Below are 230,686 nucleotides of genomic sequence, written 5' to 3'. Positions count from 1 at the left end.
ATTTCGAAATTTTAACGACATTTTCGACTCCCTTCATCTGTCGCAAATGCTCGGCCAGCTTCGGCGCCACACTGCCAATCAGGCCGACGACAGTCCGATCCGCTCCATGGGAGACATGAGCCTGCAGCCCTTCCTTTTCAATCACTTCCACAATGTCCTGAATTTGCTCTGCTGGTGTATTCTTGCTTGCAATAACAATCATTTGGTTCCGTCCCTTCAATAGTTAAGGTTGATTTATATATTTTCACACTTAAACGCTTGTTCGCTTTTAAGCTTTTATTCATTAAAGTAATCATATCAGATTGACCCTTGCTCGTCAATTTCTTTCTTAGACTCATTACAAACACGAAAAAGCAGAAGAACAGTCTGTGCTGCTCCTCCGCTTTCATTAAAGCGACCACGTCAGGATGAACTCTTGGTTTTCTCCCTTACAGGCGGTAAAATTTTGCGTTTATCGATCGTGCGTTTGATTTCCCATGTCTCCGGTTTTTCCGGATCATACTGCTCAAGATATTGGATGACTTCCTTCGTGATCAGGGTAGGGGTTGAGGCGCCTGACGTAATACCAACCTTGGACACCCCTTCGAGCCATTCGCGCTTCAGCTCCGTTATATCTGATATGCGGTAAGCCTTAACCCCGGCAATTTCCTCAGCAACCTGTGCAAGCCGGTTGGAGTTGTTGCTGCGCGGATCACCGACCACGAGGACCAAATCTGTCTGTCCCGCCTGCTCGGCTACGGCCTCCTGGCGCACCTGGGTCGCAAGGCAGATTTCATTATGAACCTCGGCTCCCGGGAATTTCTCCAGCAGCTTTTTCATAATATGCTTGATGTCCCATTGGCTCATCGTCGTCTGATTCGTAATAATAATGCGCTCGGACTCCACATTGAGGCTGGCGATTTCCTCTTCCCGCTCAATTAAATGCACATGGTCTGGAGCGATTCCGATCGCGCCTTCAGGCTCGGGATGCCCTTTTTTGCCGATATAAATGATCTCGTATCCATCGGCAGCCTTGTCCCGGATCAGATCGTGGGTCTTCGTTACATCAGGACAGGTGGCGTCCACCGTAGTGAGTCCCTTCTCCCTGGCGAGCTTCCTGACCTCGGGAGAGACACCATGGGCTGTGAATATAACAGTACCGCTGTCTACCTTCTGCAAAATTTCCACCCGGTTGGGTCCGTCCAGCGTAATGATGCCTTCCTCTTCAAACGATTGGGTGACATGGCTGTTGTGCACAATCATGCCAAGTATATATATAGGCCGCGGAAGATCCAGGTTTTTGGCCGCCTGCCGGGCCATCACCATGGCGTCCACTACTCCATAACAGTAGCCGCGCGGCGAGATTTTCAGTACTTCCAAATTTAGCACCTGCTTTCTGTAAGCCTGAATGTGATAGGGCCATTCCCCATTATACCTTATTCAAGCGGGGCGGAAAAGCTCACAGGCAGCCAGATGACAAAGGTCGTTCCTTCACCGCGGCGGGTAACCACCTCCACTGAGCCGTGGTGCTCGTCGATGATCCATTTGGCGATGGACAGTCCGAGCCCGATTCCTTCCGTCACTCCGCGGGATTCGTCAGCCCGGTAGAAGCGTTCGAAAATGTGAGGCACTTCATCTTTATCCATGCCGATTCCCGTATCGCTGATCCGCAGCCCGACCTGGCCCTGATACAGAATCGCGTCAAGGCGCACATTGCCTTCAGGCGTGTATTTAAAAGCATTATCGATAAAAATAAACAGCATCTGCTGCAGATAATCCTTGTTTCCTTCCAGATAAACCCCGTTCAGGAATGAAAAATCCCCCACGATCCAGTCCGCGCTTCTTTCCAAAAATTGCGCCCGCCGCGCCACTTCCGTGACGAGCGGCTGCAGGGCAGTCGGCCTTTTTTCAAAGGTCTGGCCCGTGTCCGCTCTGGCCAGCGACAGCATGTCACCAACCAGCCTGCTCATCCGCTTCCCTTCGTCCGCCATATCCTCAATGGCCTCCAGCGACAGCTTTCGGATCGTCTGTTCGTCCATATCCGGCCGTTCTTCCGGCTGGGCGGTCCACAGCTTTTCCAGGAAGTCCACATTGCCGCGCAGCGTCGTCAGCGGGGTACGCAGCTCATGGGATGCATCCGCCACAAAGCGACGCTGTGCGGCATAAGCATCCTCAAGCTCCTTGTAAAATACCTCCGTCCGCCCCAGCATCTTGTTCACCGTGGCGATCAGCTGTCCAATCTCGTCAGGCGGGCCGTCGTATTCAATACGGACGCTCAGATCATCCCCGGACTGAATCTGATTGGCGCCTTCTATAACCTTCACCAGCGGGCTCATGGACTTGCGGGCCAGGAACAGCCCGGACGTCGCCGCAGCAAACAAGGCGACCAGCGAGCCGTACACGAGCACATTCTCCAGTCTTTGCAGCAGCCTGTCCTGGGAATTGGTCAGCTGCGCAACCTGCAGCAGTCCGACCACCTTATTGTTGTCCTCAAGGATCAGGGGCTGGTAATAAATCAGGAATGAGTTCCCCTTTTCGCTTACTTTCTTGAAGCCCTTGCTGGCATACGCCCCCTTCGGTGTCGAAGGCACGGGCAGCTGTATGCCTTGCAGATTCGCTGACGTCTTCAGCACACCTGAGGTGTAGTTGTAAATCTGAACGTAGACCTCCGTGTCGTCCAGTCTTCTATCCAGGTTAAAGTCAAGATTGGGCTCTGTACCCCCGAAAAAGTCCCCGTTAATCGTCACCTTCAATTGCTGCTGGATACGCAGCGCTTCCTGTTGCACCGAGCTTTTCAATTCACTGTAGGTTGAATAATATACAAGCCCGTAAATGGCAACACCGAATATGACAAGCACGATGGCCAATATACTTGAATACCAGGCTGTCAGCCGCCATCGTATGGACATACTATGAGTCACCTCTCAAGATGTAGCCGGCCCCCCGTATAGTCTGGATCAATCGTTTACCTCCGTGCTCCTCCGTCTTCTGCCGCAGCATCGCAATGTACACCTCCAGCACATTGGATTCGCCGCTGTAATCATAACCCCAAATTTTATCCATAATGAGATCCCTGGAGAGCACCCTTTTGGGGTTTTGCATAAACAGGTTCAGGAGCTCAAACTCCTTGGCCGTCAATTCCAGCCGATGGCCCCCGCGGATAACCTCCCGCGAATCATTGTCCAGCATAAGGTCCTCGAACACCAGCTTATGTCCGCCCCCTTCGTGCTGTTCTGTCTTCCGCCGCAGCAGCGCACGTACCCGGGCCAACAGCTCCTCAAGCGCAAAGGGCTTAACCAGATAATCGTCAGCGCCGATATCCAGCCCCTTGACACGATTCTCCACCTCATCCTTGGCGGTCAGCATCAGTATGGGCACGGTGCTTCCAGCGGCTCTTAACCTGCGGCATACCTCGAACCCGTCAACCTGGGGCATCATCACATCCAGCACCACAAGATCGGGCTCGTCGACCAGCATCTGATTCAATCCTTCCGCACCATTAGCGGCAGTTGTTACTTCATATCCTTCAAACGCCAAACCTCTGCGCAGCATAGAAACAATTTTTTCATCATCATCAATGATAAGTACTTTGGAACGCATGCCGGATCAAACTCCTTTTTTATCTATTCAAGCTTATTGTAACAGGAGCATTCTACCTAAATCCAACAGCCCTCTGCAAGAAAAAAGGAACGAAAGGAATGCCCTTCCGCTCCGCTGTTGGCCTTGTTACTGGCCGCTGTTTTGATTCAACTGTGATGCAAAATCGTTCTTGTTGCCGATTTTCACAGTCAAATCCGTTTTTTGCCCATTACGTTCAATGTTCAAGGTAATGCTGCTTCCAACCTTCTGAGACTGGATAAAATCGATCAAATCCTGTGCTGTCGCATAGTTCTTGCCATTTGCACCAATGATAATATCGTAAGGGCGGAGATCGGCGTCATAAGCAGGAGATTTGTATACGACCTCGCCAACAACAGAGCCTTCTTTGAGCGAAGTACCCATCTGGCTTGCCACTTGTGACGTCAGATCAATCAGACTGGCACCGATGAACGGCACAGGCTCTTTCGGAATTTCCTGATTATTTTTCAGCTGATCCAGTACGTTCTTGATCGTATTGGACGGGATGGCAAAACCGATACCCTGAGCATCCGCGCTTACCGCCACGTTCATACCGATCACCTGACCGTTGAGATTCAGCAGCGGGCCGCCGGAGTTGCCGGGATTGATAGAGGCGTCCGTCTGAATCAGATTTTTATACTCGTTAGGCTGTCCTGTACTTTCATCGTTAATTGTAATCGTACGATCCTTTGCGCTCAACACGCCGGCTGTAACCGTGTGTTCAAAGCCTTCCGGGTTGCCGATGGCCACCATCCACTCACCTACCTGGGCCTGATCGGAATCCCCCAGCGAAACAGTCGGGAAGCTGTCCCCTTCGATTTTGAGGACAGCAAGGTCAAGATCAGCACTGCTGCCAAGCACCTTGGCCTCATAAGGCTTGTTATTGCCTTCTACGGTAACCTGAACGACATCCGCTCCATCAATGACATGGTTGTTGGTCAGAATGTAGCCGGTTTTGTCAAAAATGAAGCCTGAACCAATGCCAAGCGGCTGCAGCTGTCCACTTTGGCCATTGTTGTTATTCTGGTTTCTGTTTCCGAAGGAATCCCCGAAGAAATATTGATACAGCGGGTCATCGAACTGGCTGTTGCGGCGACTGCTGCTTGACTGGCGGGCCAGCGTCTCGATCTTGACGACTGCGGGGCTGGCCGTTTTTACAACAGACTGAACGTCAGCCGTACCTGCAGGCATCACTGCGGCAACGGCATTTGAGCCGCTGTTACTGCTTAAGGTGCTTGACGAACTGGCTGGAACAGACACAGATTCAGCCGCATCGCCGGTGAACAGATTCATACGGTCAGCCGTATACATCAGAACCGTAATGACCAGCATGCCTGCCACAAACGACAGGAAGGCTGTTTTAAAAACAGACTTGGGCTTCTTCTGTTTGAACTGCCAATTGCCTTCCTGACGGTTTCGATTTGAATAATCCTGGGAAGCACTGCTATGAAGCTTCGGTACAGGTTTAACCGGAGCAGGCTCCGTCACCTCGACCTCGGTACGCTCTTGCACCCCGTTATTCGCGCGTTTATCTTCAGCGTTCATGGATGAAAAAGGGCCGTAAGAATAATAATAGGAAGAATCATTGCCTTCCGGCTGCCGAGCTTCATGATTTCGTTCGGATTCATCTTCTTCACGGCGTCCGCTATTGTTGTTTTTGTTGAACTCATCCATCATATATCTCCTCCTAAACTTTCGCTTGGCAAATAATTCGTGATCAACTGTCTTTATATTGAACTTTAAACCTTAATCTCACATTAAAATCAACATAAAAGCAGATAAAACCTGATACTGTGCGGGATACAGCCGCTTATGTACAACACTCATTATAAAATCCAGGCCCCCGATGATCACCGGGGGCCATTAAAATAAAAATTCATCAAGTCAGATGATTAGCTGTCAAAACCTTCGTCAAATTTTTCATTCGGGGTTTTATAGTTATCCTGAATTTTACTGTGTTTCGATTGCTGTGCTTTTTGACGAAGCGTGCCTTGAGTTTCAGAAGCAAACTCGGACGAAAACTTTTCGTTCGGAGTTTTAAAGTTATCCTGAATTTTGTTCTGCGCCGATTGCTGTACCCGCTTAGCTACAAGAGGGACGTTGTTATCCTGTGCAAATTCGGAAGAGAATTGTCCTCCTGCCTGCTGTGTAACTTTCTGAGCTGTAGGCATTTTGCTTTTTGCTTGACGGCCCCCGGGCTGCTGATTGCTAAAATTGTTCACAGTGAAATTCCTCCCTGACTTGAATTGTGGGATGTTGTATCCCTCAAGTAGTATGAGGAGGCGGGAATCACATTATGCAATCCTTGACCTCAAGAAACACCTACATATTTACCGTCTCATCCAGTATTTCGGGTGGAATGGTTTTGTGAACCTCAATCGCTTTCCGAAATTGGGCGATCATCGGTTCAGTGCATTTTCCATTGCCAAGTTTAATGATCTGTACATCCACTTCCTTTTTGCCCCATTCCTTATATACTTGCTTAATTGTAGAAAAATACAGGTCGATTTTCTTCCCTTTAATTGCTGAGCCAGTATCCGCTACGATCCCGTAACCGTAGCCCGGAATATACAGGATGCTGCCCAATGGAAATATTTCGGGATCAGCGGCAATCGTCGAAAGTGTGTTTCTATCCCTGCGGACCTTTACTCCCGAATAGGTTATGCCATACAGCGGGTGATTGGGTCTTTTTCCAGTGGATTCATAGCCTGCAGTATACCCTGTCGCCATAACCGTGATCGTTGTCAGCACCTGCTCGTCACGCGGGGCAAGCACAGATACAGATTCTTTGTCCGGAGACGGCTTGGTTGCCGCGTGTGCCATGAACACCGGGTCAGGTGCGATCGGCAGAAGCAATGCACAAATCATGAGCCATAAAAAAATCCTCTGCCTGTGCGAAATTGAAATCATCCGACAAACCTCCCTCATGAAAGGTTTTCCAGAGTTCTCTTCCGTTATACAGCAGAGGACGAAAAATAAATGTCAGGAAATGCTGCGGGCAGCAATCTCTTCCTTCAGCATGGATACGGCCTCGTCCAGCGGCTTGGCGCCCAGGTCTCCCTGCCCGCGTTTGCGCACAGAAACGCTGCCTTCATTTTTCTCATTTTCACCAACAACGAGCATGTACGGAATTTTTTCCAGTTGTGCTTCACGGATCTTATAACCCAGCTTCTCATTGCGCAGATCAGCTTCCACAGTAACCCCTGCACGGCGCAGTCTGTCTTCCACCTCGCGGGCATAGTCCTCGTAGTTGCCGGAAACCGGAATAACTTTAACCTGAACCGGTGACAGCCAGAGCGGCAGATTGCCTGCAAAGTTCTCCAGCAGGAAAGCCGTAAAGCGCTCCATGGTACCCAAAATACCTCTATGGAGAACAACCGGGCGATGTTTCTGCCCGTCTTCGCCGACATATTCCAGCTCAAAGCGTTCAGGCAGCAAAAAGTCAATTTGCACGGTGGACAGCGTTTCTTCCTTGCCGAGAGCGGTTTTTACCTGTACGTCCAGCTTAGGGCCATAGAATGCCGCCTCGCCATCCGCTTCGTAAAAGGGCAGCCCCATCTCTTCAACGACCTGACGCAGCATGCTTTGCGCCGTATTCCACATCTCGTCATTTTGGAAATATTTCTCGGTATCCTGTGGATCACGATAAGAAAGGCGGAAACGGTAATCGTGAATGCCGAAATCCTTATAAGCGATCATAATCAGCTCAATCACCCGTTTGAACTCATCCTTAATCTGATCCAGACGCACGAACAAATGCGCATCATTGAGCGTCATCGCCCGTACTCGATGCAGTCCGGTCAACGCGCCGGACATCTCATAACGATGCATCATGCCAAGCTCGGCAATCCGGATCGGAAGATCACGGTAGCTGCGCATTTCACTTTTGTATACCATCATATGATGCGGGCAGTTCATCGGACGAAGCACAAGCTCCTCGTTATCCAGCTCCATTTTTGGAAACATGTCTTCCTGGTAATGCTCCCAGTGTCCGGATGTCTTGTACAGCTCCACATTTCCCAGGACCGGTGTGTATACATGCTGGTAGCCCAGTTTTTCCTCAAGGTCAACAATGTAGCGCTCCAACGTACGGCGCAGCTTGGCTCCATTCGGCAGCCAGATCGGAAGCCCCTGTCCTACCAGTTGTGAGAAGGTGAACATGCCAAGCTCTTTGCCTAACTTGCGGTGATCACGCTTCTTCGCTTCCTCCAGCATGTGCAGATGTTCATCCAGCTGAGCCTTCTTCACGAAAGCAGTGCCATATACACGCTGCAGCATTTTATTCTTGCTGTCCCCGCGCCAGTATGCGCCAGCCACATTCATCAATTTGAACACTTTAAGCTTGCCGGTTGATGGCACGTGTGGTCCGCGGCAGAGGTCGAAAAATTCTCCCTGCTCATAAATGGAGATTACGCTGTCTTCAGGCAGGTCACGAATCAGTTCCAGCTTGTACGGATCGCCTACTTCAGTGAAAATGGACAACGCTTCCGCGCGGCTCACCTCTTTACGGGTAATCGGCAGATTTTCACCGGAAATTCTTTCCATTTCCTTCTCGATCTTGAGCAGATCTTCAGGATTGAGCGCATGCTCCAGATCCATATCATAATAGAAGCCATCCTCAATCACAGGACCCACGCCCAGATGCACCTCCTTGCTGCCAAACAGTCTTTTCACTGCCTGTGCAAGCAAATGCGCAGTGCTGTGGCGGATAACCTCAAGCCCTTCCGGTGTGTCCTGGGTTACGATTTCGATCTGTGCCCCTTCTGTCAAAGGGGTGGACAAATCTACCACGATTCCATTTAATTTGCCTGCTACGGCATTTTTACGCAAGCCGCTGCTGATCGAAGCGGCCACGTCGTCGATGCTGCTCCCGTCCGCATACTCACGAACAGAGCCGTCGGGCAATTGAATACGAACTGCCATTTTCTGTTTCCTCCTTTTTGTGAACACAAAAAACACCCATCCCGTAAAAGGGACGAGTGTTTGCTCTCGTGGTTCCACCCTATTTTGGCAAATCAGCCGCTATTCATACTGACTGCCCTCATTGGCGTCCTGTAACGGGAACGGGCCCGGCGCATCTTAATGCCCGGCATTCGGGGTTCGGAGGCGCAGCTACAAAGGGGTAAACCAAAGCCGGTAACGTAAGGAAATTTCAGCACCATGTTTCCTCATCTCTGGGACGGCCTGTCTTTGGTTCTTGTCTTTGTCTCAGCTTTTTCTGGAAAATGCGGGTTCACCCGTTTCAGTGACCCTGATTCACAGTTATTATAATTCTCCACTTCTTTTCCGTCAAGATGATCCGAATCCCTTATCCAGGTCCCACAATCCGGGCAGAAGCGGCACAGCTCAACCTTATCTTCAAATATATTCACCAAGGTATGCACAACAAAGGCGCTCGGATCCTGCGTATGCAGCATGATGCGTGCTGGAGCGATGGATATCAGGGTGCTGACAATCATGTCCTCGGCCGGCATTCCCACTTCCACACCCGGAAGCTCAATCGTAATGGGATCTGCCTGCACGGGGCTCAAAAGCCTCATTTCCGCATCCAGTATGGTGAAGCTTTGTTCTCCTCCGTGAATCACATGCACGAGTGGAACATGGTTCTCCTGAAAGTAAACAAAATACTTTAATAATTGTACAAATTCTTCGTATTGACGTTCGCCCCAAAACTCGTCCAAAGCGTATTCAACGAGCTCCCGAAGCTCCTGCTTATACGATGGAAGACGAAACCCAATCACTCCCTCCAGATTAACGAACTGGAGCTCCTCAAGGCACTGCATAAGTGAGGTGGCAATCATATCCCTTCTTTTTTTGCGGCCGTTGTTCAGATCCTTCAGGAGCAGCCCGGTACTGATTTCACGCATTCTTTGCGTCTCTTCGCCGCTCATGTACCTGCATTCCCCGGATACAGCCGCAAGGAGAAGCCGGAACTCCCATTGATTCTGAATGTATCCCGCAATGGCGTCTGCCATGAAGGTCTTGACACGAATAAGCAGGGCTTGATCTGCTTGCTCCCGACCCTTGTACTTACAGGTCCAGGCCACTCTGTTTCCGGACTGGCTGAAGGATAAACTTAATCCGTAACGTGACATATGTAAACCTCTGCCTTTGCCTTTCAAGGCTTGGTAAAAACATTCTGCTTCCATTGGATCTTTAGTCTCAGTCCATACCGTGAACAGTTCCATTGGCCCACCCCTTTCACTGACTGCTCTAAGTATATGGCGCCATGTTCAGGGTTATACGAGGTGAACTACTGGAAGCCCAGGCACATTTATTTTTTCACTTTCTCCTATTTCAATGAGCGGTTACACGTGTTATAGTTTGATTGTTGTTCTATCGGACGACAGGCCTACGACGATTCGGAGAGTGATCGCAACTTGTTCAGGCAATATGTCAAAAGGCTTAGAGAGCCCTCCGGCAGAGCGCTGGAATGCATGTTGTTTTTTATTGTAATTAATCTGATTTTTACCATCATTTTTGATTTGAACGTATATCATACCTTGACGCAAAATTTGCTTCATACTGTCCCGGTATGGCTGCAACTTCTTGTCCTGCTTATTACAAAAATGGTTGTTGACAAGCTCCCCTCTCCCCTGAAATATTTCGCAGGGATAGCGGGAATTGCAGGCATCTCGATCATTCCTGTACTTGCTCATCCGGAAAGCAATACGTTGTTTCTGATATTGGCAGCCCCTATATTGCTCTCCGCGTTCAGCTTTGAGTATAAAAAAATTGCTTTCGGTTATATCTGCAGCATGATTACCTTAATCGTCAGCTACTGGTATGTAGACAGCATACGGAGCCTTCAAGCGCAGGAGATGCTCATGTTGATCATCTACCACTTTTTTCTTACGATTCTGATGTGCAGCATTGTACAATATAATCGGCTTTTGATGAACCATCTGGAAAAATCACTGAAAAATAATGAGCAGCTTATGATTCAAAATGTCGCGATGGAGTATTTAAACAAAACCGATCCGCTGACCGGACTTTATAATCATATGACCTTCCAGGAGTATTTGGACAAGCTTATTGTTCACAGTGAAGATAACCCCTTCCGAATTCATCTCGCATTGATTGATGTCGATAATTTCAAATGCGTCAACGATATCTATGGGCACCGCGCAGGGGATATCGTACTGAAGAACGTGTCAACGATTATACAGAAGCATGCGGGGCCGAATGATTTTGCCGCCAGATATGGCGGGGAGGAGTTTGCTGTTATTTTTACGGAAAAGAAAACTGCAGAAGTATTCGCAACGGTTGAATCGATCCGCCGGGAAATCTCCGCCCATACGTATGAACGGTTGGATAACTCGGCTGTAACCATCAGCACGGGAATCAATAAGTATCAGCAAAGCAAAGGAAAAGAAGATTTCTTTCAGGGAGCAGATACAGCCCTTTACACCGCCAAACGAACCGGTAAAAACAAGACCGTGCTCCATTCGGACCAAGAACTTAATATGTGAAAACAAGCGGCGCTTCCGGTCAAAAGTGAATTTCTTTCCGGCATGACAGGCGCTTTTTTTGTAAACAAATTTGAATAAGATCAGGATTCTATGATAAAGTTATCATGATACGCTATTTAAGCTTACATTGTGCAAGGGGGGGGATGAGTAATGAATCCAATCATTTCGGCTGTACGTTTATGGACCGTTATGCTGCTTGGCACCATTATGCTGTTTTCCTTCCCTGCCCCTTTTTTTGATGAAGCTCGCGGAATGAGTGCGGGGGCCGACGGCTTGGCGGAATCCTTCAGCCTGAGCCACCCCAAAGAAACCTACCAGAAGCCTGCAATCCGGGCTCAATCCCATGGATGGTTCAAAATGATTGCGGCAGCCAAAGCATTGCCTTTCTTTGCCGTTTTGCCCATTTTAATGGTATGGTCTTGTCCCCGGCCCTCTTTGCCCTTTTTACCCATCATTTATATTATTTACAAGCGAATCTATTTGAAGCCGTTGAAATTCACCTCCAGATTCGTGGTGTGTGCCTGATCATCTCATAAATTGATCAGAACTGCAGCACATTAGAATTCAGGAGGCTAACCACAATGGAAATACGTGAAACTGCATTGCCCGGAATCGGGATGAAATATCAAATGGATACGGCCAGCGGGGACCGGCTCGTGGTCATTATCCACGATGACGGCAGACGTGAACTGTATCATTTCGATTACGAGGATTTGGAACAAAGCATATCCATGATTACACTTGAGGATCAGGAGGCCAGACAGATTGCTTCGATTATCGGAGGCATGGCCTACAGGCCAAAGAACCTGGAAAGTGTAGACATGGCGTTTAATGACCTCATCATTGAATGGTATAAGATCGAACCCCAATATGCCTGTGCAGGCAAAACTATCGGTGAATTGGATGTCCGCCAAAACTCAGGCGCATCCATCATCGTTGTCATGGAAGACAAAAAAACAAAGCATATCAACCCGGGTCCTGATGTTGTTCTCAAGGCGGAAGCAACTGTGCTTGCCGTCGGAGAGCGAGAACAGCAGAAACGCTTTAAACAAATCCTGATAAGCGGAAGCGGGTGATTGGATGGACCATATCGTATTTGAGGTTGGATTGGCCATTGCACTTATCGCTTTGTCAGGCCTGATCTCCGCCAAGCTGCGGTTTTCGGTCATTCCCTTTTATATCTTGGTTGGCATGGCCGTCGGCCCTCATGCCATGGAAATATGGCACTTTGACTTCCGCTTTATCGAAAGTGCGCCCTTTATCGATTTCATGGGCAGAATCGGCGTCTTGTTCCTGCTGTTTTATCTGGGTCTGGAGTTCTCTGTCGGCAGGCTGATCAAATCGGGACGATCCATTGCTGTCGGGGGAACCATCTATATCCTGATCAATTTCACTTTGGGGCTTGCCCTGGGCTTCGTCTCAGGCTTCCCCATTGCTGAAACCTTGGTCATCGCAGGCATTACCACCATTTCATCCAGTGCAATCGTAGCCAAGGTGTTGGTGGATCTGAAACGGACCGCCAACCCGGAAACCGAAATGATCCTTGGCATTATTATGTTTGAAGATGTCTTTCTTGCCGTGTACATCTCCATCCTGTCGGGCCTTGTTCTCAGCGACTCCTCCTCTATCGGCGGGGTAGTGCTATCCGCCCTGATCGCCCTGGGCTTTATGCTCGCGGTCATCCTGATCGGACGAAAAGCCGTTCCACTTCTGAATAAAGCACTGAATATCCGCTCGAATGAGTTGTTTTTGCTTGTGATATTTAGCACACTTTTCCTGGTGGCCGGCTTTTCGGAGACGATTCATGTGGCCGAAGCCATTGGAGCGCTTCTAGTGGGATTGGTGCTGGCAGAAACGGATCATGCGAAGCGGATCGAGCACCTGATTGTGCCGTTCCGGGATTTTTTCGGGGCCATGTTCTTCTTCAGCTTCGGACTGTCCATCGATCCGTTGTCCCTTGGTGGCACTGCGGTCTGGATCGCCCTTGCGGCGGTGCTGGTTACGCTGTTCGGGAACTTCACGGCAGGCATGCTTGCCGGACGCACAGCATCCCTTTCCCCTAAAGCCTCCGCCAATATCGGGCTAACCATTGTATCGAGGGGCGAGTTTTCCATCATCATGGCGAACCTCGGGCGGGAAGGCGGCCTGATGGAGATTCTGCAGCCTTTCGCAGCTATTTACGTCCTCATTCTGGCCATTCTCGGTCCGGTGCTGACCAAGCAGTCCAAACCGATATTTATGGCATTGAATAAGGTAATCAAGTTCAAGGACCCTCGTGTAGGGAAAGAAAAAAGCACCGGTACAGGTTAAAAAAAGCTTGCCGCGTTTCATCACGTGGCAAGCTTTTTTTTCATATATCAGTTTTAGTTCTGCATTACAAAATCGCGCTCAATACTGCTGCTTTCGTCAAAGACACGCAGAATATCATATCTGGTGTTGCGCTGGGCAGGCGTATGCCCTGTTTCGCGGATCAGCTGCAGGATCGACTCGATGTTGACCTTATATGTAGCCCCGGCTGCCGACACTACATTTTCCTCAATCATGGTGCTGCCGAAATCATCGCAACCATAATACAGAGACTTCTTGCCGATCTCTGGCCCCATCGTTACCCACGAAGACTGGATATGCTTGATATTATCCAGCACGATCCGGCTGATGGCCACTGTCTTCAGGTACTCCTCCGGCGTTTGTCTTTCCAGCTTCAGATTGGTGTTGTCAGGCTGGAACGTCCAGGGAATGAACGCAAGGAAGCCTTCCGAATCATACTTGTTGGTTATGCATTCATCCTGGGCATCACGCACCCGCATCAAATGCAGCGCCCGCTCTTCCATCGACTCGCCCAGTCCGATGACCATCGTGGCGGTGGTGTTCATGCCGATTTTGTGGGCAGTCTTCATGACATCCATCCAGTCCGTCCAGGAGCCCTTCAGACGGCTGATTTTACGGCGTGTGCGGTCATCGAGAATTTCCGCTCCGCCACCAGGCAGGGAATCAAGGCCTGCTTCATGAATTTGCCGGATCACCTCTTCCAGCGATAGACCGTCTGATACGACCTTCATCTTCTGAATTTCGGCCGGCGAGAAGGAGTGCATCGTAATGTTCGGGAAACGCTCCTTGATCGCTTTTAACAAATCCGTGTAATAGCTGAAGGGCAGATTAGGGTTCGTTCCGCCCTGCATCAGAATTTCCGTGCCGTCAACATCCTCTGTCTCCTGAATCTTCTGAAAAATGACTTCATCGGGAAGCACATAACCTTCCTCCGAACCGGGTCTGCGGTAAAAAGCGCAAAAACGGCAGTACACGTCGCATACATTCGTATAATTTATGTTTCGCCCGATGACAAATGTCTTGATCGGACTCGGATGCATCCGGTTCATGATCACATTTGCTGCATCCCCCATCTTCTCAACCTCATTGGATTCAAACAGGGCAATGGTATCCTCCAGATTCATTCGTTCACCGCGCAATGCCTTATCTAAGATATGGTCTATTCCACTCATTTGTCGCTTCCTCCCATCCTTCATCCTGTAAAAATCTCTTATGAAAATAATGAAATATGAAACCACTATATTATCATCGTAACACAGGTGCAATGTGAAAAACAGCACCTATTCCAAAGGTACTGTTTTTGCTTGGTCATTCTTATTCAAATTGCAGAGCCTGTTCAAGATCGGAAATAAGGTCGCCGATATCCTCCAGACCTACCGAGAAGCGCAGCAATCCGTCCGTAATACCGCGTTCGAGCCGGACGCTGCCCGGCATGGCTGCATGGGACATCATCGCAGGGTAGGAGAGAATGCTTTCAACAGCGCCAAGGCTGACCGCGACGATCGGAAGACGCACACGGTTCAGCAGTGCCTTGGCGCGTTCGCCTGAGCCGACGTCAAAGGAGACTACGGCACCGTAACCGCTGGACTGCTTCTCATGAATTTCGCGTCCCGGATGATCAGCGAGGCCCGGATAGTAAACCGCCTTGATATCCTCCCTGGCATGCAGCCATTCGGCCAGCCGGCGTGCACTTTGCTCACTGTGTGCCATACGGGCTTGCAGGGTCTTCATCCCCCGCATCAGCAGCCAGGATTCCTGAACGCCCAGTACGGTACCCAGCCCGTTCTGCAGCTGCTTCAGCTGTGCAGCAAGTGCTTCCGTACGGGCAACGGCCAAGCCTGCCAGCACGTCGCTGTGACCGCCGAGAAACTTGGTGGCGCTGTGCAGAACGATATCCACACCCATTTCGATGGGACGCTGATAATAAGGAGTCATAAACGTATTGTCCAGCATAGTGATAAGATCATGCTCATGTGCCCAGCTTGTGACCGCTTCAATATCCGTTATTTTCAAAGTCGGGTTGGACGGGGTTTCCATATATACCGCTTTGGTGTTGGGCTTCAGGGCTTGTCTGACTTCATCCAGATTCGTCATATCGACAAAGGTGGACTCGATGTTCATCCTGTTCAATATTTGGGTCAGCAGCCGATAAGTCCCGCCATACACATCCTCGGTTACGATCATATGGTCACCGGCCGACAGCATCAGGAAGGCGCTGGAAATAGCCGCCATCCCGGAGGAGTAAGCAAATCCGCGCACTCCGCCTTCCAGCAGCGCAATATAATCCTCCAAAGCCTGCCGGGTCGGATTGCCGGAACGGCTGTAGTCAAACTGCGGCGGGTTAAAAATGTCATGATGATGAAAGGTGGAAGCCTGGTAAATCGGCACACTGGAAGCGCCGGTATGGCTGTCAATTTCCGCACCGAAGTGCAGAAGCCGGGTGCCGAATTTAAGCTCTTGCGCCTCTTTTTTGTGTTGCTCGTCTCCGCTCATTGTACTGCCCCCTCCTCAACCTCCCGGCGTGCGGCTTCCAGCGCGCTGCCCAGATCTTGAATAAGGTCTTCCGCATGTTCAATGCCAACGGAGAAACGAAGCAGCCTGTCGTCGACGCCTACCGCATCCCTGATTTCGGCCGGAATGTCCGCATGGGTCTGCACCGCAGGATAGGTCATAAGAGATTCAACCCCGCCCAGACTTTCGGCAAAGGCAATCAGCTTGATATGGCGCAGCAAAGGCTCTACCAGGCTGGCATCCTTGACCTTAAACGAGAAGATTCCCGTATTCCCGGAGGATTGTCTGTTTTGAACCTCATATCCCGGGTGGCTCTCCAGGGCCGGATAGTATACGTCCGTCACGAGCGGGTGAGTCAGCAGATACTGTGCGATCTGTGTGGCATTCTGCTCATGTCTGTCCATGCGCAGGGCAAGGGTTTTCATGCCTTTCATCAGTTGGTAGCTGTCGCTCGGGGACAGCACGGCCCCAATCGAGTTGTGCAGGAAGGCCATTTCTTCAGACAGCTCTTTTCCTTTGGTGACGATCAGTCCAGCCAGGACGTCATTATGCCCGCCCAAATACTTGGTGGCGCTGTGAACTACGATGTCGGCCCCCAGTTCGATCGGTCTTTGGAAATATGGCGTAAGCAGCGTATTGTCCACAATCGTCAACAGATCATGCTTCTTGGCCCAGCCGGCTACCACCGCAATATCGGTGATCATCATGAGCGGATTGGTCGGCGTTTCTATAAATACGGCCTTCGTGTTCGGACGGCGTGACTGCTCCAACGCGTCGAGATCATTTGTATCCACATAAGAAGCGGTTACGCCGAATTTGGAAAGGATGCGTTCCAGCAAACGGTAGGTTCCTCCATACAAGTCAAGGGAGACGATAAGATGATCCCCTTGTCCGAACAGAGTAAAAATCGTCTGCAGGGCGGCCATGCCGGAGGAACAGGCGAATCCGGCGTCTCCGGATTCCAGCTCCGCTGCTGCTTCTTCGAGCACCTTGCGGGTCGGATTCGTGGTACGGATATAATCGAAACCTGTGCTCTGTCCGAGCCGCGGATGACGGAAAGCTGTCGACTGGTAAATCGGAAAATTCACCGCACCGGTTACAGGTTCATTGACGGAACCGATTTGGGCTAATCTGCTTTCGATTTTCAATTTTGGGTTATCCATATAAATCCTCCTGTTCGTTTTTACTTATTAAATTTGAGGCCCGATATCACCAATGTCATAAGGGGTCTCCTGGTACACATAGTAGTTCAGCCAGTTAGAAAATAATAAGTTGGCATGGGCCCGCCACGTGGACGGCGGCGTACAGGTTGGATCATCCTGCGGGAAATAATTTTGGGGCAAGGGAACATTGTCCAGACCTTTGGCCATATCCCGGTCATACTCCCATTTCAGGGATAACGGATCATACTCGGAATGGCCTGTCACAAAAATCTGCTTGCCGTCCGTCGTAGCGACAATATACACACCGGCTTCTTCCGATTCCGAGAGCAGTTCCAGTTCGGGAAAACGTTCAATATCCGCGCGGCGGACTTCCGTATGCCGTGAGTGAGGCGCATAGAAGACTTCGTCAAAGCCGCGCAGCAGCTTCACATGCGGCTTGCTCACTGTATGCGCAAAAACGCCGAAGCATTTGCTGTCCAGTCCGTATTTGGGAACCCCGAAATGGTGGTATAAACCTGCCTGCGAGGCCCAACAGATATGCATGGTGGAGGTCACATTGGTCCGGGTCCAGTCAAAGATGCTGCGAATCTCCTCCCAGTAGTTTACATCCTCAAATTCAAGCTGCTCTACAGGCGCACCTGTAATAATCATGCCGTCAAAGCGGGTATTTTTGATTTCGTCAAATGTTTTGTAAAACATGTCCAGATATTCCTGGGACGTGTTTTTGGACACATGCGACTGCGGATGAACGAGCGTGACATCCACTTGCAGCGGGGTGTTGCCGATCAGCCGCAGCAGCTGGGTTTCGGTCGTTTCTTTGGTCGGCATCAGGTTAAGAATCGCAATGCGGAGCGGACGGATATCCTGGTGATAGGCCTTGCTCTCGTCCATGACAAAAATGTTCTCACCCGCAAGAACCTCCTTCGCGGGCAAAGTGTCTGGAATTTTAATCGGCATAATTGCTCACTCCTGTTCGTGAAGTTTGCGAAAATCATTGCTGAGATGCCGGGCATATTAAAAATGACCCTTCTCGCAGCACGAGAAAGGTCATATCTGATTCATATGCGCCTCTCTCATCTCTCAGGTCCAGTTTCTAAAGAAAATGTGACCTGCAAGAATTAGCACCGTGCGGGTTACCGCCGGTTGCCGGGTTTCATCGGGCTAGTCCCTCCACCTGCTCTTGATAAGATTTCGCTATTTTCAATTTTAATTAATTCAAATATCCTGTATCAAACTTTAAAGCATGAACACCTCTCTCGTCAAGCAGAAAAATCCATTCATCGCGCACACGGATTCGGCTGCCTCCATAAGATGAAGCACAATGAAAATGTCCAGTTTAGCCCTTGAAAGGCCATCTGGCGGGCGTTATACTAGACAAGTGCTGCAGGCGGCTGAAACTATATGCACAGTTCAAGATTGGCGTATAAGAAAAACGTCTATCGACGTAATTCAAAGAAGCCAGACCGCGTTTAGCGGTAGTTTTTCTTGCGATTACAGGATTGCTCAGCTCCGCTGAGAACTTATAAATTCTGTAATCTAATAAAAAGGACTGCGGCGGCTCATCTTAATATAATTCGATAGGGGTGACACCAACCATGGAAGGCGACCCGAGTCCGTATAGGCGGCGGAAGCATGACAACAGCATAGGAATGACTTCAGCTTGCCGGAGACGGGACGCACGTTCTGCATGCATGTGGAGCTTCTAACTTCCTGGGTCTGGCACCAGTCTGAAAGCATTCCTTATGAACATCATTCGCCCTGGGGCGAAGCATAAGGAGTGAGAGAAATGAAAATCCGGTTAGTGAACAACGGGGTATTTACCCTCATTGACGACATTGAAAATACATTGACGGCACCGGCCGACGGCTTTTACTGGATTGATGCCGATGTTGAAGATCTCGCGGTGCTGCAGCCACTCTTTACCATTCATGATCTGGCTGTGGAGGACTGCCTGAGCGAGGAAGACCAGCGTCCCAAAATTGAAATATATGATAATCATTACTTTATCGTTGTAAACAGCATCCGGTTTGATGATGAAGAAATCTTTCTGCGTTCCCTCAATATTTTTCTCGGCAGACATTTTATCATCACCATCACCAGACAGAAGATTAATGAGCTTCGTACCCTGAAGCCGCTGCTTTGGGAGCAGGAAGTGAATTCACCTGACCGTTTTATGTATCTGCTGATCGACCTGATCGTAGACAGTTATTTTCTCGTGGGCGACCGGATCGAGGTTCGGATCGAAAAGCTTGAGGAAGACATTCTGATGCATACGAAAAAATCTCATTTGAACGAAATCATCGGTCTGCGCAGTGAAATTTTATGGCTTAAAAAAGTGCTTGGCCCGCAGAAGGAAGTCATCAACACGTTGAACAAACGGGATTTGCGCCTGATTGACGAGCAGTTGCAGAAATATTTTAGCGACATTTATGAAAACGCCGTAAAAATTTCCGAAACCTTCGACACCTATCGTGATCTGATGGGTAACCTTCGTGAAGCCTACCAGTCCAGCATTGCCAACCGGGCCAACGAAATCATGAGAGTTTTTACAGCGATCACCACCGTATTTATGCCTTTGACCGTCATTACCGGAATTTATGGAATGAACTTTGACAATATGCCTGAGCTGCACACCCGCCACGGATATTTTGTCGTAATTGGCGTGATGATTGCACTGGGCAGCAGCATGTTTCTGATTTTCCGCAAGAAAGACTGGATCTGAAATATTTTACAGAATAAAAATGAAAGACGGAGCCTTCCTTCGAGGCAGGGTCCGTCTTTTTGGCATTCACCACTAGATGCAGTTTGCTTTAGCTGGCGCTCTGCTTGCCTCCTTCATCGCGACGGTAACAGATACGCACCAGCCGCAGACGCTCATAAATTTCATCCAGCTTCATATCCCCGTGATTTGGATCGCCATACACCCGCTGCATAACAGGCTTCAAAAAGCGGTCTCCCAGCTCCTGGTAGGCCTCCCGAATCGCCTCCTGTTCCTGCTCTGTAGCGCCCGACAGCTCACTCCGGATCACGTTATCTACATCGTACCCTTCTCGCTCAAGCACCTCCAGCATTTCAATGACTTCCCTGCGCGGCAGTTCCGCCTGCTGACTTATAGCATCCAGGTCAAGACCTTCTGCCGCCCCCTTCAGAACCGCCTGACGCTGATTAAATCTGTCAAGCTCCAGCTTGTATTTCTGTTCCTTCTGGCGGTAGCTCCAATTGATAAAGTCCTGGGCGTCAAGCTCTTCCATCACCCAGTGCAAAGGAAATGGACGGTATTGCTCACTCTTGCAGGTGATGTCCTGCAGTTCCGCTCCATAAGCCCGCATCTTGCTCTCCCCCATGCCAGGCAGTTCCAGCAGCTCTGCTTCATTCCGTGGGAGAAAGACACTGATCAGCTTCAGCAAACGGTTGCTGGCAATCATATACGGTGCCCTGTGCTCAGCTGCCGCCCGGCGCCGGCGCCAGACCGTAAGCTCGGTATACACATCATCACGGGGATGAAGATCGCTGTAGCAGTATAGCTTCTGCACAAACAACCCACGGCTCCCGCCTTCTTCGCGTTCATGGAATACCCCGTCAATAAGCGGACGGTACCCTTCGGACAGCTTCAAAGCCAGCTGATAGCGGTAAATGGAGAGCATCTCCTGCCATGAACGTCCCTCATACCAGACGCTATCCCTCTCGCCATCCCCTTCTGTAGTCCGCCAGCCGACAGACCATACTCCCTCTTCTTCCCCGATCCATACCTGGGCAGCCCCCAGTCCGTCGCCTTCCTCCGTCTGCGACAGCTTGTTCAAGAATACAATCTCCATACTACAAAACCTCCTCTGGTTATGTATCAGCATCTGGCAACAAAAAGAAGCACCTATCTCGCGTATTCGCAAAATAGGTGCTTCCTTATAAACCGGACTATGCTGTTAAGCTCATCTTATAACGGAAATGTATGCCAAGTCAAAGCTTTTTTTCGCAAATGATCATATCCCCAGACGGGCCAGCGCAAGCGCACCGGACAAGCCGGCATTGTCGCCAAGTCCGGGAGGAACGATATAGCTGTCGATATCCGCCGTAAGGCTTGTATGCTGAACGTAACCTTTAAGCATCTCCTGCAACTTGCGGCGGACCAGCGGAAAGAGCTGCGCCTGCTTCATGACTCCTCCGCCCATAATAATTTTTTGCGGGGAAAGAATCAGAACGTAGTTCATCAAAGCCTGAGCCAGATAATGAGCCTCCAGCTCCCATGCAGGATGATCCGGAGAAAGCTCCGCCCCTTGGGTTCCCCACCGTTTGCTGATGGCAGGCCCTGCGGCCAGGCCTTCCAGACAGTCGCCGTGATAAGGGCAGAAGCCTTCATACGTGTCTTCCGGATGGCGGCGGACCAGAATATGCCCCATTTCGGGGTGGGACAAACCGTGAAGCATTTGCCCTCCAACAACGGCCCCTGCGCCGATGCCCGTTCCAACCGTAATATAAATGCAGCTGTCCAGGCCTTTGGCAGCTCCCCAAGTGTATTCACCCAGAGCGGCTCCGTTTACATCCGTATCAAAACCCATTGGAACATCAAAATGAGCCTTCAGCTTGCCGATCAGATTATAGTTGCTCCAGTGGGGCTTGGGCGTTGTGGTAATGTACCCGTATGTACTGCTGCCGACAATCGGATCAATGGGCCCAAAGGAGCCTACCCCGATCGCTTCGACATTTTTCCCTTCGAAATATTCAATGACCCGGGCCATAGTTACTTCTGGTGCTTCCGTCGGGAAGCTGACCCTGTCCATAATCTCCCCCTGTTCATTTCCGATACCGCATACAAATTTAGTCCCGCCTGCTTCAATTGCACCCAATACTGTCATTCCAACATCTCCCTCCCTTATGCAATGCAATCCCTTCAGCCCAAACGTTTGCGCAGTGGCACCTTCCAGCTCTCCGACAGCGCCTCTACTTCCAGCAGCCGCTTCGTCTGTTCAGCATGATCCTTCCCCTGGTACATGATCCGGTTGGCCTCCATTACGGTGATGTGCTCCTTCGGCCTCTCCACCAGCTCCATTGAGTCCCCTGGAGACAGCTCCCCCTCTTCAAGCACTCTGAAATAATAGCCCGTGTACCCAGTCTGCTGAAATTGCTCCGGAAGCTCCTTCCATCCGTATCTTGCCGCCAGTTTGAAGCAAGGCTGACGGGGCTGGCTGATCTGTACGAGCGCACGGCCAAGTCGGTAGATGTCCCCAATGCTGACCGTATCCTCCGCAGCCCCAGACGTCGTCACATTTTCCCCGAAAGCTCCGAAAACAAGCTCACGATCCATGAGCTGCGCAAAATACGCATAGCGGCTGTGATCATAAACGCATACCGCCTTGTCCGGCCCACCATGATGTACGAGATCCGCCTGCCCGTCACCGGGAATTCCGCTGTGTGTCAGAAGAATGGGCCTGTCTGCGGGCAATTTGTTAATGCCGCTAAGTACTTCCTTGCCACCATGCATAAGCACGGCCGGCAATCCAATGTTCACGGAAACGGCTGACGCCGCTGCGTTGTTCATTCTCATGATCCTGCCGCCACTCCCATCATTATACTCAGGCTCTTCATTTCAAGCTGCTCAAATTTGGCCGCGATCAGCGCGTGATCAAGCTGCAGCAGACTGCTTTCCAGCGAGCAGGCAACAGGCACCTCACAGTGGATTTCGGCCAGCTTACGCGACAGATGGAGCATGTCCAGGTCGCTCTCGATCTTCTTTCTGACGGAGGGGCTCAGATGCTCCAGGTTAGTCAGGATACCCTCGATGGAGCCGTATTCCTGCACCAGCTTCAGCGCCGTTTTCTCGCCAATGCCGCGCACCCCGGGGTAGTTGTCGCTTGTGTCCCCCATCAATCCTTTGACATCTATGATTTGACGGGGCTGCAGTCCTTTCTCCTCCATCAGGCTTTCAGGTGTATAGACAATATAGTTGCCCTGGCCCTTTTTCATAATAATGACTTTAACCCGCTCATCCACCAGTTGCAAAAGATCATGGTCGCCTGACAGAATCAGCACGTCCGTATTTTCGTCACGGGAATAATGACTGGCCAGGGTACCGATGCAGTCGTCCGCTTCATAACCTTCCGCCCCGATGTTCGGAATGCCCAGGCTGTCCACCACTTCACGGATCAGAGCAAACTGGGGAACCAAATCGTCCGGGGCTTCTGCACGATTGCCTTTGTATGCGGCAAAATGCTCTCCCCTGAACGTCTTGCCTCCCATATCCCAGCAGCAGACGACATGGGTAGGGCCGAAGGCCTGTACCGCATCCCAAAAATAGCGGATAAATCCGTAGATGGCGTTGGTAGGAATTCCTTCTTTGGTGCGCCGTATATATCCATGGGCCGCTGTTGCGTAGTAGGCGCGGAAGAGCAGCGCCATCCCGTCTACCAGCATAACCGATTGTCCGTTGTTTTGTGTCACGTAAGTGTCTCGCTCCATTTCCATAAAAATAACCTTGTTCGAGTATACCATATTGGCAGCCGTTTCGGGGCTTGCCCATTAACTTTCCTGCCTTTTACTCACACACTCCCCGCATCGACAAATATTGCAGCACCGAGTTTTTCTCACCCCATTGCTTATGGTTCAATTCCGAGAGTCGGGCAGCAGCGGTTACCAGTAACCAATCGGCCAAGTCCTCCCGGGTAACGCCCATTTCCAGCAAATAAACGTCGGTTGCCCTTTTCTTCATCCACAGAATTTGCTCGCCATCGATCATCTGAAAGGGCACAGGGGTCATTTCAATCAAGTACACCGTTCTGGCTATGTCTCCGTATTCATGCCCGTGGCATATATTCATGTAATCGATCATGCAGTTCTTTCCTTCGTGCACAAGCACATTGTCGAAATGAAAATCTCCATGGCAAAGCTGGCAGCCGTTTGGCAGCGTTTCCAGAACAGCATACAATTGTGATTTACATAAGTCTGTTAAGTCTTTTGTACATTCAATATTTCTTTTTAAAATGGACTTCAGGCTTGCGGCGCCACCCAATTTACAGGACAAGATTTGTTTGTGGAACAGGGCTAAAACGGTTGCGTACCGCTCGACATCACCTGACTGAAAAACCAACTCAAGCAGCGATTCTCCCTTTATTTTATCGTAGATAATCCCGTGTCTTCCTTCGTATGTAACCAATTCGTAGCTTTTGCTGATGGGAATATCCAAGCCGTTCAGCAGCCTCGAATTTTCATATTCGTGTCGGGCATGATCTAAGGAATAACCTTGCTTAAACAGCTTAACTACCTTCTTATCGCCTGCATCATATATATCTGCCGTATTGCCTTGACCAATCAACGCTCCTATCACGGCACCCCATCCTTCCGCAAACCTTGGCTATAACAAGCAGTTCCAGTTCTTTTTCGTAAAATGAATCCTTAGCAATTTGCAAAAAGACAGGCTCACGCCTGTCCCCATACCTCGCTGTATTGATCCTCTTTAAATCCAACGGTGACCTGCTGCCCGTCGGTAACAACAGGCCGTTTGATCAGCATGCCGTTGGAGGCGAGCAGGTTCAGCTGCTCCTCCCGGCTCATACCCGGCAGTCTATCCTTCAGCTTCAGTTCCTTGTACACCTCTCCGCTTGTGTTAAAGAACTTTTTCAGATCAAGTCCGCTCTTGTCCACCAGTTCCGCAAGCTGGTCGGCTGTTGGCGGCTCCTCCACAATATGGTGAAGCTCTAGCTCATGTCCGTGATTTTGCAGCCATTTAACAGCATTGCGGCAGGTGCTGCATTTCGGATATTGATATACTGTCAATTTACTCATATTGCATGTCCTCCATCATTCCATCCCATTACGATGCTTTACTTTAGCAGTGATATGTTATTTTGCAGCTTGCAGTACTTCTTCCAGACGAAGCAAATCCGGCGGCTGTGGGGCCCGGAACATGCATCGCTCTCCTGTAAGCGGATGATCGAAGGAAAGCTCGGCGGCATGCAGAGCCTGTCTTGAAATCAGACTGTCGAGAAATGCTCTTCGTTCGGCCTTGCCGATATCAGCACTTTCTTCCGTGGGATTGATAAAATACATCGGATCCCCGATTAACGGACAGCCGATATGTGTCATATGCACACGGATCTGGTGCGTACGCCCGCTTTCCAGCTTCAAAGAGATTCTGCTGCCTTCCGTCCATCTCTCCTCAAGATTGTATAGCGTGAGGGCGGGATACCCGTCAGGAGTTACGATGCGCTTGTGCGGATTAAGCGGATCGCGGTCGATCGGTCCATCCACTCTTCCTGCGGAAGGCTCCGGACTGCCATGCACATAGGCGGTATACCGCTTGTCCACCGTGCCTGCAATCATTTGCTCGGATATATGCTGGTGGGCATACGGGTTTTTGGCGATGGCCAGCACACCCGAGGTATCCTGATCCAGCCGGTGAACAGGCCGGAAGCGGAACGATTCTCCCTTGGACTGCCAGTAATACACAACCGCATTGGCCAGCGTTCCCGTGTAGTGGCCGTGCGTCGGATGGACAATCATGCCCGCTGCTTTATTCACGATCAGAAGATGCTCATCCTCATACAGGATGTCAAAAGGGATAGGCTCAGGCAGAATATCCTCCGAGGTCTCCCGTTCCATGCGGATTTCCACACGGTCCCCCGCGCGCACCTTCACATCGACGTACACGCGGCTTCCATTGAGCATAATTCCCTGCTCCGTAAGCTTCAGACGGGACAGGAGCTTGCGTGAAACACTCATCCTTTTGTGCAAAACCGTCTTTAGCAGCATGCCTTCATCTTCCGGTGGAACCTCATATACAATCGGATCATAATAAGCGGTCATTCTTTTCTACCAAACACCTTTTTGCTGCGCACATATTCCACATCAGCCACTCCCAGTCTTGCATTGGCCGTACGCGCAGCCACGAAGAAGTAGTCGGACAGCCTGTTCAGATACCTGCGGACAGCAGGGTTAATCTCAGCATGAGAGCCGAGTGTAACAGCCCGTCGCTCAGCGCGGCGGCATACTGTGCGGCATACGTGCAGAGCTGAAGAGAAGCGGCTTCCGCCCGGAATAATAAAACGCTCCACCTTCGGGTTCTCCGCTTCACAGCCGTCGATCCACTGCTCAAGCCGCAGCACCATCTCTTCCTTTACCTTATATTTTTTATCGCTCAGCCTTACGAAAGCCAAATCGGAGCCGCAGTCGAACAGCTCCTGCTGGATCTCGGCCAATTGCTGCCGCAGATCCTCGAACACATCCTCCTCGGCAAAGCTGATCGCCTGCCCCACAAAGCTGTTCAGCTCATCAATGGTGCCGTAAGCTTCAACCCTGTCATCATCCTTGCGCACCCGTCCTCCAATGACAGAGGTTTCGCCTTCATCTCCCGTTCTTGTATATACGCCCATCATATTCCTCCTTTACGATCATAGCTCCAAAATAGTCAGTGTTCAAAAAGTCAGGTTTTCAGCACCGAGAAGGTTGAATGAAGCTAGGGACTGAGGAGCGGAGCGTACTTGGGGTACGTGAGCCCCGGAAGGCCCGGCTGAATTCAAGATTCGATGTCGAGTCCGCTTCCTGACTTCCTTCGTGATCAAAAGATGACTTTTTGAACTACCTCTAATATCGCAAGCTGCGCTCCTTCAATTCCACCGCCAAGCCTGCCGTCAACTGGAATACCCTGTCCGCACGCGCAGCCATCTCCATGTTCAGGCGGGAAATCAGCCTGCCGAACAGCGCTTCTTCTTCACTGGGATGAAGCAGGGAGGATATTTCATTTGTAATGACGAGCAGCATCCCCTGATAGTTCAGCAGGTTGTCCAATAAACGCTCCGCTTTCACCTCAAGCCGCCTTCGCTCCGCTTGCTCCAGCGATCCGCTGCCAAATTCGTCGCTCAACCATCCTGTAATGCTGTCAACAATAACGATCCTGCGGTCGGCACGAAAGATGTTGGACTCCAAATTGAGGTGCTCAAGCACATTGGGCAGCGGCATCTCTTGGTCCACGCTGATCCTGTGGTAAGACGGCGGCAGTTCACAGCCTCCGGCAGATGCTCCCGCGGCAAGCCGGCCAGGAGCCGAAATATAAATCCCTTCACGGGCAAGCCGTGTTGCCATCGACAATGCAAACCTTGTTTTCCCTGCACCGAGTCCTCCAGTAACCATGATTAACATACGAATTCCTCCCAGTCACCGTACAGAACAGAGGTAAATAATCACCTTATTCAGCCAAAGCCTTCAATACGCTGACCGCTTCTTCCAGATTGCCCGTCCTTGGCGGGACTGTTGCAAACAGATTGGATGAGGCGTAGCCAACCTCCTTAAACAGAGCCATCTGATCGGCAGGAATGCCGTACAGATGAGTTTCCATCACCGTCTCCTCTGCTGCTTGCCCGTCTTTATTCACTGCCTTGAATACAGCTCCTTCAAAGACGCTCCCTGGATAGGCTTCCTTGTCAAAGTATTCATCAAGGGGCAGGTTCCCGCCTTCTCTGCCGTTATTTCTCATATCTTCCTCCGGCAGAATGAAAATATCATGCTCTCCGGCCACGTATTCCACCAGCAGCTTCGAGCGGTCATAAATAGGGCTGGCAACCACCTCAACAGCCGGACCCCCTTCACCTAGCTTCTGCTGCAGCTTTTGCTCAAGCTTCTGACTGATGGCCGACGGATCCCCCTGATTGTCAATAATAAAGATGGAAAATGCCTTGTTGTTGTCGTCCCCGCAGCCAGCTGCCACGAGCAGAAATGCAAGCACACCGCACAGCTTCAACAGCCTCTTCATCTATGTACCTCCCTTTCCCCATGCATTCAATATAGCACAGGTTGGGAAGACAAAAAAAGAAGACCGCGATGGGTCTCCTGTTCGTTCTAAGAAAGTTATACTGCTTACCCGATTATCCGTCAGACGCCTTCTGCTTTCAGCTTGTGCACAAAATTTCCGATCCGCTCCAGCGCTTCCGTCAGTTGGGCAACGGATGTGGCATAGGAGCAGCGCAGATATCCTTCGCCTCCCAGACCAAATACATTTCCCGGCACGGCAGCGACTTTGGCATCATAGAGCAGTCTTTCAGCAAACGCATCCGAGCTTAACCCGGTGGATTGAACACTTGGGAACACATAGAAGGCCCCCTGCGGTTCATGGCAGTCCAGCCCCATGTCCCTGAAGCCCTGTACCATTAAACGGCGGCGCTGATTGTAGGCATCGACCATCCGGTCCTTTTCCCCCATTCCGTTGCGCAGCGCCTCCAGTGCGGCAACCTGCCCCATCGAAGGAGCGCACATCACCGTGTACTGATGAATTTTCAGCATGGCCGAGATGAGATCACGGTGGCCGCACGTATAACCGATTCTCCAGCCTGTCATTGCAAATGCTTTGGAAAAACCGCTGACGAGAATCGTCCGGTCCAGCATTCCCGGGATAGCCGCAAAGCTGACATGATTCTGATCATACGTAAGCTCGGCATAGATTTCGTCCGAAATCACGATCAGATCATGCTTTTCAACCACCCTCGCAATCGGAAGCCAATCCTCATAGCTCATCGTTGCCCCCGTAGGGTTGCTCGGGTAACAGAGAATCAGCACCTTGGAGCGGGGCGTGATTTTCGCCTCAAGCGCCTCCGCCGTCAGTTTGAAGCCGTTGTCCGCGAACGTTTCAATGCCCACGGCTACACCGCCGCCAATCGCTGTTATCGGAGAATAGGAAATATAACAAGGCTCCGGAATGAGGATTTCATCTCCGGGTGTAATCAGGGCCCGCAGGGCGAGATCAATGGCCTCGCTGCCTCCGACCGTTATAATCATCTCATCCTTTGGGTTATAATTGACGGAGAAGCGGCTGCTCAAATAATGGCTGAGCTCCTCGCGGAGTTCCGGCATGCCTGCATTGGACGTATAGCTTGTAAATCCGCGCTCAAGGGAATAAACACAAGCCTCTCGCATATGCCAAGGGGTTGTAAAATCAGGTTCACCTACACCCAGTGTAATAATATCCTTGCTTCCTCCGACCAGATCGAAAAACTTCCGGATCCCTGAGGGCTGGATGTCTCGAACCAGGGGAGCCAGATAGGAGTTCATAGATTTGCTTCCAGCCTGCAGAGCCTGTTCTTGATTAAGTGTCATTATGAGTCGCTTCCTTTACGGCGAAATCATGAGACGGTTATCTTCTTCCTTGTCATCGAAGATAATGCCGTCCTGCTTGTATTTTTTCAAGGTAAAATTCGTTTTGGTCGACAGTACGGAATCAATCGGGGACAACTTCTCTGATACAAAGTTCGCAACTTCACGCAGATTCTTGCCCTCCACCTCCACCAGCAGATCGTAAGCTCCGGACATCAGATAGACTGATTTCACCTGTGGATACAGATAAATGCGCTCCGCAATGCCTTCAAAACCTCTGCCCCGCTCCGGCGTTATTTGGACCTCGATCAACGCGGTGACCTTCTCGTCATCCACCTTGTCCCAATTGACGACCGCTGCATATTTCACGATTACATGTTTGTCTTCCAGCTCTTGAATGGCAGCTTTGACCTCCTCCTCGGCAATGCCGAGCATGGTCGCCAGCAGGGCCGGCGTACGTCTGGCATCCTCTTTCAGAAGCTCCAGCACTTTTAATTTTGTCTCATTCAACTCTGTCATGCAAAGACCTCCAGCGTGGTTTCGCGGACATTGACCGCTCTTCATGTCAGGTCTGCGAAAATGATAATACTTATATTACATCAATTTATATCAGGTGCAAAGCAAAAACAGCCATTCATACCTGAAGGGCTGCTGCAGTGAACCTATTGTTTTGCAGAGTAAAAATATGCTGCACAGCTATTCCGATACCGGCTTCCAGCCTGCGGATTTCATCATTCCCCGCACAAAGAACCAGCCGATCACAGGCGCGCTGCCCAGACCGATCATCAGCCACGTAATGACATGCGGCATGCGGCTGACGGAAAGCACCCCAATAAAAATAAACGTTCCGATCAGCCGCCCCGTCATGAGGCACAGCTCACGCAGCACGACCAGTTCAACACGTTCGGCAACGTTGCGATCCGTCGCTCCCATTAAGTCAAAGCCCAGTGTAGTAATGGGAATCAGATAAAGCGGGATAAACAAGGATGTGCCGATGCCCATGAACAGAAGTGTGCCATACTGCACCTTCCACAGCAAAGGAAGCAGGACCGCTACCAGCAGCAGTGCGCCTATCAGCATGCCTGCGGAACGGTAGTGCGGCCGCAGCCATCTGCCTGCCACCCAGAAGCTGACAAGGGATACCGCCGACGTAATGAGCGAAAACTGTCCAAGTTTCCATTCCTGCTTGGTGGCCACAAAGACGAGCAAAGTGATAAGAAAAGAGAATACCCCTTCCCGGATTCCTTGAGCGGCAAGCGCCAGGGAGAGCGGCCTCCAGGGACTTTTCACATCACTCAGCCTGTTCCACGGCTCGGACCAGTTATATTCTTCCTTGACCTTTCGCTTCTTGAGGAAGAAGCTGAGGATAACTCCAACGATATAAATCGCCAATGAAATACTGAAAATGACACGGTAACCTGTGTCGTTTTCCATGCTTGCTATAATCCAGCCCGAAAGCCACGGACCTACGATGCCGGCAAAAGATCCAAGCAGCCCCACCCAGCCGTTAAACCGATCCCTGTTGTGACTGTCGGTAACCTCAAAATAGATCACATTAAACGCAAGCCAAAACAGACCAAGCGCAATCCCCAGCAGAATGCCGAGCGGCCAAATATAGTGAACAGCTCTGGGACCTGACCATAAAACAAGCAGATAAAATATGCCGGACAGGGCCGTACCTGCGCGGAGGGCATTCATTTTGTTGTGTTCCTTTACCCACTTTCCTGCAATCCAGAAGGTCAGTCCGAGCGCCACCTGCTGGCTGACGGTAAACCAGCCGATCATGGTATAATCCGGTTTGGTTTTCCACAGATACACATTGAGAAACGTGCCTGACAGCGCTCCTGCTAATACAAACAGCCCATTCATGCCAAGCAATAGAATGGACTGTTTATTCAAGCTCGATTTCAACAGTGTCCCCCCTCTAACCGAGATCCGCCCAGCGGGCTCTCTGTTAACATACCCTAAAATGTTCAAAACATGTCAGGGGACGACAGTCTTTTTATTTACGGCCGGATCCAAGTGTATGCATTAACCGGAGTCTGTCATCCTCGGCGAGGCTATGCTGTACCTGGAAACACCCGGTGCACACATAGATATTCATGGTAAAAGGCGGTTCAAGTACGGGCTTCCCAAGCGAAGCCGGAACAGACGGGGCAAAGGTATCTGCCGTGACGGTTCTTGTTCCTGTCAACAGCATGTATTCCCGGCAGTGCGGACACTCCGGGACCTCTTCCTGGCTGTCGAGCACCTTTTCTACACCTTCTTCATAAGCCAGCAGATCTTGCCCGCTTTCTTCGTATTTCTGCAGCGTATGCAGAACCGGAAGCCTGTGAAGGCCCTCATCCTGCCAGGATAACAAGTCCTCATCCCCGGCTTCCTCGTCATCATGTTCATCGGACTGGCGCCTATTCAACATTTCTTCCTCTTCCTCGCCGATATCAACCGTCAATGTCCGGTACCCCTTCAGCTCGTTATGACAGTAAGGGCACTCTTCCTCCGGGCCGAGCTCCTCATCCCAGACGATTTCCGTCTGGCACCACGGGCAAATGGTTTTCTCCATATCCGTATCCTCCAATTCATTGCGCTTAAAAAGTAATTTAACCAACACTGGCACCGATCACATAGGACAGCGAGATGGAAATGATCATGGAAAACAGGCCTACGGCCCTGTTATCTTCCTGGATCTCTTTATCAATCGAAAATACGGGTGTCAGAAATTCAAACAGGAAATAAGCGGCCAGCAGCAGCAGAAACCCCACAAACGACCAGATCATCGTATCGTACACACTGGAGCTCCCGGAAATGGTAAAACGCATAATATTGCATATCCCGAATACTTTCCCGCCGGTGGCCATGGCGACAGCCACATTGCCCTTGCGGATTTCATCCCAGCACTTGTAGCGGGTCACCAGTTCAAAGCAATATAAATACACAACGAGTTGAAGCACCGCAACCGAAAAATACCCCAGCATCATGCCAAGGGGATAAGTCAGCAACTGATCGATCTCCTTCACTCTCTCCCTCCCCATCGGCCACAGGCCGCAAACAGTCGCTCATAAGCAGGGCGAACTATTTTAACTCGGCGACGGTCACACCGGACCCGCCTTCCCCATAATTACCCAGTCTGTAGCTTTTTACATGCTTGTGACTGCGCAAATAATCCTGAATGCCGGAACGCAGCACGCCCGTGCCTTTGCCGTGAATAATGTAGACCTGGCCCAGATTGGCCATAAAAGCTTCGTCCATGAACCGGTCCACTTCAATCAGCGCTTCCTCCACATTGGCTCCTCTTAAATCAAGCTCGCTCCGGACCCGGTCGTCGCGTGTCCGATTCACACCGGCAACCGTACGCTGCTTGGGCTGAGCAGGCTTCGGCGTATCCAGCAGCTCAAGGTCATCCAGACTGACCTTCATTTTCATAATGCCCAGTTGTACGATAGCTTCCTTGCTGCCGGACAGCTCGACGACATGCCCCTTCTGCCTCAGACTGTGCACATGAACCTCATCCCCCGGCTCAATTGCCCGTGCTTTGGCGGACTGTCGTGGAGCGGACGTTTTTTTGCGTTGCTTCGGTTCCGCCTCGTCAAGCTCCTTGCGGGCAGCAATCAAGCGGTGTTCCTTCACTGCGGCACCCTCCAGGGCAAGCTTGCGCAGATCGGCAATAATTCGTTCCGACTCGCTGCGGGCCTTCTGCAGCACCTGGCGGGCTTCTTCCTCCGCCTTCTCCAGCATGCGTTCACGCTGGTTGTCGAGCTTGTCAAGCTCCTCCTGATAACGGGTGCGAAGCTCTTCAGTCTCCCTACGCAGCCTTTCGGCCTCAGAACGCTCCTGTTCTGCTGTCAGTCGGTTCTCCTCCAGGGAAGCGATCATATGCTCGACACGCTGATCCTCCTCAGTCACCTCACCGCGGGCATAATCCAGAATTGGCTTGGACAGACCGAGCCGTTCCGCAATTGCGAAGGCATTGCTTCGCCCAGGAACACCGACGAGCAGGCGATAGGTCGGACTCAGAGTAGCCACGTTAAACTCCATGCTTGCATTAATAATGCCATCCCGTTCGTAAGCATACGCCTTAAGCTCGCTGTAATGCGTCGTCGCCACCATACGACAGCCGGCAGCATGGATATGCTCCAGTATGGCTACCGCCAATGCCGAGCCTTCGGCAGGGTCCGTACCAGCACCCACCTCATCCAGCAGAACAAGGCTTTTGGGCGTCATCTGCCGCAATATGCTGATAATATTCGTCATATGGCTTGAGAATGTACTCAGATTCTGTTCGATACTCTGCTCATCGCCGATATCGGCATAGATGGCATCAAATACGGACAGCTCACTTTCATCCTCGGCGGGAACAAACAATCCGGACATCGCCATCAGGCTGAGGAGACCGATCGTTTTAAGTGTCACCGTCTTCCCCCCGGTATTCGGCCCGGTTACGATGATGGACGAAAAGCTGCCCCCCAGTTCAACATCGATCGGCACCACTTTATCCAGCGGAATCAAAGGGTGACGGCCCTTCCTCAGCCTGATATAGCCATGATCGTTAATCACCGGAAGGGTGGCCTTCATCTCACGGGCCAGGCGCGCTTTGGCGAAAATAAAGTCAAGATTGCCGAGCAGATCCAGATCATAAAGCAGCAGTTCCGCCTGCTCTCCCACCTGTGCAGTCAGTTTCTGTAAAATGACCTCAATCTCCCGTTCTTCCTTCATTTTCGTTTCACGCAGCTTGTTGTTCATCGTCACGATCGATTCAGGCTCGATGAACATGGTGGCACCCGAACCGGACTGATCATGCACGATGCCGCCAAAATAGGAACGGTATTCCGCTTTGACAGGGATGACGAACCGATCACCGCGGATCGTAACAATCTGGTCCTGCAGCATCTTGGATACTGTGGAGGAGCGGATCATGGAATCCAGCTTTTCCCGGATTCTCACCTCGCCGGAGCGCAGCTCGCGCCTGATCTGGGCCAGCTCCGGGCTTGCGGTATCCAGCACTTCGGCATTGTCGTCGATACAGACCTTGATCGCGTTCTCCAGCGGCTTCTGGTCTGAAAGCTGTTCGCTGATGAACAGCAGGGATTCAACGGCATGATCTTCATGCACACCCTCAATGTATACCTTGACACGCCGTCCCGCCTGAATGGTCGTTCGGATTCCGAGCAGCTCCTGCGGATTCAAGGTGCCTCCGATTCGTGCCCGCTTTACCGCGGGGGATATATCAACCACTCCGGTAAACGAAGGGGTTCCCTTCAGGCGGTCCACAGCGAACGCCTCGTCCGTGCCTTTCAATAAAGCTTGTATATGCACCGCATCCGAGTTGGGGCGAAGCTGTATGGCTGCATGTTTGCCCATCGGTGTTTGCGTGTAATTAGACAGTGAGCTCAAGATTTTACCATATTCAAGTGTTTGCAAAATTTTTGCGTCCAACGTTACAGCTCCTCTCAGTTATATCTGTATTATAACGAAAGCTGGCCGCTTTCGCTATTTACAGCCATTGCTATGAAATAAATTCGTTAAAATTGCATTCTGGACGCAAAGCACATAAGACAGACTTCCGCGTAACATACTAATGGTTGCATAGCTGCGGTTTTCTTTGAAATTCGCGGCCATTCTCCAGCCTGCAAGCCATTTGCGGGCTGGGAGCAGAACAGGAGGCAAACCATGAGAATTCTAGGCCATATTGTACGTTTTGTCGTTGCCGCGCTCGTGCTTCTACTTGTCGGCTGGATCGTTCCCGGATTCAGCGTGGGCGGTTTTTGGAGCGCTCTGATTCTCGCCATTGTGATTGCCGTCATTGGCTGGATCATTGAAGCCATGTTCGGCCGCAGAGTCAGTCCGTTCGGGCGTGGCATCGTAGGCTTTTTGGTCAGCGCGCTGGTCATCTACATCGCACAATTTATCGTGGGTGGTGTTGAGGTTTCCGTTGTGGGCGCCCTGCTTGCTGCGCTCGTCATCGGAATTATTGACCTGTTTATTCCGGTTTCCACGCCTTTTGAAGCCGGGCGGAACAACAACGACCGTGCTTAGATTTGCCATAGGAACCACAGCAAGCAAAAGAGGCCTTCCCCAACAACGGGAAGCCTCTTTTTTGCAGCCTGGAGTTCTTTTCAATAATTTTTCACACTCTCCCCGGACAACTTGCGGTATGATGGCATATAGAACGTGTTACAGCAGTTGCCTGCATAAAAAGCCAATGAACGGGGGAGAGCCTATGGCAATCAAGCTCTTGAGACGTAACGGATTCCTTCTGGTATCAGCCGTCCTGCTGCTTTTGCTCCTGTCAGCCTGCGGAAGCGGAGCTTCTCCGGATCCAGCCGGACAGCAAACGGCAGGCGAAGCAACAGCCAGCGAAGAAATCGTGATCAAGGCCAGCAATTTTGCATTTGACCAGCAGGAATACCACGTGAAACAGGGGATACCTGTGAAAATTTCATTTGAAAACGTAGAAGGCACACATGGCGTTGTCATCCAAAGACTTAACGTCCAGTTGGACAGCAGAAGTACCTCACAGGTGATCACACCCGAGCAGAAAGGGGAATATGAGATTAACTGCTCCGTATTCTGCGGTACAGGTCATCATACCATGACAGCCAAGCTTATTGTTGAATAGCCGCATCCAAGCCGTCCTGAAATGCAGCCGGGACGGCTTGTTTTATTCTGTTATCGTCACTGGTCCTGCTCGATCAGTTCGATCCACTCGTTATATTCCGTCTGAAGCTTCGAATATTCCTCCTGCAACTGCTCCAGCTTTTCCGTAAGGCTTTCCATTTTCTCACGCTCCATATCGCGTTCCACCTGCAGCAGCCTCAGCTGATGAGCTGCCAGTTCATATCGCTCGCCGATATCAGTCAGCTCGTTTTGCAGCTCTTCGCGGGCTTGCGCCACAGTTTGCAGTTCGGTTAAAGTGTCCTGCTGCTGGCGGTTCGTCTCAGCGATCTCCTGTTGCAGCCGCTCCCTCGCCTCGACCGCAGATGCGATCTGCTGCTCCCAGGAAATCAGCTCTTCCTGCCGACGGACTTCATCTGCGCGGATTTGCTCCAACTCGGCGAGCTTCTCCTCGTATTTGACCTGCCATTCGACCGCTTCTTCCTCTGTGTGTTCAAGCTGAGTCCGCAGCTCGGCAGCTTGTCTGTTCAACTGCTCAAGCTCCGCCTGCATTTGTTTTGACTGCTGCTGCAGATTTGCAGTCTCCTTGCGCAGCTGCTCATATTGCTGGTCGCTCTGTGCGGCAAGCTCTGCAGCCCGCTTCGCCTCAGCCTGGACCAACTCCATAGCTCTTCGCTGCACATCCATCTCCGCCTGCTGCTCCGCAACCCGCTCCTGCAGCCCATTATTCCGCTCCCGGGCTTCCTCCGCCTGCTTGAGCACACCGGCCACTTCCCCTTGCAGCTGCACAATCGTCTGCTCAAGCTGAGCAATCCGGGCCGTCTTCTCATTCAACTCCCGCTGGCGCCGTTCCAGCTCTTCCACATGCTTCTTCGCCTGCTCGCGGGCCGTCTGCTCCTTCTTGGACAACTCAGCCATTTCAGCCTGCAGCTTGCGCACCAAGACATGAGCCTGTTCAAGCAGCTTCTGCATCCGTCGCTGTTCTTCCTCCGCTTTGGCAGAAGCCTGCTGCATCCGCTTTAGCTCCGCCGCCTTCTCGTTAACCTCAGCTTGCAGTGACTCCAGCTTGCGGGCCGCGATTTCTTCTCCTGCAGCCGCTTCTTTCAACCGATCCTCAAGCTCCTGGCGTACTGCTTCAGCTTGCTTCACCTGTTCCGAAGTGCCTTGCAGCTCCTCGGTCAGCAACTGCTCACTTATTTCCAGCTCGTCCAAACGATTTCGAAGCTGCTTAAGCTCCTCTTCATATTGCTGCCGGCTTTCAGCTTGCAGTGACTCGGCCCGCTGACGCAGCGTCTGTTCTTCTTTCAACGAAGCCAGAACCTGTGCCTTCTCTTCCTCCAGTCGCTTGCGGAGGGCAGTCGTTTCGGCCTGCCAAGACGCCTTCGCCTTTCGTTGTTCCTCGTTCAGACTGGATTGCAGCTTCTCCTTTTCCGATTGAAGCCGTGCTGTAATCTCCTTCTCGGCAGCTGCAAGCTTGACCTCTGCCTGTCTGGCCGCTTCCGTTAGCTTGTTCTGCGCGTCAAGCTGTGCCTGTTCCTTCTCTTTAAGGAGCTCAGTCTCCTTCTTCAGCTGCTGCTCAAGCCGGTTCTTCAGTTCCGCCTTCTCCCGGGCGGCAGTTTGCTCAGCTTGCGCCAGCCTGGACAATACTTGCTCCTTCTCCTGCGCGAACCGGTCGCCTGCTTCCTGCAGCGCCGCATTCTTCTGCTGCTGTTCCCCAAGCAGGGTTTGCAGTCTGGCCAGGTCTTCCCGCAGCTCGGAGCGTTCCTCGATGATGCGGTTCATTTTCCGTTCGGTTTCCTGGGATCTGATCGCTTCCTCCGCCATATGAACGGCCGCGAGTACTGCGATGCGCGGAATATCCAGATGAGCATGGGCTTGCGCTATCGTATGCATTCGTTCATTTACGTAGCTTGCAACCTGTTTCATATATTCTGAGCTGCTTCCAACAAGTTTATAGGAATTTCCGTATATCTCAACGGTAACGCGCATGCGATCCGGTGTAGTCACAATAAAGCCCTCCTCCAGTTCTGTGTGTTGATTCTAGGGTGTCTGTAGTTCATTTCGGCTACTTTCCCCAGTAATATGGGAGAATTCTGTTATTATCTATTTTGCAGGTTATCTCATGACCAATCAAGTGCACGACCGGTGCAGACTACAGAAAAAGCCACACCGAACCTCTTCACCTAAGATTCGATGTGGCTTGACTTATCTCCTGCTACTTTCTTAATTCAGCGCCAAAAGTTTGTTCCAGCATCGCAACGATCCGGCTGTGTGTTTCGTTAATTTCCTCATCGGTCAATGTGCGCTCACGATGGCGATACAGCAGCGCGATGGCGATGCTCTTCTTGCCTTCGCCGAGCTTGCTGCCTGTAAACACGTCAAACACACGGGCTTGAGTCAGCAGCTCGTCTCCGTTTTCGCGGATCACACGCAGCAGTTCGCCTGCCTCCACCGCTTCGTCAACAACGACTGCAATATCACGTTCAACGGAAGGAAAGCGGGTCAGCTCCTGATAACGGATTGCGCTGGTTCTGTGCCTAATGACCGGCCCCAAAGCGATTTCCGCCACATACGTGTCCTTCAGGTCATACTGCTGCTGCAGCTCAGGATGAACCTGGCCCACCGTGCCAATCAGTTCGGCTTGCCCTTCGGTCTCCAGATACACAGAGGCGGAACGTCCCGGATGGTATCCTGCCGGGCTGTCAGCGGTATAACGCACGTTCCCTTCGATTCCCACATAGTCAAAGATCGTTTCAAGAGCACCTTTAATGTCAAAGAAATCCACTGCTTCCGCAGCCACATTCCACTGTTGGCTGCGGCGTTTCCCCGTCAACAGCAGACCGAGTACAGGAATCTCCTGCGGCTGCCTGGTCAGTGTCTGCTCTTCGCTGAAAAACACGCTGCCAATCTCAAAGAGAGCCAGATCCTCCTGCTTTCGGTTCATGTTGTATACTGTGGCATCCAGCAGCTGAGGGATGATGCTGGTGCGCAGCACACTGCGGTCCTCGCTCATCGGCATTGCCAGCGCTACCGGATGACTGCCGGCCGTCAGTGCAGGGTACAGCTTCGTACGCTCCGGATGAATAAAGGAATAGCTGATAACCTCCTGCCATCCGCCATGAACAAGCAGGCTGCGCAGAGAACGGCGCAGGGCTTGCGCAGGGGTGAGCGCTCCCGGCGTTGTCGGTCCTTCGATCGCTGTGGTTGGAATCTGATCGTACCCGTAGAGGCGTGCCACCTCTTCAATCAAGTCTACATCCAGCGTTATCTCGCCGCGGCGTGTCGGAACCTCCACTTCCAGCAGACCGTGCTCCTTATCACCACAAGGGAAATGCAGACGGCTGAAAAGCGTCTTCACTTCCAGCATGGACAGATCGGTCCCCAGGTAACGATTCAGCTTCTCCAGCGACAAGGTAATGATGCGCGGAGCTGTCCTGGCCTCGTTAAACTGGACGATCCCCTTCTGTACGGCTCCGTCAGCGTAGCGCTGGATCAGCGCAGCGGCCCGGTTGAGCGCCGGGATAACTGCCGCCGGGTCAACCTCCTTCTCAAAACGCAGACTTGCTTCGGAACGCAGGCCCAACTGACGGGATGTTTTACGTACGCTTCCGCCGTCAAATTTCGCCGACTCCAGCACGATATCCACCGTGTCCGCAGTAACCTCCGAGTTGGCGCCGCCCATAACACCCGCCAGCGCCACCGGCTGCACTCCGTCGGTAATCAGCAGCATATGAGGCTCAAGCTTGCGTTCCTGATCGTCCAGCGTAACAAGCGTTTCGCCTGCGCGGGCGAGGCGTACTTCAATCCGCCCGTTCAGCTTGGCCGCATCAAAGGCATGCAAGGGCTGTCCGTATTCCAGCATCACATAGTTGGTGATGTCGACAATGTTGTTGATCGGGCGAATGCCTGCTGCCATCAGGCGGCTCTGCATCCACAGTGGGGAAATCCCCATGGTCACCCCGGTGATCACGCGGGCTGCATAGTGGGTGCACAGCTCCGGCGCCGCTACGGATACCACAAGATGTTCAGCAGTTGGTTCAACTTGTTCAATCAAGTCCTGCTCAGGATCGGGAACCTTGATGTCCCTACCGAGGATTGCGCTCACTTCATAAGCAGCGCCCAGCATACTGAGACAATCCGAACGGTTCGGAGTCAAGTCGAATTCCAGCACCTTGTCGTCCAGGCCAAGCAGCTTTTCGATCGGAGCGCCCAACTCGGCGTCTGCCGGGAGAACAAGAATGCCTTCCTGCTGCTCCTTCGGCAACAGCTTGTCGTTCATACCCAGCTCCTTCGCGGAACAGATCATGCCTTGGGACTCAACGCCGCGCAGCTTGGCTTTCTTGATACGGAAATCGCCGGGCAGCACGGCCCCGATCATGGCTACCGGCACCTTTTGGCCAGTGTCCACATTTTTGGCGCCGCATACGATTTGCAGGTCCTCTCCCTGCCCTACATCGACGACGCAGACATTCAGCTTGTCCGCGTCCGGATGCTTCTCCTTGCTTTTCACATAACCGACTACGACGCCGGAGACACCCTTGTTCCGGTTCTCCACCGCGTCGATCTCAATCCCTGCCCGAGTAATGCGCTCAGCCAGCTCTTCAGCTGCCACCTGCTCCAGCGATATATAGTCAGACAGCCATTCGGTTGATACTTTCATGTACGCTCACTTCCTTTTTATCCGAATATTAATTCCGTGCGAACTGCTTCAGGAACGCCATATCGCTGTTGTAGAAATGGCGGATGTCGTCAATGCCGTATTTCAGAATTGCAATTCGCTCCACGCCCATGCCGAAGGCGAAGCCGCTGTATTTCTCCGGATCATAACCGCCCATCTCCAGCACTTTGGGATGCACCATGCCGCAGCCCAGAATTTCCAGCCAGCCTGTCTGCTTGCACATCCGGCAGCCGCTGCCGCCGCACTGTACGCAGGTCACGTCCATTTCGGCGCTTGGCTCCGTAAACGGGAAGAAGCTCGGACGCAGACGAATCTGTGTCTGGCTGCCGAACATCTCGCGGGAGAATTGCAGCAGCGTTCCTTTAAGATCGCTCATGCGAATATTTTCGCCAATGACGATGCCCTCAATTTGATGGAACTGGAACGAGTGGGTCGCATCATCATCATCGCGGCGGTACACCTTGCCCGGGCAAATAACCTTGAGCGGGGTTTCACCGTGCATGGACTGCATCGTCCGTACCTGCACCGGTGAAGTATGCGTACGCATCAACAGTTCCTCGGTAACATAAAAAGAATCCTGCATATCACGAGCCGGATGGTTTTTCGGTAAATTGAGCGCTTCAAAGTTAAAATAATCCGTCTCCACCTCCGGGCCTTCCGCAACACGATAGCCCATCCCCAGGAAAATATCTTCAATTTCGGCGATGACCTTGTTCAGCGGATGAACTCCGCCCTGCGGCATTTTGCGGCCAGGCAGTGTAACGTCCACACGTTCCGCACGCAGTCTCTGTTCGGTCTCGGCACGCTGAAACGCCTGTTGTTTGGATTCAATAATCTCCTCAATCGCGCCGCGCACGTCGTTGGCCACCTGGCCAATGACCGGGCGCTCCTCCGCGCTCAAGCTGCCCATACCGCGTAAAACTTCAGTCAGCGCGCCCTTTTTACCCAAATACTTGACGCGCAGATCGTTCAATGTCTGGGGATCGGATACCTGCTCCAGCTGCGCCAGAGCCTCAATCTTTAACGCTTCCAGCTTTTCCTTCATCATTCCTGATGCCTCCTTTGTGTAATCACCCGGTAGTCCGGTATGTATGCAACAAAAAAAGGCCTTTTCTCCCGTAAGGGACGAAAAGACCGTGGTACCACCCTTGTTAGACGATCGTGAAATTCATGCGGATTTCTATCCGTGACCTCATAATTTCAGTAATAATCGTCTCGCTCAGCACGTGTAACGGCCGTGAACCGGTACCCTCTACTTTCCTGACGTACGCATGGGTACATCCATGTTCAAGGGACTGCTCCGGAGTGAACTTCAACAGGTCTGTGTCTGCAGAAACGCTCTCAATCCACGGCGTTCCCTCCCTGTGCGCCAGGCACTGCCTACTCTCTCCATCAAGGCATTTATTGCTTATTCATAATCCGAAAAAAAAGCCTGCTTCTTGCAAGGCCAATTGTTCATTAGTATGGAGCGGGTGATGGGAATCGAACCCACGCTACCAGCTTGGAAGGCTGGAGTTCTACCATTGAACTACACCCGCGCGATTAATAAAATCATATTCGAAGCTGATTAATAATATAACTGAATCATAAAAAAAATGCAACCGGCAAAAAAAGCGCATCCTCCGAAGAGCATGCGCTTTCCTGGTAAAACCGGTCTTATTATTGCTCAAACGATACTTCAGGCGTCGTCAGCTTGTCGTAGAAATCAACAGCTTTGTCTTTATCCTCCGAAGCACGCAGTGCCATAGCCGAGCGTGGGTGCTCGTCCAGGGTGCCTGTGATCATGTACGGAATGATATATCCCCACTCTTCTTTCTCACGAAGAGGGATCATCAGGTTCTCAATGATGTCGAGCACCGGACGCAGCTTGTAATGCGTATGCTTCAGATGGGTTACCAGCAGCTCGGTCGGGCAATTGCCGGCCGCGCGTCCCATGCCGTAAACGGATGCGTCCAGCAGCTCTACGCCCTGCTCGGCAGCAATCAGCGTATTGGAGAAAGCCAGCTGCAGATTGTTATGCGCATGAACGCCAAGACGCTTGTTCGGCAGATGCTTCTTGAATTTCTCGGTCAGATGCAATATATCCTTGTGATCCAGGCTTCCGTAAGAATCGACAATGTAGACAACATCCACCACGCTGTCTTTAATAAGCTCAAAGGCTTCCAGCAGCTCATGCTCCATCACGTTGGACAGGGCCATAATGTTGATGGTGGTCTCATATCCCCGTTCATGGAAAATGTTAACCAGCTCAAGGGCCTTGTCCACATCCTTGATATAGCAGGCTACCCGAATCAGATCAAGCATGCTTTCACTGCGCGGCAAAATGTCGTTCTCGTCCACACGGCCGATATCTACGAGCGCAGACAGCTTGGTATGACCCTTCTGAGGAATAACCTTGCGCAAAAATTCATCGTCCAGGAAGCGCCAAGGGCCCGCTTTGTCCGCACCTTTAAGCAGCTTCGGTGAGTTTTTATATCCGATTTCCATATAATCAACACCAGCATCATTCAGTCCGGTGTACAATTGTTGAACAAATTCCACACTGAAATCCCAATTGTTAACCAATCCGCCGTCCCGGATGGTACAATCCACGATTTTACTATGATTCGTCTTCATCTGTCTGTTTCTCCTTCCAAAAGACCAAGTCTATTTCCACTCATCATACTTGAACGGGTCTGCAAAAGTAAAGGTCAAATGAAAAAGGACCTCCCTCAGCCTCAACCTGACAGCTTTTTGGGAACGGTCCTATTTTTCACCCTCATTTTTGCACCAAAGGCAGAGATATCCGAAATTCGGTTCCTTCCCCCTGGCTGCTATTGACATGAATAAATCCGCCATGATTCTTGATAATTCTGTAGCTTACGGATAAGCCAAGGCCTGTCCCGCTCTCTTTGGTCGTAAAGAAGGGATCAAACAGTCTGGAGAGGGTATGGCGATCCATCCCCTGCCCGTTGTCCGCAATCAAAATGTCCGCATAGCGCCCTTCCTTGGCCACTGCAATCTGAATGGTGCCCGGACGCACATCATCCACGTTTTGAATCGCATCCATCGCATTTTTGATAATATTCAGAATAACCTGTTTGATTTGCTTGACATCAATGGAAACCTGAAGGGGATCAGGGTTATCCACCAGTATAATCTCGCAATCCTTCATCAGCGCTTCACTCTCGGTCAGCAAGGCAACTTCCTTGAGCAGGTTGGCAACGGGAAGCACGGTTTTCTGAGGCGCCGAAGGCTTGGACGAATTCAGAAATTCATAAATAATATCATTCGCCCGGTCAATTTCCGAGAGGATGATCTTGGCATACTCATCCTTGCCAAGCTGAAGGAGATGGGGCCTGAGCAATTGAATAAAGCCCCGGATAGCTGTAAGAGGATTCCTGATCTCGTGAGCGATGGAAGCAGATATGCGCCCAAGCATGGCCAGCTTGTCATTCTGATAGGCGGTCTGCTCAATTTGCTTATAATCCGTTACATCCTTCAAACTGAACAAAATATCGCCATCCAGTTGATCTCCATAAGTTACAGTAATCAGCCAATGGCGTCCGGATTCGTCAATCAGCTCATGGTAGCGCTTTCGGTGGAAGATGGTCTCACGGTAAATTCTTAGTATCTTCTTTCGTTTGAAGCGGTTCAACTCCGGATGTTTTAACATATTGACAAGGCTACATCCCGTCAGTGCTGCTCTGGATACTTCAAGAAGCTTGGCCATCTGAACGTTAATGAACGTCACGACACCTTCGTGGTCAAAAAGCATAATCCCGCTGTCTAAATGCTCCAAAACATTTTCGTATTTATTGTTGACTAATTGGGTGGATTGAAAGGGTGAGATCGAATCAACCATCGTTTCATGAAATCCGTTGATCATGCCGGGGTCCCCCTTGTACCGGTTGATAAACTGGCCGTTTCGGGCATCTGCAAACCAACTAAAAAACAAACAACCACCTATTTCCAATTGCCTCGTAATTTAATGATAGACAACATTGCCGTTTTCAGTCAATCGAAAATCCTGTCGAACGCATAAATTTTTTTAATCTGTTTTTTTGCGTATTAGCGAAAAGACAGAAGCTTCCACATAGCGGAATCTTCTGTCTTTTGCCCCTTGCAAGCGACGATATACCTATATGCTAACTTTTGTTATGCTGGAGGCGAGAGCGTCTCTGACTCATGACTGCCAGCCTTCTTTTCAGCTCACCCTGCCATTTCTCGTCTTCAATTTGTTTGGCGACAGTAAGCAGATCCAGCGAGATATCGATCTGCCGCTTTACAATTTCAAGCGGGTCCTCACTCTCCCTGCTGACACAGTTCTCAAAGATGGCATCCTCGTCTTCCATCACATAATCCTGAAAATCAATCTCGGTTGCACCATCGCCATGCGCATATTCCGCAAGAATCTCGTACTCGTTCTCCACACGGTAATGAACTTCAATACGCTGGCACACCGGGCAAACCAGCAAGGGCACATTATGAACCTGCGTACGGTAATGCTTCAGCGTCCCCTTGGTTCCCACCATACTTGCTCCGCAGCAAAAACTCATCTGGCGCTCACCCTCCTCTGAACATAACCTGGTTTACTTCTATCGTTCAAACCATGTACCCGACGCGGCGAAAACGGCATTGTTACTTATTTGATATTTGCTTTTTCTTACTACCCTATTCGCTCTGTATACGCTTAATTCCTTCCGTCACCTGTAAAACGTATATTTCTTCTTTCAACGATTTACTGCAAATGTAAACAAAATTAGACGGTCCTCATCATTCAGGCAAGCAAGCCCCCAACAGTCGGCTGTAACCGCTATTGGGGGCTTGAAAAATCGATTTAACAATCACTATTACAGATTTTTATCGCCAGGCTTCCAGTTCATTGCGCACAATCCGCCGGATTGCAATGCTTGCAGCACACGCAGAGTTTCTTCAACACTGCGGCCTACATCGTTATGGTTAACAACCTGGTATTTCAGTTCACCGTCCGGATCGATAATGAACAGACCGCGCAACGCGACCCCTTCTTCTTCGATCAGTACGCCATAGTCACGTGCAACTTGTTTCGTAATGTCAGAAGCAAGCGGGAAGTTCAGCTGTCCCAGACCGTTGCTGTCTGTCGGTGTGTTGATCCAAGCCTTGTGGCTATGTACGGAGTCAACACTGACACCCAGGATTTCGGTATCCAGCTCTTTGAACTGGGCAAATGCTTCGCTCAATGCTGTAATTTCAGTAGGGCATACGAATGTGAAATCAAGTGGATAGAAGAAGAATACGAGCCATTTTCCGCGATAGTCAGACAGCTTGACATGACCAAAATCCTGTCCGTCGCCTGTAACAGTTTCCATCGTGAAATCCGGAGCCGGTTTACCAACTAATCTTTCTGCCATTTCTGTAAATCCTCCTTTGAAATATGTAAGAAAAACATGAGTGTTTTTCTTGATTCACTGTATGATTTCGTAAAACATTTTTTTCATTAAAAATGGTATCATCCGACTTCAATAAAGTCAAGATTATAGGGATTATTTTTTTATAATTAATATAAATAAGGAGATAAATCGACAAATTTTTGATACCCAAACAGCCTGGCTCTCTGCTGTTCTGCAGCCAGGCTGTTCAGGTTTGTGCTTATTTCATGGCCGCAGCAATCAGATCGCCCATTTCAGTCGTAGAAATCGCTTTGCTCTTGTCTGTCGCGATATCGGCTGTACGATGGCCCGCATCCAGCACCTCTGCGACAGCTTTTTCAATGGCATCCGCCGCTTTGTCATAACCAAACGTCAGACGGAACATCAAGGCTACCGACAAAATCGTTGCAATCGGATTCGCCAGCCCCTGCCCGGCAATATCCGGCGCCGAACCGTGAACCGGTTCGTACAGGCCAAAGCTTCCTTCCCCAAGCGACGCCGATGCCAGCATGCCGATGGAGCCCGTCAGCATAGCCGCTTCATCGCTCAAAATGTCGCCGAACATATTTTCCGTCACGATCACATCAAAGCTTGCCGGACGGCGCAGCAGCTGCATCGCACAGTTGTCGACAAGCACATGCTCCAATTCGACATCCGGGTACTCCGGAGCAATCCGGTTTACTACTTCACGCCACAAACGGGACGTTTCGAGCACGTTGGCCTTGTCCACCGAAGCCAGTTTTTTACGGCGCTTCTGTGCAATTTCAAACGCTTGCCGGACAATGCGCTCCACTTCCGTTACATTATATACGCAGGTATCCACCGCTTCCTGTCCGCCAGCGCCTTCACGTCTGAACTTTTCGCCAAAATAAATTCCGCCCGTCAGCTCGCGAACCACCATCAGATCCGTTCCTTCAAGCACTTCCGGCTTTAAGGTGGACGCGTCCTTCAGGCAATCAAAAATGACAGCCGGACGCAGGTTGGAGAACAATCCCAGCTCCTTGCGAATACCGAGCAGGCCTGTTTCCGGGCGCAGATCCTTCGGATTATTATCCCATTTCGGGCCTCCTACAGCCCCAAGCAGAACGGCATCCGCCGACTTGCACACCTTAAGAGTATCCTCGGGAAGAGGCGTGCCCTTCTCGTCGATGGCAATTCCGCCGAACAGAGCATGCTCGGTTTCAAATGAATACCCATAAAGCTCCTCCGCCCGTTTCAGGATTTTTTCCGCTTCCGCCACCACTTCCGGACCAATTCCGTCTCCAGCGATTACAGCGATTTTTTTCACTTCGGCCATTTCCGTCACTCCTCTTGTTCTTGAGCGTTCCAGCCCATTGCTATTATCCTTTTTATCATATCTGACATCGCTTTGACCAAGATATACAATCTATCAGTTTAATAGGATTTGCCTATAAAACAAGTCAGAGATCCCTTCCACCATCCTATTTAGGCATCTCTTGCTAAAACCACAATGCGGCTCACGCATAAGCATGGCCGCATTGTAGGGATATCGGTATGATTGCCGGTATTGACAACAGCTGTAATCCGTTTTATTTCTTGATCCAGTGCATCATTTCACGCAGCTGACCGCCCACGACTTCGAGTTGGTGGTTCGCTTCATTGCGGCGCGTTGCTGTCAGGAAAGCACGGCCGGATTGGTTTTCAAGAATGAAGTCACGCGCGAATTTACCCTGTTGGATATCAGTCAGAACCTCTTTCATCGCTTTCTTCGTTTCTTCGGTTACGATACGCGGACCAGTGACATAGTCGCCATATTCAGCCGTGTTGCTGATGGAATCGCGCATGCTGGCAAGGCCGCCTTCATACATGAGGTCAACGATCAGCTTCAACTCGTGCAGGCACTCAAAGTATGCCATTTCCGGAGCATAACCTGCTTCAGTCAGCGTTTCAAAGCCTGCTTTAACGAGTGCGCTTACACCACCGCACAGTACCGCCTGCTCGCCGAACAGGTCCGTTTCAGTCTCTTCACGGAAGGAAGTCTCGATAACGCCTGCACGGGTACAACCGATACCTTTTGCATAAGCCAATCCGATTTCTTTCGCTTGACCTGTTGCATCCTGTTCAATAGCGATCAGACCCGGTACGCCAAACCCTTCAGCATACGTACGGCGAACCATGTGGCCCGGGGATTTCGGAGCAACAAGCAGCACGTCGCTGTCTTTCGGAGCCACGATTTGGCCGAAATGCACGTTGAAGCCGTGGGAGAACATCAGAGCAGCGCCTTTTTTCAGGTTAGGCTCAATTTCATTTTTGTATACAGAGGCTTGAGTCTCGTCAGGCATCAAAATTTGCACCACATCAGCACGGCTTACAGCATCCGCAACCGGCAGCACTTCGAAGCCATCATTTTTCGCTGCCTCGAAGGATTTGCCTTCACGCAGGCCGATAACAACGCTCAGACCGCTGTCACGCAGGTTTTGTGCTTGAGCATGGCCCTGGCTGCCATAACCGATAACGGCAATTGTTTTTCCTTTCAATACGCTAAGTTCTGCATCTTTTTCATAATACGTTGTCACTGGCATGGTAAAAATTCCTCCTTTTATTTGAGACCCTTCATAATGAGCGGGTGTTCCAAAAGACTCACTGCGGAGTCTGCTGGAACTCCCGCTCATTGAGGGTGAAGCGTTGCATTACTAAAGTTTGCAAATGTCTTTTTACAGGTTACCGCGCACCATGGCGGTTACGCCGGTTCTGGACAGCTCCCGGATACCGTATGGCTTCAGCAGTTCAATCATCGCATCAATTTTGTCGGTATCCCCTACAACCTGAACCATGAGACTCGAGGTGCCGATATCGACTACGGAGGCGCGGAATGTATCGACAACGCCCATAATTTCCGGCCGCTGCGGCGGCTCAGCCTTGACCTTAATCAGCGCGAGCTCGCGAGCGACCATCGGCTTGGAGCTCAAATCGATGACCTTAATGACGTCAATCAGTTTATAAAGCTGCTTTTCAATCTGTTCCAGTGTATGCTCATCACCCGGTGTTACGATGACCATCCGGGAGAGCCCGGCTTCTTCAGACGCGCCGACGGTTATACTTTCAATATTAAACCCCCGCCGACCGAAGAGACCAGACACTCGCTGCAGGACACCAGGCTGGTCATTCACCAGTACCGCAATCGTATGCTTCATCATGTTACTCGTCCCCCATCAGCATTTGATCAATCGCCGCTCCCTGTGGCACCATCGGATAGACGTTTTCTTCCTTATTGACCACAAATTCGACGAGAACGGGTCCGGGTGTATTCATCGCTTCCTGCCATGCATCGCGGGCTTCTTCTTTGTTCCGGGCCCGGAGGCCTTTGACTCCATAAGCTTCAGCCAATTTGACAAAATCAGGGCTGCCGGCAAGATCAATGTGGCTGTAACGGTTATCGTAAATCAGCTCCTGCCACTGCCGAACCATGCCAAGTACCTGGTTGTTGATGACGACGATTTTAACAGGGATGTTATTGATGGCACAGATAGCCAGCTCCTGCGAACACATCTGCATACCGCCGTCTCCGTTAATTGAAATGACCAGTCTGTCCGGATTGGCCATCTGGGCGCCGATCGCGGAAGGGAAGCCAAAGCCCATCGTGCCAAGTCCGCCGGAGGTTACCCAGGAGCGCGGCTGGTTGAATTTATAATATTGGGCGGCCCACATCTGATGCTGGCCCACATCCGTCGTTACGATGGCCTCGCCCTTGGTCGTTTCATCCAGCATTTCAATAACCCACTGGGGTTTCAGCACTTCGTCGGAATCGTTATAGCTGTAAGGCTTTTCTGTCTTCCAGGCTTGAATTTGCCGTCTCCAGGCATCCGCTTTGTCCGCCCGCTTTACATCCTGATTGGCGATTTCAAGCACGGTTTTTACATCACCAACAATCGGGATGTCAGTCGGTACGTTCTTGCCGATCTCAGCAGGATCGATATCGATATGAACAATTTTGGCCTTCGGCGCAAACCCGTCCAGCTTGCCGGTAACGCGGTCATCAAAGCGTGCTCCGATGTTAATCAACAGATCCGCATTTTGAATGGCAAGGTTGGATGTGTAGGTTCCATGCATCCCTGGCATTCCCGTCCACAGCTCGTGACCGCTCGGGAAACCGCCCAGGCCCAGCAACGTTGTCGTGATCGGAATTTCCGAACATGTGACAAACTCATAAAGCGCTTCATGGGCTCCCGAATATACCACGCCCCCGCCCGCCAGAATCATTGGACGCTCAGCCTCGCTGATCGCCTGGATCAGCTTGTCAACCTGCAGCTTGTTGGGCACAACACGAGGATTGTAGCCGCGCATCGCCACAGGCTCGGTATGAGGCATAAAGAGCGTTTTGGCAGCAGATATATCCTTCGGGATGTCGATAAGAACCGGGCCTTTACGGCCTGTATTTGCAATATGGAATGCCTCATGAATGATTCTTGGCAGCTCCTCGACATCCCGTACCAGATAGCTGTGCTTGGTGATCGGCATCGTGATGCCCGTAATGTCGGCTTCCTGGAAAGCATCTGTCCCAATCAGCGAGGAGACTACGTTACCGGTGATGACTACCAGCGGCACTGAATCCATATAGGCGGTCGCAATTCCAGTGACCAAATTGGTTGCCCCCGGTCCGGAAGTCGCAATACACACGCCAACTTTTCCGCTTGCACGGGCATATCCGTCGGCAGCATGGATGGCACCCTGTTCATGACGTGTCAGCACATGCTTGAAATCCTCGAAGCCATACATCGCGTCATAGATATAGAGTACAGCCCCTCCCGGATAACCGAAAACACATTCGACACCTTCCAACAGCAGGCTGCGCAGCAGGATTTCCGAGCCTGAAATGACTTCAGGCTTCATCCATTTTTCTCGTAATTCATCGGTTGACCTTGCCTCAGGGAATTGAGCACTCATGAGTCTTCCTCCTTCTTGTAGATTACACCCATCTTACATTCGCAAAACAAAAAAACCTTTCGCCCCTTCCAGCAGATTCAACTGCTGACAAGGGACGAAAGGTTGTGACTTCCGTGGTACCACCCAAATTTGTCTGACCCCTCACGGGATCAAACCTTGGCAGGTATAAAAAACCATCGATGTAAAGCACCATTTTTTATACACTGACGTCTGTAACGTAGACTGTACGATTTCCCCTAATAAGCTGCTTGTGCACAGCCTTTCAGGAAAATAGCTCCGAGGTGAGCTCGTATGTAAGGGTTATTGGTGGAACTTTCAGCTGCCATTCCACTCTCTGGACAACAGGGCCCTTATAACTTCGTCCTCTTCATCGCCGATATGTTCATGCAATTCTTAAAATGTTTAGACACATTATATGACCCCTTCGCAGGGATAGTCAATAGTTTCGTGAACAAAAAATGATCTTTATTTTTCAAAAGGCGGATTATTCCAAATTTAGGCGTTGATCCAGGACATTGCCTATCACGTAAAAACGGTATGTGAGCATATGCTGTGGCAAGGCATATGCTTACCTGCCATCACTTACTGGCAAAGCCGGACCGGCAGCTATTTTCCGGCCGCCAACGGGAGGAATTGCTCAATGATCCGCCTCCGCATGAAGAAAGATGATAAACAGATCAGACAATTAATCGATAACGAGCTAGTTCCATTATCTCACATGCATCCCTCGCTTATACAGAAAACCCGCAAAGAGCTGCCCATGCGCCTCGATCAGGGTATCACCTTTGTTGCGTATGAAACCAACCCTTCGATTCTGCACGGTTTTATTCATCTGCTTCTGTACCGGCACATCATGGTCATTGACATGCTGGCTGTCACATCAGGAGCTCAGGGAAAAGGTTATGGAAAATCCCTCTTATCCCATGCCGAATCTCTGGGCCGCACCAAAGGCTATACTTTCTCCAGGCTAATGGTGGACGATGACAATATACGCGGAATACACTTTTACAGGAAACAAGGCTACTTCATTTTACATCATGACTCCTGGAATCGCTGTTATGAAATGAGCAAAATGCTGTGAGACGCTCCGAGAACGAAGCATTCCTTCAATCGCTGTTGACCCTTCGGGCCAAAGGCGACCGCTCCGCTTTTCCGGAATTGCTTCGTCCTCTCCGCTGCTCCGTGCATATCCGGACTTAAAACCATTGCTTCGCTTGTGATCGGGGGTTTGTCCTTAAAAGAATGGCGTTTTTCAGCCTATCGCCATCATAAGGCGATAAATAAAATGAGCCAACCAGAAATCTCTGGTTGGCTTTATCATATGAAAAGTCTCTTTCCTGAACAATCAAAGTTACAAATTAACGTTTACCCGGATCATACGGCTGTCCCAGGGCTGCGGGAGCGCTGGAACGGCCTACCGCGCCTACCAGTACAATGATCGTGAGTACGTAAGGAAGCATGAAAATAATTTCCTGGGGAATACTTTGCGACCAGGCAAACAACTGCACATAGTTGCGGATCGCCTGCGAAAATCCGAAAAATACAGCCGCCCCAAGAGCGCCGATCGGATTCCACTTCCCGAAAATCATGGCGGCGATCGCGATATAACCTTGCCCTGAAATCGTATTATGCGAGAAGGTGCCTGTCGTTGTCAGCGTGATGGTCGCCCCGCCAAGACCGGCAAGCGCACCGCTGATCATGACACCGATATACCGTAAACGGTTAACTTTAACACCAACGGTATCCGCTGCGCTCGGATGTTCACCCACTGCGCGCAACCGGAGACCGAAAGGTGTTTTGTACAATACATACCATCCGGCAATAACCAGGATAATGGCCAGATATGTTGTTGGATATGCGTTGAAAAACACGCTGCCGATAAACGGAATATCCGTTAGCCCCGGGATGCTCAGCTTGGTAAAACCCTGAATCAGCTCCGACTCACCTGAACCGTCGAACAGGAGCTTAACCAGGTAAAGGGTGCTGCCGACAGCCAGAAAGTTGATGACGATACCGCTGATCACCTGGTCCGCCTTGAAGGTAATGGACGCAACCGCATGAATGAGCGAAACGATCACACCGAACACGATCGCAGCAAGCACTCCGATCCATGCAGCAGCCGTTCCTCCCATCCCGGCATCTTCAGCGTAAAATCCGCCGATTGCAGCGGCAAAGGCCCCAAAAATCATCAAGCCTTCAATCCCCAGATTCGTGACACCAGACCGCTCTGAAAAGATCCCGCCCAGCGATGCAAAAATAAGTGCTGTCGCAAAAACGAGTGTCGTATTGATGATTTGGCCGAGTGTTATGAGGTCCATTTACAACACCTTCTCTTTCTTGCGTTTGGAATAGAACGGCTTCAACACCCAGCGTACAATTCCCTGAGCCGCTATAAAGAAAATGATGGAGCCAATCACAATACGCGTAATTTCAGGTGGCACATCCGCTGCGAAGCTCATGCCTGCTGAGCCATAAGTAAGCGTTCCAAACAACACTGCCCCCAGCAGAACACCAAACGGGTTGTTCATGCCGATCAGCGCTACTGCAATGCCGTCAAAGCCTGTCCCCGGTGAGCTGGCCATTACCGACTGATAATGGAACACACCCAGCACTTCAAACGCCCCCGCCAGTCCAGCGAACGTACCGCTGATAAACATGGCCTTGACAATGTTCCGATTAACATTCATGCCAGCATACCTTGAGGCATCCTGATTGAAGCCTACCGAACGCAGCTCATAACCCTGCTTCGTTTTCCATAAAAAGATATAGAAAAATACCGCGGCAGCCACTGCGATCAGCGTCCCCCAATGCACGCGCGCATTACCCATCATTTGGGACAGCCAGTCAATCGAAATCGATGCCGTAGGCTGAATATCAACTGAACGGTTCTGCCCTTCCAAAAGCATAAACCGGTTAATCACCAGATTCGCAGCATACAGCCCAATCCAGTTCAGCATGATGCAGGTGATAACTTCATTTACTCCACGTTTGGCCTTGAGATAGCCGGCCAGAGCCGCCCACAATCCGCCGAATAAAGCTCCTGCAATGATCGCCAACGGCGCATGAATAATCGCAGGCAATCCTTTAAGCTGGATTGCAACAACAGAGGCAGCCGTCATCCCGATCAAAAACTGCCCTTCACCGCCGATATTGAACAAACCAGCTCTCGCAGCAAATGCAAAGGCCAGACCCGTCATAATCAGAGGTGTCATTTCCCGAATGGCTTCGCCAAAGTTATAGGTGTCCCCATAGACACGCTCAAACAGTGCTCCGTACGCATCAATCGGATTATAACCGCCAATCAGCATAACAAGTGCACCCAGTACGAGGCCCATAACAATAGCAACAATAGCGAGAATGAAGGAGTCTTTTGTAAACCACTTCAGAAAATTAGCCATGCTCTGCTCCTTTCTTCACCGTACTGCCTGCCATCATCAGGCCCAACTCCTGATCATTTGTCTCTTCCGGAAGTACTTCGCCGACAATCTGACCTTCATAAATAACAGCAATGCGGTCTGAAACATTCATAATTTCATCCAGCTCAAAGGAGATCAGCAATACCGCTTTGCCCTGATCCCGCTGTGCAATCAACTGCTGCTGTACGAATTCAATCGCCCCGACATCCAGACCGCGTGTCGGTTGCGCAGCAATCAGCAAATCCGGATTTTTGTCAATCTCACGCGCAATGATCGCTTTCTGCTGGTTCCCCCCCGACAGGGAACGGGCTTTCGTCTGAATGCTTGGTGTCCGCACATCAAAGCGCTCGATCAAACCTTTGGCCTGTTCATTGATTGCATCATAGTTCAGAAACCCGTTTTTGTTGTATGGCGCTTTGTAATAGGTTTCCAGCACCATATTCTCACTCATGGAAAAATCCAGTACAAGCCCATGCTTGTGCCGGTCTTCAGGAATGTGGGAGACCCCTGCTTCCGATACATGCCGCGGAGTCAGGTTCGTAATGTCTTTGTCAAGCAAAGTCACTGTACCGCTATCCACCTTACGGAGTCCGGTCAAAGCCTCGATCAGTTCGCTCTGCCCGTTCCCGTCCACTCCGGCAATGCCAACAATTTCTCCAGCCTTAATCTGCAGGCTCAGGTTGTCAAGCACGGAAATTCCGTCCTTATTTTTGGATGTGAGACCTTTTACGTCCAGAACAACCTTGCCCGGCTTTGCCGGAGCCTTGTCCACCTTGAAAGACACACTGCGGCCCACCATTTTCTCCGCCAGTTCATTTGGCGTCGTCTCCGACGTCTTCACCGTATCCACAACCTTACCTCTGCGGATGATCGTGACTGTATCGGAAATATGCATGATTTCTTTCAGCTTATGAGTAATCAGAATGATGGATTTGCCTTCGGCGACAAGTCTTTTCATAATATCCATCAGTTCGTTGATTTCCTGGGGAGTCAGAACAGCCGTCGGTTCGTCAAAAATGAGGATATCCGCACCACGGTATAATGTTTTAATAATTTCCACCCGCTGTTGCATACCGACCGAGATGTCCTGTATCTTCGCATCCGGGTTGACCTGCAGGCCATATTGCTCCGACAGGCGTTTCACTTCAGCAGCAGCTTTTTTATAATCAAGCTTGACTCCTTTGCGCGGCTCTGAGCCAAGTACAATGTTCTCCGTTACTGTAAAAGGCTGTACAAGTTTGAAATGCTGATGCACCATGCCAATGCCCAGCTCAATGGCTTTGTTGGGGCTATCAATCGCAATCGGCTTGCCGTTTACTTCGATGGTTCCCTCTTCGGGCTGATACAGTCCGAACAGAATATTCATAAGCGTTGATTTCCCCGCTCCGTTTTCACCAAGCAGAGCATGAATCTCTCCCTTATGCAGCTTCAAGCTGATAGAGTCGTTGGCGACAATGCCGGGGAAGCGCTTCGTGATTTGCTTTAACTCAACGACGGGAGTTGCTGCAGCCATGAGATCACCCTTAAGTTTTATTGGTAATGATTAGGGAGCATTGCTCCAAACGTAAGAACAAGGCCGGTCATTGTGAACCAGCCTTGTCTTCTGATTATGGGATTGCTGCAATCTTGATTTATTCTGCAGGAACTTTGACTTCACCGCTGATGATTTTTTGTTTGTACTCTTCAACGACATCCAGTACGTCTTGAGGAACGTTTTTGTTCGTTTCAGGCAGACCTACACCGTTATCCTTCAAGCTCAGCGTTTCAGTACCTGGAGCGAATGTGCCGTCCACAACTTCCTTGGATACTTTCTTAACCGCTTCATCTACACGCTTAACCATCGAAGTCAGTGTAACATCATCGCCGAATTCGAGAGACTGGTCTTTATCCACACCGATTACCCATACTTGCTGGCCGGATTTCACACGGGATTTCGCTTCATTGAAAACACCGGTTCCTGTTCCGCCCGATGCATGGAAAATAATATCCGCACCATTGTTGTAGATGGTTGCAGCAGCCGCTTTACCCAGATCTGGCTTATCGAAAGCGCCAGTGTAGTTTACAACCACTTGAGCATTAGGATTTACTGCTTTAACACCGGCCGCAAAGCCAATTTCAAAGCGTTTGATCAGCGGGCTGTCTTGTCCGCCTACAAAGCCGACCTTGTTGGTTTTCGTCATTTTCCCTGCAACGACACCCACAAGGAAGGAGCCTTCATTTTCTGCAAAAGTAACGGATTTTACGTTAGGAGCGTCCACAACACTGTCAATGATCGCCAGGTTGCTGTTAGGGTTTTCGTCGGCGACCTTTTTAATGGCGTTCGCAAGGTTAAAGCCGATGCCCCAAGTCAGGCTGTATCCGCCTTTAACGAACTGATTCAGGTTCGGATCGTAGTCCTGGTCGGATTTACTCTGCAGGTATTTAACTTCAGCTCCGGTTTCCGTTTGAACGGCTTCCAGTGCTTCCCAAGCGGATTGGTTAAAGGATTTATCGTTTACACCGCCAACGTCTGTAACCATACCGATTTTCACGTCGGACTTGGCTGCTTCTCCGCCGCCGGCAGCTTGCCCGCCGTTTTCGGTATTAGCGCTTTGATTTTTGTTGCCGCATCCGGCCAGAATTACCGAAATGGCCAGCAGCAAGACCAAAGACATACTGTAAAGTTTCTTCATTCTAAATCTGTTCCCCCTTATGGTTGGTTCCTTTGGCCTATTCCCGTTCTCTGAAGACGGTGTCTTCAGATGTCGAGAATCATGCATTAGGACACTACTTTAGAGATTATACAATCATGACCGCCCAAAATCCAGCAGTCTAATAACCTTTGGTCAATTTTTTTTACAAAATTTCAATGAAAGCGTTCCATTTTGCTCAAAACACAAACAATGTATCATTTTATGTCACATTTATTCGTTTTTTCTCTACTTTCATAATACCATCAGCTTGTTAACGAGTGTTTACGCGAAGATGTTCTATAATAGAGCATTCCCATCTTTCACTCTGTTTACGCGAATGTTCGGCAGTTATGCAGGTTCACTCTCACAAAAATAGACCGCCGAGAAATTCGACGGTCTATTTTTTATTGTTCCTGCTGCTTAAACGTTAATTTTTTCTTTAGCTACGGAAGCCAGAGAGTTGAACGCATTAATGTCGTTAACAGCCAAGTCAGCCAGCATCTTGCGGTTCATGTCAACGCCAGCCAGTTTCAGTCCGTGCATCATTTTGCTGTAGGACATTCCGTTTTGACGTGCTGCAGCATTGATACGCACGATCCACAATCTGCGGAAGTTGCGTTTTGTCTGACGACGGTCACGGTAAGCGTACACAAGCGATTTCATTACCTGCTCGTTAGCCGTTTTAAAAATGCGGTGTTTGGAACCGAAATAACCTTTAGCAAGCTTCAATACTTTTTTATGACGACGACGAACGACGAATCCGCCCTTTACTCTTGCCATATCAAAAGACCTCCCAAAAAATGTTTATGCTTATTGCATGATGATGTTCAAAATTACTTCAGATTAGCCAACCCTTGTTTCAAACGTCTTACATCCCCCGGAGCCATCTCAGGATTTGTTCCAAGGACACGCTTGGCACGTTTGGATTTGTGGGACAGCAAATGGTTTTTGTACGCTTTATAACGCATTACTTTGCCTGTACCAGTAATTTTAAAGCGGCCTTTCAGGCTGCTGTGAGTTTTCATTTTAGGCATTTGTTACTTCCTCCTCAATTATCTTTAAGCTTTGGAGCCAAAATCATAATCATGGCACGCCCCTCGAGCTTAGGCTGGCGCTCAACAGTGCACAGGTCGGCCACTTCCAATTTCACGCGTTCCAGAATTTTCTGACCCACGTTGGCATGAGTGATCTCGCGTCCGCGGAAACGGACAGAGCATTTCACCTTGTCCCCTTCCTTCAGGAACTTCACCACATTGCGAAACTTGGTTTGATAATCATGCTCCTCAATGTTGGAACGGAACCATACCTCTTTAACATCAACGATTTTTTGATTTTTGCGGGCTTCCTTCTCTTTCTTCTGCTGCTCGTAACGGAATTTGCCGTAATCCATAATGCGGCATACCGGCGGTTTCGCCTGAGGAGCCACATTCACCAGATCTAAGTTAAGGTCGATCGCCATTTGCAAGGCTTCACGGGTCGGCTTAATGCCAATTTGTTCACCCTCAGGCCCTACCAGACGAACTTCGCGCACCCGAATCTCATCATTGATCATATGTTCCTTACTAATAACACTCCACCTCCAGAACCTATTGGTCAAGCTTGGTTTGAAACATAAAAAAGGGATGTCGGCTCATCAGCCGACATCCCTGTCTAAATCATAAGTCATCATGAAAAATAACCATTCACAAATCATCAGATCAAGACCAGCCAGCCGGCGCCGGACAGGTGAGAAGCCAAAGCTTCTGCTTACTAATCCACCTTATTAAATTAACGTACTCAAAAATGATAGCACATCAGAGCAAGGCAAGTCAACCCTTAATAAACCCTTTTTTTCGAAAATCAGCTTGAATGAATATGGAGCAAGGCGGTCAAAGACCGCCTTGCTTTTACCCTTGCTTGCTCTGAACCTCTTCCAAACGCACCACGCGCGTATGCTGTGTATGGCTCCATTGTTTGTTGTTCTGCGTGAAGAACGCATAAAACGTAATCGGGAACCATGAAATCAGATAGATCGGGAAAAGAATCAGATACAAGTATACTTTTTTGTAAGTCACCTTCTCCAGGATCATCGACGTCATAAATGTAGCAATGTTAAGACCAACAGCGACCACACCGATCCACAGCGGCAAGTAATTGTACAAGCTGGTAATATTCGGTCCATTGAACACTACGGCATCTACCCACATGACAGCCGTCATCAGGAAAGTGAGCAGAGTAGTGTACACGTTCATCGCATACAGAGCCATATCGAATTTAATCAGGCTGCCCTGCTTGACGCTCTGCCAGAGGAGCGGGAAGAAATAGCGCCGCGCCACCGTAAAGTGCCCCTGCATCCACCGCAGACGCTGTCTGGAAGAAGCGGCGAATGTGAGCGGCTTCTCGTCATATACCTTGGCATCATAGTTAAACTTCGGATACACATTGCGCTGCGTGCAGCGCATAGTAAACTCAAGGTCTTCCACCAGGCTCGTTGCGCCCCAGCCCATTTCCTTGAGCAGGTTCGTTTCAAAGCACATGCCCGTTCCGCCAAGGAAGTTTGCCATATTGAGATTGTGGCGTGAGAGCTGCCACAAACGATTGATATACCAGTAAGAAATGCCGTATGCTGCCGTGATCCATGAATCCTCGGGATTTTTGGTATCTATATAACCCTGGATTACACGCGCACCGGAGCAAAGGTCATTGTTCATTTCCTGCAAAAAGTCAGGATGCGCCAGGTTGTCCGCATCAAACATGACGATCGCATCATACTGGCGAGGCATATTCCAGAGCTCCTTCAGCATCCACTCGATCGCATAGCCTTTGCCGCGCAGATTCGGATTGGTCCGCACACAGGCGTTCATCCCGTGGCTGCGTACGATATCCGCCGTTTTATCCGTGCAGTTATCACAAATGACAAATACGTCGTACAGTTCTTTCGGATAGTTCAAATGCTTCAGGTTTTCCATAAGCGCACCGACGACTTGCTCTTCATTATGCGCTGCCACAAGCACCGCAAACGATTTGACGGGCGGAGCTTGTTCTTTTTTCTTCCTGCGGTACAGACCGAACAAAGAGAATGCGAATTGGTACACTGCGATCAGCGCAAGGATGATCTGCACTGTCACAAAAATTGCGTCCAGCATGGTCTCTGTTACCCCCTTAAATAATATCCCTTTAATAACCTTTGTCTTTTCTTTCTAACTTTTTTCTGTAATTCGTAACTTGACCCGGGCAGCAGCCTCTAGCGGGCGCTTGCCTTTTTTGCAGACCCCTAATTGTCCGGATTCGATGCAGAGTGAAGCTGGACCTTCCATCAGATTGCCATGTTCGATTTTCCTTGGTTTTCATTCGTTTGTCAAAAGCTTAAAAATGCAAGATGCTCCAGAAAAAGCACCCGGAATGCCCGAATACGGAATATGCTGCACTTCAAGCTCTCATTCATGGCGGTTAGTTCTTATTTTCATCCATTTGCTTGCTTTTTATTTCTTTCGCCCCCCCTTTCGACAATCCTGCTTCGTTGAAAAGGCTCATCAGTCCTGCTTTATTGTGAAGAGTTTGGAAAAAGAAATGGATTCACTTCAAACTTAAAGTTTATATAACTTTTTTCTCACAGATTGAATCACTGCACCGCCAGTCTGAATTATTTTAATCAATCCGGCGGCATGAAGTCAAAAAAACAAGGTCCAAGCTTCTAATTCTTGAAATGTGAAGCGTTTAAAAATATGATGGGTTTATTGAAAATACATGCCGCTGAAAAAAGCGGCACCGGAGGAGTCATATGGATCGCCTAGTCATAAAACTACTTACTTTGGAGCACAGGCTGTTCAAATGGATCAATGGACGCCTTCATAATCGCTTTCTTAATTTCTGGCTATACTACCTGACTCATCTCGGCGGGGCGACCTTTACCATCGCCTCCACGCTTCTGATCTGGCTGCTTGCACCTTCGCCTTGGGCGGAAACCGGAGCTAAAGCCTTAATCGCTCTCGCGGTCAGCCATATACCGGTTGCTATAGCAAAAAAACTGTATCCACGGGTAAGACCCTACATTACGCTGCCAGAAACGAATACATTCCGCAATCCCCTGACAGACCATTCATTTCCGTCAGGGCATACGACCGCCATCTTTTCGGTGACGGTGCCGTTTATGGCCGAAGCGCCAATTTTGACGTTTATTCTGGCACCGATTGCGTTTATTGTCGGAATATCCCGTATCTATCTGGGGCTGCATTATCCCTCCGACGTGCTGGCAGGCGCCATAGTAGGCTCTGCTGCCGCGGCAGGAACATTTGCATTATGGCCCTAAAGCCGATAAGGTAAAATCGGAGGACAAATCAGCAGGGACAGGAGAACCGAAAGTGGCCAAAAAACGAGTATTATTATTATCGGAAGGTTTCGGGGCGGGCCATACGCAAGCCGCCTACGCGCTCTCGAGCAGCCTGCGCAAGCTGTCCCCGAATGTGCAAACAAAGGTGCTTGAACTTGGCAGCTTCTTGAACCCGCGCATGGCTCCGCTGATTATTACTGCATATAAAAAAACTGTCACTTCACAGCCGCGGCTTGTCGGCATGGTCTACCGCCATCAATATAAAAAATCATTGAGCAGATTTACAACCCTTGCCCTGCACCGACTGTTCTACACGCAGACCCGCAGCATACTGCGGCAGCTGCGTCCGGATCTGGTCGTGTGCACACATCCGATCCCCAGCGCTGTCATTTCCCGGCTGAAGCGCCTTGGCGTGCACGTTCCGTTATGTACAGTCATTACGGATTACGATGCGCATGGCACCTGGATCAGCCCGGAGGTGGACAGGTATTTTGTATCCACCGAGGAGGTTCAGCGAAAGCTGCGGCTGCGCGGGGTGCCGATCACCAAAATCCAGGTGACAGGCATTCCTGTACACCCTGATTTCTGGGAGCATCCCGGGCATGATGAAATCAGGAGTAAATTCGGCCTGAAGGATATGCCGACCGTGCTTGTTATGGGCGGAGGCTGGGGCATGATGAACGACGAAATGCTTCATGAATTCCTGCTTCGCTGGAAGGACCGGATACAGATCATTTTTTGTGTGGGCAATAACGAGAAAATCCGACAGAAAATGCTGCGGGACAACCGTTTCCATCATCCTTATGTTCATGTGCTTGGCTTCACCCGCGAAATCGACAAGCTGATGGAGGTTTCCGATCTTCTTGTCACCAAGCCCGGCGGCATGACCTGCTCGGAAGGACTGGCCAAAGGAATACCGATGCTTTTCCATAACCCGCTGCCTGGACAGGAAGAGGAGAACAGCCAATATTTTGCTGCCCAGGGGCATGGTGAAACGATCACATCCCCGGATGTGGTGGGCAAATGGATGAACAGGCTGCTGCATGACTATCCCGCCATTGTGCGCAAGCGTCAGGAACACGTCGAAAACATCGCACGTTATTATCCGATGCAAAGTGCGCTGAGCATTCTGGATATGCTTGAACGAAACAAGGTGCTCTCCTAGGAGAGCACCTTGTCCTGTTTAAAGGAGCTATTATATTATTGCTGTCCGCCGCTGCGTGAGCCGTACTTTTCCAGCCTGCTTTTATTGTATTCCGCCAAAGCCTCTTTCCCTACAAGCACCTCGACACGATGAATATTCATGCCTTTTCCCATAAATTTCTGCTCATATTCCGTCATGACATGCTCTTCATTGATGCCGTCCCGATGCAAATTCAGGGAGATGTTCGTCATCTGCATACCGCTGTCCGCAATCGCGTTCAGCGAAAACTCAAACAGTGTTTCCGAATCGGTTTTAAAATGGATTTGCCCACTGCTGTTCAGCAATCTGGAATAAACCTGCAGAAAACGGGGATGTGTCAGACGGCGGCGGGCATGCTTCTTCTTCGGCCACGGATCTGAAAAATTCAAATAAATGCGCTCAATTTCACCCGCCTCGAACACCTCCTCAATACGTTCAATGTTCGCCAAAGCAAGCTTGATGTTAGGCGGCGAATCCGCTTCGGAACCGCTCCAGGCAGCACGTGCCTTCTCGCTGGCACGGCGCACAAGCTCATCATACATATCAAACCCGATATAATTGATTTCCGGGTTGCGAGCACTCATCTGGCTGATAAACTGCCCCTTCCCCATGCCAAATTCAACATGGATGGGACGGTCGTTGCCAAAAAGACGGGCCCATTGCCCTTTATATTGTGCTGGCTGCAGAATGACCAGATCCTGCTGCTCTTCCAGACTTTCGCGAATTCCTTTTCTGCCGCGTAAACGCATGTTATTCCTCCATTATGCCTCATAATCTTGTCGGGCCGCATGATTTGTCTTCACGTCCCCTGCAATATTGTGCCGAACTTCACGGCAAAAGTAAACGGGAAATTCAAAGCCGTAAAAATGAAAAAGGAATTACCACCGCCACTCAGGATGAATAACGGGAAGAAATTCCTTTTTCGATATATTTGGATTGGGGTCCAACTAAGTCAGTAGTTCATAGTCTACCTTATCCTTGGGGGAGAAATCAAATGTCTTTTCACAAGCGGCACGAATTTTTTGTCTGGCACTTGTTCCGATGTGCTGATTTGCCGGATAACGCACCCCTGTCAGTGCAAGCGCCTCATCGAACGTCAACTCTACATAAATCTTCTCAGGGCACTTGTGGCTGGGCGTATTCATCCTGATCACCTCACGGTTATTTTTTAGTGGACCGGACCTGCAACATGTGTGGACAGAATAGAACAGCAATGTTTGCTTCAACTTTCTGGTTCCGCTTTCAATATAACATATCATGTAATGTATTTCAATGATCCAAAGCCCTTTCTTTGTTAAAATTCCGCCCCTGCCCCTTTTCTCCAATTCCCTTTTGAAGCTGTTTTTTGGTACAATAAATAAGGTCTATGCGTCTGAAAAGAGAGCCATACCGTTCTCAAAATATATAAAGGGAGCACTTATGAATTCAAACTTGCTTACACCCCCAGCCTTATGGGGAGATAAACGGTTCCATACCTGGAATTATGAAATGCGCGAGCAGTTTCAGGAAAAAATATTCAAGGTCATGCTGGACGCCGGCTTTACCTGTCCCAACAGAGACGGCACGATTGCCACGGGAGGCTGCACCTTCTGCAGCGCCCGCGGGTCGGGAGATTTTGCCGGGAGACGGCGCGACGATCTGGTGACCCAGTTCAATACGATCCGGGACAGGCAGCATTTGAAATGGCCAAACGCCAAATACATCGGCTATTTTCAGGCTTACACCAACACGTATGCGCCCGTCGAGGAACTGCGCGAATATTTCGAGGTGATTCTGGAGCAGCCGGGAGTTGTCGGACTTTCCATCGCCACCCGCCCTGACTGCCTTCCCGATGATGTCGTGGATTATCTGGCAGAGCTGAATGAACGGACCTATCTGTGGGTTGAAATGGGACTGCAGACCATTCATGAATCCACCTCACAGCTGATTAACCGGGCCCATGATACCCAGTGCTATCTGGAAGCGGTGGAAAAGCTGCGCAAACGCAACATACGCGTCTGCACCCATATCATTTACGGCCTTCCGCAGGAGACGCATGAAATGATGCTGGACACCGGCCGCGCCGTCGCCCAAATGGATGTTCAGGGCATTAAAATCCACCTGCTGCATCTGATGCGCAAAACACCCATGGTCAAGCAGTACGAGGCCGGTCTTCTCCGCTTTCTGGAAATGGACGAATATATCAGACTGATTGTTGATACGCTGGAGCTCCTCCCGCCTGAAATGATCGTACATCGACTGACCGGTGATGCGCCCAGAGATCTGCTGATCGGTCCGATGTGGTCATTGCGAAAATGGGAGGTTCTCAACGGGATAGATAAAGAGCTAAGTGCCCGCGATTCATGGCAGGGCAAATATTGGAGGAATGTCTGATGGGCTTCCTGTCGGTTCTCAGTTATGCCCATCAGCTTGTCTCCGCAAGAATTCAGCCGGGAGACACGGCGGTGGATGCGACGGCAGGCACCGGGGCGGACAGCCTGTTCCTCGCCAAAGCTGTCGGTAGACGCGGCCGCGTATTCAGCTTCGATATCCAGGAGGAGTCGCTGCGCCTGACGCAGGAGCGGCTCGACAAGGAGCCTGGTTCCCTCGGTCAGGTGACTCTGCTGCATGAGAGCCACGCCCTGATCCAGGACAAGCTGCCCGAAGAGGTACGCGGGGCGGTAGCTGCCGTCATGTTCAATCTGGGCTATCTGCCGGCCGCAGGAGCTGATCCTGCACTCATTACGAGAACGGACAGCACCATTCCGGCCATGAATGCCGCCCTCATGACGCTCCGTCCACGCGGCATCCTGACGGCTGTTCTCTATCCCGGCCATCCCGGCGGAGAGGAAGAGGCTCATGCGGTCACTGAATGGGCCGCCGCACTGCCTGCGGACGGCTTCCAGAGCATCATCTACCGGCAGCTGCAGCGTCCTGCAGCTCCCTACGTCGTTGCCGTGGAGAAGAAAGCACCCAAGCTGTAGCCTGGATTTCTTAAGTCCACCCGTTCTGGTAATTCCGCTTTTATAATTTTTTTACGCTGAAGGAGAGAGAAATCATGCTGAAACCTTATCCGCTGCAATTTCAACCCGAATTTAAAGAAAGAGTCTGGGGCGGCAGAGCCCTGGAACGCTTCGGTCTCACCCCACCGGAAGGACACATCGGCGAAGGCTGGATGATCGCGGACCATGCCAACGGCACAACGTCTGTCGTCAACGGCCCTCTGGCCGGGAAAGGACTGGACGAGCTTCGCGAGCAATTCGGTACAGAATGGCTCGGCAGCAAAGGCGTCTCCGAAAAAGGAGGCCGCTTCCCCCTTCTGATCAAGCTGCTGGACTGCAATGACGATCTGTCCGTCCAAGTCCATCCGACAGACAGCTATGAGGGCCTCCCACAAGGAGAGCTTGGCAAGACGGAGATGTGGTATGTGCTGGATGCCAAACCGGACGCCAAAATCATCTACGGCCTTAAGGAAGGGGTCACCCCGGAAAGTATGCGCACGGCGCTTGAAAATGGAACCATCATGGATCTTCTGAACCAGGTTCCGGTGCAAGCAGGAGACACCTTCTTTATCCCGGCCGGAACGGTGCATGCTTTATGCGCAGGTGTGCTCGTGGCGGAAATCCAGCAAAATTCGGATACTACATACCGGCTTTATGATTACAACCGCCCTGGACTGGATGGCAAGCCGCGTGAGCTGCATATCGAGGATTCCCTGAAGGTGACCTCCTTCGAAGGAGCAGGCGCCACTTCCATGAAAACCTCGGGAGCCAAAGCGGGCGAATGGCTGCAGCTTGCAACCTGTGACTATTTTACGGTGGAAAAGGGCATTATAAGTGGAAAATGGGATTTGTCCACCACCCCCGACAGCTTCACCATCCTGATTGTCTGCGAAGGGAAAGGAGTGCTTACCTGGAATAACGGCGGTGATTCCCTGGCCTGCAAAGCAGGAGACTGCTTCCTGCTGCCAGCCAACCTCGGGGAGTATTCCCTGACCGGAGAAAGCACCGTGCTGAGATCCTACCTTCCATAAGAAAAACGTCTATCGACGTACATTCAAGGAAGTGACACCACAATATGAAAGAGCATACGTTCACCATGTGGGATCATGGCGGACATAACGTCTTTGTGTACCGCTGGCTGCCTGACAACGAAGCAGACGTACACGGTATCGTGCAGATCGCGCACGGTATGTGCGAAACGGCCTACCGCTATCTGGAATTGGCGGAGCACTTGACAGCGAGCGGTTACGCCGTCTATGCCAATGATCATATCGGACATGGCCAAACCGCTGCCTCTTCGAACAGTCTGGGCAATCCGGGCCCGGATGCCTTTAACCGGATGGCCCGCAATATGATCGAAGTGGGCGAGATCGCGTCCGCAGAATTTCCGGGAGTGCCCCGCATCCTGCTCGGGCACAGCATGGGTTCCTTTTTGACGCAAAAGGTAATGTATGACCCGGAGCAGTCCTACGACGGCTTTATCCTCTCAGGCACTAACGGCCCCCGCAGGCTGCTTCGTTTCGGGGAAAGGCTGGCTGTAATCCAAGGGATGCTGCAGGGGGCAGAACACCGCAGCTTGCTGTTGAACGCTATCGTATTTGGCGGGTTTAACCGCTCCTTCCGCCCGGTGAGGACCGGCTTTGACTGGCTGTCACGTGATGCGGAAGAGGTCGACCGCTTTATCCAGGACCCTTTATGTGGAGCCATTTGCACAACCGATTTCTTCCATTCTTTCTTCAGGCTTTTGCAGGAGATTCATCTGCCCAGGTGCCTCAGCAAAATTGATAAAACAAAACCTGTATATCTTTTCGCAGGTCAAAGGGACCCTGTCGGCATGTTTGGCAAAGGCGTGCTCTCCCTGATTCAAATGTATAAAGAACTGGGAATGGAACGGGTGGAATATAAGCTGTATCCAGACGGGCGGCATGAGATGCTGCATGAAATCAACCGTGAAGAAGTGATAGCCGACCTCATTGGCTGGCTGCAGCGCCAATTCTCGCCCGTCTCCTTAAAGTAAAGTAATAAGAGCATCCTTGACGCCCGAAAAAGGCCGAGGATGCTCTTTTCATTGCAATATATGCACCAAGACTTACCAGCCCATCCGCTTCGCCAACGATGTGATATGAGCCGTATGATGTCTTCCATGCCAGGCATACAGCCCTGTGGCCGTCTCCAGACTGACCACACCCGATTCCGGATGCATAAACGAACGGCGGAACTGCTCGGGCCCGAAGGATTGCAGCAGCATCGTCCACCGTTCATGCAGCGAGTCCAGCAGGCTCAGCGATACCTCAACAGGCAATTGTCTGGCATCGGGAAGCTCCGCCCAGCGGCCTTCGTCATACGGCTTGATGGTGGGTCCGTCTTCCGTCAAAGCCAGCTTGAACCGTACATAGCTGTTCATATGGCTATCTGCCACATGGTGAACCACTTGACGCACCGTCCAGCCTCCCTCGCGATAGGGAGTGTCAAGCTGCGTTTCGTCCAGTCCCTGGACAGCAGCAAGGAGCTTGGCTGGCAGTTCGGCGATGTCCTTGATCCAGGATTGCAGCAATTCATCCGTGATTTGTTTAGGCGCTTCAAATTCCCCAATTGGATATCTATCCTTCCATTCCGCGCTCATAGGATCACCAGACCTCTCCATATACAATATTCTAAAAAAGGCAGACCGCTCTACAGCAGCCTGCCTTAATTAGTTCAACATTTTAAATATATTATCCTTCCAACAAAAGCGATTCAGGATCCTCCAGCAGTTCCTTGACCGTCACCAGGAAGCGTACAGCTTCGCTGCCGTCGATAATGCGGTGATCATAGGACAAGGCAATATACATCATAGGACGGTTCTCCATGCGTTCCGCATCAATGGCTACCGGACGGATTTGGATCTTGTGCATGCCCAGAATACCCACCTGAGGGGTGTTCAGAATTGGCGTTGAGAGCAAGGAACCGAATACCCCGCCATTGGTAATTGTAAAGGTGCCGCCCTGCAGATCAGACAAGGACAGCGTATTGGAACGCGCCTTGCTCGCCAGCTCGGCAATGCTTTTCTCGATTTCCGCAAATCCGAGTCTGTCCGCATCCCGCACAACCGGCACAACCAAACCTTCCTTGGCGGAAACGGCGATCCCGATATCATAAAATTTCTTCAGGACAACTTCTTCGCCGTCAATTTCCGCATTCACCATCGGGAACTGTTTGAGCGCACCGACTACTGCCTTCGTGAAGAAGGACATAAAGCCCAGGCCGACATCATGCTTTTCCTTGAATTTGTCTTTTCTGCGCTTGCGCACCTCCAGGATCGCCGTCATATCGACCTCGTTAAAGGTGGTCAGCATCGCTGCCGTATGCTGTGCTTCCACCAGACGCTTGGCGATGGTTGCCCGGCGGCGGCTCATCCGTTGGCGCTCAACCGGTTTGCCGTACCCGCCTTCCGGCTGGGCTGCGGCCGCCGGTTTGGCTGAAGCCGCCGGTGCAGACGGCTGCGCAGACGGAGCTGCGCCAGACGTGTGGGCTTTTACGTCGTCCTGGTAAATCCGGCCGATTGGATCTTTTCCCTGAACTTCACCCAGATCAATGCCGCGCTCACGCGCCAGCTTGCGGGCGGACGGGGAGGCCTTCTGCGAACTGTCGCTTGGCGGCGGCACAACTGCCGCGCCACTACCGGCGAATTGCTTGTCGTCACCCTTGGGAGGAACGGAAGGGGAGCTAACGTCTGCCAGGGCCGAAGCTGCCTCCATGTTGGCAGAAGGAGCCGCAGGGCTCACACCCGCGCCGCTGCCGATCAAGCCAACGGATTCTCCGATTTCTACCGTCTCCCCTTCCTGACGGACAATTTTCTCAAGCACGCCGGACTCTTCGGCGCTGATCTCCAGATTGACTTTATCCGTTTCCAGCTCCAGCAGGACATCTCCCTGGGATACCGCATCCCCTTCTTTAACGTGCCATCTGGAAATTGTTCCTTCAGTAATGGATTCCCCCATTGCGGGTACTTTAATCTCGCTCACAGACGCTACCTCCCCAGTGGAATGTTGGTTTTATTCGATATTTTCTTCAGCGCGGACTGAATAATGCTCTGCTGCTCCATTACATGTATGTGCTGATAACCACTCGCAGGGCTTGAACGCTCCGGCCTGCCCTGGTAGTTCACCACAGCCCCCTTAGGAGCCACGGCCCGCAGACGGGGCTCCATGTAAGTCCAGGCGCCCATATTTTTCGGCTCCTCCTGCACCCACAGCAACTCCTTCACCTTGCCAAACCGCTTCATTACAGCCCGGATTTCCTGCTCAGGGAAAGGAAACAGCTGCTCCACACGGATAATATGAAGCCAGTCAAGCTCCTCGCCGCCTTCCTTCTCCAGCGCTTCTTCCAGATCGATGGCCATTTTGCCGCTGCAGAGCACGATACGTTCTACACGGTCAGCGCGTCCTCCCAGCCCCGGCTGTTCCAGGATCGGGCGGAACGAGCCATCACTGAGCTCGGAGGCCGGCGATGCGACACGGTTGTTGCGAATCAGGCTCTTCGGCGACATCATCACGAGCGGTCGCGCCTGCTCTGTGCCGCTAAGAGCCGCCTGGCTGCGCAGCAGATGGAAATACTGGGCTGCGCTGCTCAGATTGGCCACGGTCCAGTTGTCTCCCGCAGCCAGCTGCAGGAAACGCTCCAGTCGGGCGCTCGTATGCTCCGGCCCTTGCCCTTCGGCAGCGTGCGGGAGAAGCATGACAAGGCTGGATTTTTGTCTCCATTTGGCCTGCCCTGCAGAGATAAACTGGTCGAAAATCACCTGCGCGCAGTTGGCAAAGTCCCCGAATTGCGCCTCCCAGATGACCATCGTCTCCGGTGAATATACGTTATAGCCGTATTCAAAGCCAAGCACTCCCGCTTCCGACAGCGGGCTGTTATAGATCGCGAAGGAGGCTTTGGCCTGCGGCAGAGCATGCAGCGGGCTGAATACGTCTCCGGTCTCCGGATCATGCAGCACAAGGTTGCGGTGGGCGAAGGTAGCCCGCTCCGCGTCCTGGCCTGTCATACGGATCGGCTTGCCATCCGCCAGAATGCTGGCGAAGGCCAGTGTCTCCGCAAGGCTCCAGTCGATTTTCTCGCCTGCATTAAAGGCGCTTTTCCGGCGCTGCAGAATCTTGGAGAGCTTCGGATACACCCGGAAATTGGCCGGCCATTTCAGCAAGGCTTCGTTCAATTCTTGCAGTTGGGCTGCCGGAACACCGGTCTGAAGCTTAAGCTTGTCGCCCTCTGCACGCTGCTTGTCTTCCACCGGCTCTTCCTTCGGATGATTCTTCGCTTCTTCATGCGCCGACTTCAGCCGGGTCTGCACTTCTTCCACCAGGCTGCTGCGGAAGGATGCGTCCACCACGCCCTGCTCCGCCAGGTATTTGCCATATAAATTGCTAACTGTCGGATGCTTCTTCACCTTGCGGTAAACGAGCGGCTGGGTTGTTTCCGGATCATCCGTCTCGTTATGGCCGTAGCGGCGGTAGCCGATCAGATCAATCAGGAAATCCTTCTTGAATATATTCCGGTATTCGGCCGCAATACGCGCCGCAGCGATGCAGGCCTCCGGATTATCCGCATTCACATGAATGATCGGAATTTCGAAGCCCTTGGCCAGATCACTTGCATAATGAGTCGATCTGGAATCGCTGCTGTCAGTCGTAAAGCCGAGCCTGTTGTTTACGATAATATGAATGGTTCCGCCATTGCTGAAGCCTCTCAAGCCTTTAAAGTTCAGCGTTTCCGCAACAATGCCTTCCCCTGGGAAAGCCGCGTCGCCATGCATAAGGATGGTTGCAGCCTTGTTGACATCCTGTACCGGATATCCCGGGGCGCTGCGGTCCTCCTGCGCCGCGCGTGCGTATCCCTGCACCACCGGATTCACATATTCCAGATGGCTTGGGTTGTTCGCCAGCGTCAGACGCGCACGGACAGCTTCTCCTTCTTTCACATATCTGTCGGCTCCCAGATGGTATTTCACGTCCCCTGTCCAGCCGTAATTGATGCCGGTCGAGCCTTCGGACGGAATCATATCCTTGTTCGGGGAATGGTGGAACTCGGCAAAGACTTTGCTGTACGGTTTGCCCAACACATGAGCCAGCACATTCAGCCGCCCCCTGTGGGCCATCCCCATCAGGACATGGCTTGCGCCGGCCTGGATAACGCTGTGCACCACTTCATCAATCAGGGGTACAAGCGCGTCATTGCCTTCGATTGAGAAGCGCTTCTGTCCGACGAAGGTTTTATGCAAAAATTCCTCAAACTGCTCCACTTCAACCAGCCTGCCGAGCAGAGCCTTCCGTTCCTCGACGTTTAACGACTCTTCGCTCAAGCCCGATTCCGCCTTGCGATTCAGCCAGTCCCTTTCCTTCTCATCATGGATATGCGTAAATTCAAACGCCAATGGGCCCGTATAGGCTTCACGCAGCTTTTGAACGGCATCCCATCCGTTGAGGGCATCCTGGGGAGCAGCGTCCCAGATCAAAGAAGCAGGAAAAGCCTTCAAATCCTGCTCTGTCAGCCCGTAAAACTCCGGTTCAAGCAATCCGGTGTCCGCCTTCGGACTCAATCCCAATGGGTCAATATCGGCTGCGAGATGGCCATAAGCGCGAATATTCGAGACCAGTTTGCCCGCTGTAACCGCTTTCTGCAATAGACCTGTATCGACCGCCGGCAGTACAACCGTGGTCCCCCCCTGTCTTTCGGAAAATACGGGAACATTGCTCCCCTCCGACTGAGGAGGTTCACCCCACTGTTCAAAAAGCTGCCGGTACGTCGGATCCACGGAAGCCGGATCCTTGATGAAATTTTCATACTGCTCCTGCACATACCCCAGGTTCGGTCCGTAATACGTCTGCCATGGCACTTGTCTGTCACTGTCTGCCATCGTCATCTCGTTCCCTTCGTCATGTTTTGGGATTCATCGCTGGACGGAATCGGTCTTTAAATCAACGTGCTCATTTCCAGCCTATTACAAAACTCCGTCCATCATCCGTTTCACAGAGTTCATTCTTGAGTTTAAGAGGAAGAAAATGCGTATGCTCCGGCATTTCCTGGAGTGCAAGACTGCCTATCAATTTTATAAGCGCTTTCCTTCCTAATTACCATTGTATAAAATTTTGCACTCCGATAACATTTCCTATTTTTCAACATATTAATGCAAATTTGATATGGATCAGGCCATTTCCCATTATAATAAATAAAATTTTAAAAGGCCAATCCACGGATATCCAGCGGATTGGCCTTTTACTCTATAGGGTAAATTCAGATGACAGGTCATGAGCCGAACTGGGCGGCATGCAAACGGCTGTACACTCCTCCGGATGCGATCAAATCATCATGTCTGCCCTGCTCGGTAACCCCCTGCTCGGTGACGACGATGATCCGGTCCGCATTCTTGATGGTCGCCAGCCGGTGGGCAATGACCAGTGTTGTCCTGCCTTCGGACAATTCCGCAAGGGACTGCTGGATTGCGGCCTCCGTCTCCGTATCCAGCGCGGATGTAGCCTCGTCCAGGATGAGGATCGGCGGATTTTTCAAAAACATGCGCGCAATGGCCAGCCTTTGCTTCTGCCCGCCCGACAGCTTCACACCCCGCTCGCCGATGACCGTATCCATCCCATCAGGCTGGGAACGGATAAAATCCACAAGCTGCGCTCTGCGCGCCGCTTCCCAAATCTCCTTGTCGCTGGCATCCAGCTTGCCGTAGCCGATATTTTCGCGGATGGTGCCGGAGAACAGAAATACATCCTGCTGCACGATGCCGATCTGACGGCGCAAGGAGGACAGGGTCATCTGCCGGATGTCCATTCCATCCACCGTAATGGCGCCGCTGTCGACGTCATAGAAACGGGGCAGCAGGCTGCAGATCGTCGTTTTGCCCGAACCTGAGGGTCCTACAAAAGCAACCGTCTCACCAGCCCGGATATCAAGATGGATGTTCTGCAGTACCTTTTCCTTCTCCCCATACCCGAAGCTCACTCCGCGGTAGCGGATATCCCCTTTCAGGTTCTCCACTTCCACGGCCTCTGGAAAATCCGCCACCTCCGGCTCCATGTCCATCAGCGCTGTAAAGCGCTTGAAGCCCGCTATACCCTTGGGATAACTCTCAATGATGGCGTTGATTTTATCAATAGGCCGGAAAAATACGTTGGACAGCAGGATAAAGCCGACAAATTCGCCATAGGTGAGCTCTCCGCGAATGACGTAATAAGCGCCGCTGATCAGGACGAAGAGAGATACAAGCCGGGTCAGCACATAGCTCATGGATAGGCCCTTGGACATAATTTTATAGGCCGTCAGCTTGGCTGCGCGGAAGCGGCCGTTGTCATGATTGAATCTTTGCTTTTCAAACTCTTCATTCGAGAAAGCCTGTACAACACGAATGCCGCCAATCGTATTTTCCACACGGGAATTGAATTCGCCCATGCTGCTGTACATGCCGTCAAACGCCCGCGTCATTTTTTTATTGAAATAGATCGACAGCCAGATCAGCAGTGGAATCACTGCAAAGATCAGAAGCGCCAGCTCCAGGTGAATAAACGACATCAGCGTAAAGGCACCCAGCAGCGTCATAATCGCAATAAACAAATCCTCTGGTCCATGGTGCGCCATTTCGCCGATTTCCATCAGATCATTCGTAATCCGTGACATCAGCGTACCTGTCTTGTTGTTATCGAAGAAACGGAAGGACAGCTTCTGCATATGCTCGAACAGCTTGCGGCGCATGTCTGTCTCAATATTGATGCCCAGCATGTGCCCCCAATAGTTCACAATATACTGCATCACTGTATTTAATGCATAAATGCCCAGCAGCCCCAGGCAAGCCAACAGAATCGACCGCAACTCTCCTTGTGGAAGCAGTTTATCCACGACATAATTGACCGCAAGCGGAAAACCCAGCTCCAGTAGCGCGGCAAAGACGGCACACGTGAAATCCAGAATAAAGAGCGGCCGGTAAGGCAGATAATAGCTGAAAAATCGGCGGAGCATCCTATACCTTCTTTCTCTATGTATTTCTGAGGGAAGGGCGAGCAGAATGAAAATGTCCCGCCGCGCTGTATAGCGTCAGCAGGACATGATCAAGAAGCATATCGGAGTAGCGGGATTTGAACCCACGACCTCACCCACCCCAAGGGTGCGCGCTACCAGACTGCGCTATACCCCGGTAATATTTTGCGGTAAACCGCGTCAGATCAACGTTTGTCTCTGCGGAGGACCGATGTTCAATCATCGTATGTACCATATTATACCGGATAGGCGCGCATCCACGCAAGATAAAAGCGACCCACCCGCGTCGGCATTGACGCAAGCAGATCGCATATTAATATTACATGTTTTTTACAAATAAAATATTTTCGATTCTTGAATCCTTTAAGCAATTCACTTACATATACAGCATTGTAAAATGCAGCTCATGCCCCAACTGCTTCAGATAGTTATACAGCTGTGAGCGGTGATGGAAAACGTGCGTTAGCGTCTCGATCTGCCACTGGGCCTGTAAGTGCCCTTGCTCTGCATAGAACGCCTTGGTCGAGTGGTTCAGCAGGTCTTCTTCGCTCAATGACACGATATAATTCTTATACGTCTCGTAGTTGCGCCACAAAGCTGCCGCCAAGCGCTCAGGATCATCCAGCCCAGACAGGCGGTTCTCCACCTCAGCCACCTCAGCTTCTCCCTGTGCCTGCATTATTGCGAGGTCCGAGGCAGTAATCTGTACGAAATGATGCACCAGTTCCTGCAAGGAACGCATATTATTTTGTGGCCGATAAGCCCAGTCCTCAGGACGGATACGGCGAATTAGCCCCGCTCCTGTTCTTGTACCCGTCTCCAGCTCCTGCAGCAAATGATCGCGCATCTGAAAAGTTCCACTCATCTTTCGTCTCCCCTTTACTTTGTTTGAGCTTTCATAGATCGAATGTTACAGCTCATGATCTCAATCTACCGGAAGAAATTCTGGATGTATTGTACATAACGGACAACTTTTGCTGATGCTCCTGCGCTGCTACACCTGGAGTCGCACCATACCAAGCCCGAAAATGCCGAATCAGATGGGCCTGATCAAAGTAGCCGTATGCCAAAGCTATTTCGGGCCAATCGTGGACATTTCCCCGCTGAATACAAGCCAGCACCTGATGAGAGCGCACCACCTCACTAAAGCGCTTTGGGCTGATACCGATCCATGGCTTAAAGCTGCGGTGCAACTGCCGTTCACTAACGGTCTCCAGTGTAGCAAGCTCCTTAATGCTGCTCTGACCTCTGCTCGTGAATATACGGTGCAGCACATTCTTAAGCAGATCGCTCCCAGGCATACGACGATACAACAGCGCATCATTCAGCCATCTATTCAGATAGGCATCTATTAGTCGAACCCGCTCTCGGAAGCTTGTCGTCTGCTGCATCCGTTCACGCAGCTCCTGCAATTCTCCTACGGTCCCCGGCCAGCACTGCTCCAGCGGAATCCGCCGGTCTGTGAACTCATCCAGAGCCATACCATGGAAGACCCGCGCCCCGCCCGGAAAAAAGCGTACCCCAAAGGTATACCCAGTCCCTGTCCCGTTTGTTGCCGCTGCCTTTGAGGGCTCCTTATAAAACGCGAAAGGCTGTGTATAATTACCGCAATACGACATGTCCAGTTCTCCCTGCATAAGATCGTTGGTTATCAGGATATCCGAGCAGCCGTCTGGCAATACCCTGGCAGTTACAGACACATCTTCCATCACATCCAGCTCATTTAGCTCAGCTAATCCATCTATCGTCCACTCTTCCGTACCTGATTCCCAGTAGCAAGCCACGTACGGGAGCACCGCAGCGGAAGGGAGACATTCAACATATCTGCTTCCCGGAGTAGTGCCATTAATCTGTAAAGGCTGAAACAACGAATGCAATCTGTAATCCATATGCTGACCCTCCCTGTGATTGCTATACAATCTTCAGTCTTATGTTTATTGAAGCGAATTTGGGCATCTACATAAAGTAGCGGAGATGACCGGAATAAGCACGGTTTATAACTATCCCTCCTAGTAGAACATTTCAAAAGTCCGTACCGTGCAAAAAAAGCTGACCTACAGGTCGGCAAGGGCAAAGGGAATTTGGTCAATGAGCATGCGGACCAAGGCTTGAGGGGACTCGGCGAAAGGTGTGCAACCATAACGTCTGCCGGTGGGGCTTGAGGGCGTTTTCTTCGAGAGTCCGCCACACGCTGGAACGGCTTATGGAAGGGCCGTCAACTTCTCGTTGCACGACTTCCGTTAACGTGTCATAGGTCCAACAGACTTGACCGGACAACCCGTGATGTTCCGGTTTATCACAGGCAATGGCGATGACTTCGCACCGTTGTACCGGGTCAAACGTAGCGGGTGTGCCCGAGCGTGGAGCATCTTCTAGTCCGGGGATGCGTTCCTGGGCAAAGCGATCGCGCCATTTACGTACTGTTTTCTCCGTCACGCCGACCTCCATGGCAACTTGCGTGACAGAAGCATGCTCCATCGCTAATTTCCAAATGATGGTGGCCCGTTGTTTCAGACGTAAGGCGATCTTTTGACCGAGCATCATTTTTCTAATCCGTTTTCGCTCTTTGGTCGTCAATCGAATGGATTTCATCAAACTCACCTTGGTGTGATTGGCTCTTTCTTTTATTAACTATCTCGCACCAAGTTTCACCACACGTCATATGTCATTTTTCTCAGAGAACGAACTTATGAAATAGTGCACTAGGGGCCCATGATTTTACGCCCGAAATTGTCCCTTTCGTTTATGCATCTTCAGTCACGTATGGTTAATGGCCGCAAAAATGCGAGGATTCACACTTCGTTAACCTATAAACCAACTGGTAAAGCATAAGTTTGTTCTCGGTGTACATTGGTAATTCATTCATATGCAACCGGCATCACTGAAATTTAATGAATGAATGAAACTCCTGTCTCAAGTAATCCAATTCTTCATGTACCTCCATCTGACTTATAATCTCATTACATCGATTTATATGATCGCCCAAAAGAGTACCTGCAAACTCAATGGCTTTTATACACACATCAAGTTCATGTGAGGAGTCATCATCTATGGTTTCTTGAGAGAGCAATTTTTCCGCTCGACTTATGCATACTTGTGCCAGTTCGTGCTTTAAAGTCATCCCTATAGCAATCTCTTCATTAAAACATAGGAATATTGTACCATTTCATCAGGACTATGTGTATATATGAGCGCAGATTAAAGGATACTTTTACCTTAAATCAAAAAATTCGCATTAAAATACTAGCACCTTATCGTGCACGATATTCCGTTACTAATATGAAAAAAAACGCTGAAGGGATCAGCGTTTTTTCATACAGGTATAATCATTTCATTTATTCCTCGATCTGCTTCAAATCCTGAATCGCATCCCTGGTCTTTTGAATTTTGTCGAGCGAAGTCTCGATATCCATTGAAGCACAAACGTAATACAGCACGTCAATAATGAAAAATTGGCTGTGCTTGGAGCCGGTCGCCGCGCTTCTGACTTTCGCTTCCGGAGCCAGGGAAGTATACAGGCTGAAATCGCTGATTTCTGAAAGCTCGCTCCGTCCGAATCCGGTAAAGCTGATCGTTACCAGCCCGGTTTTATTGGCGAACTTCATTAATTGCAATACTTCCCTGGTAGACGCGCTATAAGATATTCCTATAAAAACGCTGCCCTTGGGCGCGTTCGCCATGCTCATCGTCAGAACATGCACATCCGACAGAGCATAAGCGTTCTTTCCCAAACGCAGCCATTTTTGCGCGATGTCCTCCGCCACCAATGCCGAAGCACCTACGCCGTAAGCGAAAATTGCCGGAGCGTTGTAGAGGCTTTGCGCCGCCTTCTCTATCATTTCGATATCAAGCAGGCCCACCGTGTCTCTCAGGGACTGCACCGCATTGGAAAGAATTTTATCGACCAGATTGGCCGAGCTGTCGTTCTTGTTCAAATCATAGTAACCGGACTTTTGGTCATTGGCCAGGTCGGCCGATAACGCCACTTTTAATTCCGGAAAACCTTTCAAACCCATGGAGCGGCAAAAGCGGACAACGGAAGCGCTGCTGGAAAGGGAGCGATCCGCCATCTCGTGCACCGACATAAATACGACTTCTTCCGGAGCAGACAGGACAAACCGCGCCACCTTTTGCTCGGATTGCGTCAATTTAGGCATCACATTTTCAATTCGTGACAATATTTGACCAACACCCACACCAACGCCTCCATTTTATTTTTATACTATCTCAATACTCACTTTAATATTATTCCCGATCCGATTCTCTGGCAAGAAAACGGAAGGAATACCTTCCTTTTTGCAGAAAACGCAGCAAAGGAAGATCTTCCTGGATCACATATCCGATGACGTTTACACGATCATCAGGCGGTAAAGGATTCAGTACGATTTGAAACTCTCCTTTATAACGTTTGTAATGGTCATTATCCAGGGTCAAGGCTCCAGACGGCCGTTCTACACAATTGGCAGGCGGGATATTTCCTTTAAAATGTCTTCGCGCATCCTCCGAGCGAATGACGTCGCGCGCGATATCCGGCCGGTTATGATGAACTTCGCTCCACACATGAGACGGGCGCTGATCACGGACACCAAGCAGCACGGTGCCTTCATGCCATGAAATAAACTGCGACATCGACCACTCGCCAAGCGATAAATCTCCAATGACTACAAGATCCACCGCTCCTTCGATAAGCAGCTCCAGATAGCTGGCAAACGGCGATTGATGCCGGTGCTGCTCCAGCGTGGGCAATCCCTCGTATAAGGGCCCCCGCAGCTGCCCATCCCCCGGAATGAAGGCCCCAACCTTAAGACCCTGTGATTTTAGCCATTCGTTTTGTGCTTTGAACGTGCTCCATTCAAGCCCTGTCTCCGGACGGGGATAATAATTATGCCATGCCTCCAGAGCGTTGAAGTCAGCCCCAAGTCTTCTGAGATCATTCAGAAAGGACTGGTCAATCGTGCTGGCATTGAGAGAAACCTGCCAATGATGAGTAAGCGCGGCGATCTCGTCATTTTCCATCCCATAATCGATTCTGAGCCCCGTAACACCCCGCTCTCTAAGTTGATCCAGCGAGAAATTTTGAAAGGCTCTCGGGGACACATCCACCATCAGCATCATCTGATGCTCCTTTGCGAATCCGCCGATCCGTCCCAGCGGTTCAAACAGTTCGTCAGGCGATTCCTCGGGCATTTGCAGGGAGGTAAAAATCGTATCAAACCCGTATTGCCGCATGAAGGCCAGGTATTTCAAAGTACAATCGATGCTTTGCTCTGTCAGTGAAACAAGTACGCCACCCACTTTAAATCACTCCTTTTTAATTCTTCCCTGGTCCTTAGTCGGAATGAGTTCGCTTCGACTACGCCTCTTTAGGCTGTCTTGCTTCCTTTGGCACACCGAACAAGTAGGTACACAAAAATCCGAAGAAGTATGCCGTTACGAGGCCGAGCAAATAAATCCACCATTTGCCGTCCGCGATCAGCAGGAGCATTTCAATGCCGGAGGCTCCGATGGCAATGGCCCCGACATTGCCAAAATAACCGATCACGGCTCCGCCGAACCCGGCGCCAATACATGCTGTCACAAAGGGTTTTCCAAGCGGAAGGGTCACGCCGTAAATGAGCGGCTCGCCGATGCCCAATACACCGACTGGCAGGGCACCTTTGATGATATTGATCAGTGGTTTGTTTTTGTAGCAGCGGATCCAAAGCGCAAGCGCCGCGCCCACCTGCCCTGCTCCTGCCATCGCCAGGATCGGCAACAGTACGGTCACCCCCGTTTGGTTGATAAGCTCAATATGAATGGGGGTCATAATATGATGCATGCCCAGCATAACCATGACCAGCCAAATTCCGCCTAATACAAACCCGGACACTGCGCCCCCGACGTTCAGAATCCAGTTGACGGCGATCAGCAGATTGCTTGCGACGAAACCCGCAAAGGGCATGATCAGAAAAATGGTCAACAGTCCGGTCACCAGCACACTAAGAAAGGAAGTTACGATCAGATCGATCGAATTGGGGATAATCTTATGCAATCTTTTCTCAATTACAGATAAAATCCACACGGCCAGGACAACACCAATAATCCCGCCTTGACCGGCGATAAGCGGCTCGCCTGTAAACAGATTCATGATAGGCAGCTCCGGCTTCATTCCCGTCAGCAGTGTGGCACCCCCGATGACTCCTCCCAAGGATGGGCTTGCGCCGAATTCCCTGGCAGAGTTGATCCCTACGAAAATCGCCATATAGGAGAAGACGCCGTTTTTGATCACATTCAGGATCAGATTAAATTGCTGCCAGCCCTCCCCGTTCAGATGCCCTGACGTGATAAAGTTGGCAATAACGGAGGTGATTCCCGCCAGCAGCCCGGCGGCTACAAAAGCAGGGACTAATGGAATAAAGATGTGGGCAATGGATCTCAGAAAATTTTTAATGGGCGTATCATTCCGTTTTTTATATTTTTCTTTGTTTTCAGCCGCTATTCTGGAAGCTTCAGCTTTATGGTCAGGCCGTCCGCTGCCCGCAGCCGACACATTCAGTGGGATGATCTCCCCCATCTCGACTCCACTGATATCGGCTATTTCATTCGCCACCTTGCCGACGATGCCCGGGCCCACGATCACTTGAAGGGTGGATTCAACAACGACGCCCAATACGCCGGGCACTTTTTTCAGTCGCTCGATATCGGCGGCATCCACATCCCGCAAGGTAAGACGGACGCGTGTCATACAATGGGTTACTACCTCGACGTTTTGGATGCCGTCGATCGAATCCAGAATGCCTAAGGCCAAATCCTTCTCTTTTGCCATGGTCATATCCCCTTTACTTTTGTTGTAAGGCCCGCCGTATAAATCCGTCCGCCTCTTGCAGTTTCCTCTGTGCTTCCTCATAGTCCAGCCCCGCGAGCAGCATAATCACGGCCACCTTTACTTGATGCCGGCTTAATTCGTAATATCTGGAAGCGGTTTCGTAATCGCATCCTGTAATCTCTCTGATCATCGATTTAGCCCGAACTACCAGCTTTTCGTTAGTTGGCTGGACATCTACCATGAAGTTGCTGTACGTTTTGCCGATACCAATCATGGCCGCCGTTGAAATCATATTGAGCACCATCTTTTGCGCCGTTCCGGCTTTTAGACGAGTAGACCCCGTTAACACCTCCGGACCGGTTATAATTTCAATCGGGTATTCGGCGTAGTTGCTGATTTCAGCGTCTTTATTGCATGCCAGGCTAGCCGTGGCAGCTCCAACCCCGGCCGCATATTGCAGCCCGCCAATGACATAAGGGGTTCGCCCGCTCGCTGCAACACCGAGAACGATATCTTTGTCGCTTAAATTAAGCTTTTCCAGGTCCTTCATGCCCTGTTCCACTGAATCCTCCGCGCCTTCCACCGCCATGCGGATGGCCTCATCGCCACCGGCAATCACTCCTTGCACCATGTCCGGGTCAGTACCAAAGGTCGGAACGCATTCAACGGCATCCAAAATTCCCATGCGACCGCTTGTACCGGCTCCCGTATAAATGAGCCGCCCCCCCTGCTTAAAGCTCTCGATAACACATTTCGTTACACGTTCGATTTCAGGAAGCTTCTCCCATATTGCCAACGATACTTTTGCATCTTCCTCCTGCATAAGCTCCAAGACCGATAATGTTGACAGTTGGTCTAGATCCGTCGAGCGCTGATTCCTTGTTTCCGTTTTCAAATTATCCAGCAACAGCTACCATCTCCTCTTTGATTAAAGCTCAGTTTACATTATCGGAAATAAAATTTCAATATAAAATAATATTTATGTAATAAAATTTCAAACGAAGCGAGCAATTTACCTTTTTCATATAAACTTAACGAGTGTGGGATATTACCAAAATGGTCAAGTTGAGCATGGTCATCCACTATTCCTCGTGACCGGATTCTCCTCTTTACCCGTTTAAAATTTTTTTTACAAAACACTGGATAATGGAGTCTTACTATGATAAAGTGTAAACATCAGGAAAGGAGGTGCGTCAACATTAGTAATCCCATGTTGAACGTATCCCTTACCCGATCCGTTACTCTCTAATCAACAGAGTGGTACGGAGGCGCGGGATGCGGATCAAGGTTTCAATAGCGCCACGGGTGGAAAGGCCGTCTTCGGACGGCCTTTTTTTATATGGAAGTACTTCCTCGACTCGTTAATTTCCACACTCTTTCTTCCGTAATTTTGTCAAGATCCCCTTGAGCATCGAGACTAACCTCTTTATTGCATAATCCTTTCATGGAACATCATTATGGCTTGACGGCTTCATAAGTTATCATTTGTCCGGCATACTCCGGCTTACGGTTGTATTGATATCCGGCCGGTTTGGTCAGGTTGTATACCTCGGTACATAACTCCCCATATTGACTGAACATGTTCTCGCCTCCTCAGGATTTATTTCACAGTACTACTAGGGATATCAACATAGTAAAAGAAAAATATCATTTACATTTGACAAAATACAAACAAAATTTTATATTATCTATATAATAAATAAACAATTCAATGAGGTGTTTATATAATGTTGGATTTACCCGGGCTGTTTTGGAGTGTTCATATAGATGATTTGAAAAAAGGCTACATTCGGCAGGACGATAAATATATCTGTCTGCTGGACGGGACCGAGTTGGAGGAAGGAATTATTTATCAGGAGGACGGAGTTTTTTACAGCGCTGAACGGTACATGAAGCTTCATATTGTGCAAAAATACGGCTCCGTCTTCGACTATCTCATCGGCCTCGACAAGAAGTTGACCGGACTGACCGAGCATCAGAGCAGGCTGCTGCACCTTTTTTATCAAGGAAAAAGCGATAGCGAGGTGCAGAAGGAAACGGGCATCGGCAGCGCGTCCACCATCCGGAATCACCGTTTTGCCTTGAAGGAGAAAGAACGGCAGGCCAAAGTTTTCCTGACACTGATGGAGCTGCAGAAGGACCGGGACCGTCATGCTCCCGCCATCGTTGAAGTGCCGGTGAAAGCTCCGATGCTCGATGAACGCTACAACATTACAGCCGAAGAAAATAAGAAGGTGCTGGCCAAATATTTTCCGGACGGACCTGATGGCCGCCTGAAAACGTTCGATCTGCAGCAGAAGCATAAGCTGATCGTCCTGCGCCACCTTGTCCAACGATTTGAACGGGGCAGAATGTATACCGAAAAGGAAGTCAACGAAGTGCTCTCTTCCGCCTACGATGATTATGTTACAGTCCGCAGGTATCTCATAGAGTATGGCCTGATGGATCGCAAAGAGGACGGCAGCCAGTACTGGGTCGCCGAATAAGAAAGGGATGGGAATCATGAACCGCAGAAAAGAACTTGTGGAACAATATAAAGAAGTCAAGATTGAAGCCGGGGTGTACTGCATCCGCCATAAGAAAACCGGAAAGCTGTTCATCAGCTCCACCCCCAACTTAAAGTCGCTGAACGGCAAACGATTTGAGCTGAACATGGGTTCAAGCCGGAACGCCGCTCTGCAAGCCGATTGGTCGAGGGACGGAGAGGATGCCTTCGAAATCGAGGTACTGGAGGTGCTAAAGAAACCGGAGTCCGGCTATTTTGATGCGAAGGATGCGCTGGAGAAGCTGGAAAAGGTGTGGCTGGACCGTCTTCAGCCGTATGGAGATAAAGGGTATATGTAAATAAGGCAAATCAGTTCCCTGTGAGTCAGCAGTCTAAGTCAAGGGCGTGCAACAAGAAAAACTGATATCATAGAAACGAAATAGATGAGTATAAATAAAGCGTAATATCATACACCGACTGGATGTGTTAAACCGAATTTCTTCGAAAAAAGGACCTCAATCTCCACTAATACAGTGGATTTGAGGTCCTTTTATGTTGTAATTGGGATGTTCCCATGTCATGCGAACACTTTTGGGACAGCTCCTATTTTTTATGAACCTACACGACCGTACCATCAGTATCTGACGTAGGTGAACCATTTTTAATTCTGAGTTTACCAGTTGCATCAACCCAGAAATGATAAGTGCCCAAAGTCAAATGACCCGCATTCCAAGCACTACTTTCCGTTTGCAAGTTTTGTGATGTTTTAAGGTTAGTAGACGTCTTTAGTGTATTACCCTCCCGGAAAAGGTCAACGCTAAGATCATTGCCGAAATATATACGACCATTTCCTGAAAAAGTAAACAATTTGGTTAATTTAGCAGCAGGGTCTGTTATGTTTGGTTTATCTGCAACATGTACTTCTAATGCCGCTGAAGCGCCTATAGCTAAAATAGGTATGACTCCTGGTTTCTTAAGAAACCCCATACGTCTATTAGATCCCGTCTCTGCACCAACATACCCTGTAACATTACCACTGTTAGATTGTGCCACCAATTCATTCTCAAGTATGTTTGTATTACCGATATCCTGAGATAAACCCGAAATGAGAGGATTTCTTAGGTTACTCTGCCTGTTTCCGAGAACTTGACAGTTGGATACTCCCACAGCAATCACTGCATAGTTACATAGAGGTGTCTGTCTGGTATCTATAACTACGTTATCCAGTATAAATATGTTGGAGATAGTTGTGGTGGCCGTAGCATCTAAACAGATGCCTACATTTCTATCTCGGTTTGTAGCACCAATAACAGATCCGTCTAGATAAGTTTCCGCACCGCAATCTATAATCAAGTTGTCACTAAGTTTGACACCTTTAGATCCTCTTAAGTGTATACCATTTCTCTGTGCTTTACGTATAGTATTATCAGCCACCAATATCCCTTCTGCATATAGTTCAATACCATCATTATTATATGCCGTAGATGGGAAGTTATTGATAACAATCCCGTTACCATAGTTATCCTGAGGCACATCCACAGTCCCACGGAATACTGTGTCGATAGTATTGCCGACAACCGAACCGTATTGAGGTGCATCAGCTAAAGATATGCCACTCATACCTGAGTTTGTGATTGTATTACCCGAACACTCGAAGTATTTAGGTCCTGGAGCATCCGGAACTGGATTATTAGGTTCACCAGATAACCAACCCGAAAGCCAGATACCAGCATAACAAGATAGATCGATAATATTATCATTACATATAACTTTCTCACAGGCACGGGAAATAGATACACCGTTATCTGCGGATTTTGTAATATAATTGTCTGTAAAGATAACTGTTTCACACCATACAAATCCAGCATCCATATTATTAGACAAATGGCAATCAGTTACCTTGGATTCTCCAGATACCCCTCTGAGTATAAAAGGTAATGTTTCTATATTTTCAAACCAGCATTCACGTATAGTTATATTAGAAACTTTAGGGAAGTTAATCCCTTCTAACAGGGAACCTGATAAATATATAGAGTTTTGCATATTTGGACTTGAGGTTCTCTCATGTCTAGGATACTCCCCTTCATCGACTACACCACCGACGAAACGGATATTTTTCCATGTGACAGAATCAATGTCTGGCCCATTTATATCGTTTTGAAATACTGCCAGCATAAGCTTAGAGGCTGTTATCACAGTACTAGTTCCATTGCCTTCATAATGTACGCCACTACGGGGAGTAACTTTCTTATCAAATATATAAGTTCCTGAAGGAATAAATACCTTTCCTCCTCCATTAGAACTTACTAAATCTGTAGCAAGTTGAAATGCATTTGCCCATGAGGTTCCGAACCAACGTACAGAAACTTTCTCAACTTGTGGATTACCTCCTATCACTCCGCCCAGAGAGGTATCAAAAATCCAAGAGCTATAATTAGCATCTATACCACCGTTGAATGTTATGGTTACACCATTCGCAGGTTTTAGACATGCATTTGCACCAAATCTCAATTGTTTGGTAACATCTATAGTCACATCAGATCCAATAAGGTACACTCCGCTGGGTAACAGTACGTCATTGGACTCTTGTAAAACTTTAACAAGTGCAGAATAATCGTCGGTTGTTCCATTACCTGTCGCCCCAAAATCCTTTATATTAGCCTCACCATCACCTTTAGCACCAAATTGTTGTACTCTAACACCTATTTCTTCAAGCGCCCCATTTCTGTTCTCTTCCAACCTACCCACCCCTTTTTGTTTCATAACGAAAGGCACTATTCTCAGATTGGAGAAAGGCCTGTTTTATAAAATCATCTAAATTAAACACACCGGAGTTTGTCTCTACCCATTAGAGCACTAAGAAGCCGGCCAGATGATATTCTGGCCGACTCCTACTCTTCTGCATTACCGGTCATGCAAACTTGTCCTGCCAAATACTTAATTAACTCTGTTATATTTAGTTCATTGGAAGGAGAAATATACCGGGTCTTTATTACCTTGCAATCGTGGAGAAAAGCAGCAGATTCCTTGCTGCGCATGGGGAAGATTTTAAAATTTGTAAAGTTAGACGAAGAAGCTTACGCAGGTTCAGCGGAAGGCTACAAATCATTAATATGCCTTTCAGGCAATAAGCCTATCGGGTCTTCAGCCTGATTCCGGTTACGTGCCTCATGCGCGTCGCTAAACTTTCTCCATTTGTCATAGTTTATACCAAGATAATCGAGAACTTCTTTTACTTCCAGCACTATCTTGCCGTCATCACGCATATTGCACAACCTTCCTCTCTAACAACGGGAACTGTTATTTTTTATTACAAAAATACAAATTATTCCACAATTGTTTTTATATAAGTAGAAAGGCCGGTTGCACCACTTGCTCCTAACGTCCTAAGGTGCCCAGATAAGGAACGAAAATCATCGCATCCATTTCTTTAGGAATATCATACCGTATACGATAGAAAATGTTTGACGAAACTTGTAGAGAAGAATTTGATAATTTCTGTAGAAATTATTCAACCTTTGTTAGTCCTCTAGTACTGAATTTCGTTCCGTATACTACATTGGTCGCAAGTAAGCAAAACATGTTATGTTTGAATCCCCGCCATCAAATGGTTTTTTCCCAAATCGAACTAAGTCAACAATCCAATAGTCCCGTTTTCAATTCAGAACTGTTTTCCCTTCTCACTTATTAATCCGGCCCTTTTCGCTTCAAACGATATTTCCTGTTGTATTCTTTCACTTTTTCTTTGTTATTCGCCCGCCATTGGCGGTTATAATCTTTTCTTGCTTTACCGATGACAGGCTGCTGCTTCTCCCGCTTCGTTGCAGGTGCGATTTCCAAACCATCCAGGATTTGGCTTAATTTGGCATACAAATCATAAGCTTTCTTTTTCCCATATATGCTTTTGTAATGCTTTCCCTTATAGGTGATTGCCCATTTTGTATTGTATTTTTTTCGCAAAACAAACGCTCATCTCCCAATACGAGCCTGCAGCATTTCTTCCCAGGAGGTCTCCAATCTTACGATATCTTCTTCAATCAACTCGCTCCCCTGCTGCACCTCGATAAAATCCAGAGCTTCCAACGCTCTAATGCTATGCCTCGCCCCAACCGGAATGTGCAGTACATCCCCAGCCTTCACGGGAATCATCTTCTCATTCAGCAGAAAATACCCGGTTCCGGAAATAATCGTCCAAACTTCGCTGCGTTTCATATGCTGTTGGTAGCTTACATTTTTTCCGGCATCTATATGGATTCTCTTTGTCAATACCTCTCCGCCTTGCTGCAATTTGTCATAGTCGATCACCTTATACCACCCCCACCGGCGTTCCTCATACATAGGCCGCTGATCATCCATATGCTTCAAAACATCTTTAATTCTGGGGCTGGATTCCTTCTGTGAAACCAGTATTCCATCCGGGCTTACGGCAACAACAGCGTTAGAAATTCCAAGGATCGTTACCGGCAGATCCAATTCGTTAACCAGATGTGTATTCATACAATCAGATGTTATGATACCTTTGCCTACTTGATGACTGGCCATTTCCTCCGTCAACGTGTTCCAGGTCCCAAGATCCTTCCAATATCCGCCGTAGGGGACTGCTACGATGTGGGACGCTTTTTCGACAACCACGTAATCGAAGCTGAGCTTTGGGAGCTGGATGTATTGCTTTAGCAATTCCTCATAATGGATCGGGAGTCCATTGTTTTTCAAATGATTGATGATATATTCGAGCTTAAAAGCAAAAACCCCGCAATTCCAAAGCGCTTGCTGCTCAATGAGCTCCATCGCTTTGTCCTCGGCGGGTTTTTCGGTAAAGTGACTGACGGTTACATACTCAGATGCTAAATATCTTTCACGATCATATCCAGGAACGATATAACCGTATTTCTCGGAGGGGTATGTGGGTTTCACCCCGATGAGCGCCAGATCCGCGCCAGAGCTATAGATAACGGACTCCAATTGCTTGATTGTATCAAAAAAATGATCCTCCACATAAGGATCAACGGGAAGGATCGTTACTATTTCATTCAATTGTACACCTACAATCGAATACAGATATGCCGCCGCGAGCGCAATGGCCGGATACGTGTCACGCCTTTCCGGCTCCACGATGATTTGTGCTTCGTACCCCAGTTGGCTTTGAAGAACATCTAACTGGCCTTTCCCTGTCGCAATATATGCGTTGCTCTGCATTCCCCCCGCAGCTAACTGCCGCCATACTCGCTGCACCATGGATTCAGGCTTATTGTCAAGCGATGTGAGCACTTTCAAAAATTGCTTCGAACGCGAATTATTTGATAATGGCCATAAACGCTTGCCGGATCCGCCGGATAAAAGTACGAGTTTCATAAGACCACTCCATTTTTTTATATGTTCAAAAAAGAAGGTTTCTGTGCATTCGATCTATTCATCATCGGACGGCCAACCGAATAGTACGTAAAGTCCGTCTTTTCAATCTGTTCTTGGGAAAATACGTTTCTTCCGTCCACCAGTATAGGCCGATCCATGACTTTCTCAATTTGCTGTAAATCTGTCTTTACAAATTCATCCCATTCGGTTAATAAACATAACGCGTCGCATTCCGCCGCCGCTGCAACTGCATTGGAACTCCATAGGATAGATTCATGATTGTATTCTTTGCGGAACTTATCCATTGCAATGGGATCATACACTTTCACTTTCGCACCATGTGTGATAAGGGCAGGAACAATTTCCAACGCAGGAGCCTCCCTCACATCATCCGTATTCGGTTTGAAGGCCAATCCCCATATCCCGACTGTCTTTCCTGCCAAATCCTCTAACGATTCCTGAAGCTTACTGATTACGTTAAATCTTTGCATCTGATTAACTTCCACGACAGAGCGGAGCAATTTAAAATCATATTCTACATTTCCCGCAATCTGGATCAAGGCGTGAGTATCCTTCGGGAAGCACGATCCGCCGTAACCGATGCCAGCATTCAGGAAGGAAGCACCGATTCTTCGATCCTCTCCCATGCCTTTCGCCACCAGTGTAACGTCAGCTCCGACTTTCTCGCAAATATTCGCAATTTCGTTAATAAAAGATATTTTTGTCGCCAAGAATGCGTTGGAAGCATATTTGATCATTTCCGCGCTGCGAATATCGGTCACGATAATCTTGCTCGTTAACGGCCTATGCAGAACAGCAATCGTTTCCGCAGCTTCTTTACTCTCTGCTCCAATAATGACACGATCGGGGTGAAGTGTGTCCTTGATCGCGGAGCCTTCCCGGAGAAATTCCGGTACCGAAACGACATCAAAGGGATGTGTCGTCAGTTCGCCGATGATTTGCTTGATCCGTTCGTTCGTACCCACCGGAACCGTACTTTTTGTGACGATAATTTTGTAGCCGTTTAAAGCAACCGCAATCTCGCGAGCTGCTTGGTCGATATACTGCAGATTCGCTTCCCCGTTCGGCAGCTGGGGCGTACCGACCGCTATAAACACAATTTCCGCGTCCTGTACAGGAGCGGAAATGTCGGTGGAGAAGGACAAGCGGCCTTCCGCAGTATTTTTCGCAATCAGTTCTTTGAGACCAGGTTCGTAGATCGGTACTTCTCCTCGAAGCAGCATTTCGATTTTGGGGCTGTCTTTGTCTACGCATACGACATTATTGCCGAGATCTGAGAAACATACGCCGGAAACCAATCCGACATAGCCGGTGCCGATCACAGTAAGATTCATAGCTCCCACCCTTCCTTCATCAATTAATATTAAGAAATATGTAATCTGAAGAGGCCGCTCCCATTTGAAGCTGCCATGTCTAACAGCTAATCTTTTTGTTTTTTCTGTAGGTTTTAAAAAAACGATACACATACACCGGATTATTGTACGCATACCGTTTCCATAGCCGCTTCGGTTCAGAAATCAGCCTGAACACCCATTCCAATCCAGCCTTTTGGAAAAATAAAGGCGGGCGTTTTATATTTCCCGTAATATATTCAAACGCCGCGCCCACACCGATCATGATTCCTCTTATTTTTTCTCTGTTGTTATACATCCAGATTTCCTGCTTGGGGCAACCTAAACTAACAAATATAAAATCAGCATTGGATGTGTTTATCATGTCAGCGATTTCTGTTTCTTCATATGCAGTTAAATTCCTGAAAGGGGGAGAGTAGCTACCGGCAATTTCTATCCCTTCAAACATCTGTGTGACCTTTCGATTCAATTGTTCCAACGTTTCTGCAGTTCCGCCATAGAAAAAAATCTTATATTTTTTTTGAGCAGAGAGCTCACACAGCTTCAACATCATATTCGGACCATCGACCCGATCTTGTTCAGTAAACCCATAAGAACGTAAAGCCCAGACTACAGGCGTTCCATCAGGCGTACATATCCCAGCATTATTGAGGACAGTTGCGAATAATTTATCATTGCTGGCAGTCACTATGGAATGCGTATTGCAAACACAGACATAATGATTTTCTTTATTTGCAACCCATTTTTCTAATTCAATGATTGTCTCTTGAAAAGTAAGAGCGGTAATATTGGAATTGATGATTTTTCCATACTTATATTTCATTTGTCTTTGCATAAGCGTTCTCCTCAATGACTTCCTTATATATATTTAGTATTTGATTGAAACTTACATCTTCAGTATAGAGAGCTTCATAAGCTCTTCTAACATTATTTCTCATTTCTTGATAATGGATGTTATCCAGGGCATGTTCTATGGTCTCACTTATATGTTCGATGTTGTCATGGGAAAAGTGAAATCCTGTGACAGCATCCTTTACAACTTCCTCCAAAGCCCCGATCCTGCTGCATAATACAGGGGTGCCTACCGAATAGGACTCCACAATCGTCATTGGGAAGCCTTCATACCAAATAGAGGGTACAGCCAGATATCGTGCGTGTTCCATATATTGCAGGACGGTCTCTGCATCTTGATTTCCTAAAAACTGCACACTTTCATCACCATACATCGCGGACAGCCTTTCTCTTTCCGGTCCATCCCCAATGACTAGAAGCTTTGTCTCTGATTTGTTCCTAACTAGCCTCCATGCCTCCAATAAATTTTGAACTCCTTTCTCAGCAGATATTCTTCCTACAAAAACAATATAGTTATGAACAGGAGGTAAAGAAGCAGACTTTCGCGGCCTTTTGATAAAGTTCGGTTTTACAACGATCCGTTCTGCCGGCAGCCCGCTTTGGATAAACTTTTTTTTAGCAAATTCAGTAAGAACGATATATCGATTTACTTGACGGCTCCAGGTTCCCATGATTCGATTGATTTTAATCATTGAAGCTACCGGTAAAGTCTGAACCTTTGAATTTCGATAGCATCCATTCTTTACCGAATTCATTAATGAACCATGCAGACATTCTTCACAGACTTGATTGTTCCTCATAAATGTTGCGGCAGGACAAATCAGCCTGTAATTGTGCAGAGTTTGAACCACTGGAATCCCCGCTTGTCTGCTTGCATAATATATCGAGGGGGAAACAAGCGGAAAAAAATTATGGACATGCACCACGTCGGGTTTCATGTCCATTAATAATTTTTTTATATTCAAATATTCTTGATGGGACCAGGTGGTTTCCAGTGCGGTTAGCGCCTTTCGAACTATACCTTGCTCTTTTATCTTATCATTGTGAACCGAGTAAGCCTGAACGTCTATCCCTTTCGCCTGAAGAAGTTCGAGTTCCTGGGCAACTACTTTATCTTCTCCTCCACGTTGTTGATAATAGTTATGCACTAACAAAACCTTTATCAATTGTATCCCCACCATTCATTATGAGACTGGCACTATCTGTTTTAACATCACTTCTGCAATTTCATCCCAGGAACAGTTGTCAACTATCTGCTCAGATTTCATAGCCTCTTTGGTGTTCAAATCATTTGTTATGTGCAGTATCCTGTTAACCCATGCTTGTTCATCCAGATCTTCAACGTAAATGCCTTTAAGGTCTTTTTTCAACAACGTTGACGATCCGCCATTCAAAGAAGAAATAATGGGAACGTTAAAGTACAAGCTTTCTAACAAAACCATTCCGAAAATATCATATTTCGTAGGGAACAGCATAAGATCACTGGCAAAATAAACTTGCCAAAGGAACCTTTGATCCACCTTTGAAAAATGAATAATATAGTCCTCTAGCCCATGTTCATAGATGAATCTCCAGTATTTTTCTTTATCTTCTTTCTTCCCTTCGCCAACAATAATCATTCGGAAACTCTGATCTATTGTAACTAACCTTCTAAGCACCTCCATGATAAATTCGATATTTCTCCTGTCTTCGAGCACTCCGACATACAGAAGCGTTTTTTTATGATTAATCTTATTCATTTCCATCTCTATTTCATGATTCACATGCATCTTCTCTTCAAATTTATCCCGATCTAATCCCACCCCTAAAGTAAAAGGATTCTTAAATCCTTTTTGCTGCAAATATCCGTTAGCCAAATCTGATTTTACGAAGTTATATCTTATTTTATTTCTGATGTGAGGCAACAATAATTTGTCATAGGTTTTCCTGATCAACAAATTGTTATGATCTTCATAAGGTCCGTGATATAAAATCAGCTTATCTGGACAAAGCCTTGATAGCAGATAGGTCATCAATTGATTATATTCCGTTGTAATGATCAAATCATATTGGTTCAAAAATTTATTGTTTAGTATCTGGGAATAAATACTGTTACTTAAAATCTTGATCCCTTTCATCCAGATTAATCGGAGTGAGGTGTTGAAATAATTGTAAACCTCCTCAATTTTCTGTTTGTTATTATCGCTGTAGTAGATGATATCGCAGTCATATCCCTTTCTTACCAAAGCCTTGCCAAATCCGATTTCCTGAAGATTATATGAATTGGGGTTTACTTTGCTTGCAAAATTCCGAATATACAGGATTTTCTTATTCATGAAGGTACCTCCGATCTGTACCCTAATGAAATTATTGAAGGTGCTGTCTTATCATTCTTTGACAAAACATTTGTTAGGATAGGCACAGTTCGCGTTTGTTTGCATGCGAGAAGGATCATTAAGCCGCATAAAACTACATTTCCGGCACCCATCAATATATTTTCAGTCGTTAACGCAAAAAGTAATCCTATTGCATAGGACAATAAAGGCAACATTTTAACTTTCTGTTTAACCAATCGAAGCAGGCAAAGCATGAGAAAGGTTAACCAGAGAGTTATTCCGACAATTCCAAATTCATACACAATCCGTAACCATTCATTATGAGCCACACGGTTTGGATCCTCAACCCCGTTCCTATACATATAGGAATGGTACTTCTTTGCTACCTTCTCCGAAGCGGACGTACCATGACCAAACAATAATTGCATTGTCGTTCCTTCCCTGATTTCCGCCAGCATTCCTTCATTCATGATTTTCCTGGCCCCGAATGTCCCCTCTGATGCTACATCCTCCCCTTCTACAATTGAATAATATGTGTCCAATAATCTGTTCGCATCTCTCCATTGATTTTCATTTGCCATTGAATACTGATATAACATAAACGATCCCAAAATAGCCATTCCCGTCATCATATGTACAAGAGCAGCATAAGCAAGATTCTTCAACGTTCGATGAATCAGCCAAAACGCAAACACAATCACCGCACCAAGAAACCAGGTCCGGCTTCCGTTAGCAAATAAAGCCGTGAGCAGCAGACAAGAAAGAACGAATTTCATTCCTCCCCATCTCGGCTGATAATTCCAAAGCGTAACGGCCAACAATCCAACCAAAAACGCAGCATATTGCTGAGATGCTACAAACCCTGTAAATCTGGATAATTCTACACCAAAGCTTGACTCAACAACATACGTTTGAAGCACACCTAATGCCAATGTAGCAAATACACTTGATGTAACAAATCCTCGATTCAATAGCTGTAGCTGATTCGCCTGTTTAAATGTGATATAGAACAGAAAAATTCCTACTAATTGCAGTACAAACTTCAACCCTGCAACATAATTCCCCGTTTCGCTCCAGAAGATGGCCAAAAAAGAGTAGCAAGCAAATAAAATCCAGGTACCGTAAGTTAAAGAGGGATTAGCAATTATATTTATTTCATTTGGTTCTAACCTATTTTGTTTTCTGTAGATATGGAAGCGAAGTAATAGTATTAATGGCACTATAAGAATTTTTATTGTATTGCCTAAGCCCGGAACATCAAGATTGCACATAATTACATAGGAAATCATTACAGATCCTAATGGCAAGAACACAATGGATATCAATGCTGCATAAAAAATGATGGCTGCTGCAAAATGAGCGTCCATAATGGAGCCGCCCCCTTTTAATAGTCTACTTCGGTAAAAAACATATTTTCATTCTGTAAGCCGCTTCCAGTCAGAAGCCGTTAAGCCCACAGCTTTATATGCAATTTTATTAGTCGTATCAATGTACTCCTCACCTATATAATGGGGAGTCACTGTAGGTGCCGTTGTTCCCGTCCTCACCATAACAATGGCTTGAGGCACTCCATCCTGGTACCTGGTAAGAACCCCGTTAAGGTTATATACGGCTCCATGGGACAAATTACTGTTGCTATTACGATCAACAAAATACATGGGAGCATAGGTATTAATACGTTCTCCTAAATTTCCGGTACTTCGATACTCAAGAAATGTCTTCTTCGTAGTACCCTGGTTATAGGTTGATCCAAAACGCGTATACTCTCCGGACTGAGACATATAACCGTATAGGGTTTCGTCATTTTCTGTCGCATTAATCTTGATAAATTGTTCCGATTCACTGCCAACCCTTTTCACCATTAACTCGTTAGTAACTTTGCTTCTGGCGAAATATAACGGCAAAGAAGAATCATTTGTTCCAATGTATTCACCAAGATAAGCAACATTCTGTGGAATATTAGGAAAATGGTTTGAACCAACGCCAGCAGCCTTTTTGAGAAAAGACCAGTTTGATGTATAGTTGTGTGCGGTTCCTGTGCCCAAATAAATTAATCGGCTCACTTTACCCACCATCCTGGCAAATGCACAATCAGGCACACTTTCATTACCTACATGTGCTAACGACATTGCGGAAATTCTGACTAAATGACAATCTTCAATGTCAGCTCCGATTAATAATCCTTCCTGATGGAGTTCAGTGATGTGGCAATGCACGACATTACGAATAAGAATGCCTTTACCTCTGTGGTCAGGGTTATTTCTTGGATCACCAGCGGCTCCCGCTGCTGCAGTTCTGGTGTTCTCTATATATAAATTATTCATGTAAATCGATCCTTGAAGTGTACCAGCAGCAGCATCTTTATTTATCTCTACTGCATAACCGTCGGTAATCGCCCCATTAATCCATGTATTCACGATTTCCAGGTCTGATCCGATGGCAAGTGAGAGCGCGGGACCATACGTATTTGAAATTAAACAATTGTGTATCCAACTGCCCACGTATACTCCCCAGAACTTAATTGCAATATTCTCAGCCGATTGATTCTCATAGTTTCCATCCCAACAGATATTTTCAATGCAAATATGGTGTTTCCTATCCTCAATGTTTCCGCTAGCTCCCGCCGGTGTCATTAACATTGTACTGTTCGCGTTATCCGCCAGCCTGATTTGCGCACTCTTTGCTTTTGCATAGTTTCCTAAACCGCGTAAAATAACTCCTTCCTGCAACAAAAGCGGTTTATTAATAATGTAAATGGATGCTGGCAGGATTACTGCTCCACCCTTTGCCGCTGCTGCGTAAATAGCTCCTTGAATCGCGCACCAATCAATTTCGTCAGTAAGTGATGTGGCATGCGGAAATTTGACCTGTGCTTCGGCTAATGTTGTATATTTATCCGAAAGCGGATGACTTTTACCGTCGCCAATTGCACCAAATTCCGCCTTTTTGGGATTAAACCCGCCCTCCTGTGGTTGTTCAGTGTGCTTCAAGCGTTACCCCCCATTTTCTTCGGATATATTGAGCTATTTACAATATCCTCTGTCATTTGCATAATGTAATGATCGAGACCGTTTATTTGATTGTTAATAATTTTCGTCAAAACTGAAATTCTTGTTTCAATAGGTATTAACCTGTGTAAATAAATATTAACTTTCTCATTGCACTTTTGAAAAAGAATATCCTGTGCAAAATTCCCCCATCTGTCTTTAGGAATTAAATTCAGAGTCATTCCTGCATGAGCCGAAGGGAGAAGCATATTGGAACCATGTACCCCAATGACAAGTTCACTTTCACTATATGTTTTACAACTGTGATGCTCCATTTCCCTGGTGTAACTGGAGGTTCTCCCGTCCTTTACCCAACCTGGAAACCTTCCAGTGACCCCAATTCCACTTACTGCAAATTCATGGTTTGGAAAATGTTTTTTTAGTTTCCGGAATAAAAACGTAACCTTCCATTTCTGAAAATATATAAATGGTATGAAGTACGTTTTGAATTCGGGATACTTATGTAAAAGTTTCGAAATATAAAAATTCGCAATCCATAAGCGGTCTTCTCTCCAAATAAATGTGATTTTGGGATGCTTGACTCTATCCCGGTGATAGCGCTTGACACTCGTAAATACCTCAATGTCAAACTGGCTGGGATGTGAGTAAGCCCTGCTTAAATAGACTTCATCGAACCGTTCTAATTCTTTATGAATTAAATCATGCAATTGAGGGTAATAATTTCTGGCTTTATGAAAAGGAATGTTCACACACCATACTTCGGATATAAAATCCGGAATCATCCATTCAAAAGCCTTTGTAATAATTACAATAATACCCATTTTTTCGTTTTCTTCATTTTCGCGTTGTGCATTTAATAGCTTAAGCAAAGAATGTCCATACAAATAGTCAATGCAATTCATGACGATGACCTTCTTGAAGTCTTTCATTTTTGTAACTTCCATTTTCACTTCAAACTCATGCGAAGGATTTAATATGGATTTTTTGAAGGGCTCACCCAGCCATTTTCTTGCCTTTTCCGGACCTATTAACGTTTGTGTAGCTACTTCTAATCTAAATGGAAAATACGTAGCATGACCAGTTCTCAGGTCTTCAATATACTCTTTGCCGCACAGATGACAGAAAGTTACGGAACAAACATGTATTCCTTGCCAGAGTATATGCTTATTATCCATCCTAAAATTGCAGTCGGGGCAGTACGAAGTATGCTCGATGTAAGGCTTGATTTGGATCACCGTTTCCCCACCTCAATTTAAGTTCATACATAGGTCCTGTCTGACTATAAATTTTTTAAACGTTGGACAATAGCCGTTACAAGTTTTTCAGCATATTTATCCCATGTATACTCTTTTATCGTGTTGGAAATATTAAATTTCATATCTTTAAGTAATCCCCTGTCAAAATAAAGCTTTTCAAGTGCCTCCTCGATGGATTTCGTGCTACCTGATTCAACAATAATACCATCATGATTATTGGTGACGACGGTTCCGGTGTTATGGGTAACTATAAGCGGAAGACCACATGCGGCTGCCTCATAGGTAACAAGCGCGCTTCCTTCGCAAAGACTTGGCAGAATAAAAAGATCGGATTCATTATAGATATCCACCAATTCCTTCTGAGGAACAAATTTTTTATGGATGAAGCTATCCTTATAGCTCTCTAATAAGGTCATTACATTGTTGTCAATGTTTCCAGCCAAAGTTAATTGAATGTCCCTCCCCTTTCTTTGTAAATTATGAACAGCCTCCAAAAGATATCTTATTCCCTTTCGAAATCCAACCTGCCCAACAAAAACAACCTTTAACCCCTCATTCGTGGTTGTCTTTTCTTCTTTTTTGTAAAATACTCCCGGGTCGTAGCCATAAGGAATAAGTATAAGCTTTTCCTCAGGTATACCGTTACTAACCATTGAATCAAATACAAACTGGCTTGGTACCAGTATATAATCAGCCAATTCGTACTCCATTAATTTCCTTTTTATTATTAAGGATGACAAGTTTGAAGGAAGCTTGCCAAACTCTTTGATATATATTTCTTGTTCTGTTTGAACATGGGCTATTCGTTGTTCAAGAAAAAGGGTTGCTTTATTTTTGGATTTTTTCATTTGGTCCAAGGAATAGTTATTAAAACCAATAAAAAAATCAACATCACACATTTTATTTTTGGCAAATACATCAAATAATTTGTCGGAAATAATATTGTAAGGCAATTTGTGCCCTATCAGAGGCAATTTTCTCAGCAAAGCCCCAATGTAATGGGGTAATGAAATGTTCATGATCATCGCGTCAGGTATTTTCGTCCTGTTTTCGAATCTTTTGCCTGCTATAAATTTATTCAGCATATTATATTGAAATAATGCGTCAGCGGTATAGGGAGCGTGAAACTTTGTCCCTACGGAGACGATCCCTTTATATGCGCTTTGAGCCTTCAGCAACTTTCACACCTCTTATCCATTGATTATTGCTTTCTGCTTTTTGTTTTTTAGCTTCACCATTCCTAAAATCATTTTGGCATCATGAACTCTGAAGAGTATTAATAACGAGAAATACGTAATAACACCAATCAGGCCGCCAATACCCATTTCTAATACCTGATTGATCTTAATTAAATTGTTGAAGCTATGAACAATAACAATCATCAGAGCGGCTGCGGCAGATATCTTGCCTGTAATGATTAAAAAATCCTTCCAGGAGAACAGCCTGACTCTCTTATAAAGTTTGAACAATAACATGATGCATCCAACACAGGAAGATAATGAAAAGGCAATGGCGATGCCAAGCGCATCAAGATAATTAACAAGTGTCAGACTTAATGAGATATTAAGCAGAGTGTAATAAACTGAATTTAATAGCACGGCTTTAACATCCTCTACAGCGTAAAAGTATCTGCTTAACACGGAAGTAATGATCAGAAAAGGGATTGAAACAGCATAATAATACAAGCAAGCTGCTGTTGAATTAATGTCATCCGTATTAAATTCCCCATAGCCAAACAACACTTTTACTATACTTTGTGAATATTCCATAAACCCAAGCACTAAAGGAATTGCAATTAATAAGATCATTTTTATACTGCCGAAAGTTAAAGTTTTCAATTTATCAATTTCGTTTTTCTGGTGCAGCTCCGCAAAATTAGGATAAAGAATTGCTCCAAGCGCAGTGATGATAATACTTGTTACAAATTCATTTATTTTAAACGCAAAGCTTAAAGATGATATGCTTCCTTCCCCCAAATATGAAGCAAGAAATCTATCTATCATAAGGTTCGCTTGAATGACGAAAGAAGTGAAAATAATAGGAGATATCTTCTTTAAGTCATCCTTAAAATAAGATTTAATTTTAGAGAATTCTGCTTTTATTCTTAGTTTAAAACCGTATCTTTTGCTAAAAAAATATAAAATGATGGACTGTAACGTAATCCCTGTAAGTGTGCCCACAACGACAGCTTGAATGCCAAGGGTCTGCGCAAAGAAAATCGTTGCTAAAACAACAAGTATATTTGAAATTAACTGAGTGATTGTCGGTAAAACAAACACCTTTTTCACCTGCAAATAGGACGAGAGAAAATGGCTGATTGTCATTGGAATGAGCGAAGGAAAATAGAGCGCTGTTAATAAAACTGCCAGTTGATAATATTCTAAATTATGGAATATTGATTCAATTAACAATGGCGAGGCAATCGCACCGATAATAGAAAAGAAAATAACAATCCCAATTAATGCAGAACATATAAAGCTTGAATAAGCATTGACCAATCCTTCGTCTTTGACCGAGATTTTGGTTAACGTAGGCACTATAATAATGCCGACCGTTGTGCTTATGGTTGCAAATACAATATTGGGTATTGACATCGCAACAAAAAAGGCATCCGTAACTCCTGATGCCCCGAAACTGGCTGCGATTAATGTTTCTCGCACAAAACCAAAAAGTCTGCCAATAGCAACTACGATCAACAGTATAATCCCAACTCTAATATAGTGTTTGCCCACAGGTTTCTCCTATTGAGAATACGTGATTATTGGTTAAATCATCATGCAGACTGGATTCTTCCAGGCAAAATAAATGAAGGAGCCAGCCTACATATAAATTTTATTAGACTACAGCCACATCAGTGATGATCTCACTACGATATTTATGTTCAGCCAACACACGTTTTATATCCGCTTCCACCATCATATGGATCAAATGTTCAAAACTAACGTCCAATTCCCAACCAAGAGTTTGCTTCGCCTTGGAGCAATCACCAAGCAATAAATCTACCTCAGCGGGACGGAAAAACTTCGGATCGATGACAACATAATCCTCATAATTCAAATCAACATAAGAGAACGCGACCTCTAATAATTCACGAACAGTGTGGGTTTCACCCGTTGAAATGACATAATCGTCAGGCTGCTCCTGCTGAAGCATGAGCCACATAGCTTTAACATAATCACCTGCGAAGCCCCAATCGCGCTTCGCGTCAAGGTTGCCCATACGCAGCTCATTCTGCAATCCAAGTTTAATCCGGGCAACCGCATTGGTCACCTTGCGAGTAACGAATTCCATCCCCCGTCTCGGAGATTCGTGGTTAAACAATATACCTGAGCATGCAAACATATCGAAGCTCTCACGATAGTTAACTGTAATCCAGTGGCCGTACAATTTGGCAACACCATACGGGCTGCGCGGGTAAAATGGCGTCGTTTCCTTTTGTGGAGTTTCAACCACTTTTCCGAACATTTCGCTGCTGGAAGCTTGATAAAATTTTGCAGCAGGTCTGGCTATGCGAACAGCTTCAAGCATGTTTGTTACCCCGATGGCCGTTACGTTACCGGTAAATAACGGTTGAGGCCAGGAAGCTTCGACGAATGACTGGGCCGCAAGGTTGTATACTTCATCAGGCTGTGACTTGTTGACCGCTTCGATCAAAGAGGAAAGATCCGCTAAATCGCCGGAGATCCACTCAATTTCGTCCTTGATATGCTCAACATTCTCATAATTTGCAGTACTGGTTCTGCGCCGAACACCATAAACCTTGTAGCCTTTTTCCAGGAGAAGCTCCGCTAAATACGAACCATCTTGACCAGTAACACCTGTAATTAATGCCTTCTTCATAATTGATCTCCTCCTAGACAGTTACTTCTTTACGTAATTGTTGTTCATTATGTACATACCATTGATAAGTCACTGCCAAGCCTTCCTCCAGCGAAATGGAAGCTTGCCATCCCAACCGGTGCAACCGTGTTACATCCACCAGCTTGCGTGGTGTTCCGTCAGGCTTGCTCGTATCAAATACAATCCGGCCATGATAACCGACGACGTCTTTTATCTTCCCGGCAAGTTCAAGAATGGAGATATCTTCTCCAACGCCGATATTGACAATATCATTGCCTTCATAATTGTTCATCAAGTAAACGCAAGCATTCGCCAAGTCATCCGAATGGAGGAATTCCCGTTTTGGAGTACCTGTTCCCCAAATCTCTACAGATTCGGCTCCGTTCATTTTCGCTTCATGAAACTTCCGGACAAGTGCTGGCAGCACATGCGAGCTGTGCAGATCATAATTATCATTAGGCCCATACAAATTGGTCGGCATGACGGAAATAAATTTCGTCCCGTATTGGCGGTTATAAGACTGGCACATCTTCACACCCGCGATTTTAGCAATCGCGTATGGTTCGTTGGTTGATTCCAGTTCACCGGCTAACAAATACTCCTCTCTCATCGGCTGCGGGGCATACTTCGGATAAATACAGGTGCTGCCCAGGAATAATAGTTTTTCCACTCCAGTTCGATAAGCCGAATCAATTACACTGTTTTGGATGAGCAGATTATCACGAATGAAATCCGCGGGATATTCGTTATTGGCGACGATGCCTCCTACCTTGGCGGCAGCGAGAAACACGTATTCAAATTGTTCTTCTTGGAAAAAGGATAAAACTTTATTGTAATCTCGCAAATCCAATTCAGCCGAGGTTCGGACCACAATGTTTTCATAGCCCTCGGATTGCAATCTTCGCATAATGGCTGACCCTGCCAATCCGCGATGTCCTGCGACAAAAATTTTGGATATCTTCTCCATAAGAGCACCTCCTTAATAAGCGTCATTGGGACGTATTAAAATCCATACGGTTTTAAAAATGATCTTTACATCGTATAACAAGCTTCTTCGTCTGATATATTCCAAATCCAATTCCACCATTTCCTCAAATCCGACGCTATTCCGGCCGCTAACTTGCCACAACCCCGTGCATCCCGGAGTTATCTCCAGCCTCTTCCAATGATACGCAGTATATTTTTGCACTTCTCGAGGCAAAGGCGGCCTTGGACCAACCAGACTCATCTCACCTTTCAGTACATTAAACAACTGCGGCAATTCGTCCAGGCTTGTTTTTCTGATCAGCTTTCCGATTGCTGTAATTCTTGGATCCTCTTTCATTTTGAACATGTTGCCGTTTACTTCATTTTTATCCAGCAATTGCTCCAGGAGCTCTTCTGCGTTCGCGACCATTGAACGGAATTTATACATATTGAACGGTTTTCCATTTCTTCCGACTCTTTGCTGCTTGAACAGAACTGGGCCTTTCGGATCCTCCAGCTTGATAAGCAGTGCAACCAAAACCAACACCGGAAGTAATATGACAATGCCGAATAAAGCTCCGAGGATATCCATCGTTCTCTTGGTCACCAAAAATAATGCATGCTTTGGAGCGGAAACAGAAACATATGCACTTGTTTCTATAAGTTGCTCCTCTTTGGTTACATTTTGCATCCCCGGCTATCCTCCTTATCCGATTTATTTGCGTACGAGATACCTGTAGACGATAGCTTCTATTGCCTTCAACAGCTCTCCACTGAGTTCGTTATCCCGGAGCGCATAATCTAAAGTTGTCAGAATAAAACCCAGCTTATCGCCGACATCGTACCGGATACCTTCGAAATGAAAAGCATTGACGCCCTGAATCATATTCAATTGCTGAATGGCGTCCGTCAGTTGAATTTCTCCGCCGGCACCCTCCTCTTGTACAGACAATATGTCGAAGATTTCAGATGTTAAAATGTAACGGCCCATAATGGCCAGATTGGAAGGAGCGGTCCCAAGCGGCGGTTTCTCCACAAATGCGCCAACTTGATACAGCCGATCGTTTTGGGTTACCGGATCGATAATGCCATATCGGGTTGTGTCTTGTTCCGGTACCGGCTGTACTCCGATTACCGATGTACCTGTTCTCTCATACTGTTGAATCAGTTGCTTTAAGCAAGGAATATCGCTATGTACGATGTCGTCGCCCAGAAGAACGGCGAAAGGCTCGTCGCCGATAAAACGTCTTGCGCACCATACCGCATGCCCTAACCCCTTCGGTTCCTTCTGGCGAATATAATGAATGTCTACGCTGGAGGAGCGGCGTACTTCTTCAAGCAGCTTCAGCTTCCCCTTCTCCACCAGGTTGGTTTCGAGTTCGAACGCATGATCGAAGTGATCCTCGATTGCCCGCTTTCCCTTACCTGTTACAATGATGATATCTTCAATGCCCGATTCGATCGCTTCTTCCACGATATACTGGATAGTAGGCTTGTTGATGATCGGAAGCATCTCTTTCGGCATTGCCTTGGTAGCCGGCAAAAATCTGGTGCCTAACCCGGCAGCTGGTATGATTGCTTTGCGTACTCTCTTCAATGATTTCCCCTCCTATTTTTCTATAGCTCTGACTGTTCCAATCTCTCTATCAACTGTAAGAAAAATAATGGGCATCAAACCCACCCTCACGCCACACCACCGACGATCAACGTCTAAGGTTCCATGAACCCACAGCATGGCCGAGTGCCTACAGTGATAAAGGTACAGTAGGCATTACCTATTAATAACAATACATTCATATCCTTTTTCTATTAAATCTAAATGAAATAATATATTTTCACGTAAATCCTCTCACGCTCTGTTTTCGTAGTAAAATTCCTCCTGTTTATTTCTTTTATTGCGTTTGGCATTGTTGAGAACGACCCCCAAAAGTCTTGCTCTGGCATGCTCCAAATGTTCTTTCACCTTGACAACAGCATCGCGCTTGGCCTTACCTGCATGCACAACGAGGAGAACCCCATCACATTGCGCAGCAACAACCTGGGCATCTGTAACGATTAAAGCAGGCGGCGTATCGATAAGGATGACAGAATAATTCATCTTCAACTTGTCAAGCATTTCCTTGAAGTTATTGGAAGATAGCATTTCCGCAGGATTGGGAGGAATAGGTCCCGATGTGATCACAGACAAGTTATCGATATGAGTTTCCTGCACCATTTCATGTACAGAATATTGTTTGGCGATAATATTGGAAAGTCCGCCGCGATTTTGCTTGCTGAAGATGTCATGAATGGTCGGTTTGCGAAAATTAGCATCAATAAGTACTACATTTTTTTTAGCTTGAGCAAAAGCTGCCGCCATGTTGACCGCTGTTGTGGTTTTGCCTTCCAGGGGCCTGGCTGAAGTAACGGCAATCGTCTTCAGATCTTGATCGAAGGAAGAAAACTCGATATTCGTTCGCAACGAGCGGTAGGATTCTGCTATAAATGATGCAGGATTGATATCCATCGCCAAGGGGTATTTAAGAGTTAACTGTCGCATACGGTGCTCCCTCCAAGTCCTGTTTGTTAGTTATTTTGTCCTGTGTCACCAGGTCTTTCCTCGTAATGACAGCAACAACCGCAAACGTAGGTACTCCAAGGAGCCCGGTGATATCAGCTTCGGTTTTAACGGTGTCATCAAGATATTCAAGAAGGAACGCGGCACCGACCGATACCATTAGCGAAACGATAAAACCAATGATGAGATTTAAAGCCGGGTTCGGAGAAATGTCATACGCTATTTTTGCCTCACTAAGAATCTCCACATTGTCAACACTCATAATGGTCGGGATCGTTGCTTTAAATACCGTTGCCACTGCGTTAACGATTTTTATGGCATTCTCGTAAGAATGATCCTGAATGGATAAAATCATGACCTGTGAATCAATAACATTACTGACTTCAATTTTTCCAGTTAATTGTTCTGCGGTTAACCCCAGCTCCGGGTGCTTCTCCACAACCCGGTCCATCACCGCATAAGTCTTTATAATTTCCTTGTATGTATTGACCAGTTGAATATTCAGATTGACATCATTTAGTTCCAGGTGCCCCGTTTTTTCATTGCTATTTTTGGATTGATTGACAATTATTTTCGAAGAAGCCTGGTACAACGGATCAGTAAAGAAGTAACTATATATACCTGTCGCACCAGTTATAACAACCACACAAGCAACGATAAGCCACACCCGTTTCCTCAAAACCGCTGCATACCTCTTAAGCTCTATTGAAGACTCCACCATGTTTTTTCATTCCCTTCCTAATGTCTGTTTAAAATTTATGAAAAAGTAGGATTTCCTCATTGTTCTTATTACTGATACATTTTGTATTATTTTCATTTATATTTTCACTTTATGATACATTTAGTATCACGTCAAGCAAACTTTTTCTGCTTTTGTCGTTTTTTTCGAAATCGTTTCTTTTCACTTTCCTGCTTCATTTTTTATTTCCGTTTGATGCCTCAGTAACCTGCCAAACACCCCGTTAGCTTCATTAGAAAGCTGTTGGAATCCTCCTTCTTGAATGATTTGACCATCTTCCAGCACAATCACTTGATCTGCATTTCGGATCGTCGAAAGCCGGTGAGCAATAACTATAATGGTCATTTCTTCCTTAAGTTTGTTAAGAACCTCTTGTATTTTTTTTTCATTTTCAGCATCTAGCGCACTTGTAGGCTCATCCAGGACGAGAATGGCTGGCTTGCGCAAGAGAGCTCTGGCAAGTATCAATCGTTGCCTTTCACCTCCGGAAAGCCTGACGCCGCGGTCACCGATCTCGGAATCAAGCCCAAGAGGAAAACGTTCAATAAACTCATTCGCAGCGGATAGCTTTAATGCATCCCATAACTGTTCTTCGCTCGCCGCCGGATTCATCATTAGAAGGTTTTCTCTAATGGATGTATGGAACAGGAAAGAATCTTGCGGTACATATCCAATAGAACCTCTTAACAAAAATACCGTATCATCCGTGAGAGCTATTCCATCAATGCATATTTCCCCTCTTTCAGGACGCAAAAGTCCCATTAACGTATCTATTAAGGTGCTTTTGCCTGCACCGGATTTACCTACAATAGCTGTCATCCGGTATGCCGGAATGAACAAATTAACATTTTTAAGAGCATAGAATTCCTGGCTCCGATCATATCGGAAATAAACACTCCGGCACTCAATACCTCCTTTTACCCTGAAGGAATTGGAACCCCCGGTACAATGCAAAGCTATCGATTCTGCTGCACCCTCACATTCTTTCTGTATATCGAGCAGGTTCTTGAATGCGGGAAGAGTCGATGCAATTTGCTCCAAATTTGACTGTATAACAGTAAACCTCGGCCACAGACGTGAGAACAAAATGATAATGACCATCAATTGAGCGGCTTGCGCACGAAATGCTTCCACAGATAAAAAAATAAATAATCCGATCAGTATTGCTGAAGATACTTTATATAATAATTGGGAGTTCGTTTGTACTTTTACTTGTTCGACTACATTCGCTTCAATGTCATGATTCAGTTTGTGAAACCAGGAAATATGAGATTGTTCAAGCATATTACTCTTTATATCTTTAATCCCGTTTAACTGATCGTTTATTCCGGCATAGTAACTTTTCGCGAGCTCAGTCGTTTGATTACCATATTCTTTAGCGTGCTTTATAAATTTTCGCGAAATAAAAGCCAGTAATACTCCACATAAGAGGACTAACATGGTCATCCTGGCAGATAACCACAGTGCTATGCCAACTTGGATAATCATGAACGTAATTGTTGTAATAAGCCTTAGAAAAAGAGTCGTTCCATAATTCACTCTGCCCAACTCGGATGTCAGGATATGCTGGAAATCAGACTTTCTTCGCTGCAGGTGAAAAATCCAGTTGGCCCTCAGTAATGCCTGATAAATATCCAGTCTTAGACTCCGCATAAAGCCTTGTTGAATTCTAGCGTCAAGCAAGGACTGATTTTTCTGCAACAGAGCCTGGGCTGAAATAACCAATATAAAAATCCCTAAAATGACAGCAAGCTGATAGATTGTGGGTATTGTCTGCAGCACCTCATCGAGAGTTGAAATGATTAAAACGTTGCCTATATGAACATCGAATATCCCGATTAAACTAAGCATGGGTACAAGCAGAAAAATCCCGATCCCGTCAAGTAAACTGATTACAATCATACAGAGCAAATTCAAATAAAGTTTAATACCGGCAAAAGCATACAGCTTGTTCACGAACAACAGGATATTTCCCATAATCCCCTCCCCTAAGCATGGGTCCTCTGCTTCATTTGCCGCCAAAACCATAAAAAAGGACGTAAGGGAAAATATATGAAATGTAGTGCTTTGGGCAGGGGGAGCACCTCCGCATCGTTGGAGCCAGGATAAATGTTGCTAATGATATATTGATATTTTTCGGATGATGATTTTAATGAAAATGAATACAGACAAACACGACCGGACTTCTGCTCTGGGGATACCTTCCCGGTTATGAAATCAATCGATTGTTGTGCTAATTTAGCCGGACGCCTGCCAATATTAAAAAAAATCATTTGTTGTGGTAAGGGCGTTTGCAGCAGATGTGAAGTTAATAATAATGCTTGGCCCCCAATGTGAAGGTTATGATGCTTTTTCAACAACGCAGAAATGTTGTCCCACTCAGGTCCCTTCCTTACTAAACGGTCTATGTCGACTAGCCACCTAAGCCGAAACCAACCGTGACGGGCTCCGTGAGAAGTAAGATAGAGAAACAGGTCTGCCTCGGATAGAAAATAGACTGGCTCTGATGTAAGAGAACTGCGAACCTTCCGTTCCCAGAGCTCTTGAAAGTCAGGCTCATTTCCAAACTCCGGATGCAGCCTCCAATGAAGTTCAATCTCTATTTCTTTTTGAGGATGAAAATAATTGACATGGTGAACTTTCCACTTCGATTCATTTAAAACACGCAGAAATTTACTTTTTAATTTATAGCCATGATTGGATAGGATCATCTCCACTTTCTCGACATCATCATGCTTAATCAAAATGTCCAAATCTTTTGATGTACGCAGCGAAATATCCCCGTATAATGCTTCAGCAAGAACAGGCCCTTTCAACATTAGTGAATCAATCCCGTTTTCGTTAAATGCTTTACAAATCCTCTCCATCTCACCGCTTAGATGAAGCATTTGGAACGTATTCCTTATGTAATCTGAATGAAGGTTTTGCAAAATTGACGCCGGAATCAGCTCTTTGTCTACATTCTTCAGCTTTAGATAAATCAGGGGATATACCCGGTGGTGTCTGACAAGCTCCAGAAATCGGTCCCAGTCAATATCTGACAGTTTATCTTTCACTCTTTCAGATATGTCCGTATCATCATGCTCCTGCAGCAACTCAAGCAGCAGCGTTAATTCCTTTGGAAAATGTGTTGTATTGAGATGGAATGTACGATTCATGCTTTGCTTAATCCCCTTTTGCCCGCTTTAGAATTCAATGGTTTCCCGAACTTTCCTACCACGGTGAACTTCTCCATTTCCTCGAACCCGGTGATGTACAGAGAGCCGCTGCGCACCCAGGCGTGAGCAATCATTTTACCAGAGAGATCCTTGGCCGTTCCCATATACAATGTGCTTTCAATTCCCCGCCGTTCCAGCATCTTTACTGCTGCAATCGCCTTGACCAAACACGTGCTTTCCCAAAGCGTATGTCGGCTCATCGTTCGAACTGCAAATGAGACTGCTCTTAATGCCGGCTCATGATAGGGGTCATGTGTATATGAAGTCTCTAGCATGGAAGCTCCCAAGGCAGGAGCGACTCTGGAGAAAGGCAGGCTCTTTAAAATACGGGCCCATGCCAAGTAAAAGTAGGCTTCCATGAACAGCCTTCGCTTTGATGGGGGAGAGGAAATGAATTTCTTAATTCTGCTCCACACGGAATTCACGCGCTTACTTCTTCCTCAAGCTGAATCAGATTTTCCTTATGTAAAGCTGCCACAAAGGTGATCACCTGCTGTTCACACAGTCCCCGCTCAATGTCATACTCAGCAACAAGCGCTTCAACGATCTGACTGATTGTGACCGGCGATATTGCAAGCTCCCAGATTCTGCCCCCAACTTTTCCAAGATTATAGTACTTCCCGCTCTCTATGCTCATCATGACTTTGTCCCCGTCCATATCGCTTGCCAGGTTGCCGCTGCATCGAAGTATCGTATCGTGTACAGAAATATTATTTTTCATGAATTCTCTTTCACTCCTTATCGATACATAATGTATACTTATTTCTTATTTAATAATTTATGATACAAATAGTATCCAGTCAAGCAAAACTTTTTTTTGTTTTTGTCGAATTAAAAAAGCCCTTATAAGCAAGCAACCATACAAGGGCAATGGGACCTGATATGTATCACATTTTACTTATTTCGGATAACACTAAATCAGCCAGTTCAGGAGCTGTGAATCGAGAAATCGGTCTTTGCAACCGGAAAAGATTAAGTTGACTCAATAAGATCACTGAAATATTGAAGTGCCACTCCGTTAATCCCAGTGAAGCAATAACCGACTTGCGATACGTGTGCCGATTCAAGACAAACAGTCGCTCAAGTCCCTGGATCCGGTGAATTCCAAGCTGATCATCCTGTGCCTTGACAAGCTCAAATATGCCGGCAAGCGGAAGTGGTTCCGAATAAAAACTGGAAGCTACAGGTACGGCAAACTTGTTTTCTCTTTCAAATAATGGCTGAAAATCCGCAGCTTCCATCCCAAGCTGTTCAATGCTTTCCTTCCACAGCTTTTGTCCCGGGTAAGACGGCATAACCAAAGGCGTATTGTCTTGAGTCAGCGTTACCGCAATAACGTCATCGCTCAGCAGCTGGTATCCCCGTTGCAACAGTACGGAAGCGAGTGTGGATTTACCGGCTCCTGATTCTCCGACTACAGCATACACCTTTCCATTCATAGCTATAGCACTCCCATGCAAGGGGAGTACTTTTCTCTGCAGCAATATCACGCCTATACATGTGCCAAGAATGTAAAGACGTATTTTATCCGGATCAGCTCCCTCTGCAGGAGAAACACGGATACTTTCACCACCTTGAATGCAAAACGTCCCTACATCAGGCAGTTGAAACATGACGATATTATCTTTTACAGTGAACATCTTTTGTTGTCCGGCAAGCTCGCTCCATAATTGTGACAAATCGGCTTTTTGGATAAAAACATGTATATGATCTGCATGGCAGCAAGGGTTCTCATGAAGTTCCGGAAGAAGAATATCGCTGGATATCGTTAATCCGAAGGCTTTGTAGACGGCTTCCTTACTTGTAACGATCATTCTATTCACTCCAAACGGTTATAAAATCTATTTTAAATATCCTGCCCTTATACACTCCAACAGTTATATAAGGGCAGCAACAAAGTCAACCGTCACGTTACTTGCGAATTAGCTATGGTTTACAGTTTCATCCTCATCAGGCTGTACCGCATCAGGTATCGATCTACCCGGACCTGCTAATGTCATTTTTACATCAAGAACTTCCAATTCCGGCGCTTCCCACGTTTTTTTCATGCTCTCACCTCCTCACAGTTTATAAAAGCTGTATAGGCAAGGCACAGAACCTCGACTACCACTCGTAGCTACTACAAAATCACGCAAATTTCTTAAGAAATCGGTAAAATATCAAGCTCCGCATGATAATTTTAAAATCGGCGTCGAATATATAGTTGGATTGCGGTCCAGTCTGCAATTTTGAAATAGCTTCTTTTAAAAGTTGCATATTGATGAAGCGGGATAATTCGCCATCAGAACTAAGCTGCTGCAGCTCTTCCATGAATAGATTCCAGGATGGTTTCATCCGATGTATTCCGTCCGCTCCTTGTACCCCTCGAATCCGTAGGTTCATTCTTACATCGTCAGGCAAATCATTTTTCATAGACCTGCGAATAAGTGACCTGTTGACTCCATCCTGGACGAATTGTTCTTCCGGTACTGACAAACAGAACTTAATCACCCGTAAATCATTGGTAGGATCACGTTCCCATACAGAGTACCGCAAAGATAGCTTGGTTCCGAATGTCCCGTTAATATTCCAAAAATATAGCTGCTCAAACTGTCTCTTCCGGTATTCATATGCATTGGCAAGATAAGTTCCGGTGGCATCAATATCGTGCTGCCGCAGTCTATCAAAAACATCTGTTGTTCTCGCAAACTCCGGATTAATCAGCGATGGAAACGAATCTTCTTTGTTCCAGGCAAGATGTTGAACAAACGGGAATGCTTTCCTGCCAATCACCGGAAGCAGTCTTAACCGTCTTATGCCTGCGATTCTACTGTGAAGCCGCAGTTCGCGGTAAAAGCGGATCCATCTCATCTTCCTTAGTAAAATTGCCATATAGTCTAAAGGGTGCCCCCACGATATCGTCCAATTGCCCCTTTGGCCGTTCAATAGAATACCTACTCCTTGTTGTCGAGCCGATTCATAAATTCCCTTAATCCAGAAAGAGTTTTCGAAGAACTTGTAAGGCATCTCAAAAGTGTCAAGCCAATCGTCCACTTCCGAAAGCGGGCTTTTCCCTTTAAAATCCAAATAATGAGCCGTAATGTTCCCTACATGTTGTACTGTGGATTGGATATATGGCCTCTCGTTAGCCACTCTTCTCTTCGAAGTCCAATCCTCAAAATCGTCGACAGGAACATAACTGAAGGTATGCAGATGTTTATCCTCGTTGTGCAATGCTTTGGCGGCAAAGCTGACAACAGAGCCTGAATCCAGCCCTCCGCTCAATTGAGCGCCTACCGCACGATGAGTCCGAATCCGCGAATGTACGGCATTTTGAAATACTTCACGAAATGCTTCTTCATACTCCCCGTTTGACGACAGCTTTAACTTGTTGCCCTCCGCTATAGTGCAGTACCTTCTAAAAGTAAATTTCCCGTTCATTACAGTTATCGTATGGGAAGGAGATAGTTGTTCTATTTGCTTATAGACCGTCGAGGCTGTATCCACCGCGTCGGTGGTTGTCGGAATCGCGAGAAATTCGGCGATCCATTGCTCGTTAAGCCCTCTATCAATGTAAGGGAGCGTAAATAACGGCTGTATGAGAGTACTGAAGGCGAATCGTTGATAATCCCGGTAAAAATAAAGGGTTCGTGTCCCGGAAAAATCTCGCGCACCGAAAAGCTTATCTTGCCTTTCATCCCAAATCATAAAGGCAAAATCGCCGACCAAATACTTTGGCGTTTCTTCTCCCCACTTATGGTAAGCGAGTAAAATCAACTCACTATCCCCCATCTTCGCACGCCGTTCATACGCCACTTGCAGCAAATCAAACAGTTCAGCACGGTTGTCAATGATTGCATCTGCAGTGATGGCAAGCTTTCGTTCAGTATCATAATAAGGTAATATTTCATGAACAGATTCAGGAGTTATCCATTGCGCATGGCAACCAAAAAAAAGGGTCCTGCCAAACCATGTACCGGTCTGATCAACAGGGTATTTTCGCAAAGCTTGCATTAGCACATCGGCTTCGCTGTAATTGATCATGGATCCATGAAAATGAAGAATACCGTTTATCGCGCCCACTTCTTCACCCGATCTCATACGTAATATAAATATTAAAAACTCATGCAGTTCTATTTATTAGTGCAAATTACATTTGAAATATGGTATTATTAAGTGTATTTATTGAGTATAAATATGTATCCGTGTGAATGCCGATCATGTTCTCACCGTCAAATGCGAAGAATTGGGTTTTGGAAAAGAACTTGCCGTTTCATATGCCTCTAATACTTTCGCGTAAACATATGGTCGATCCACATGAAGCGCCTGAACCACATTTCGCTGACATTGCAAAGAGTGCTCCATTGCAAGCAGTGGATGGTAAGTCTGCCGAACCGGGGCAGATACAGGTTGCGATAAAACTTGCTTATGGGTGACAGACAATAGCATTTCCTCTTGCTGAAGGCATACTTCAACGACAAGGGAAACTTGCTGAGTATTGAATCGATGATCCGGCAAAATTCTTGAACACCCCTTTTCACCTTTAAATAATAAACAAACTCCCTTAACTTTGATACATTATGTATTTTGTCGTATTATACTGTACAATATATGATACGTTAAGTATCTAGTCAAGCGTGTTTTTTGTTTTGTCCCATATCTTAACAACACGTTTAAAAATTTGAGGAGAATGTATTTATGCACACTTGCGGTGAACGAATTTCGGCGCTGAGGGAAAATCGAAAGCTGACACAAGAAGAGATGGCCTCCCAACTGCAAATTTCCCGCGCCTCCTTATCTCATTATGAGAAGAACAGAAGAAAACCCGATTTTGATACACTTCGTAAGATCGCCGATTTCTTTCAAGTATCGATTGACTACTTGCTCGGGCGAGACGATGATCTCATCCCTGCTGCCAATGATGAAATCCTAGAATTTTCTGAAAACCTGGAGCTCTCGGACGAAAACATTTTAGAGAGGTTTTCCTTTGCTATTGATGGCAAAGAACTAACGCCTGAAGAAGCGAAAAGATTCATCGCCTTCATTAGGGCCGAAAGATCGATGAGATAAAAAAAACCATACGACAAGTGTTGTCCAGTTAACGAGCTGACAGCACTCTGCCGCTTCTTCGGACTTATTCTGAACAGCGAAAAGGTCATATCTTTGTTCTGAATTCAAACCGGTCTCTGAAGTAGAACCCCCCGTTAACTTTTACAGCTTCGGGAGTAAACTTTTCTATACTGCCGCCGCTGTTGACCACAATACTTAAAATACTATTCATCGACATGATTACATCCACCTTAGCTTGAGTGACCGCCGCAGCAAATAATTCCTGATCCGTATGTAATGCCTTATATGCAGGCTTCATCCCCATTCCCCCAAAGCCTTTATCATATCAACAGATTAAATTAAAGCGGTTACATCCCCTCTACGATCATATTAGCATACTATCGAAAACTTTGATACGTATTGTATCAATAAATATAAAGAGATCCCCTACTTTATTTCAGGGGATCTCTTTGTCAAATATTTTTCCAGTTTTGACCTTGTTGCTGAATGAGCGGTGTAAATCATCACCCTCATATCGATTTTATTTTCCTTCCCATTCTTTATGGAAACGGTCCAGGAATTCCAGCATAAACTGATGCCGTTGCTCCGCCAGCTCCCGCCCGCTTTCCGTATTCATGAGATCCTTCAGCTTCAGCAGCTTTTCATCAAAATGATGGATCGTCGTGCCCTGATGGCTTCTGTACTCCTCCTCGGATTGAAATTCACGGGTGCTTTCTCCAGGATCATACATCAGACGTCCCCTTGACCCGCCATAGGCGAAGGCCCTTCCGATGCCGATTGCGCCGATGGCGTCCAAACGGTCGGCATCCTGTACCACCCGACCTTCCAGCGTCCGGATCGGCGGACGGTTCCCGCCGCTGTAGGACATGGTGGCTATAATCTCAAGAATGTGGTCCTTTGCTTCAGCCGGTACTCCCTCAACTTGCAGCCAATTCTCCACCTTGCGCAGCCCTTCTTCCTTGGAAGAATTCAGCTTCGGGTCTGCCACATCATGCAGCAGCGCAGCCAGAATACAGATCTGCAGATCAGCCCCTTCCCCTTTCGCAATGGCAGCAGCCGTCTGCTTGACCCGGTATGCATGCCACCAATCGTGGCCGCTGCTGTCGTGCTGCAGCTGCTCCTTTACAAACTGCTCAGCCAGGTGTATTATGTCAGAAGCTTCATACATAATCAGTCTCTCCCTTAGATATTCATGTCATTAATATAGGAAAGGTTCCATTCTTCCGGCACAGCCCGGCTGTAACCGAATCGGGAACCCTTGGTTTAATCTCAGGAATTCTTCCGGCTTCTGCGAATCCAATAAATAATAAATATAATAACGGCGATTGCGATAACGGCATAAGTAATCTCCGAATACACATCCATGTAAGCCAGGATGCTCTCCCAGGAGTCTCCCAGCGCAGCTCCAACACTGACAAGGATAATGTTCCATATTAACGTGCCAATCGTGGTGAACACAAGAAACACCCAGAAATTCATGCCCGACATGCCTGCCGGAATGGATATAAGACTGCGGATCAGCGGCACCATGCGGCAAAACAATACTGTCCACGGCCCATATTTGTCAAACCAGGCATCTGCCTTATGTATGTCCTGCTTTTTGACACGGAGAATATGCCCCCACTTGCCAACGATCGCTTCCATTCTCTCAACGCTTAATATACGGCCTATGCCATACAGAATAATCGCTCCGACCACCGATCCTGCGGTAGCCGCCGCGATCACTCCAGGCACTGTCAAATCGGAGTTCGTGGTCATGAACCCGCCGAATGTCAGTATAACCTCCGATGGTATGGGCGGAAATACATTTTCAAAGGCAATCATCAGAAAGATTCCAAAATAACCGTACTGCTCCATAAATGACGTAATCCAGTTTTCCATTATACACCCTCTGTCACGAATTTGTACTTCCCACTGCCATTCTACCAAGTATCGTACAGTGGGGGCAAACCCGCTGAAGTAGTATTTAGTATTTCAATGATGACCCGGATTTCATAGCCAGCGTATAAAATGGCCCCATCCCAAATCCACATGATTAGCGGTAGCCCATGCTTCCAGAGCTTTGAGGCTAGCTACTCTGTCATCTATCATTCTGAAGGACCAATGTACAGGAACGATTTTTTTGCCTTTGGGCAGAATCGCAACATTCACCAGCCCCATGAAATCATGATGGATAATGATCTCTTTAATCTCGCTGCTTTGCAGCGTTTTTTTGCCCAAAGTAACTGAGCCGTAATCAAGGCCCAGGGTTCGTGGGCCGATCAGCGCCCTTACAGCAGCAGCAAGCCAAACGACGCAGAGCAAAGCTATTGCTGCGATAACAAAGTAGTCTATTCCTGTAATCCCACCATCTTCGACATTGTTATAAAGATTAAACGAGTTGATGCCCCCAAGGAGAAGATAACCTAACAAAACATTAAAATTAATAGGATTCTTGACTCTGAAAACAACCTCTTTTCCTTTCATGCAACCTCCTATTAACGTTATTGATATAAGGCGGTAATAGCCGCCGCTTGCTCACATACCCGGCTCCTTAACTCCTGCGGCTCCAGTACTTCCATCCCGGGACCAAACCCAAGAATAATGCCGCAGGCGGATTCCATGGTGTTGAATTCCACCTCTGCTTCAATCTCCTGCCCTGTCTGTACCATATGCAGCAGCTTTACATACCGTGTACGGGACAGTACGTCCAGCAGTTCCTCTTGAAAGCGAAGCTTTGCCGGGTAACGCGGCAGGCTTGCTTTGAATTCTGCCATGGATTGCTCCCAGTATTGCGCCAATTGAAATCCGGGTGGCCGTTCAAAAGATTCCTCCTGCATCGCGGCGGCAGTCAAACGGGAAATGCGGAACGTTCGCATCCCGTGCTCCGTAGCCGCCACCAGGTACCACACACCACGTTTGGCTACAAGACCGAGCGGAGATACGGTCCGCTCTTCAGCCTCTTCGCCACGCATATACGTAATGGACAGCAGCCGTTCTCCCCATACAGCTTCCTGAATCACCGGCAGGCATGGACACTGCTCGTCCGCCTGATGCCAGCCCGCCCCATCGATATGCAGCTTGGCCCGTACCTCTTCCGCGCTGTCCCGCACCGTGTCCGGAGCGGAGGATAACAACTTCTGTATTGCGGAATCGAAGTGTCTGCGAATTCCCAGATCCTCCAGCGCCTTTTCCTGACCGGATATGAACAGGGAAACCAGCTCATCCGGCTTCATGCCTGTGAGACGGGTCCGATATCCTTCAGATAAGCTCCATCCCCCATTGGCCCCTCTTTCGGCATATACCGGGATACCGGCCATGCCGAGCGCTTCCATGTCTCTTGCAATCGTCCGCTCCGATACTTCAAGCTGTCCGGCCAACTGCCGGGTGGTCAGTCTGCCCTGATTCTGCAGCAGCAGCAGGATATGCAATAAACGGTCCGCCCGCATTCACTTTCACCTCCATCAGGTTAATGATTTTATTTTAGCAAATAATCATGACAATAGATGTCTTATTTCAAGGATAAGCTGGGCTTGTGATCACTTTACAGAAAGCCCTCATTGGGGAAATTACGCGAAGCAGCATGGATTTCTGTAGTGCGTGGTATAGCTCATTATGCAAATGGCTATCCCACTAATTATACACTTTTTACCATGAGGGTGGCGTGATGTTTTTTTAAAAGTCGGGCTGCCAGACATTAAAAAAGACAGATGCCCGTTAAGGACAATCTGTCTTGAATCAAAGATCTGGATCATTCTCCACTTATTTTGTGGAGTTCTTATCGTCACTGATCCCCGGTGTCGTTTTCGCAACCCATTCTTCGGCTTCAGGCTCGATGTCCTGACCATTCTCCATTTTCTTTTGCTCCATCAGGGAATCTCCGTCTTTATTCAGCTTGTTGCGAAGTTTGTCTTCGGATTGAAATTCCATTGCAATTCCCTCCTTCAATATTGGAGCAACCGCTCCTGTGAAAATCTGCTTGTGCAAAAGCCCTCAAGTGTTCCTGCGGCCCTGCCTTTTACATATAGTTACCCGATGATGCCAATTACAAACATGGCTGCACTATAGAAGCCCCCCATTTAGTAATCAATATGCAATCCGTCGGGGTTATTTTATATTTGGCGGTGCTGGGCTCCATCGTTCAGTTCGCGGTCTGGTAAACTAAGGAGCACTGCTTCGTAGAATGTCTTTTGGAACAGAACATTTATTATATTTACCTATAAGATTTATCCTCTTTATATATTGGAGTAATAGCATCTGCAGCCTTATGATGGGTCTATAACATAACGAGGAGGAATGGACGGATGTCTGTTTATGATTTTCAAGTGAACTCCATCGACGGCAAGCCCGTTAAATTATCCGTTTACCAAGGGAAAGTTTTGCTTATTGTCAACACGGCCAGCAAATGTGGTTATTCCCGCCAATTTGCCGGACTGCAGGAGCTATATGAAAGTTACCAGGACCAGGGCTTTGAAATTCTCGGCTTTCCCTGCAATCAATTTAACGAAAAAGAACCGGGCACAAACCCGGAAGTAGCGGAATTCTGCAAGAGCAGCTTTGGTGTAACGTTTCCGCTGTTTGAAAAATTGGATGTCCGAGGCCCATCCGCTCATCCTTTATTTCAATATCTCGCCGGGCAAGCCCCCTTCCAGGGCTTCGATACTCAGACCTCTAACGGACGGTGGATGAAGGATTTTTTGCAGGAAAAATACCCGGATGTATATGCCGGTGACGGGATCAAGTGGAATTTCTCCAAGTTTTTGATCGGTCGGGACGGCAGGGTATTCGGCAGATATGAGACTACGATCGAGCCATTTGAGCTGGAGTCAGACATTAAGTCGCTTCTGTAATGCATAAAAAAATCGTTGGCAAAATCCGCTTCAAAAATTAGTATGGAGTAATAACCCATTGGGAAGGAAGTGCGGATATGTGCCGAATTGGTTTAATCGGGGATTTTAATGAGGAGGTTACAGCGCACAGAGCTATACCTCAGGCCATTCAATTAGCAGCTAAGGATTTGGGCATGTCAGTGAGCTACGAATGGGTGGCAACGCCGACACTGGAGCAAAATGTTGACCAAAAACTTTCTGGGTATGATGCGATTTGGGCGGTCCCGGCCAGTCCGTACCAAAGCATGCAAGGGGCATTCAACGGCATCCAGTATGCACGCGAGCAACAGATTCCTTTTTTGGGCACATGCGGCGGCTTTCAGCATATGGTGATTGAGTTTGCAAGAAATGTCATGGGACTTGCTGAAGCCGATCATGCCGAGGATAATCCCGCCGCATCCATAATCTTGGTTGCTCCCCTGTCGTGCTCCGTAAGTGAACAAGTCCACACCTTTACACTAACCCCTGGTTCGAAAACGGCAAAGATTTATGATTCCCATGAGATCCATGAACAGTACGGGATTTGCAATTACGGTTTAAACTCTGAATTTGCCCCTAGCTTGGAAAAAGCAGGCTTGCGAATTGTCGGCACAGATCTGGACGGTGAAGTCCGAATTATGGAGCTGGATCACCATCCTTTCTTTGTAGGGACGTTATTCCAGCCAGAGCGTTCAGTATTGAAAAACATCACCCACCCTTTAATCAAAGCTTTCCTTCGTGCGGCCGGAGAGAAATAGCTCAACTTTGCTCCCATCTAAAAAATACATAGGATTCCACAGGAGGGATTGGATGTTCATCGTAAATGTCGAGGGTGCGATTCTCCAGCAGGACAAGTGGCTGCTTATCAAACGAAGCAGCAAAGAGGAGCACGCAGGCGGCACCCTTTCTCTGGTCGGCGGCAAGGCTGATCTGGAAGGAGTCTCTACGGAAATTCTCGAAAGGACGGTCAGACGGGAAATTTTTGAGGAAGTTGGTATAGAAATTGCGGAAGCTGTCCAATTTTTGTACAGTTCCTCTTTTGTGTTAGATGATGGGCGACCTGTAATCAATATTGTTTTCCTGTGCGAGTATGGTCAAGGAACTGCGTATCCCAAAAGCCCCGACGAGGTCGATGAGGTACTGTGGATGACAACTGACGAGATCATGAATCATCCAGATGCGCCGCCTTGGACGAAAGAAAGCATATCGAGGGCGGAGCAGCACTTAAAGGCCGTTCTTCAACAGCACGACCGAACTAAAAAATAAATTGAAAGGGGCGTTGCGATGACTGAAGATACGAAAGAGAGTCTGGCGGCCGAAATTGCAGCTCATCTTAAGCATACATTCGGTCTTTCCGTGAGCGAAGCAGCAGTGATTGACAAGGGCTGGCTTAACATCAAATGGAAGATGGTAACGGACCAGGGGCCGAGGTTTATCAAGTATTATCATCCGGTTCGTTACAACCTGAACGCACGGCCTGAAAAAAGAAACGCGATCGAGAATACGCTCCGGATTCAGCATGTATTGAATAGAGCCGGAGTCCCATGCCCGCAGGTTTTTCCGCATAACAGTCATTGTATTCAAGAAACACCGTCAGGCTTATTATATACCATGCTGGAGTGGACTGACGGTTATACCGCCGAGGCTGGATCTTTGAATACAATTCAAATGTACCAACTGGGGCAAGCTGCGGGCAAAATGCATAAATGGCTGCGCTCAGTACCGCCACTGAACAAGCCTGCCTGGAAACCTGACAAAGACCTCTATCTCAAAGAGTGGCAGGTAAACCACGAAAAAGCGCAGGCGGCTGGAGATGAGATTGTATTAGAATGGCTCAATCGGTCACGGCAGGTTGTTAAAGCCATGGATTTCCGAATGTTTGAATCCTCTCCGGCGGGCTGGCTGCACTGGGATTTGTGGGTGGATAATATCCTGTTGAACCCAGAGGGACTGGCTTCTATTGTGGATTTCGACAGAATGACGATGGTATATCAGGAAATTGATATCGCCCGCGCAATCTTGTCGGGATCTTTACGGAACGGTCAGCTCAATAAGGAGGCTGCACAGGCATTTTTGAATGGATACCGCGAGCATCTGGAAGTGCCCTACGGCATGCTCTCCCGCGCTATGTACATGCTTTATTTGGACGAATCCATTTGGTGGCTTCGGACAGAGGTTCGTATGGAAAGCGAGATCAGATCCTTGCTCCACCGATTCGTCGAGGAAATGCACTGGATTGAGGATCATTGGACAACGCTGCCTGATCAATTGGAAAGCCTGTTATAATCGGAGCAAACTCGTCAAAATCAACTCATGCACGTTCTGAAGAGAGGGAGTATCATGCTGTTCCAAAATGGAAAATTAATGGTTCGTGAGTTGGAAGACAGGGATGCCGGCCTGCTGGCAAAATGGCTTTCCGACCCCGCTGTTCTGGAATTTTATGAAGGGCGGGACAATGCTTTCGATGCAGAAAAGATTCTTGATATTTACTATGATCCGGAAGATGACACAGTAAAATGCATTATTCAATTCGATGGCTGCGAAATAGGATACATACAATACTACCAATTAGACGATGAGACAAGACAAGCATATGGGTATTCGGATAAGGATGGAACGATCTACGGAACAGACCAGTTCATAGGAGAGCCGGATTATTGGAAGAAAGGAATCGGCACCCTGCTTGTTTCCGCTATGCTTCAATTTTTAATTGAGCACAAAAAAGCGGACCGGGTCGTCATGGACCCTCGGACCAGTAATGAAAGAGCCTTAAGGTGCTACGAAAAATGCGGCTTTAAGAAAGTACGGCTTCTTCCGAAACGCGAGCTTCACGAAGGAGAATATCGGGATTGCTGGTTGATTGAATACAAAATATAAAATAGCGTCGGCAATCAGGCACTCTTTTCGAGTCCTGGTCTGCCGCTTTTTTTCATGCAATCGGGTGACATAAAAACCTGACGGTTGGGTAATTACAATACAAGAACATCGATACTATCACAGATGGGAGAGATGAACATGGAAGACCAAACTAAAAAAATGGTATACGGGATCGTAGCAGGAGCCTTGGTTGGCGCGGGGATCGGCGCGCTGCTGGCACCGAAGAATGGAAGGGATATGCGGACCACGCTCGTCAATCTGCTGAAGCTGATCAAGGAGAAAGGCCCTGAGTATAACGAAAAAGGGCGTGAAATTACCGAGAAAGGCCGCGAGGCCGCAGAAGTCGTCAAAGAGTCAATCGGCGTAGTAAAGGAAGCGAAAGACGAAGCGGTTGCAGCAGCCCAAGAGGTAAAAACTGAGCTGAAGGAATTCAAGGCGAATAACAGCGCAAGCAGCAATGATTCCGATTCCGAATCAAGCGGGGCGCTGAGTACAAGGCATAGCCATTAATCCGCTGGAAGCTACAGTCTCAATAGTAAATTACGCACCTACAGAGGTTGAGAGTCTTATCACAGCTAAAAGATCATATCCGGGAAGGAGCTGCCGCCCTTGTCCTTCCCGGACAATTTTATAAAGCGTTCAATGAATCACTCTTCCCCCGGCATCCCTGCATAAATATCTTCGTTCTTAATTTCATCCCTAACTACCCGCCTGATAGAGCCGATCATACACATCCTTATTAACCATTCTCAGCCCAAACAATCTGCGGACACGCTGGCCGGGCTTGGCCTTGAAGGTTACGGTCGCCTGCTCCTTGCCTTCCAGACAGGCAGCCGGAATTTCGGCATGAATGTTGTAAAACTTGTCGGCTTCATCAAAGCCTTCACTAAACTGCTCAAGCGGGTGGCCGTTCACCAAAATATTAAAACCGCAGTTGGGCATTTCCAGTGCGGCTGTATAGGTAATGACAAGCAGCATCGGTGCGGTCGGATCGATCTTCAAGTCAAAAGAAAACCAGCCGTCGATGCCCGCATTCCGGTAAGGGCGGTTGTTCACATATCCGGTACGGGTTGAAGCATCACCCTGGAAGTTATGATCCCGCTCAGGCTGCATTTCCCCAGGCTGGGCAAAATCGATGGTACACTGCTCCAGAATGGCCAGCTTTTCACGTGCGGCAGTGTATTCCTTTTCCGCCTCCTGCCACCCTTCTTTCGTAAAAATGTCCCAATATACGGAATACGTACGGTCATGCATTTTATAAAAAGGAGATAATTCCACATCCCGCGGATGCCCGGCCCCCGAAGTGCTAAACGTGTTCGTTTTCCCCTCCACCGGCTGTATCCATGACTCCAGTTCCTCGGCTTGCGGGATAAATACCGGGGTGTAGAGGAAATCCCTGGCCTTTGGATCATCGATCAGACCGAGGTCGCCCGCCAGCACCAGCGGTCCGTACATAACCGCCGCCCGTCCCGGATTATCCGACATAGTCTCCAGCCTCAGCGACATGGGTATCGTCACCTCTACCGCATCACCGTCGATCCAAGTTCTCGCAATAGATACGAAGCTTCCCGGCTCTGTCACAACCTCCTGTTCTTTGCCGTTTACACGTACGGTTATGCCTTGAAGAGCCCAATACGGATAACGAATGAGCAGGGTCAAGGAGACAGGATGATCACATTGGATTTCCAGCTTGGTATGATCCGTTTCCGGATAAGAGGTGCTTTGCTTTAACGTGATTCCCGCTTCTTTCCATTCCAATGTGGACGCGATAAACTGGTTGACATACAGCTTGCTTCTGTTCCTCCTTTGTAGGCTCAAAGCCAAAATAGGTGCTTGACCAGGGAATAGGTGCGAACACGCATAAAAACACAAAAATTCTAACGGTTGTAAGCGACGCTATTTGGGTAAAAACAGAGGATTATAAGATGTAACGGTTGCCATCGAGCTTATTTCCCATTTTTCGTAGGCAAAAAGGCTGTCTCTCCTAAATAAGCACGCATATAACCGTTAGTAAAGAAAGCTTCGTTTTTCCGGCCAAATAAGCGCTATGACAACTGTTAGCAAAGAAAAAAGCTTCTTCAGTTTCGCGAGCATTAATATGCGCGTCCGGCAGCTTGCTCCCACTGCCGGTACAGCTGCATTCTCGCCTCCGTGATACCGGGATGAAACTGAATCAGCGCATGTTCCCGGGCAGTATGGACCTCACGGATCGCCTCCTGTACCCGCTGTTCCCCATCGACTCCGGCAAGGCCGGCGGCATGGACAATGGAGGCGGCTGCCAGACGGCCCTGGGCCATAGCGACCAACCCGCTTTCGATGCCGGTAATATTCCCCGCTACATACAGCCCTTTGAGCGTGGTTTCCATACGTTCACTATGCAGCGGAACATGCCCGCCCAGCCCCGGGCTGTAGACGAATTTGCAGCCCGCCACCGCCGCGAGCTCAGCGAGCGGATACAATCCGCCGCTCAGCGCCACGAAGTCGACGGGCTCGACACGCTCGCTGCCGGGAATCGGCGAGCCGTCCGGTTTGACCCGAACCAGGGTCACAGACTCGACCCGGTCCCGCCCGTTCACGGACAGCACCGCCGTCCGCAAACGGATGGGAATATCCCACAGGCGAAAGCCCCTGTGGGGATAACAGCGCGCAATGAGGCCCTCCAGCCGCAGCGCCGCTGCCAGCCTGCCGCCTGTGCGCATCCAGGCGGCGGGGGCGAGCCCCGAGAGCTGCAGCAGCAGCTTCACGGAGGCAGCCGGATGGGCCGCAGTGCCTGCCAGCGGATGGGCGCACGGCAGCGCAATCGCAGCGATCTTGACCCCGGCGACGGACAGCTCGCGGGCAATCGCCATGGATAAGACGTTCATGCCTACAATAATGCCACGTTCCCCCGGCTTGACATAATGAACGTTGGTCAGCACCTGCGCTGCTCCAATAGACATAACGCCAGGCAGCGTCCAGCCTTCCAGCGGAACGGGAGCTTCGGCGGCCCCCGTCGCCAGCAGCACGTAATCAGCGGTGAATAATCCGTGGGAGGTGAAAATCCCCCATGTGGCCGTATATTCCATGCCATGCACAGATACGCCGCAGCGGATATCCACCCCCAGATCCCTGCAGCGGGCAATCAGCTGATCCGCAACAAACTTTCCGACCCACCAGCCTTTACCGCCTTCCTCATGATACTGTCCGGGCATACGCCCGCCCGGCTCCGTAAATTCATCCAGCACCGTGACCCGCATTCCGTACCCGGCAGCCGCTGCCGCAGCGGACAGCCCGGCCGGGCCTGCGCCAATGACGATGAGCTGCACGCTGTTACTCATGTCACCATTCTCCCCGTGATTTCATTCGACAGCTGTCGCCCGCTTTCCACGATCATGCCCTCCTCCAGCCTTGTCAGACAGGAGCGGACGGTACCGAGCGAATGAACCGTCAGACGGCATTCGCTGCAGTGCCCGATCGCGCAATAAATGCCCCTGGGCGTGCCGGATTCCTCATGTCTTCTCAGCAAGCGGACACCACCCGCCAGCAGCGCTGCCGCCAGCGGTTCTCCGGCCAGCCCCTGCATGGGACGCCCGTCGAAGGTGAAGGACACCTGCCGCCGTGCAGATTTGGGCCCCAGAATCGGGTGATTGACAATGCGCATATCGCTCATAGGGAACCTCCCTCTGCCAACTGGCCGAACGTGACGGGACGCACCGGAGGCCTTTGCGATAACAGCTCCGCCTCCCGGCGGGCAGCAGGATACTGGCTGTAAAACCACGACTCCACCACCTGACGGCAGACCCTGCCCTGACAGGCCCCCATCGTCACCCGTGTCGCCATTTTAAGCTGCCGCACCGTGTCCATTCCCTCGCGGCAGGCTTCCTCAAGCTGTGCCAGACTCACTTCCTCGCAGCGGCAAACCATCAAATGCGTTGACCCGTCAGACGTCCTGACATCCATTCCAACCGCCTCCTTTGCTCCGCTGCCCGCTTATCCAAAATTAATCGCACAGGTTTTAAGTGCTGAATAAAAATCAAGCGCTGCCTGACCCTGCTCCCGCGTATGCGAGCTGGACTGCTTCAGACCGCCGAAGGGAGCCTGATATTCGACACCGGCGGTCTCCTGATTTACCCGTACCATACCGGCTTCCGCCTCATCGAGAAAGCGGTGGGCCAGCCGCAAATCGCGGGTGAACAGCGAGGCGCTTAACCCGTATACCGTCTCATTGCACAGCCGGATCGCATCCTCAAAATCGTCCGCTGGCAGGACGCTGATCACGGGTCCAAAAATCTCCTCCCGAATCAGCGAGTGTGATGAATCCAACCCGGCGGCCACCAACGGACGCACGTAATACCCGTGCTCCGTCCCGGCAGCGGCTCCGCCCTCGGCCAAAATGTCGGCTTCCCGGCGGGCCATCTCCACATAGGACATTACCTTCTCATACTGGCCTGCGGACGCCACCGGTCCGAGATACGCCCCAGGGTCCAGCGCCGGGGCAACCTGGATGCTGTTTACCGCCTGACGCAAAGCTTCCGTAAACGTTTCATAGACAGGCCGCTCCACGATTACCCGGCTGGTGGCCGTGCATTTTTGCCCCGCTGAGCGGAAAGCCCCGCTGATGATCGCCGCCACCGCCTGCGCCACATCCGCGTCCTTCAGCACGATGGCGGCATTTTTACCGCCCATCTCGGTCTGGTACTTAAGGTTGCGCCGCGCACACTGCTCCGCAATGCCCAAGCCTGTAGCGGTTGAGCCTGTAAAGCTGACGGCATCCAATTCCTTATGCGCCAGCAAAACATCACCTATCGCGTGACCCTGACCGATCACCAGATTCAGCACACCGGCAGGAAGCTGTGCCGCTTCAAACAGCTCAGCAATCCGAACCGCCGTGAGCGAAGCATACTCGGCAGGCTTCCAGATGACCGTGTTGCCACAGAGGAGTGCGGGCGCGATTTTCCATAGCGGGATGGCGACCGGAAAATTCCATGGCGTAATGACGGCCGTTACCCCGAGTGGAACGCGCTTCGTATATTGCAGCACTCCAGATTCATTGGAGGGAATGACCGTACCGATGGAACGCACCCCCTCTGCCGCGTAATAGCGGAGCAAATGGACGCCCCGCATCACCTCGCCGCGCATCTCGGTAATGGGCTTGCCCATCTCGCGGCTGGCCAGTTCGGCCACCTCCGCCAGACTTGCCTCCAGCAGCCCGGCAGCCCTGAACAGATAGGCCCCCCGGGCTGCCGGAGTTAATGCCCCCCAGCCCGCTTGAGCCCGCCGCGCCGCTTCCCCGGCTTGAGCTATATCATCCTTCGTAGAAAAACGGACAACCCCCACCTCTTCCTGCAGCGCCGAAGGGTTGCACACGACCATCTCATCGCCGGAAGGATCCTGCCACTCGCCACCGATCCAATTCCGGCTCTCCACCGTCTTCACCTCCATTAGGATGAGACCCCGCTCGGACGAACGGCCGCCTCAAAGGCTTCACGAATGCGGTCATACTCTGCCTGCGGCAGCGCCAGTCTGGGCGGGCGTGTCGGGCCGACCGGAAATCCGGCCAGCTCCATCATATATTTGATGGACTGCACCAGCTGCGGCTTGGCATCATAATGGAACAGCGGCAGCAGCCTGCGGTACAAAGCGGAAGCCTCCGCTATATTTCCTGCCCGTGCAAGCCGGAACAGCTCCACCCCTTCCGTTGGCAGCGCATTGGGCACTCCCGAAATCCAGCCTGTCGCGCCAAACAGCGCTCCCTCCATCGCCAGATTATCCACGCCAACCATCACTTCAAGGTCTGTCGTCTCCAGAATGGTGTGCATACGTCTTACATCGCCGGAAAACTCCTTGACAGCTACGATATTATCCAATCGTGATAAGTCCGCAAGCACCTCAGGGGTCAGGTCCACCTTGTAATCATGGGGATTGTTATACACAATGATCGGCAGGCCTACCTCTGCCAGCGCTTCATAATGGGCGGTTACCTCATGAGGCAGCGGATTGTAATTAATGGGCGGCAGTGCCATAACACCTGCTGCCCCGGCATCCTTCGCATGCTGAACCCAATGCACCGCCTGCCTGGTGGATGGAGCCGCCGATCCCACAACAACCGGGACACGTCCCGCCGTGGCGTCAATGACGGTATGCACCACCTGCGAGCGTTCTTCCGGGGATAAAGCCGCATACTCGCCCAGTGATCCCGTGGAGACCAGCCCGTCAATACCATTCGCAATCAGATGCTCACACAGTTCGGTCAGACGCTTGTAATCGACCTCCAGTTCGGCCGTAAACGGTGTAACCAGAGCCACATACACACCCTCAAAACGTGCCATACACTCACCAACCCTTTCCCAATCCAATTTTCTTACTTACAAAAAAGCGGCTACATCAACAGAAACCCTTCCCTAAGCGGGTCCTCCGGGTCCAGCACAAATTGATGATGTCCTGTTACCCAGGCTGAGCCTGTAATTTGCGGAATCACCGCCGGATAGGGACCCACCTGCGTTTCGCCCACAATTTCCGCACGGAACATCGAGCCCGTAATGCTTTCATGCACAAACGGTTCATGCAGCCCCAGCTTACCCTGGGCATGTAGCAGCGCCACCTTGGCCGAGGTTCCTGTGCCGCAGGGCGAACGATCGATGCCTCCCGGCGGGATGACAACGACATTGCGGCAATGGGCTTCTGGAACGGTCGGTTCCCCGTAAAATTCAATATGCGTCATTCCGCGAATCACCGTGTTGTCGGGATGCACGACCTCTACCACCGCATTCACCGCTTCCCGAATCTGCACCGCCTTCCGGACAATCTCTGCCCCATTATGCTGCTCCAACGCAAGACCGATGGAAGCCGCCTCGATAATACCGTAAAAATTGCCGCCATAGGCAATATCCAGCGTCACTTGCCCAAGACCTTGCACCTGGACCTCCACCTCGTGGCGGTACACAAAGGATGGGATATTCGTAAACGTCACCTGCTTCACCCTGCCTCCATCCACATCCAGCCGCACCTGAACGGGACCAGCGGGAGTATCCAGCAATATGGACTTTTTGTCCGGGGTAATGAATCCGATTTCCATCAGCGCCGTGCATACGCCAATCGTATCGTGACCGCACATCGGCAGATAGCCGCCTGTCTCCATAAACACCACTCCGATATCGGCATCCGGATGACAGGGCTCTGTTAAAATACAGCCTGACATGACCTCATGCCCGCGCGGCTCGAACATGAGCAGACGGCGAAAATCATCATGATGCTCTGCCATGTAAGTCATCTTCTCCAGCATCGTACGGCCGATCAGCTTGGGGGCGCCGTGAATGACCGTTCGTGTCGGATTGCCTCCGGTGTGGGTATCAATCGTCATAATTTTGCCAAGCTCACTCATCCGGTTACCTCCCCTTGAATCCCAAGACTGGCATCATCCTTTTCAAACCGGTCATACCGAAGCGGCTCCAGCGGTACACAGGCAGGCTCGCCGCGTATCATTTCCGTCACCAGCTTTCCCGTCACCGCAGCCAGGCTGATCCCGTCCCCTTCATGACCGGAAGCAATAAAAAGTCCCGGCACTTCCTCCACGGCCGATATAATCGGCAAATGGTCCGGTGTCCATGGACGCAGGCCGGTATACGCCCTCATCAGCGGCATGTTGGCCAGCACCGGAAAGAAGCGAATCGCCCGGCGGGCGATCAGACGGATCACCTGCTGATCGACACTTGTATCCATCCCGACAAACTGACGGCTGCTGCCAATCAAAATGTTTTGCGATGCGGTAGGCTCGAATACCATGGCTATGCCGTATTTTTCATCCTCTTCAGCCACGCTCCGTGTTCCGCCAAACTTGCTCATCAGATAGCCAAACTCCATGACCTTCCGCTTCCCGATGGATGGTATGCGGGCAGATACCAGGATATGTCCCTTGCGCGGTATAATGGGCAGGTTCAGGCCAAGTGACTGACCGATGGCGCGTGTCCATACCCCTGCCGCCAATACCACTGCACCTGCACGGATAGCGCCGCGAGGTGTCTCCACCCCGCGGACATTGCCGCCCGCGTCCTTCAGGACAGACTGCACCGGCGTGTGCGGCAACAATCTGGCTCCCATCCGGCGCGCAGCTTTGGCCAGCGCATACGTCATCAGCACCGGATTCACGGTGGAATCTGTCGCACACTCCAGTCCCCCCGGCAAATCCTGCGCCAGATACGGCCATTCCTCTCGCAGATCCTGATGGTCCAGCATGCGGAACGGAAGCCCTTCCTGCTGTTGCCGGGTGACCCACTGCAACGCCGCCTGCATCTCCTGCTCATTTTCACAGACAAGGATGCTGCCCGGCGCGCGGTACTCGAACTCATCCTCCAGCTCCCCGGCCAGCTCTGCCACCAGCTGCTGCGACAGCAGCGACATGCGGCTGTCCAGTCCCGGCTCCTTGTCGATCGCCAATATATTTCCGTCACAACGCGACGAAGTGCCGCCGGCAATTTCTCCGCGCTCAACAAGTACGACCTGCAAGCCGGATTTTGCCGCATAATAAGCGATAGCCGCACCGATGATGCCGCCGCCTACAACCAGCAGATCCGCCGCATCGTGTTTCATTCGTCGACCTCTCCTTCCACTGCTGCAATGGGATTACAGCTTGAGTGAATAGCTCCGTGTCACAGGTTTACCCAGTTCATCATAATCCCGCAGTTGTACGGTGAACGTATACGTTTTGTTTCCTGTTCCGCTTGCCGCCGTTCCGCTAATCGTTCCCGTGAATCGATCCAGCTTGAAACCTGCGGGCAGCTCGCCTTGCGTGACCGTCCAATCATAAAACGGTACGCCACCCTTTGCCTCCAGCTTGACCGAATAGGCCTGCCCTTGAACAGGTGCGGGCAGCTCCTTTGTCACAATCTCCGGCGCGAGGAAAGGAGTCAAATTTTTGCGCAACGGCCAGCCTGCTTTTTCGGCTACGAGTAGCGACAGCTTGGTATTCATCCAGCGCCGGGTCGGGAACAGATGATTCCAGCCGCCATTTTGTCCGCTCAGTCTGTCCACCTCAGCCAGCGCTCCGGAGAGATGATAGCTATTGTCCAGCAGGGCCGGTCTATTTTGATAAGCCAAAATGACCGGATCATTGCCTCCCGACTCCTTCAGTGCTCTCACGCCAGGGAATGTGTCGCTGAACACCACCGCATGGCCGAATTCGTGCATCATCAGCCCATACACATCCGTCACCTTGGACAGGTCAGACTGATACCATTCTTCGTCATTCACGGACGTAAATGGAACCGCATCATCATAGAAATCCAGAATCAGACCGTAAGAACGGTTCAAATTGCCCGGTACAGTTACACCGTTCCGGGTGTGATATTTGCCGTTCGCTGCCGGATAACCCGTGGAATACGGTCCGTTCAACCCTCTGAGGAACACCCACATGCCGTTATAGGCTTTGTTATTTGACACCTGTATCGTATTTTGCCAGTCGTCTCCGGGAAGATGGTTGGCCTCCGCCCCGGTCGGAACCGTGTCGAAGGGCTTCAGATCGAAGAAATAAAACCAGTCCTTTATGGCCAGCTCTGTGGCTTTTCTGGTGGCAGCATCATTGAAATAAGGTTTGATCGTATCGAAGCGGTAGTCAAAATCAATCGGGATGGACGGCTCGGCATTATCATCCTGATCCAGTACCCGAATGGGAATGGTCTGGTTCGTCGTGCTCCCATCCCTTCCCGTCACGGCCATGGACAGCGTGTACTTCTCAATTTCGCCGTTCCCGCCGATCCGATCAGGATGGATGGCCAGCAGGAAGTTCTTCTCCTCCAGCGCGCTGTTGAAGGTCAAGGTTTTGCTGGCTCCGTTCGCCGACAGCGTGCTTGGCAAATCCATCATCAGGCGGGATGTGCCCTGTGCTTTCAGCGTTACGGTTACCGGAAAAGAAGCGTCCGCCGGCGGCTTGACTTTTAACTTCACATACGGATTTGCCAGATACCCCTGCCAATCGACCAGCTCGATGCCATAATCGTTCACCGTCCGCTTGAAAATGTCGATAACCTGGGCACCCGCTGGCGCTAACGCTTGCAATTCCGCTTGTGCTTGCAATTCCTCTTCGGCAAAAGCCTTCTCACCCGGAACAGCCGGTGTTAACGCAACGATCAGGGCAGCCGCAAGCGTGGTCAAACCTACCTTTGTGCTTCGTTTGTGCATTTTTAATCCCTCCATCATTTTTTTTTGGATGACTTGCGAAATAACTGCGTTCCTACAATACAAGCAGTTCCTTCGGCGAAGAGGTCAGCACTTTGACACCATCATCTGTTATTAACACATCATCCTCAATGCGGACCCCGCCGAAACCCGGAATATAAATCCCCGGCTCCACCGTAAGGACATGACCCGGCACCAGCACCGACTTGCTTTCGCGGGACAGCCGCACCTGCTCATGAATCTCAAGACCAAAGCCGTGACCCAGCCCGTGGCCAAAATACTCGCCATAGCCGTATGAGGCAATCACATCCCGCCCTAGGCTGTCCCCCTCTCGCCCACTTAACCCCGGGCAAAGTCCCGCAATCGTCTTCTTGTTGGCCTCCAGCACAATGGAATATAATTCCTCATGCCGCTCTGATGGTGTTCCGACAAATACCGTGCGTGTCAGATCAGATAAATAACCGCGCAAGTTGGCGCCAAAATCCATCGTGACAAACTCATCCCGGCCAATTTCCTTGTCACTGGCCAGCCCGTGCGGCAGCGCCGAACGCTCTCCCGAAGCGACAATGAACGCAAAGCCGCCCGCATCCGCACCCGCCAGCCGCAGTCTGTACTCCAGCTCCGCCGCAATCCGCCGCTCTGTTACACCAGGCTTGATCGAATTCAGCACTTCTGTAAAAGCGGCCTCCGTGATGCGCACCGCCTCGCTGATGGTGCGGATCTCTTCCTCATCCTTTACATCGCGCAGCCTTTCAACTACATCCACAGTCAGCACATATTCCAGCGAGCCAAGCGCCGCTTGAAGCTCGCCCGACTGCTGCAGGGAGACATGACGGCTCTCTACACCAAGCCGCTGAACACCTAACTTCCTTGCAAGCTCAGCCACAGTTTGGAGAATTGGCCCCTCATGCTGCTGGATGGAATATTCCGGCGCCTGCTCCGCTGCTTGTATCATGTAGCGAAAATCCGTGACCAGGAAAGCTTCCTGCTCTGTAATGAGCGCTATCCCCGCCGAGCCGGTAAACCCGGTCATATAACGGCGGTTGGGACCATGTGTAATCAGCAGCGCGTCTATACCTAGCGCGGGGGATTCCGCGCGCAAGCGGGCCAATCTGCCCGGTACACCCTTCATGCCCTCTTCTTTCATTCATTCGCCTCCTTTTCTCAAATCGTGCAACCTGGCTTCCTGCTAGCCTTTTATCCCTGTCAAGGTGATGCCTTCAATAAAATAGCGCTGCCCGATAAAAAAAAGCAGGACAACAGGAGCCAAAATCGTGCTGGAAGCCGCCATCAGATATGGCCAATTTGTATTGTTCAGCCCGCGAAACGTCGCGAGTCCCAGCGCCAGCGTAAAATTCCTTTCATCGCTTAGATAAATAATCGGACCCAGAAAATCGTTCCACACGTCAATAAAGGTAAAAATGCCGATCACGATCAAGGCTGGCGAACACAGGGGAACGATAACACGCCACAGCACGGTCAGAGGTGTGCCTCCATCCATATATGCCGCTTCATCCAGATCACGCGGAATCGTCAGCATGAATTGACGCATCAGGAAGATATTAAATGCTCCGCCGCCGAACCATGCGGGAACGATCAGCGGCAGGAATGTATTCAGCCCTCCCAGTTCACGCCACATGACGAAGGTGGGAATGAGCGTCACCGCGTAAGGCAGCATCATCGAGCCGATCAGCAGGGAAAAAATCAGCTGCCGTCCCGGCCAGCGCAATCGTGCAAAGGAAAACGCCGAGATTATGGAGGTTAACAGCACGCCCGCCAGCACACATACTTCAATGATGAATGTATTCATGAAGTACCTGCCGAATGGCACCGAGGTCAGCGCTTCCGGATAATTGCTCCATTGAAATGGAGCAGGGACCCACTCCGGCGGGAACACGAAGATTTGCGAGGTTCCCATCAGTGAGCTGCGAATGAGCCATACAAATGGCAGCAGCATGAAAACACTGCCTGTGATTAAAGTGATGTACAGCAGCACACGGGTAAACCGGAAGGGTTTGGCACCTAAAACCTGATTCATGAACGTCCACCCCCTTCATAGTGAACCCACTTGCTGGCCGTGGAAAAAATAAGGGCAGTCAATGCCATGATGACGAAAAACAAAATCCAGGCCAGTGCTGAAGCATAACCGATTTTCGTTTCCGTAAAGGCTGTGCGCCACAAGTAAAATACATAGAACAAGGTCGAATTGTTGGGTCCCCCAAGGGTCATGACATAGGCCTGGTTGAAGGATTGAAAGGTAGAGATTAAAGACATTACGAGATTGAAGAAAATGGTCGGGGTCATCGAAGGAATGGTAATATGAATGAATTTATGCCACATATGGCCGCCGTCTACTTCAGCCGCTTCATACAAATGGGCAGGCACCGACTGCAGCCCGGCTAAAAAGATAATGACCGTGTTCCCGATCCCCCACGTGCTCATCATAATCAAGGAAGGAATGGCTGTCCTCTCATCATAAATCCACTTGCTTCCCGGCAGTCCGACTTGCTCCAGCAATGAATTCAATAAACCAAAATCCGGGTTAAACATCCACAGCCACAGCATGGTGTTGGCAATGCTCGGTACAATGGTAGGCAAATAATAAATGGTGCGGAACACCGACAGGCCCTTCACCTTCTGATTTAAGAGCAGCGCAATGATAAAAGCCGCCGCCAGACCAAGGGGGACACTGCCCAATGCATAATAAGCGGTCACAAACATGGATTTGGAAAATGTAGCATCCTCAGTCAAAATCGTCCGGTAATTATCCAGCCCGACAAAGCTCATTTGTCCGCCTATTGTCCAGTCGGTCAGGCTGAAGACAAATGAGGCCGCAATCGGTCCAATCGTAAAGATCATGAGTCCCAGGATGGCAGGAAGCGCAAACAGCAGACCCCAGTTTCGCTCCATACGTTCCATTCCTGATTTTGGCCGCTTCATGAGCTGTTCTCCTTTCCCGGCGTTCCTGCCGGATTATTCATCCGGGTATACGCCTTGCAGCAAGGGCTGAATGATGGGCTCCAGCTCATCCAGCGCCTGCTGCGCCGTTTTCTTGTTCGTCCAGATCAGATCCAGCCCCGGGGTCAGCTTGGAACCGATATCAGGCCAGTTGCGCAGGGTGGTGGTCAACGGCTTGATCGCATAATCTCTGGCATACTTGATGCCTGCCTCCTGAAATTCCGGCGGATGTGCGGCGTTATTGGTCCATGACTGGATAGCCTGCTCATCTGTATAATATTTTTCCTCGATAGGCATCCACAGACCGGATTTGAACAGCTCTACCTTCTCCGGGTTGTTATGGTACAAATAAAATTCGAGTGCTTCCTTCGGATGCTTGGTGGACTGGAAAATCACCGTCGCTCCTGCAACAATCATCGTTTTGGGCTCCTTCAGTTTCGGAAGGACGCCAACGCTCCATTGCAGCTGCTTGTTATTGGAAAAGTCCAGCAGGGACCATGTCCCGTCTACCACCATGGCAACCTTTTTCGTCTGCAGCCGGATCGTATTGGAAGGCATATCCTGCTGTTGAATCAAATCCGGGGACACATGCTCCTTGAACACCAGATCCTGCAGCTTCTGGAATACCTCCACCGACTCAGGGCTATTCAGGGTATACTTTGTGCCTGTCTCGTCGGTTAAGCCTGCGCCGTTGCTCGCCAGAAGCGGGCCCCAGGAGCTGCGGTCGTTGCCAAAGGCAAAGCCGTATTGCACAATATTATCCGGATCGAATCCGCTTTCCCCCGGATGCTTGCCGTTCTGATCCTTGGTCAGCTTTTTCGCAATTTCCAGAAACTCATCCCAGGTCCAGGCCTGTTCGGGATCCGCAGGCGGGACGGGGACTCCCGCTTCCGTAAACAGCTCCTTGTTGTAAAATAACTGCATGACTTCCAGTGCGGTGTAATTGCCGATTGATTTGCCGGGTTCGCTGTAGAGATAGGAGGATTTAAGCTTGTTGGTTAATTCGGGATATTCGTCATAATAAGAGGATAAATCCAGGAGCTTACCTTCACTTGCCCATTTCATCGTGAGTGAATCGCCCAGATAGGCGATATCCGGCAGCTGATTCGCGGCCATTAATGTGTTGATTTTGGTCGTGTAATCACCCGGAACATGCTCGCCCTTCACCCGGATGTTCGGGTGGGAAGCATTAAAGCTCTCGACCATCTTTTCCATCGCCTGCTTCTCGTCATTGCTTCCCCAGTACATGAACCTGAGCTCGACCGCATCCGAATTGGGCGTTTCGCCTGCGTTCCCGCTGCAAGCCGTCAGCCCTGCCAGCATCGTCGTCAGCACAAGAGCCATCCATGTCCGTAACCGTCGTTTCACCATGCTCACCGGCCCCTTCCTGAATCGGATTCTCCTTACAAGAGGTAGTTCAAAAAGTCATCTTTTGTACACTCACTTATATGTTCATTATGCGCGGAGAGCCCAGTGCCGACCACGCGACAAGTCCAGACTTTCTTTGTTTTGGTATGATTTTTTTAACAGAAATTTAACATTTCACAAAAATGTTTTACGGAACTCTGTGGGCGTTAGTCCGGTGTGCTTTTTGAAGGCGATGCTAAAATAATTCGTATCCGCAAATCCCACAAGTTCCGCCACCTCCGCCACCTTGCGCTTCGGGTCCAGCAGCAGCTCGCGGGCACGCTCAAAACGAGCGCGGGTCTGATAATCCGCAAAGCTTTCCCCTGTAACCTGCTTGAAACGGACGCTCAAATATTTGGGGCTCATATTCATATAAGCCGCAAGACTGTTCAGACCGCCGTCCTCCTGCAGATGCTCGCGAATCCATTGCCGGGCCTGTTGAAATTTGCGCGGAATCCCTTGCTCGCGCGCTGCCCGGATATGGCGGGCCATCCGGATAAAATAACGAAACACATAGTCGATCATCTCGGGTCCATGCCGTAAACGCGACAGCTCCAGCAGCGGGTCCTGCTCCTGCGCCGCCTCCTGACGAACCGATGCGTCGCTGTGAACGACACGCATGACGAGCAGCATCAACTGAGTGAGGATCATCTTCACCTGCTTCACAGGCAGCCCGGCCAATTGCAGCGACCATTCCTGTAAAATCGCATGTACAGCGGCATCATTGCCAGCCCGCAGCTCCGTAATCATCAGCAGCTCCTTCTCCAGCAAACCGCTGCTGTCCAATGCATGGGTCTGAATGCTCGCAAAAGGGATGATCTGGTTATAGCCGACCCAGGCCCGGTGCTCTGCAGCCAATACAGCCTCCTCATATGCTTCCGGGAGCTGCTCCAGCCGCTGCACCGGGCGGCTGATCCCGATGGAGACCGCCTGGCTCAGCCGCTGCTGTACCGCCTGCCGGATGTGCTGCGCCGTCCGCTCCACCGCGCGGCTGGATGCTGCCGACAGCAGCACGATACGCCGATTCCGGGACACCGCGGCTCCGTATGTCTTTACACCAGCTTCAGCAGTGATGTCGCTCCAAGTCAGTCCAGTGAAGATAGAACCACTGTGATTTTTGCCGCCATGCAGCTCACCTGCAGAAGCCGCTGCCTCCTGAGAGGGTTCCTCCAGTTCGCAGCAAAGTACGATATAAGGCAGACTGCCGCTCTCACCGAAGAAATTCAGCCTCTCCATCTCGCCAATCACCGCCTCGGCCGGACGCCGCTGCTGCAGCAGATCCAGCAGCAGATGCTCCCTGTACCATGGCTCAGATGAGCGCTGGCGGTAAATGGCCTCCTCTCCCCCTCTGCGTGATTCGGCAATCCGCTCCCCGGCCCTTCTCAAGGCTGCTTCAAATTCCTCCCTCGTTACGGGTTTGAGCAGATAGTCGGTCGCCTGCAGCGATAGCGCCTGGCGAATATAGGGCACGGATTCGTACCCTGTCAGAAATAACAGAGGCGTATGCAGATCCTTTTCCCGAATGGCCCGGGCCACCTCCAACCCGCTTGCATCCGGCAAATGAATATCCAGCAATATCATGTCCGGTCGCCGCTCCGCATACAAGCGTAATGCAGTCTCACCGTCACCCGCCATGGCACTTACTTTTATGGATAGCCCGCTTTGTGCCACCATGCGCTTGAGCCCTTCCCGAATATGGTATTCGTCGTCCACAATCAGCAGCCGGTACATGCCATCTCTCCTCTCTTTATTCAGACCGAATCGGCGCAAGCAGAGTCACCGAGGTATAATACCCAGGCTCGCTCGTCACAGACAGTCCATACTGCGGACCATAATGCCGCAAACGCTCATGTACATTGCGCAGCCCAAAGCCCTGGGCACTGCCCTGCCCGGATTCAAGGGATTTCCTGATCTTCTCCAGACGTTCTGCGGCCATCCCGTGCCCATCATCACTGACCGTTAATCGTAACGCCCCCCCTTCCTTTGTACCGGATAACATGATATAGCCGGGATCGGTACGGCCTTTGAAGGCGTGGTAAATGGCATTTTCTACAAGCGGCTGCAAAATAAGCTTGGGGACGTAAAAGCCGCAGATTTCTTCCTCCACTTCGCAAATCCATGCAAACGAATTGTGAAACCTGAACTGCTGTACCTTCACATAGGCGCTTACATGCTCTACCTCCTGCCCCAGGCTGATTTCCTCCCGTCCGTAGCTTAAGGAGATGCGAAAGCATTTGCCAAAAGCTCCGATGACCTCCGCCATATCCCCTTCTCCCTTCGCAAGCGCCATACCCTTGAGCGACTCCAGCGTGTTGTACAAAAAATGCGGGTTAATCTGCGCCTGCAGCGCCCGGAACTCCGCCTGCTTGCGGGACAGCATGGCTTCATACACTTGCCCGTACAGCTCATGATTTTTTTGCAGCATATGAAGATAACGCTCCCCGATCTGTCCCACTTCATCCTTTGGGTTAAAAACCATCGGAGCGGGGGGCCTTGGGACGGAGGGGTCTATGGCGCTTATCCCCCCATCCGCCGCCATTAATCGCCTGAGCTGCAGCAAAGGACGGTAAATGGTATCACTCATGCGATAAGAGAGAAACCAGCCCAGTGCCAACGCAATCCAGAACGTCCAGATGGTCCAGACACCTACCTTGCGCGCATCCTCAAACAGCACAGAGGCATCGACGGTTTGCAGCAGCGTCCATTGTCCTTCATTTAATGAGCCATAGGAGATCATCGTTTGCCGCCCGTTCCATGTCCGCCAATCCTTGGCCAGTTCAGGCCGGTCTGCAGCGGATTCCGCAATCTGCCGCAAAAGCTGCCGGTCAGCCGCTCCTTGCTCCGGCAAGCCGTACACGGCTTGCCCCTTCTGATCCAGCACCCACATCTGCATATTGCTGTCTGCTTCATGGAAAGAAAGTCCCCGGAACAAGCTCTCCTTGTCCATTTCCAGCAGCAGAAACCCGAGCGGTGCATAATCTCCGGTCGTTTTTCGCAGCAGCTTGCCGACATAGATGCGATCCTCCGGCAGCCTGCGCCCTGATGCGAACGGTGAATGAGTCATCCAGATCATGGGCTGCTCCGTGAGCAAGCGGCGATACAATTCGTGGGCTTCATTTAATGTAGGAATACCGCCAAAACGGACCGACACATTCCCCTGATAGAGAAAATGCCTCGGCCCGCCATTGGCGGCATAAATAAGCGAGGATATGATATACGGCTTGCTCTGGGTCTGCGCCCGGACAACCATGCTAAGCGTTTCATCATTCCGCAAGTAGGCATAGTCGTCCTCCGGTTTGCTGTCCAGCGTAACCTGCACATCAGGATTGCTCAGAACGGCATTGGTCAGATCATTCAAATCGGAAAGGGTCGAATTCACATAATTCACACTCATTTTCCAGGATTGCATAGCCAGCGCCTCCGACTTCTCGCCAAGGGAATGAGCCGCGATCCGGGAAAAAGTAAACGTCAGCACCGCCATCGGAACGACGGTAAGCACCAGTGTCAGGACAATAATCTTTCCGCGAATGGTGGGAACTCCGGTGAACCTGATACGACCCTTTTCCCCCATACATCCTCCTCCTTACACATCATGGAAGTCATGTTGCTAAAATACAAGGATACCCGCCGCCACGCTTTCCTTTGCGGGAAAAGAGTGACGACGGGCAACGTTAATCACAGCTATTTAATATTTCCTCTCCCGATCAGGGATTTCCTGCTGACTTGCCAGAACTGATGGGCGAAACCGGTAAATCAGATGTCACCGGGGGGACCGGGGCTGCCAAATTCAGCTCGTTATCCGGGCTTTCCATCTGAACCTCTGCCCCCGCTTCAATAACGGTTACCCTCGCTATGGCCTGCAACAGGGTGCCTTCTACCGTGCCCTTCACTTCAAATGATCCGGGAGCAGCGTAGAGTGCTGGATCTATATCCTCCCATTGCACATCCACCCATTTGCTGGAGCCTTCTCCTTCTCCATACGTAGCCTCCACCACGCTCGGAAGCTCCGGCTTGATACCTGCAGAGGTTGTTACACTTACTTCCTTCAGAGCCGTGATATCTCCCATCGGCAGCAGGCTCTGTGCGGTCGCGGTGGCCAGCCCCTGCACCTCGGCTGCACTCAATGCACGGCTGTAGATGCGGAAATCATCCACCAGACCGTTGAGGTACGGGTCAGGGTATTGAGATTTGCCGATATAGTTGTTTTTGGTCTGACCCAGACTGGTCGGATTCAAGGTCATGCTGGTATTACGCCCCACCTCCCGGCCGTCCACGTACAAAATTCCTGTGGAGCCGTTCAGCGTGACTGCGACATGCTTCCATACCCCTGTCGGCAGCACAGGGCCGGTGATCGTTTGTTCCTGCCCTGCCCCGTTGCCATTGACCGTTATGGCAAACAGCATCCGGTTCCCGGCTTTGGGGGTCAGGAACATGTATTCATTCGTGCCGGAGCCGAAGTCAAAAATCCGCATATAATCGCTAAGGCTACTAGCCTTGACCCAGCCGGATACGGTCAATTGCTGCGCCCGGCTCACGATGCCTGCCGGAAGCTGCACATAGCTGTCTCTGCCGTTCAGGCTGACAGCGTTGCCTTTGATTCCCGCAGCCCATGCGGCCGTTCCCTTCACAGAGGCGGCGTTGCCGCTGCCCGAGGAATCTGCGGCTACCGTGCCGCTTGTTTCGTCAAGCTTGTATAGCGCAAGCTGCTCAGGCAGCGGTGCCGCCGACTCAACCACCACACTGACGATGTCTTCTGCAGACAGTAAAGAGTCATTGGCGGTCAGCTTGAACTGATACGTTCCCGGCGCGGATACGTTCACCTTTGTGCGCAGTGAGGTTTTGCTGGCGAAGGTGACATTCGCGCCCTGCGGTCCATCAACAAGACTCCACTCGCTGGTCACCTTGCCTTGCGGAAGCCCGTCATCCTCGGCTGTGCCTTTCAGAACGACTGGATCAGGCAACTTCACTGTGAAATCCTGGCCGGCATTGACGGCCGGAGCCTGGTTCGGGTCAGGTGTGGTCGGTGTCAGTTCCACCGTGTAGGAAGCAGCCGTACCGATCTCCAATTTAAGCTTGTTGACTGGCGCATATGCGTTAAATTTCCCTTTCGTTTGACCGTTCACCTTCACCAGGTACGTGCCTTTCTCCAAGCCCTCGAAGGTAACATACGTGGTGTGAGCTTGACCCGTTTGGTTCTTCAATTGGAACCATACATAGTCCTTGGATGCGGATAGCTTGGCTTCGGTAAATTGATCCTTGCTCAGCTCCATGTACAGCTTTTCCGTAATCAGATTAATCCGTTTGTACAGCCCGTCCAGCGGCTTGACCGTGTATACATCACCGCTTTCGCTCACCTCTGCACCGTAACCTGTCAATCCAAAAATCGGATCAACCGCGACATCTGCGCTCAGCGTGTGCAGCGCACCGAACAAACCGAGATCCGCCTCGCCGCTCATACCGCGCCAGCCATTCAGGAGCGGAATATTTCTGCCGCCGCCGGTGCCGTTTGTTCCGTTATTGCCCTTTTCCGCTTGATACGTCCAGGCAACCGCCCCGATGTTCGCCGGGTCTGAGCTGATTTGTCCGGAGTTAATCGCCCCGACGTTGGCAATCTTGGCCGCATAGGACAAACGCTGTTGTTCCTCACGGCGATTGCTCTCATGGTAGCGGATCCAGTCATCCATCGCGTAACCTGCCAGCGAGGTCGTATATTGGAAGTTAAACCAGTTCTCCCCGGTAATCGTGACCGGATCGGCATAATAATACCATACAGGCATATGGCCGCGAGACGCACGCGTTTTGGCATTGATTTTGCCCATCATTTCCAGCGATTTGCTTTCCTCTTCCCCTGCATTCGCTTTCATTTTAGCCAGCGTATATACTGCCTCTTCGCCTGTATTATCGTAGCTGTATTCAGAACCGTAAGGATATTTCGTATTTTTGAAATTGTTGAATTTGCGGTCCATTTTTTCCTTGAGATCACTTGCCTCATCCACGAAACCCTCTTCTTCAAGCGCCTGAATGATATCTGGTGTGGTCAGCTCGCCCATCAGACCTGTTTCCCAGTTGTACGCGACTGGCCCTTCATACAAGGCTTTGAAGATGTTATACGCCCGCAGCAAATACGTTTCCTTCGGATGCTTGTAAGTCACAAGATTCGGGTACTCCTTCGCAATCTTGTACATGCTGAAATAGGTGTTGTATACGTGCGGATACGCATATCCGCGATAGGTCGGTGTATCGTTCGGCTCTGGCATCAGGAAGTCATGGATTAAATAATCCTCATGATGCCCGTTCATCAGATTCGTCCAAATGGCTGTCTCCAAATAATCGTCCACCGCCTGCACTTCTCTGGCAACCGGAGTCAGTACATTTTTCTCGGCCAGGAACTGTCCGTGGGTCAGACCCCAATCATCCCCCCAGCCCCAGTAGCCGTTAAAAACATTACGTTTGGATTTGGTATTCATCATCCAATCGTCAAACACCTTGTCGCGCAGATCCCCTGGCACGTTCCACTGCGTCTTCTCGACCATAAAAGTAGAGTGCCGCTGCAGAGCCTGATCCACTGGCTCGATGGCGTAGAACTGTAGCACCGTTTTGCTGCCATTTCCGTATTCCACCGTAATGTTGTTCGGCCCCAGCTTGGTGAGCTGCAGCTCATAAATGTTATGCCCGCCAGCCTTGCTTTCCGTCAGCGGAATGACAGTTCCATCCGGGTAAGTCACCTTGTTAATCGCCTGCTTGGTGCGCAGGTCCACCTTGGCCTTCTGATTCGTAGGCACAATCATGCCCGGCACAACGGTGACATCGAGCAAATTTTCCTCGTACAGCTTGTTTTTCATGTCCTGCTCCTCCTTCACCGCCAGGAACTTGAAGCCATAATTGCGGTTTTCACCAGCATTCAGGGTCAGGCTCGTGTTCGGCAAATAACCGCGGTTGGTAGACTTGATGACATTGGAATGAATATAAAAAACATTCAGCCCCTCGATCCATTTGCCTTCATTTGCCGGATTCCAGGCCCACTTACTGCCCGGATGCTCCTCATCCCGCCAGCGATCCTGATACTCAAAACCTGCGCCTGTCGCGGCATCCGGGATCATCATCAGGTAAGATCCAACACCACTCGGGCGGCCTGCTGTAACATAGGAGCCGTTATTGCCGACAAAGGAATGGGTCACAACTCTCGTTTCGTAAATCGCGTCCCCATAGGTCCACTGCTCATTGAAGGGCAGCGGCAGACCAAAATCGCCAATTTCCAACTTTTTGCCACTCGTATTCTGCACCTCGATATTCCACCGCACCGAACCATCCGGCTCCGCCGAATACGTCTCAATCACTTTAAAATTGCGTATGCCTTCCGCATTGCCCGAATTCTCGTACGTGACGGTAACAAGATTGCCACTGCTCGTAATCTTGCGCACATCTGCCGACTTGTTCGTCCACGCCTTGGTCCAACTGCCCCCGTCCAGTCTGTACGTGAACATCAGCTCGCCCAGCCATTGATGATCTGCGGTGTTCTGCTCCGGGGATACCGTGGCGTTCATCACGTATTCTGTCGGGAAAGCGTCTCCCTTGATCCGAATGGATGAAATTTCGCCATGCTGACCGGTCTGAATCGTCAGCTTGTCATTAGCCAGCTCATAAGCCGCTGCCGTCTGCATCTTCAAGCACATGGACGCTGCCGTTAAAACGAAAAAAGCCGTCAGAATCATTTTCCATTTCATACACATGGCCCCCTTCCGGAATCGAAATCCCTCGTTTGCTTGCCTGTCACCTGCAGTCTCATCATAACGCCGCAACCTCCTTTATCGAGAATGTAAGCGCTTCACAATCATTGTACATAGCATGTCCCATGGGGAGAATAAACAGTTTCAACCGGTTTATGCAGAATTTCAACCTTTGCAGGCACCTCCTTTGCTGTTTCCTGTGTGGTTACTGGTTTTTCGCTTCTTCTGCTATTATCTGCTCACACTTACCACTCGTTTCGTTCTCCGTGATTTTAAGTATGCAAAAAAAGCTCATTCCTATTTATGGTTCGAGTGGGAATGAGCTTTTGAAATTTTATTATTTTTGGGAATTATTTAAAGAGAACTCGATATGTCGTTATAGCTAATCCCGAAATTGTAATTCCACTACCTATGATCCAAAGAATCAGCTTATTATGAAGGCTGGTGGTCTTTTCCTTTACGTATGTTTTAGTGGCTAAATCAAGGGCTTTGGCCTTATCATCAATTATTGATTTGACCCGATCTTCAGTAGGTAGCTTGGCTAATTCAGTAGATATAAATGATTTTAAGTCTGCTGTTTGATTGGCACTGTTAAGTTGAAGTTTCATGTCCAAAATTTCCAAATCGCTTTTTGATACCTTACTTTCCAACTGACTCTCAAGCTTATCTAACCTTCTAAGAATATCGTCCATCCCTCCGCCGCCTCCTCCTCCAGAATATTCCGAAGTAGCTGCATATTCCCTGAACGCATGACCACCTACTCCTTCTGTATTAACGTCCGTTTTGCTTTTCATCCTCCCTGAAGATCTGTCCTGTATGTAAGCAACTTTAGAGAAATTAGATGACCGTTGAAGAATATGTGTTTTCTCACTCTGCATATTCATCACCAACTTTAAGATAGAAGAATGTTTTCCCAAGCACTTTTCCATTCAGTTCAATAACTGCTCTATAAAGCCCTTCTTCATTGAAGGTAACAGGAACATCAGGTGTTAATCCTATTTCATACGTAAAAGAACTGTTACGCCGTTGTATTCTATCTTCATCATACAGCTCGTCACCATCCAAGTGACTCTTCATAAGATCGATTTCCCATAGCACTTCATTAGCCTTATTAAAAATTCTTATGTATGATTCTTTTAAATCTCTGTTATTTCCAACCGCAACTGCAGCAACTATTGAAAAACTAAATTTAGCAGGTAATGACGAAACAGTCCGATCGATGAAGGGTTTATATATCATTATGTTATCCGCACTTGTTCGTGATACTTCCTCACACAATATTATGTAAGATACATCATAATCAAAATCAAATGCGAGCGTCATTATAAACCATCTCCGTTTACTATCAAATTTATTATAACTACATTATAAACTAAGTAACAGTATTATTTGGCGATTAGTCTTGTAGAAATAAAAAAAGACGCCGCAGCTTTGCTAGCAGAACCCCTTTTCAGCGGCGCTACCGAGTTTACACAACGGCGTGTCCGCATGGTTAACCTCAATATGCGCCATTTGGACTATTTTGTAAATAAATATAGAAAATTATCCCTAGTTCTTATAGACTATATTTATTAATTTTAGGGAGGAGCAGTCAAAGACCTTCCGGGACACTCTCTTTCGCTCCATTTCACAACAATTAATATATGTTTAATACATTGTTAAAAGAATATTATACTCTTCTCGCCATTAAATCCTGTTGAATGAAAGCCTCATTCCGTTCGAACCTCTTATAGAAAAACATAGGAATGATGCCAACCAGGAAAATGATAAACGGCAGCCAGATAAAACTGAACTGAATGCCGGACAACGCGGCAGGCGTTTGCACACCCCCGGCAATATAACCTGTCCGATCCATCACCCACGCTGGCAATAATCCGCCAATTCCGCTACCCGCTTTGATACAGAAGGCGCTTCCTATAGAGGTCAGAAATCCGCTGGCCCGGATGCCATTTTTCCACTCCCCGTAATCTACCGTATCGGACAGCATCGCAAATGGCATGGAACATGCAAAACCGGAACCCAATGCCCCTATGATCCAACCTGTGATAATCAGGGTCAGATTCGCGCTTCCCGTTAAAATCACAACTTGTCCCAATGCAGCCAAAATCAACCCGATGATCATGATCTTATGTTTACCCATTTTCACAGCAAACAACGGAATCAGCACCATCGAGATTAACTGTAAAGAGGTCAAACCATTGATTAAGGGCACCAATTCCTTACTGTTCAGATTGTACTGCAAATAGTAGACAAGTGTTGATGAACGAATATTCAGACCGATCCAGTAGCACAGGTTGGCGGTGACAACGAGCATCCAGGGCCAGTTACGTTTGACTGCGGCAAAGCTTTTGGCAATGGGCACGGGTTTGGCTTTAACGGCCGCATGTTCTCGCAAGTTGGTAAAAGCGATGAAAAACATGATGACAGCCATTACGCCAAATAAAGAGAGTGTGAACGTGAATCCTTTTTGATCATTGCCTTGTCCAAAGAGCGTTACGAGTGGCAGTGTAAACGTCGTAGCTATGAAAAAGCCCACATTGCCCCCGACCATGCGGAAGGAGTTCAGGACAACACGCTCATTGGAATCGGTGCTCAGATTCGGCAAAATGGACGTTATTGGGGTGCTGATGCCCGTATACAGAATGCCCGCAATGATGTAAGTAACAGCAGCATAAGCGATTTTGGAAGTGCCGCTCAAATCAGGTGTCGTAAACGTCAGGACCATGAATACCGCAAACGGGATCGCTAACCATAGAAAATAAGGTCGACTCTGGCCGTATTTGGATTTGGTGCGGTCAATCAGGATGCCCCAAAGCGGGGCATCGATGGCGTCGAGCAAACGGGTAATAAACAGCAGCGTTCCGGCTATTCCCATGGAAAGCCCAAAAACATCTGTATAAAAATACAGCAGATAGCTGGAAATGACGCAGTATAACAAATTGCCAGCCGTATCTGTCAATGAATAACTGATTTTGCGTTGGAAAGGAACTGAATTAGGATTCATATATCCACACACGCATTTCTCCCTTGGTCCGGTTGCACCAGGCGTAATATGGGATGGCCGTGATCGTCTGAGGAATCCATTCCTGCGACTCGGAGCTGTATAATGCGGCAGGACTTTTTACCCGGTAACCCCCTGCGATCAACTTGGCAACTCCACCCAGCAGGCCTGCATCGAACTCCTCCCTGATCAGGCTGCACTTAGGCAATCTTAATCCTGCCAGGTTGGGCCCGTTATCCACTTCCTCCAGACAGTACACGACCGGACCGCGCTGAAGAGCTACCTGCTGTTGATTCATGGAAACCAGCGGATGGCTCCGCATGCGTTCCACAGACATAGCCAGATGCAGAGTTACCACATCTCCATCCTCCCAGGTGCGCTGAAGCACAACATAACCTTTATCCAGGTGATCTAATGAAACGGCTTCCCCGTTCACCTTCACCTCTGCTTGCTTGCACCAACCCGGGATTCGAAATGCCCAGTTAAAGGAAGCTGTCATTGTCGTATGGACAGAAAAGCTTAAATCAGCATCCCATGGATAACGATGAACTTGTGTAATTTCAACCTCTTGCCCGGACAACACAAGGTCGGCCTTACCTGCAATATATAAGTGTGTGTACAGGGTGTCCTCCGTCTGGGTATATACATGATCTTCGACTGAAGCGATCATTCGTGCCAGATTGGGTGGACAGCAGGCGCAGAAGAACCATTTTTGCCGCTCTGTTTTGACATGCCCCTGATCTTTTCTGGACGCTTGGAAAGGATTGACCTCCAGCGGATTGACGTAAAAAAAACGTTTGCCGTCCAGATCCATTCCACTGATCGTTCCATTGTACAGCGCCCGTTCCAGCACATCGGCATATTTGCGATCAGGTGTTAAGCGCAGCATCCGATTGGCCCAGAAGACCAGGCCCACCGAGGCGCAGGTTTCGCAGTACATACTGTCGTTGGGCAGATCATAACTGAAGGTAAAAGCCTCCCCATTGACGGCAGAGCCGACCCCGCCGGTAATGTACATTTTATGATTTGTCACATCTTCCCAAAGGGCTTCGCAGCTCTTCAGCAGGGAAGCATCTCCCGTCGCCGCCGCCAAGTCCGCCATCGCAATATACAGATACATCGCTCTGACTGCATGGCCGACAGCCTCCGTTTGCTCACGAACCGGCCGGTGCGCCTGCTGGTATTCGAAGCCCAGGCCAAAATTGATGTGGCTGTCATCATTCCAGGTAGGAGCTGTTTGAATATGCCTTCTCTTTTCCTGCTCCTCCACAAAATAAATGGGCTGCTGACCACGTTGCTCGATAAAATATTGGGCCAGCTTCAGATATTGAGCCTTTCCGGTCACGCCGTATAATTTGATTAAAGCCAGTTCAATTTCCTCATGCCCCGGGTAGCCTTTCAATTTTCCGTCTTCTGTGCCAAACGTCTGCTGAATAAGAGACACATACTTTTCCATGATGTGCAGAAGCTTGGTTTTGCCTGTCGTTTCGTAGTAAGCTACAGCCGCTTCTATAAAATGTCCTGCACAGTACAGCTCATGGTTGTCTCTTAGATTCGTCCAGCGATTGTCGGGCTCCTTCAACAGATAGTAAGTATTCAGATATCCATCTTCAGCCTGGGCTCTTCCCAGCAGCTCAATCACTTCATCCGCCTGCGCCTCAAGCGCCGGATTCGGATGATCCCTCAGACTAAAGGCCACCGTCTCCAGCCATTTGGCAATATCACTGTCCTGGAATACGGTTCCATAATATTCACCACTTGATTCCCCGGCAGCAATTTTAAAGTTTTCAATGGCATGGCTTGGTTCTGCATCCGGCAACTCATCATTCAATGCCTTCCATTGATAAGGAATGACCTCTTCCGCTACCACCTGCTTGTACTTTTTCCAAAATGAATCCTCCACGATGACACCCTTGACTGGCTTTGCTGTTTTCATTGAACCAACATTCCCTCCTTGATAATAGAACGCTTTCATTTTCCGTGAAATCACGATAAAGTAACATCATACCGACCAGATTAACCTGAGCTCTCCTTGCACAGTGCCTATTTTATCAACCTGAATCCACAAAAAAAATCGCCATCTTTAACTAAAACTTATACGATTTCACACTTGCCTGCATTTTGCAAATGGCAATTGGCTTGCGATTCCGACTGTAAATATGCACTCATAAAGGAGCTGGCTTGCATGAGCAAAACAGATTTTTTATCCTTCCTCGTCCCTCCGCTTCCTTATTTCATTGAGGGCAATTTTACGACATACCAGAAAGGGGATTGGCATCCGAACAGGTACAATCTCGGGTACTTCGACGTCATCATCGTCAAGGAGGGGCGGTTATATATCGGGGAGGAGGATCAGGCGTGGCAGGTTACTGAAAATTTCGCTTTAATTCTGGAACCGGACAAGCACCATTTTCCTATGGAAGCCTGTTCAGAACAAACCTCCTTTTACTGGTTCCACTTTCAAACCAACAGCACCTGGTGCACACAAGTCTTACCCAACTTCATTACACCCAGCGCACCCATTCCGGAGCTGCATTTTCATTCCGAGCATACGACCATTCATTTGCCCAAATTTCAAAAAGTAGTCAATCCGCAGGAGCTGTTTGCCAAATTGGACTACTTGTTAGCCTCCACTTTAAAGCCCAGAAAGCTGGCGCTTTGGGAGACTCAACAAACTTTCGTTAATATTTTCAGCAGCCTGGAGTATGATCAGAGCAGCAAAAACAGCTCTGCCAAGCTGGCAGAGCAGATCGAAATCTATTTAAAGCAAAATTACAAAAACACGGTTACCAATAAAGATTTGGAAGACCATTTTCACGTGCATCAAAATTATCTGGCCCGCTGCATGAAAGTCGCTTTTCAGCGTACACCGCTTGAATATTTAATGGATTACCGGCTCGAGCAGAGCCGTAATCTTTTGCTGCAAACCGACTGGCCCATTCAACAAATCACGGAAGAAACAGGGTTCTCCCAGGCCAGCTACTTCTCCAGATGCTTCAAGGAAAAATTCGGGGTGTCGCCGAAAAATTACAGACAGCAGTATTGGAGGCCAAGCCAGTAGAGGGAGAAGGGTGGGTCACACATTAGGGGAAATCTAGAAATAAGTGTTTGACCAATGGGAGTGTCTCGAGTGATCGGTCTATCCAGTGCATCTCTTTGCTAACGGTTGCCGCAGAGTTTACTCGGCTGAGAAAAACAAGGTTTCTTTTCTAACGGTTGTGCTTATTTAGGCGAAATAGTTCTTTACCACCGGAAAAACGGGATTTAAGCTCGCTGGTAACCGTTGCATGTTGTAACCACCCCGTTTTTACCCAAATAGCGTTGCTCACAACCGTTAGAATTTTCGCGCTTTTATTTCCATGTTACTACCACCGATTCCTTATGTTAAATGTCTTTAACAGATAAGAGACTCTCTCCGTCCATTGTCCCTCTGAGTCTGCCAGAACTGCGGTCCAGCCCAACTCTTTGGCCGGTACCAGATTCTTCTCCTGATCATCCACATAGATTATTTGTCGGCTGCCTCCCAGTTGTCTGTGCAGCTGGTCAAATGCTTGTAGATCCGGCTTGCAAAATCCCGTTTTATCCGAAATATGCATGCTTGTCACATATGGCTTCAACGGACGGATTAATTCCGTCACCCACTCGGTCCGATGATTGCTTAACAGATGGATATCAGCGATATCGCTCCATTGGGGCAGCAGTTCGGCGGCAGGCAACAGCTTCAGATGTTTGTGAATCAGGTGCGGCAAGTCGTACTTTTCCAATGCTGGATACTCCCGGGCAAGCCAGAGCTCATAATCTGCCACCGCTGTTTCTCCACTCCAAAAGGACTGCCGGATTTCCTGATTGAACTTCTTCTTCAGTTCCTGTGCGCTGCATCCCGCATATTCTGCGAGCTCCTGCCAATACACGGGTGAAAGATTCGTCGCAATGACCCCGGCAATATCGAGCACCAGATGCAGCCTGACCATAAGCGTCCCTCCCTGCGACGGTATTATAATAGATCCAGTAGCTGCTTCAAGCTGGTAATTGAATGCATAGGTGTAACCGTCAGCCCTTCACGCCAAGGCTGACTTACCTGCAGCCATATTGTCTTCATCCCGGCAGCGGCAGCCCCCTCAATGTCATTTACGGGATGATCCCCAATATACACGCATTCTTCAGGCTTAAGGTTCAGCTGTTCTGCGGCGATTTCGAAAATACGTGAATCCGGCTTCTTAATGCCCGCCTCTTCCGAAACTACAATCACATCAAAGCTGCTCCGCAGCTTCAGACGATCCAACTTCCCGTATTGAACGGAGGTCTTCCCATTCGTAATAAGTCCAGTTTTGTATTTCTCACTGGTATACCTCAATACGTCCTTTGCATCGTCCATAAGCAGTGCGTGTTCAACATACTTCTTCTCATAATAATGGAGCAGCTCGGTTAGTTCGGGTTTACTGCTCCATGGAAGCTCTGTAAGCAGCTCCTTGAACATGGCGTTTTTTTCTTTATACCCGTCCTCATCCAATTCGATAATCCTTTTGACCAGCCCTTCCCTGAAATCGATATGCTGAAAATATGTATCGGTAAAAGAGCGAGCAAAGTTGGTAAACGTGGTCGTGCGGTCCACAAGCGTATTGTCCAGATCAAATACGACAGCTTTAATGGTATCCATAGTAACCTCCTGATTGTTTACGGTATGAATCAATCCTCCAGCCGCATTACCGCTTCATACGATTTTGCCCCCGGTATTCTGTTGGAGAAAGGCCCGTACATTTGCGAAAAAGCTTGGAAAAATACAGCGCATCCTTAAAACCGACCGATGAAGCTACCTGTTCTACCGTCAGCGTTCCTTCGAGCAGTGTTTTGGCTTGTTCCAGCCGAACCTGCATTAAATACTGCTTGGGGGAACGCCCTGTTTTCTGTCTAAAAGCCTTGGAAAGATGGGCACGGTGATAACCCAGGCTTTGGGCCATGCCTTCAATGGATATCGGCTGGTGATACTGCAGCGTAATCCAGCGGATCGCTTGCTCGACCTGACGGTCAATATCGGATAGATCCTCTCGTCCGAGCGGGATATGCTTCCCCTCTTTTTCCAGACGATGAAGCAGTAGCCGCAGCCAGCCGGACGCCTCCAGATCCTGCAGCCGCGGTTCGTTGGAATCCGCAAAGCAACGCCGGATACGCCGGTACAAGCCGACTAATCCGCGGATTGAGCTTTTATGGATGACTGGTTGCCGGGGAGTCAGACCCAGATCCTCCATTAAATCATGCGCCGCTTCCCCTTGAAACGCAGCCCAGATATAATGCCAAGGCTGACTGGCATCCGCTTCATAGCTGAACAGAACACCCGGGAAAATGATAAAGGTATCCCCTTCACGGCAAATGAGAGACTGTCCGCCGCACTCAAACACTCCTTCTCCGCTTAATACCGTATGCATCAAATAATAGCTGTGGACAGCCGGGCCGATTTTGTGAGCAGGGTAAGGCTTGCCCTCCCCGCTGAACAACACCGCCAGACTCCTGTCCCGGGGAGACAGGTTGATGCCAACGGTAAACTCCTCGTGATCCAATGTGCTACCCCCCTACGGTTCCATCTGCCCTTGCAACAAAAGTCCATATGCTTCTTGTATTCTTCCATACTCATCGCTGGGGACTTTCTCTATATTATAGCTTGAGCGGAGCAGCTTGGGAGCGCTTTATCTCAATAAAAAACAGCGGCGAATACCTTTGAAGAGGAGGAAACAAGCATGGCCAAAATTACATTTCTCGGAGCAGGCAGTACTGTATTTGCGAAAAATGTGCTGGGTGACTGCATGCATACCCCTGCGCTGCAGGGCTTCGAGCTTGCTTTATTTGATATCGATTCACAGCGGCTGGCCGACTCGGAACGGATGCTGAACAATTTGAAGCAGAGCAGCGGCAGCACCTGCATCATAAAATCGTATTCCGACCGCAAAGAAGCGCTGCGTGGAGCCAAATATGTCGTGAACGCCATCCAGGTCGGAGGTTATGATCCCTGCACGATTACCGACTTTGAGATTCCGAAAAAGTACGGCCTGCGGCAAACGATTGCCGACACCGTCAGCATCGGCGGGATCTTCCGCAATCTGCGCACCATTCCGGTGATGCTCGATTTTGCGGCCGACATGCGCGAGGTGTGTCCAAACGCGCTGTTCCTGAACTACACCAACCCGATGGCGGTGCTGACCCAGATCATGAATACTCAAGGTGGTGTAAATACAGTCGGCCTCTGCCACAGCGTGCAGGCCTGCATTCCGGATCTGTTCAGGGATCTGGGGCTGGACCCCACCGGCGTCCAGTCCAAAATCGCCGGCATCAATCATATGGCATGGCTGCTGGAAGTGACGAAGGACGGGAAAGACCTGTACCCGGAAATCAAACGCCGGGCGGCCGAGAAGCAGAAGGAGCAGCATCACGATATGGTGCGTTACGAAATGCTGCTGAAGTTCGGCTATTACAATACCGAGTCCTCCGAGCATACGGCTGAGTATCATCCTTACTTTATCAAGCAGCGTTATTCTGAGCTGATCGGGACATTGAACATTCCACTGGACGAGTACCCGCGCCGCTGTGTGAATCAAATCCAGCGCTGGACGGAAATGCGTGAGGATTTGGTCAATAATGCGGATTTGGAGCATATCCGCTCACACGAATATGCATCTTACATTTTTGAAGCGATCGAGACGGGTGTTCCTTTCAAAATCGGGGGCAATGTGCTGAACACGGGCCTGATCCCCAATCTGCCGCAAGAGGCTTGTGTGGAAGTGCCGTGCCTTGTCGATAAAAGCGGTGTAACCCCGACTTACGTGGGTGACCTTCCACCTCAGCTGGCCGCACTTAATCGCACGAATATCAACACCCAGCTACTGACGATTGAAGCTGCAATTACTGGCAAAAAGGAGCATATCTATCATGCGGCCATGCTGGACCCTCATACGGCAGCAGAGCTTTCCCTGGATGATATCGTTGCGCTCTGTGATGACCTGATTGCGGCGCACGGGGACTGGCTGCCCGAGTTTCACTAATCTGCCTGTAAAAAAGAGGCTGGCCGCATAACGGCCGCCTCTGTTCGTTTTCAGACAACAAGTCTTCTGCAGGCTGCCCTACTGCTTATTCAAAATTCTGACCATGGCGTTGACCATGCCTGCATGAGAGCTCTCGTGCACATTGCTTAAATAAACCAGTTCTTCAATCGTTTCGGCTTGACCGAAATTCTCCTTCAGAGCAACAGGTTCATCCAGAATAGCCGCGAAATCCTCGCGAAGCCGGGACGGCTGCTCATCAAATAACTGCAGGAGCCCATCCCAGGCTGGCGGCTCTGCAGTCCAGTCGGCCGGTTTCGTTCCAGGTGCAAAAAAGGTTTTATAGCTTTCCGGGAGTGAAAACTGTTTGCCTGCAATACCGCAGATGACCATATCCGCCAAAGTAACCATATGACCAAGCTGCCAATGAATGCTGTTGTTAAACCCTGCCGGAACAACATTACGCTGGTCTTCTGAAAGCGATTCCAACTGTTTCCGGATGCTTTGACGGATTTTGGCCATTAAATGAAAAGCATAAACGTCTGACATTCGTTTTCTCCTCCCATGTCTGGAAATCGTGATCCTCAAGTTGTACATTTTTGTATGCCAAAACCATTATCCACCTTTTTTGGCTCGTGTTCAATACCCGCAGAGAGTAACATTAGGAGGAATTTTTTTTTATACATCGCTTGAAGCTCTCCCGAACCATACGCATAGCGTATGGCTTTCTTCTGACAATAAGAAAAAAGAGACGCACTAGGTCTCTTTTTCATCAATAGACATTTATCACTACAATCAACATTGTTAGCAGGAAATATAGTCTCTCAATCTTTTATTCAAACATTTTTGTCAGTTCTTCTCGTGCCTTTTTCTTATCATCTTCAGTTAACGGCGTTATCTCACCAAGACTAAAATGGTTCATAACACTATCAGACCTATTGGCTTCTCCGAAAGGAAGAATGTTATCAAGAGATGTCTTCTGTTGCTTTTTTCTGATTTGCTCTTGAATATTTAATAATTTAGTCATGATCTCAACCCCCTCCAGATACTTTTCTGGGTTAGCTATATCCTGTCGATAACTTAGGCAACTAGGTAAAGGACAAACATCCTGCTCTTTTTTCACATATTGACTCACTCGAAAATCCTCTGCAAGTTGCTCAACTGCAACATTCATCTGCCATAAAGGATCTTTGCTGAATTGTACTATCCTGTGCGAGCAATTGTCAAGGTAACCCATATCACCCAACCAATCGTACATTTGTATCGCAGTCTCAATATCTTCATTGTCCATCGCTCTGTACGTTAATATATGCCCATACTCATGAATTATAGAAGCTGCTACTCGCTCACCAACATTAAGATCACTCATCGCACCAATCCAGGAATCAAGACAATCCCGGGTAATTTTTTGGTCTTTAAACAAGGCCTCTAATCCAGCATTATGATAGGCCTTATCTTTGAGAATTCTTGTAGGTGTATGATCCGGCACAAGATATATGTTGCGGTGAAGCTCAGGATTACGAACAGTAAAAGCGGTCTCTGCTGGCTTGCCCCGTTCATTTATCACAGTATACGGAAGATTCACAATTTCCGCATTAATTATAACGCCGATATGCTCACATTTCTTGATACCTGAATACACCTCATGTTTGGTTCTTCTTCGGTAGCCATTATCAAATAGTCTATCTTCTCCATATGTATCAAACAGGCTTGAATGATATATATCAGTCGTTCTACTTAATACATTAACAAACTGTCTCTCAAACGATGTGTCGTTGATAGTATCATCCATTAGATCTAAGTAAAATTCTTCACTCACACATATTCCCCCAAAAGACCAATCTCTATTCATAATTATATCATTAGTTTGGAGTAATGTGGAATCTTGGTGCGGAAGCGGCGATCACACCAAAGCGATACAACTGGCAGAAGTGTTGCCATTAATCAAGCCTTAGCTGATCAGTAAGCTATTATAGTTTACCAAAATCCGAAGACATTAAGGCATCCGCCGCGTTATGATAAGACCAGCAGATTATCGTGGCGCTGTCCCTAACTTTATGAGCATGCACATGATGCAGAATGGCTCTAACACCCACATCAAGCTCCGGCCCATTCATGAAAACATCATATAGATTTTGCGCATTGTGAAAATAACGGTCTGCGGTATCCAGCACTCCGTCTGTCATTAATACAATATGGTTCATACCGGGTCTGAGCTGCCTTCTCCCCACCGTATAACATGGAATGTCCAAATCGAAAGTATTTACTTTGCCGACCCACTCATAAAACTGCCTTTGATTTAATGCGAATTGTCCGAACTGCGCTAAATCGGGGTGCAGCAAATAGGCCATGCAATCACCTATCGACAGCCACCACAGAAATTGTTTTTTCTGAAAAACAATCAGGCACGAGGTCTCGCCGCTGAGCTGATGACAGGCTTGGGTGAACTCCGGACTTGTAAACAAACTTACAAAGTATTCCTCAAGCCTGAAGAAAGCGTCGTCTTGCTCTAGCAATTCGGCCAGACTGGTTCTGTCCTTTTTAATCGCGGCAACAACTAACTCAGCACTGTCTGCTCTATGGTGCGCATCAAGAAGGACAGCGAGACTCCAGGTCATGGCCTCATCTTGCATGGCCAGCAAGCCGTCTTCATTCTTGATCGCTCCGCTCGCCGTGCTGCCGCCGTAACGTCCGGTAATGATTCCATGATGTTTGCTTACTGCAATTTCATCGAGAAAAGTCTGCTTGCTTCCTACCCAATCGGTCAGCATTAAACTTCACCCCTTGGTTGATTCAGAATGATGTTGCTGTCAGGAATAATTTTACACACGATGGATCACACTATAAAGCAATAAAAAAAGCAACAAATTCCATTTGTAAAAAATATAATTGCAGAGGAGATGCATGACCAATGACATTGGGACTGGTCCCGTACTTGTTCATGGATGGAAATGCCAGAGAAGCTATCAGCTTTTACGAGCAGGTGTTAGGAGCCCGCACCGAATTTGTTCAGGCCTTTGAAGCGATGCCCGCAAACCCGGATTTCCCGCTCCCAGAGGAGGCAAAAGGCCTTATCGCCCACGCCATGTTGAGCATTGGTGAATCAACCTTGATGCTGTCGGATTCATTTCCAGGAAACCCTCCACAACAGGGTAATCAGGTCACACTCTGCATCATGTCGAAGGATAAAGAACGCTCCCGCACCGTCTTCGAAGCTCTGCAGCAGGGAGGACAGGTACAAATGCCGCTGCAAGAAACCTTCTTCAGCCCGGCTTACGGCACGCTGACGGACAAATTCGGAGTAACGTTTCACATTTCTACAGAAGCTCCGCAGCCTTAACAGGTCAATCGGATACCGATTGGTTTAGCCTGTTTACCCCCATTGAGCTCTGCTGCTTGATTCTAGCGCAGGGTTCTTTTATTAATGATACGGTTTACGGTCAATCCAGGGCCGAATATCGGCCCGGAGGAATGCATCCAAAAAAAGACACTGACCTGCCAGATCAGGCAAATTAGTGTCTTTCAAAGCACTCGTTAATACATTACATATGAGTCACAAATTCATTTACCGGCTTCCGGTAACCGCGTGGCTTCCGGCTCTCCACCTTCTCTTTACCGATGGTGATCATTAATACAACCTCATGCTGGTCGTCGATGTTGAGGACCTCTTTCACCGCTTCCGGATCGAAGCCAATCATCGGACACGTATCCCAGCCCTTATCCTTGGCCGCCATCATGAATAGCATGGCCGACAGCGACGCATTGCGGATCGCCTCGTCTCTTTGAAATTGTTCCCCTCTCGATTCATAGGTAGCAACGGTATCGTTGACCATATGATCATACTCCTGCTTATTAACCACGCCCAACAGCTTAAGTCCTTCATAAATTTCAGCTGCCTGAAGATATGCCTTCTTATCGCCCAGGACCACAATAACCGCAGCAGAACTGCCTACTTTATACTGTCCATATGCCGCTTTCTTAAGCTTTTCTTTATAGACCGGGTCGGTGACTGCGATATAACTTGTATGCTGCAGGTTAAAAGCCGATGGCCCCAGCTTGACCAGCTCAAAAATTTCATTCAGTTCTTCCTTCGTGATCGGGTGATCTGGAAGAAAATTGCTTGCAGAACGTCTTTCCTTTACCACTTGCACAAAATCAGCCATTTCGTTCTCCTCCATTTTCGTTATCTTACATTTCTATATCGGAAAATCGTTAAAATTATTTATCTTTATTTAAAGACTTTTCTATCATGAAGCAATACTATTCCTTTTTTATTACGGTGTCAATCTCTTTTAACAAAAAATCCCCTCCGGCAATAAAGACATTCAACCGAAAGGGATCATGATCATTTACTATTTTTAAATCGCAGCAGCCTCTTTACCCAGCGGCATCGTATAATACCACGGCTTCTGGTCTTCGTTCTGCTGGTACACCACAATCAGGAGTGTGCGGCCATCAGCCGTCAAAGCGCTGCCTCCACCCAGAATAAACTCAAGCCGGAACGGCAGCACATCAACCACCGCGAACTTCTGCAGCTCCTTCTCCCCCATTCCCAATTCAGCAAATGCAGGTGAGGTGAATCGTTCTCCGGCAGCAGCTTGCACCGCATCCGGATGCTTGGCCGCCAGTTTGACATACTCGCTGCGGTCGTCTTTGTCGAGCGAAGTGTCCCACCAAATTTTACGCGGCTTATATTTGTGATTCAGGAAGTAATCCAGCTTCATCAGGCCGAGGACAACATCCATTCTCTTTGTATCGCGCTGCTTAAGAAAAGCGTAAAGCCGGTTAAACAGATCCTCCAGTTGGTGTCCGATCTTCTGCCAGCCCTGCTCCTCCCAATAGTCCCCGAACTCCTGAAAGAAGTCGAAGGCGGATAGAAATTCCCGTTCGATCAGGTAATTCAGCGTATGATCCATCCGATGTGCGTTCCAGTATTTCTCCAGCACATCCTCCAGACGCTTCAAACGAACAATATCTGCAAAAGACAACACGTCATTGCTCAGCATTTCATATGGCGCAACATCCATATAAATGTAGTTATACTTCTCGGCATCCAGGCGGAGGCCCGTGCCGCGCAGCATTTTGAGGAAGCCGAGCTGCAGCTCTTCCGGACCTAGTGCGAAAACATCGTTAAAGGTTTTGCGGAATGTGTTGTAGTCCTCCAGCGGCAGGCCAGCGATCAGATCCAGATGCTGGTCGATCTTTCCGCTCTCTTTGACCTTCGTTACCGTCCGCGTCAGCTTGGCAAAGTTCTGCCGCCGTTTCACCAGTTCATTCGTCGGATCGTTGGTAGACTGCACGCCAATTTCGAACCGGAAAATACCCGAAGGGGCGTGCTCTGCCAGATAGTCCAGCACCTCTGGCCGCATAATGTCCGCAGTAATCTCAAACTGGAATACACAGCCCCGATGGTTTTCGATCAGGAACTTGAACATCTCAAGAGCATAATCCCGCTTGATGTTGAAAGTACGGTCGACGAATTTGATCAGCTTGGCCCCGTTGTCAATCAGATACAACAGGTCTGACTTGGTCCGCTCGATATCGAAGTAGCGCACACCGACCTCTATACTGGACAGGCAGAACTGGCAGCTGAACGGACAACCCCGGCTTGTTTCGAAATAAACAACCCTTTTCCCCAGCTCGGCAATATCCTCCGGGAATCGGTGCGGGCTTGGCAGCTCGTTCAGATTGGCCTTCGGCCGCCCAGGCATAAGGATAACCTCGTCACCCTTGCGGTAAGCCAAGCCGTACACAAAATGATACTTGCCCGCTCCCTCAATTTCCTGCAGGAGCTGATGAAACGACTCTTCCCCTTCGCCCATCACGATAAAGTCGACGTTATGCAGCCGGTTCATCCAGTATTCCGTATCATAGGAGACCTCCGGCCCGCCGAGCACGATTTTTACATCTGGCATAACCTTCTTCAGAACGTCAATGACCTTGATCGTTTCTTCGATATTCCAGATATAACAGGAGAAGCCGATCACGTCCGCTCCCCGCCGGTACAGGTCTGAGACGATATTCATCACCGGGTCCTTGATCGTATATTCCGCCAGCTCAATGTCAAAATCGCGCTCGCTGTACGCCTTCAGACAGCGAATAGCGAGCGACGTATGGATGTACTTCGCGTTTAAAGTGGACAGAATGACTTTCATGGGTCACGACCTTTGCGTAGATTAGTTAAAACTCATCGTCATAGAGCGGAGTTGAATCGTCTGTCTGATTCAGGAAGAAGTCCATGAACGGCTTGCCGTACTTCCGGAATTTCACTTCCCCGACGCCTTTGATGCGCAGCATGTCCGCTTCGCTCCGCGGATTGGCTACGCTCATTTCCCGCAGGGTGGCATCGTTGAAAATAATATAGGAAGGCACATGCTCCTTCGCCGCCAGATCACGGCGGATCAGGCGCAGCTGCTCGAATACCGTCTCATTAACCGCTGACGGGTAAGCATCCCTGCCGCGTCGGCTGCCCGAGCCGCCAGAGACGGCAGTCGCATGACGCACAACACGCTGCATGACCTGGCGCTGTCCTTTTAATACCTCTGCCGCAAGCTGCTGCAGCCGTACGACCGGATACTGTCCTTCGCTGAGGGACAGATACCCTTCCGAGATCAGCACGTTGATGATCTCTACGATTTCCTTTTCCGTGTGGTTGCCCATGACGCCATAAGTCGGGAGGCTGTCAAATCCGTATTGCAACACCTTCTTGTTGCGTGAACCCTTCAGCACCGCTGCAACCATCGTCGCGCCAAACCGTTCCCGCATGCGGTGAATGCAGGAAAAGATTTTCTGCGCATCCACTGTCATGTCCACGAGCTCGCGCTCATCGGTGCAGGAGCTGCAATTCCCGCACGGTGTATCGTCATGCGCTTCGCCAAAATAATCCAGCTGTGCGCTGCGCAAACATCGGGTCGTATAGCAGTAGTCGACCATCTGCTGCAGCTTCCGGTAGTCGTTGCGCTTGCGTTCCTCATCCTGCGGGTTCTGCTCAATCAGGAACTTCTGGGTGACAATATCCTGCGGCCCGAACAGCAGGATACATTGGCTCGGATCGCCGTCACGTCCGGCCCGTCCTGCTTCCTGGACATAAGCTTCCATATTCTTCGGCATGTTGTAATGAAGCACATACCGTACGTTCGATTTATCAATGCCCATCCCAAATGCATTCGTCGCAACCACGACTTGAATATCGTCATACAGAAAAGCCTCCTGGCTTTCCGCGCGCTCATCGTCACTCATTCCGGCATGATAACGCCCTGCCGCAAGACCGGCATCGCGCAGGCGCTGGTACAGATCGTCGACATCCTTGCGTGTCGCTGCATAGATAATGCCCGCCTCTCCGGCATGCTCCCGCACATAGTTCATAATATAAGCTTTCTTGTCCTCACCCCGCAGCACATGAAACGCCAGGTTATCACGGCCAAGTCCGGTGACAAACGTCTGAGCCTCACGCAGCCGCAGCAAGCGCACAATATCATCCATAACCTGCGGTGTCGCCGTTGCCGTGAAAGCAGCAAGGATCGGACGCTGCGGCAGACTGTCTACAAACGGAGCCACAGCCAGGTAGCTTGTCCGAAAATCATGCCCCCACTGTGACACACAGTGCGCCTCATCCACGGCAACACAGGAGACCGGCAGTTGGGCTATCTCCTCACGGAACCAGTCCAGCTCCAGACGCTCCGGGGCGACATAGAGCAGCTTCAGGTCGCCACGCTGCGCTCTCCGGATACGTTCATTCACTTCCCGGCCGCTTAAGGTACTGTTAATGAATGCTGCCGGTATTCCCATCGCAGTCAGCGCATCTACCTGATCCTTCATCAGCGAGATCAGCGGGGATACGACCAGCGTAAGACCGTCATACAGCAACGCCGGAATCTGATAGCAGATGGATTTACCTCCACCAGTCGGCATAATGCCGAGCGTGTCGCTGCCCTGCAGCAGACTTTCTACGATTTTCCTCTGTCCCTCCCGGAAATCGGGATATCCATAAAACTTGATCAAAAGCTCGCGCGCCTGTTCCAGGCCCGGTGCTTGCACGTTCATTATTCAAAACCCCTTATAAACAGCGTTCATAACGCCTGTAAACCTTTTGTTCTCATGCTTAACCGATTTTACAGCCTAGACATCCAGTACATGTTATTTTCCCATCAATACGGCATCATTTCAATAGGCAACGGAACTTGGAAACTCACTGTATCCCGCATGTATCTCTAGTTTAGCGGGCTTCGAAAAAATGGGCAACCGTACAAGCTGTTCCGCCAAAAACGGGTACTTCTTTTCAACCCTGTATTAGCGCCGCCGATGGTCAGGTGACATAGTATACATTATTTAATTTAACGGATGACTCTAAGGGGAGTGTGTTAGCCTTTATGAAGAAAAAACACTAATAACATCGGGGGGAACAGAAAAAGAAAAATACAAAAACTGAAGCTCAGGAAGCACACCAGGAGGAAGGTCACATGTCCTCGAAGGATTCAATCTGCGGGAAAGTGTTCCCATGAGCGGGGAAAAGGGCAAAAGCGCAGACACGTCAAATCCGGTTAGCAGATATCGCGGCGAAACGGGGATAACTCGAAAATAGCAATCCGTCTCAGTTAACCCGGAACGTATTATGATGAAAAGGAGGCTAACAAATGTCACAACCCAATATACCTAACATAACACCTAATATATCCTTAACCAGAAATAATGCTATCAACTTGCTCATATCTTCTATAGCTTTTGAAGAACTTGGCCTAAGCCATATTCTTAATGCGGAAGGAGAAAAACTGCAATATGTGCTTGGGACGTTCCCGGGTATTTCCAGACCGGCTCCTACGATAAGTGAACTTTTGGCTGTCAATGATAGTGTCAGGAATATGGTGAAAGATATAACCAAAAAAGAGTTGGTACTTCAAAACAAGCTGGAATATATTTTAGACGCACCTTATTCAGGTGATTCAACAGGGCCGACCGGCGCTACTGGGGCGACGGGTGGCACGGGCGTCACTGGGAACACGGGTCCTATCGGTCCGACGGGCGACACCGGACCGACGGGTGACACGGGCGCCACGGGAACCACGGGCGAGACCGGGCCGGCTGGGGCGACAGGGGCGACGGGATCCATTGGGCCAACCGGGGCTTCGGGCGTCACTGGGAACACAGGAGCCTCAGGCGCTACCGGGCCGACAGGCGCCACGGGCGCAGCAGGACCCACGGGCGATTACGGACCGACAGGACCGACAGGTGAGACTGGAGCTACGGGGCCAATAGGTGAGACTGGGTCGGCTGGGGCGACGGGACCCATCGGACCAACCGGGGCTTCGGGCGTCACTGGGAACACCGGGGCCTCAGGTGCTACTGGACCAACGGGTGGCACGGGCGCCTCAGGTGCTACCGGGCCGACGGGTGATTACGGACCGACAGGTGGCACGGGCGCCTCAGGGAACACCGGCGCTATCGGACCGACGGGCGACATCGGACCGACGGGTGCGACGGGGCCATCGGGCGTTCCCGGGCCGGCTGGCGCTACGGGGGCGACGGGGTCTATTGGGCCAACCGGAGCTTCGGGAGCCACGGGGAACACCGGCGCTATCGGACCGACGGGCGACATCGGACCGACGGGTGCGACGGGGCCATCGGGCGTTCCTGGGCCGGCTGGCGCTACGGGGTCCATTGGGCCAACCGGGGCTTCGGGCGCCACGGGGGCCTCAGGCGCTACTGGGCCGACGGGCGATTACGGACCGACAGGTGGCACTGGAGCCACAGGGAACACCGGCGCTATCGGGCCGACGGGCGACATCGGACCGACGGGTGCGACGGGGCCATCGGGCGTTCCCGGGCCGGCTGGCTCTACGGGGGCGACAGGACCTATTGGGCCAACTGGGGCGACTACGGGCGACACCGGCGCTACAGGACCAACGGGGACCACAGGTGTCACAGGAGCCACGGGGGCTTCGGGCGCTATCGGACCGACGGGCGATCCCGGGCCAGTTGGAGCTACTGGGGCGACAGGATCCATTGGGCCAACTGGGACTACGGGCGCCACAGGGGCTATCGGACCGACAGGTGATCCCGGGCCAGTTGGAGCTACTGGGACGACGGGAGCCACGGGTGCTACCGGGCAGACAGGTGATCCCGGACCGACAGGGGCTTCAGGCGTTACGGGACCTATTGGGCCAACTGGGGCATCGGGAGCCACGGGAACTATAGGGGCCACAGGGGCGACGGGAACCACGGGAGCCACAGGAACCACGGGAGCCACGGGAGCCACAGGGGCCACAGGAACCACGGGAACCACAGGGGCGACGGGAACCACGGGAACCACAGGGGCGACGGGAACCACGGGAACCACGGGGGCGACGGGAACCACAGGGGCCACGGGAACCACGGGAGCCACAGGAACCACAGGGACGACGGGCGCCACGGGAACCACGGGGACGACGGGAGCCACGGGGACGACGGGCGCCACGGGCGCCACGGGGACGACAGGAACCACGGGGGCCACGGGGACGACGGGAACCACGGGCGCCACGGGGACGACGGGAGCCACGGGCGCCACAGGGACGACGGGAACCACAGGAACCACGGGCGCCACAGGGACGACGGGAACCACAGGAACCACGGGCGCCACGGGGACGTCGGGAGCCACGGGAGCCACAGGGGCGACGGGAACCACGGGAACCACGGGCACCATGGGGGCTACAGGGGCCACGGGCAGCACCGGACCCACGGGCGATACCGGACCCACAGGTAGCACCGGACCCACGGGTAGCACCGGGCCCACCGGACCGACTGGCAACACTGGACCCACAGGCAACACCGGACCCACGGGTAGCACCGGGCCCACAGGCAGCACTGGACCCACGGGCGATACCGGACCTACGGGCAGCACCGGACCCACGGGCGATACCGGACCTACGGGCAGCACCGGACCCACAGGCAACACTGGACCCACGGGCAACACTGGACCCACGGGCAACACTGGACCCACGGGCAGCACTGGACCCACAGGCAACACTGGACCCACGGGCGATACCGGACCTACGGGCAGCACCGGACCCACGGGTAGCACCGGACCCACGGGTAGCACCGGACCCACAGGCAGCACTGGACCCACGGGCGATACCGGACCCACAGGCAACACTGGGCCCACAGGCGTTACCGGACCCACAGGTAGCACCGGACCCACGGGCGATACCGGGTCCACAGGTAGCACTGGACCCACAGGCAGCACTGGACCCACGGGCGATACCGGGCCGACGGGTATCTCCGGACCTACGGGTATCACTGGGCCCACGGGCGATACCGGACCCACGGGCAGCACTGGACCCACGGGCAGCACTGGACCCACGGGCAGCACCGGGCCGACTGGGGCATCGGGGGCGACGGGCGACACGGGGGCCACAGGCGCTACCGGACCGACCGGCCCTTCCATAACCAGTATCAGTATCATCCCTACGGCGTTCAGATATTTTCTCATCCTCCCAAGTGATACGAGTTTATCTACTCCTGTAATGTACACCGCAACCCAGTTCACCGATGATTCCGGTGGCCCGGCCGCAGCATTCAGCGGGCTTGGGTCAAACAGCTACAACAACTTATTTATCAATGGAATCCTGCAAGAGGGGAGCTTCTATAATGTAACTTCATCTGCATTAACGTTAAATAACGGGGGCGGAACCCTTTATGCTGGAACTCCGGTCATTTTAGAGATCGTTAACTTTACAGCCATATTTTCATAACAAATTTGTCTATCTATATAGCAGGACAGTGAAAAGTTCTTGTACGTGAATGACCTTTTACTGTCCTTCCATTCCTGTTGCTCCAGACAAGACGCGTTCGAATGATCTGTAGTGCTCGTCGTTGGCTGGATACTGCGCTCCAATCCCCTGGGTGTGGCGTCCGTGATCCCCTTTCTCAGTTCAACAGTATTAAAGGTTGTTCAAAAAGTCATCTTTTGATCACGAAGGAAGTCAAGAAACGGACTCGACATCGAATCTTGAATTCAGCCGGGCCTAAGCGGATGCTTCCGAAGCATGTTTCCTGCGGAAACATTTCAGGTGCTCACGTACCCCACGTACGCTCCGCTCCTCGGTCCCTGGCTTCATCCAACTCAAGCGTTTTGAAAAAACGCATTTCGGAAGCATACGCTTCGGTGCTGAAAACCTGACTTTTTGAACACACACTATTTAGAGATAAAATCGTCTTCTACGGAACCTCACTGGTCCAGTTTTACTAGCAATCTAAAAAACACTCTTTTAACCCCCTTCTATCGCCGCTCCTTTCTCTACTTGCCGAACATATTCTGATATAGAGAAAGGAGGTGAGCCACTATGCCAGTAACTCCTCCCTTCCAGGCCTCCAGAAAGTTCTCTTCTACTTTTGGAGCAGGAACCGGAACAGGTGCGGCGTTTGCCATTGCAGCTACTGCTTTTACGAATGACGCAGGTGCAGCAGCAACGGCTTTCCCAGGCGCTTTTGCCTACTACGTTCTTTATGTCAACGGTGTCATTCAGCTCTCAAACGCCTCAACCGTATCAACGACAGCGATCACAATCCCTGACGGTGATACAATTGACGATGGCGTACCTGTTCTTGTAGAATTCGTTATCACTTAAGATTTGCTGCAAAAGAATGCCGGTTATCTTATTAAGATAGCCGGTATTTTTTCATTCCAGTGCGGATCAACTACATACGCAAATGCCCTCAAGTGTCCTGCATGGCATTCCACCTGCCCGCATGGTATAGTGGACACGATACTATACAGGATGGAGATATTACCGATATGGGTGAACAGCAAGGCCCCCGTAAGGGAGCTCAAACCTACGGACAACCGAAAATGCAATCTCAGCTTAAAACACATACAGGAAAAAGCAATGCCAATACCGAGGCCAGGACGGTCTCTTCCGGACCCAAGTCAAAAAGAGCGTACAAGCAGCCCTTTCACCGTAAGCCTGCAGTTGCCGCCGACGCAGAGGAACTGCGACCGGATGACCGTATCGTTATCACGATCAAGCGGCTGGGCATCAACGGGGAAGGAATCGGATATTACCGGCGCAAGGCTGTTTTTATAGACGGGGCCCTCACCGGGGAAGTCGTTAAAGCCAAAGTGACTGACGTCCAGCCCAAATTCATTAAGGCAGAACTGACCAGTATTGAGAAAAGATCCCCGCATCGCATCGAGCCCCCCTGCCCCGTGTTTGGCGTCTGCGGCGGCTGCCAAATTCAGCACCTTTCTTATGAAGGCCAGTTGGAAGCCAAGGTGGATATTATACGTGAAGCCTTCAGCCGTTATGCCGGGCTGGAGAATATCAGGATGAAAACCGCGCTTGGCATGGAACATCCGTGGGATTACCGTAACAAAGCACAGCTTCAATTGACCCGCCGCCAGGGCGAGGTCATTGCCGGACTGTATGAAGCGGAAAGTCATGATATTGTCGACATCAGCGGCTGTCCGATCCAGCATCCGAAGGTCAATGAAGCCGTGGAAAAAGTCAAATCCGTGCTGGAAGAACTGCGGATTCCGCTATACAAAGACAACGGCTCCCGTGACGGTGTCCGCACCATCGTCGTCCGTCACGGCTTTCAATCCGGCCACCTGCAAGTGACGCTGGTCACCGCAGACAGCAAGTTGCCGCGCAAGGATGACTTCGTTCGCCTGCTGCGCCTCACGCTGCCGGAAGTGACAGGCATCTCCATGAACGTGAATCCGCAGCGCACATCGCTCATTTTCGGCCATAAAACGATTACGCTCTGGGGTGCGGAAGCCATGCAGGAATCGCTCGGTGATCTGGAATTTTCCCTGTCCCCACGCGCGTTCTTCCAGCTCAATCCGCAGCAGACCGTCAAGCTGTATGAGAGTGTCAAAGCGGCGGCTGCCCTGACCGGGCGTGAAACCGTCGTGGATGCTTACTGCGGGACAGGTACGATTGGTTTGTGGCTCGCCCCTTACGCCAAGGAAGTCCGCGGCATCGAGGTCATTCCAGAAGCAGTCGAAGATGCGAAACGCAATGCGGATCGCAACAATCGGAGCAATGCAACCTTCTATGTCGGAGAAGCGGAAGAACTGCTGCCACGCTGGGTGAAATCGGGCTTCTCCCCTGACGTCATCGTTGCCGACCCGCCGCGTACCGGCCTGGACCGCAAATTTCTGGATACAATCCTGCGGACGAAACCGAGGCGCTTTGTCTACGTATCCTGTAATCCATCCACTCTTGCCAAGGACTGCAAGGTGCTGCTGGATGGAGGATATGCGATCGAGTGGGTTCAGCCTGTCGACATGTTCCCGCAGACCAGTCATGTGGAGTCGGTGACATTGTTAGTGCGAAAGGACAAGTAATACGGAGATCTATCGTCTGATTATTCATAGAGAGGTTTTTGATATGACAGATCATTTTTGGCGTAATTTACCGCAGCCTTTTTTTATACTGGCACCCATGGAAGATGTGACGGATGTTGTTTTTCGCCATGTCGTAAGTGAAGCAGCCAGACCAGATGTGTTTTTTACAGAGTTTGCAAATACAGAAAGTTATTGTCACCCGGAGGGGAACCACAGTGTGCGCGGGCGTTTGACTTTTACAGAGGATGAACAGCCTATTGTAGCTCATATCTGGGGAGATAAGCCGGAATACTTTCGTCAAATGAGCATCGGTATGGCGAAAGAAGGGTTTAAAGGCATCGATATAAATATGGGGTGTCCTGTAGCGAATGTAGCAGAGAATGGGAAGGGAAGCGGTCTGATCTGCCGTCCTGAAATTGCAGCGGATATCATCGAGGCCGCAAAAGCCGGGGGACTGCCCGTCAGCGTAAAAACAAGGCTCGGTTATAGTGCCGTAGACGAATGGCGCGGCTGGTTAACCCATATTTTGAAACAAGACATTGTTAATCTGTCCATTCATCTGCGGACAAGAGAGGAAATGAGCAAAGTAGATGCTCATTGGGAGCTGATTCCGGAGATCAAGAAACTTCGTGATGAGGTGGCGCCAGATACACTTCTGACCATTAACGGGGATATCCCCGACCGTCAGACCGGCTTGCAGCTCGCTGAGCAATACGGTGTGGATGGTATTATGATCGGGCGCGGTATTTTTCATAATCCATTTGCTTTTGAGAAGGAGCCGAAGGATCACAGCAGCAGGGAGCTGCTTGATTTGCTGCGGCTGCATCTGGATCTCCATGATCAATATTCAGCACTGGAGCCCCGTTCGTTCAGACCTCTCTCCCGCTTCTTTAAAATATATGTCCGTGGATTTCGAGGGGCAAGTGAATTAAGAAATAGCTTAATGAACACAAAGTCCACAAGTGAAGTACGTGCGCTGCTCGATGAATTTGGCAACAAGGAGCATGACGACGCGGAGGAACCTGGAAATTAAGTTGTCTGGTTAAAATAAAAAAAGACGTGAATAGTTGGAGGAACTTAGGGGGTTATATGTCCTGGAGCAAATTGAAGCAACAACTGGAGAGCTTTCTCAGTCCTGCGTTAAATGGAAGGGTCGAATACAGCGCACCGGGTTACCGTTATCTACCTGATAAATCAGGTATTTGTTATATTTCGGTAGATAAAAAGAACGTACTCAATATGAGTGATAAAACCAGCTCCATCAGGTGGTATCAAACGGAACTGGAAATTAAGAATGATCCAGATATCCAAATTCCTATCACCACTGACGACATTGAAGCGGTCAAAAAAGATGCCAAGGGGCCAGTGCCGGAGGATCGTCTAGCAGTCATTGCCAGAAGCAGAAAAAGTTCAGAACTTGCAAAAGAGCTTTTGTCAGCACAGGCTTCATTAAGTAAATCGAATTTTATCGTTCTGGCTAATAAGTTTTTATCTACCTCTGTCGAGGAAAGCATAGAGAGTAATGATATCTTATTGAATATTTTAGCATTGGTGGACCGAAGAATTGGAAAAAAGCGGATCTTACACATGTCCGAGAAGATGAAGTTAAAACATCCAAGCGTGCAGTATTTTTATGAACTACGGCGTAATACGTTGTGAAGTATGATCATCGCGAATCATCATGCGCCTAAATGTAGATGCCCTGCTGCTCTCTGCCTAGATAAAAATAGCTGTGATTAGCTATAATTAAATGTAAGTAAGTACGGCTAAAGTTGGGAGGTAGTGTCAGACCCATGAATCTAGAATCGGTCATGCAAGAGCTTGAAGCTCTCGGCAAGGAACGACTCAAAAAAATGTACTTGTCCAATGGAGCACATGAACCGCTTTTTGGCGTGGCGACAGGCGCTATGAAGCCTATAGCCAGGAAAATCAAAACCAATCAGCCTTTGGCTGATCAGCTTTACGCCACAGGAAACTACGACGCCATGTATTTTGCCGGCATTATTGCAGATCCGAAAGCGATGACCGGGGCGGATTTTGAGCGTTGGATGGATGGGGCTTATTTTTACATGCTGGCCGATTACGTCGTTGCGGTAACCTTGGCGGAAACCGATATTGCGCAAGAAGTTGCCGACAAATGGATCACAAGTGGCGAAGAGCTACGAATGTCAGCGGGATGGAGCTGTTATTGCTGGCTGTTGGGCAGTCGGCCAGACGTCCAGTTTGCCGAAAGTAAAATCGCTGACTTGTTAGAGCTTGTGGAAAAGACGATACACGCCTCTCCCGAACGAACAAAATCTTCGATGAATAATTTTATGTATACGGTAGGGGTATCCTATCTGCCGCTCCATGATAAAGCGGTCGAGACCGCAAAGGCCGTAGGCCCAGTAGAAGTTAAACGGGACAATAAAAAAAGTAGTATCTTGCTCGCTTCCGAGAGCATTCAAAAAGCGGCAGAAAAAGGGCAACTTGGTTTCAAACGCAAATATGTAAGATGTTAAACGTTTGTTCCCCTCCCTTCTCTCGCATCGGCGGAGGTGTGAAGTTCTGGCTCAGCTTCCACCTGCGCCGTTGGAGATACTGTGACTATTTTGAGGCGGCTCGCTACAGTCGTCTAGGTCTTGAATTTATTAAATTCAAAAGTCCTTTTTCAAATAATAATGGGTGTGGCCGCCGGCATTTTGAATTACTCCGTAAACTTCGAAGTACCCTAACCGACGAAGCTGTTCATCAACAAACAGATATTCAACTTCCATCCAGTTCCAGCATATTTCGCTAATGATTCCACCAAAAATTTGACCATCCCCATTTTTTAAATACAGATTCACCTCTTGATACCTGCCCTTTAAATCATCTGGAAAATACATTAAATTAAACTCAACCATCTTGTTTCTTATGTAGTTTTTGTCAGCCTGATTTAATTCCTGTGAAATGTACAGGTCCATGATCCTGCCCCTCCCCCATCATTTAAATCAACTCAAATAAAACGGATAACAACTATAACTTACCATACCGGGCTGGAAATAAAAGATCAGAAGAGGATTTGCTGCAAGAATGTATGTTTTTTTCTGATTGGAGCCAGATTGTTAACAAAGCGCCGATATCACATATATCACAAGGAGGCACAACATGATGAAAATCATTGTTACCAGCATATTCGTTCAAGATCAAGATCAGGCATTGAAGTTTTATACAGAAACGCTGGATTTCATTAAAAAACATGACGTTCCCGTTGGAGAATTTAGATGGATCACGCTTGTTTCTCCCGATGAGCCAGACGGTACCGAGCTTTTACTCGAACCGAATAACCATCCTGCCGCCAAAGAATATCAAAAGAAGATATTTGACAGCGGTTACCCAGCAACCATGTTTGGCGTGGCAGATATTCATAAAGAGTACCAACGTTTGCTGGAAAACGGCGTGCATTTTACTACAGAGCCGACAAAAATGGACGAGCTCACCCTGGCTGTCTTCGACGATACATGCGGCAACTTGATTCAGATTGTGCAGCAGTAGCTTTCCTTATCGAACACGGTCATGGGTATTATCCCTCTGCTTGTTTGGTCCGGTAACCCGGAGCGTTGCCCCCCTGCTTGGCCTTCTGCTTCACGTTTGTGCCAATCACTCCTGCGATGATGAGTGCAGAACCGATGAGATGGTAGACGGTCACGGTCTCTCCGAGCATCAATGCTCCGGCTGCGATGGAAATGACGGTGGACAGATTGGAAAAGACGCTGATCTTGGAAGCCTCAAGCTTGGACAGCGCAAAGCTGGATGAGAAAGCTGTCACCAGCGATGCCAATATGCCGAGATAAAAGATGGACCAGACAAAATCCGTATGCGCCAGCGGCGCGAGGATTTGCTGCATCGTACCGTCAGCCGCATGACCAACAAGCGACACGGTCCAAAAGGTGACACACCCGATCGCCATCATGGAGCTGGTGACCTCGGTCGGTGTGAACGTGCGCAGCAGAAAACGCGAAAGAACGATATAACCCGCAGATGCGAGACATGATAGAATAAGCAGCAATATGCCTGCTGCATTCGCGAGCTCAATGCCACTGCCTTGCATGACAAAGATCAATACCACGCCAAATACGGATAACAGGATCGACAGCTTCTGCCACAGTGTCGTGGATTCCTTCAGAAAGATCCCTGCCAGCAAGGCGGTAAGGATCGGTGTCATCGCAAAAATGATGCCGCCTTCGGCGGATGAAGCATGCTGCAATCCAAACGTCTGCAAGGTAAAAAAGCCAAGCGGATACATCAAGGCTAACAGAAGCAGTCTCAGCCACGGTTTGCCCTTGAGGGAGATACGAAATACACCAGTGGCCCCCAGTATAACAATCACCGCGAATGACAAAGTAAAACGCAGAGCCAAGGTATCGATAGGATCGGCGTACATGAGAGCGACTTTCGTAAACATAAAGGATAACCCGATAATGAACGCATAGACGAGAACGGCCAAATAGGCATAGAAGCGACCGGGTTGAAATTGAGATTGCATGTAGATTTCCTCCTTTTGGAAAATGCAGCGTCGAAGTCGAATTTGTACTTGAATCGTAAGCTTTCCCCTTTCATGCCACAATGCGAAAAAAATGAAACTGTACCGATACAGCTATGGACAGCGGTTATGGTGCTTGGGCATTTTTTTCGGTATAGTGAGGCTAAGAAGAACTACAGGCAAATATTGAGGCATGGGAGCATGGATGTCATGAAAAAATATGCGGCAATCCTGGCGGATTTTGAACAAAAGCGGGCTGCAGGCGAGCTGCGCCCCGGCCAGAAGCTGCCATCCGTTCGCCAGGCGGCGGATATGTACGGCTGCAGCATCAGCACGGTGACAAGGGCTTATGCGGAGCTTGAGAAACGTCATGCGATCTATTCGATTCCACAGAGCGGTTATTATATCGTGGAGGACGAGGAGCAAGAGGCTGGTTTGGATGATGGGGTGATCGATTTTGCATCCTCCTCTCCCGATCTGAATGTATTTCCTTACCGCGATTTTCAGCATTGCCTGAACAAGGCCATCGATACATACAAATACCATTTGTTCACCTACGGGGACCCGAAAGGGCTAAGCGCTTTGCGCGAAACGCTCGTTAAGCATCTTGCCGATGATCAGGTATTCGCCAAGACCCAGCAGATTGCGGTGACACCAGGCATCCAGCAGGCACTTCATACATTAGCGAAGATGCCGTTCCCGAATGGCAGGTCAGTGATCCTGGTGGAACAGCCGAGCTATAATTTGTATTTGAAGTTCCTTGAGGCGGAGAATGTGCCGGTGAAGAGCATCGCGCGTACCGCAGAAAGCATTGATTTACAACGGTTGGAGGAACTATTTCGCGATGGGGATATCAAATGCTTTTATACGATGTCGAGGCATCATAATCCGCTTGGCACATCCTACGGTGTCCGGGAGAAAAAGACGATTGCGCGTCTGGCCGCCAAGTACGATGTGTATGTGCTGGAAGACGACTATATGGGGGATCTCGGAGACAGGCGGGGTTTTGAGCCCATATTTGCTTATGACCAGAGCAGACATGTGGTGTATTTGAAAAGCTTCTCGAAAATCATCTTCCCTGGGCTGCGGATCGGTGCCGTGGTGCTGCCTGAGCCGCTTTTAGACAGGTTTCATACGTACAATCAGCAAGGCGGGGCTGCCCTGCTGTCACAGGCGGCGCTGGATATCTACATCAAAAACGGCATGTACGAAAGGCACAGAGAAAAGATCTATCGCCAGTATGAAGCGAGGGTTGAGACCTTGCACGACGCGGTAAAGATGTATAACGATGCAGGGCTGCTTGAAGTGGCCGATGTCCGTTCTGGTATTTATACGCAGTTCAAAGTACCACAGGCAGTCAATCTTGAGCGGGTAGTGGATCAACTCAAGCGACGGGGCGTGCTCGTAAACAGCGGGAAGCTCTTCTATCTGTCAACCTATCTGCAACGGGAGAAATTTTTGCGCATCAGCATCTCGCGCGCTCGTCCGGAGCAGATTCATGAGGGCGTGAAAGCTGTCATCGAAGAAGTAAAACGGGGAATGAATGCATAAGGAGGAGCTAACATGACAAAAAATAATGAAACCAGCAGCATAAAGGAGTTGTCACCCGAACAACGTGAAGAACTGCTTGGAACATTAAAGGCCCGGTTTGAGAAAAACATGAACCGCCATAAAGGATTAGAATGGGCTAAAGTTCAAGCAAAGCTCGAAGCTAACCCTGAAAAATTATGGTCACTCCATGAAATGGAAATAACCGGCGGTGAACCGGATGTTGTGGGTCATGATGAAAAGACGGATGAATACATTTTCTACGACTGTTCAGCAGAAAGTCCTAAAGGCCGCAGAAGTGTTTGTTACGACCGTGAAGCACTGGAGTCAAGAAAAGCGCATAAACCAGAAAATACCGCAATCGATATGGCTGCTGCCATGGGTATTGAGCTTTTAACGGAAGAACAATACCGGGAACTGCAGAAGCTTGGAAATTTCGATATGAAAACATCAAGCTGGGTGAACACACCTGCTAATATTAGAAAACTCGGCGGGGCCATATTCTGTGATCGCCGCTACGACACAATCTTTATGTACCACAATGGAGCCGACTCCTACTATGCTGCAAGGGGTTTCCGTGGCTCGCTAAGGGTTTGAAATTTGGAGGAAAGCAGCAGTGTAACGACTCTTCCTTCAAACGAAAGAGGCTTCCAATTCCGAGCCTCTTTCGTGTTGTTCATGATTTTTTCCCGTTTGCTTCAAGTTGATGATTATGCCCAAGTTGTAGTCGTTTCAACCGGTAAGCGGTAGGAAGGATAACCCTCTTTGGCTGCTTTTCCTATCGAGATCAACATGACCGGCTGGAACCGGTTTTTATCAAGGCCAAAAACTTCAGCGATCTGCTCCTTCTCATAACCGGCCATCGGGTTGGTGTCATATCCGTGGGCACGGGCAACAAGCATCAGTTGCATCGCAACGAGACCCGAGTCAATCAGGTTCATGTCACGCAGGTCGGATGCGGCCACATTCGCATAATAAGGTTTCACTTGTTGCAATTGCATCTCCATGACGTCCTGTGGCATGTATCCAAGCTCCACTGCTTTGCCAAAAATTTCATCAATATATTCAATGTTGTTTGCATCGTAAAATACGGCAATAACAGCCGAGGAAGTCAAAGCTTGCGTCTGGTTGAAGGAAGCCAGCGGTGCAAGCTTTTCTTTGCCCTCAGCGCTGTCGATGACAAGGAACCGCCAGGGTTGCATGTTAATGGAAGAAGGGGCACGGGAAGCTTCCGCCAAAATTTCGGTCATTTCCTCCCGGCTGATTTTCACTTCAGGATCATAGACTTTAACGGAGCGGCGTTCTAAGACGATTTTATTGAAATCATTTGTTTTATGGAATTTGCCATTGACTGTGTTCATGCAGATTTCTCTCCTTTAATATCCGTTTATTTAATATTTGTGAGATCGTGGTCATTCCACTTATCTTCACTATGAGAATTGTAAACTATGAACTATACTTTATAGCAAGACAGAAAAATGAGGTGATTCATATGAAGATTAGTGAAGTGGCTAAAATGGTTGACCTTCCTATATCAACGATCCGTTACTATGAGAAAATGGGCATTATCACTGATGATTATATACTGCGAGAACAGAATAATTATCGGAATTATGCTTCAGAAATCATTCAGTATTTGAATGTTGTTAAAAATTGTTTAGCTGTTGGTTTTTCAATTAACGATATAAAATCCATGATCTCGAAAAACGGAATGCCAAAAGATGAACAAACACGCATTATTAAAGAAAAAATATCAGAAATTGAAGACGCTCAAAAAAAATTGGAGGATTCCAAACAAAACCTTTACGACTTTCTTAAATTGGATATTACGTGTGAGAAGGGGTTCGGAAAATATTAATTGATGAGGAAAATATGGCTACGCTGGAGCTCTATTACGAACGTTTTTTATCGGAAAAGGCGAGGAAGTCGTACATGGCCGCAGCAGAAAAAATTGTAGCCCCACTGGCTGCGATGAAAAGCAACGATCATAAGGGACTTTCTGAATGACGCCCCTTTTCTATTCAATCCAATCGAACCGGTTACTTTCTTTAGAGGTGTAATTTCAATCCCTCATGCGATGCCTTAAAACCTAGCTTTTCATAGAAATTAAGAGCCTCGGGTCTCTTTTTATCTGTTGATAGTTGCACCATACGACATCCGCGCTCTTTTGCACGTTGAATTGCCCATTGAATTAACATAGTTCCTACACCTTTCCCACGTTCTGAAGAAGCTATACGAACACCTTCAATTGTCGCTCTCCATCCTCCTTGATGAGTAAGGTATGGAGTAAATGTAATCTGTTGAATACCTACTATCTCCTCACTATAACATGCCACTATCAATTCATTGTTAGGGTCTGAGTTAATTGATTGAAATGCCTTTATGTAACTTTCTGGCAATGGGTTTTTATAAAGTTCTCTTGTGTTTCCTAAAACGTCATCTGAAAGCATAAATACAATCCTGTCGAGGTCATGTATTGTCGCTTCTCTAAATGTAACTGGGTTTGTATTCATTATAATCCCCTTTCCTTTTTAAAATATGACCGTTTCAGGAGCTCAATCCCTTACAAGAATGGCCCTCGTCCGGTGGTCTCGCGCACAATCAAATCAACAGGCAGTGTCTTGCGCCGCTCTGCGATTGGCTTACCGTCAATTTGATCAATAAGCATGCGAACCGCTGCCTGTCCCTTTTCCAGTATGTTCTGTGAAACGGTCGTAAGCGATGGAGATGTGTATTCAGATATAAACAAATTATCAAACCCGATCACAGAATACTCGCCGGGTACACTTTTTCCTTTTCCCTTCAATCCTTTAAGCAATCCCATTGCACTGATGTCGGAAAAAGAAAAAATCGCTGTGACATCCGGCAGCTCCACAAGTCTGTTCGACGCTTGATAGCCCCCCTCCAGGGAGGTCGGCAGCTTAATCATCAATTGGGGGTCATACGGAATTCCAGCTTCCTCCAATGCATCTTTATATCCGAGCCAGCGCTCATGCAGCACGCCATAGTCGGCAATCCGCTCCAAAGGAATGTCACCAACCAATAATGCAATTCGCCGATGGCCCTGAGCGATCAGATAAGACGTCGCCCGATAGCTGCCCATGTGGTCGTCAAGATTAACTTGATACAACTCGCTGTCCTGCAGGTAGCTGTCAATAAAGACAACAGGCAGACCCAGCTCCATAGCCCGGCCAATCGCCTGTGACCCCTCATTCATGCCCACAATAATCAGGCCGTCCAGTCTTCGCTCCTTCACGAAGGCGAACGTCTCCGTGCTTTCATCGATACCGGTCAATATAATATGAAATTTCCGGTCCCGCGCCCCTTCCTCCACACCTGCGAGCAGATCCCAGTAAAAAGGGTTATCCTGCAAGCGCCCTGGCTCCATGGTCGGTACGACCAGACCGATCAAATCTGTTCTCCGTGTCTTCAAATTCCGGGCAGGTAAATTGGGGGTATAACCAAGCTCCTCGATCACCCTCTGAACCTTCTGTATCGTGCTGGCCGATACGCGGCCTTTGCCATTCACAACATTGGAAACGGTGGCGATGGAGACCCCTGCTTTTTTGGCCACATCGACGATGTTGACTTCATGCTTCATATAAACACCGCTCTCTTTGATTTGAAACGTTTTACCACATTATAGCCCAAGCCATCCTGATACGGAAACCGTGAACGGCAGCCTGTCCTGCCCAGCCGCGCAAGCTTCCTTTTGTGGATCGCCTTGACCAAACAGAATAACGGCCAACCCGCTGCATGCGGATCGGCCCATGAGTCTACCAGCCGCTGTTCCCGGAGCCTTTAACAATCTGAAAAGCATTATCGGGATTGTGAAGACCGCCTGAAGCAGCGTCTTTTACTACAACGTTCGAAAATGATCCTGTACCTGTGACCCCATCAAAATAAATGCCGTATGTTCCTGCTCCATCAACGTTCACCCCATCCAAAACAATGCCGCTGATTTGCTGATTGTAGCTGAATTTGATGCCCTCATAGGTGCTGTCCACAATATCCGCCTGCTCGATCACAATCGGTGATGTAATATTTTGATTTTCTGCATAAATCCATAATCCGCCAAAGCTGGTGTTCCAATTCGGCTCATAACCGCCGGTGCGCAGCAGGGTATTACGTTTGACTTCTGTCGTTCCACTGAATGGTACGGCGTTAAAACGGGTGCTCACGGCAATGCCTGCCGATGCGGTCACCGTATCCGCACCAATGTTATCCCAGACTTTGTTGGCTTTTCCGCCGTATAAAGCAAACGTGTTGGCCAAGACCGGGATTTGCGCCGTATTGTACCGGAACATGTTGTTCTCATTCGGCATACTGTCCGACCACATCGCGAAGGCGTCGTCCCCTGTATTACGCACGTTGAAGTGGCTGATTATCGTGTTCTTCACACCGCCGTGGAAGTTGACTCCGTCTGCCCATGTATTGCGCACACGGCCGCCTGCAATGTACAAGCCGTCCGTGCCTGCCTGCAGCCAGAATCCGACCTTCATATGCTCGATCCAGACGTTTTGAATAAGCGAACCTGTGCCGAAGTTGCCCTCGATCCCGGCGTGATCCGCAGCGTCGTTCCGGTAGAGCGAATCGCCGAAAATGGACAGATCGGCAATCCGCACATTGCCGCCCGTACCGTAGAAGCCCCCTTTTCCATTTGTCCCCTGCAGTGTCGTATGCCACATGCCCGCTCCGCGAATATGCACGTTATCCACGTTCACTCTGTCGTTCATGCGGAATGTGCCGACCGGAATCCAGACGCCGGCCTTGCCCGTCGATTTAGCATTTTGTATCGCTTCGCGCAGTGCCTGCGTATCGTCGTTATGATCATTCGCAACCGCACCGAAATCGATGATGCTCACAAAATTCGCTGGCATGGCGTATGCAGGTTCCACTTGTTCCAGATTAACCAAATCGATCGTATAATAAGCAGCTGTATCTCCTGCGTCCTTCTGTAATCTCACTGTCGCCCCGGCCGGAATATCCCCCACTACAAAGCGGCTTTCATCATAAAAATGGTGCGCCCCGCCATGGGCGGGATTATCATTATACGGATAATTTCCGTACGTCCAGGCGAACTTGGAGCTCAGATTCAAAGCTTGCCGCTTAACCCCGTTCACATACAAGCTGAGCGTAGCCTCTGTTCCTCCACCGCCCGGAGCATCCGGCATGCTATAACGCACAATCAACGAATTGGCTGCTGCGGGTGTGCTCCATTGCACATAATGGCCTGCCGATGACAGCTTCACCGCGCTTCGCCCGGAGGATTCGGCTGCAACAGTCAGATACTCACGTGACGGTGCCAGTACCTCTGCATTTGTCGTGCCTTTTTCCGCCTCCAGCTCCTGGTATGGCACGGTCGCTCCTCTGCTTGCAAGGGCGATGCCATTCTCAACAGTCAATGAGTCGATTGTGACGCCACTCATCGCCCCGCCGTTTGTCTCGTACCAGATGGTGTTTACCCCTTTGCGCAGCGGCAGTGTCTCCGTTTGATTGGCCCAGGCATCCGTTCCGCCGGTGGAAGCAAGCGTTATCGTTGTCGCGTAAATGCCGTTTACATATACATTCATCGTTCCGGATCCGCCAGTACTCTTGGCATAACGTAAAGTAACATCTTTATTGCCCGTGGATGCCGAATTGACCGTAAAAATGACCCGGGCACCTGCAGAATCGAAATTACGCAATACATTTCCCGTTCGGACGACTCCGCCGGAAAAGAACTGCTCCTCTGCTTGATACTCGTCCGGTAAACCAGGATTCGGCTCAGGCTCAGGTTCCGGCTCGGGAAGCAACTCCCCGACAACGATATGATCCAGATTCACATTCCCTGTATCTGTTGCATCAAAGCGGTATTGAATCGTGTTGCTGCCTTCATGAAGCGTTACCGTCTCTGCCTTCATTCCCCATTCATCCCAGGCCGAGGTCGCAGGCAGCAGCAATTGTCCCGACTTCACTCCGTTGACGTAAAGGCTGAGCGTCATCGCCGCTCCTGTTCCGTTGGCATAACGGAGCGTTACGTCCCTGTCACCGGCAGCGGACGATTCTACTGCAAAGCTAACAGAGGCGGAGCCCATGTTGCTGTCGGTGAAGCCGCCGACAAAGCCGGAGCCCGAATACCCGGCATGATTGGACTCTACCAGGACGCCGCCCGCCAAAGAAGCATCCTCGGCTTCATAGGAAGTGGCGGCATAGATCGGCTGCGGCAGCGCCACAAGCGCCACAATCATGCAGCTCATCAGGAACAGCAGCAATGCTCTTTGTTTCAACCTTCTCATTTCGTCGCCTCCCCAAAATAGACTCAAGACTCGAATATTCAATCCGGTGTTCCTGACACTACCCCTTCGTTGCACCATCCGCGAGACCTGTAATCAAATACCGCTGCAGGAACAGAAACACGATGGCGATCGGTACCGCAATTAAAATCGCGCCTGCCGCAAAACGGGTAAAGTTGTTGGCAAATTTGTCATTGATAAAATTAAACAAGCCAAGCGCCAGCGTAAATTTCTCCGGACTGCGTAAAATGATGCGTGGCAGCAGAAAGTCCATAAACGGTGCCATAAAGTTAAACAGTGCAACTACCGCAAGGATCGGCTTGGTGAGCGGCAGCAGAATTTGAAAGAAGATCCTGAAGTGGCCAGCACCGTCCATTTTGGCGGATTCATCAAGATCCCTCGGAATCGTATCCAGATACCCTTTGACCAGAAATGCATTCATGGGAAGCCCGCCACCAATATAGATGACAACGAGACCCCACAAGGAATCCAGCAGCCCAACGACGTTCAGCAGCAAATAAATGGCGACCATGCCCATCAGCACAGGAAACATCTGCAGCAGCAGGAACGAATAAATACCATATTTTCGGCCCACAAAATCATACCGGGAAAAAGCAAACGCCACAAAAGAAACGACAAGCACGGATACAACCGACGTGACAGATGCTACCCAAAGCGTATTTTTGTACCATAACAGATAATCGCTCTGCGGATTCGCAAAAAGCCACTCATAATGAATGAAGGACCAACGCTCCGGAACAATGCTTGAGCTGAACAAGCTGGTTCCGGGGTTCAGCGAGATGCTCATCGTCCATAACAGAGGGTACGCAATGACCATAAACATGAGCAGCACCACACTGTAAATCAGCGTTAATTCCAGGCGGTTTTTGGCCTTCCTGCTCATCAGAACATCCTCTCCTCTCGGGCCGACCGGCTGCGGCTGAATTGGAAGAATGCAAAGATTGTGACGACAAGCCCCATAATAATCGAAATCGCCGCCGCCATTTTATAGTTGTTATTTTCGAAAGTAAGCTTATACACCCAGGAAATCAGGATGTCCGTTCCGCCTGCCGTCTGGTTACGAACCGGGGGGCCACCCTGGTTAAACAAATAGATAATGTTGAAATTGTTAAAATTGCCTGCATACTGCATAATGAGCAGCGGTCCGGTCGCATACAGCACATGGGGTAAAGTAATAAATCTGAACTTGTTCCACCGGCTGCCGCCGTCCACATCGGCCGCTTCGTACCAGTCCCTCGAAATGCTTTGCAGCACACCGCTAAACAGCGCAAAAACGAATGGAAAGCCTAACCACACCTGGATCATGATGATGGTGACCTTCGCCCACACCGGATCGGACATCCACGGAATTTGTACACCGAGCGGTGCCAGCAGCTCACGATTGATGGCGCCAAAGTCGTCATTAAACATCGCCGCAAAGATAAGAATGGTCACAAAGGAAGGCACAGCCCACGGGAGAATGAACACAGTACGGATCAGCTTCTTGAACTTGACACGGGCGTCGTTCACCATGACGGCCAACAGCATGGCGACCGCAATTTGCAGCGTCGTTGCAACGAACGTCCACACCACCGTCCATGATAAAACGGACAGCAGGCTGGCTCGCCATATTTCTTCTGTGAACAAAATTTTAAAATTCTCAAATCCCACCCAAGTCAGAAGCTTGGCGGGCGGAGAATTGTATAAATTGTAATCCGTAAAAGCAAGACAAATCATAAACAATAACGGAAAAACAACAACGAAAGCCAGTATGAAGAAACCCGGCAGCACCATGTAATAAGGAAAACCGCGGTCCCATGCGGCGTGAAAGCCTTCCTTCAAGCTGGGAATCGTGAAGCCGTTTTGCAGCTGCTGGCCGTCGCGGTAAGCATCGATAAAATTGTAGGCATAAAAAATGAGCATGAACCCTGACAAAATAACGGACAACAGCCCCTGTACAAGCAGCGTGCGGGAATCGTCCAGCATCGGAATGGTGCCTAGCGTATAAATCCCCCAAAAGCCGATGTTCAGAAAATCGTACAGCCCCAACAAAATCGCCGCCGACAGGAGAAGGAACAAGCTGCCCTTTACATATCTGCGGTTATAAAGCTGCCCAAGGCCCGGTAATACCGAAAGCGCTACAGATAAAGCCGGATAATGATTAAGCTTCTTTTTATATTGAACAGTTGCCAAGCTTCTCACCTTCTTCAACTGTCATGAACCCCAACCTCACTTAGTCACGTGGATCTATGTCTACTGTGCGCCCGCCATTTTTATTTTGTCTTGAATCTGCACGACAGCCTCATCAAGCACCGCCTGCACCTCTTCGCCTTCGGACGCAAATTTAAGCGCGTTCGCCATCGGGTCCCACACATGCGTCAGCTCCGCCACATTCGGAAATGGTTTTCCGTACTGAATTTGCTCCGAAAAACCTGCAACCAGCGGATCATTAACGAGCAGCGGATCGTTTAATACATCCAGATGAGCCGGCATTTCACCTGTCGCTTTAAACCATTCCATAGACGATTCCGCATTGGTTAAAATTACAGCCAGATCCGTGGCCCACTCCGGATTTTTGGAATAAGCAGAGAGCATCCATCCTTTTACGCCGATAAATGACTGCGGATGGGCACCGTCTTCCATGACAGGCAGTGCGGCAACAGCCAAATTGTCCCCTAACTGCGCCTTATGGTCGGTAATGGCCCAGGGTCCGTTAATGACTGCCGCCACTTTACCCTCATTGAACAGGCCACCAACAATGTCACCGTTCACTCCTTTAGGCAAATACCCCTTCTCAAACCAGCTTTGGATAAGGCTCATACCTTTAACGGTCCCTGCCTGATTAAGTCCTATATCGTTAATGTCAAAGCCGGTATCCGTTTCTTTAAAAATATAACCTCCGCTCCCGCCCATAAATGCCCAGGAATAATAGAAGTTCGTGGCATCATACAAAAAGCCGTACTCATCGCTGCCCGCATTTGTCATTTTTCCGGCAAGCTGCTCAAGCTCCGCAATCGTCTTTGGCGCTTCGGGAACAAGCTCCTTGTTGTACAGTAGCGCATACGTCTCAACCACAAACGGCAATCCATACAGGTTCCCGTCATAGCTAAGCGCTTCCAAAGTTTCTTTCGTAAAATTAGCTTTATCTTCCTCACTTACCTTTAACGGCTGTACAAGTCCCTGCACTGAAAGACTGCCGATTCCCGGCTGATAGAAAAGATCCGGTCCCTTGCCCGCAGGTCCGTCCAGCGACAGCGACTGCTGCTGATCGTTCATGGCAATCGGCGTAATATTCACCGGAATGCCGGTTTGTTCTGTGTATTTCGCTGTTGTCGCTTTCAAATCTGCCAGTTTTTCGGCATTGTCATCCGCCCAGATTGTAAGCTCCGCAGGCTTTGGCTTTATGCCTTCATCCGCCCCGGGTTGACCCATGTCTTCAACACCTTCGGTGCTGCGTTGTGGCCCGCATGCTGCCAGCATAAGAATAAAAACCAATAAAAAGACCCAAACGGACATACTCTTATACGACACTCTGGATTCCTCCTGGATCATTTTCATCTTGCTCTCACGTGAACACTGCTTTGGCAGTCGTTTTGAGTCCCTTCATCAAGGCGAGTGCGACTATAGCACCCAAAAAAGATAGCGCTTACATTAATGACGCTAATCAGCCACTTCACCGCAACGTAACCTCCTTGAACAGACGTAGGCAAACAATTTTCTTCTCATTTCCGGCAAGCAAATCCCAAGAAGCCTCATAAATAGTGCATGGTTAAACCTTTAATCAGAGAGTAACATGCCTTTCTTCTCATCGTCAAGCTCATTTTCTGACTGATAATAAAAAAGAAATGCAGACCCGATCAATACATATCTTTCATCTTCCACGGACAATGCACTGTAGCCTAAAAAGCGACATAGGATAAGAAAAATTGCATTGGAAAGGTGGAACAAAAGTTGTATTATACGAACAATTATCAAACGAATCCAAGTCTACTCCCGGACATTGCACATGCTCTTAATGGTGAATATTCTGCTATTGCTTGCTATGAGCAATTGGCAAAACTTGCTCCAAATGAAGAAGAACGAACTAAAATTCTTGAGATACGCAATGATGAGATTAAACACTTTCGTATCTTCTCACAGATTTACACCTCACTAACTGGCAGACAGCCCACCCCTCACATACTTGCAAAGTGTCCGGCAGAGTATATGGCTGGACTTAACTTTGCATTTAAAGATGAACAAAATACAGTTGATTTTTACTTAAAAATCTCTGACAAAGCAGACGACCCCTACATTAAGGAGCATGTCAAACGTATTTCGGCTGATGAACAAAATCATGCTGTATGGTTTCTCTACTTCATCACGCAGCATAAGTAAAAAGGCGTTCACCTCTCCATCGGTGAAAATGTGGGATAAACAAAAGCTATGCCTGCCTTCCAGTTTAAGTTTTGGAAGGCAGGCCTTATTCATGCACTATGAAGGAACAGAAGAAGTCAATTTAAATGAGACAACTCTCTTTCATACTGCTGCTGCGCGGCACTTAACGCATCCGGGATCGACATAATGCCCAGTGCGGCGTTACGTACGGCCATGCCCAGGATTCTTTCAAACCGGTTTTCATTCATATCCAGGGATGGGCCAAGGGGTTTTCTGCGCCAGCCTGTTTTAAAATGCCGCTCGATGCCCCGCAGCCAAGGATACAGCTCCAAAATTTCCTCATTCTCAAACACCGAAGCGCAGGGCGACAGACCTCCCAATAGTGTAATTAAATTGGCAATTTCGGAGCTGTAAATCCAGTTAAGAAACTCCATGCACCAATCCACATGTTTGCTTTGCTTCGAGATCCCGATGCATCCTCCGCCAAGCAGTGGCGTCTCTCCGGGCGTTGGCGCTGTGCCCACACGGTTAAGCACACCTGAAAACCGGTTATTGATAATCTTCGATGCGTGATTGATGAACACAATCGTCATTGCGGATTTTCCATGGGCAAAGGCTTCAAGCGAGTCCCCCCACCAGTAGCTGATCTGCGGGTCCGAGTATGTTTTCGTTTCAAGATATTCCTGCAGCGATTCACTGAATGCCGGAGACAGCAGGTCCATATTTTCCGCTGCAGGGTAAACCTCTTCTGCTCTTTCCTTGACTCGGGGCAAAAAATCACATGCCGCCACACTAGCCGATCCATAGGTCATGGTTGTGCCAAATTTGGTAGGTGAGTTCGGATTCAGACTTTGTGTAAAAAACGCCGCGATCTTGTTATATTCCGCAAAACTGCTTGGCACCGCCAATTGCTCATGGGTCATTTCATAGAACATTCTGCGGATGGTTGTATTTTCAAATAAATCTTTTCTGTAAAACAGCATTTGAATGCTGGGATCAAACGGCAGCGTATACTGCTCATCAGGCGAAGGACAGTACACATGACGGATTTCAGGCAGAAACGAACGGATCGCCCCGGACAATTCATCCATGCGCGGCCCAAGCGGAATGCATAGCTCCTTTTCGAGGCGTGACAGCCATACCATGTCCATTCTGATCAAATCAAAAGGCACGGTATGCGCCGATGACAGCATCCCATACAGCTCTTCATGCGGCAGGGCCACAATTTTCAGCTTGATGCCCGTAGCCTTGTAAAGAAGCGGTGCCAACACCGATAAAATATCGCTGGTCGGACTCACGATGGTCGCAAGTGTGATTTCTTTTTCGGTGGACAGGTCAGGCACAGGGTAATCCAAATTTCGGAACCCATTGGCTGGAATCATCTGGCTCTCCCCCAACCCGTCTCCGGCTAAAACATCTAGGACGCGGCGGGCCATTTTCCGGTAATCAAGCTCAAAACGCGGGATATCCAATGAAGGGATCACTTCGCTTGGAGCAAACGTCATGATCGGGGGCAGCTGTCTGGACATCATTTCATGTATCCGCTTCAGTTTTACGGCACGTTCGGTATCACTGGTAATCATGACATCAAAAGCCGGCTCATGACTTGCGATTTCAATGGCCCCGCTGCCGGAAAGCCGGGAATCGTAGCTGAAATTGGATAAAGCGACCCCCTGCGTTTCCAGAAGATTTTGTAATGCTGCAAAAAAAGCATGCTCTACAGGTGTATTCTCGGATTCTGCAAAATAGACTGCAGACTTATATCCCCTCGACAGCAGCTTCTCCGCAAACAAAGACGCGATCGCCGCATAATCAAAGGATACCACAGCCTGATTGGGCTGGGGATCAACGAAAGGATGATTCATAAACAGCACATTTGTATTGACCTTGTAGGCCTCTTGCGGTGCGGACAGGCAGCTGAATGCAACGATCAGCTCAGGACGGTTGGACATCGCCTGCTGAATGCATTCCTGCTCTTTTTCAGGCACGTTTTTTGATAAATGAAGACTGGAGTCATAGTTTCTCTCTTCCAGAAGCTGAATCAATGTTGTGTAGAACTGATGATAGGTTTCCTTCGTGAGGTCAGGCATGATCACGGCGACATGTTTTACTGAATCCTTGCGCAGCTTCTGCGCCTGGGCGTTCTTATTGTATCCAAGCTGGCGGGCGGCCTCTTCAACCAAACGGATCTTTTCGATGCTGACATTCCCTTTTTGATTGATGACATTGGATACCGTTCCGTGTGATACCCCGGCGAGCTTGGCTATATCATGCATGGTGGGCAAGTCGAATTCCCCCGTTTTCTTTAAGAGGTAGTTCAAAAGTCATCTTTTGATCACGAAGTAAATCAGGAAGCGGACTCGACATCGAATCTTGAATTCAGCCGGGACTAAGCGGATGCTTCCGAAGCATGTTTCCTGCGGAAACATTTCAGGTGCTCACGTACCCCAAGTACGCTCCGCTCCTCAGTCCCTAACTTCATCCAACTCAAGCGTTTTGAAAAAACGCACTTCGGAAGGATAGGCTTCGGTGCTAAAAATCTGACTTTTTGAACACTTACTTTATTAACTTATTGATATCACACTTCATCCCGAAAATAAAGTGCAGGATTTTGTATTTAAATTTGAACGTGTCAATTCATTTATACCTAAAATAAAACCTAATTCTCAGGAAATATCTGCTTTTAACTTAATTTTTACATTGCTTTTACGCAATTATGATTGATACGTTCAAATTAGTGTGTATAATCTGAGTTGTTCAACATCAACGGTGTGGAGGAGATTACGTGGGAATGGCCTTGTCCGAGTCGCAGCAAACCCTCAGAAAGCTGACAGATCAAAATAAAGTATTAATTATGGCTCACCGTGGCACTGCGGGCGGCAACATTGTACAGAATACGATCGGAGCCTTTGAAAATGCGCTGAAGCACGGTGCTGATATCGTGGAAGTAGACGCATCCATGTCCACCGATGGCGTTTTTTATGCGTTCCACGATGGTATGGAGCCTGTACTGCTGGGAGTCACAACGAATATCCGCACCTTGGACTCCAAGGTGATTGAGAGCTTATGGCTTCGCAATTCCAATTTTGAAATTAAAAAAGAAAGAGTGAACCGCCTGGATGATGTTTTGGACTATCTGAAAGGGCGCTGCCTGATTAACCTGGACCGTGGCTGGCTGAATTGGGAGGAAACGATTAGGCTGGTCAAACGGCATAACATGAATGAGCAAATCATTTTAAAATCCCATCTGGTGCCCGAATACTTGCAAGCCTTGGAGGAGCAAGCGGCGGACATTATGTTTATGCCTATTATAACCGCGGCTGAACAAACCGGATGTTTCGATCAATACAAGCTGAACTGGGTAGCGGCAGAATTGATTTTTGAGGATTTGCACAGCCCTGTCATCGATGAGCAGCTGATCACGCATTTGAAATCCAAAGGGCTGCTCCTGTGCTGCAATCCGATCACCTTGAACGATTGGATCGATCTTACAGCCAAAATGGACGATAACCACTCCATTCTGCATGGACCGGATCCGTACTGGGGGTGGTGCGTCCGGAAAGGCTTTGATATTTTGCAAACAGATTGGCCAATGCTGCTTAAATCATATATTAATAGCTTGTAGATTCTATACATCCAACGGAGGCAAACAATGAAAAAAACATTTGGCAGATTGATTACGGGACTCTTCACCTTAATGCTGATTGCAGGCTGTGCAAACGGGAATTCTTCACCTACAGGCAGTGCATCTTCACCTGATTCGGCAACATCTGATGCAGCGGCGCCAGCGGGCTCGCTTGTTGTATATACCAATTCCGGCGGGGACGGCCGTGACGTGTGGTTGAAAGAACAGGCCAAAGAAGCCGGTTTTGACATTTCTATTGTAAATCTGGGCGCGGGAGATTTGGCCAACAGAGCCATTGCCGAAAAAAACAATCAGGTGGCGGATGTTGTTTTCGGCCTCAATCCGATGGAATACGAAAGATTAAAGCGTGAGGATCTGCTGCTGAAATACGAGCCGGTATGGAGCAGCGGTGTCGATAAATCGCTAGGTGATGCTGAAGGGTACTACTATCCTATTGTAACGCAGCCTTTGCTCATGATCTACAACACAGACCAATTCAATGGGCAGACGGCGCCCAAAGATTGGACAGATCTGGCCACCAACCCTGCATTCAAAGATAAATATACGATCTTGTCTTTAGGTGGAGGCACCTCTAAGTCGATATTGGTGGGTTTGATCAGCCGCTATTTGGATGAGTCGGGTGAGTATGGCGTATCGGCGGAAGGCTGGGACATGGTCAAAAAATTCATTCAAAACGGACATGTTCAGGAAGAAGGAGAAGACTTTTTCGGCAATTTGGCTAATGGAAAACGCCCTATAGCTGAAATCTGGGGAAGCGGATTGCTGCAATTCAACAGCGAAACCGGAGCAGATAACGTAGACTTTGTTGTCCCGGACATCGGCGTACCGTACACGGTTGAACAGACGGCCATTTTCAAAAACAGTCATAACGTGGAGCTTGCCAAGAAATTTGTGGACTGGTTTGGTTCTGCGGACGTGCAAGCGAAGTGGTCCAAGCAATTCGGAACGATTCCTGTGCATAAGGATGCTGCTTCTCAAGTCACACCGGAAATTAAAGCGATGCTTGAAAGGGTTCACCCGCAGCAGATTGATTGGAAGAATGCATCCGAGAAGATCGAAATGTGGATGGAGAAAATACAGCTTGAGTTCGTACAGTCATGATTGAATTTAAGGATATTCAAATCAAATATGGAGATTACGTGGCCATTGACCGTTTGCATCTTCATATTCAGCCAGGTGAATTTTTCACCTTTCTCGGACCTTCCGGATGTGGAAAAACGACGACCTTGCGCGCGCTGGCAGGCTTTATTACACCTTCGCAGGGCTCCATTCTCGTAAACAAGAAGGAAATCACCCACTTGCCCGTTGAAAAGCGGAAAATAGGCATCGTATTTCAAAGCTATGCCCTGTTCCCTACCATGAATGTTTACGATAATATCGCGTTTGGATTGAAGCTGCAAAAAAAATCGCGTGCAGAGACCGACCAGAAGATTAAGGAAGTCGTCCAGAAAATCGGCTTGAATGAAAGCCACTTTACCCGTAATGTGGCAGAGCTTTCCGGAGGGCAGCAGCAGCGGGTTGCCTTGGCCCGGGCCATTGTGCTGGAGCCGGACATCCTTTGTCTGGACGAGCCCCTGTCCAATCTTGACGCCAAAATGCGTATCGGTCTGAGAAGCGAGCTGAAAAGGCTGCAGCGCGAATTAGGCATTACTACCCTTTATGTTACCCATGACCAGGAAGAAGCTTTGACTCTGTCAGACCGCATTGCTGTTTTCAAGAAAGGGAGAATTGAGCAAATCGGAACACCCTACGAAATCTACAACCGGTCTGCCACTGAATTTGTATGTGACTTTATCGGGGACATGAACCGCCTGGACCAGAATATTTTGCAAGCAATCAATCAACAAACCGGAAGCTCGCTGAATCCAAGCCGGGAAGGCTATATCCGCCTCGAAAGGGCTAGCCTTCACCAATTGTCTGATGCAGACGTGGCTTTAAACGGGAAAATCGTGGACAGAGAATATCACGGCATGTATATCAAGTATACCTTGAACGTCGATGGAAGCCTTATTAAATGTATTGAAAAAAACGATGGCGATGTCTATTTCGAAGCAGGTGAAACGCACAGGCTGTACCTGAATTCCCGCGACATTATGCAGTTTTGAAGGCAGGTGAATGCGACGATGATTAATAATATGGAAAAATGGCTGCTCCGCATTGGACCTGGCGGACTCGTGCTTAGAGCCGGACTGCTTTGGGTGATCGTGGCCCTGCTCATTTATCCCAACCTGAATATGATTACAGGTATTTTTTACGATGATGGGCATTTCTCCGCAGAAATCATCCGGAAGCTGTTCTCTTCCGAACGGGCCATGCACTCCCTCGTGAACAGCTTTATCCTCGCCATCTCCATGATCGTCACGGTGAATATTGTGGGAATACTGCTCGTGCTGTTCACGGAGTACCTGGATATCAAGGGGGCATCCTTTCTTAAACTGGGGTATTTAAGCACACTGGTTTATGGAGGTATCGTCCTTAGTACGGGCTACAAATTTGTGTATGGCGACAACGGTATCGTCACGAATCTGCTGCTGAAATTTTTTCCCGGTATGAACCCGGAGTGGTTTACAGGCTATGGCGCTGTATTGTTTGTGATGACGTTTGCCTGTACCTCCAATCATATTATTTTTCTGACCAATGCTATTCGGGGCATCGATTATCAGACGATCGAAGCTGCCAAAAACATGGGGGCTTCTTCATTAAAGATTTTTATGCGGGTTGTGCTGCCTGCACTTAAGCCTACGTTGTTTGCAGTTACCATTTTGACCTTCATCACAGGACTGGACGCCATGTCTGCTCCTTTGGTGCTGGGCGGGCCGGGCTTTCAGACCATTAACCCTGTCATTATGACCTTTGCCAAAAGCAGTTACTCGCAGGATGTTGCGGCATTATTGGCCGTTATTCTGGGTATCGCGACGGTCGTTTTGCTGGCGATCATGAACAGGTTCGAAAAGAACGGAAATTATATCTCCGTCTCCAAAGTGAAGTCCAAAATTCAGAAGCAAAAAATAACAAACCCGGCATTGAACATCGCCGCACATGCGCTGGCATATGTACTGTTTCTCATTTATGCTGTTCCCATCGTTTTGGTTATTCTTTATTCGTTCTCCAGCTCCCAGGCGATTCGTTCCGGGGTTTTGAATCTCAATGAACTGACACTGAGCAATTATTTGACGATCTTCACTTCTAGCGAAGCATTTCGTCCGTTTGCCATCAGTATGATATATTCCCTGGCAGCGGCCATACTTGTGGTCATTCTGGCTTTAATCGCATCCCGCATCGTGCATACAGATAAACGTAAGATTACGATGGTCTATGAATATGGGATGATGATCCCGTGGCTGCTGCCCGGGACACTGATCGCTCTTGGACTCATGACCACCTACAATTCACCCAAGTTCATGATGTTTAATCAGGTATTGATTGGCACAGGCGCTATTATGCTGATCGCTTATATCATCGTCAAAATTCCCTTTTCCTTGCGGATGATCAAGTCGAGCTTTGCCAGTGTGGATACGTCATTAGAGGAGGCCGCCCGCAGTATGGGAGCCAGCTCTCTCTACACGATGCTTAAGGTTATTTTGCCAGTGATCCTGCCTACATTGTTGTCGGTTATGACGCTTAACTTTAATAGTTTACTTTCAGAGTATGATCTGACCGTATTGTTGTATCATCCCCTGATGCAGCCGCTTGGCCCTGTCATTAAGGCAGCGAGCGACGAATCCGCATCGGTTAATGCGCAGGCCATGCTGTTTGTGTATTCCGTACTGTTAATGCTGATCTCGTCTCTGGCACTGTGGCTTGTGTATGGAAATAAGCTGTCCTTCAAAAAACGAAAGCTTTAAACAGACACCCCTGCGCCGCATGCGTAGGGGTTAAACTGTTGACACACTTTCAGTTCACCCACTGCCCGTCTTCGGGGATGGCGACTCGCTCAAGTAGCCCTTCCCTTACTAAGCGGTTGCGCAAATCCGCCCTTGTGACAAGGCAATGATTGATCGCGTCCATATGCACAACCACCACCTTCATATTCGGAGCATATTGGCATACACGGACCACATCGTTTTCATCCATCGTGATCGGATCACCCACATTAAAGCGCGCACCTCCGGCATTAACTACCGTTATGTCCGGCTGATGGGTGTCCAATGCCTGCTGCACGTCGTCACACCAAATTGTGTCCCCCGCGATATACAACGTTGGTTCACCTGCTGCCTTGAAAACAAAACCGGATACGGGACCCATCCGCTTCCCGATCTCACCTGTTCCGTGCTGCCCACCTGTTCGATGGATCGTTACACCTTTAGATGTAATGCTTTCATTTACGACAGTTACCGAGCCAAAGCCAGCAGAGGTGATAGCTGACTCATCCTCCAGCTGACAGATTACCGGTGTTGATTTCGACAGCGCCACAATCGCAGCCTCATCCCAATGATCTGGATGCAAATGCGTGACAAGCACGGCGTCCGGATTAAGCAACCCCTCCATTTCAAAAGGCATCGGCACGAGCGGATTGCGGCGGTCGTTCGGCGTATTAATAACCGGCGGGTTCACCCCTTCGTCACTGAACATCGGGTCAACCAGGAACTGTGTTCTTCCATATTCCAGCCACAACGTGGCATGGCGTATCAATTGCAGCTTCATCGTTCTGCACCCCTTATCTTTCGAATCATGATTCTGCTAAAATTATATATAAAATAAGCGATAAGATAATCATCCTGGTGAATGGAAAAATCGCTTTCCACTTTCACACTGAAAGGAAATTACAATGTTGAGCAATCCAACGATCGATGAAGTTGATTTGCGTATCCTGAAGCTCCTGCTGGAGGACGCCTCCCAATCCTACAAAACCATCGGCCAACTCGTGCACCTGACCGGGCAGGCGGTTGGTGCCCGTGTGCGGAAAATGCAGGATTTCGGTGTGATTGAAGGAACGACCCTGCGCTGGAATCCGGAAAAAATCGGCCAGACGGTGCACGCCTTTGTTACCGTGTTCCTAAGCTCCAACACGGCCCACCCCTCGTTTCAGGCATTCGCTGCACAGAGCGAACAGGTAGCCGAAATGCACCGTGTAAGCGGCGAAGGCTGTTACTGGCTGCGGGTGCGCGTCGCTTCGCCGCTGGAGCTGAATGATTTTCTGGATCGTCTCCTGAAATACGGAAACTACAAATTAAGCATGTCGATCGGTCAAATCAAATAGAAAATAAACTTCGAGCATACGGAAAAACCGTGCAAGCCGCAGTTGCTTTAGCCGACTTTGCACGGTTTTGTTGTTCTGTCTGTTCCTTTACGAAAGACTGGCATTGCCACTGCCCCCGCGAATATCAGTTATCCATATATTGCTCATCCGGTTCATTTGAAGCGGCTTCCAGGATTTTCTCTGCAACAAATTCAGGAGTGTCCGATGGACGGGAAGAACCTGGCGCATGCTGTGGTTGAGTGCCCAGCGCGTTTTTGCCAAAACCCGTTGCGGTTGCGCGCGGATAGACGGAAATTACCCGGATATTCTCTGAGGCCAATTCGCCTCGTGCGGTATCGGAAAGCATGTTCAAAGCAGATTTGGTAGCCGCATAAGCTCCGATTCCAGGAATATTCATTTTGGTGACCACCGAACTTATATTGATGATCAGCCCTCCTCCTTGCTCCCGCATGATAGGGATCACAGCTTGCATAGCTGCTAATGGTCCCATCACATTGAGGTCAAAGATTCTACGGAAGTCGTCCGGATTGACATCGGCGATCGAGCTAACTACAGCTTGCCCTACGTTATTGATGACCACATCCAAGCGGCCAAAGTGCCGTGCCGTCTCCTCAATAACTCGTTGAACTTGCATCGGATCGCTTACGTCAGCAGGCAGAGCCACAGCCTCACTTCCCTGGCTCTTCAATTCCTCAGCGAGTTGGTTAAGTACATCGGCAGATCGGGCTACTAATGCTAATTTGGCACCAGCGGCAGCAAAGCGGCGTGCTGTAGCCAAACCGATACCAGCGGATGCGCCAGTAATAAGAACGACCTTGTCACGAATTTCCATGTTCATATTTTCCTTTCTTCGATGAAATGAGATGTGCAGTATTCGCATTTTTTTAGTTGACACATCAACCTGAAATCAATTTATCACGTTCAAGTTGATACGTCAACTATGCTATTATAATCCGTGTATAATAACGAGCTACACAAAGAGGAAATACGAATATTCGGGGGTAAACCCGTGATGTTTTATCTTGGAAGGAGGTATGTACGGCATGAAGGATTACGGCCCGGAGTTGTTCAAAGGAACAGCGCATTACTACTCCAAATACCGCCCGCCTTACCCGGCTGAACTAATTAGATACATCGTGAGCCGGTTTGCGCTGGACGGGAGGGGCGAGCTTCTTGATTTGGGATGCGGAACGGGACAATTAACCGTGAGATTTGCGGATTGGTTCGAGAAAATTACAGGCGTGGACAATGAAACGGAAATGCTGCAGGAGGCACGCCGGATCACCGAAGAAATGCGATTTTGCAGCGTGGATTGGGTACAAGGAAATGCGGAGAACTATATTAAAGGACTGGAGCATAAGTCTTTTAGATTCGTCATCATCGCCAAGGCATTCCATTGGATGAATAGAGCGCGCGTGCTGGAGCAGTTATATTCCAAGATTGAACGGAACGGCGGGGTTGCCATTATTGACAGCTACACTCCGGACCGGAAGGAACCGACAGATTGGCAAATCGCGGTCGAGAAGGTAGTAAAAAAATGGTATGGTCCCGAAAGAAGGGCCGGCAATTCCACCTATACCCACCCCACGGTTAGCCATGAGGATATCGTTGCGGCTTCACTCTTTGAAGCAGAGGTGCATCGGCTGCCAGTTTACGAGCATTCATGGACCATTGAGTCGATCATCGGAAATCTGTATTCAACCTCCCATGGTGCCAGGCGTTTCCTTGGGGACCAGACGGCTTTATTCGAAAAAGAGTTGGAAAAAGCTCTGCTCAACCTTGACAGCAGCGGAATATTCCGGGCCGAGATGCACACATCTATCACTTTGGCCGTGAAAAATCATTAAGCAGCTTCTCCCATTCTGCCAGGGACAGATTTTCGGTATATTATTGTATATTATTGTATATTTTTATCTCCTCATACCAGCTTTAAGTCTAGCTTTTGGTAAAATGTAATGGATGCCATAAAGGGCGACTCAAAATCATTTTCACTGATTTGAGTCGCCCCGTCTTTTTATTTTATGAGAAGTGCGAAGCTACAGCCTCCTCAACGTCCTGCAACATTTGCTTGTAAGCTTCTTCATCGAGATGTCCAACACCTCCGAAGAGCAGATGCCCTACGGACTCGATGCCAACGAAGTCAAAGATACCTGTATCAGAAGTTGTTTTCAGCGCTTCAGTCATACCAATCTGGTCATAATAAGGCTTTGGAGTACCGTGTGTATTGATAATAAATCCTTTTTTTCCTGTCAGCATCTTGACGACTCCCTCTTCGCCATACGCGTAAGCAAACCCATAGGAGAATACACGGTCAATATATCCTTTAAGGATGGCCGGCAATCCGGTCCACCAGATTGGATAGATCAAAGTAATCGCATCAGCTTCCGTGATGTAATCCTGTTCTGTTTTAATATCCTGAGGAATTTGACCGGCCTTCATGGAAGCCGTATCTTCGGGTTTAAGCACAGGCTGAAAGTCCAACGCATACAAGTCACGGACAATCACTTCGTGACCATTATTTTTCAATGCACGAACTGTGGTTTCCAATATGGAATGGTTTAAGCTCTCTGCATGGGGGTGAGCATAGATAACAAGATGTTTCATAGATGATGACCTCCGTATGTTTATACTTTTATTTAGATTATGAAGTTGTATAGATATCTATTCATTTCAGCAAAAAAAATTATAACCTGCGCAGCATGCTTTCTAACGTAGATTCCAGTTGTTCTTTTTCAGCATCATCCAGATTCCCGTAAATGGCGTCATTCAACTTTTTGGATATCGCATGAAACGTGGGCTCCAATCGCTTGCCCTTCTCCGTAAGCTGAATCCAGGTTACTCGGCTGTCCTCCTCACTTTTTATTTTTTCAACATAGCCCAATTTCGCCAACTTATCCGCTAAAACCGTTACCGTCGGCTGTTTTCGATGAATCCTTTCGGCTAGTTCCTTCACGGAGAGTCTGTTTTTCTGATACAAAAATACTAATATATCCCCGTGGGAGGGAGCCAGTCCTTTGATTCCAACATGCTCAAGTTCAGACACAATCATTTTATTGACGGCATCTCTGATCTTGCTAATGGTTGCGGCTGCATTGTATTTCAACATATTCGTATTATATATAGACATCTATGTATTTGCAACAGGCATCTTAATAAACATTGAATATATTTTGTGATAATATAGGACAAAGTCAATATGAGGATGGTAATAAAAATGACCAGAGAGCGTTTAGCCGAAGCTATTCAAATGCGTGAAGAAGGAAGAGCCACACAGGACCAGGACATACTTAAAAATGCAATCGCACTTTTACTGGAACTGGACGCCGCCTGCCCCAATGACGCAGAGATTATTTTTCAGCTTGGAGTGGCCCATGACAATTCAGGCTTGGGAAAACAGGCAATTCCCTACTATGTGCGGGCTCTTGAGTTAGGTTTATCCGGACCGGATCTGGAAAGATGTTTGCTCGGGCTTGGGAGCACATACCGGTACTTGGGACATTATCAGCAGGCCGAAGAAACGCTGCGCCGGGGAGTCACAGAATTCCCTGATAACCGGGCACTGCAGGTCCTGCATGCCATGGCTCTGTATAATACACATTGCTACAAGGAAGCCATGGAAATCGTACTGACCAATCTGCTGGAGACTACCTCGGACGAGAAGCTTCAGTATTTCAAACGCGGTTTGTTGCACTATACGAAGCATCTTGATGAAACCTGGTGATTCAGTCTGGTCGGATAAATGCCGCCAACAATCTAAAGCTTAATTGTTAGGAGAACTACTTATGTCTGATGGACACAAATATAGTGAAGCATCCCTCTCAATCAGCCGCAACAGTCTGCAAGCCGACTGTGAGAGCTGCTTCGGGTTATGCTGTGTTGCGCTTCCGTTTGCGGCCTCGGCCGACTTTGCTGTTGATAAAGATGCGGGACAGCCCTGCCCCAACCTGCAGGCAGATTTCCGCTGCGGTGTTCATGACAGCCTTAGAGAGCGGGGCTTTAAAGGTTGTACCGTATTTGACTGCTTTGGAGCAGGGCAGAAGGTAACTCAATTCACCTACAAAGGAAGAGACTGGCGGAAAAAGCCCGGAGCTGCAAAGCAAATATTCGACGTCTTTCTGATCATGCGCCAGCTTCATGAACTGCTCTGGTATCTGAAAGAAGCATTAACGCTTGACGCAGCCCGTCCCGTTCATGACAAGCTCCGTTTGGCGCTGGAGCAAACCGAGGCCTTCACCCATCTTGATCCCGATGCCCTGATGGAGCTGGATATAAACAAGCATCGGGCGGACGTCAACACCCTGCTCCTGCAGACCAGTGAATGGGTAAGAGACGACGCGCTGCGACAGCATCAACCAGCACGCCGCAGAAAAACTTATGGACGTGGAGCGGACCTGGTCGGGGCCAAGCTGAAAGATGCCGACCTGCGAGGGACCAATTTGCGGGGAGCCTACCTGATTGCCGCCGATCTTAGAAACGCGGATTTAAGAGGCGCAGATCTGATCGGAGCCGACTTTCGGGACACGGACCTCCGCGGAGCCGATCTCAGCGAGAGCTTCTTTCTCACCCAATTCCAAATCAACGCCGCCATCGGAGATAGCTCCACCAAGCTGCCCGCATCGCTCACCCGTCCAGCGCACTGGAGCGTCTCTTAACCCTCGTTGGCCCAAAGCGGGCGAGCTGTCCAACCTTTTTCCCAAACCTGGAATAGAAGGAAATTGCTTGGGACTGGCGTTTTTTTCTTTTAAGTTAGCATACGCTCGCAGCAGCGGAGAGAACGAAGCGATTCCGGAAAAGCGGAGCGGTCGCCTTTGGCCCGGAGGGTCAACAGCGATTGCAGGAATGCTTCGTTCTCGGAGCCTCCCCCCGGAACACAACGCAAAAAATTAACGCCTCACAAGGTCTGCTTCAAAGCAAGCTGCTCCCTCGCCCATAAAGCCGCACCAGTGATACCTGCCGTCCCGCCCAGCGATGAAGCAGCAAATGTAATCGATTCCACGACTTTGGGGATTCCATATCGCCGGACAGCCTCCAGCATGGGATCGAAGAGCAGAGCCCCGCACTGCGATACGCTGCCGCCAATGACAATAGCTGCTGGGTTTAACAAATGTGCAAAAGTGACAATGCCGCAGCCAAGCGCTTCCCCGGCATCTGCCAACAGCCTGATCGCAAGTTGATTTCCTGCTTTGGCGGCGGCGGCCACATGCTCGGCGGTCACCTGCTCCGGCTCAACACCGTTCAGAACAGCAATCGCCGCGGCCTCCGGCTCGCCTGACTGAATGGACGCCTGCGCCCTGCGGGCAATGGAATGCCCGGCCGTGTACATCTCCACACACCCCCGATTGCCGCAGGCGCACAAAGGACCGTCGCGGTCAATCGTGATATGGCCAAACTCGGCGGCACTATGAGTCGTTCCCTCAATGAGCCGGCCGCCGCTGATAATCCCCGCACCGATGCCCGTCGAAACGGTAATATAAATCATGTCCTGGATACCTGCCTGTTCACCTGCCATCCACTCACCAAAAGCAGCGGCATTGGCATCGTTCACAATATGAACCGGACAATGAAACCGTTTCTCCAGGATGGGACCAAGCTGCACATTATGCCAGCGCAAATTGGTCGCCAGTGAAATCATGCCTTTTTCCGGTTCCAATACACCCGCGACGGCCACCCCGATGCCACGAATAGTAAAGAAACCTGTTCGTAAAATTCCACCCGCGATTAACGTTTCACTTATGGAAATCAGGCGGCGGATAACGTCCTCCGCTCCCCGTTCAGCCAGCGTAGGCTCCTGGTTTTTAGCCACAATCTGCCCCTGCTCATCGATCAAGGCAGCCAGCATTTTGGTGCCGCCCAGATCAATTCCCAAATATAGATTATCCATGCATTAACCTCTCTCCGGACTCCAACCTCCGTTGTATTTATTGCAAGCTCTGTTTAATCCGGCGCACCGCTTCCGGCAGAATAAGCCCATCCAATCTCTGCCCCAGGCGCACTGCGCGTCCGAAATGTACTTCCTCCACGCCCGTAGCCGCCAGAAAACCAGGCAGATTATCCTCCGATAAACCGCTGCCTGCCAGGATTCGAATCGCCGTTCCTTCCGAACGCTGCCGCAACCGCCCAAGCATGCTTATCCCTTCCACAGCAGTCGCCTGCCCGCCCGAAGTCAGAATCCGGTCAATTTGCGGAAATTTCAGCAGTGTGTCAAAGGCCTGCTCCAGGTCACACGCCTCATCAAACGCCCGATGAAAAGTAACGGACAATCCTTGTGCCTCAGCCAGCAGAAAAGCGAGAGCTTCCGTATCTACCCGCCGCTCCTCCGTCAGCACACCAAGCACAATTCCGCTTGCCCCCAGGCTTTGCACGGCCCGGATATCATGGACCATAACCTCCAGATCTTCCTTACTGTAGCAAAACGAATGGCTATGCGGCCGGATCATGACACGGATAGGCAAAGCAGACACCTGCACGCCTCTCTCAATCATCCCGATGCTGGGCGTAAGCCCCCCTTCCGAAAGCGCGCTCACCAGCTCAATGCGGTCGGCACCACTGTCATTAAGCTGCAAAATATCGTCAACAGAGGTTGCGATCACCTCAAGCAGTTTTTTTTCAGACAAAACCTTCACCCCTTCACAGCTCCTTGTGTAAGACCCGAAACAATGTAACGCTGCACAAATGCAAATAAAATAATGACCGGGATCAGCGAGAGCATGCCTGCAGCACTCATCTCTCCCCAGTTCACATCAAACTTCTGAATAAACCCGTTCAAGCCAACCGGAACGGTCTTCACATCCTCGCTCACGGTAAACATCACCCCGAAGAACAGATCATTCCATGCCGCTGTAAAAGCAAATACAAAACTGGCGACAATCCCGGGCAGCATGATGGGCAAAATGATCTGGATCACGGTGCGGATCCGGCTGCAGCCGTCCACCATGGCAGCCTCTTCTAGCGCCACCGGAATGCGTTGGAAAAAACCAGACATCGTAATCAAGCAAAAAGGAATATTGATGGCCGTATACGTAATAATCAGTGCAGGCAGCTTATCCAGCAGATTCAGCTCCCCGAAGACGATGTACAGCGGAACGAGCAGCACCATGACCGGAATCATCTGTGTTGCCAGGAAAACGAGCAGGAAGAGCCCTTTGCCTCTGAACTGATATCTTGCCAGCGCATAACCTCCGAGAATGGACACGACCACGACCAGCAGGCCGGATACGAGACTGACAATCGCGCTATTCGCAAAATACTGCAGAAAATCCGAATCATGAAACGTTTTCACATAGTTGTCCCAGGTCAGCTTTTGCGGCCACAGCGTCAACGCAGAGCCATAGATTTCCTGTCGTGTTTTCAGAGACGTTACGAACATCCAGTAGAAAGGAACCAGCGTTCCCAGCAAAAAAAGTGCAAGCACGACAAACCGGACAAACCCGGGCATGTTTTTGTGAACCCATACTGCCATTACAGATCACCTGCCTCCTTATATCTGGTGATGCGCAGAAAGACAACCGTATACAGAATCAGCACGATCAGCATCAGCACGCCAAGCGCCGAAGCCTGGCCGAAATCAGCGGAATAACCAACCTTGTTAAATATATAGGAAGGCAAGTTATGCGAGCTGTTAGCTGGTCCACCATCGGTCATGATATAGATCAGGTCCGCCGAGTTAAATACCCAGATCACCCGCAGCAGCAGCGTAAGGATGAGCGTCGGCTTGATGTATGGCATAATAATTTGCAACAGCTTGCGGACTCTGCCCGCCCCGTCAATATCGGCGGCCTCCAGCATTTCATCCGGAACCGATTGCAGCGCGGCCAGAATCATAATGCCGAAGAAAGGAACGCCGTACCAGATCATGGCGATGATGACCGGAATGATGGATGCATAGGGAATAGCCAGGAAAGGAATAGACTTATTAATCAGTCCGGTTTCCAGCAGCAGATAGTTGACCAGCCCTCCCCGCTCGCTGAACATCCATTTGAAAATCATGCCGATCAGAAAAGCCGATACCGCCCAAGGCAGAAATACAACGGCCTGATACAGGTTTTTCCCTTTGAACCTTGAGTTTAAGGCCAGCGCCAGCGCAAAACCAAGAATAAACTGAAATCCGACCGTGCCCACTACCCAAATGATCGAATTCAGCAGAATGCGAAGCATGTTGGGGTCGGCAAACAGCGCTCTAAAGTTTTCCAGTCCAGCATACCCGATGTTATTCGGCTCGAACAGCACATAATGCATAAAGGCCAGTTGAAAAGCCTTGGCGACAGGGTAAGCGAAAAAGGCAAGCACGACCACGATAGCAGGCAGCAACAACAGATACGGCTGAAAACGCCGGAAAATACCTTTCGACAACATCTCATCACCTTCCTAAAGAAAAACGCATAACCAAGCAAAATTGGCTATGCGTTTTCATTCTCCTTCAGATCACCTTAAACCTTAAGGATTCTGCTGCTTGTATTTGCTTTGCGCCTCGGTCAAATAATCGGCAAGATGTTTGACCGTATCGTCAAGCGATTGGCCCTTCATCATATACTTTTGTGTCTCGGTAACCGCAAATGTGCCTGTAAAATCACTAAGTGTCGGCAGATAGCTCGGCGGCCCTGCAAACACGATATTGGAATCCGCCATCGCACCCGCATAACCGGCAATCGGGCCCGAGCTGAAGAACTCATCCTGCAGGGACTCCTGGTAGATCGGGATGCTGGTGTTGGCTTTTGCATATTCCAGATTATTTTCCGGCTTGCTCAAAAATTCAATGAATTTCCAGGCCTCGTCTTTATGCTCCGAATTTTCCGCGATGGAATATCCGGCTGTGTATCCCCAGTAAATATAACGTTTGCCGTCATCCGACTTTGGCATCGGCAGCACGTTCCAGGTGCCTTCCGTCATGTTTTTCTCCGCTACCGCAATGACCTCCGGCGTCTGGTTCAGGATACCTGCCTGCCCGTTCATAAAACCTTGCACCATTTCGTTGAAGCCCCAGTTAACAGATTCAGACGGTGCGTTTCCATTCAGGTAAATATCATAAAATCTTTTAAAAGCTTCCTTGGCCTCCGGCTGATACAGAATTGACTTTCCGTCCGCATCAAACCAGCTGTCTGCGTGAACGGCCGCCATGACGTATTCCATTGCCCGGATAATGCCATGCGCACCGCCGCGGAAAGCAATGCCGTACTGCCCTTTCGATTCGTCCGTCAATTCCTGAGCCAGCTTGAAGTAGTCATCCCACGTATCGATCGTTTCGGGGAGCCCCTTTTCCTTGAACCAGTCGCTGCGGACAAACAGCCCTTGCAGCAGGAAAGCATCCGGAATAGCGTATACCTGATCCTGATATTTGTTTCTGGCCTGCTTGAAGGCTTCTGTCGTTTTATCCTTCTGATCCCAGCTATCGTAGTAGGATTGCAGGTTGGCGATATAACCGGCGGCTGCCAGTCCAGCCAGTGAGGTGTCATCCACGCTGATGACATCCGGGAGCGTTTTGGAGGCTCCCATCATCATCCATTTGGTATGCGCGTCCTCCCACGGTACGGAAGAGTATTCGACATCGATGTTCGGATTTTCCGCTTCGAACTTTTCAATCATGCCCTCCATGAAGCTTGTGCGCTCTTCACTTGGCAAAGGATCCAGATAAGAAATAACGACCTTCTCCGCGCTATCCCCCTCGGATGCCGTGTTTTCAGGGCTGCCTCCACCGCAGCCAGTCAAGATGGAAAAAGGAAGAATAACGCCTGCCAGTAATGCGGATACCTGTTTTTTCATAATTCAGCCACTCCCCTGGATTGCATGAATTGGTTACATCAATTCGATTGCTTTAATTGATCGCTTTAATTGACTGATTTAAGATGAAATACCGGTTTGTTTTGGCCGACGACCAGCTTGTTGTCATTCATGATGTCCAGCGGAGCCAGCTCGTACATGCGGTCGATCGTATCCTGATTGGCATAGCCGATTTGCTCAAGAATGGAGGCTGTAATGATGGGCCATTCGTCCTCCGAGCCGTCCAATACCTTCAGGGCAAAGGCCAGCCGTTCTTTTTTCAGTCCGAAGCAGTAGACTCCTTTAGCCCCGCCTTTGGCGACTATATTTTCATCCATCAGCAGGCTTGAACAGATGCGGTCGGTCCCGGCTACCATTTCATAATGGGCATTCATGCGACGCACGATTTTTTCAACAGCCTGGCGGGTGGCGGCATCCCCGATAAGGTCTGGACAAGTCAGCTTCAGAAAAGCAACGGCCAGCGAACGCAAAGGCATCGCAAATACCGGGAAACCGCAGCCGTCAGTCCCCAAGGCGATCTCTTCCTGCTTGAGGTCGGCCATATAGGCAAGTGTCTCCAGAATTTCCTGCTGTGCCGGATGATCAGGATTACCGTAGCCCTCCAGCGGATATCCCATAGCTTTGCACAAAGCCAGAATGCCCAGATGCTTGCCTGAGCAGTTATGGTAGATTGGGCGCTTCGGCTTATGCTCACGGTGCAGCTGCTCCGTCGCATACACGCTGAGCGGATAGGTCGGGTGGCAGATGAGCTGATCTTCCTGAATGCCTGTTTTGCGCATGATCGACTCCAGTGCTTGCACATGAAACGGCTCGGCCCGGTGGGAGCCCATCAGAATGGCGCCTTCGGCATCTGTAAAACCAAAAGTCTCATCAACCCCGTGTTTAATGACAGGTATCGCTTGGAACGGCTTTCCAGAAGATCTCAGGAAGGTCAATGCTTGCACATCGCCGACCGAGTACTTCACGCTGCCTGTTCCGTCAACCCCACAAATATGTCCGGTATGTACACATTCTTCAACACCGGCGCGGTACTCCCTCACCAGAACTTCCTCCATAACAGTCTCCTTTTGCTCCCTATGATTTATGGATAAGCCCGTAATCAATCTGCTGCTGCAGCACGAGTTTGGCAGCGCCGATCATTACCGACCTCTCGCCAAGCTTGGAACGAAACATTTCAAATGAGCCGCTGAAGTGTTCCCCGATAAATTCCTGGAGCTTCAGATTTACAGCTTCAAACATGCCCGGATGCTCCTCGATGAACTTGCCTGTTAAAATAATGCTGTTGGGATTGTACGTGCATACCACGTTATTGATCGTGATCGCGATGTAGGAGCAGGCCCGGTCAATAATGCTGCGCGCCCACGGCTCACCCTGCTCCATATACCGGAACAGCTCCTGCAGGTTGGATACTTCCCGAATCTGGTTGGCTTCCTGCAGCAAGGCAAGATCCGTGATATAGGTTTGCAGACACCCCCGCTTGCCGCATTCACACAGCTTGCCGTTCGGATCAATAATGGAGTGGCCGATCTCACCTGCGATATTTCTGGAGCCACGATAAATTTTTTGATCCATGATCAAAGCGGCCCCTAGCCCGCTGCCGACGCTGACCAGGGCAGTGATATTTTCAACCGTTTCAGCAGGTATAACATCCAACGATCGGAAGGAGCTTTCGCCCAAGGCTTTGACCTTCAGATCATTATCCAGCACCACCGGCATGTTCAGCCTGGCTTCCAGCCTTTCAGCGAACGGTACATTCCTCCAGCCAAGCTGCGCGGAGAACACCACCACCCCCTGCTCTGAATCGATGATGCCCGGCAGTCCGACGCCTGCTCCAATAAATTTGGAATGTGGAATGCCCTGTTCTGCAGCCATTTCGGCGACCAAGCGAACAATAGCGTCAATCAGATTGTCCAGTTGCTTCTCATTTTGATCAATCAACTGCTGTTTCTCCACAATAATGCGGCCACTCAAATCCACCAGGGCAGCTTTCGTCAAATTACGATCCACTTCAACGCCAACCGTCATGATCGATTCCAGGTCTAGCTCCAGCATCGTTGCCTTCCGGCCCACACCGCCGGATATTTGGTCGGTTTCTTTCACCAGACCCAGCTCGATCAGATCTGCAACCACCCTGCCCACTGTGGCGGCGCTCATCCCTGAGAGCTTGGCGATATCTGTGCGTGAAATCGGATGATGCTGCTGAATGCTGTTAAACACGAGCATACGGTTCTTCTTGCGGATGAATTCCTGGTCATGCTTTTCCAAAAGCAATTGCATCTTCCCTTTCATTAATTAATTTCATTATGAAATTAATTAAGCAAAAAAAATGGTCTTTTCAATAAATCCGCTTTTTAAAATCATACTTTTTACCTACATTCGCCTGCTTATTGCTTGCAACTTGATAAAAATATATTCCGATCCATGTGGAATGTCAAGAAATAATTTTATATTATGTTAGCATACCTTACATAATGGGATTCTAAGAGAAAATAGAGACATCCGATCCCCTAAACACTGTCATTGGACGGCTGCTGCACGCAGGACTCCAGCGCTCTTATTTGGGCAGATTGAGCCTATTTTCATCTCCTATTGGACCACAGTGCACTTATTCCGGTATTTTCATGCGATTCCCCACCTTTGAAGGCAGTATAAGACCCCCTGTGTCCGCCCAGCACCTAAAACAGGTGAATTTCATGTCAATAAGCGCTCTCAGGTCCGGAACATTTGAAGTGAGGTAAGAAAGACGTCCATCGGCCTACTTTCATAGAAGAACATAATTTTCCTATACCCTGCTCTTGAAATACCACCCCCTTCATTGGAAAATAGTATTTATAGCTTCTAATCCAGCCATAACGCAATAACGCAGTAAAAATAAGATTTCAGAGACAAGGGGGCATGGAGATGTTGAAGCATTACGTACTGCCGGACGGTACGCTGGACAGTCAGCGAATATGGAGAAAAGAGACACTGTATACCGGCATGAACGGCAGACATGTGGAGCGTTTTTACGTGTCGCCTGATCAGAGCTATATTTTCAAGCCCTTGACCAATGACGGGCAGGCGGGCAAGGAACGTTGGGTATACGAGTATCTGCTGCCTTCCTTTCCGCCGATATATCCCAAGCTGCTGGCGAAGTCGGACACCCTTGCACCGGACACCAGTTGGATGATCTTCGAGGATCTTGGAACCATACGTCATGTTTATGACAACGAACTTGCTTTAAGCATCATCCCGCATATGGTGTGGTGGCATACACAGCCAACCGAAGCGCTGCAGCAGGTCTCTTTGCAAGGACCCAAACCGCCCATTCAGGACATTGCCGCAGACATAAGAGCAAGGCAGGCCGAGGCGGAAGCCGCTCTGCTGTCCCAGGGGATGCCACAGCTTACCATCCGCTCCCTTTTTACCCTTCTTGAACACTATTCCTTCACAGAGGCCAAGGTTCTGTGCCATGGTGATCTTCACCTCGGCAACTATACACGTGTGAACGGCCGGTTAATCGTGCTGGATTGGGAGCATGTTCATTTGAATTCCCGGCTATGGGACCTGTACCATCTGATCGACATGTCCCATCCGCTCTTTCCGAAGCGCATGACCTCTCGGGGCCGAAACTGCTTATTGGAGGCATATATGGATCAGGTGTTGCAATCCGGCACAGTGCTGCATCCGCAGGATTTTAAACGGGAATATTATCTGTTTGCAGCCGTCTTCTCCATTTGGATGCTGCTGCTGATCCGCTCAGATTTGGAACGAGGCGACGGCACCTGGCCGGAGGAAGCGCTGCGCACCCAGCTCCGCGAAACAATGGACAGCCTGACACAGTGCGCGAACGAGCTGTTTTACAATAACAATTATGAAAACAAGGTGGCACAATAAATGACCAAAGTCGGATTAGTGATGAGGAAAATTCAGTTTACAGAAGCCCAGGGACCACGTATTTTTGCGGAAAGGCTCCGTCAGATCGGCAGCGAATTGGGGGTGGAGATCGTCTTTATTTCCCCGGAGCGGCATGTCAGCGGTTATGACTGGCTGCCAGGCTATGAACACGAAAAAGGCGATCTCGTCAACTATGATATCGTACTGGATCAGCTGCATAGCCAGCAGATTGAGCATGTGATCTATACTGTGTCCGGGTTTACTTTTTTGAATATGTTCTTCAAGAAAAGCGTGCTGTTCCCGCACAGCTTTCCCGATCCAGCCCTGACTGGCTATGAAATGATGAAGCCGTTCTATTCGATTGTGAACAAGGCGATCGTGCAGACGGATTTTCTGAAACGGGAGATGGCAGACAAATTCGGCGTCCATGACGTCACTGTCATTCCCATCGGGTTCAATGAACAGCTCGTGAACAAGCATTTCGATCCTTCCCGTGTGGTGCAGAACCGCATTCTGTGGATCGGCAGAGACGAGGAGAATCGGCGTCCGGATGTGGTGCTGGAATATGCGCGTTGCAATCCGGACAAGGAAGTGTTCATGGTCTTCGGAGGCGAAAGATATAAGGAAAGCATGAAAAAATACGACATCCCGCATAATGTGAAGCTGCAGTTCGCCTTATTCCAGGATGACGTATTTGCGCTCATGAACACGGCCAAGGTGTATTGGAGCTGCTCCAAATTCGATACCTTTGCGATGCCGCTTACGGAAGCTATGGCCATGGGCAAAATCGTCGTCAAGCCCGAGCATGCCTGTTACGGCCACATCAGCTCACGCCATACCTTTGCCGGTAATGAACAGAACTGGTTCGAGCTCGTCAATATGGCGGCAGCTTCCCCTCATACCGTATCGATGGACAACAAGGCTTATGCGCTGGAGCGCTTCTCCAGCAAAGTGATGAAAGAAGGATATCGCCACTTTTTCGAGCAGTGGCTGAACTGACCACACACTCCCGTCAGCCTTCAAATATCCGGGCGGTCAATGCTTATATACTGTTCTTTTCAGGCCTGAAAAGCTCCAGCGCCGTCCGGATAAACAGCTTCACCGCCAGCGGAGCTTCCTGGAAGGAAGGCATAGCCATATAAATATCCCGGTATGCTCTCGGTTCAATCGCACGAGTAGTCACATTCGGCGGCTGATATGCCTGCATCATGCCGGACATGATCCCTGAACCCAGTCCCTCCTGAATCATGCTTAGCAGTGTCGTAAGATTGGACACGACAAATTTGGGTTTAAGCGGGGTATCCGCCTTTGCGAATAACTCATATATGGGGGTTTCAAAACCGCCCTTGCAGATAATTATGGGCTGCTGCTCCAGCTCTTTTATCCGAATGGCAGAGTGTGCGGACAACGGATGATCGTCACGGATGACCGCGAACATCTCCTCTCTAAGCAGCGGGATCATCTCAAATTGTTCATCCTTCATAATCGTAAAACCGACATCGATCTGACGGGATTCAAGCCATCCCCGGATCTCGTCAATCGTTCCCTCATGCAGATCAAACTGCAAATTCGGATACTTCTCTCCGATCGTACGCATGATCCTTGGCAGGAAATAAGCAGACGCTGACGTAAACGTCCCGATCCGGATGATGCCCACCTCCAGCCCCTTTTCGGCGGCGATCTCCTGCTCCACCTTCTCAAACCCGTTTAATATTTCCCGGAACAATATCAGTATCCGGTTGCCTACCTCTGTCAGGACAATTCCGTTTCGCCGGTCTCGCAGGATCAGCTTCACGTCCAATTCATCCTCCAGAGTGGATATGGCCCGGCTAACGGCCGGCTGCGTCATATTGAGCGCCTGCCCTGCTTTCGTAAAGCTGCCGGTTTCAGCAATTTTCACAAATAACTGCAGCTGTGTATTTGTCATAACGTAAATGGTATGCTCCTTATAACAAACATTCATTTTATTTATAGCCAAAGTCATTGTATCATGATAAAGCATTGTTATGAAAGGAGTGGTTTATCTTGCCGAAGCTTTCACGATCACGGACAGCCGTGTATCTTGCTTTTCTGATTATTATGTGGGGCATCAACTGGCCCTTGACCAAATTTGCCCTGGAGTATACACCTCCCCTGCTGTTCGCCGGACTGCGGACCTGCATTGCCGGTCTGTTATTGATCCTGGTTGCACTGCAGCGTTTTCGGGAGCTGCGCTTCAGACAGAACTGGCCCATCTATCTGATTTCCTCGCTGCTAAATATCGTTCTGTTTTACGGTTTTCAGACGATCGGACTTGGCTATGTTCCCGCAGGCCTGTTCTCCGCCATCGTATTCCTGCAGCCCGTACTGCTTGGCATTGCGGCCTGGCTGTGGCTGGGTGAAGGAATGTCCGGGAAAAAGCTGATCGGACTGCTGCTCGGCTTCCTGGGGGTGGCAGCCATCAGCATTGGCGGTCTGGCCGGGCATATCGCGCCAGCGGGAATTTTCCTTGCCATTGGCAGTGCCGTGGCCTGGACTCTGGGAACCGTCTATATGAAGAAAAGCTCCGGGCGGGTTGATACGTTATGGATGACCGCCATCCAGATTACGATGGGCGGTATTGTGCTGCTGGCTTCCGGAGCTGTCGTGGAGGACTGGACGGCCATCCGATGGGAGCCAGTGTTTATCTATGACATGCTGTTTATTTCCGTCTTTGTCATCGCCCTCGGCTGGCTCACCTTCTTCAAGCTGATCGGCTCGGGTGAAGCCAGCAAGGTCGGTTCGTTCACCTTCCTGATCCCGCTGATCGCCATTAGCTGCAGCGTTCTGTTCCTGGGTGAACACGTTACCTTGAATCTGGCCGCTGGGCTTGTGCTCATTGTGCTGAGCATTCTGCTCGTCAACGGGAAGCAGCGCCGATTGGCGGCGAACAGCAATGCGGCTCAATCATAATTGGGGCCAGGCATGAAGTACAAAAACCTGGGACGAGGTTCGCTTAGGTCCGCGTTTGTACGTTTTTTCGTACAAACGCCCGGGGCGGGGCTCACTCGGGTTCTCGTTTGTACGTTTTTTCATACAAAAAGCTGGGATTAGGCCCGCTCGGGTTCTCGTTTGTACGTTTTTTCGTACAAATATCTCGGACGGGACTCACTCAAGTCCTCGTTTGTACGTTTTTTCGCACAAAAAGCTGGGATGAGGCTCATTCAGTCTCTTGTTTGTACGTTTTTTCGTACAAATACCTGGAAGCAAGATCGCTCAGCCTCTCATATGTACGTTTTTTCGCACAAAAGCCTTGGGGGTAGTTTTGTTGCGATGATAGAATTGTTCAGCTCCGCTGAAAACTTATAAATTCTGGCATAAAGGACAAAAGGTCGAGAACAGGAGGGATCTCTGTTCTCGACCTTTTTGCTAAATCAGATATCGCAGGAGATTGGCGATGTTTTCTCGTTATTTTTTAAGCAGGGACCTGCACGCAGCCGCGGAGAGAACGAAGCAATTCCGGAAAAGCGAAGCGTTCGCCTTTACCCCCGAATTTCATCCGCTGTAATACAATCAAGAAATTCGGGGGTAACAGCGATTGAAGGAATGCTTCGTTCGCGGAGCCCTCACAACCTGCTAAAGCAGCAGCCAAGGTGAATGGCCCTTCCACGGGAACAAATATATATTAAACGCCTTGCGGTACGGGCAGGTCGAGCGCTTGCGCCAGACGGGTGCCGAAGTCGGGGTCTGCCTTGTACCAGTGGCCAATTTGGCGAATTTTGATTTCATCCTTTTCAACAGGTTTCATAGCACCGGCGATGTTAGCGATCAGACGGATACGCTCATCCTCGCTCATCAGACGGTACAGGTCACCGGCTTGGGTATAGTGATCGTCATGATCGTAGCTTGTGCTCTCTGCCAGACCGGACACTACAAACGGCGTTGTCTTGTGCTCAGGCGCTTCCGTAGGTCCGCCGTAGCTGTTCGGCTCGTAGTACGTGCCAGTTCCGCCGTTGCCGTCCGCTCTCATGAACCCGTCACGCTGGTTGTTTTTCACTTCCGCAACCGGACGGTTGATCGGCAGTGTGCTGTGGTTTGCGCCTACACGGTAGCGGTGTGCATCAGAGTAAGCAAACAGGCGTCCTTGCAGCATTTTGTCAGGTGATGCTTCGATGCCCGGCACGAAGTTGCCAGGGGAGAATGTAGCCTGCTCTACTTCAGCGAAGTAGTTTTCCGGGTTTCTGTCCAGGACCATGCGGCCCACTTCGATCAGCGGATAGTCTTTTTGCGACCAAACCTTCGTTACGTCAAACGGATCAAAACGGTAGGTGTTGGCGTCCTCCAGCGGCATAATCTGAACATATAGCTTCCATGCAGGGAAATCCCCTTTTTCGATGGCGTTGAACAGATCCTCTGTATGATAATCCGGATTTTCACCGGCCAGCTTCGCAGCCAGCTCCACATCCAGGTTTTTGATGCCTTGCTCTGTTTTGAAATGGTATTTCACCCACGCACCCTGACCTTCGGCATTGACCCATTTGAAGGTATGGCTGCCAAAGCCGTGCATATGACGGTAGGTTGCCGGAATGCCACGATCGGAGAACAGAATCGTTACCTGATGCAGAGATTCGGGAGAAAGAGACCAGAAATCCCATACCGCATTCGGATTTTTCAGGTGTGTCTGCGGATGGCGCTTTTGTGTATGAATGAAATCCGGGAATTTAATCGCATCACGAATAAAGAACACCGGCGTATTGTTTCCTACCAGATCATAGTTGCCTTCTTCAGTATAAAATTTAACGGCGAAACCGCGTGGATCACGAACCGTATCGGCAGAACCGAGCTCACCGGCAACGGTAGAGAAACGAATAAACATCGTCGTACGCTTGCCAACTTCGGACAAGAAAGCTGCTTTGGTGTACTTGGACAGATCATTCGTTACTTCAAAGTATCCATGGGCTCCGGCACCTTTGGCGTGCACGACGCGTTCAGGCACACGTTCACGGTTGAAGTGGGCCAGCTTTTCCAACAGGTGTACGTCCTGAATCAACACCGGGCCGCGTTGGCCGGCTGTTATGGAGTTCTGATTATCCCCGACAGGAGCTCCCCAGCTTGTAGTCAAATGGTTTTGATTGCTCATTAACGGAATCACCTCGTATGCTTGATATGTTTCCACTATAAATACCCCATAGTTAAAAATCAATCTTTTTTTAGAATAATTATAAAATAGAATAAAACATAAAAACTTTTCTCGAACTTACTATTATATGTATGTTGTTAAATGAACTTCATGCAATATTCATCCCCTGTTTCCTTGACAATTTGACATGGAATTTTCCCAGCAGCAGAAAAGGTCTCCTTATCCAGTGCGGTTAAGGAGACCTCCCTTACTTTTAGATAGCAATCCTGTTGCGCTTATTTAATCCAGCGGGAAAACAGCTGATTGACCCGCTGGGCAAATTCCTCAAGATTCAGATTGGCTTTATCAAGCCGGTAGTACCAATTTTTGATCGTATCCAGAACCCAGGACGGCATCCTTGCTTCCGCAAATCCGGAATAAAAGGTGTGGTAGGCCCATACGAGATGCTCCCACCGTTTGTCGTCGCCTTCCTTGACGTACTCGGATACATCCAGCACCTTGGCGCGCCCGTTCTGCAGCAGCACATTTTTAAGGTGAATATCTCGCGGATTAAGCCCCCTGGATCTGACGAAATCCCGGGCCTCCTCCACATCCTGAATGACCTGCTCCGGCACGGGGATTCCCTGCAGCAGACAATCCATCAGTGTAATCCCTTTCTCATAGCTGATCACAATATATCTGTCCCCTTCTCCGTAAAATACCGGAAAAGAGGGACATCCCCGCAGCTTCTCATAAACGGAAGCTTCGGCGCTCTTTTTCTCTGCGGCCAGTTCCGAGTAGATCTTGAATGCATATTCCGGCATGGAGTCCAGCGTAAATACGGCAGCATCCGTGCCGATGCCGATACAGTGCACACCTTCCGCATAACCGTTAATGGTGACAGGCGTGTTATCCGGGGTGCCGATGACTTCAATCCGCTGCAAAACGCTTTCTGCCTTTCTCCATTCCTCACTCATATCGATCTCCCCTTTTCCGGTGCTCCGCTAAACGCGGTATGTCTTCTTTGAAAGTACGTCGATAGATGTTTTTCTTAGGTCGGCAGCAGCAATCCCCTCAGTATGGAAAGGAATCGTCCAGCTCCATCACATGCTGAAGCGCCCCGCGGGTAGGCTGCAAATGGTCGTACATGGTATCATCTACGTCAAAAAATACCGCCTGGTGCCATTTTTTCGATATCATATGTTGTTGTCCCCTCTGCAAAGACTTCGTGCACCTGCAACCCCCGAAGCACATAACTTAGATTAGACCCGGGGAATCATCGGTGTTTTACACTCATTTGACAAAAGTGTTTCATGATACTTATTTACCATTTTTCTGCAGTTTTTATAATTTTGGTTTACAATTCGTATAATTTCACGTAATTTTTATGTTACGGTCCAGTAATCAGATCCGTTGGTCCCCGCCCTTCCGGCTCCCAACGAACACAAAATGCATGTCATCAGTAAGGGAGGAGAACTTGAATGAAGCCCGGTTCTGAATTTAACTATGGCTCCTTGTCGATGCTGATCCAGGAACTTATCGACTTTGAACAGGAGCTTGAAGAGAACAGGCACTCCCTCGATTTCGATCTGGGATTGATTATGGAGCGCGGCCGGGGGATACGGTACATGTCGACCCCGCCGGATGTTATCCCGTTCGCACGCGCGGGCGTGGACGGGCTCCAGTACGGTTTTTTGACCGATTTCGGCGCTATTGCCGATCCTGCACAGGCTCCAGTGGTCTGTGTATCTCCCATGCACTGGAACGGCGTATGGCTGGTCGCCCGCAATCTGCATGAATTCCTGAGCATTGTCTATACGGATAATAGCCCGCTCACCCATTATTATGAACATACGGACGCCTATCTGCACGATCTGGCACGCCGTCAGGCCCCGGTGTATGATGAGCGGCGGCAGATGGTACGTGAGCTGTTCCGGACCCGCTTTGGCATTCATCCGATGGAAGACATGGTCCGCTATATCAAGGATCTGCGCATGACGCGCCGCCGCAGTATCGCCGTACAAACCTTGAACGGGCTCGGCATTGTGCCGCTCTCTTCGGAGCAGCGTGCCCACACTCCTTTTAGCCTGCCGGATATGCTGCTCTGGGATCAGGACAGCGGGAGAATTCAGGAGTTTTTTCTGAATGCCTCGGTGGAATCCAGGCTTGCCTTTGTGCGGGACGCCCAGACGAAGCACCTGTTCACCGATTCCCTTCTGCGGGCGTTCGTGACATCCCAGCTCAGGATAATGGGACTGTCCGAAGCAGCCGACCATCTGGATGAGTCCTATTATACCGTTGTCATGGAATCCTGACCAAAGCATCATCTCATCTATTTCGCACTCTGCCGTCTGCATTGCAGGCGGTTTTTTTCCGTTTCACGGACACTGTCTAGACAGAGGCGGTTCATGCTACAATAGGTTCATGAACAACACATTGCAGTACTCCAGTTACGACATCATAGAAGTGTGTCTGCTGGCCGGAAAGGTCATGCTGCAAAGCGGAGCGGAGACCTACAGGGTGGAAGACACCATGTCGCGTATTGCCGCCGCTTACGGCGTCCTTCACTCCCATAGCTATGTCACTCCGACGGGGATCATCTTTTCCATGGACGGTACGGAACCGGCCAAGCTGATCCGCATCCTAGAGCGGACAACGGATCTTCACAAGGTGGTTGAAGTGAACGACATATCGCGCCGGATCAGTGCAGGCGGGCTGTCCCCGGGGCAGGCGGCCGAGCTGCTCAGGCAGGTAGAGCACGGTCCCCCTGCCTACTCTGTATGGGTGCAGCTTCTCTCGGCCGCTGCGGCCAGCGGATGCTTCATGATCATGTTCCGCGGGGTATGGGCCGACTTCCCTGCGGCCTTCATCTGCGGAGCAGTCGGCTTTATCGCGGTACAGTATTTTCACAGACTCGTTCAGGTGAAGTTTTTCGCTGAATTTTCCGCCGCCTTCCTGATCGGGCTGACGGCCTCGCTGCTCGTTACTACCGGATTCGGACACCAACTGGACACCATTGTCATCGGCTCTGTCATGCCGCTGGTGCCCGGTCTGCTGATCACCAACGCCATAAGAGACCTGATAGCAGGTCACCTCGTATCCGGCCTGTCCAAGGGGGCTGATGCCTTTCTGACCTCTTTTGCCATCGGGGCCGGTGTCGCTTTAATCTTTTCTCTCTGGTGGAGCGGAGGAATATTATGATCCTTGAACAGCTCGTTACCAGCTTCATCGCTTCCGCCGCGTTTGGCATTCTGTTCCGTGCGCCGCGCAGGTCACTGGCGCTTTGCGGTTTTGTCGGCATGCTGGGATGGGTAGTCTACTTTTACACCGTCGACCGCTGGGACACCCTGCTGGCCACGTTTGCCGCCACCTTAGTGATCGGAGTTTTAAGCCAGGCCATAGCAAGATGGTATAAAATGCCGGTCATCATCTTCAGCGTGGCAGGCATGATTCCGCTCGTGCCCGGAGGCATCGCCTACGACGCCATGCGCAGCTTTGTGGAGCATGAATATGCCGGAGCTGCCGAGCTTGCCGCACAGGCGCTCATGATCTCCGGCTCCATTGCCGTCGGTCTTATTGCCTCCGAGGTATTCAACCAGATGCTGAAGCAGGTCAAGAAGTTCTGAATGTGGGGAATGCAACGTGCATCCCCCTGACTTTCTTGCTCATTCAATCTTCAACGCGCTTGCCTACAATGACCAGATCGCGTTCAATGCCGTCCAGTACGGCCACACGCGGGTACAGCCCCCACTGTTCAAATCCGAATTTGCGCAGCAATCCGAGGCTTGGCTCATTATGGCCGAACACAAACCCCAGCACCGTCTGCACCCCCAGCCCCCGACATTCCTGCAGCGCATGCTGTATCAGCCGGCTGCCGATCCCCGCTCCCCGGAAAGCTTCGTTTACATATATGCTTAGCTCCACTGTGCCGTCATAGGCCGGTCTTCCATAGAAGGACTGCAGGCTTGCCCAGCCGGCAATGTCATCTCCGGTGCGCATGACCCACAGCGGCCGCCGCTCAGGATGATGCTCCTCAAACCAGGGTCTGCGGCTTTCTGCGGTCACCGGTTCCAGATCCGCCGTTACCATCCGGCCGGGAATGGTAGAATTATAGATATCGACGATCGCAGGTAAATCCTCCAAGCGGGCAAAATCGATGATGTACTGTTCCATATAAATGTCCTCCTAAAATGACCTGAAAATGCCCGAAATATACAATCCGGTGTATTATGCCTATTGTACAGGAGGAGCCGCGGGAGCGTCATCTGTTTTGCACGATGCCCGGACAAAATCTGAGATAACCTTTTTGCATATCTGCTCCGGACAGATTTATAATTATATAGAACGAATTTGGAAAGGGAGAAATCATATGGCTGATAAAATAAATACGTTATTTAACGCGCTGGCTAACAACGGATGGCAAGGTCTGCTGGTCACCGACCCCACACATATCTATTATTTGACCGGCTTTGCCAGCGAGCCGCATGAAAGATTTCTCGGACTCCTGCTCGTGAGCGGGGAGGAGCCTGTGCTTATCGTGCCTGCGCTGGATGAAGATAAGGCCCGTGAGAGTTCCTCCGTCAGCCGCATCGTTACTCATACCGACACGGATAATCCGTATGAGCTTCTCAAAGGATTCATCGGCGGCAGCATGGATGCATTCGCTATTGAAAAGGAGCATGTGTCCGTCGCACGCTACGAAGCGCTTTCCACATCGGTGGGCGCACGGAGCTACGGAGATCTCGGACCGGTGCTGCGCGAGATGCGGGTTAGAAAATCGGCTGATGAAATGCAGCGGCTGAAGCATGCCGTGCATCTGGTAGAGGAGGTGCTGCGCGACGGGCTGACTCACGTCAGGGAGGGCATGACCGAAGTCGAATTGGTCGCCGAGCTTGAATACCGGATGAAGAAGCTGGGAGCAGACGGGCCCTCATTTGATACAACGGTGCTGTTCGGGGCCAAGACGTCCCTGCCTCATGGGGAACCAGGGACGAAAAAGCTGACTCCCGGAGATCTGCTCATGATCGACATGGGCGTGTACGCAGGTGGCTACGCATCCGACATTACCAGAACGTTTGCTTTCGGCAGCCTGTCCCCCGAGCTTGAGAAAATTTATAATACCGTGCTGCAGGCTAACCTGGCAGGGATCGCAGCCGCACGTCCTGGGGTCAGCTGCGCTTCCGTCGACCAAGCTGCACGGGCTGTCGTTGAAGCAGCCGGGTACGGACCGGCATTCAATCACCGCGTAGGGCACGGGCTCGGCCTGGGCATTCACGAATACCCATCCCTGCATGGCGCCAATGAAGATCCGCTGGTGGAGGGCATGGTCTTTACGGTTGAACCGGGCATCTATATTGCAGGCAAAGGCGGAGTCCGCATTGAAGACGATGTGCTGGTTACTGCAGATGGCGTCGAGGTGCTGACCTCCTTCCCCAAAGACCTTAAAATTTTGGCATAATACAAGCCGGATTGTGAAAAGGGACTGCTCCCGCAAGTCATCAACGATGACGGGGAGCAGTCCCTTTTTCTCTTAAACGCCGCAGCGTTTTTTACAGCTTAAGATGTTGCCGCTGCATCCAGATCCGGTCCGCGGTCGTTATATACATCCTGATTATTCTCCTTGAGAATCTTGCTGGAGATCAAGCCTGACGTAATCGAATCATTGACGTTCAGCGCAGTACGGCCCATGTCGATAAGCGGCTCGACGGAAATCAGCAGCCCCGCCAGCGCTACAGGCATGTTCAGTGTGGACAACACGATCAGGGATGCGAAGGTTGCGCCGCCGCCCACGCCGGCCACGCCGAACGAGCTGATGACAACAACAGCGATCAGGGTAAGAATGAAATCCCAGCTTGTCGGATCAATGCCGACGGTCGGTGCAATCATAACAGCCAGCATGGCCGGATAAATGCCTGCGCAGCCATTCTGTCCGATAGTGGCGCCAAAGCTTGCGGACAGGTTCGCAATGCCCTCGGACACACCGAGCTTGCGGGTCTGTGTCTCCACATTCAGCGGAATGGTAGCCGCGCTGGAACGGGAAGTGAAGGCAAACACCAGGGTGGGCAGAACCTTCCGTACATAAGTGACCGGATTATAGCCAAACAGCGCGATCAGCACAAGGTGAATGACAAACATGATCAGGAGTGCCACATAAGAAGCCAGCACGAATTTGATCAGCTTTAAAATTTCATCCGGGTTGGTGGTCGATACTACTTTCGTAATCAGAGCGAGAATACCATATGGTGTCAGACGCAGCACGATAGTGACGATGCGCATGACCACCCCGTAGACCGCCTCAATCACATTGCGGAAGGTCTGCGCCTGCTCAGGCTTCTTGCGGTCCAATCCCAATACAGCCACGCCCACAAATGCCGAGAAAATAACAACAGCCAGCGTTGAGGTGCTGCGCGCCCCCGTCATATCTTCAAAAGGATTGGCAGGGATGAAGGACAGCACCTGCTGCGGGATGGTCAAATCCTCTACCTCGCCTACACGCTCTTCCAGTGCTGCGCCGCGCGCCTGCTCGGCATCCCCTGCATTAATCTCAATCGCCGTCAGGTTGAAGGACAGGCTGGTCGCGATACTGACGGCTGCGGCAATCGCAGTCGTAATCAGCAGCACCGCAATAATAGAGAAGCTCATTTTCCCCAGATTTTGTTTGCCCTTCAGATTCATGATGGCCGAGATAATGGACACCATGATCAGCGGGATGACGATCATTTGCAGCAGCTTGACATACCCATTGCCCGCCAGGTTGAACCAATCCACCGATTTGGCTATTGTATCCGAGCCTGCACCATATACAAGCTGTAAAATGACACCATATACAAGCCCGAGGCCAAGGCCGGTAAATACTCTTTTCGTAAACGAAATATGCTTTCTCTGCATCCAGTACAAAATGCCCAGCAGTACCAGCATAACTACAACATTTAAAACAACCAGAAATGTATCCATAAAGATTTCCCCTCTCTCTTTGTATTTGTCCGGCAGCTTTGCAACAATTAAGCCTCCGGCTTTCTTTTTTCCGGGCAATTAGCCGCAATGAATACTATACCACAATTCCCCACCAAACAGGTATGATTTATTTTATTTCATGTGATGTATATGTCAATTACTACTTTCGATTCATATTTTATTTTATATTCTAGTTAGATTTTACTATTCAACCTGCGGTTGATTTTGTAAAATAGGACTATCCTAGTTCTAAAGTGTTACGGATGCTTGTCGGCATGACTGCATGCGCATGGCGGCGTGCATCCGTCCGCAATCATGATGGCTACAGGATTACCATGGGCAGATTAGCCCGAAGAAATATGAAAGGAGAGCACTTATGCTGCGCTTTAACCGCTCTATCGCAGCCAAGCTGAAGCTATTGAACATCGCTATCCTGCTGGCTGCTTCGCTGCTATTCAGCATCAGCTTTTATGCCGTATCCATGAGTATCATCAACAGCTATGTCGTTCCACAGTCCGTTCAATCCCTTGAAACTGGTGCTCAGGAGCTGTACAGCAAATTGAATGCCACGCAGGCCTTGCAAGCCCGTCAGAGCGGAGCCGGGGCCGTCATGACGGTGGAATCTTACCTTCAGGAAAAGGTAAACAATCTCAAGCTGGAATCCGCCTACCTTGCGACCATTACGGACCAGGAGGTGGCCGTTGTCGCCCGCAATGCCAAATCTGCTTATCAGATTGGGGACAAGCTGCCTTTCATGAATGAAATGCAGCTGGCTATAGACAGCCATGAGAGACAAATCAGCGGCGTGTACAAGGATCAGTACGGGGTACATAAGACAGCCTTTTACTCGATTCCGGGAAGCAATTTGATTGTGGCTGTGAACACGGATGTAGGCTTCATCGAACAGAAATCCAACCAGATCTTCTGGATTTGCCTGTTGATTACGGTTGGGGTCATTGCAGCAGGCTGGGTTGTATCCACACTGACGGTCCGCAAAATCACCCGTCCGATTGCCGAGCTCCTGAAGCATAGCGAACAAATCGCCGCAGGAGATCTGTCCCGTGAATTGCACATCCGGGGGCAGGACGAAATCGCGCAGTTGGCCGGAAGCTTCCGGAAAATGACCGCCAATCTGAAAGAAATGATCGGACAAGTATTATCCACCTCGAATGCTGTTGTTGAGGGATCTCACGAGCTGCTGCACCGGGTGGACACCATCAGCGGTACCACACAGCAGTCTGCCCGCTCCGCCGAGGAGGTGGCGAAAGGCAGCGTAACGATTGCCACCGCTGCCTCCGAAAATGCGCGCGCAATGGAAGAGATTACACAGGGGATTCAGCATATCGCTGCATCGTCCGGTGAGGTATCGGACCAGATCAGCAGAGCCGCCGATGAGGCGGTAGGCGGAAATACACTGGCCCAAAACGCGGTTTCACAGATGAATCTTGTCGGACAAGCCGCTGAGGAATCTTTGAGGTATGTAAGCACGATGAACGAACGCTCGGAAGTGATCGGCGAGGTCGTATCCTCTATCTTTGAGATCACGAAGCAGATTCAGATGCTGTCCCTGAACGCCTCCATAGAAGCCGCACGCGCCGGCGAACATGGACGGGGCTTCGCCGTGGTGGCAGGAGAGGTGCGCAAGCTGGCGGACCAGTCAAAAACCGCGACACAGCAAATTTCCGACTACCTGCTCACACTTCAGGAAGATTCGCAAAAGTCCGTCGATTCCATGAATCGGGTAAATACCGAAATTGTATCCGGGACCGAATTGGTACAGCGGGCCGGTGCAGCCTTCAACGAGCTGATGGATCTGATCCAGAATGTCAATCTGACTATTCAGGCCGTATCTGCCGCGACTGAAGAGGTATCTGCAGGCTCCGAAGAGGTTAGCGCATCCGTAGAGGAAACTGCTCAAATTACGGCCAGGGCGCAGCAAATGCTGCAGGAGATCGGACACAGCGCGGAGAACCAGCTGGCCGAAATGGATGACCACACCCTTACTGTACGCAAGCTGAACGAAGAAGCATCCGCTCTGCAGCAGGCTGTGCTCAAGTTCAAATTGTAGATTTTGCAATATTGGGCTCGATCTGGGGCAATTTCTTCGTATGTTGTGAGACGCTCCGAGAACGAAGCATTCCTACAATCGCTGTTGACCCTTCGGGCCAAAGGCGACCGCTCCGCTTTTCCGGAATTGCTTCGTCCTCTCCGCTGCTCCGTACGTCTCCCAACTTGAAAATGCCCATCAGAAACGCCAATGTATTGCGATTTCTGATGGGGTAATAGATCGGGAACAGGAGCAAGTGCCCCTGTTCTCAAGCTTATGGTGTTCATTCGTGATGCCTTGAAATGAGAGAAAGAGCGAGTATTTTGTGGGATTAGACCACGATACTCGCTCTTTTAATCTGAAATGGTTCTTTTCGTAATTCAAAGACTGCCTAATGCCGTTTAATTCTCTTTACTTGACTGGGCAGTCCCTCTCTTACGTTAGCCCCATGATGCTGTAGACTCTTTTCATATCCACATGGGCACGGACCAGGTCGGCAATCCGGTCGAATTCGTGCTCTTTCGCTTCCCGCGCGGCAAAGGTTTGTCCCAATGGGGACAGTCCCTTGCTCAGCCGGATGCCATCCAGCCAGGAGCGGCGCAGCCTGTCATTATCAAATACGCCGTGCAGATAGGTTCCCCATACTCTGCCATCCGCTGCGGCGCTGCCCTCTTCAAACGGAACGCCGTCACCTCTGCTTACGCTGAACAACGGCAGCAGATCGTCCTGGCCCTCCATCCGTTCCGTAATGCCCATATGTATTTCATAGCCTGTCACCGGGAACGCCTCTGTCCGGCCTGCAAGCGGCAAAGGATTGGCTGGTGCAAGGGTGCCGCTGACTCTGACGGTCTGTTTTTCCTTCAGAAACGTTGTAATCAGTGGCAGCCAGCCCAGCCCCTCCGCCTCCTGCGGCTGTCCCGCTTCCACCGCATCCGGGTCCAGCAGCCGCTTTCCGAGCATCTGATAACCGCCGCAAATGCCGACAAGTTGGCTGCAGCCCTTCTCCATAGCGATCCGGATATCCTCGTGAATTCCCTGGGCCTTCAGCATTTCGAGATCGCCTATCGTATCCTTCGTACCCGGCAGAATGATGGCGTCGGGAACGCCAAGCTGCCCCGGCTCCGTAACAAACCGTATACTGACATCCGGCTCCTGCGCCAATGCGTCCACATCTGTAAAATTTGAAATCCGCGGATAGCGGATCACCACAATATCCAGTTCCTTTCCCTGCGCGCGCGACTTGGGCAGCTTGTCCAGCACAACCGAATCCTCCGCCTCGATCTTGATGTCCGGGATGTAAGGCAGGACGCCGAGCACCGGGATGCCCGTCCGCTCCTCCAGCCAGTCCAGCCCGGGCTGCAGCAGCGACAAATCACCTCTGAATTTGTTAATGATAAAACCTTTGATTCGCTTCACCTCATGCGGCTCCAACAGCTCTATGGTTCCCACAAGCGAAGCGAAGACCCCGCCCCGGTCAATATCGGCCACCAGCAGCACAGGGGCGTCGGCCCAACCGGCCAGATTCATGTTGACGATATCCCGCTGCTTCAGATTGATTTCGGCCGGGCTGCCCGCGCCTTCCATCACTACGATATCGTATTGGCTGCGCAGCCGGTCCAGCGCCTCCATCACGGTCTGCTTGGCCTCCGGCAGAAAATGATTCCGGTAATCGGCCGCACTCATATGGGCATAAGGCACCCCGTGCACCACAATTTGCGAATGCATATCCCTGACCGGTTTGATCAGGATTGGATTCATGTCAGTGGTTGCTTCGATGCCGCTGGCTTCCGCCTGAACCCCCTGCGCGCGCCCGATCTCCTTGCCATCAGCCGTGACATAGGAATTGAGCGCCATATTTTGTGATTTAAACGGGGCGGGCCGGTATCCATCCTGCCTGAAAATCCGGCATAGAGCCGCAGTGACTACACTTTTGCCAACATCCGAGGCAGTGCCCTGCAGCATCAGGACAGCGGCAGTCTGCTGCCCTGCCGTTTTCTTTTCGGTCATTACAGGTCCCCTCCTCTATCATAAATCCAAATCGGAACTTAAGCTGTGGCCTTTAGAGTAGCAGCCTGTGCAGCAGTACCACCGCAAGCAGCAGCAGAGCCTCCAGCAGCTCATTCAGCGCGCCATAGACGTCGCCCGTTAATCCGCCCAGCCGCCGGCTGATTCGTTGTGCTGTCCATTTGCCAATGATCCACGACAGTACCGGTACCACCAGGAAGGCAGCTATGAACGGAGACATGAGGACAACCGGGTTCAGAAGCGCAAGCAGCACGCTCAGCATGGCGGCTAAGAGGGCAGCAAGACCTGCCTCACGTCCCTTGAGCGTTTGAAACTGCCCGGCCAGGCCCTCCCCTTGACGCGCTTTGGGCCACCTGGACAGGGCAGCCACCATGAACCAGCGGCTCCAGAGCAGTGGCAGCAGCAAGGCGGTGGACCAGAGTTTTTCATCAATTACCGTATAAATAAGGGAAACCTTCAGCAGCAGAAGCAGGACGCAGGCGATCACACCCATCGCTCCCACTCTGCTGTCCTTCATAATCTCCAGCATTCGTTCACGGGAACGGTAGCTCAGGAGCGCGTCAGCCGAATCCATCCACCCGTCAAGATGCAGCCCCCCGGTCAGCCATACCCACAGCATCAGGACCAGGACGGCTGCCGGGAATGGCGGCAGCAGGAGAGCCGACAGATAAGCAGCCGGCCAGACTACCGCAGCGATGGCGAGGCCGACAAGCGGGTAATAGACAGTGCTTCGCTGCAGCAGTTCAGGCGAGAAGTCGCCTCCGGATTTGACCGGGAAGCGTGACAGGAACTGGAACGCCGCTGCCGCTGCCTCAAGTCCCCGCTTCACAACCGGTACTCCAGCCGCTTTAATTCAACGGCGACACCTGCGGTGACGAGAAATACTTCCCCGCACACTCCCGCAATCCGCTGATTCATGATCCCGCTCAGATCCCGGTACAGCCGCCCCAGCGGATACTCGGGCACGATGCCGCTGCCAACCTCGTTGGTCACAAGAATCAGCTCGCCGGGGTAGGACGCCACCGCCTCTGTAAGACGTTCGACCGCTTCACGCGCAGAAGCCCCCCCTTCGTCTCCGGCGGCGAGCAGGACGTTGGACAGCCACAAGGTAAGGCAGTCCACCAGCACCGCAGGCGGCTCGCCGCTGCTCCCAAGCCTGCCCAGCAGGGCGGGAAGCTCCAGCGGCTCCTCCAGCGTCCGCCATGGATAGGTGGCTTCGGCACGCTGGCTGCGGTGAAGAGCGATCCGCTCCTTCATCTCATCGTCGAAGGCTTGCGCCGTTGCCACGTACACAGCCGCTTCAGCGCGTGACATGCAGAGCCGCTCGGCAAATCCGCTTTTGCCGCTGCGCGCGCCGCCTGTGATCAGCGACTTCATGCTTCCGGCACTCCCGTTCCGTCGGAAACGCCCGCACTGGCGAATGTCGCCATCTCCCGCATCACCGCACAGGCCGAATCAATCAGTGGCAGGGCCAGAACGCCGCCCGTACCCTCCCCAAGCCGCATGTCCAGCCGGAGCATCGGCTCCAGACCAAGCACTTCAAGCAGCACAGCATGCCCTTTCTCATCAGAGACATGTGATGCCAGCATATAATCCAGGCTGGCCGGACACAAGCGGCTAGCTGCCAGCGCTGCCGCGCCGGAGATGAATCCGTCCAGGACGACGGGACAGTTCCGGGCCGCTGCACCGAGAATAAGGCCCGCCATGCCCGCAATCTCCAGTCCGCCCACCTTTGCCAGCACGTCGATGGCGTCCTCTCTGTCAGGCTGATTAACGGATAGCGCCTGCTGCACAGCCCCCGTTTTACGGCTCAGGCCCTCATTGTCCACTCCTGTCCCCCGTCCTGTCAGAAGTGAAGGCTCCAGTCCAGTAAATGCACTGGTCACAGCCGCGCTGGCCGTCGTATTTCCGATGCCCAGCTCACCGGTGACGAAAAGCTGTATCCCCCGCTCGCAGGCCTCTTCAGCCACAGCCGCTCCCACCAGAATCGCCTGCTCCGCCTCCTCACGCGTCATAGCCGGACCCTTGGCCATGTTGGCCGTGCCTTTTCTGAACTTGCGGTTCAGCAGAGCCGGATGGCTAATATCCGCATTTACGCCCATATCAACACAAATCACTTCAGCCCCCGCCTGGCGGGCGAACACATTAACAGCTGCACCGCCTGCCAGCATATTCAGCAGCATCTGGGGGGTCACCTCGGCAGGATAGGCGCTGACACCTTCCTCACACACCCCGTGGTCCGCAGCCATAACTACCACGGCCTTCCGGGCCAAATCCGGCTTTGGCTGGCCGATGATGCCGGCTGTCCGAATAACCAGGCTTTCCAGCTTCCCGAGGCTGCCCGGCGGTTTGGTCAATTGGTCCAAATGTGCTGCGGCCAGCCGCATGGCTTCCTCATCAGGCAAAGCTATGCTTTGGACAAGCCGCTTCAGAGCTTCATTCATCCTTCCACTTCCTAACCTTCATGTATTTAAGAACAGGGGCGTCTCTGGGTCCCTATTCCCTTCGTTTCAGCATGAGCTGCGGAATCGCGCTGTCGGGGTGGGGCATGACATAGCTGTTCACACCGAACCAGCGACAGATATTGTCCTCTGTGAGCATGTCCGCAGCCGTTCCCGCTCCCTCAATGCGGCCGTTTTTCAGCACCAGCAAAAAATCACAAAATTGAGCCGCCAGATTCAGATCATGCAGGACGGCAATGATGGTAATGCCCGCCTTTGCCCGCCACTCGGCCAGCAGCTCCATGAACTGGAGCTGATAATGCAGATCGAGATAGGTCGTAGGTTCATCCAGCAGCAGAATCTGCGGGTCCTGGGCCATCACCTTGGCGAGCGCAACCCGCTGCCGCTGGCCTCCGCTCAGCTCGTCCAGTTTCCGCTCAGCCAGAGGCGCAAGCCCGAGCTGATCCAGCACACGTTCAACGATATCCGCGTCTGCATCCTTCCCGGCCCAATCCAGATGAGGGTATCTGCCCATTTCCACGACATCCCTGACCGAATACCCGACCGGAGGCACCCCCTCCTGCTGCAGCACGGCGACGATACGTGAGAGTTCCTTGCGTCTGTAGGCAGCCGCGTCCCGGCCCTGAATGTGAACGATTCCAGCATCAGGCCTGTCCACCCCGGACAGCAGCCGGATCAGGGTCGATTTGCCGCTCCCGTTCGGGCCGACGATCCCCCACCACTCTCCGGCGGCAGCGCCCCAGTTGATATCGGATAACGCCTGCACCCGGCCAAAGGTTTTATACATCCCTGACACGCTGGCTGCCCTGAACTGTGTGCTCATCACGATAGCTCTCCTTTCCGCTGCTTCTTGTTGCGCTGCAGCAGGTAAGCGAAGAACGGAGCTCCCACAAATGCTGTAACGACCCCGAGCGGGATCTCCATCGGTGCCAGCAGCGTGCGTGCGGCCGTATCCGCCCATACCATGAAGATAGCACCTCCCAGCGTGGACAGCGGAATGATCAGCCGGTAGTCCGGTCCGGTCAGCAGACGGATCATATGCGGCACAACGAGCCCCACAAAGCCGATCACTCCGCAGACGGATACCGATGCCGCCGTCAGTAAAGTCGCCGCAATCAGCACCCACAGCTTCGTTCTGTCCACATTTACGCCCATATACGCTGCCTGCCTTTCTCCCAACGCCAGCATGTTCAATACACGGGCTTTACTGCACAGGAACACCAGCCCGAGCATGACGTAAGGAAGAATAATGCCCGGATATGCCCAGCCCTTCAGGCTGAGGCTGCCCATCGTCCAATACAGGATTTCATTGACGGTCTCCTTGGACATGACCGTCAGCAAAGAGACGACCGCCCCCAGAAAGAACTGCATGACCACACCGGACAGGATCAGGCTTTGAGTGGGGATTTTTCCGTCTTCCCCTGCCAGCAGGATCACAAAATATAAAGTAAGAATTCCTGTGGTGAAGGCCACCATTGGCAGGGTCCACAGGCCGAAAAACGAATACTGAAGTCCCCAGTAAATCAAAAATGCCGCTCCGGCCGACGCGCCCGACGATACTCCAAGGGTAAAGGGATCGGCCAGCGGGTTGCGCAGCACGCCCTGGAAGGCCGCGCCTGCAAGCGCAAGCGCCGCACCAGTCAGCATGCCGAGCAGAACGCGCGGCAGGCGCACGTTAACAATAATTTGCTCGGTCGGAGCATCCCAGAACGGCGTAATATACATCCCGGCCCACGGCAGGTGGTGCATCAGAATGCCAGCGATCTGCTGGACAGGAAGCCGCACGGCGCCGATGCCCAGGCAGATCAGCACGGTCAGGATCAGCAGAACGAATCCGGCCAGGCCGTACGCAACAAGCTTACGGTTCATTTAAAGATTTCCGGATAGATGGCCTTGGCCACTTCCTTGAGCCCTTCCGTCACACGTGGTCCCGGACGGCTGAGCAGGTTATCATCCAGACCGAACACGCGGTTGTTGCGGATTGCGTTGATGTGGCTCCAGCCGCCACGTCCTTTGATGATCTGCTCCAGACTCTGCCCATTCTCATCCACCACACTTTTGCTATACAGGATGACATCCGGGTTGGCCGCGATGACCTTTTCCTCGCTGATCTGATTCCAGCCTTCCGTGTCGGAAGCGATGTTCTCTCCGCCTGCCAGGGTAATCAATTCGTCCATAAATTCTCCCTTGCCGACCGTCCAGCCTGGTGAAAATTCAACATAAACCCGCAGTCTCTGGTCCTCGCCGATATTTTTAACGCCCTCCTGCACCTCAGCGATATCGGCCTTCATTTTATCGGTTACAGCCTTGGCCTCCTGCTGGCGATCCATTACTTTGCCATACAGGGTGATGTTGTTCATAACGTCCTCTACCGTCTTCGGATCGGTCTTGAAGATGGTAATACCCAACTCGCGCAGTTTGTTGACGGCCTCTTCGCTCATCGATATGCCTGTAAAAACAATGTCAGGCTGGGCAGCGATAATGGCCTCTTCATTCGGCTTTGTAATGCCGCCCATCTTCGGCTTGGATGTGGCCGCTTCCGGGTAATCATCATAATCCGATACACCTACGATCTCCTTGTCCAAACCAAGAGCGAACAGCGCCTCCGTCTCGGCCGGGGATACGGAAATCACCTTCTCCGGAGCTTTCTCAAAAGTAAACTCCTGTCCGGTCGCATCCTTGACGGTCAGCGGATAAACCGTAGCACCCGCCTCTTCCGTCGGCGCCGTCTGCTGCGGAGAAGCTCCGCTGCCGCCTGCAGCCTCATTGCCTGCCCCTGTATTGCCACATGCAGCCAGTGCTGCAGTCAGCATAAGCGCCAGCAGCACGGTCAGCCAACTCTTTATTGATCTAGTCACAGTGCTTACCCCCCTTTTCTTCTGTATAGTCCCGGCCGTGCAAAAGAAAGCCCGGCCCTCATGAGAGGACCGGGCTCTGCGTCAGCCGACATCCGCAGCAGGCAAGTGCCGTGCCGCGCGGATTCATTGCCGCGAACCCGCCATCCTTTCCGCGAAGGAGCGACGATCTAAGCGGACCAGGCAGGTCTCCTGACTGACGGGAATTGCTAGAGGCCGGCGCCTTCCCGCCGCAGTATTACCTGCGACAGTGGCGTATCGCCGCCCATCCCCGTTTCACAGTGGCGGGACCGTGCCGGAATTGCACCGGCTTCCCTTTTAACAGAACAGCGTGGTTTTCAAGCTTTCACCGCCGCTCTGACCTGGTCTGCTGTCAACTTTAATCAAGCCGTACTTTTCAAAGTGATTATAGGTGAAAAAAGGCAGCTGTACAACCCGAACAACCAGCAAGTCTGCCGTCAAATTAAGAAAAACGTCTATCGACGTACATTCACAGAAGACAGACCACATTTAGAGGGGGCTCGCTCAGGCTCTCATATGTACGTTTTTTCGTACAAAAACCTGGGAGGGGGCTCGCTCAGGCTCTCGTTTGTACGTTTTTTCGTACAAAAACCTGAGAGGAGGCTCGCTCGGGTTCTCGTTTGTACGTTTTTTCGTACAAAAACCTGGGAGGGGGCTCGCTCGGGTTCTCGTTTGTACGTTTTTTCGTACAAAAACCTGAGAGGAGGCTCGCTCGGGTTCTCGTTTGTACGTTTTTTCATACAAAAGCCTGGGAGGGGGCTCGCTCAGGCTCTCGTTTGTACGTTTTTTCGTTACTACTTAGGTCTATTGCATAGGCCTATTACAGAATGGGTTGTCCGCGAAGTGCGTGGGAAAGAGAAGGAAGAACGGGAAGTTCTTGCTTCAGCAATGTGGAGACGATGCTCCGCAGGCGAGCAAAGATGTCTGCCCCTTCTATCGTGCGAAACGCTCCGGAGATTTTCTGTTTTACTTTGACCATACGCAAATCCCGTTCCGCTTGGTTGTTGTCAAACGGAACTTCGGGTCGCCAAAGAAACGACAAGATGGCCGCTTTATGCAGCAACAGTCGTTCACCCAGATTGCCGGCCTTGCTCTTGATCTTTCTGCCGCGTGTTCCGGTCTTTGCTCTTACAGGGTCTTTCGCCCATTCGTGCTGACCGGCTTCCAGAATGGCGTCATATCGGGCTTGAATTTCAAGGATGACCTCTGCGCTCAGTGGTATTCCCGTTTGTCTGGATGCACTCGCGAGCCGCCAGCTTTCGGTCAGCAGATCGCCCATCTGCTTGGCCCAAGTATGGCCGTCGTGCTCGGCAATGCCCTTGCATTCCCTCAGCAGATGTACGTTGCAAAGCGCGTGACCAAACGTGTAGTGATCCTTGAAATACCCTTGCATGCAATCGTGGACCACCGTCCCCGTGTAGTCCGGCAGAAAGCCATGCTCATCCATCGCCTTGCTCCCGCGCTGGGCGTGGTAGCGAAGCAACGTATGCTGCCCGTCCGAGATCACATGCATCCATTGGGTCTTCCCGTCAACGCGGCATCCGGTTTCATCGGCATGCACGACGATTTTTCCTTGCAGACGGTCGATCAGGGTTTGCTCCGAGGGCTCTAGCGC

At 49.7% G+C, this 230,686-nt stretch carries 212 protein-coding genes, 2 tRNA genes and 3 riboswitches (1 of these 217 cut by a window edge); of the genes, 54 read left to right on the top strand and 160 right to left on the bottom strand.

Annotated features, from left to right (window positions below):
- From aroF to ytxC, 9 genes are all read right to left on the bottom strand, one after another.
- A protein-coding gene (gene aroF / locus ACE5LO_RS08000) for a 3-deoxy-7-phosphoheptulonate synthase (RefSeq protein ID WP_375519499.1) crosses the window boundary here: on the bottom strand, positions 1 to 202 show its start. It extends 863 nt beyond the left edge of the window; the window shows 202 of its 1,065 coding nt (coding positions 1–202); it begins with the start codon at positions 200 to 202; its stop codon lies off the left edge, out of view.
- Between the two features lie 200 nt (positions 203 to 402).
- Positions 403 to 1,359, bottom strand: coding sequence for a 4-hydroxy-3-methylbut-2-enyl diphosphate reductase (locus ACE5LO_RS07995; RefSeq protein WP_375519498.1), 957 nt, complete (start codon positions 1,357 to 1,359; stop codon positions 403 to 405).
- Between the two features lie 56 nt (positions 1,360 to 1,415).
- On the bottom strand, positions 1,416 to 2,888 hold the full coding sequence (locus ACE5LO_RS07990) for a sensor histidine kinase (RefSeq protein WP_375519497.1): 1,473 nt from the start codon (positions 2,886 to 2,888) through the stop codon (positions 1,416 to 1,418).
- A 1-nt stretch (position 2,889) separates the two neighbouring features.
- Positions 2,890 to 3,579, bottom strand: a complete 690-nt coding sequence (locus tag ACE5LO_RS07985) for a response regulator transcription factor (RefSeq protein WP_375519496.1) — start codon at positions 3,577 to 3,579, stop codon at positions 2,890 to 2,892.
- A 126-nt stretch (positions 3,580 to 3,705) separates the two neighbouring features.
- Positions 3,706 to 5,271 carry a S1C family serine protease gene (locus tag ACE5LO_RS07980; RefSeq protein ID WP_375519534.1) on the bottom strand — a complete coding sequence of 522 codons (1,566 nt, stop codon included), beginning with the start codon at positions 5,269 to 5,271 and terminating at the stop codon, positions 3,706 to 3,708.
- Positions 5,272 to 5,489: 218 nt separating this feature from the next.
- On the bottom strand, positions 5,490 to 5,819 hold the full coding sequence (locus tag ACE5LO_RS07975; protein ID WP_375519495.1) for a gamma-type small acid-soluble spore protein: 330 nt from the start codon (positions 5,817 to 5,819) through the stop codon (positions 5,490 to 5,492).
- 100 nt (positions 5,820 to 5,919) lie between these two features.
- Positions 5,920 to 6,507: a 3D domain-containing protein gene (locus ACE5LO_RS07970; RefSeq protein ID WP_375519494.1), complete on the bottom strand. Its 588-nt coding sequence runs from the start codon at positions 6,505 to 6,507 to the stop codon at positions 5,920 to 5,922.
- Positions 6,508 to 6,579: 72 nt separating this feature from the next.
- A complete protein-coding gene (thrS, locus tag ACE5LO_RS07965) occupies positions 6,580 to 8,520 on the bottom strand; it encodes a threonine--tRNA ligase (RefSeq protein ID WP_375519493.1) in 1,941 nt (646 codons plus the stop codon).
- A gap of 245 nt (positions 8,521 to 8,765) precedes the next feature.
- Positions 8,766 to 9,692 carry a sporulation protein YtxC gene (ytxC, locus tag ACE5LO_RS07960; protein WP_375519492.1) on the bottom strand — a complete coding sequence of 309 codons (927 nt, stop codon included), beginning with the start codon at positions 9,690 to 9,692 and terminating at the stop codon, positions 8,766 to 8,768.
- Positions 9,693 to 9,977: 285 nt separating this feature from the next.
- Here ytxC and ACE5LO_RS07955 point away from each other — a divergent pair, with 285 nt between their 5' ends.
- From ACE5LO_RS07955 to ACE5LO_RS07940, 4 genes are all read left to right on the top strand, one after another.
- A complete protein-coding gene (locus ACE5LO_RS07955; protein ID WP_375519491.1) occupies positions 9,978 to 11,069 on the top strand; it encodes a GGDEF domain-containing protein in 1,092 nt (363 codons plus the stop codon).
- Between the two features lie 150 nt (positions 11,070 to 11,219).
- Entirely contained in the window at positions 11,220 to 11,594 is a 375-nt protein-coding gene (locus ACE5LO_RS07950) for a hypothetical protein (protein ID WP_375519490.1), read from the top strand.
- Between the two features lie 56 nt (positions 11,595 to 11,650).
- Entirely contained in the window at positions 11,651 to 12,145 is a 495-nt protein-coding gene (locus tag ACE5LO_RS07945) for a cation:proton antiporter regulatory subunit (protein ID WP_355316815.1), read from the top strand.
- 4 nt (positions 12,146 to 12,149) lie between these two features.
- On the top strand, positions 12,150 to 13,379 hold the full coding sequence (locus tag ACE5LO_RS07940; RefSeq protein ID WP_375519489.1) for a cation:proton antiporter: 1,230 nt from the start codon (positions 12,150 to 12,152) through the stop codon (positions 13,377 to 13,379).
- Positions 13,380 to 13,432: 53 nt separating this feature from the next.
- Here the strand turns inward: ACE5LO_RS07940 and mqnC are convergent, their stop codons facing one another.
- The 4 genes from mqnC to metA form a co-directional block, all read right to left on the bottom strand.
- The gene (mqnC, locus tag ACE5LO_RS07935) at positions 13,433 to 14,569 is read right to left on the bottom strand and encodes a cyclic dehypoxanthinyl futalosine synthase (RefSeq protein ID WP_375519488.1); all 1,137 of its coding nucleotides are present in this window, start codon (positions 14,567 to 14,569) and stop codon (positions 13,433 to 13,435) included.
- A 142-nt stretch (positions 14,570 to 14,711) separates the two neighbouring features.
- Positions 14,712 to 15,890 carry an aminotransferase class V-fold PLP-dependent enzyme gene (locus ACE5LO_RS07930; protein ID WP_375519487.1) on the bottom strand — a complete coding sequence of 393 codons (1,179 nt, stop codon included), beginning with the start codon at positions 15,888 to 15,890 and terminating at the stop codon, positions 14,712 to 14,714.
- Positions 15,887 to 17,071 carry a PLP-dependent transferase gene (locus ACE5LO_RS07925; RefSeq protein ID WP_375519486.1) on the bottom strand — a complete coding sequence of 395 codons (1,185 nt, stop codon included), beginning with the start codon at positions 17,069 to 17,071 and terminating at the stop codon, positions 15,887 to 15,889. The genes ACE5LO_RS07930 and ACE5LO_RS07925 overlap by 4 nt, the downstream gene beginning before the upstream one ends.
- Before the next feature lie 27 nt (positions 17,072 to 17,098).
- Positions 17,099 to 18,028: a homoserine O-acetyltransferase MetA gene (gene metA / locus ACE5LO_RS07920; protein WP_375356027.1), complete on the bottom strand. Its 930-nt coding sequence runs from the start codon at positions 18,026 to 18,028 to the stop codon at positions 17,099 to 17,101.
- 113 nt (positions 18,029 to 18,141) lie between these two features.
- A riboswitch (SAM riboswitch) is annotated at positions 18,142 to 18,261 on the bottom strand.
- A 596-nt stretch (positions 18,262 to 18,857) separates the two neighbouring features.
- Here metA and corA point away from each other — a divergent pair.
- Positions 18,858 to 19,793 (top strand): magnesium/cobalt transporter CorA, encoded by a 936-nt coding sequence (gene corA / locus ACE5LO_RS07915; RefSeq protein ID WP_375519485.1) that lies wholly within the window; start codon positions 18,858 to 18,860, stop codon positions 19,791 to 19,793.
- Positions 19,794 to 19,881: 88 nt separating this feature from the next.
- Here corA and ACE5LO_RS07910 read toward each other — a convergent pair whose 3' ends face one another.
- The 16 genes from ACE5LO_RS07910 to ACE5LO_RS07835 form a co-directional block, all read right to left on the bottom strand.
- Positions 19,882 to 20,886 carry an HRDC domain-containing protein gene (locus tag ACE5LO_RS07910; protein WP_375519484.1) on the bottom strand — a complete coding sequence of 335 codons (1,005 nt, stop codon included), beginning with the start codon at positions 20,884 to 20,886 and terminating at the stop codon, positions 19,882 to 19,884.
- A 162-nt stretch (positions 20,887 to 21,048) separates the two neighbouring features.
- Positions 21,049 to 21,921, bottom strand: a complete 873-nt coding sequence (locus tag ACE5LO_RS07905) for an ROK family protein (protein ID WP_375519483.1) — start codon at positions 21,919 to 21,921, stop codon at positions 21,049 to 21,051.
- A gap of 35 nt (positions 21,922 to 21,956) precedes the next feature.
- Complete coding sequence (locus ACE5LO_RS07900) at positions 21,957 to 22,604, bottom strand: MOSC domain-containing protein (protein ID WP_375519533.1); 648 nt, start codon at positions 22,602 to 22,604, stop codon at positions 21,957 to 21,959.
- Between the two features lie 2 nt (positions 22,605 to 22,606).
- Entirely contained in the window at positions 22,607 to 23,503 is an 897-nt protein-coding gene (locus tag ACE5LO_RS07895) for a 5'-3' exonuclease (protein ID WP_375519482.1), read from the bottom strand.
- A 94-nt stretch (positions 23,504 to 23,597) separates the two neighbouring features.
- Positions 23,598 to 24,386, bottom strand: a complete 789-nt coding sequence (locus ACE5LO_RS07890; protein WP_375519481.1) for a phosphotransferase — start codon at positions 24,384 to 24,386, stop codon at positions 23,598 to 23,600.
- Positions 24,387 to 24,478: 92 nt separating this feature from the next.
- Positions 24,479 to 24,844, bottom strand: a complete 366-nt coding sequence (locus tag ACE5LO_RS07885; RefSeq protein WP_375519480.1) for an arsenate reductase family protein — start codon at positions 24,842 to 24,844, stop codon at positions 24,479 to 24,481.
- 57 nt (positions 24,845 to 24,901) lie between these two features.
- Positions 24,902 to 25,864: an RluA family pseudouridine synthase gene (locus ACE5LO_RS07880; RefSeq protein WP_375519479.1), complete on the bottom strand. Its 963-nt coding sequence runs from the start codon at positions 25,862 to 25,864 to the stop codon at positions 24,902 to 24,904.
- Entirely contained in the window at positions 25,861 to 26,430 is a 570-nt protein-coding gene (locus ACE5LO_RS07875; protein ID WP_375519478.1) for a cob(I)yrinic acid a,c-diamide adenosyltransferase, read from the bottom strand. The genes ACE5LO_RS07880 and ACE5LO_RS07875 overlap by 4 nt, the downstream gene beginning before the upstream one ends.
- Before the next feature lie 211 nt (positions 26,431 to 26,641).
- On the bottom strand, positions 26,642 to 27,196 hold the full coding sequence (locus ACE5LO_RS07870; protein WP_375519477.1) for a bifunctional adenosylcobinamide kinase/adenosylcobinamide-phosphate guanylyltransferase: 555 nt from the start codon (positions 27,194 to 27,196) through the stop codon (positions 26,642 to 26,644).
- A gap of 46 nt (positions 27,197 to 27,242) precedes the next feature.
- Positions 27,243 to 27,806, bottom strand: coding sequence for a hypothetical protein (locus tag ACE5LO_RS07865; RefSeq protein WP_375519476.1), 564 nt, complete (start codon positions 27,804 to 27,806; stop codon positions 27,243 to 27,245).
- 119 nt (positions 27,807 to 27,925) lie between these two features.
- Positions 27,926 to 29,143 (bottom strand): aminotransferase class I/II-fold pyridoxal phosphate-dependent enzyme, encoded by a 1,218-nt coding sequence (locus tag ACE5LO_RS07860; RefSeq protein WP_375519475.1) that lies wholly within the window; start codon positions 29,141 to 29,143, stop codon positions 27,926 to 27,928.
- A gap of 15 nt (positions 29,144 to 29,158) precedes the next feature.
- Positions 29,159 to 29,659: an Lrp/AsnC family transcriptional regulator gene (locus tag ACE5LO_RS07855; RefSeq protein ID WP_375519474.1), complete on the bottom strand. Its 501-nt coding sequence runs from the start codon at positions 29,657 to 29,659 to the stop codon at positions 29,159 to 29,161.
- A 177-nt stretch (positions 29,660 to 29,836) separates the two neighbouring features.
- Positions 29,837 to 31,051 (bottom strand): MFS transporter, encoded by a 1,215-nt coding sequence (locus tag ACE5LO_RS07850; RefSeq protein ID WP_375519473.1) that lies wholly within the window; start codon positions 31,049 to 31,051, stop codon positions 29,837 to 29,839.
- A 91-nt stretch (positions 31,052 to 31,142) separates the two neighbouring features.
- On the bottom strand, positions 31,143 to 31,703 hold the full coding sequence (locus ACE5LO_RS07845) for a hypothetical protein (RefSeq protein WP_375519472.1): 561 nt from the start codon (positions 31,701 to 31,703) through the stop codon (positions 31,143 to 31,145).
- Between the two features lie 37 nt (positions 31,704 to 31,740).
- Positions 31,741 to 32,172, bottom strand: a complete 432-nt coding sequence (locus ACE5LO_RS07840) for a DUF350 domain-containing protein (protein WP_375356008.1) — start codon at positions 32,170 to 32,172, stop codon at positions 31,741 to 31,743.
- A gap of 40 nt (positions 32,173 to 32,212) precedes the next feature.
- Complete coding sequence (locus ACE5LO_RS07835) at positions 32,213 to 34,573, bottom strand: endonuclease MutS2 (RefSeq protein WP_375519471.1); 2,361 nt, start codon at positions 34,571 to 34,573, stop codon at positions 32,213 to 32,215.
- A gap of 234 nt (positions 34,574 to 34,807) precedes the next feature.
- Here ACE5LO_RS07835 and ACE5LO_RS07830 point away from each other — a divergent pair, with 234 nt between their 5' ends.
- Positions 34,808 to 35,173, top strand: coding sequence for a phage holin family protein (locus ACE5LO_RS07830; RefSeq protein ID WP_375519470.1), 366 nt, complete (start codon positions 34,808 to 34,810; stop codon positions 35,171 to 35,173).
- Positions 35,174 to 35,357: 184 nt separating this feature from the next.
- A complete protein-coding gene (locus ACE5LO_RS07825) occupies positions 35,358 to 35,756 on the top strand; it encodes a cupredoxin domain-containing protein (protein ID WP_375519469.1) in 399 nt (132 codons plus the stop codon).
- 56 nt (positions 35,757 to 35,812) lie between these two features.
- Here ACE5LO_RS07825 and zapA read toward each other — a convergent pair whose 3' ends face one another.
- The 12 genes from zapA to ilvB all read right to left on the bottom strand — a co-directional run bounded on the left by zapA (position 35,813) and on the right by ilvB (position 50,725).
- On the bottom strand, positions 35,813 to 37,759 hold the full coding sequence (zapA, locus tag ACE5LO_RS07820; protein ID WP_375519468.1) for a cell division protein ZapA: 1,947 nt from the start codon (positions 37,757 to 37,759) through the stop codon (positions 35,813 to 35,815).
- A gap of 208 nt (positions 37,760 to 37,967) precedes the next feature.
- Positions 37,968 to 40,412, bottom strand: a complete 2,445-nt coding sequence (pheT, locus tag ACE5LO_RS07815) for a phenylalanine--tRNA ligase subunit beta (protein WP_375519467.1) — start codon at positions 40,410 to 40,412, stop codon at positions 37,968 to 37,970.
- A 28-nt stretch (positions 40,413 to 40,440) separates the two neighbouring features.
- Positions 40,441 to 41,475: a phenylalanine--tRNA ligase subunit alpha gene (gene pheS, locus ACE5LO_RS07810; RefSeq protein ID WP_375519532.1), complete on the bottom strand. Its 1,035-nt coding sequence runs from the start codon at positions 41,473 to 41,475 to the stop codon at positions 40,441 to 40,443.
- Between the two features lie 419 nt (positions 41,476 to 41,894).
- Positions 41,895 to 41,968, bottom strand: a tRNA-Gly gene (locus ACE5LO_RS07805).
- Positions 41,969 to 42,089: 121 nt separating this feature from the next.
- Complete coding sequence (locus tag ACE5LO_RS07800) at positions 42,090 to 43,046, bottom strand: aldolase catalytic domain-containing protein (protein WP_375519466.1); 957 nt, start codon at positions 43,044 to 43,046, stop codon at positions 42,090 to 42,092.
- Between the two features lie 142 nt (positions 43,047 to 43,188).
- A complete protein-coding gene (locus tag ACE5LO_RS07795; protein ID WP_375519465.1) occupies positions 43,189 to 44,298 on the bottom strand; it encodes an ATP-binding protein in 1,110 nt (369 codons plus the stop codon).
- 259 nt (positions 44,299 to 44,557) lie between these two features.
- On the bottom strand, positions 44,558 to 44,968 hold the full coding sequence (locus ACE5LO_RS07790; protein ID WP_375519464.1) for a hypothetical protein: 411 nt from the start codon (positions 44,966 to 44,968) through the stop codon (positions 44,558 to 44,560).
- A gap of 294 nt (positions 44,969 to 45,262) precedes the next feature.
- Positions 45,263 to 45,802, bottom strand: coding sequence for a peroxiredoxin (locus tag ACE5LO_RS07785; RefSeq protein ID WP_375519463.1), 540 nt, complete (start codon positions 45,800 to 45,802; stop codon positions 45,263 to 45,265).
- Positions 45,803 to 46,040: 238 nt separating this feature from the next.
- Complete coding sequence (gene leuB, locus ACE5LO_RS07780; protein WP_375519462.1) at positions 46,041 to 47,117, bottom strand: 3-isopropylmalate dehydrogenase; 1,077 nt, start codon at positions 47,115 to 47,117, stop codon at positions 46,041 to 46,043.
- A 253-nt stretch (positions 47,118 to 47,370) separates the two neighbouring features.
- Entirely contained in the window at positions 47,371 to 48,363 is a 993-nt protein-coding gene (gene ilvC, locus ACE5LO_RS07775) for a ketol-acid reductoisomerase (protein ID WP_375355992.1), read from the bottom strand.
- A 132-nt stretch (positions 48,364 to 48,495) separates the two neighbouring features.
- On the bottom strand, positions 48,496 to 48,978 hold the full coding sequence (gene ilvN, locus ACE5LO_RS07770) for an acetolactate synthase small subunit (RefSeq protein ID WP_375355991.1): 483 nt from the start codon (positions 48,976 to 48,978) through the stop codon (positions 48,496 to 48,498).
- A 1-nt stretch (position 48,979) separates the two neighbouring features.
- Positions 48,980 to 50,725: a biosynthetic-type acetolactate synthase large subunit gene (gene ilvB, locus ACE5LO_RS07765; RefSeq protein ID WP_375519461.1), complete on the bottom strand. Its 1,746-nt coding sequence runs from the start codon at positions 50,723 to 50,725 to the stop codon at positions 48,980 to 48,982.
- A gap of 640 nt (positions 50,726 to 51,365) precedes the next feature.
- Between ilvB and ACE5LO_RS07760 the strand changes: the two genes are divergently transcribed.
- On the top strand, positions 51,366 to 51,806 hold the full coding sequence (locus tag ACE5LO_RS07760) for a GNAT family N-acetyltransferase (protein WP_375519460.1): 441 nt from the start codon (positions 51,366 to 51,368) through the stop codon (positions 51,804 to 51,806).
- Positions 51,807 to 52,083: 277 nt separating this feature from the next.
- Here ACE5LO_RS07760 and ACE5LO_RS07755 read toward each other — a convergent pair whose 3' ends face one another.
- The 8 genes from ACE5LO_RS07755 to ACE5LO_RS07720 all read right to left on the bottom strand — a co-directional run bounded on the left by ACE5LO_RS07755 (position 52,084) and on the right by ACE5LO_RS07720 (position 59,938).
- Positions 52,084 to 53,043, bottom strand: a complete 960-nt coding sequence (locus tag ACE5LO_RS07755) for an ABC transporter permease (RefSeq protein ID WP_375519459.1) — start codon at positions 53,041 to 53,043, stop codon at positions 52,084 to 52,086.
- Entirely contained in the window at positions 53,044 to 54,123 is a 1,080-nt protein-coding gene (locus ACE5LO_RS07750) for an ABC transporter permease (protein WP_375519458.1), read from the bottom strand.
- Positions 54,116 to 55,654, bottom strand: coding sequence for an ABC transporter ATP-binding protein (locus ACE5LO_RS07745; protein ID WP_375519457.1), 1,539 nt, complete (start codon positions 55,652 to 55,654; stop codon positions 54,116 to 54,118). Before ACE5LO_RS07745 ends, ACE5LO_RS07750 begins: the two co-directional genes overlap by 8 nt.
- Before the next feature lie 118 nt (positions 55,655 to 55,772).
- Positions 55,773 to 56,813 carry a BMP family lipoprotein gene (locus ACE5LO_RS07740; protein ID WP_375519456.1) on the bottom strand — a complete coding sequence of 347 codons (1,041 nt, stop codon included), beginning with the start codon at positions 56,811 to 56,813 and terminating at the stop codon, positions 55,773 to 55,775.
- 420 nt (positions 56,814 to 57,233) lie between these two features.
- Positions 57,234 to 57,593, bottom strand: coding sequence for a 50S ribosomal protein L20 (gene rplT / locus ACE5LO_RS07735; protein WP_375519455.1), 360 nt, complete (start codon positions 57,591 to 57,593; stop codon positions 57,234 to 57,236).
- A 53-nt stretch (positions 57,594 to 57,646) separates the two neighbouring features.
- On the bottom strand, positions 57,647 to 57,847 hold the full coding sequence (gene rpmI / locus ACE5LO_RS07730) for a 50S ribosomal protein L35 (RefSeq protein WP_042205713.1): 201 nt from the start codon (positions 57,845 to 57,847) through the stop codon (positions 57,647 to 57,649).
- 14 nt (positions 57,848 to 57,861) lie between these two features.
- The gene (gene infC, locus ACE5LO_RS07725; protein ID WP_305753052.1) at positions 57,862 to 58,365 is read right to left on the bottom strand and encodes a translation initiation factor IF-3; all 504 of its coding nucleotides are present in this window, start codon (positions 58,363 to 58,365) and stop codon (positions 57,862 to 57,864) included.
- Positions 58,366 to 58,699: 334 nt separating this feature from the next.
- Positions 58,700 to 59,938: a glycosyltransferase family 2 protein gene (locus tag ACE5LO_RS07720; protein WP_375519454.1), complete on the bottom strand. Its 1,239-nt coding sequence runs from the start codon at positions 59,936 to 59,938 to the stop codon at positions 58,700 to 58,702.
- Positions 59,939 to 60,573: 635 nt separating this feature from the next.
- On the opposite strand from ACE5LO_RS07720, the gene ACE5LO_RS07715 reads away from it, so the two are divergent.
- Together ACE5LO_RS07715 and ACE5LO_RS07710 are read left to right on the top strand one after the other, a co-directional pair.
- Positions 60,574 to 61,101 (top strand): phosphatase PAP2 family protein, encoded by a 528-nt coding sequence (locus ACE5LO_RS07715; RefSeq protein ID WP_375519453.1) that lies wholly within the window; start codon positions 60,574 to 60,576, stop codon positions 61,099 to 61,101.
- Between the two features lie 52 nt (positions 61,102 to 61,153).
- Positions 61,154 to 62,287 (top strand): MGDG synthase family glycosyltransferase, encoded by a 1,134-nt coding sequence (locus tag ACE5LO_RS07710; protein WP_375519452.1) that lies wholly within the window; start codon positions 61,154 to 61,156, stop codon positions 62,285 to 62,287.
- Between the two features lie 35 nt (positions 62,288 to 62,322).
- Here ACE5LO_RS07710 and trmB read toward each other — a convergent pair whose 3' ends face one another.
- Positions 62,323 to 63,054, bottom strand: a complete 732-nt coding sequence (gene trmB, locus ACE5LO_RS07705) for a tRNA (guanosine(46)-N7)-methyltransferase TrmB (protein ID WP_375519451.1) — start codon at positions 63,052 to 63,054, stop codon at positions 62,323 to 62,325.
- Between the two features lie 198 nt (positions 63,055 to 63,252).
- Positions 63,253 to 63,450 (bottom strand): hypothetical protein, encoded by a 198-nt coding sequence (locus tag ACE5LO_RS07700; protein WP_375519450.1) that lies wholly within the window; start codon positions 63,448 to 63,450, stop codon positions 63,253 to 63,255.
- 274 nt (positions 63,451 to 63,724) lie between these two features.
- On the opposite strand from ACE5LO_RS07700, the gene mnmL reads away from it, so the two are divergent.
- From mnmL to ACE5LO_RS07680, 4 genes are all read left to right on the top strand, one after another.
- Positions 63,725 to 64,678 carry a tRNA modification radical SAM protein MnmL/YtqA gene (gene mnmL / locus ACE5LO_RS07695; RefSeq protein WP_375519449.1) on the top strand — a complete coding sequence of 318 codons (954 nt, stop codon included), beginning with the start codon at positions 63,725 to 63,727 and terminating at the stop codon, positions 64,676 to 64,678.
- Entirely contained in the window at positions 64,678 to 65,268 is a 591-nt protein-coding gene (gene mnmM / locus ACE5LO_RS07690; protein WP_375519448.1) for a tRNA 5-(aminomethyl)-2-thiouridylate-methyltransferase MnmM, read from the top strand. The genes mnmL and mnmM overlap by 1 nt, the downstream gene beginning before the upstream one ends.
- 74 nt (positions 65,269 to 65,342) lie before the next feature.
- Positions 65,343 to 66,317 carry a type I phosphomannose isomerase catalytic subunit gene (locus ACE5LO_RS07685; protein WP_375519447.1) on the top strand — a complete coding sequence of 325 codons (975 nt, stop codon included), beginning with the start codon at positions 65,343 to 65,345 and terminating at the stop codon, positions 66,315 to 66,317.
- A 44-nt stretch (positions 66,318 to 66,361) separates the two neighbouring features.
- Positions 66,362 to 67,303, top strand: a complete 942-nt coding sequence (locus ACE5LO_RS07680; protein WP_375519446.1) for an alpha/beta fold hydrolase — start codon at positions 66,362 to 66,364, stop codon at positions 67,301 to 67,303.
- A gap of 72 nt (positions 67,304 to 67,375) precedes the next feature.
- On the opposite strand, the gene ACE5LO_RS07675 is transcribed toward ACE5LO_RS07680, so the two are convergent.
- The 13 genes from ACE5LO_RS07675 to ACE5LO_RS07615 all read right to left on the bottom strand — a co-directional run bounded on the left by ACE5LO_RS07675 (position 67,376) and on the right by ACE5LO_RS07615 (position 82,687).
- Positions 67,376 to 67,909 carry a YfiT family bacillithiol transferase gene (locus tag ACE5LO_RS07675; RefSeq protein WP_375519445.1) on the bottom strand — a complete coding sequence of 178 codons (534 nt, stop codon included), beginning with the start codon at positions 67,907 to 67,909 and terminating at the stop codon, positions 67,376 to 67,378.
- 91 nt (positions 67,910 to 68,000) lie between these two features.
- On the bottom strand, positions 68,001 to 69,290 hold the full coding sequence (gene odhB / locus ACE5LO_RS07670) for a 2-oxoglutarate dehydrogenase complex dihydrolipoyllysine-residue succinyltransferase (RefSeq protein ID WP_375519444.1): 1,290 nt from the start codon (positions 69,288 to 69,290) through the stop codon (positions 68,001 to 68,003).
- Positions 69,291 to 69,295: 5 nt separating this feature from the next.
- Positions 69,296 to 72,184: a 2-oxoglutarate dehydrogenase E1 component gene (locus ACE5LO_RS07665; RefSeq protein ID WP_375519443.1), complete on the bottom strand. Its 2,889-nt coding sequence runs from the start codon at positions 72,182 to 72,184 to the stop codon at positions 69,296 to 69,298.
- Between the two features lie 383 nt (positions 72,185 to 72,567).
- Positions 72,568 to 74,283: an ABC transporter ATP-binding protein gene (locus tag ACE5LO_RS07660; RefSeq protein ID WP_375519442.1), complete on the bottom strand. Its 1,716-nt coding sequence runs from the start codon at positions 74,281 to 74,283 to the stop codon at positions 72,568 to 72,570.
- A 101-nt stretch (positions 74,284 to 74,384) separates the two neighbouring features.
- Positions 74,385 to 74,458: transfer RNA gene (locus ACE5LO_RS07655), tRNA-Pro, on the bottom strand.
- 219 nt (positions 74,459 to 74,677) lie between these two features.
- On the bottom strand, positions 74,678 to 75,166 hold the full coding sequence (locus ACE5LO_RS07650; RefSeq protein WP_375519441.1) for a DinB family protein: 489 nt from the start codon (positions 75,164 to 75,166) through the stop codon (positions 74,678 to 74,680).
- Positions 75,167 to 75,218: 52 nt separating this feature from the next.
- Positions 75,219 to 76,190: a helix-turn-helix domain-containing protein gene (locus ACE5LO_RS07645; protein ID WP_375519440.1), complete on the bottom strand. Its 972-nt coding sequence runs from the start codon at positions 76,188 to 76,190 to the stop codon at positions 75,219 to 75,221.
- 196 nt (positions 76,191 to 76,386) lie between these two features.
- Positions 76,387 to 76,893, bottom strand: coding sequence for a helix-turn-helix domain-containing protein (locus ACE5LO_RS07640; RefSeq protein WP_375519439.1), 507 nt, complete (start codon positions 76,891 to 76,893; stop codon positions 76,387 to 76,389).
- A gap of 743 nt (positions 76,894 to 77,636) precedes the next feature.
- Positions 77,637 to 78,497, bottom strand: coding sequence for a MurR/RpiR family transcriptional regulator (locus ACE5LO_RS07635; protein ID WP_375519438.1), 861 nt, complete (start codon positions 78,495 to 78,497; stop codon positions 77,637 to 77,639).
- A gap of 49 nt (positions 78,498 to 78,546) precedes the next feature.
- A complete protein-coding gene (locus ACE5LO_RS07630) occupies positions 78,547 to 79,596 on the bottom strand; it encodes a DUF871 domain-containing protein (protein WP_375519437.1) in 1,050 nt (349 codons plus the stop codon).
- Positions 79,597 to 79,654: 58 nt separating this feature from the next.
- Entirely contained in the window at positions 79,655 to 81,106 is a 1,452-nt protein-coding gene (locus ACE5LO_RS07625; RefSeq protein ID WP_375519436.1) for a PTS transporter subunit EIIC, read from the bottom strand.
- A gap of 13 nt (positions 81,107 to 81,119) precedes the next feature.
- A complete protein-coding gene (gene murQ, locus ACE5LO_RS07620) occupies positions 81,120 to 82,013 on the bottom strand; it encodes an N-acetylmuramic acid 6-phosphate etherase (RefSeq protein ID WP_375519435.1) in 894 nt (297 codons plus the stop codon).
- A gap of 548 nt (positions 82,014 to 82,561) precedes the next feature.
- On the bottom strand, positions 82,562 to 82,687 hold the full coding sequence (locus ACE5LO_RS07615; RefSeq protein ID WP_375519434.1) for a hypothetical protein: 126 nt from the start codon (positions 82,685 to 82,687) through the stop codon (positions 82,562 to 82,564).
- 149 nt (positions 82,688 to 82,836) lie between these two features.
- Between ACE5LO_RS07615 and ACE5LO_RS07610 the strand changes: the two genes are divergently transcribed.
- A complete protein-coding gene (locus tag ACE5LO_RS07610) occupies positions 82,837 to 83,592 on the top strand; it encodes a DUF2087 domain-containing protein (RefSeq protein ID WP_375519531.1) in 756 nt (251 codons plus the stop codon).
- Positions 83,593 to 83,608: 16 nt separating this feature from the next.
- Entirely contained in the window at positions 83,609 to 83,950 is a 342-nt protein-coding gene (locus ACE5LO_RS07605; protein ID WP_375519433.1) for a GIY-YIG nuclease family protein, read from the top strand.
- A gap of 259 nt (positions 83,951 to 84,209) precedes the next feature.
- Here ACE5LO_RS07605 and ACE5LO_RS07600 read toward each other — a convergent pair whose 3' ends face one another.
- The 26 genes from ACE5LO_RS07600 to ACE5LO_RS07475 form a co-directional block, all read right to left on the bottom strand.
- Complete coding sequence (locus ACE5LO_RS07600) at positions 84,210 to 86,330, bottom strand: right-handed parallel beta-helix repeat-containing protein (RefSeq protein ID WP_375519432.1); 2,121 nt, start codon at positions 86,328 to 86,330, stop codon at positions 84,210 to 84,212.
- Positions 86,331 to 86,689: 359 nt separating this feature from the next.
- Complete coding sequence (locus ACE5LO_RS07595) at positions 86,690 to 86,857, bottom strand: hypothetical protein (RefSeq protein WP_375519431.1); 168 nt, start codon at positions 86,855 to 86,857, stop codon at positions 86,690 to 86,692.
- An 82-nt stretch (positions 86,858 to 86,939) separates the two neighbouring features.
- Positions 86,940 to 87,024: riboswitch (cyclic di-GMP riboswitch) on the bottom strand.
- Between the two features lie 254 nt (positions 87,025 to 87,278).
- Positions 87,279 to 87,551, bottom strand: a complete 273-nt coding sequence (locus tag ACE5LO_RS07590; protein WP_375519430.1) for a hypothetical protein — start codon at positions 87,549 to 87,551, stop codon at positions 87,279 to 87,281.
- 9 nt (positions 87,552 to 87,560) lie between these two features.
- Entirely contained in the window at positions 87,561 to 88,943 is a 1,383-nt protein-coding gene (locus tag ACE5LO_RS07585) for a sugar phosphate nucleotidyltransferase (RefSeq protein WP_375519429.1), read from the bottom strand.
- Positions 88,944 to 88,960: 17 nt separating this feature from the next.
- Positions 88,961 to 90,298 (bottom strand): UDP-glucose dehydrogenase family protein, encoded by a 1,338-nt coding sequence (locus ACE5LO_RS07580; RefSeq protein WP_375519428.1) that lies wholly within the window; start codon positions 90,296 to 90,298, stop codon positions 88,961 to 88,963.
- 79 nt (positions 90,299 to 90,377) lie between these two features.
- On the bottom strand, positions 90,378 to 91,151 hold the full coding sequence (locus tag ACE5LO_RS07575) for a WecB/TagA/CpsF family glycosyltransferase (RefSeq protein WP_375519427.1): 774 nt from the start codon (positions 91,149 to 91,151) through the stop codon (positions 90,378 to 90,380).
- Positions 91,129 to 92,334, bottom strand: a complete 1,206-nt coding sequence (locus tag ACE5LO_RS07570; protein WP_375519426.1) for a glycosyltransferase — start codon at positions 92,332 to 92,334, stop codon at positions 91,129 to 91,131. Before ACE5LO_RS07570 ends, ACE5LO_RS07575 begins: the two co-directional genes overlap by 23 nt.
- Positions 92,335 to 92,352: 18 nt before the next feature.
- Entirely contained in the window at positions 92,353 to 93,483 is a 1,131-nt protein-coding gene (locus ACE5LO_RS07565) for a glycosyltransferase (protein ID WP_375519425.1), read from the bottom strand.
- Positions 93,480 to 94,850 (bottom strand): O-antigen ligase family protein, encoded by a 1,371-nt coding sequence (locus ACE5LO_RS07560; RefSeq protein ID WP_375519424.1) that lies wholly within the window; start codon positions 94,848 to 94,850, stop codon positions 93,480 to 93,482. Before ACE5LO_RS07560 ends, ACE5LO_RS07565 begins: the two co-directional genes overlap by 4 nt.
- 48 nt (positions 94,851 to 94,898) lie before the next feature.
- Positions 94,899 to 96,473, bottom strand: a complete 1,575-nt coding sequence (locus ACE5LO_RS07555; protein WP_375519423.1) for a glycosyl hydrolase family 28-related protein — start codon at positions 96,471 to 96,473, stop codon at positions 94,899 to 94,901.
- On the bottom strand, positions 96,470 to 97,726 hold the full coding sequence (locus tag ACE5LO_RS07550) for a hypothetical protein (protein WP_375519422.1): 1,257 nt from the start codon (positions 97,724 to 97,726) through the stop codon (positions 96,470 to 96,472). The genes ACE5LO_RS07555 and ACE5LO_RS07550 overlap by 4 nt, the downstream gene beginning before the upstream one ends.
- A 44-nt stretch (positions 97,727 to 97,770) precedes the next feature.
- Positions 97,771 to 98,925, bottom strand: a complete 1,155-nt coding sequence (locus ACE5LO_RS07545) for a glycosyltransferase family 4 protein (protein WP_375519421.1) — start codon at positions 98,923 to 98,925, stop codon at positions 97,771 to 97,773.
- A gap of 12 nt (positions 98,926 to 98,937) precedes the next feature.
- Complete coding sequence (gene murJ, locus ACE5LO_RS07540) at positions 98,938 to 100,479, bottom strand: murein biosynthesis integral membrane protein MurJ (RefSeq protein ID WP_375519420.1); 1,542 nt, start codon at positions 100,477 to 100,479, stop codon at positions 98,938 to 98,940.
- Positions 100,480 to 100,582: 103 nt separating this feature from the next.
- Positions 100,583 to 101,587: a GDP-mannose 4,6-dehydratase gene (gmd, locus tag ACE5LO_RS07535; protein WP_375519419.1), complete on the bottom strand. Its 1,005-nt coding sequence runs from the start codon at positions 101,585 to 101,587 to the stop codon at positions 100,583 to 100,585.
- Between the two features lie 13 nt (positions 101,588 to 101,600).
- The gene (gene fcl, locus ACE5LO_RS07530; protein ID WP_375519418.1) at positions 101,601 to 102,554 is read right to left on the bottom strand and encodes a GDP-L-fucose synthase; all 954 of its coding nucleotides are present in this window, start codon (positions 102,552 to 102,554) and stop codon (positions 101,601 to 101,603) included.
- Positions 102,555 to 102,566: 12 nt separating this feature from the next.
- Complete coding sequence (locus ACE5LO_RS07525) at positions 102,567 to 103,244, bottom strand: sugar transferase (protein ID WP_375519417.1); 678 nt, start codon at positions 103,242 to 103,244, stop codon at positions 102,567 to 102,569.
- A gap of 24 nt (positions 103,245 to 103,268) precedes the next feature.
- Entirely contained in the window at positions 103,269 to 104,150 is an 882-nt protein-coding gene (gene galU, locus ACE5LO_RS07520) for a UTP--glucose-1-phosphate uridylyltransferase GalU (protein ID WP_375519416.1), read from the bottom strand.
- Between the two features lie 252 nt (positions 104,151 to 104,402).
- Complete coding sequence (locus ACE5LO_RS07515) at positions 104,403 to 105,092, bottom strand: CpsD/CapB family tyrosine-protein kinase (protein WP_375519415.1); 690 nt, start codon at positions 105,090 to 105,092, stop codon at positions 104,403 to 104,405.
- A complete protein-coding gene (locus tag ACE5LO_RS07510) occupies positions 105,073 to 105,831 on the bottom strand; it encodes a YveK family protein (protein ID WP_375519414.1) in 759 nt (252 codons plus the stop codon). Before ACE5LO_RS07510 ends, ACE5LO_RS07515 begins: the two co-directional genes overlap by 20 nt.
- A 180-nt stretch (positions 105,832 to 106,011) precedes the next feature.
- Positions 106,012 to 107,826, bottom strand: a complete 1,815-nt coding sequence (locus ACE5LO_RS07505; protein WP_375519413.1) for an ABC transporter ATP-binding protein — start codon at positions 107,824 to 107,826, stop codon at positions 106,012 to 106,014.
- A gap of 11 nt (positions 107,827 to 107,837) precedes the next feature.
- Entirely contained in the window at positions 107,838 to 109,007 is a 1,170-nt protein-coding gene (locus ACE5LO_RS07500) for a nucleotidyltransferase domain-containing protein (protein ID WP_375519412.1), read from the bottom strand.
- Positions 109,004 to 109,426, bottom strand: coding sequence for a lasso peptide biosynthesis B2 protein (locus ACE5LO_RS07495; protein ID WP_375519411.1), 423 nt, complete (start codon positions 109,424 to 109,426; stop codon positions 109,004 to 109,006). The genes ACE5LO_RS07500 and ACE5LO_RS07495 overlap by 4 nt, the downstream gene beginning before the upstream one ends.
- Before the next feature lie 62 nt (positions 109,427 to 109,488).
- The gene (locus ACE5LO_RS07490; protein ID WP_375519410.1) at positions 109,489 to 109,788 is read right to left on the bottom strand and encodes a lasso peptide biosynthesis PqqD family chaperone; all 300 of its coding nucleotides are present in this window, start codon (positions 109,786 to 109,788) and stop codon (positions 109,489 to 109,491) included.
- Positions 109,789 to 109,954: 166 nt separating this feature from the next.
- Positions 109,955 to 110,881 carry an aldolase gene (locus ACE5LO_RS07485; RefSeq protein ID WP_375519409.1) on the bottom strand — a complete coding sequence of 309 codons (927 nt, stop codon included), beginning with the start codon at positions 110,879 to 110,881 and terminating at the stop codon, positions 109,955 to 109,957.
- A 108-nt stretch (positions 110,882 to 110,989) separates the two neighbouring features.
- Positions 110,990 to 111,115, bottom strand: coding sequence for a paeninodin family lasso peptide (locus ACE5LO_RS07480; RefSeq protein ID WP_375519408.1), 126 nt, complete (start codon positions 111,113 to 111,115; stop codon positions 110,990 to 110,992).
- Between the two features lie 79 nt (positions 111,116 to 111,194).
- Positions 111,195 to 113,129: an asparagine synthase-related protein gene (locus ACE5LO_RS07475; RefSeq protein WP_375519407.1), complete on the bottom strand. Its 1,935-nt coding sequence runs from the start codon at positions 113,127 to 113,129 to the stop codon at positions 111,195 to 111,197.
- 615 nt (positions 113,130 to 113,744) lie between these two features.
- On the opposite strand from ACE5LO_RS07475, the gene ACE5LO_RS07470 reads away from it, so the two are divergent.
- Positions 113,745 to 114,116 (top strand): helix-turn-helix domain-containing protein, encoded by a 372-nt coding sequence (locus ACE5LO_RS07470; RefSeq protein WP_375519406.1) that lies wholly within the window; start codon positions 113,745 to 113,747, stop codon positions 114,114 to 114,116.
- 85 nt (positions 114,117 to 114,201) lie between these two features.
- Here the strand turns inward: ACE5LO_RS07470 and ACE5LO_RS07465 are convergent, their stop codons facing one another.
- From ACE5LO_RS07465 to ACE5LO_RS07440, 6 genes are all read right to left on the bottom strand, one after another.
- Complete coding sequence (locus ACE5LO_RS07465; protein ID WP_375519405.1) at positions 114,202 to 114,414, bottom strand: hypothetical protein; 213 nt, start codon at positions 114,412 to 114,414, stop codon at positions 114,202 to 114,204.
- Between the two features lie 222 nt (positions 114,415 to 114,636).
- A complete protein-coding gene (locus ACE5LO_RS07460; RefSeq protein WP_375519404.1) occupies positions 114,637 to 115,284 on the bottom strand; it encodes an HD domain-containing protein in 648 nt (215 codons plus the stop codon).
- A 101-nt stretch (positions 115,285 to 115,385) separates the two neighbouring features.
- Positions 115,386 to 115,997: a DedA family protein gene (locus tag ACE5LO_RS07455; protein ID WP_375519403.1), complete on the bottom strand. Its 612-nt coding sequence runs from the start codon at positions 115,995 to 115,997 to the stop codon at positions 115,386 to 115,388.
- 111 nt (positions 115,998 to 116,108) lie between these two features.
- Positions 116,109 to 116,582, bottom strand: coding sequence for a hypothetical protein (locus tag ACE5LO_RS07450; RefSeq protein WP_375519402.1), 474 nt, complete (start codon positions 116,580 to 116,582; stop codon positions 116,109 to 116,111).
- Between the two features lie 17 nt (positions 116,583 to 116,599).
- The gene (locus ACE5LO_RS07445; protein ID WP_375519401.1) at positions 116,600 to 117,544 is read right to left on the bottom strand and encodes a helix-turn-helix transcriptional regulator; all 945 of its coding nucleotides are present in this window, start codon (positions 117,542 to 117,544) and stop codon (positions 116,600 to 116,602) included.
- 313 nt (positions 117,545 to 117,857) lie between these two features.
- On the bottom strand, positions 117,858 to 118,025 hold the full coding sequence (locus ACE5LO_RS07440; protein ID WP_375519400.1) for a hypothetical protein: 168 nt from the start codon (positions 118,023 to 118,025) through the stop codon (positions 117,858 to 117,860).
- A gap of 374 nt (positions 118,026 to 118,399) precedes the next feature.
- Here ACE5LO_RS07440 and ACE5LO_RS07435 point away from each other — a divergent pair, with 374 nt between their 5' ends.
- The 6 genes from ACE5LO_RS07435 (at position 118,400) to ACE5LO_RS07410 (ending at position 122,350) form a co-directional block, all read left to right on the top strand.
- Positions 118,400 to 118,945 carry a glutathione peroxidase gene (locus ACE5LO_RS07435; RefSeq protein WP_375519399.1) on the top strand — a complete coding sequence of 182 codons (546 nt, stop codon included), beginning with the start codon at positions 118,400 to 118,402 and terminating at the stop codon, positions 118,943 to 118,945.
- 77 nt (positions 118,946 to 119,022) lie between these two features.
- Positions 119,023 to 119,721 carry a CTP synthase C-terminal region-related (seleno)protein gene (locus ACE5LO_RS07430; RefSeq protein ID WP_375519398.1) on the top strand — a complete coding sequence of 233 codons (699 nt, stop codon included), beginning with the start codon at positions 119,023 to 119,025 and terminating at the stop codon, positions 119,719 to 119,721.
- 52 nt (positions 119,722 to 119,773) lie between these two features.
- Positions 119,774 to 120,229, top strand: coding sequence for an NUDIX hydrolase (locus tag ACE5LO_RS07425; protein ID WP_375519397.1), 456 nt, complete (start codon positions 119,774 to 119,776; stop codon positions 120,227 to 120,229).
- Positions 120,230 to 120,247: 18 nt separating this feature from the next.
- The gene (locus ACE5LO_RS07420) at positions 120,248 to 121,249 is read left to right on the top strand and encodes a phosphotransferase enzyme family protein (RefSeq protein ID WP_375519396.1); all 1,002 of its coding nucleotides are present in this window, start codon (positions 120,248 to 120,250) and stop codon (positions 121,247 to 121,249) included.
- 54 nt (positions 121,250 to 121,303) lie between these two features.
- Positions 121,304 to 121,840: a GNAT family N-acetyltransferase gene (locus ACE5LO_RS07415; protein WP_375519395.1), complete on the top strand. Its 537-nt coding sequence runs from the start codon at positions 121,304 to 121,306 to the stop codon at positions 121,838 to 121,840.
- A gap of 138 nt (positions 121,841 to 121,978) precedes the next feature.
- Entirely contained in the window at positions 121,979 to 122,350 is a 372-nt protein-coding gene (locus ACE5LO_RS07410; RefSeq protein WP_375519394.1) for a YtxH domain-containing protein, read from the top strand.
- Positions 122,351 to 122,539: 189 nt separating this feature from the next.
- Here the strand turns inward: ACE5LO_RS07410 and ACE5LO_RS07405 are convergent, their stop codons facing one another.
- The 20 genes from ACE5LO_RS07405 to ACE5LO_RS07310 all read right to left on the bottom strand — a co-directional run bounded on the left by ACE5LO_RS07405 (position 122,540) and on the right by ACE5LO_RS07310 (position 149,018).
- A complete protein-coding gene (locus ACE5LO_RS07405; RefSeq protein WP_375519393.1) occupies positions 122,540 to 123,658 on the bottom strand; it encodes a DUF6805 domain-containing protein in 1,119 nt (372 codons plus the stop codon).
- Between the two features lie 275 nt (positions 123,659 to 123,933).
- Positions 123,934 to 125,157 (bottom strand): NAD(P)/FAD-dependent oxidoreductase, encoded by a 1,224-nt coding sequence (locus ACE5LO_RS07400; RefSeq protein WP_375519392.1) that lies wholly within the window; start codon positions 125,155 to 125,157, stop codon positions 123,934 to 123,936.
- On the bottom strand, positions 125,154 to 125,489 hold the full coding sequence (locus ACE5LO_RS07395) for a (2Fe-2S)-binding protein (RefSeq protein WP_375519391.1): 336 nt from the start codon (positions 125,487 to 125,489) through the stop codon (positions 125,154 to 125,156). The genes ACE5LO_RS07400 and ACE5LO_RS07395 overlap by 4 nt, the downstream gene beginning before the upstream one ends.
- Complete coding sequence (locus tag ACE5LO_RS07390) at positions 125,486 to 125,779, bottom strand: (2Fe-2S)-binding protein (protein WP_375519390.1); 294 nt, start codon at positions 125,777 to 125,779, stop codon at positions 125,486 to 125,488. Before ACE5LO_RS07390 ends, ACE5LO_RS07395 begins: the two co-directional genes overlap by 4 nt.
- A gap of 30 nt (positions 125,780 to 125,809) precedes the next feature.
- Positions 125,810 to 127,246: an aldehyde dehydrogenase family protein gene (locus ACE5LO_RS07385; protein ID WP_375519389.1), complete on the bottom strand. Its 1,437-nt coding sequence runs from the start codon at positions 127,244 to 127,246 to the stop codon at positions 125,810 to 125,812.
- 14 nt (positions 127,247 to 127,260) lie between these two features.
- Positions 127,261 to 128,148: a dihydrodipicolinate synthase family protein gene (locus ACE5LO_RS07380; protein WP_375519388.1), complete on the bottom strand. Its 888-nt coding sequence runs from the start codon at positions 128,146 to 128,148 to the stop codon at positions 127,261 to 127,263.
- Positions 128,149 to 128,198: 50 nt separating this feature from the next.
- A complete protein-coding gene (locus ACE5LO_RS07375; RefSeq protein WP_375519387.1) occupies positions 128,199 to 129,200 on the bottom strand; it encodes a proline racemase family protein in 1,002 nt (333 codons plus the stop codon).
- Entirely contained in the window at positions 129,197 to 130,405 is a 1,209-nt protein-coding gene (locus ACE5LO_RS07370) for an NAD(P)/FAD-dependent oxidoreductase (RefSeq protein ID WP_375519386.1), read from the bottom strand. Before ACE5LO_RS07370 ends, ACE5LO_RS07375 begins: the two co-directional genes overlap by 4 nt.
- 33 nt (positions 130,406 to 130,438) lie before the next feature.
- On the bottom strand, positions 130,439 to 131,992 hold the full coding sequence (locus ACE5LO_RS07365; protein ID WP_375519385.1) for an Ig domain-containing protein: 1,554 nt from the start codon (positions 131,990 to 131,992) through the stop codon (positions 130,439 to 130,441).
- 52 nt (positions 131,993 to 132,044) lie between these two features.
- The gene (locus ACE5LO_RS07360) at positions 132,045 to 133,136 is read right to left on the bottom strand and encodes a M24 family metallopeptidase (protein ID WP_375519384.1); all 1,092 of its coding nucleotides are present in this window, start codon (positions 133,134 to 133,136) and stop codon (positions 132,045 to 132,047) included.
- Between the two features lie 42 nt (positions 133,137 to 133,178).
- Positions 133,179 to 134,027 carry a carbohydrate ABC transporter permease gene (locus ACE5LO_RS07355; RefSeq protein ID WP_375519383.1) on the bottom strand — a complete coding sequence of 283 codons (849 nt, stop codon included), beginning with the start codon at positions 134,025 to 134,027 and terminating at the stop codon, positions 133,179 to 133,181.
- Positions 134,024 to 134,929 (bottom strand): carbohydrate ABC transporter permease, encoded by a 906-nt coding sequence (locus ACE5LO_RS07350; protein ID WP_375519382.1) that lies wholly within the window; start codon positions 134,927 to 134,929, stop codon positions 134,024 to 134,026. Before ACE5LO_RS07350 ends, ACE5LO_RS07355 begins: the two co-directional genes overlap by 4 nt.
- 33 nt (positions 134,930 to 134,962) lie before the next feature.
- Positions 134,963 to 136,318, bottom strand: a complete 1,356-nt coding sequence (locus ACE5LO_RS07345; protein ID WP_375519381.1) for an ABC transporter substrate-binding protein — start codon at positions 136,316 to 136,318, stop codon at positions 134,963 to 134,965.
- 171 nt (positions 136,319 to 136,489) lie between these two features.
- On the bottom strand, positions 136,490 to 138,085 hold the full coding sequence (locus ACE5LO_RS07340; RefSeq protein WP_375519380.1) for a response regulator: 1,596 nt from the start codon (positions 138,083 to 138,085) through the stop codon (positions 136,490 to 136,492).
- A 16-nt stretch (positions 138,086 to 138,101) separates the two neighbouring features.
- Entirely contained in the window at positions 138,102 to 139,925 is a 1,824-nt protein-coding gene (locus tag ACE5LO_RS07335) for a cache domain-containing sensor histidine kinase (RefSeq protein ID WP_375519379.1), read from the bottom strand.
- Between the two features lie 133 nt (positions 139,926 to 140,058).
- On the bottom strand, positions 140,059 to 144,078 hold the full coding sequence (locus tag ACE5LO_RS07330; RefSeq protein WP_375519378.1) for a DUF5695 domain-containing protein: 4,020 nt from the start codon (positions 144,076 to 144,078) through the stop codon (positions 140,059 to 140,061).
- A 353-nt stretch (positions 144,079 to 144,431) separates the two neighbouring features.
- On the bottom strand, positions 144,432 to 144,875 hold the full coding sequence (locus ACE5LO_RS07325; RefSeq protein WP_375519377.1) for a hypothetical protein: 444 nt from the start codon (positions 144,873 to 144,875) through the stop codon (positions 144,432 to 144,434).
- 73 nt (positions 144,876 to 144,948) lie between these two features.
- Entirely contained in the window at positions 144,949 to 145,404 is a 456-nt protein-coding gene (locus ACE5LO_RS07320) for a hypothetical protein (protein ID WP_375519376.1), read from the bottom strand.
- A 346-nt stretch (positions 145,405 to 145,750) separates the two neighbouring features.
- Positions 145,751 to 147,085 (bottom strand): glycoside-pentoside-hexuronide (GPH):cation symporter, encoded by a 1,335-nt coding sequence (locus ACE5LO_RS07315; protein WP_375519375.1) that lies wholly within the window; start codon positions 147,083 to 147,085, stop codon positions 145,751 to 145,753.
- Entirely contained in the window at positions 147,075 to 149,018 is a 1,944-nt protein-coding gene (locus tag ACE5LO_RS07310; protein WP_375519374.1) for a glycoside hydrolase family 127 protein, read from the bottom strand. Before ACE5LO_RS07310 ends, ACE5LO_RS07315 begins: the two co-directional genes overlap by 11 nt.
- Before the next feature lie 249 nt (positions 149,019 to 149,267).
- Between ACE5LO_RS07310 and ACE5LO_RS07305 the strand changes: the two genes are divergently transcribed.
- Positions 149,268 to 150,143: a helix-turn-helix transcriptional regulator gene (locus ACE5LO_RS07305; RefSeq protein ID WP_375519373.1), complete on the top strand. Its 876-nt coding sequence runs from the start codon at positions 149,268 to 149,270 to the stop codon at positions 150,141 to 150,143.
- A gap of 304 nt (positions 150,144 to 150,447) precedes the next feature.
- Here the strand turns inward: ACE5LO_RS07305 and ACE5LO_RS07300 are convergent, their stop codons facing one another.
- The 3 genes from ACE5LO_RS07300 to ACE5LO_RS07290 are packed head-to-tail and all read right to left on the bottom strand — an operon-like array spanning position 150,448 to position 152,637.
- Positions 150,448 to 151,053 (bottom strand): HAD family hydrolase, encoded by a 606-nt coding sequence (locus ACE5LO_RS07300; protein ID WP_375519372.1) that lies wholly within the window; start codon positions 151,051 to 151,053, stop codon positions 150,448 to 150,450.
- Between the two features lie 23 nt (positions 151,054 to 151,076).
- Positions 151,077 to 151,739, bottom strand: coding sequence for an HAD family hydrolase (locus ACE5LO_RS07295; RefSeq protein WP_375519371.1), 663 nt, complete (start codon positions 151,737 to 151,739; stop codon positions 151,077 to 151,079).
- 46 nt (positions 151,740 to 151,785) lie between these two features.
- A complete protein-coding gene (locus ACE5LO_RS07290; protein ID WP_375519370.1) occupies positions 151,786 to 152,637 on the bottom strand; it encodes an AraC family transcriptional regulator in 852 nt (283 codons plus the stop codon).
- A gap of 177 nt (positions 152,638 to 152,814) precedes the next feature.
- On the opposite strand from ACE5LO_RS07290, the gene ACE5LO_RS07285 reads away from it, so the two are divergent.
- Positions 152,815 to 154,113, top strand: a complete 1,299-nt coding sequence (locus tag ACE5LO_RS07285; RefSeq protein ID WP_375519369.1) for an alpha-glucosidase/alpha-galactosidase — start codon at positions 152,815 to 152,817, stop codon at positions 154,111 to 154,113.
- Between the two features lie 78 nt (positions 154,114 to 154,191).
- Here the strand turns inward: ACE5LO_RS07285 and ACE5LO_RS07280 are convergent, their stop codons facing one another.
- The 3 genes from ACE5LO_RS07280 to ACE5LO_RS07270 all read right to left on the bottom strand — a co-directional run bounded on the left by ACE5LO_RS07280 (position 154,192) and on the right by ACE5LO_RS07270 (position 156,881).
- Positions 154,192 to 154,659 (bottom strand): DinB family protein, encoded by a 468-nt coding sequence (locus ACE5LO_RS07280; RefSeq protein ID WP_375519368.1) that lies wholly within the window; start codon positions 154,657 to 154,659, stop codon positions 154,192 to 154,194.
- A 283-nt stretch (positions 154,660 to 154,942) separates the two neighbouring features.
- Positions 154,943 to 155,929: a hypothetical protein gene (locus ACE5LO_RS07275; protein WP_375519367.1), complete on the bottom strand. Its 987-nt coding sequence runs from the start codon at positions 155,927 to 155,929 to the stop codon at positions 154,943 to 154,945.
- Positions 155,930 to 156,080: 151 nt separating this feature from the next.
- The gene (locus ACE5LO_RS07270) at positions 156,081 to 156,881 is read right to left on the bottom strand and encodes a PP2C family serine/threonine-protein phosphatase (RefSeq protein ID WP_375519366.1); all 801 of its coding nucleotides are present in this window, start codon (positions 156,879 to 156,881) and stop codon (positions 156,081 to 156,083) included.
- A 140-nt stretch (positions 156,882 to 157,021) separates the two neighbouring features.
- Here ACE5LO_RS07270 and ACE5LO_RS07265 point away from each other — a divergent pair, with 140 nt between their 5' ends.
- Positions 157,022 to 157,450 (top strand): VOC family protein, encoded by a 429-nt coding sequence (locus tag ACE5LO_RS07265; RefSeq protein WP_375519365.1) that lies wholly within the window; start codon positions 157,022 to 157,024, stop codon positions 157,448 to 157,450.
- Between the two features lie 202 nt (positions 157,451 to 157,652).
- Here ACE5LO_RS07265 and ACE5LO_RS07260 read toward each other — a convergent pair whose 3' ends face one another.
- The 3 genes from ACE5LO_RS07260 to recQ all read right to left on the bottom strand — a co-directional run bounded on the left by ACE5LO_RS07260 (position 157,653) and on the right by recQ (position 162,153).
- On the bottom strand, positions 157,653 to 158,273 hold the full coding sequence (locus ACE5LO_RS07260; RefSeq protein ID WP_375519364.1) for a nitroreductase family protein: 621 nt from the start codon (positions 158,271 to 158,273) through the stop codon (positions 157,653 to 157,655).
- Positions 158,274 to 158,468: 195 nt separating this feature from the next.
- Positions 158,469 to 160,265, bottom strand: a complete 1,797-nt coding sequence (locus ACE5LO_RS07255; RefSeq protein ID WP_375519363.1) for a B12-binding domain-containing radical SAM protein — start codon at positions 160,263 to 160,265, stop codon at positions 158,469 to 158,471.
- A 25-nt stretch (positions 160,266 to 160,290) separates the two neighbouring features.
- Positions 160,291 to 162,153 carry a DNA helicase RecQ gene (recQ, locus tag ACE5LO_RS07250; RefSeq protein ID WP_375519362.1) on the bottom strand — a complete coding sequence of 621 codons (1,863 nt, stop codon included), beginning with the start codon at positions 162,151 to 162,153 and terminating at the stop codon, positions 160,291 to 160,293.
- A 590-nt stretch (positions 162,154 to 162,743) separates the two neighbouring features.
- On the opposite strand from recQ, the gene ACE5LO_RS07245 reads away from it, so the two are divergent.
- The 6 genes from ACE5LO_RS07245 (at position 162,744) to ACE5LO_RS07220 (ending at position 170,931) form a co-directional block, all read left to right on the top strand.
- Positions 162,744 to 165,833: an alpha-helical endospore appendage domain-containing protein gene (locus ACE5LO_RS07245; protein ID WP_375519361.1), complete on the top strand. Its 3,090-nt coding sequence runs from the start codon at positions 162,744 to 162,746 to the stop codon at positions 165,831 to 165,833.
- Between the two features lie 591 nt (positions 165,834 to 166,424).
- Positions 166,425 to 166,709, top strand: coding sequence for a DUF4183 domain-containing protein (locus tag ACE5LO_RS07240; protein ID WP_375519360.1), 285 nt, complete (start codon positions 166,425 to 166,427; stop codon positions 166,707 to 166,709).
- A gap of 167 nt (positions 166,710 to 166,876) precedes the next feature.
- Positions 166,877 to 168,430, top strand: coding sequence for a 23S rRNA (uracil(1939)-C(5))-methyltransferase RlmD (gene rlmD, locus ACE5LO_RS07235; protein ID WP_375519359.1), 1,554 nt, complete (start codon positions 166,877 to 166,879; stop codon positions 168,428 to 168,430).
- Positions 168,431 to 168,473: 43 nt separating this feature from the next.
- Positions 168,474 to 169,463 (top strand): tRNA dihydrouridine synthase, encoded by a 990-nt coding sequence (locus ACE5LO_RS07230; RefSeq protein ID WP_375519358.1) that lies wholly within the window; start codon positions 168,474 to 168,476, stop codon positions 169,461 to 169,463.
- Between the two features lie 56 nt (positions 169,464 to 169,519).
- Complete coding sequence (locus ACE5LO_RS07225; protein ID WP_375519357.1) at positions 169,520 to 170,089, top strand: SF0329 family protein; 570 nt, start codon at positions 169,520 to 169,522, stop codon at positions 170,087 to 170,089.
- 134 nt (positions 170,090 to 170,223) lie between these two features.
- Entirely contained in the window at positions 170,224 to 170,931 is a 708-nt protein-coding gene (locus tag ACE5LO_RS07220; protein ID WP_375519356.1) for a DNA alkylation repair protein, read from the top strand.
- 135 nt (positions 170,932 to 171,066) lie between these two features.
- On the opposite strand, the gene ACE5LO_RS07215 is transcribed toward ACE5LO_RS07220, so the two are convergent.
- Complete coding sequence (locus ACE5LO_RS07215; protein WP_375519355.1) at positions 171,067 to 171,375, bottom strand: GNAT family N-acetyltransferase; 309 nt, start codon at positions 171,373 to 171,375, stop codon at positions 171,067 to 171,069.
- Between the two features lie 187 nt (positions 171,376 to 171,562).
- Between ACE5LO_RS07215 and glxB the strand changes: the two genes are divergently transcribed.
- On the top strand, positions 171,563 to 171,946 hold the full coding sequence (glxB, locus tag ACE5LO_RS07210; RefSeq protein ID WP_375519530.1) for a methylglyoxalase: 384 nt from the start codon (positions 171,563 to 171,565) through the stop codon (positions 171,944 to 171,946).
- 28 nt (positions 171,947 to 171,974) lie between these two features.
- On the opposite strand, the gene ACE5LO_RS07205 is transcribed toward glxB, so the two are convergent.
- Positions 171,975 to 172,937, bottom strand: coding sequence for a DMT family transporter (locus tag ACE5LO_RS07205; RefSeq protein WP_375519354.1), 963 nt, complete (start codon positions 172,935 to 172,937; stop codon positions 171,975 to 171,977).
- A 207-nt stretch (positions 172,938 to 173,144) separates the two neighbouring features.
- Between ACE5LO_RS07205 and ACE5LO_RS07200 the strand changes: the two genes are divergently transcribed.
- Positions 173,145 to 174,485 carry an aminotransferase-like domain-containing protein gene (locus ACE5LO_RS07200; RefSeq protein ID WP_375519353.1) on the top strand — a complete coding sequence of 447 codons (1,341 nt, stop codon included), beginning with the start codon at positions 173,145 to 173,147 and terminating at the stop codon, positions 174,483 to 174,485.
- A gap of 12 nt (positions 174,486 to 174,497) precedes the next feature.
- Positions 174,498 to 175,079: a DUF4256 domain-containing protein gene (locus ACE5LO_RS07195; RefSeq protein ID WP_375519352.1), complete on the top strand. Its 582-nt coding sequence runs from the start codon at positions 174,498 to 174,500 to the stop codon at positions 175,077 to 175,079.
- A 113-nt stretch (positions 175,080 to 175,192) separates the two neighbouring features.
- On the opposite strand, the gene ACE5LO_RS07190 is transcribed toward ACE5LO_RS07195, so the two are convergent.
- On the bottom strand, positions 175,193 to 175,843 hold the full coding sequence (locus tag ACE5LO_RS07190; RefSeq protein WP_375519351.1) for a nitroreductase family protein: 651 nt from the start codon (positions 175,841 to 175,843) through the stop codon (positions 175,193 to 175,195).
- Between the two features lie 131 nt (positions 175,844 to 175,974).
- On the opposite strand from ACE5LO_RS07190, the gene ACE5LO_RS07185 reads away from it, so the two are divergent.
- On the top strand, positions 175,975 to 176,340 hold the full coding sequence (locus tag ACE5LO_RS07185) for a helix-turn-helix domain-containing protein (protein WP_375519350.1): 366 nt from the start codon (positions 175,975 to 175,977) through the stop codon (positions 176,338 to 176,340).
- A gap of 14 nt (positions 176,341 to 176,354) precedes the next feature.
- Entirely contained in the window at positions 176,355 to 176,489 is a 135-nt protein-coding gene (locus ACE5LO_RS07180) for a hypothetical protein (RefSeq protein WP_375519349.1), read from the top strand.
- Positions 176,490 to 176,530: 41 nt separating this feature from the next.
- Here the strand turns inward: ACE5LO_RS07180 and ACE5LO_RS07175 are convergent, their stop codons facing one another.
- From ACE5LO_RS07175 to ACE5LO_RS07150, 6 genes are all read right to left on the bottom strand, one after another.
- The gene (locus ACE5LO_RS07175; protein ID WP_375519348.1) at positions 176,531 to 176,995 is read right to left on the bottom strand and encodes a GNAT family N-acetyltransferase; all 465 of its coding nucleotides are present in this window, start codon (positions 176,993 to 176,995) and stop codon (positions 176,531 to 176,533) included.
- Positions 176,996 to 177,045: 50 nt separating this feature from the next.
- On the bottom strand, positions 177,046 to 178,083 hold the full coding sequence (locus tag ACE5LO_RS07170; protein WP_375519347.1) for a LacI family DNA-binding transcriptional regulator: 1,038 nt from the start codon (positions 178,081 to 178,083) through the stop codon (positions 177,046 to 177,048).
- Positions 178,084 to 178,258: 175 nt separating this feature from the next.
- Positions 178,259 to 180,760 (bottom strand): carbohydrate-binding protein, encoded by a 2,502-nt coding sequence (locus ACE5LO_RS07165; RefSeq protein ID WP_375519346.1) that lies wholly within the window; start codon positions 180,758 to 180,760, stop codon positions 178,259 to 178,261.
- 58 nt (positions 180,761 to 180,818) lie between these two features.
- A complete protein-coding gene (locus ACE5LO_RS07160; RefSeq protein WP_375519345.1) occupies positions 180,819 to 181,661 on the bottom strand; it encodes a sugar ABC transporter permease in 843 nt (280 codons plus the stop codon).
- Entirely contained in the window at positions 181,661 to 182,950 is a 1,290-nt protein-coding gene (locus ACE5LO_RS07155; RefSeq protein ID WP_375519344.1) for a carbohydrate ABC transporter permease, read from the bottom strand. Before ACE5LO_RS07155 ends, ACE5LO_RS07160 begins: the two co-directional genes overlap by 1 nt.
- A gap of 60 nt (positions 182,951 to 183,010) precedes the next feature.
- Positions 183,011 to 184,288 carry an extracellular solute-binding protein gene (locus ACE5LO_RS07150; protein WP_375519343.1) on the bottom strand — a complete coding sequence of 426 codons (1,278 nt, stop codon included), beginning with the start codon at positions 184,286 to 184,288 and terminating at the stop codon, positions 183,011 to 183,013.
- Positions 184,289 to 184,708: 420 nt separating this feature from the next.
- Here ACE5LO_RS07150 and ACE5LO_RS07145 point away from each other — a divergent pair, with 420 nt between their 5' ends.
- Complete coding sequence (locus ACE5LO_RS07145; protein WP_375519342.1) at positions 184,709 to 185,134, top strand: ferritin-like domain-containing protein; 426 nt, start codon at positions 184,709 to 184,711, stop codon at positions 185,132 to 185,134.
- Between the two features lie 116 nt (positions 185,135 to 185,250).
- Here ACE5LO_RS07145 and ACE5LO_RS07140 read toward each other — a convergent pair whose 3' ends face one another.
- The gene (locus tag ACE5LO_RS07140) at positions 185,251 to 187,410 is read right to left on the bottom strand and encodes an extracellular solute-binding protein (protein WP_375519529.1); all 2,160 of its coding nucleotides are present in this window, start codon (positions 187,408 to 187,410) and stop codon (positions 185,251 to 185,253) included.
- Between the two features lie 515 nt (positions 187,411 to 187,925).
- On the opposite strand from ACE5LO_RS07140, the gene ACE5LO_RS07135 reads away from it, so the two are divergent.
- The 4 genes from ACE5LO_RS07135 to ACE5LO_RS07120 are packed head-to-tail and all read left to right on the top strand — an operon-like array spanning position 187,926 to position 192,625.
- The gene (locus tag ACE5LO_RS07135; protein ID WP_375519528.1) at positions 187,926 to 188,759 is read left to right on the top strand and encodes a glycerophosphodiester phosphodiesterase family protein; all 834 of its coding nucleotides are present in this window, start codon (positions 187,926 to 187,928) and stop codon (positions 188,757 to 188,759) included.
- A 27-nt stretch (positions 188,760 to 188,786) separates the two neighbouring features.
- Entirely contained in the window at positions 188,787 to 189,881 is a 1,095-nt protein-coding gene (locus ACE5LO_RS07130; RefSeq protein ID WP_375519341.1) for an extracellular solute-binding protein, read from the top strand.
- The gene (locus tag ACE5LO_RS07125) at positions 189,878 to 190,885 is read left to right on the top strand and encodes an ABC transporter ATP-binding protein (protein WP_375519340.1); all 1,008 of its coding nucleotides are present in this window, start codon (positions 189,878 to 189,880) and stop codon (positions 190,883 to 190,885) included. The genes ACE5LO_RS07130 and ACE5LO_RS07125 overlap by 4 nt, the downstream gene beginning before the upstream one ends.
- 18 nt (positions 190,886 to 190,903) lie before the next feature.
- Positions 190,904 to 192,625, top strand: a complete 1,722-nt coding sequence (locus ACE5LO_RS07120) for an ABC transporter permease (RefSeq protein ID WP_375519339.1) — start codon at positions 190,904 to 190,906, stop codon at positions 192,623 to 192,625.
- A 49-nt stretch (positions 192,626 to 192,674) separates the two neighbouring features.
- On the opposite strand, the gene ACE5LO_RS07115 is transcribed toward ACE5LO_RS07120, so the two are convergent.
- Positions 192,675 to 193,424, bottom strand: a complete 750-nt coding sequence (locus tag ACE5LO_RS07115) for an MBL fold metallo-hydrolase (RefSeq protein ID WP_375519338.1) — start codon at positions 193,422 to 193,424, stop codon at positions 192,675 to 192,677.
- 124 nt (positions 193,425 to 193,548) lie between these two features.
- Between ACE5LO_RS07115 and ACE5LO_RS07110 the strand changes: the two genes are divergently transcribed.
- Positions 193,549 to 193,980, top strand: a complete 432-nt coding sequence (locus ACE5LO_RS07110; RefSeq protein WP_375519337.1) for an Lrp/AsnC family transcriptional regulator — start codon at positions 193,549 to 193,551, stop codon at positions 193,978 to 193,980.
- 124 nt (positions 193,981 to 194,104) lie between these two features.
- On the opposite strand, the gene ACE5LO_RS07105 is transcribed toward ACE5LO_RS07110, so the two are convergent.
- Positions 194,105 to 194,812 carry an SDR family NAD(P)-dependent oxidoreductase gene (locus tag ACE5LO_RS07105; RefSeq protein WP_375519336.1) on the bottom strand — a complete coding sequence of 236 codons (708 nt, stop codon included), beginning with the start codon at positions 194,810 to 194,812 and terminating at the stop codon, positions 194,105 to 194,107.
- A 211-nt stretch (positions 194,813 to 195,023) separates the two neighbouring features.
- Between ACE5LO_RS07105 and ACE5LO_RS07100 the strand changes: the two genes are divergently transcribed.
- On the top strand, positions 195,024 to 195,827 hold the full coding sequence (locus ACE5LO_RS07100; protein WP_375519335.1) for a class I SAM-dependent methyltransferase: 804 nt from the start codon (positions 195,024 to 195,026) through the stop codon (positions 195,825 to 195,827).
- Between the two features lie 172 nt (positions 195,828 to 195,999).
- Here the strand turns inward: ACE5LO_RS07100 and ACE5LO_RS07095 are convergent, their stop codons facing one another.
- Both ACE5LO_RS07095 and ACE5LO_RS07090 read right to left on the bottom strand, forming a co-directional pair.
- Complete coding sequence (locus ACE5LO_RS07095; protein WP_375519334.1) at positions 196,000 to 196,584, bottom strand: NAD(P)H-dependent oxidoreductase; 585 nt, start codon at positions 196,582 to 196,584, stop codon at positions 196,000 to 196,002.
- A 79-nt stretch (positions 196,585 to 196,663) separates the two neighbouring features.
- Positions 196,664 to 197,107 carry a MarR family winged helix-turn-helix transcriptional regulator gene (locus ACE5LO_RS07090; protein WP_375519333.1) on the bottom strand — a complete coding sequence of 148 codons (444 nt, stop codon included), beginning with the start codon at positions 197,105 to 197,107 and terminating at the stop codon, positions 196,664 to 196,666.
- 87 nt (positions 197,108 to 197,194) lie between these two features.
- On the opposite strand from ACE5LO_RS07090, the gene ACE5LO_RS07085 reads away from it, so the two are divergent.
- Both ACE5LO_RS07085 and ACE5LO_RS07080 read left to right on the top strand, forming a co-directional pair.
- A complete protein-coding gene (locus ACE5LO_RS07085; RefSeq protein WP_375519332.1) occupies positions 197,195 to 197,701 on the top strand; it encodes a tetratricopeptide repeat protein in 507 nt (168 codons plus the stop codon).
- A 61-nt stretch (positions 197,702 to 197,762) separates the two neighbouring features.
- Positions 197,763 to 198,632: a pentapeptide repeat-containing protein gene (locus tag ACE5LO_RS07080; protein ID WP_375519331.1), complete on the top strand. Its 870-nt coding sequence runs from the start codon at positions 197,763 to 197,765 to the stop codon at positions 198,630 to 198,632.
- A gap of 239 nt (positions 198,633 to 198,871) precedes the next feature.
- Here ACE5LO_RS07080 and ACE5LO_RS07075 read toward each other — a convergent pair whose 3' ends face one another.
- The 7 genes from ACE5LO_RS07075 to ACE5LO_RS07045 form a co-directional block, all read right to left on the bottom strand.
- On the bottom strand, positions 198,872 to 199,861 hold the full coding sequence (locus tag ACE5LO_RS07075; protein WP_375519330.1) for an ROK family protein: 990 nt from the start codon (positions 199,859 to 199,861) through the stop codon (positions 198,872 to 198,874).
- 37 nt (positions 199,862 to 199,898) lie between these two features.
- Positions 199,899 to 200,594 carry a copper homeostasis protein CutC gene (locus ACE5LO_RS07070; RefSeq protein WP_375519329.1) on the bottom strand — a complete coding sequence of 232 codons (696 nt, stop codon included), beginning with the start codon at positions 200,592 to 200,594 and terminating at the stop codon, positions 199,899 to 199,901.
- Between the two features lie 5 nt (positions 200,595 to 200,599).
- Positions 200,600 to 201,439, bottom strand: coding sequence for a carbohydrate ABC transporter permease (locus tag ACE5LO_RS07065; protein WP_375519328.1), 840 nt, complete (start codon positions 201,437 to 201,439; stop codon positions 200,600 to 200,602).
- A complete protein-coding gene (locus ACE5LO_RS07060; RefSeq protein ID WP_375519327.1) occupies positions 201,439 to 202,332 on the bottom strand; it encodes a carbohydrate ABC transporter permease in 894 nt (297 codons plus the stop codon). Before ACE5LO_RS07060 ends, ACE5LO_RS07065 begins: the two co-directional genes overlap by 1 nt.
- 81 nt (positions 202,333 to 202,413) lie before the next feature.
- Complete coding sequence (locus ACE5LO_RS07055; RefSeq protein WP_375519326.1) at positions 202,414 to 203,736, bottom strand: ABC transporter substrate-binding protein; 1,323 nt, start codon at positions 203,734 to 203,736, stop codon at positions 202,414 to 202,416.
- A 65-nt stretch (positions 203,737 to 203,801) separates the two neighbouring features.
- Positions 203,802 to 204,809, bottom strand: coding sequence for an asparaginase (locus tag ACE5LO_RS07050; RefSeq protein WP_375519325.1), 1,008 nt, complete (start codon positions 204,807 to 204,809; stop codon positions 203,802 to 203,804).
- Positions 204,810 to 204,828: 19 nt separating this feature from the next.
- Entirely contained in the window at positions 204,829 to 206,025 is a 1,197-nt protein-coding gene (locus tag ACE5LO_RS07045) for an ROK family transcriptional regulator (RefSeq protein ID WP_375519324.1), read from the bottom strand.
- 630 nt (positions 206,026 to 206,655) lie between these two features.
- Between ACE5LO_RS07045 and ACE5LO_RS07040 the strand changes: the two genes are divergently transcribed.
- Together ACE5LO_RS07040 and ACE5LO_RS07035 are read left to right on the top strand one after the other, a co-directional pair.
- A complete protein-coding gene (locus tag ACE5LO_RS07040; protein WP_375519323.1) occupies positions 206,656 to 207,630 on the top strand; it encodes a phosphotransferase family protein in 975 nt (324 codons plus the stop codon).
- Complete coding sequence (locus tag ACE5LO_RS07035) at positions 207,631 to 208,629, top strand: glycosyltransferase (RefSeq protein ID WP_375519322.1); 999 nt, start codon at positions 207,631 to 207,633, stop codon at positions 208,627 to 208,629.
- A gap of 43 nt (positions 208,630 to 208,672) precedes the next feature.
- Here the strand turns inward: ACE5LO_RS07035 and ACE5LO_RS07030 are convergent, their stop codons facing one another.
- Positions 208,673 to 209,557, bottom strand: a complete 885-nt coding sequence (locus ACE5LO_RS07030) for a LysR family transcriptional regulator (RefSeq protein WP_375519321.1) — start codon at positions 209,555 to 209,557, stop codon at positions 208,673 to 208,675.
- 98 nt (positions 209,558 to 209,655) lie between these two features.
- Between ACE5LO_RS07030 and ACE5LO_RS07025 the strand changes: the two genes are divergently transcribed.
- Complete coding sequence (locus tag ACE5LO_RS07025) at positions 209,656 to 210,561, top strand: DMT family transporter (protein ID WP_375519320.1); 906 nt, start codon at positions 209,656 to 209,658, stop codon at positions 210,559 to 210,561.
- Positions 210,562 to 211,273: 712 nt separating this feature from the next.
- Here the strand turns inward: ACE5LO_RS07025 and katA are convergent.
- From katA to ACE5LO_RS07010, 3 genes are all read right to left on the bottom strand, one after another.
- The gene (gene katA, locus ACE5LO_RS07020) at positions 211,274 to 212,728 is read right to left on the bottom strand and encodes a catalase KatA (RefSeq protein ID WP_375519319.1); all 1,455 of its coding nucleotides are present in this window, start codon (positions 212,726 to 212,728) and stop codon (positions 211,274 to 211,276) included.
- 275 nt (positions 212,729 to 213,003) lie between these two features.
- Positions 213,004 to 213,684 carry a serine/threonine-protein kinase gene (locus tag ACE5LO_RS07015; RefSeq protein WP_375519318.1) on the bottom strand — a complete coding sequence of 227 codons (681 nt, stop codon included), beginning with the start codon at positions 213,682 to 213,684 and terminating at the stop codon, positions 213,004 to 213,006.
- A gap of 97 nt (positions 213,685 to 213,781) precedes the next feature.
- The gene (locus tag ACE5LO_RS07010) at positions 213,782 to 213,907 is read right to left on the bottom strand and encodes a hypothetical protein (protein ID WP_375519317.1); all 126 of its coding nucleotides are present in this window, start codon (positions 213,905 to 213,907) and stop codon (positions 213,782 to 213,784) included.
- Between the two features lie 281 nt (positions 213,908 to 214,188).
- Between ACE5LO_RS07010 and ACE5LO_RS07005 the strand changes: the two genes are divergently transcribed.
- From ACE5LO_RS07005 to ACE5LO_RS06995, 3 genes are all read left to right on the top strand, one after another.
- Positions 214,189 to 215,022 carry a hypothetical protein gene (locus tag ACE5LO_RS07005; RefSeq protein WP_375519316.1) on the top strand — a complete coding sequence of 278 codons (834 nt, stop codon included), beginning with the start codon at positions 214,189 to 214,191 and terminating at the stop codon, positions 215,020 to 215,022.
- A 109-nt stretch (positions 215,023 to 215,131) separates the two neighbouring features.
- Entirely contained in the window at positions 215,132 to 215,908 is a 777-nt protein-coding gene (locus tag ACE5LO_RS07000) for a threonine/serine exporter family protein (RefSeq protein WP_375519315.1), read from the top strand.
- Positions 215,908 to 216,333 carry a threonine/serine exporter family protein gene (locus ACE5LO_RS06995; protein ID WP_375519527.1) on the top strand — a complete coding sequence of 142 codons (426 nt, stop codon included), beginning with the start codon at positions 215,908 to 215,910 and terminating at the stop codon, positions 216,331 to 216,333. The genes ACE5LO_RS07000 and ACE5LO_RS06995 overlap by 1 nt, the downstream gene beginning before the upstream one ends.
- Before the next feature lie 43 nt (positions 216,334 to 216,376).
- On the opposite strand, the gene ACE5LO_RS06990 is transcribed toward ACE5LO_RS06995, so the two are convergent.
- A complete protein-coding gene (locus ACE5LO_RS06990; RefSeq protein ID WP_375519314.1) occupies positions 216,377 to 216,880 on the bottom strand; it encodes a GNAT family N-acetyltransferase in 504 nt (167 codons plus the stop codon).
- A gap of 196 nt (positions 216,881 to 217,076) precedes the next feature.
- On the opposite strand from ACE5LO_RS06990, the gene ACE5LO_RS06985 reads away from it, so the two are divergent.
- Complete coding sequence (locus tag ACE5LO_RS06985; protein WP_375519313.1) at positions 217,077 to 218,165, top strand: M24 family metallopeptidase; 1,089 nt, start codon at positions 217,077 to 217,079, stop codon at positions 218,163 to 218,165.
- Between the two features lie 98 nt (positions 218,166 to 218,263).
- Here the strand turns inward: ACE5LO_RS06985 and ACE5LO_RS06980 are convergent, their stop codons facing one another.
- On the bottom strand, positions 218,264 to 219,661 hold the full coding sequence (locus ACE5LO_RS06980) for an L-cystine transporter (protein ID WP_375519312.1): 1,398 nt from the start codon (positions 219,659 to 219,661) through the stop codon (positions 218,264 to 218,266).
- A gap of 376 nt (positions 219,662 to 220,037) precedes the next feature.
- On the opposite strand from ACE5LO_RS06980, the gene ACE5LO_RS06975 reads away from it, so the two are divergent.
- Complete coding sequence (locus tag ACE5LO_RS06975; protein ID WP_375519311.1) at positions 220,038 to 221,729, top strand: methyl-accepting chemotaxis protein; 1,692 nt, start codon at positions 220,038 to 220,040, stop codon at positions 221,727 to 221,729.
- A 414-nt stretch (positions 221,730 to 222,143) separates the two neighbouring features.
- Here the strand turns inward: ACE5LO_RS06975 and ACE5LO_RS06970 are convergent, their stop codons facing one another.
- From ACE5LO_RS06970 to tnpC, 8 genes are all read right to left on the bottom strand, one after another.
- Complete coding sequence (locus tag ACE5LO_RS06970; RefSeq protein WP_375519310.1) at positions 222,144 to 223,715, bottom strand: cobyric acid synthase; 1,572 nt, start codon at positions 223,713 to 223,715, stop codon at positions 222,144 to 222,146.
- A 52-nt stretch (positions 223,716 to 223,767) separates the two neighbouring features.
- A complete protein-coding gene (gene cobS, locus ACE5LO_RS06965; protein ID WP_375519309.1) occupies positions 223,768 to 224,562 on the bottom strand; it encodes an adenosylcobinamide-GDP ribazoletransferase in 795 nt (264 codons plus the stop codon).
- Positions 224,559 to 225,110 (bottom strand): bifunctional adenosylcobinamide kinase/adenosylcobinamide-phosphate guanylyltransferase, encoded by a 552-nt coding sequence (gene cobU, locus ACE5LO_RS06960; protein ID WP_375519308.1) that lies wholly within the window; start codon positions 225,108 to 225,110, stop codon positions 224,559 to 224,561. The genes cobS and cobU overlap by 4 nt, the downstream gene beginning before the upstream one ends.
- A complete protein-coding gene (cobT, locus tag ACE5LO_RS06955) occupies positions 225,107 to 226,177 on the bottom strand; it encodes a nicotinate-nucleotide--dimethylbenzimidazole phosphoribosyltransferase (protein WP_375519307.1) in 1,071 nt (356 codons plus the stop codon). The genes cobU and cobT overlap by 4 nt, the downstream gene beginning before the upstream one ends.
- A 52-nt stretch (positions 226,178 to 226,229) precedes the next feature.
- A complete protein-coding gene (locus ACE5LO_RS06950; RefSeq protein WP_375519306.1) occupies positions 226,230 to 227,018 on the bottom strand; it encodes an ABC transporter ATP-binding protein in 789 nt (262 codons plus the stop codon).
- On the bottom strand, positions 227,018 to 228,064 hold the full coding sequence (locus ACE5LO_RS06945; protein ID WP_375519305.1) for a FecCD family ABC transporter permease: 1,047 nt from the start codon (positions 228,062 to 228,064) through the stop codon (positions 227,018 to 227,020). The genes ACE5LO_RS06950 and ACE5LO_RS06945 overlap by 1 nt, the downstream gene beginning before the upstream one ends.
- Positions 228,061 to 229,053 (bottom strand): ABC transporter substrate-binding protein, encoded by a 993-nt coding sequence (locus ACE5LO_RS06940; protein ID WP_511227992.1) that lies wholly within the window; start codon positions 229,051 to 229,053, stop codon positions 228,061 to 228,063. The genes ACE5LO_RS06945 and ACE5LO_RS06940 overlap by 4 nt, the downstream gene beginning before the upstream one ends.
- A gap of 162 nt (positions 229,054 to 229,215) precedes the next feature.
- A riboswitch (cobalamin riboswitch) is annotated at positions 229,216 to 229,431 on the bottom strand.
- A gap of 460 nt (positions 229,432 to 229,891) precedes the next feature.
- The coding region (gene tnpC, locus ACE5LO_RS06935) for an IS66 family transposase (RefSeq protein WP_375519304.1) at positions 229,892 to 230,686 on the bottom strand (795 nt) is incomplete at its 5' end.

It is taken from the genome of Paenibacillus medicaginis (assembly GCF_042138635.1).
Lineage (GTDB): Bacteria > Bacillota > Bacilli > Paenibacillales > Paenibacillaceae > Paenibacillus > Paenibacillus medicaginis.
The sequence above is the reverse complement of the archived record's forward strand: the minus strand, read 5'-3'. Positions and strand labels throughout refer to the sequence as shown.

Excerpts from the sequence above, each read along its gene's own strand:
- thrS (WP_375519493.1), bottom strand. The coding sequence starts at position 8,520 with ATGGCAGTTCGTATTCAATTGCCCGACGGCTCTGTTCGTGAGTATGCG.
- ACE5LO_RS07485 (WP_375519409.1), bottom strand. The coding sequence starts at position 110,881 with ATGATCGTTACAAGTAAGGAAGCCGTCTACAAAGCCTTCGGATTAACG.
- ACE5LO_RS07865 (WP_375519476.1), bottom strand. The coding sequence starts at position 27,806 with ATGAAGAGGCTGTTGAAGCTGTGCGGTGTGCTTGCATTTCTGCTCGTG.
- ACE5LO_RS07945 (WP_355316815.1), top strand. The coding sequence starts at position 11,651 with ATGGAAATACGTGAAACTGCATTGCCCGGAATCGGGATGAAATATCAA.
- ACE5LO_RS07005 (WP_375519316.1), top strand. The coding sequence starts at position 214,189 with ATGAAGCCCGGTTCTGAATTTAACTATGGCTCCTTGTCGATGCTGATC.
- ACE5LO_RS07795 (WP_375519465.1), bottom strand. The coding sequence starts at position 44,298 with ATGATCAACGGATTTCATGAAACGATGGTTGATTCGATCTCACCCTTT.
- mnmM (WP_375519448.1), top strand. The coding sequence starts at position 64,678 with ATGGGCTTCCTGTCGGTTCTCAGTTATGCCCATCAGCTTGTCTCCGCA.
- ACE5LO_RS07950 (WP_375519490.1), top strand. The coding sequence starts at position 11,220 with ATGAATCCAATCATTTCGGCTGTACGTTTATGGACCGTTATGCTGCTT.
- ACE5LO_RS07870 (WP_375519477.1), bottom strand. The coding sequence starts at position 27,196 with ATGTTAATCATGGTTACTGGAGGACTCGGTGCAGGGAAAACAAGGTTT.
- ACE5LO_RS07505 (WP_375519413.1), bottom strand. The coding sequence starts at position 107,826 with ATGGGAAATATCCTGTTGTTCGTGAACAAGCTGTATGCTTTTGCCGGT.
- ACE5LO_RS07515 (WP_375519415.1), bottom strand. The coding sequence starts at position 105,092 with ATGCGACAGTTAACTCTTAAATACCCCTTGGCGATGGATATCAATCCT.
- ACE5LO_RS07215 (WP_375519355.1), bottom strand. The coding sequence starts at position 171,375 with ATGGACCTGTACATTTCACAGGAATTAAATCAGGCTGACAAAAACTAC.
- ACE5LO_RS07855 (WP_375519474.1), bottom strand. The coding sequence starts at position 29,659 with ATGACAGAGTTGAATGAGACAAAATTAAAAGTGCTGGAGCTTCTGAAA.
- ACE5LO_RS07990 (WP_375519497.1), bottom strand. The coding sequence starts at position 2,888 with ATGTCCATACGATGGCGGCTGACAGCCTGGTATTCAAGTATATTGGCC.
- ACE5LO_RS07660 (WP_375519442.1), bottom strand. The coding sequence starts at position 74,283 with ATGCTCCGCCGATTTTTCAGCTATTATCTGCCTTACCGGCCGCTCTTT.
- ACE5LO_RS07340 (WP_375519380.1), bottom strand. The coding sequence starts at position 138,085 with ATGTACCGGCTGCTGATTGTGGACGACGAATACCATATTCGGGAAGGG.
- ACE5LO_RS07940 (WP_375519489.1), top strand. The coding sequence starts at position 12,150 with ATGGACCATATCGTATTTGAGGTTGGATTGGCCATTGCACTTATCGCT.
- ACE5LO_RS07080 (WP_375519331.1), top strand. The coding sequence starts at position 197,763 with ATGTCTGATGGACACAAATATAGTGAAGCATCCCTCTCAATCAGCCGC.
- ACE5LO_RS07490 (WP_375519410.1), bottom strand. The coding sequence starts at position 109,788 with ATGAAAAATAATATTTCTGTACACGATACGATACTTCGATGCAGCGGC.
- ACE5LO_RS07880 (WP_375519479.1), bottom strand. The coding sequence starts at position 25,864 with ATGACCGCTTATTATGATCCGATTGTATATGAGGTTCCACCGGAAGAT.
- ACE5LO_RS07840 (WP_375356008.1), bottom strand. The coding sequence starts at position 32,172 with ATGGGGAGGGAGAGAGTGAAGGAGATCGATCAGTTGCTGACTTATCCC.
- ACE5LO_RS07460 (WP_375519404.1), bottom strand. The coding sequence starts at position 115,284 with ATGTATGAAGCTTCTGACATAATACACCTGGCTGAGCAGTTTGTAAAG.
- ACE5LO_RS07420 (WP_375519396.1), top strand. The coding sequence starts at position 120,248 with ATGACTGAAGATACGAAAGAGAGTCTGGCGGCCGAAATTGCAGCTCAT.
- ACE5LO_RS07330 (WP_375519378.1), bottom strand. The coding sequence starts at position 144,078 with ATGAAATGGAAAATGATTCTGACGGCTTTTTTCGTTTTAACGGCAGCG.
- glxB (WP_375519530.1), top strand. The coding sequence starts at position 171,563 with ATGAAAATCATTGTTACCAGCATATTCGTTCAAGATCAAGATCAGGCA.
- rplT (WP_375519455.1), bottom strand. The coding sequence starts at position 57,593 with ATGGCAAGAGTAAAGGGCGGATTCGTCGTTCGTCGTCGTCATAAAAAA.
- ACE5LO_RS07510 (WP_375519414.1), bottom strand. The coding sequence starts at position 105,831 with ATGGTGGAGTCTTCAATAGAGCTTAAGAGGTATGCAGCGGTTTTGAGG.
- ACE5LO_RS07040 (WP_375519323.1), top strand. The coding sequence starts at position 206,656 with ATGTTGAAGCATTACGTACTGCCGGACGGTACGCTGGACAGTCAGCGA.
- ACE5LO_RS07265 (WP_375519365.1), top strand. The coding sequence starts at position 157,022 with ATGACATTGGGACTGGTCCCGTACTTGTTCATGGATGGAAATGCCAGA.
- ACE5LO_RS07240 (WP_375519360.1), top strand. The coding sequence starts at position 166,425 with ATGCCAGTAACTCCTCCCTTCCAGGCCTCCAGAAAGTTCTCTTCTACT.
- metA (WP_375356027.1), bottom strand. The coding sequence starts at position 18,028 with ATGCCGATTAAAATTCCAGACACTTTGCCCGCGAAGGAGGTTCTTGCG.
- ACE5LO_RS07255 (WP_375519363.1), bottom strand. The coding sequence starts at position 160,265 with ATGAAAGTCATTCTGTCCACTTTAAACGCGAAGTACATCCATACGTCG.
- mqnC (WP_375519488.1), bottom strand. The coding sequence starts at position 14,569 with ATGAGTGGAATAGACCATATCTTAGATAAGGCATTGCGCGGTGAACGA.
- ACE5LO_RS07170 (WP_375519347.1), bottom strand. The coding sequence starts at position 178,083 with ATGAAGCATGAAGTCAACATCGTCGATGTGGCCAAAAAAGCAGGGGTC.
- gmd (WP_375519419.1), bottom strand. The coding sequence starts at position 101,587 with ATGAAGAAGGCATTAATTACAGGTGTTACTGGTCAAGATGGTTCGTAT.
- ACE5LO_RS07225 (WP_375519357.1), top strand. The coding sequence starts at position 169,520 with ATGTCCTGGAGCAAATTGAAGCAACAACTGGAGAGCTTTCTCAGTCCT.
- ACE5LO_RS07560 (WP_375519424.1), bottom strand. The coding sequence starts at position 94,850 with ATGGACGCTCATTTTGCAGCAGCCATCATTTTTTATGCAGCATTGATA.
- ytxC (WP_375519492.1), bottom strand. The coding sequence starts at position 9,692 with ATGTCACGTTACGGATTAAGTTTATCCTTCAGCCAGTCCGGAAACAGA.
- ACE5LO_RS07500 (WP_375519412.1), bottom strand. The coding sequence starts at position 109,007 with ATGAATCGTACATTCCATCTCAATACAACACATTTTCCAAAGGAATTA.
- ACE5LO_RS07720 (WP_375519454.1), bottom strand. The coding sequence starts at position 59,938 with ATGCTGGACGCAATTTTTGTGACAGTGCAGATCATCCTTGCGCTGATC.
- ACE5LO_RS07885 (WP_375519480.1), bottom strand. The coding sequence starts at position 24,844 with ATGAGTAAATTGACAGTATATCAATATCCGAAATGCAGCACCTGCCGC.
- ACE5LO_RS07075 (WP_375519330.1), bottom strand. The coding sequence starts at position 199,861 with ATGGATAATCTATATTTGGGAATTGATCTGGGCGGCACCAAAATGCTG.
- ACE5LO_RS07910 (WP_375519484.1), bottom strand. The coding sequence starts at position 20,886 with ATGGAGATTGTATTCTTGAACAAGCTGTCGCAGACGGAGGAAGGCGAC.
- ACE5LO_RS07195 (WP_375519352.1), top strand. The coding sequence starts at position 174,498 with ATGACAAAAAATAATGAAACCAGCAGCATAAAGGAGTTGTCACCCGAA.
- ACE5LO_RS07740 (WP_375519456.1), bottom strand. The coding sequence starts at position 56,813 with ATGAAGAAACTTTACAGTATGTCTTTGGTCTTGCTGCTGGCCATTTCG.
- ACE5LO_RS07580 (WP_375519428.1), bottom strand. The coding sequence starts at position 90,298 with ATGAATCTTACTGTGATCGGCACCGGCTATGTCGGATTGGTTTCCGGC.
- ACE5LO_RS07825 (WP_375519469.1), top strand. The coding sequence starts at position 35,358 with ATGGCAATCAAGCTCTTGAGACGTAACGGATTCCTTCTGGTATCAGCC.
- ACE5LO_RS07035 (WP_375519322.1), top strand. The coding sequence starts at position 207,631 with ATGACCAAAGTCGGATTAGTGATGAGGAAAATTCAGTTTACAGAAGCC.
- ACE5LO_RS07410 (WP_375519394.1), top strand. The coding sequence starts at position 121,979 with ATGGAAGACCAAACTAAAAAAATGGTATACGGGATCGTAGCAGGAGCC.
- ACE5LO_RS07295 (WP_375519371.1), bottom strand. The coding sequence starts at position 151,739 with ATGGATACCATTAAAGCTGTCGTATTTGATCTGGACAATACGCTTGTG.
- ACE5LO_RS07430 (WP_375519398.1), top strand. The coding sequence starts at position 119,023 with ATGTGCCGAATTGGTTTAATCGGGGATTTTAATGAGGAGGTTACAGCG.
- ACE5LO_RS07360 (WP_375519384.1), bottom strand. The coding sequence starts at position 133,136 with ATGAAAGAAGAGGGCATGAAGGGTGTACCGGGCAGATTGGCCCGCTTG.
- ACE5LO_RS07085 (WP_375519332.1), top strand. The coding sequence starts at position 197,195 with ATGACCAGAGAGCGTTTAGCCGAAGCTATTCAAATGCGTGAAGAAGGA.
- ACE5LO_RS07715 (WP_375519453.1), top strand. The coding sequence starts at position 60,574 with ATGGATCGCCTAGTCATAAAACTACTTACTTTGGAGCACAGGCTGTTC.
- ACE5LO_RS07685 (WP_375519447.1), top strand. The coding sequence starts at position 65,343 with ATGCTGAAACCTTATCCGCTGCAATTTCAACCCGAATTTAAAGAAAGA.
- ACE5LO_RS07760 (WP_375519460.1), top strand. The coding sequence starts at position 51,366 with ATGATCCGCCTCCGCATGAAGAAAGATGATAAACAGATCAGACAATTA.
- ACE5LO_RS07165 (WP_375519346.1), bottom strand. The coding sequence starts at position 180,760 with ATGAGAAGGTTGAAACAAAGAGCATTGCTGCTGTTCCTGATGAGCTGC.
- ACE5LO_RS07325 (WP_375519377.1), bottom strand. The coding sequence starts at position 144,875 with ATGAAAAGCAAAACGGACGTTAATACAGAAGGAGTAGGTGGTCATGCG.
- ACE5LO_RS07625 (WP_375519436.1), bottom strand. The coding sequence starts at position 81,106 with ATGGCAAAAGAGAAGGATTTGGCCTTAGGCATTCTGGATTCGATCGAC.
- ACE5LO_RS07665 (WP_375519443.1), bottom strand. The coding sequence starts at position 72,184 with ATGACGATGGCAGACAGTGACAGACAAGTGCCATGGCAGACGTATTAC.
- ACE5LO_RS07800 (WP_375519466.1), bottom strand. The coding sequence starts at position 43,046 with ATGAAGACGAATCATAGTAAAATCGTGGATTGTACCATCCGGGACGGC.
- ACE5LO_RS07010 (WP_375519317.1), bottom strand. The coding sequence starts at position 213,907 with ATGATATCGAAAAAATGGCACCAGGCGGTATTTTTTGACGTAGATGAT.
- ACE5LO_RS07380 (WP_375519388.1), bottom strand. The coding sequence starts at position 128,148 with ATGGCACGTTTTGAGGGTGTGTATGTGGCTCTGGTTACACCGTTTACG.
- ACE5LO_RS07605 (WP_375519433.1), top strand. The coding sequence starts at position 83,609 with ATGAACCGCAGAAAAGAACTTGTGGAACAATATAAAGAAGTCAAGATT.
- ilvB (WP_375519461.1), bottom strand. The coding sequence starts at position 50,725 with ATGAGTGCTCAATTCCCTGAGGCAAGGTCAACCGATGAATTACGAGAA.
- ACE5LO_RS07130 (WP_375519341.1), top strand. The coding sequence starts at position 188,787 with ATGAAAAAAACATTTGGCAGATTGATTACGGGACTCTTCACCTTAATG.
- ACE5LO_RS07100 (WP_375519335.1), top strand. The coding sequence starts at position 195,024 with ATGAAGGATTACGGCCCGGAGTTGTTCAAAGGAACAGCGCATTACTAC.
- ACE5LO_RS07525 (WP_375519417.1), bottom strand. The coding sequence starts at position 103,244 with ATGCAAAATGTAACCAAAGAGGAGCAACTTATAGAAACAAGTGCATAT.
- ACE5LO_RS07980 (WP_375519534.1), bottom strand. The coding sequence starts at position 5,271 with ATGGATGAGTTCAACAAAAACAACAATAGCGGACGCCGTGAAGAAGAT.
- ACE5LO_RS07480 (WP_375519408.1), bottom strand. The coding sequence starts at position 111,115 with ATGAAAAAAACGTGGGAAGCGCCGGAATTGGAAGTTCTTGATGTAAAA.
- ACE5LO_RS07105 (WP_375519336.1), bottom strand. The coding sequence starts at position 194,812 with ATGGAAATTCGTGACAAGGTCGTTCTTATTACTGGCGCATCCGCTGGT.
- ACE5LO_RS07750 (WP_375519458.1), bottom strand. The coding sequence starts at position 54,123 with ATGGCTAATTTTCTGAAGTGGTTTACAAAAGACTCCTTCATTCTCGCT.
- ACE5LO_RS07190 (WP_375519351.1), bottom strand. The coding sequence starts at position 175,843 with ATGAACACAGTCAATGGCAAATTCCATAAAACAAATGATTTCAATAAA.
- ACE5LO_RS07875 (WP_375519478.1), bottom strand. The coding sequence starts at position 26,430 with ATGGGCGTATATACAAGAACGGGAGATGAAGGCGAAACCTCTGTCATT.
- ACE5LO_RS07390 (WP_375519390.1), bottom strand. The coding sequence starts at position 125,779 with ATGGATGTCAGGACGTCTGACGGGTCAACGCATTTGATGGTTTGCCGC.
- ACE5LO_RS07305 (WP_375519373.1), top strand. The coding sequence starts at position 149,268 with ATGAGCAAAACAGATTTTTTATCCTTCCTCGTCCCTCCGCTTCCTTAT.
- ACE5LO_RS06990 (WP_375519314.1), bottom strand. The coding sequence starts at position 216,880 with ATGGAACAGTACATCATCGATTTTGCCCGCTTGGAGGATTTACCTGCG.
- ACE5LO_RS06970 (WP_375519310.1), bottom strand. The coding sequence starts at position 223,715 with ATGACCGAAAAGAAAACGGCAGGGCAGCAGACTGCCGCTGTCCTGATG.
- ACE5LO_RS06975 (WP_375519311.1), top strand. The coding sequence starts at position 220,038 with ATGCTGCGCTTTAACCGCTCTATCGCAGCCAAGCTGAAGCTATTGAAC.
- ACE5LO_RS07450 (WP_375519402.1), bottom strand. The coding sequence starts at position 116,582 with ATGAAAGGAAAAGAGGTTGTTTTCAGAGTCAAGAATCCTATTAATTTT.
- ACE5LO_RS07050 (WP_375519325.1), bottom strand. The coding sequence starts at position 204,809 with ATGGAGGAAGTTCTGGTGAGGGAGTACCGCGCCGGTGTTGAAGAATGT.
- ACE5LO_RS07160 (WP_375519345.1), bottom strand. The coding sequence starts at position 181,661 with ATGAGCAGGAAGGCCAAAAACCGCCTGGAATTAACGCTGATTTACAGT.
- ACE5LO_RS07650 (WP_375519441.1), bottom strand. The coding sequence starts at position 75,166 with ATGAGTGGAACTTTTCAGATGCGCGATCATTTGCTGCAGGAGCTGGAG.
- ACE5LO_RS07470 (WP_375519406.1), top strand. The coding sequence starts at position 113,745 with ATGCACACTTGCGGTGAACGAATTTCGGCGCTGAGGGAAAATCGAAAG.
- ACE5LO_RS07030 (WP_375519321.1), bottom strand. The coding sequence starts at position 209,557 with ATGACAAATACACAGCTGCAGTTATTTGTGAAAATTGCTGAAACCGGC.
- ACE5LO_RS07985 (WP_375519496.1), bottom strand. The coding sequence starts at position 3,579 with ATGCGTTCCAAAGTACTTATCATTGATGATGATGAAAAAATTGTTTCT.
- ACE5LO_RS07300 (WP_375519372.1), bottom strand. The coding sequence starts at position 151,053 with ATGGTCAGGCTGCATCTGGTGCTCGATATTGCCGGGGTCATTGCGACG.
- ACE5LO_RS07970 (WP_375519494.1), bottom strand. The coding sequence starts at position 6,507 with ATGATTTCAATTTCGCACAGGCAGAGGATTTTTTTATGGCTCATGATT.
- ACE5LO_RS07785 (WP_375519463.1), bottom strand. The coding sequence starts at position 45,802 with ATGGCAGAAAGATTAGTTGGTAAACCGGCTCCGGATTTCACGATGGAA.
- ACE5LO_RS07205 (WP_375519354.1), bottom strand. The coding sequence starts at position 172,937 with ATGCAATCTCAATTTCAACCCGGTCGCTTCTATGCCTATTTGGCCGTT.
- ACE5LO_RS07415 (WP_375519395.1), top strand. The coding sequence starts at position 121,304 with ATGCTGTTCCAAAATGGAAAATTAATGGTTCGTGAGTTGGAAGACAGG.
- ACE5LO_RS07455 (WP_375519403.1), bottom strand. The coding sequence starts at position 115,997 with ATGGAAAACTGGATTACGTCATTTATGGAGCAGTACGGTTATTTTGGA.
- recQ (WP_375519362.1), bottom strand. The coding sequence starts at position 162,153 with ATGAACGTGCAAGCACCGGGCCTGGAACAGGCGCGCGAGCTTTTGATC.
- ACE5LO_RS07595 (WP_375519431.1), bottom strand. The coding sequence starts at position 86,857 with ATGCGTGATGACGGCAAGATAGTGCTGGAAGTAAAAGAAGTTCTCGAT.
- ACE5LO_RS07675 (WP_375519445.1), bottom strand. The coding sequence starts at position 67,909 with ATGAGCGCGGAATGGAAGGATAGATATCCAATTGGGGAATTTGAAGCG.
- ACE5LO_RS07280 (WP_375519368.1), bottom strand. The coding sequence starts at position 154,659 with ATGTCAGACGTTTATGCTTTTCATTTAATGGCCAAAATCCGTCAAAGC.
- ACE5LO_RS07230 (WP_375519358.1), top strand. The coding sequence starts at position 168,474 with ATGACAGATCATTTTTGGCGTAATTTACCGCAGCCTTTTTTTATACTG.
- ACE5LO_RS07495 (WP_375519411.1), bottom strand. The coding sequence starts at position 109,426 with ATGGAAGCCTACTTTTACTTGGCATGGGCCCGTATTTTAAAGAGCCTG.
- ACE5LO_RS07345 (WP_375519381.1), bottom strand. The coding sequence starts at position 136,318 with ATGGTGAAACGACGGTTACGGACATGGATGGCTCTTGTGCTGACGACG.
- mnmL (WP_375519449.1), top strand. The coding sequence starts at position 63,725 with ATGAATTCAAACTTGCTTACACCCCCAGCCTTATGGGGAGATAAACGG.
- ACE5LO_RS07645 (WP_375519440.1), bottom strand. The coding sequence starts at position 76,190 with ATGGATTACAGATTGCATTCGTTGTTTCAGCCTTTACAGATTAATGGC.
- ACE5LO_RS06980 (WP_375519312.1), bottom strand. The coding sequence starts at position 219,661 with ATGGATACATTTCTGGTTGTTTTAAATGTTGTAGTTATGCTGGTACTG.
- katA (WP_375519319.1), bottom strand. The coding sequence starts at position 212,728 with ATGAGCAATCAAAACCATTTGACTACAAGCTGGGGAGCTCCTGTCGGG.
- ACE5LO_RS07925 (WP_375519486.1), bottom strand. The coding sequence starts at position 17,071 with ATGGATAACCCAAAATTGAAAATCGAAAGCAGATTAGCCCAAATCGGT.
- rpmI (WP_042205713.1), bottom strand. The coding sequence starts at position 57,847 with ATGCCTAAAATGAAAACTCACAGCAGCCTGAAAGGCCGCTTTAAAATT.
- ACE5LO_RS07065 (WP_375519328.1), bottom strand. The coding sequence starts at position 201,439 with ATGGCAGTATGGGTTCACAAAAACATGCCCGGGTTTGTCCGGTTTGTC.
- ACE5LO_RS07640 (WP_375519439.1), bottom strand. The coding sequence starts at position 76,893 with ATGAAATCCATTCGATTGACGACCAAAGAGCGAAAACGGATTAGAAAA.
- ACE5LO_RS07335 (WP_375519379.1), bottom strand. The coding sequence starts at position 139,925 with ATGGGGGAAAAGGGTCGTATCAGGTTCACCGGAGTTCCCACCATTCGC.
- pheS (WP_375519532.1), bottom strand. The coding sequence starts at position 41,475 with ATGAAGGAAAAGCTGGAAGCGTTAAAGATTGAGGCTCTGGCGCAGCTG.
- ACE5LO_RS07700 (WP_375519450.1), bottom strand. The coding sequence starts at position 63,450 with ATGAATACGCCCAGCCACAAGTGCCCTGAGAAGATTTATGTAGAGTTG.
- ACE5LO_RS07000 (WP_375519315.1), top strand. The coding sequence starts at position 215,132 with ATGAACAACACATTGCAGTACTCCAGTTACGACATCATAGAAGTGTGT.
- ACE5LO_RS07585 (WP_375519429.1), bottom strand. The coding sequence starts at position 88,943 with ATGAAACTCGTACTTTTATCCGGCGGATCCGGCAAGCGTTTATGGCCA.
- ACE5LO_RS07115 (WP_375519338.1), bottom strand. The coding sequence starts at position 193,424 with ATGAAGCTGCAATTGATACGCCATGCCACGTTGTGGCTGGAATATGGA.
- ACE5LO_RS07680 (WP_375519446.1), top strand. The coding sequence starts at position 66,362 with ATGAAAGAGCATACGTTCACCATGTGGGATCATGGCGGACATAACGTC.
- ACE5LO_RS07745 (WP_375519457.1), bottom strand. The coding sequence starts at position 55,654 with ATGGCTGCAGCAACTCCCGTCGTTGAGTTAAAGCAAATCACGAAGCGC.
- ACE5LO_RS07135 (WP_375519528.1), top strand. The coding sequence starts at position 187,926 with ATGGCCTTGTCCGAGTCGCAGCAAACCCTCAGAAAGCTGACAGATCAA.
- ACE5LO_RS07090 (WP_375519333.1), bottom strand. The coding sequence starts at position 197,107 with ATGTCTATATATAATACGAATATGTTGAAATACAATGCAGCCGCAACC.
- rlmD (WP_375519359.1), top strand. The coding sequence starts at position 166,877 with ATGGGTGAACAGCAAGGCCCCCGTAAGGGAGCTCAAACCTACGGACAA.
- ACE5LO_RS07355 (WP_375519383.1), bottom strand. The coding sequence starts at position 134,027 with ATGAATCAGGTTTTAGGTGCCAAACCCTTCCGGTTTACCCGTGTGCTG.
- ACE5LO_RS07905 (WP_375519483.1), bottom strand. The coding sequence starts at position 21,921 with ATGACAGTATTGGGTGCAATTGAAGCAGGCGGGACTAAATTTGTATGC.
- ACE5LO_RS07245 (WP_375519361.1), top strand. The coding sequence starts at position 162,744 with ATGTCACAACCCAATATACCTAACATAACACCTAATATATCCTTAACC.
- ACE5LO_RS07285 (WP_375519369.1), top strand. The coding sequence starts at position 152,815 with ATGGCCAAAATTACATTTCTCGGAGCAGGCAGTACTGTATTTGCGAAA.
- ACE5LO_RS07575 (WP_375519427.1), bottom strand. The coding sequence starts at position 91,151 with ATGCAAAGACAAATGAAATATAAGTATGGAAAAATCATCAATTCCAAT.
- ACE5LO_RS07860 (WP_375519475.1), bottom strand. The coding sequence starts at position 29,143 with ATGACACTTAATCAAGAACAGGCTCTGCAGGCTGGAAGCAAATCTATG.
- ACE5LO_RS07220 (WP_375519356.1), top strand. The coding sequence starts at position 170,224 with ATGAATCTAGAATCGGTCATGCAAGAGCTTGAAGCTCTCGGCAAGGAA.
- ilvN (WP_375355991.1), bottom strand. The coding sequence starts at position 48,978 with ATGATGAAGCATACGATTGCGGTACTGGTGAATGACCAGCCTGGTGTC.
- ACE5LO_RS07350 (WP_375519382.1), bottom strand. The coding sequence starts at position 134,929 with ATGAAGCGGCCAAAATCAGGAATGGAACGTATGGAGCGAAACTGGGGT.
- ACE5LO_RS07120 (WP_375519339.1), top strand. The coding sequence starts at position 190,904 with ATGATTAATAATATGGAAAAATGGCTGCTCCGCATTGGACCTGGCGGA.
- ACE5LO_RS07140 (WP_375519529.1), bottom strand. The coding sequence starts at position 187,410 with ATGCATGATATAGCCAAGCTCGCCGGGGTATCACACGGAACGGTATCC.
- ACE5LO_RS07440 (WP_375519400.1), bottom strand. The coding sequence starts at position 118,025 with ATGGAATTTCAATCCGAAGACAAACTTCGCAACAAGCTGAATAAAGAC.
- ACE5LO_RS07930 (WP_375519487.1), bottom strand. The coding sequence starts at position 15,890 with ATGAGCGGAGACGAGCAACACAAAAAAGAGGCGCAAGAGCTTAAATTC.
- corA (WP_375519485.1), top strand. The coding sequence starts at position 18,858 with ATGAAAATCCGGTTAGTGAACAACGGGGTATTTACCCTCATTGACGAC.
- ACE5LO_RS07310 (WP_375519374.1), bottom strand. The coding sequence starts at position 149,018 with ATGAAAACAGCAAAGCCAGTCAAGGGTGTCATCGTGGAGGATTCATTT.
- fcl (WP_375519418.1), bottom strand. The coding sequence starts at position 102,554 with ATGGAGAAGATATCCAAAATTTTTGTCGCAGGACATCGCGGATTGGCA.
- ACE5LO_RS07320 (WP_375519376.1), bottom strand. The coding sequence starts at position 145,404 with ATGACGCTCGCATTTGATTTTGATTATGATGTATCTTACATAATATTG.
- leuB (WP_375519462.1), bottom strand. The coding sequence starts at position 47,117 with ATGGCCGAAGTGAAAAAAATCGCTGTAATCGCTGGAGACGGAATTGGT.
- ACE5LO_RS07125 (WP_375519340.1), top strand. The coding sequence starts at position 189,878 with ATGATTGAATTTAAGGATATTCAAATCAAATATGGAGATTACGTGGCC.
- ACE5LO_RS07260 (WP_375519364.1), bottom strand. The coding sequence starts at position 158,273 with ATGGCTGATTTTGTGCAAGTGGTAAAGGAAAGACGTTCTGCAAGCAAT.
- ilvC (WP_375355992.1), bottom strand. The coding sequence starts at position 48,363 with ATGCCAGTGACAACGTATTATGAAAAAGATGCAGAACTTAGCGTATTG.
- infC (WP_305753052.1), bottom strand. The coding sequence starts at position 58,365 with ATGATCAATGATGAGATTCGGGTGCGCGAAGTTCGTCTGGTAGGGCCT.
- ACE5LO_RS07180 (WP_375519349.1), top strand. The coding sequence starts at position 176,355 with ATGGCTACGCTGGAGCTCTATTACGAACGTTTTTTATCGGAAAAGGCG.
- ACE5LO_RS07375 (WP_375519387.1), bottom strand. The coding sequence starts at position 129,200 with ATGAGTGAGCTTGGCAAAATTATGACGATTGATACCCACACCGGAGGC.
- ACE5LO_RS07365 (WP_375519385.1), bottom strand. The coding sequence starts at position 131,992 with ATGCACAAACGAAGCACAAAGGTAGGTTTGACCACGCTTGCGGCTGCC.
- ACE5LO_RS07060 (WP_375519327.1), bottom strand. The coding sequence starts at position 202,332 with ATGTTGTCGAAAGGTATTTTCCGGCGTTTTCAGCCGTATCTGTTGTTG.
- ACE5LO_RS07615 (WP_375519434.1), bottom strand. The coding sequence starts at position 82,687 with ATGTTCAGTCAATATGGGGAGTTATGTACCGAGGTATACAACCTGACC.
- ACE5LO_RS07565 (WP_375519425.1), bottom strand. The coding sequence starts at position 93,483 with ATGAATAAGAAAATCCTGTATATTCGGAATTTTGCAAGCAAAGTAAAC.
- pheT (WP_375519467.1), bottom strand. The coding sequence starts at position 40,412 with ATGAAAGTATCAACCGAATGGCTGTCTGACTATATATCGCTGGAGCAG.
- ACE5LO_RS07845 (WP_375519472.1), bottom strand. The coding sequence starts at position 31,703 with ATGGAGAAAACCATTTGCCCGTGGTGCCAGACGGAAATCGTCTGGGAT.
- ACE5LO_RS07270 (WP_375519366.1), bottom strand. The coding sequence starts at position 156,881 with ATGCTGACCGATTGGGTAGGAAGCAAGCAGACTTTTCTCGATGAAATT.
- ACE5LO_RS07445 (WP_375519401.1), bottom strand. The coding sequence starts at position 117,544 with ATGCGGGCGGACCGTTTATTGCATATCCTGCTGCTGCTGCAGAATCAG.
- ACE5LO_RS07900 (WP_375519533.1), bottom strand. The coding sequence starts at position 22,604 with ATGAACAACGCAGCGGCGTCAGCCGTTTCCGTGAACATTGGATTGCCG.
- ACE5LO_RS07055 (WP_375519326.1), bottom strand. The coding sequence starts at position 203,736 with ATGAAAAAACAGGTATCCGCATTACTGGCAGGCGTTATTCTTCCTTTT.
- trmB (WP_375519451.1), bottom strand. The coding sequence starts at position 63,054 with ATGCGTTTACGCGGCAGAAAAGGAATTCGCGAAAGTCTGGAAGAGCAG.
- ACE5LO_RS07185 (WP_375519350.1), top strand. The coding sequence starts at position 175,975 with ATGAAGATTAGTGAAGTGGCTAAAATGGTTGACCTTCCTATATCAACG.
- ACE5LO_RS07465 (WP_375519405.1), bottom strand. The coding sequence starts at position 114,414 with ATGAAGCCTGCATATAAGGCATTACATACGGATCAGGAATTATTTGCT.
- ACE5LO_RS07400 (WP_375519392.1), bottom strand. The coding sequence starts at position 125,157 with ATGAGTAACAGCGTGCAGCTCATCGTCATTGGCGCAGGCCCGGCCGGG.
- ACE5LO_RS07175 (WP_375519348.1), bottom strand. The coding sequence starts at position 176,995 with ATGAATACAAACCCAGTTACATTTAGAGAAGCGACAATACATGACCTC.
- ACE5LO_RS06950 (WP_375519306.1), bottom strand. The coding sequence starts at position 227,018 with ATGAGCACACAGTTCAGGGCAGCCAGCGTGTCAGGGATGTATAAAACC.
- ACE5LO_RS07095 (WP_375519334.1), bottom strand. The coding sequence starts at position 196,584 with ATGAAACATCTTGTTATCTATGCTCACCCCCATGCAGAGAGCTTAAAC.
- ACE5LO_RS07755 (WP_375519459.1), bottom strand. The coding sequence starts at position 53,043 with ATGGACCTCATAACACTCGGCCAAATCATCAATACGACACTCGTTTTT.
- ACE5LO_RS06985 (WP_375519313.1), top strand. The coding sequence starts at position 217,077 with ATGGCTGATAAAATAAATACGTTATTTAACGCGCTGGCTAACAACGGA.
- ACE5LO_RS06945 (WP_375519305.1), bottom strand. The coding sequence starts at position 228,064 with ATGAACCGTAAGCTTGTTGCGTACGGCCTGGCCGGATTCGTTCTGCTG.
- ACE5LO_RS07425 (WP_375519397.1), top strand. The coding sequence starts at position 119,774 with ATGTTCATCGTAAATGTCGAGGGTGCGATTCTCCAGCAGGACAAGTGG.
- ACE5LO_RS07790 (WP_375519464.1), bottom strand. The coding sequence starts at position 44,968 with ATGAGTTTTTGCTGCGGAGCAAGTATGGTGGGAACCAAGGGGACGCTG.
- ACE5LO_RS07200 (WP_375519353.1), top strand. The coding sequence starts at position 173,145 with ATGAAAAAATATGCGGCAATCCTGGCGGATTTTGAACAAAAGCGGGCT.
- ACE5LO_RS07110 (WP_375519337.1), top strand. The coding sequence starts at position 193,549 with ATGTTGAGCAATCCAACGATCGATGAAGTTGATTTGCGTATCCTGAAG.
- ACE5LO_RS07435 (WP_375519399.1), top strand. The coding sequence starts at position 118,400 with ATGTCTGTTTATGATTTTCAAGTGAACTCCATCGACGGCAAGCCCGTT.
- cobT (WP_375519307.1), bottom strand. The coding sequence starts at position 226,177 with ATGAATGAAGCTCTGAAGCGGCTTGTCCAAAGCATAGCTTTGCCTGAT.
- cobU (WP_375519308.1), bottom strand. The coding sequence starts at position 225,110 with ATGAAGTCGCTGATCACAGGCGGCGCGCGCAGCGGCAAAAGCGGATTT.
- ACE5LO_RS07395 (WP_375519391.1), bottom strand. The coding sequence starts at position 125,489 with ATGAGCGATATGCGCATTGTCAATCACCCGATTCTGGGGCCCAAATCT.
- ACE5LO_RS07015 (WP_375519318.1), bottom strand. The coding sequence starts at position 213,684 with ATGAGTGAGGAATGGAGAAAGGCAGAAAGCGTTTTGCAGCGGATTGAA.
- ACE5LO_RS07830 (WP_375519470.1), top strand. The coding sequence starts at position 34,808 with ATGAGAATTCTAGGCCATATTGTACGTTTTGTCGTTGCCGCGCTCGTG.
- ACE5LO_RS07370 (WP_375519386.1), bottom strand. The coding sequence starts at position 130,405 with ATGAAACACGATGCGGCGGATCTGCTGGTTGTAGGCGGCGGCATCATC.
- ACE5LO_RS07315 (WP_375519375.1), bottom strand. The coding sequence starts at position 147,085 with ATGAATCCTAATTCAGTTCCTTTCCAACGCAAAATCAGTTATTCATTG.